The organism is Bacillus sp. FJAT-45350, from assembly GCF_002335805.1.
Classification (GTDB): Bacteria; Bacillota; Bacilli; order Bacillales; family NISU01; genus FJAT-45350.
Window position 1 is genome coordinate 1,063,481 of record NZ_NISU01000001.1, and the last position, 230,686, is coordinate 1,294,166.

Here is a 230,686-nt window from a genome sequence, read left to right on the forward strand (position 1 = left end):
AAAAGTACCAAATAGATGATTTAAGAAGCGGTAATGGCTTCGCACGTTGCGAGCTTGCTACGAGAAAACCACTCGTAGCAAGCTCTTAAAAAGAGGTAACGGCTACGCGCATTACTTTAAGGGGATTGAAAAAGGGAAAACCTCACTTTTTCAATCCCCTTGTTGAATGGGTCTTTAGAAAGTTTGTGCTATGGGTAAGAATTTATTTTCTCTTAATAGAAATCCAGATTTCACTTTTGTTATCTTTGCTCTCTAGAATTTCTGGACCTTCTTCCAGTTCATACGATGATGTAGGCAACCACTCGGAATAGATTCGTTGCCAATGTTCTTCAACTTGTTGCCAGTCCCCATCCACTTCAAAAATCGCCCAGGTTAAGGCAGGTATTTCTAAAATTGAATACTCATGTATTTCATCCTTTGTGGTAACTGCTCCAATATACTGAGTAAACGTTGCTTTTCCTTCGGTATCTTCTGAGTAGTTGACAGATACATGAATAAGCCCATGAGGTTCGTTAGTGGAGAGGGATTCTAATTCATTCATTTTCGCATCACTGATGCCTGCTATCATATCTTCATAGGTAGGTGATAGAATTTCATTTACCATTTCAACATCATACTTAACACCGACAACTGTAAATGGTTCTTTTTCAATAATACGGTATTTCATTTCAATTCCTCCTTGAATTGTTAATTGAAAGGTCATTCTTGGATATGCTTTTAAACTCTGCTTAGGATTTCGTGATAATGAAGGAGTAACACCGTGAAAGTTTTGAAAAGCACGTGAAAAGGCATCTGGAGATTGATATCCATATTTCATTGCTACATCAATTACTTTAACTTGGGAGTCCTTCAATTCTAAAGCTGCCAAAGTGAGTCGCCTTCTGCGAATGTACTCTGAGATGGTAATACCTGATAGAAGGGAAAAAAGACGTTTGAAATGATATTCAGAACAAAAAGCTCTATTCGCTACTTCATGTAAGTCTATCGTACTATCCAAATTTTCTTCAATATAATGTATTGCATCATTCATTCCTTTTAACATATCCATTAAATTTAACCTCTCTTTCACTAATACAATAACAGGAGAAATCACAACCAACCCGACTTTACATGCTCATTCTAGTCGGATTTTATTTTATACTACTAAAAATTAGTGTAAGCGTACAACTAATTAAAAATAAAAAAGCAACAGTACTTTTATAATGTGTGCACAGTTGCCTTTTTAGGTGAGTAATCTACATATTTAGTTCGATACCCTAAACATTCGTACTAACCCATCTAAACTAGTAGATAATTCTTGTAGCTCGATGCTCATGTTTTTTAAGTGCTTCATTGTAGATGTTTGCTGTTCAGCTGAAGCAGCAATTTCTTCAGTACCTGCTTTTGATTCCTCTAAAGCAGCCGAAGTATTTGTAATCGATTGATTAACTTTCTTACCACTTATCACTAAGTCTTTAATCGATTGATTGACTTGTGTTGTTTGTTCTTTAATATGAAAAGAGGCAACATTTATCTCTTTGATTGCCTTTTCGGTATTCTCTATCTGTTCACCCATTATATCTACATCATGTCTACTTAGTTTAGTATCTTGTACAATTTCTTTGATATCATCCTGAATAGAATGGACTAGCTTTTGAATTTGAATAGTAGATTCTTTGGATTTATTTGATAAATCACTTACTTCTTTAGCAACTACTGCAAAGCCTTTTCCTGCGTCTCCAGCTCTTGCAGCTTCTATAGATGCATTTAGAGATAATAAATTTGTTTGTTCAGCTAGGTTGTTAATAATATCAACAACCTTAGTAATTTCATCAGATTTATTATTTAGTGTAGTTACATTTTTAATAGTTTGATAAACGCTTTTCTGTGTAGCTGCTGCTTTGTCCATAGAATGTGAAATAGATTCATCGCAGAGCTTAATAGAATCTATCACATTAGATGTAGCTTCATCTATATGTTGTATACTTTCTGAAAATTGTTCGATTGCTTCTCCTATTTGATTCGACTCTTCTGCTATGACACTTACATCACCAGCTAATTGTTGCGTCGATGAAGAGAATTGCTCTGTAATAGATGAAATTTGTTCAGAGGATAATTCAGATTCACTAACATTAGATTCCATACTATTAGTACGATTATTTAATAAACTACTAGCTTCTTATATTTCTATGATAATTTTTTCCATTTGTATAGCCGTCTCGTTGAAGACATGTCCTAATTTATCGAATTCATCGCCAGTATTTATTTGAATGCGTTGTGTATAATCACTGGACATAAAGGCATTAGCTAGCTTTGTTAATTGATAAAGAGGTTTTTTAATGAAAAAGTGTATTTTAAAATAAGAATCAATTGCTCCCAATAGTATACTTAATACTCCGGATATAATATTCAAAAATAATAGTTCGTTAATATACAATTCTGCGATTCCCATTATAGTTGTATTTAAAGATATAATAAGAAAAAGCAGTACAACAATAGAAATAGTTAGTTTTGTTTGCAATACACAAATGTAGAATACTTTTGTATATAAATTATCCATAAAAGTAAAATTCTTTTCTATTATTATAGTTTCTTGATTTAAGTAGGTTAAATGTAATAAAATACATTTTTGCGTATGGTATAAATTGAAAGTGCAATTAGTAAAGTAATAGATCTTTAAAAATTCTAATAAAGGGGGAAACAATATGCCATTACCTTTTCTCGCAGTTGCAGCTGCACTCGCGAAAGTTGGTACAGTTGGATTAGGCGTAACAAAAGCGGCAGCTGCCGCAACTACTACTGCTGTGGTAGGGAAGCAGGCAAGTAAAGCAGTTATAAGACAAAATTCAAAAAAGAAAGTGAGCAATCAATCTCAATTACAGTACGGGGATATCATTGGGATAAAAAGAAAGTATTATGAGCATTACGGTATTTATGCTGGGAATGATAGAGTCATCCATTATACTTCCTACACATCAGATGTTTCATCAGATAATGAAATTATGGAGACAGATTTTTCACATTTTTTGAAAGAGGAATCTTCTTTTTTCGTATTAAATGTTGAACGAATAGAAGAAAAGGAAAGACGATATAAAAATTTCCCCACATCACCCGTAACAGCTATTAGTAATTTGGTACAATCTCTTCTTCAAGAAGAAGATTTTCGTATTTATACACCGGAAGAAACAGTTAGAAGAGCCAGGTTAAGACTAGGCGAATCTAAATATAGTTTAGGAGAAAATAACTGTGAGCATTTTGCAGTATGGTGTAAAACAGGGCTTTCAAAATCATATCAAGTGGATCAGATTAAAGAACTTGCTGGGTTTAAATAAGTATAATAGTAGATTGAAGCTGGAAGTGACGCAAACTTTATCGAAAAGGTTTGCGTCTTTTTCTAGCTTTTTATATAATTCTCAACCATTTCAATTGGTTTGATAAAACCAAGTAAGCTGAAAAGGAGAATGTAGTCTCATTAGGAAGGAATTAGGAATAGGAGTATTCCCATTTAGGAAAGTTAATTTCCTAAGTAGTAATGTGAAAAATAGGAAATAGCGGTGATTTACCTATGTAGTATATTATTAGAAGATTAACATAGAACATCACACCTAGAAAGTTACTTTACGAGAAATAAAATAATCAGTAAAGCTGGTGGTATAGATGGAGAACTATGTTGTAGTTAATTTAAAAGTAGAGATTGAGTTAGTTAGAAAAGAAATGGTGTATGTGGGCTTAGAATATGGGTTCACACACCAAAGGACAATAGAATTAAGTACACAATTAGATAAGTTACTTAACAATTATCATATAAATGAAGTAAGAAACGATAAAAAGAATGATACTCTCCTTGATTCTGTTTTTATAGTAAGTGATTAGTTTAACAGTTCGCAGAATATTAAAGGTCGTAGTTCATGTAAATCAATTGCATTCACCATTTTACATTTTATGGATTCTGGTAATGATACTAGTAATCGTACTTGTTGTTTTAATGCTTTCCATTGCTAAATATTATAGCTAGACATCTAGTTATATTAAATATAGAATTATACTATCTTTATAGTGTTAACTATACTAAGTGGAATATACGATTGTTTTTCAACCCTACATGTGTTAAGAAGAAGGGAGAATGTTTTTGTGATGAATTATACGAAGTCGGGAATAGAAGGCCTAGACTACATAATATCAGGAGGCTTTCCTACAGGTTCTTCGATATTACTCGATGGTGCACCAGGTACAGGCAAGACGATATTAGGTATGCAATTTTTATATAATGGTGCTACGGAGCATAATGAAGCAGGAGTTTATATCTCTTTTGAAGAATTTCCAGAACAGATTTATACAGAAATGCAATCTTTTGGTTGGGATATAAAAAAATTAGAAAGAGAAAATAAACTTCGTGTCATATGTATGTCACCTGACGTATTAATTTCTCAGATGAAACAACCAAATGGGATATTCGAACAAATTATAAAAGAAATAGATTGTAAGCGAGTTGTAATAGATAGCTTAAATCTGCTTCATTTTGGTATTGATAACCAAGTTGAAAAAAGAGAAACTGTTTATTTACTTAGGAATATCTTACGTAAATACTCGCTAACATCTTTATTAATAAATGAACAAACTGCTTTAAATAAAGAGGAAATTCCCTTTGTTAGCTATGTGGTAGATGGGGTTATACAAATTTCATTGCAGGAACATAATACAATCTATCGAAAAAGAACGTTAGAAGTGTTAAAAATGAGGGGTTGCAAGATAAAAGAGGGAGAACATATTTATAGAATCACAAGCTCTGGAATTTATCTTGTGCCTGCTCTATCTATGTTTGAGGATATGGTAGTAACTGAAAATCATTCAAATATTACAACTGGGATTACGTCATTAGACAGTATGTTATCTGGTGGAATTCCTAGAGGTACTTCGTTTGTATTAGATACAAACAGTAAAGCAAATTATAAATATTTACTAGCTTCAATCATAACAAGTCGAATTAATGCTGGGGAAAATGTCATTATTCTTTTATCAAGCCTATCAGGTATACATGACCTTGAACATATATACCGATTATATGGCGTTAATCTTGAAGAAGTGGCAAAACAAAAGAAGGTTTATTTTATTGAACACTATGATAGACCTATTCCTGAAGTATATAAATCTTCAGTTATTAATGTGAATAAAATGGCTAATCTAGAGTATAAGACTGTTCTTCGTGATAAACTTGCTGAGGTTGTTTCCAAAAGCATTGAACGAGGAGAGAAATGGTTTGTTTTCTACGATTTAAATACACTGGTTTCTCAAAGAGGGAAGGACTTCGTTACGAGCTTCTTTACTGAAGAAATTGCGTTTGTAAGTGCATCGGAAATGAGCTTACTCGCGTTAACTAACTTTACTGAAATTGGTACGGAAACAGCAAGCTTCTTTGAACGAACTTGTAATGGAGTTATGCAAACGTGGGTTGACGGAAATTATCAGTACTTTCAATTAAAAAAATCACCTCAAGGTACTATGTCCTCACCATTACTAGTTGAGAATATACAATCTAAACCGTTTATTAGATTTATATAAGGAGATTAATTATATGGTTTCTTTTCATTTAAATCCATTGCAAGTAGAGTGTACATTGTTTTTTCAGGAAAACCCTTATACGTTTGAAACACTTAAAGGTTTATCTTCTCGGCTTGGCAGAAATAGTGATGATTTAATAGGTGTATTAGAATTGTTGGTGTCAAATATGGTATTAGATGTAATTGGAACTGGCGAAAATGCAATTTATCGTTATATTCAACCGGTAAGTATTGATTTAGAGCAGCAGGTGGAGTTATGAGCAAAAGTTTAAGTTTTCTCCAAAGTATTCAGGATGACTATGCCAAACTTACTAACTTAACACTGGTGATAACTGATGTAGAGGGAAATGAAGTTACAAAAGTTTCGAACTTCACCCCTTTGTCCCAAATTCATCATAATAATTGGGGTACAAAAGAGAATTACCATGCTTTTTTAAAATCGTTACAGTCGTTAAAAGTACCAACAATTATTGATAATCGTACAGGTCTTAAGATAATTATTTCGCCAATACGTATTAATGCAAATACTTCCTACTATATATTTGCTGGGTATATTTTAGAGACGTTAACACGTCAACTTGTAAAGGATTACATAGTTACACATCATTCGGACGTAAGCGATTTGATTACGGCTATTGATGATTATCAAGAGATATCTGAAGATGAGAAACAGGAGAAGATAACGCAAATATCTAACCTTGCTACTGTGGTAGAGACATACCTACAATCGCAGTATGATAAACAAATTGACCAAGACTCAAAGGTTTTTACGAAAAAGAGTTTGGATAATATTAGAGTTGCTATAGCAACAAAGTCTTCTTTTTTAGAAGAACTATATAGTAATCATTTGAATTTTAACTTTCTTGGCTTAGCTATGGAAAGAAGTGACGGCTACTTTTACATTGATTCCATATATGGAAAAAATACAGAACAGCTTAAAGGGCATTCTTTTGTTATAGGGGAGGGATTCCTCGGACATACAATCGCAACATTACAATTGCAATTTTGGAAACATGCTTACAATGACCCAAGGGTTAATTTTTTCCACCGTCATTGTCTTTACCCTAAAAGTTTATTTTGCCAACCTATTTTTGAAGAGGAAAGATTAATTGGGATATTATTTGGTGGAAGTACTGAGGAAGTAATTGGGAATGAAGATGCGTTAGAGCCGATTAAAATGTATTCATCATTATTAAGTGTATTAATTACTACTCAAACCCTTAAAGAAAATTTACACAATCATTTATTGGAGCTATCCACGTTTAATGAAGTTTTTCGTGTTATGACAACAGTTAAGGACATTAAAAGAGTACTCTATATTCTAGTGGATATTAGTATTAATATAATGAGAGGACCGTTTGCTTGTATTGTGTATAAACCTTCTATGAACAATTCTAAAATTGACATTGTTTCAAGAGGGTTGTCCTCGGCTGAAATAAATGATTATGGTTATGATGTTGCTGTTAGGTCGTTCTCAGAGAAGTTTAATGACGTGAATGTCAAGCAACCGATACAAGGGAAAACTAAGTGGGGTATTGACGTAGTAGAATTTCCACTATATTATAATGGATTTATGTATGGAATATTATGTGTAGGTTTAAATCCAAAGTATGAATTAGAAAAATATAAAGCCTTTTTATCAACTTTAGCAGTTGCTGGAGGTATATCTATTCATTTATGTAGAGAGCAATATGGGATAGATACAGATGACTTTATTATCAACCTATTGACTGAAGTGATGGACAAGAATGGCGATAAATATAGGTTGTCAATGAAAATAAGAGACCATGTGGAGGCTTTCACAACTTTTTTAAATGATGGAGATTTTAAATTAATTAGGAAAATAAGTGGTATTGCATTGTATGAACGTAATGTACTTGAAAAATACCTAAGTGATAAACAGTTAATTACTATTTTCAATGGTTATAAAAATGTACTCGAAAATAAGAGTACAGAAAATAAAGACTCTGAAATTTTAGTACTAATTTATACTTTCGTTACTCAAGGTGAAAGAGTAGAAGTTGTTAAAGATTTGTCTATCATACGTAAGGAATTGAAAGAGAAGTTTATTTCCTACCTAAACCAAGAATCGATAGTAGAAACAGTTATTTCTTTAGATGAACGTCAATTAATTACTAGCAGTAAGCCGGATTTGACAGATGGAAACAAGATTTTAAAGAATGAGCTTCATCTATCGTCAAGGGAAGTAGAAGTTCTAAATTTAATTCTAAAGGGAAAAAATAACCGAGAAATTGCTAATAAGCTTTTCATTAGTGAACATACAGTGAAAAATCACATTACTCGAATCTTTCAAAAGCTTGAAGTGAATGACCGTGCACAAGCTATTGCAATGGTGTATCAATTGGGATACACACCGCCAAATTAATAAATCAGAGGATGGCTCAAAGGAAAAATCTTTTGGGCCATCCTTTTTTTGATCTCAATATTACTCTAGTATATAGGAACAATAAAAATAGGAGTAGATTCCTATATATCCATAGTGTTAACGTTATAATCCGTTTGGTATTTAAAAAACTCTATAGAAAAAGCGAAAAAACCTAATAATTTAAGTATTCATTTATATATAAATAGGACTATTTAATAAAAGATTAAGAGTAGTGGGTTATATACAGAAACCTACTTATTATTGGAAAATAAGGATATCAAATGGCGGCTTAAAGTTTGACGAAAACTTAAAAGGTAATTACATAAAAGTAGAGGTGAGTTTATGAATAAACAATCTTTTCGAGAATGTGATAAATTTCAAAATATTAACAAAGACCTACTGTATAAAGAGTTATTTTCAAGCTACCCAGAACCTTTATACTTGTTAGACTGTAGAGGTCATTTTCAAGAGATAAATGAAGGCCTAGTAAATCTATCTGGTTTTTCGGAAGAGGAATTATTATATTCTCATTTCTCAAATTATATTTACAAAATGGATTTACAACAAATAAGTAATTCATTTAATACAGCAGCGTTAGGTAGTTATATAGAGGATGAGTGTCGAATCGTTCATAAGAATGGGAGTATTAAATTCCTTTCAGTAAATTTAGTACCTGCAAAAATAGGTGAAGAAATTATTGGTGTATATGGAGTGGCAAAAGATATCACTGATAAAAAAATGCTAGAAGTAAAGGTGAAAGAAAGTGAAGTGCGTCTCGAAACGTTGCTTCAACATTCTTCAGACGCGATTGCTGTATTAACTGAAGAAGGGATTATCAAATACGCTAGTCCCACAGTTAAACAGTTATTAGGATATACTCCTGAGATGATAGTAGGAACAAGCTGCTTTAATTGGATTGAAAGAACCGATATTGAAAGAGTACAAAATTTATTTGAATCAATATTGGAAAATCCTACTAGTATTACTAAAAAAGCTGAGATAAGTTTAAAGAGAATAAATGGGAATATGGTTTACTGTGAAGCGATTATAACAAATCTTCTTGAATACGAGAATATTAAAGGAATTGTTGTTAACTATCGAGATATTACTAGTAGAAAAAATAATGAAGAAGAAATCAAACAATTAGCCTATTATGATTATTTAACAGGGTTACCAAATCGGTATTTATTTGAAAAAAGTCTATCTAAAGAGCTAACGAAAAACAACCAATTAGCCATTTTGTTTATAGATCTTGATCGTTTTAAAGTAATTAATGATAGCATGGGACACTTGATTGGAGATCAATTATTAATCGAGGTTGCTAACCGTCTGAAATACATTCTAGCAGAAAATGATTTACTATTCAGACAAGGTGGGGACGAATTTGTTATTGTTCTTACGAATGTAGATAGAGAGGCTGCAGCAACGGTTTCAAAAAAAATTGTTCAATTATTGGATTCTCCATTTTCTATTTCCAATTATGATGTGTTTACGACACCTAGTATCGGAATTAGTATGTTTCCAGAGGATGGTACATCAGTTGAACAACTGACGAAAAATGCAGACTTTGCCATGTATCAGGCTAAGAAGAATGGGAAGAACACTTTTCATTTTTATTCACCTCCCGAGGTAAGTGATGAAATAAGTCCACTAGACATTGAATTGGGTTTACACAGTGTAATAGAAAGAAACCAATTAGTTCTATATTATCAGCCAAAAGTAAATTTAGTTACGAATGAAATCATAGGGGTAGAAGCGTTAATTAGGTGGATACATCCTGTATGGGGTATCGTTTCTCCAGGTATGTTCATACCAATTGCTGAAGAATCAGGTCAAATCATACCAATCGGTGAATGGGCACTTCGAGAAGCATGTATACAAAATAAGCTGTGGCAAGAACAGGGATTTGAGGGTGTGATGTCTGTAAATTTATCGCCACGACAGTTTACAAAGGTAGAGTTAGTCCAAACTGTCAAGAATGTTCTTGAGGAAACAGGCCTTGAACCACATTTATTAGAATTAGAGATAACAGAGACTATGACAGCCAATACAGAACAAACCATTGCTACACTTCATGACTTAAAAAGACTAGGGATAAAAATTAGTATTGATGATTTTGGGACGGGATTCAGTTCTTTAAATTACTTGAAACAGTTTCCGGTCGATACATTAAAAATTGATCAATCGTTTGTTCGTGAACTATCAAATGGTACTAGTGATGCCACAATTGTGAAAACAATTATTGCTATGGCACATAATCTAAATCTAAATGTTGTTGCTGAAGGAATTGAAACGAAGGAACAACTTGTATTTCTCCAGGAGCACAACTGTAATGAAGGACAAGGATATTTCTTTAGTAAACCAGTACCTGTTATTGAATTAGAAACAAAAATCCAAGAGATAAAAAAAGTAATAGAAGAACACGGAATGAATTTAGTAGAAAAACGTAAGGAAGAAATTCTCCTAAAATCTGAATAGTTAGAGGTAGTTAGTGAATTAGGGGCAAGCATTGCACATGAAATTAGAAACCCAATTACAACGATAAAAGGATTTATTCACTTATTTGAACAAGGTAGCATTAAGCAAGAATATTTTAATGTTTTACATTCCTCTATTAACCAGATTGAAAAGTATATAAAAGAGTTTCTGATGATTTCTAGCACTAATGTAAATCGGAGGCTAGTCGACTTTAATCAATTATTAAAAGATGTTATATCACTACTAGACAAAAAAACAAAAGGGAAACAAATCGAATTACAGTTTGAGAAAAGCATTGATCTTCCTTGGATTAAGTGTGACCCAATACAAATGAAACAAGTAATGATAAATTTGGTCACAAATAGTATTGAAGCAATAAAAAATGGCGGTTTGGTCAAAGTTCATGCTAGTAGGAATGAATCAAATTTATTAATAAAAGTGATTGATGATGGAATTGGCATGAAAGAGGAAAGAGTAGAGAGATTAGGAGAGCCTTACTTTAGAACTCATGAAAAAGGAACTGGAGTAGGATTAATGTATTGTTTTCAAGTTGTTAAGAAGCACGACGGTATGATAGTAATAGAAAGTGAAGAAAATAAAGGCACTACTGTAGAGATAAGCTTACCGTGTAACTAATTCTTTGCTGGAATTATTTCCACTTTAATTTAGGATATCAGCTTCGATAATGGCAAACTTATTGAAAAGTAAGGACGCAAAGCAACGGGTCTAAGGCTATAAGCTATGATCGCCGTGTTACCGAAAAGAATGGATTATAGAAATATAGGATATTATCTATATTCGTAGCCCGCATTCTTTTTGTGGGCTATTTGGCGTACAGTCAACTTTCGAAACAAAGTTTAATTTCTTTCATAAAGATGTGGCTTTTAGATAATAAGAAGGGGGAGCATTCATTGAAACGTATCTTAGATAAAGTATTAAAAAAATCTACAGTAGAACTTCATGTGGGTGCTCCGTCACTCCCGGTTGATTTATCTTATACAGAGCTGACCTACATGACTAGACGAGGGTTTCTTGCACAAAAATTACATCAATACCTAAGTGATAATAATTCCAAAAGTAGTTTACTATTTTTTCGTTCATTATCAAAAATCTCATTTAATCACAAACAAACGAATCAGGATCATGAACAATTACTTTATATAAGTGAGCTCATGCTTGAGTGGTGTAACCAAGGAGAAGATATTCCAACTCAAGTAAAGAAATTAGAAGTGAGAAATGATATTCAAAACGCGATGTTGAAAGCCTATGATATTCACAAAAAGGATTTGTTTGAGCAAAAGAAAAAAATTGATGAATCAATAACAACAACGGAAAAATCTGATCCTATTTGGATGGTCTATAAAGATGTTATTTTTTCCGTAACTCAAGGTCAGTTCTTACTAATTTCTGAACAGGAAGTAAGTAAATACAAACAAGGAAAGGTCTATTGTGAGGGCATTATTAGAGAACGTTCAGACATACCAAGATGCCGCAATCAAGTGAAAGACATCCTAGAGCAAAAGGAGTTCAATAAAGCAAAAGTAATGAGTTGGTTATTGGCATTGTCGGAAGCTATTACAAACACGTTAAAACATGCTGAAGAAGGTAAGTTGACAATGCTAGAAGATAAGGAACGTAATGAAATACGCTTTGTTATTGAAGATAAAGGACCTGGTTTTTCTCTAGAGGAGCTTCCTAAAACAACACTTTTAGCTGGATATTCTACCAAAAAATCAATGGGGCATGGATTTTCACTTATGATGAAAATGACGAAGCAAGTCTTATTATATACGTCACCAATTGGCTCTACGCTTATTTTAACGATTGATTATGCTCAAGAGGTAGAAGGAAAGAGTGCTGGTTAACAAAGAGAACATACTGGGGAGAGGAAATTTATGAAAAGAAATACGATTATGATGCAATTACTATTTAAAATTGGTCTGTTCTTAGGCTTAATCGCGGTTGTTATTCTTATATCTGGTTATTATTTTTTTAAGTTGAAGATTGAGGCATATCAAGAGGAGCAAATAAATAATATAACTGAAATTGTAGTTCATACAATGGCGTCAACACAACAATCTACAGACACAATTGAACATATGATTGAAAATATATTATATTCATCGTCAAAAGGAATCATGTCCGAGTTACGTGGGAAACAGGTTGAAGATATTAGCATGGAATATTTGCAAGAAGTAGCGAAACGGTGGGATGTGGAAGAAATCTCACTTTGGGAAAGAATTGGTGATGACATAGTCGTTACGGAATCTTCTGATGAAACTCAATTGAATTTAAGTTCAAAGGATTGGGGATATTGGTTTACTGCATTTGATCAATTAATGTCAGGCCAAGAGGTAACAGTTGAGCAAGGGATGGCCATGGAAAACTACTGGGTAGGCCCCATTTCTAGAGCAGAACTTTTTGAACATATTTATTACAAGTTTGCTTATTATTACGATGGAACAACTGACTTTATGATCAATCCTTTTATCCTAGATGAGGAGATTTATAACCTTACTTTTCAAGCTGGTCCAACACAAATGATTGAAAAAATCATTGATGAGAATATCAACATTGAAGAGATTGCTGTTATCAATGTACCTGCTTGGTTAAAAGGGGAAGAAAATGATGTAGTTGAACCGGATACTGACTTACCTGTGTTATATGGGAGTCATCAGTTTGGCTTAGAAGAGGATGAAGAGTTCCTTCAGCAGGTGCAAAGTGAAGATAGCAGCCATAAAGTACTTTTTGAAAAAGACGGTGTGCCTTATAAAAAATTATATAAATCACTTGGTAATGAACGAGTGATGGTGACTACGCTAGATTTAACGAGACAAAAGCAAATTGAAAATCAGTTCTTGTATTTGTTCTTAGGTGGATTTTTATTATCATCCGTTGTTCTATTTATTATTATTCGTATCATTGCTAGACGTCAATTAGAGCCATTACAAAAGATTGTCCAACATATTCAATGTGTAGCGGATGGAGATTTAACTCAAAGAATAACGATCAATGAAAAAAATGAACTAGATTGGCTTGCGGAAAATATCAATGAAATGACTCAACGTTTCCATCAGTTAATTACGGGTGTAAAAGAAGAATCTCATTCTCTAGTGATTGTATCTAGTTTGCTTTCTAGACAAGTCTATACCTCGGTCAAGACAATGGGTGAGACATCAACGGCAATGACGACGGAGTCTAAAGACCTACTACTGGAGATTTCAATTTTGTTGGAAGATATGCAACAGTTATTTTCTACAATTAACAATAGTCAGGAAACAGATCATATAAGAGGGATGAATAACCTTCAATTGAGAGAGTCCTTGAATAACACTCATATGAAACTAACGGAACTTGAAAGAATGGTCAAAGAGCATTCAAACCATGTAACGGATATCACGCTCATGTTTCATGATACATTAAACGAACTGAATGAAGCACTACTAAAGATAGATCAACTATCTAGTACATTAAATACAAAAATAATGTACTTCCATGTGAAAGATGAATTGTAAAACTATTAACTGAAGTGTATGGAAATGTAGAGAGGTAATGTGGATAAACATCTAGGGGGGATAACTTATGAGTTTAACAGTAATGAAAGAAAAAAAAGCTTCAATACTTACACTTTCAATCAAAGGGATTTTAGATATATCTACTAATAATGTTCTCGATCCATATCTAGAAGAGATTGAGGATAGCTTAGAAGAATTAATTATTGATTTTTCTGGAATTGAGTTTATGGACTCAACTGGTCTCGGTTCAATCATTAATGCGATTCATTTATCAGAGGAAAAAAACTTCAAGTTAAATCTCCAAGGGGTAAATGAATTAACGGACCAAATATTTGAAATGGTAGGGTTATATCAAATTTTAGAGGCAATTCAAGGGGAGGTGTCGTGATGTATTATGATGGTCTAACTGTATCAAACTTCAAAGAAAACACAGGAGATTTCGATAAAACGCTGCAACGAGAAATTAACTTGGCTAAAAATATCCAATCAAAATTACTAAATGGGAATACTCCCACTCTCGAAAAGGGGGAAGTCATTGGTTCTTCACTTCCGGCTAGGTTAATTGGGGGCGATTATTATGATTTTTATCCATTGGTCAATGGCAAAATTCGCATCGTCATTGGCGATGTAATGGGAAAAGGGATTCCGGCTGCTATGCTGATGATTTTGACGAGAGGCGCTTTCCGCACAGCTGCAGAAAGTATGTCAAGTCCTGGAGATACGTTAACAGCTATGAACCAAGCATTATATAGAGATTTAAGGACGCTGAAGTCGTTCGTTACATTATTTTGTGCAGATTGGGACCCGGAGACTGAATTATTAACTTATGCAAATGCAGGTCATAACATGCCGCTATATATTAACGGGAAGGACCGAACGGTGACATTACTTCCTAAAGCTAAAGGAGTTATGGTCGGGGGACTGCCAAATCAAGTTTATAAAGAAGAAACAATTAAGTTGGGCAACAATGATACAGTATTTTTTTATACGGATGGGATTGTAGAAGCACAAAACCAAGAGGGACAACAGTATCAACTAGAAAGACTAACTAAGACATTACTTGATCATCAAGATAATGGTGTAGGCGAAATGGAGAAGAGTGTTATTAACTCTATTTATGAGTTTACGGATGGAGCGCCACAAAAAGATGATATCACAATGGTCGTATTGAAATTAAGTTATGAGAATTCAAACATTACAAGCTTAAATTCACCAGTAATAAACGTATAGGTGGGATAAGTATGCGAAGCATTGTTTCAAAAGGCAAAGATATTAAGGAAGCTATTAATCTAGGATTATCTTTACTGGATGTAACTATAAATGATGTAAACATTGAGATAGTACAACATGAAACGAAGGGTTTTTTTAGAATAGGCTCTAAAGAAGCTGTCGTTAAACTGGTTAAATTACAAACCGATTCTTTAAATATAAAATCTGAGAATCAGGTGAGCGATCGATTTGACTTACTTGAAAGCGTAATTTCAACTATTCCAGATGAGAAAATTAATTTGGTTAAAACAGACATCGAAGAACCAATTGTGAAAGAGTTCAATGAAACATCTGACCATTTATCAGGAAAGGTGTGGGTTACAAACGGAGTGTTACACTGCCAGGCGTCCCCAGTACAATTTCCTATGATTAGTACTACAGAAGGTATTAAACTCTATAAAAACAATCAAGAACTTAAAGAGAAGACACATATCGTAACAGATAAAGATATTTATGAACTAAAAGTCGAAAATGAAGAGATCCAAACGATATGGAGTGTAAAGATGGACCCTGAGAAATTAAAAGTGTTTCTACAGGTTGAGCCGGGATTTATAATTACACGAAGCATCCCAGATATAGAAGCTGAATATCACATTAATTTATATGTAGAAGAAGTAAAGGAAGTTTATAACCACTTAACTTACGAAGCAATTATAGAGAAACTGCAGTCACTTAGGGTCATTCATGGATTTAATCAGAGTGAAATCATGAAAGCCATGGAAACTAAAGTTTCTGGCACGTTTGAAATTGCCACGGGGATTGAACCAAAACAAGGAAAAGGTGGTTGGGTTGAAGCAAAGATTGATTTAGAAACACATGTTGGACCTAAAGAATCAGAAGATGGAAGTGTCAATTTTAGAGAAATAAAAACGATTCCTAATGTGACTAGAGGACAAGTTGTTGCGATTGTTCATCCTCCTGTTGCTGGTCAACATGGTTATACGGTTACCAATGAGCCACTACCAGCAAAACAAACGTTTCCAGTTAAGTTGAACTTGGGGAGAGGTATTTCGTTAGTTGAGGATAAACTTGTATCAACTGAATCAGGACGTCCTCAAATTGAGAAGAGGGGTCAGTTAGTGAAAGTGGCTATCATGCAAAAGTTAACTCATCGGGGAGATGTTAATTTAACCTCAGGAAACATTCACTTTAAGGGTGATGTAGAAGTAACCGGAAATATTGAGGGTGGAATGCTTGTTGAAGCTGGTGGTGACATCATTGTTCATAAGGAAATCAATAGAGCAAACCTCACAGCTTCAGGGGCTATCATATCATATGGGACTGTTATTGGTTCAGAATTATCAGCAGGTAAAAATAATATGCTGATTGCAGAATTGGGTCATATACTTGGCTCACTTCACCAACAAACTGAGAAAATAATTGTAGTAATCAATCAACTGATTCAATCGCCTGCTTTTAAAAATACTGATTTCACAAGAGGTGGCTTACAACCAGTCATACGTATTTTACTAGAGAAAAAGTTTAAGAACTTTCCACCATTAGCTAAGAGATATGTTGATGTTATTCGAAAAGCAGATGGTTATTTAGAGGATGGGGAGTGGAGGAATCTATCGCTGAATTTAAGACAACTATTTCTAACCCTATCAAATGAACAAACGTCTTTAGAAAGAATAAAGGATTTATCTCACAAGATGAAAGAGTTACATGAGCTAAGTATAACTCCTGTAGAACCAGATTCATATATGATCATACCAAGTGTTTCAAATAGTCATCTCTACTGTAGCGGGAATGTAAAGATACTTGGACAAGGGTGTGTGAATACGAAAATTCATGCCGGTGGAGAAATTCATATAAAGGGGATTATCCGTGGAGGAGAAGTATATGGAAAGTTGGGAGCTATTATAAATGAAGCTGGAGCTGAAATAGGAACAGCGACTGTAATTGCAGTTCCACATGATCAAAAAATAATGATCGATAAGGCAATGGAAGGAGTCACTATTAGGATTGGTAATGTAAAATATATATTTAAAGAAACAAGGTATCATATTCAAGCTTATCTTGATAAAAATGACCGTATTATCTTTGAATAAAAATGGGGGTAGAGTATGATCAGTTTCTCAACAAAAATAATGAATGAATCCCTTGTAGTAAAACTTAAGGGAGATTTAGATATTGATAGCACGGAAGTAGTTGAATTAGAGCTAATGACTACATTGAAGTCGTTTCAAACAGTTATAATCGATTTTGAGGATGTTCCATTTATTGACTCTTCTGGAATAGGGTTATTATTAAGCACTGTTCAAACTTTAAACGACCAGGGAGTAAAAGTAACGATTAGTAATGTAAGAAAAGAAGTTATGGATATCTTTGAATTGTTACAAATACCAGATATTCTAGGTGACGGTGTATTTTTGTAATCATGAATAAAGACAAAGGTTTCTCAATGGCCAAAGGGGAATGAAGTATACACTGATAGAAATCATACGAGGATTTGTTAACAAAAAGGGCGCTGAAAGAAGTAAAACGATACTTTTTTCAGCGCCTTTGTTATTGGAGTAATAATTCACCACACTAGTTCAAAGTCTTGGTCTTGAAATATTCTATTCTTTCACACAAGAAACTGGAGACCATAGATTCTTCTTCTCTATTACCACAGTTCCTCCATTATCTAAGTTTTCAAAGCACTTCTCTATAATAAGTTTATTGGCTTGATGATGTGTATTAATCTTGTAAAACATGACACCGCCAATCGTAAGAATAGCGACACTTGCGATTATGATCATAATCGTATTCAATTTGTTTTTGTTCAATTATGACATCTCCTTCCACTTTATCAAGATTAGCATATAGATAGAGTAAAAGGCTACAGGGGTAGATATCTATGGACAAACAAAATAGCCGGTTTAGGTGGGTTGTATTTGCTTCTGTATTGTTTACTTATTTATTAATGTCTAGCCAACGAACGGCTCCAGGGTTGATAACCGATCAAATCATGTTAGATTTTAATGTAACAGCAACAACGATTGGGTTATTGATAAGTATTCAATTTTTTGTGTACACCGGACTGCAAATTCCAATGGGGTTTTTGGCGGATCGCTATGGACCGAATTTTTTTCTTATTATGGGAGCGATGCTGACAGGTATAGGAACTATCATTTATAGCCTTGGCACGCATGAATGGATTTTATTCTTTGCCAGAGTTTTGATCGGGACGGGGGATGCGACCATCTGGGTTAATATGGTGTTAATATTGAGCCACTGGTTTAATGCTAAGGAGTTTACTAAGTTAATTGGTATTACAGCAATGACAGGAAGCCTCGGCTTTCTTTTGGCGACTGTTCCATTCTCTTTGTTAATTGACTTCCTAGGATGGAGGACAGCGTTTTTTTCAGCAGGACTACTTTTATGCTTATGTGCGATTCTCCTATATTTTGTACTATTAGAAAAACCAAAAGAAAAATTATTTATGAAAGGTGAAGTTCAACGAGAAAAATCCTTGGTTCTACTGCGAAGAATTTTTTCAACTCGGCAAGCGTGGGCGTTATTTCTTTGTCACTTTGGGATTGTCGGAACGTATGTTGGCTTTATTAGTTCGTGGGGAGTACCATATGGAATGGATGTATATGGAATGACACGTGCGGATGCCAGTCAGCTTATGATGCTCGGTCTAATCGGGGCACTTATTGGTGCTCCTCTCGGTAGTTGGATTTCTAGTCAATTAGGTACAATAAAACGGCCGTATGTTGTTGTTCACATCATTCTATTATTGAGTTGGTCAATCTTCCTTTTATTTAATGGGAATCCTCCATTTTATTTGTTAACGACTCTTTTCTTTATTATTGGTCTAGCATATGGGGCAAATGCGTTAACATTTGCTGCTGTTCGCCAATCTTTTCCGATAAGAGAATCAGGCATTGTATCTGGGTTTGCGAATACAGGTGGATTCTTAAGCGCCGTATTACTTCCTAGTATTTTTGGGAGAGTATTGGATCATGTTCAAGCTGTATCCGGTAGCATTAGCAATGGCTATTATTATGGATTCATCACTCCAGTTATCTTCTCAATGATTGGTTTGATTGGAGTACTTTTAATTAATGAAAAACGTCAGTCACAGTAATAGTTAGATATATTATGGATTTCCCGGAGCTACAAATGAATAGAAAACTACTAATGGGGCCCTTCATGTTGTATAGATTGGGTCCTTTTTTCATTAAAAGTATTATAGGTGAATGTGGAATTCATTCCTAAATTAGGTTAAAGTAATACTATGATCGAACATGGTGATTTCTATACAACTTGTGAAAATATTCGGACGTGTATAGATTTTCAACATGTTGTACAAATAAGGAGGCAAACTTAAAAATGGCAAATTTTGCAGCAATTTTATACATGGTAGATGAAGAAAAGAATAAGGAATATCGTCCACAACACCTAGAATACCTTTCTACATTAGAAAATGAGGGGAAAATCATTGCCAAGGGCCCATTCGTGGATGGAGCAGGTGGTTTAGTAGTGTATAAAGCAGAATCCTTACAAGAGGCCCAAGAATTAGCAGAGAAAGATCCATACGTTGCACTAGGGGCTCGTCGACTAGAATTACATGAGTGGAATGCTAGCTTTGCTTCACAGAATTAAGTTATTATCTAATAACTGATTTCAATCAAAATAAAACGTGAAAACCCCATACTTTCAGTGGTTTTTCACGTTTATTTTGCTTATAGTAACTTTATCATTTTTATTTAAAAATTATTGGAGTTGACGTTCTATTGATACATAAAAAAAGATTCTGGCTAGGTATTTCTATTTTTCTAATTTCTTTTATTCTCATTTTTCCCTTTCCACATCATGCCCCTTTAGGAGAAAGTATATTTAAATTACTTGGCATTCCACCTTATTCTAGGATGGTAACAGAAACTGGATTGCATTATGTCGGTCTTACAAGCATTCTGCTATTATTCATCAGTCTCTTTATACTTAATTCCGCTTGTCACAAATGGAACACACGCATCATAGTCGGAAGTGTTGTGACTTATTTTCTTTTACCGATGATTATCATCTCAACATACCAAATGACCGTAGCTTCAAGTATTTATGCGTTATCCTATGAACGTAATATGAGTGAGTGCACATACGCTACTGATGAATCTAAACTAGAAAAAAAGATAGAGTGCTTACTTCCAATAATAAATAACCGAAATAAGGAGATTTCCTTTGAGATTGAATTACGAGAAAGAAAATTTGAAGACGTACCGAGCTATTCACTTCTCAATCAAGCTGGACCCCATATCGTAACTCTTTATCATAGAGAAGAAAAGGTAATTAAGCTAGTAGCGGTTATTGATATCTCCAATCAAGAGAACTATTATTACTCTGGAACTGCGAAAGGGATCGATATTATATTGAGAGATTCGAATGGGAATGAGAGAAGACTGTAGGGTTTTTCAGGGTCAGTCTTGATCATTACAGATATTTCTATTGAACAAGGGGCAAAATCAAGAAAAAAATATAACTGATAAAGAAAAGCAACTTGCGCATATGATATAATCATCATAGTAGATTTAAAAAAGAGGTGATTAAATGGATAATGAACAGGTTCTCAAAATCATCTTAGAACGATTTGATAAAGTAGACCTTCAGTTTAAAGAGGTGTTAAATAGACTTGACAAAATAGAAAAAAGCCAACAAGAAGATGTTAAAGGTACTCTTCATTTAATTTCTAAGAAGGTTGACGGAATTATGTATGACGTTGATTATTTAAGTGAAAAAACAGGGAAACACGATACAAAAATTAATAGTCTCGAGAAGAGAATTCAGTCCTAACACAAGGACTGAATTTTTAATTTCAGAAAAATTTATTGTATTCATGCTATTAAAAAAGTGTGAAAAACTAATATTTGGAGATGCAAGAAGGAACGAGTTAGCGAATTTTGTCGAAATGCAAATATACTGAGGGTTTCGCAAATAAAAATGAGATTTCGCAAAAATATCTCGTTTTTCGCAAATAAAATATAAGTCGCAAATAAGGCCGCTGAAAATCACACTTTTCAGCGGCCTTGTTGAATTGTAATGATAAGCTGTTAATTCTATAAATTTAGATTTGTTATATCATTCTCCGCTCTGATTTACGAATGATACTTTATAAAAAGAGTAATTTAGGAAGAAAAACCAATAATAAGGAGGAATAATTATCTGGAGGTATCTCAAATGAAAAAGTATCAATTCCCCGAGGGTTTTTTATGGGGAGGAGCAACTGCTGCTAATCAAATAGAAGGCGGATTTAATGAAGGGAATAAAGGACTAAATATAGCTGACGTTCTTCCAGGTGGAAAGGAGCGTTATGAGATATTAATGAATCCAGGGTTTGACTTTGAAATCGATACTGAACGCTATTATTATCCAAACCATGAAGGAATTGATTTTTATCATCGGTATGAGGAAGATATAGCGTTATTTGCTGAAATGGGCTTCAAGGCATTTCGAATGTCTATTGCTTGGACACGAATTTATCCAAATGGTGATGAGCTAGAGGCAAATGAAGAAGGTTTAGCTTTTTACGATCGAGTGTTAGATGAATTACATAAATATGGGATTGAACCAGTCGTAACGATTTCTCACTATGAAATGCCACTGCATTTGGTGAAAGAATATGTTGGTTGGAGAAGCCGAGAAGTAGTGACATTCTTTGAACGGTATGTAGAGACAATTTTCAAACGTTACAAAAATAAAGTGAAGTACTGGATGACGTTTAACGAAATCAATAGTGGTTTGAAGATGCCGATTCAAGGTCTTGGTTTTTCGGTTCAAAAAGAAGAGGATAAGTACCAGCCTACGTTCCAGGCTTATCATCATCAATTTGTAGCAAGTGCGATAGCAGTTAAAGCTTGCCATGAGATCATTCCTAATTCTCAAATTGGCTGTATGATTCTCTTCGCACCTGTTTATTCATTTGATAGTAATCCTGAAAACGTCATGCATGCCCTACAAGAAGAACAGCTTTTCAATTACTATTGTGCAGACGTGCAAGTACGGGGCGAGTATCCAGTGTTCATTAACAGATATTTTAAAGAGCATAATATCGAGTTAGACATTCAGGATGGTGACTTAGAATTATTAAAGGAAGGCGTTGTTGATTACATCGGCTTTAGTTATTACATGTCTCGTACGGAGAAGAAAGTAAAGACAGATGCAGAAGCGACACAAGGAAATATTATTGGTGGTATAAAAAATCCATTCTTACAAGCAAGTGACTGGGGATGGGAAATTGATCCCGTAGGATTACGTATCAGCCTTAACAAATTATATGAACGCTACCAAAAGCCATTATTTGTTGTTGAAAATGGGTTAGGAGCATATGACAAAGTAGAAGAAGACGGCACGATCAATGATGATTATCGTATTGACTACCTTCGTGAGCACGTTAAAGCAATGGGTGAGGCTATTGAAGATGGAGTTGAATTAATAGGCTATACGAGCTGGGGCTGTATCGATATGGTAAGTATGTCGACAGGTGAGTTTTCTAAACGATATGGTTATATTTATGTTGATAAGAACGACGATGGCAGTGGCACATTAAAACGCATCAAGAAAGAATCATTTTTCTGGTATAAGGACGTCATAGCATCCAATGGACAAACCTTATAAAGGACCTATACAAAAGAAGAATGCTTATTAGCATTCTTCTTTATGTATTTTAACGAATAATTTAGTTCTCTCTTAGGCTGACTAGAAGTTCTTTTATTTCAGATAGGTCTTCTTCAGTAAATTTCTGTTGGTTGTAATAGTCTTCTGCAGATGTTAACACGTCTGTCTCTAAATCTTCAAAGCGATAATCCAGAAACTTATGAAACATATGCTCTTGAAAAGAAGGGTCAGGATTAAATTTTTGTATGATTTGATAGAGTGTGGTCGGATTTAAGTCACGTACATTCGGTGAGTTAATCAATTATTCATTCGCCTCCTTATCATTTTACTTTAACTAATGATTAGCTTTTTCAAACATTTCACTTATTATTTGTTCATTTATTAGGGAAAATTTAGATCGCTCAAAAAGTACATAGAATCCTTCATTAGACTAAAAATACGAAAATAAACGTAAAAAATGGAGGAACTAACATAATGTTTAAAAACGTTTTTGGTACATTACAAAAAGTTGGTAAAGCATTAATGCTACCTGTTGCATTATTACCTGCTGCAGGTCTTCTACTAGCATTCGGTAATGCTTTTAAAAACCCAGATTTGTTAAGACGAATTCCAGCTTTAGAAGCCGGGTGGTTTCAACTAATAGCTGATGTTATGGAACAAGCGGGGGGAATTGTATTTGCGAATTTACCAATTCTCTTTGCCGTTGGTGTTGCGGTTGGCTTGGCTGGTGGAGATGGTGTTGCTGGTCTAGCAGCCTTAATTGGTTATCTCGTTATGAACGTAACGATGGGTGTTTTATTAGGAGTAACCGCAGATTCAATAGTAGCCGATCCATTCTCATACGCGAATGTGTTAGGGATTCCAACACTACAAACCGGCGTATTTGGAGGGATTATCATTGGTTTATTAGGGGCCTATATGTTTAATCGGTTTTACAATATTGAGTTACCTCAGTATTTAGGCTTCTTTGCTGGGAAGCGGTTTGTTCCAATTGCAACTGCAGTTTCTGCACTTCTTCTAGGTATATTAATGATCTTTATTTGGCCTCCTGTCCAAGTCGGGTTAAATGCCTTTTCTTATGCGATGGTTGATGCAAACCGAACAGTATCAGCTCTTATCTTTGGTATTATTGAGCGAGCACTAATTCCATTTGGACTACATCATATTTTCTATGCTCCGTTCTGGTTTGAATTTGGACAATATACAGATACCGCTGGTCAATTATGGCGTGGGGATCAGCGTATTTTCTTCGCTCAACTTCGAGATGGAGTGGAGCTTACTGCCGGAACGTTTATGACAGGGAAATTCCCATTCATGATGTTTGGTCTTCCAGCTGCTGCATTAGCGATGTATCATATGGCAAAGCCTGAAAAGAAAAAAGTCGTTGCTGGTATTATGGGGTCAGCAGCTTTGACATCCTTTTTAACAGGGATTACAGAGCCGCTTGAATTTACCTTTTTATTCGTTGCACCAGTGTTATTTGCGATTCATGCAGTATTTGCTGGTTTGTCTTTTATGGTCATGCATATTTTAGATGTAAAAATAGGGATGACCTTTTCAGGTGGGGTTATCGATTATCTCTTATTCGGGGTACTTCCAAATCGTACCGCATGGTGGCTAGTAATTCCAGTAGGTCTAGTCTTTTCAGTCATTTATTACTTTGGATTTAGATTTGCGATTAAGAAGTTCGATCTCAAAACACCAGGTCGCGAAGATGATGTCTCATCTGATAATGCGGTATCAGGACCTGTTGGAGATTTACCTTTTGAAGTCTTAGCTGGAATTGGCGGGAAAGATAACATTAAGCACTTGGATGCTTGTATTACTAGGCTTCGTATAGAAGTTCACGATATTAAGGGTGTTAACAAAGAACGATTAAAAGCTCTCGGAGCATCAGGAGTCCTTGAAGTAGGTAATAATATTCAAGCTATTTTTGGTCCTAAATCAGACATATTAAAAGGGCAAATTCAAGATATCATCAGTGGAAAAACTCCACAACCGGTAAAAAAAGATGAAGAGCCAAAGGAAAGCAAACGACCGATTAGTGGAGATGATAGCTTTGAGTTTGTCTCTCCGATAAAGGGAAAAATTATTCCATTAGAAAAGGTTCCTGACCAAGTCTTTTCACAAAAAATGATGGGTGATGGCTTTGCGATTGAACCAACTGAAGGGATTGTCGTTTCTCCTGTAGACGGGAAAATAGTCAATTTATTTCCGACAAAACATGCGATTGGAATTGAATCAAATGAAGGGATAGAAATCTTAATTCATTTTGGAATTGATACTGTGAATTTAAAAGGTGAAGGATTTGAGACGTTCGTAAAGCAAGGGGATGAAGTAACGAGCGGACAAAAGCTATTAGGAGTAAACATCGAGTATGTTAGTAGGTTTGTACCATCAGTTACGACTCCAATTATCTTTACGAACTTGCAAGAACAGCAACAACTTCAAATTCTAAAAGAAGGACCTGTAGAACTTGGAGAGAAAAATATAATTCAAATTAAGTCATGATAATTAAGGGTCAGCACAGGTAATCTTAAACTAATAAGAGCGCAAATCATTCGAGTGGTTTGCGCTCTATTTTTGCTAATAGAACGTCTGACTTGAGATTTCCATTATTGATCCATTTAAGAATAATTAATGGTAGAATATAGATAGTGTTTCATTCAAGGCTAGGAGGAAGATGTCTATGAGAAAAAGAGTTCATTTCTTATCTCATGTGTTAGCAGTGGGATTCTTCACTTTAATGGTTGTTATAGACTTCTTCCCTGATATAGGCATCAATATGTCGATAGGGGTAGGAGGGGTTGTTACCTTTATTGGGTTAGCCGTTCTCACTCGACAAAAGGGAGAGCCAGTCTTCCATTCAAGCAGACAAGAACTTATTTATACTGTACTTTCGGGTATTTACTTTTTCTCATTATTACTATTGCTAAGTTTACTTGGGGGAGTCTCTCAGAATGGTATTGGATTAACTAATCCAGTCCTATGGGGGCTATATTTGCTAGGACTTCTTGTTTCCTACAACAAGTATAAGAAAGAGTTACAGCAAGGAAGTAACGGAGAAAGGGAGACTTTTCAATGAGTTCTTACTGTGAGATGGTATCCCTATGCTTATAAGAGCGCAATAAAAGAAGCGATAGCAACACACAGCTATCGCCTCCTTTCCTTTTTGGTAGCAGTATCTCACCTAAGCTAAGTTGGAGACTTTTCTGCTCTACCAGACTTAATAAGCCAGTTATGTTGAATTACCTCAGTGAATGTCAATAACACTGCTGTTAGAATTGCCCCAAAGATTGTGACAGAGGCAGTAGGAAAGATTAGGGAAACAAAATAGACAATTAAGACGGCTGATACAAAATCAGTAAGGGTACTTAACCAAAAAGTGCCTTTTCTTAAAATAAATATTTCCATCGTATGTGCTAAAACGGCAAGAACGAGTCCGACAATAATTGCTTGAAATACATTGGCATAATAAACATTTGGGAATATAAGAAAAGCAATCATAACAGTAATAGGACAGATAAAAACTTTCAACACAAATCCAAGCATTCCAATTCACCTCCTTAATAAGCTTATTATTTCTAATTTGTGTTTTTTTATTATCACCCGACAGAAGACTCCCTCTTCAGCCCAACGATACATCGGTATTGAAAGTAATAAAAGTAATAAGGTTTACTTCAGTAAAATAAGGTATATTATATTTGTTGAAGAGATTCTCTTTAAAGACAAGAAAAGTAGGTGAACAAAGTGGGAAAATATCAATTGGATGCCAAAAGTCATTGTGACAAAGTTTCATGAAAAACAGACGCCTGCCAAATTTGATAAAAAGCAGCAACTTGAAAAAATACGTGCGGAGTATTTGAAAAAGAAGCAAAAACAAACAGATAAATAATATGAATGAAAACATAGGAAGACTAAAATCTCCCTATGTTTTTCTTATTCGAAGTTTGACTTCGCCAGCAGAAATTCTTAACACATTATCAAGAAATAAAACGTTGCAAGTTGCAAGGTCAATGAAATAATTTATAGAACTAACAACTGGAACATTTTTGTTGTTACATAAAAGAGAAGGACAATATCCAAATGATTCCAGTCAAATAATTACATTTGAAGCTTCTGTTAATAAGGAGTGACATTCTTTCTTATTCAACAAACGGAGGCTTTACTAAAACACCAATGGTTTGAAGTAATTCAAAATGATATAATTAGATAAAATATTCATGAAAGAGGTGATGGACATCATGAATACTGCTAAGGAACGGTTACTAAAAATTATTGATGAAATTCCAGAGCAAGAAGTCGATAAAATTTTAGACTTTGCTGAATATTTAAAGGCAAAAAAAGAAAGAAGTTTATCAGAAGATTTAACCAAAGCGAGCGAAAGTAGCATTGATTTTTGGGATAATGATATAGATGATGAGGTTTGGAATGATGCATAAACAAGGTGACATTGTTTTAATTCCAGTACCATTCAGTGACTTATCAAATAGAAAACAACGTCCTGTTCTCATTATTTCAAACGATGATTATAATCAGATGACTGGTGATATTCTTGTTGTTGCTATTACATCACAATTAAAAGACCTTGATTATTCAGTCGTGATTGAACAAAAAGACTTAGACGAAGGTACTCTTAAAGTTACATCAGCAGTGAGAGCAGACAAAGTTTATACACTTTCTAAAGGAATTATCAGAAAAAGATTTGGCAAAGTGAACACAGAAGTATTAAATAGTGTACGAATTAAAATAGAAAACTTAATAAAATAGTAATTAATACTTGTGTAGATGGGCTGCGATAAGCAGTCCTTTTTGGTAAGCAAATGGGGCTACCCAAAGTGTTTTAATTTGTAATTGGTTCAGCCATCGCATATGGAGGGGTAATTGTCAGTAGTTCTGTGACAACTGTTATTGGATTTATGCTCATTTTATTGAGCTTAGTAATAATGTTCTTTCGTGCAGAAAATAAGAGAGAATCAGTAAAGTATTCAATTCTCTCTGTATCAGTGGTAACATATGTATTTTTCTTTTACATTTATTGAAGTAACGGGAACGAAGAGTTTTATATAAAATGTGGTATTTAGGCTGAGGAGCGATTAACTTGTATTTATATCATAAAGTAATGAAACAAGATAGCGGTGTCTATATAAGCCCACAGAGTACCTTAGAGAAAGGATTGAACGTTAGCACAGTAACAAGGTGGTACACAAATGGCGGTAGCTTATTCCCTGATATTACAGACCATTACAAACCGATAAATTCACCAAAATAGATTGATTTTAAAATTGCATTTGGTGCAGAGTTTGAGCCACCTACCAAACCTTATTTTAGATTTGATAAATTCACCGATAAGATATTAGTTTTTAATGCTTGTTCCTTTACGTATGTTTCCGTTCCATCTGGTCTAATTATTCGATGTTCCACTTCGAAAGGTAAACCATTCCATGAATTTTGAACTTCTTCATTAACAAAATCTCTTTCTTCAGGTGGAATCATTTTCAAGTATTTTTCATAAAAAGTAATTTATATTTCATAAAAATATCTACCATTATTTCACATTTAAGATTTATAATAAATTTAAATTAGCTAGTTTCCGGACATCATAATAGTAGAGAAGAGGTATGATTATATTGTTTAAACTACTTTATAAGCCTGATTTTCAAATTCCCTCCAATGGAATTGATGAGATTGAAGAATTGGTAGTAGGTGGCGTGAATCAGAATATTTTAATTCAATCTTATAATAAATCGAATCCTATTTTATTATTTTTACATGGTGGGCCTTCTTTGCCATTCCCTGGTATCTCATCAAGGGGCAGAGACTATACAATCGTCACGAACACAAAAAAACTTGTGGAAAATTATACATTGGTATTTTGGGATCAGAGAGGGACAGGAAAATCGTATAGCAAAAACATACCTCAAGAAACTATGAACTTCAGTCAATTTGTTGAAGATGGAAATGAAATTACAGATTACCTTATTAGTAAATTTAATAAGGAGAAGATATACCTTGCAGGTCACTCTTTTGGCTCACTGATAGGCATGTACCTAATTTACCAATATCCAGAGAAGTTCTATTCTTACATAGGTTTATCACAAATTATTGATTGGACAGAAAATGATAGATTGAGTTTGAAATGGCTTAAAGAGGAGGCAGAAAAAAGAAAAGATTTTAAAGCTATGAAAGAGCTTTCAGCTGTTGGTCAACCTCCATATATAGAAAGCTTCGAGCAATGGGGGGTATTAAGGAAATGGCAAATGAAATATAAAACAATGTTTTATTCTGATGATGAGACTAAAATTCCTGGACTATTTAAAATTGCCTCGGATATGTTTTTTTCTAAAGACTATAGTTTTGGGGAAATAGTAAATACATTTTATAAAGGATTTAAACTGATTTATACAGTTGAATTTATAAGGAATATTCCATCTATTAATATCCAAAAAGATATTTTAAGTTTAGAAGTACCAGTTACTTTTATTCACGGTAAAAAAGATGTCCATGTACACTCTGAACCTTTAATTTCTTTTTCAAAAAGTATCAAAACAGAATATCAGCCACGAATTATATGGGCTGAAAAATCATCGCATGTGTTTCATCCTGATGACACTAAAAAAATAGAAAATATAATAATAGAAGAATTAAGATATTCATTAAATTAAGATGAGAGAATTACAATTTAGATATAGTGTTAGTCACATCGGAGGACTAAAGAGCTTGTCGAAGATGAAAAGCCATTTGATTATTTACCTGAATGGGAGCAAAAAATAGAAGACATTACATCTAGTACTATTTTAAGATGTTGAGGTGCCATGAATATGAATATTCAATTCCATGACCATATATACTCTGTAACATATAACGGTGAAACCATCTCTTTGTTACGTAAAGAGTATGCTCTTTTAAAATATTTATACAATCATGTAAATATTTATTTTACTAGAGGTGAATTACTCGATGCTGTCTGGACTCTAGAAAATCCGAGTGACCGTACAGTTGATGATCATATTTATCGACTTAGAAAAAAACTTAGACCTTGGCAACATACTTTGAAGATTGAAACAGCTAAAGGGTTTGGTTATCGATTTACTGTAAAAACACCTGTAGAGGAGCCATCTCCATTCGTAAATGACAAAGAGTTTAAAGATTTGGCAGCGCATTTATTAGCTAAATACCATCTATATGGTCAAGGTGAAGCACTTAAGACCATCATCCAACAGAAATCACTTGGGATAGAAGCAGATAAATCATTTCAAATATCTTTATTTCTAAACCAGGGAGATATCTGGAGATTTGTAAAGACGGATGATATTAGTTTTTCCGAAAAAGTCCTTATTTTATTTTACCTTTATATGCTTGTGGAAGAAAAGCGAGGAAAAGTACTCCCATTCTATGAAAAAGCTTTGCAAAAGAATCTATTTTCTGAAGAGACATGTGATGAAGCTTTCCTATTAGCACCGATTTATTTCGCTATGTTTTCTAGAGAGTATAAGAAAGCGGCAGAGTACTTAGAGCAATCAGAGAGAATCGTTACATCTAAAGAGCATGGTTTTTATTCTTTCCTGAGGTTAAGTGGCTTGATGTTGTCCTTATGTGCAGGAGAACATAAGAGAGTTATGGAAAGGATAGAAGAAATGGAGAACTTTTTCCTTAAGAAGCCATATCAAAGAGAAATGGGTCTGTTTTATATTCTTAAAGGCCTTTTTGCTATTCAAATGGGAGATAAGAAGAGAGGTAGAAAAGATATAGACCAAGGAATGGAGATTATACGTAAAACGCGATTTATGTCCCATGTTTTTTTAGGTCTCAATACGTGTTTATTCTTTTTTCAGTATCATATTGATGACCCTTTAACGTATGACATGATAAAGAAAGAATGGAAAGTGTTAGCTAAAGAATATCATTTTGAAAAATTAAAGCAAGAAATTGAAGCCCAACTTCGTTATAACCTTTAAAAAACTCTATTAAAATCTCATAGACAGTTAAAATATTATGCAACTAATGCGTGTCGGTATTCTACAGATGCGCGTTTTTTTATCATAAGGTATATTTAGAAAAGTTGTAGCCTCTGATATTCCTCTGACATTCACTCATTATGATAAAAGTATACCGAAAAGAAATGAGTGATACACAGATGACACATTCTTCTATATTGAAAAATACTATTTTTATGCGCATGTTTAGCTCCTATTCCATTTCTATGTTAGGGCGCTGGTTTGATATGGTCGCCATTATGATTTTATTTGGCTATGTGTGGGAAGTGGAGCCATTAATCATTGCGCTCATCCCTGTTGCTTATGCCTTACCTCATGCACTACTTAGCCAATTTGCCGGCATTTTGGCAGATAGAAATAGCAAAATTAAATTGATGGTTATAGCTGATGTATTAACAGCTGTATTTACAGTTGCTTTATTTTTTGCGCCACATCCATGGGTAGCCCTTACCATTTTACTGCTGCGGGCCACGTTAACTGTCATCCATTATCCGGCTCAGCAAGGGTTGATCAAAGATGTTGTAGAGGAGAAGCTAATTGTAAAAGCGGTTACGCTAAATGGGACAATGAATGAATTCACGAAAATTATGGGGCCCTTTATTGGAGGTTCTTTGGCTGCTGCGTTTTCTCCAAAATTATGTATTCTTATCAATGCCTTTGCTTATTTCATATCCGCCCTTATTCTATTGACCATTATTAAAAATAAACAAACTCAAGAAAAGTCAGCTGTAGACAAGGAAATGTGTTCTCAAACTCCCTTTTGGACTTCTTGGTGTGAGGGATGGTTGGCTGTTTTGAACAATAGAATTCTGGTGGTCAGCTTTGCTTTTTCTATCGTTGGGTATATAGGGATTCAAATAGTTGATGTTCAAATCATAGTCTTGTTTAGAGAGATTGCACCTAGTCGGCCTGAGCTGATTGGTTGGTTAATGGCCGCTTCTGGAGCAGGCGCATTCATTATGATGTTGGTTATGAACAAATACAACAAAGTAAAATCTTATGGCTGGACTTTTGGAGGGAGTCTCTCATTAATTGGCGTTGGTTTTGGAGGAGTCGGCTTTTTATATGTAGGGATCCCAAGTTATGTACCCATTATCTTAGGGTTTATCGCAGGTTTAGGTGTTGGATTGTTCACTGCTGGAATCAGTTATCTATTACAAAAAGAAAGCACCAAAGAGAATATTGGACGGATTTCAGGTATTTATAATTCGTTAACTGGAATGATTGTTTTGGTAGCACCATTAATAGGTGGAATTCTGATCAGCTTATGGAAGGTGAGTACAGTATATCAAGCCATTGGTATTTCCCTTACCATTATTGGGTTCACGGGAATTGTATTGAAACGTATTTTATGGAGACATGGAGTTAATGACGGGGAGAAAGCACATTTAAACTTTGTAGAGAGCACTCAGTCAATAGAAAATTAGTCAATCTAGATATATTAGTGAATTAAAATTAAACAATATTATTCTACAATCTGGAATTATTGATGAAGTCGTTTTCCTTGGCTTATTAACGGAAGCAATAGGTTTACAGTTGTTGGCGAGATGGAATAAGAAGCAAGAGATTAAAGGAGGTTTGTAAGGGGATTACTATGAGAGTTTACGTTAAAACCCGTACTCATTTGTGAGAAGAGCACCTAATAAATGCTTTTCATTGCTGTACATCGACACTACCATAAAGAGCCGCTTACTCCAAAAGTAATCGGCTCTTTCCTATTAAAGGAATAAATCAAAGAAAATAAAGTGATGTTCATACTCAGTTGGTATTTTAAGTGTATGGATAGGTAATCCTAAGTTATTAAAAAGAACTAAAGAGAGTTTATATAATTGAGGTGAAATTTTGATACGCTTTGGAATAGTAGGAACTAACTGGATAACGGACATTTTTCTAGAAGCTGCCTTTCAAGTTGATGATTTTACTCTATCTGCCGTTTATTCAAGAACGAAAGAAAAAGTAGAACAATTTGCACAAAAGTATTCATTGGAAAATACGTTTACATCCCTAGAGGAAATGGCTACAAGTGATCTAATCGATGCTGTATATATTGCTAGTCCTAACTCATTTCATGCTTCTCAGGCCTGTTTGTTTATGAACAATGGCAAACATGTCCTTATAGAAAAGCCAATGGCTTCGAATGTAAAAGAAGTTCAAATGATGATTGAAGTAGCAAAGAAAAACAACGTTCTATTAATGGAAGCTGTTAAATCAACCTTTGTCCCGAACTTTCAAGCAATAAAAACTCAATTACATAAGTTAGGACCAATACGAAAATTTGTCGCATCTTATTGTCAGTACTCTTCTCGCTATGATGCATATAAAAATGGAGTAATACTAAATGCGTTTGATCCTGCTTATTCTAACGGTTCATTGATGGACATTGGTATTTATTGTATTTACCCTTCTGTTGTATTATTTGGTAAACCTAAGCATGTGAAAGCAAGTGGCTATCTGTTATCATCTGGAGTTGATGGAGGAGGAAGCCTTCTACTAGAATACGAAGAAATGCAAACAGTTGTAATACATTCTAAAATAACAAACTCCTCACTTCCTTCAGAAATACAAGGAGAGCTTGGTACGATGATTATTGATAAACTAAATCCTCCTGAAAAAGTAGAAATAAAATATCATGATAGCACGTGCGAGGTTTTATCGCAGCCTCAGGTAAGTAACTCGATGTATTACGAGATTGCACATTTCATTCATTTACTTAAGAGCAACAAGTCAAAATCAGAGTTGAACTCCCACCAAACTTCCCTACAAACTGCGATGATTTTGGAAGAAGCAAGGCGACAAATTGGTGTGGTCTATCCAGCCGATAGGAATTAATTTGTTAGAGCTATAAATTTCATAGTAGACTCTGATAAGAATATGGAATAATTTAGGATGTGAGGGTTGCAATTTTGTAATCCTCTTTATTTTACAATTAGGTTAACAAATTGATAGCCTGAAAAGGAAAGTAGCAGCTCTGCACATTGCATATTAGGAAATTTATAAAACGGTTTCTTAACAAATAAGGTCAGATTAGAGTAAGCACCTTTAGATTCTTATTTGTTTACCATCAAACTTTGTGAAAGTAAAGCCCTTAAAATCCTCGTTATACGTTTTCCTGTAATCACGAAGGATTTCGATCGCTATTGCTTCTCCAAGTCTTAACCCATTAATACCGCTCGAACGGTAGTGTACGCCAGCTGCATCCCGCCCTATCGATATATTATAAGCAAGTTTATTTAACTCTCCTCCAATAGTAAGAGTCCCATCAAAAGACATTAAAGATAGCCCATCACTACTTGCTACGACAGGTTCGGGAATAACAAAACTTTCATTAAAAAACGCTTTTAGCATTGTTACCGTTGCCCCTATAAAACTAGAATGTCCTGCTGGGTAGGAAGGATGGGTAGGACTGCCTTCCGGATATGCCTGTGGCAGCAGGTATGTGCCATATCTTTCAAAAGTTAACGCTAATGCTTCGGAACTAAGGACCTCGTGATGGATAGGGTAATCAGCAGCTCCCGTTAATTTATTATGAATACGACCGCCGAACGCCTCCGGACGAAAACGCCGGTGGACAAGCCATTTTTGAAACCATGCTGCTAGTAAAGCTGGGCGAGCGGCTCTCGTCACAAAATCTAAAGCGTGTGGCGCACCAAAAGTGGCCAATCCAACTTGGGTGTCAGAATCAAGGTAAGGATTATTTGGATCTATTGCTTCTGGACCATACTCTAGCAAGATAAAAAAAGTACCTAAAGCACTTTCTACAGAAACATCATTATGAACATACTGTCCTAAATCTCGGTGATTTCGAATATACCGAGGCGTAGGGTCAAAATTACTACTCGTTGGAGGAGCTTCTCCATTTTGAACCGCTAACCAGTCTTCATAGGAGGTTAAATGATCATCTCCGCCTACAGTTGTACGATAGCGTTGAACAATATTTGTTCCAACATAAGGGATATTTTTCCATAGAAACTGGGAGACGTATGGTCCGACCAAAGCTCCTGGAAGGTTTTCACGGTATAAGGTCTGAGGTGTAACTTGGCCATTGATTTTTGGGCCGCGAAAACGGGATAAGCTAGATAGTTCCTGAGTAGCCGCAATTGTTAGAGGGTTAGTTTCATATTCATTGAAGGGAACATCTCTAGTAAGTGCCTGCCAATAATCTTCAACCATTTCACCAGCTAATTGTGCACTACTAAAGGGTGGAGGAGGCGCAAGAACCAATTGGTGGCTATCAGGTCCCACTAATTCATAAGCATAAGCAGCCTGTGGGTTGACAAGCTTTCTAGCACCTCCAAGTGGAATATTCTCAAAATTATTGGGGTCCCCTGAATCTAATGCGGCAATATATTTATTGTATGCATTCAGGTCTACCTCGCCCAGTTCATTGTGGGGTAATCCCTTGGAGTAATTAGCAATTTTTTTAGGAAACCTTTTTGAATCCCCATTACTTAGATGTTGCCGTATTGGTACTTTTTTATAGAATAAGGCCGCTTTCGTTCGGATTCTAAAGGCCTTAAACTTTCTCTGAGAAAGGGACAGTGGTCCTAATACTCGTACAGGCTTATATTTCTTCAAAAGTATCACACCTCTTCTGTCTGTTTTCTTTATCCGTATATTAAGTTTATGAGTAAGTACCAAGGGTATGAACTGAAAGCCTAGTGAAATCGTAGATATTTGGAGACCATGGAAATGGTTCGTGTCCCTGCCTGCTTCAATAAATTTACAAATATAATAATCGTTCATTTGCATGTAGGAAAAGAACACTAACAATTAAAGGAGAATGAAAATTGAATACTATATATCACGAAAATTATCATCGAAATAATTCAAGATGAAAGAATTCTGCCAGGTCTAGGTTTAGGCGGCCCAGGTTTTGGTATAGGTAGACCATTTGACGATTACTGTGCAGCAACTAAAAAGGATAGGTTAAGCATATATAATTACAGCCCTCCTACCCTTCTTCTTTTACCTTTTATAATGCGTCACCTTATATTTTAGGCTTATTATAAAAGGTTTTAATTATTTAATTGACATTTAATATATCCCCTGGATCTTTGCCCATCACAGTGACATCTTAATAACTTTCTTATAATAAATCACAGATAGAATGCAGAAAACCGAGTAAAGTGCTGCATACAATCCCATGACAATAATCATCGGTGTCCATAGCTCTGTACCGAAAAAGAACCAGCCTGATTTGACGGCAAAGTAGCTGTGCAAAAGGCCAACTACAAGAGGAATACCGAAATTGAATAGCTGCTTTCCTAGTATTCCTTGCAGAAGATCTTTTTGTGTAAAGCCTAGTTTTCGCAGGATTTTGTAATTTGGTTGTTCTTCGTCGCCTTCTTCTACTTGTTTAAAATAAAGAATACATCCTGATGTGATCAAGAAGGTGAGGCCGAGGAATCCGACACTGAACATCATAAAGCCCATATTCATTTTTTGCTGGCGAGCTTCGGAGTATTGAGAGCTATTGCCAAAGTCTTGACTGAGTGTCATGCTGTGAAAAAGTGTATCAGCTGCTTCCACTGTTTCTCTATCATTTAATGTAAAGCCAATATAGATAGAGGAATCTAGCTGAATCTCTGGATTTATATCATTTTCGAGTGCTGTAAATGTCGTTTCATTCACAATAGCTGCAGGCAATCCTCCAGTAAAATATAGAGGCAGCACACTATCATTAAGTAATCCGGTATACTCTTGACTGAAAGCTGTCGTGAGTCCGTGGAAAGTGAGTGTTCCTGAATCTTGCAAGTTTAACAGCGTCCGCATCACATCACTAAATCCAGAGAATACCGTTTCGTATTGAGTTACTACAATGTCTTCTACATGACGGTCACTCATAACGGCCATTCTCATTTTGCTTCCGTAAAACGGCAAGTTCTCTATCTCACTGCCCATAATTTCTTGGATATCAACTTCCACTTGAAGTACATCAATCTTTTGTTCACTGTAGGAAATACCGCTTTCCTTTAATACCTCACCGAAAGCCTCTGCATCCTCTGTTGTGATAAATGCGAAATCAGTTGGTGCAGTGTTCTCGGCATTTTTCTCAGCTGAATAGTAGGAGATATAGCTTAAGGAGAGAAGACCGATTGCAAGTGCTGATACGGTGGTGATAATGGTAAGCAGCATCGCATTTGATTTCATGCGAAACATGATTGAAGATAGTGACATTACTTGATTAATGTTTAAGTATCCGCCTTTATTTTTTCTAATTATGTTAGCAATAAAGCATACAGAACCTTTGTAGAAAAAATAAGTCCCGATAATCACAGACGCTAAAATAAAGATCATCGCAAAGAATAGGTTGTTCATCGAAACAAAACTTCCATCAAAAAGCCTCGCCGATACATAGTAACCAGCCACTATTAATGTTATCCCAAGAAGCCCAAACAAGATTTCTACGATCGAAATCTTTTTCACTCTGCTTTCAGTTTTGCTCTTCACATGAAATAGCGACAAGATGCTTTGATTCTTAATAAAGAGATAGTTCATTAGCGAGATCAAAAGATAGATAGCGCCGAATACGAGCAATGTTTGGATAAAGGCATGGCCAGAAAAATAGAGAGAGGCAACGGCATCAACGCCCGTTATTTTAAATAAGGTCATGGCTACTAATTTTGAAACGGCAAAGCCGATAAACGTTCCGATTAATAGTGAGCCAAAATAGAGTAGTAAGTTTTCAGCACTTAGGATAATGAAAATACGGTTTTTCGTCATTCCAATGAGCTGATATAAACCAATCTCGCTACTGCGTCTTTTAATAAATAAATTATTTGCATATAAAAGAAACACGGCCACAATCGCGATAAGGAGCACAGATGCTGTCCTGATGGCGGCTATTCCTCTAATCGAACCAGATGCCCCGTCTATTGAAGGATCATATTGCAAGGTGACGAACGCAAAGTAGAGGGCGGCACTAAAGATGAGAGCAAACACATATAAATAATAGCTCTTAAGGTTTTTTTTAAAGCTGCGGATAATAAGTTGATTAATGCTCATAGTGCACCCCGCCTAATACTCCTTGAGTCTTCATAATATCCTTTAAGAATGTGTTACGGCTTTCTTCTCCTTTGTTCAATTGGGTATAGATTTGACCATCTTTAATAAAAATAACACGGCTGCTGTAGCTTGCTGCAACAGGGTCGTGAGTAACTATCACGATGGTTGCCTTTCGCTTTTCATTTAAAGTGCTTAATTTACCTAGTAAATCAGACGCTGCTTTTGAATCAAGAGCACCAGTTGGCTCATCAGCAAATATGATACTTGGGTCGTGAATGAAAGCTCTCGCCGCAGATGTTCTTTGTTTTTGGCCACCTGATATTTCATGGGGGTATTTGTCCGCTATCTCTTCAATTCCAAGGTCTGCTGCCACCATTTGAAATTTCTCTAGTGCTTCTTTTTTGGCAGTATTTGTGATCGAGAGGGGTAATAAGATATTTTCTTTTACTGTTAACGTATCAAGTAAATTATAGTCTTGAAAAATAAACCCTAAATGATGCTTTCTAAATTCCGCGAGCTTCTTTTCTTTACTTTTAGTTAGTTCCTCACCTTCGATTTTTAAGGAGCCATGGCTTAGGCGGTCAATCGTTGATAACACATTTAGAAGAGTTGTTTTCCCTGACCCCGATGCACCCATGATCGTAACAAATTCCCCTTTTTCAATGCTAATATCAATCCCTTTTAAAACCTCTTGTCTCGTGAATTTATTTCCGTAGCTTTTATGGATTTTTTTAGCTTCAAGTAGATTCATATAAAAGTTCCTCATCTGTTAAGATACCCTTATTGTATCTATTCCTGTCCTTGAAGTCCTTTTATTATCCTAACAAAAAAGCAAAAGCGAGTGACATTTTTGTCACACGCCTAGTATCTGGAGAAATCGATTCTCTTTTGAGAAGGTAAGGGTAAAGGTTGTCCCTCTTCCAACAGTTGACCGAACGGAAATGTAAATGCCGAGTGGGGTGGCAGCCTTTCTTGCTAAGTATAAACCCATGCCTGTAGCATGTTGGTCCTGATGCTTGCTTGTTGACGTAAAGCCTTTATCGAAGATTCTTGGCACATCACGCGGGTCTATTCCGCGGCCGTTATCTGCAACAGTCAGGATCGTTTGTCCCATTTGTTCAGCCGATTGTATCGAAATTTCAGAACCATCTTTGCTGTATTTTACAGCATTTGTTAAAAGCTGACGAAGGATAAAGGACAGCCATTTCGCATCAGTGAGCACATGTGTTGAAACTAATTCTACATCAAAGCCAATACCCTTTTTTAAACACCAAGACCGCAACATATGAATTTCACTGTAAAGAATTGACTCTAGTTTTACGTTTTCAATGTACAAATCATTTTCAATGAAAGGTATACGCTTTTGATGTAGCTGTTGATCAAGCAAATAGTGGATTCTTAACCATTCATGCATGAGCTCGAATTTTGATTGGTGATCTTCCGTACGGTCAATGATGAAGCGCAGAGCTGTTAATGGTGTTTTCACTTCATGAATCCAAGAAAGCAGCTCGTCCTTCTCTTGTTCAAGGAGATGCTTATTCTTAGAGGATTCTTTTTCGAACTGATCGATTGGAGAGGTGATCTGCTTATAAATGAATGATTCAAATGGGCTATTTGGTTCAGGAAGACTTGTAATATCAGTCGTAGGATCCCGTACGTCAAGCTCTTTAAAAAATGAAGTTTCTTTGAAATAGCGAATAACGACAAACAAGGAGAAAATCACTAGTGATAGAAATACATAATAGAACATAGAGTCAATGGAAAGAGAGGGGTCTAGGTATGCAAGTATTAAAGCAATCAGCTGCAAAAGTACAATCAAACTAATCCAGCTAATTCTCTCCATCAAGAATTTCTTAATCATTTTTCCACCTGCTCTATAGCACTATATCCTTGCCCAACCTTTGTTTCAATACCATTTGCCAGTCCAATATCAGCTAGTTTTTTACGAAGTCTGTTTACATTCACCGTTAACGTATTATCACTAATAAATCGCTGATCATCCCACAGCAGGTTCATTAAGTATTCTCGGCTGACAACCTTATTTTTACGTTCAACAAGTAACTTCAAGATCAATATTTCATTTTTAGTAAGCTCGATCATTCCCTTTTCATTTGATACATGATTTCTCTCCAGGTCAATCGTTGCACCCATCCATATCTTCAGGTCTGAAGTGATGGTACTGTAGTTATATACACGACGCAAAATGGCTTGGATTTTTGCGATTAGTACTTCAAAGTGAAAGGGCTTTTGAATGAAATCATCTGCACCTAAATTCATCGACATCACCATATCTGTAGGATGATCGCGTGAAGATAAGAAGACAATCGGAACATTTGAATGCTCACGGATCATGCGGCACCAATGAAAACCATCATATTTAGGAAGCTGAATATCGATAATCACTAAATCTGGATGAATCTCAGCAAAGCTCTCCATGACACTTTGAAAGTTTTTAACCCCAAACACTTCATATTCCCAGTCTATAAGCCGGTCTTTTATCTCTTTAAATAGAGTAGCATCATCTTCAATTAATAATATCTTAAACAACGTAGTCACCTACACTTTCACTAAAAGTATAGCAAAAACATAAGCGAAGAGGGAAATGTGGTAGAAGGTAAATAGAATTTAAGGAACTTGATTTAGTTGAACAAGAGCTATCATTTATCAATATCTTCATTATTAGGTGGCTTGGTGAAAGGATTTTTATACTAGAATACTCAGTTTCAACGGTGGGGCTTTTGCAATATATATGTAAATTACAGACTTTCCGAACGGGAAAGCCCATGCAGGTGCGATAGCACCCCCTTTAGGTATGGGATGAGAGTGAGGCTAGATAATTGAAGCACACAAAACCTTAGGGTTTTGTGTGCTTCAATTATATGAAAATTCCACTCTCTATTTTTTGTTTATATGTTGTAGTATACATTTAAAACTGATAAAATTTGTATATGAATGAATACAGACGAACAAGCAAAACCGTATCATTGATTAACTATCATTTCGTTTTTTGTCCGAGATACAGAAGGAAAATATTCCTTCGCGCGGATGTAGAGAAACGCTTTAAACAGTTGGTACAAGAAATAAGTGATGAATTAGAAATTATCATTGTCGCTTTAGAGTGCGATGAAGATCATACGCATATTTTTCTGAACGCGCTACCAACACTTAGTCCTGCTGATATTATGGCAAAAATTAAAGGAGTGACTTCTAAAAAGTTGAGAGAGGAATTTCAACACCTTCGACATTTGCCAAGTCTTTGGACACGATCCTATTTCGTTTCTACTGCAGGAAATGTTTCAAGCGAAACGATTAAACACTATGTTGAAAATCAGAAAAAGCGAAACTAGAAAGAAAGGAGTAGAAGCCTATGGCAAGAAAAAGTACACCTACGTATACAATCGAATTTGCTTTAACGATTCCTATTTGGCAACAACACCGTCTAGAAAAGAAATTCAAAATCGCTAGAACCATCTATAATTCTTGCCTAGGCGAAGCTCTGAAACGACATAAATCAGTCAAAGGCGATAAACAATATCGCACATTACTTAGTGAACCTAAATCAAAAGAACGTGATAAACGCCTGGCTGATATACGCTTATCTCACGGTTTTTCCGAATATGGTCTACATCATTTTGTAAAGCTAGTTCAGCGTAAGTTTAGAGAACATATTGGAAGTTTCGAAGCTCAAAAGCTCGCAACGAGAGCCTTTCTAGCTGTGGAGAAACTCCATTATGGACAATCGAAAAAAGTACACTTCAAATCGTTTAACGATGATATTTCTGTTGAAAATAAATCAAATACAACAGGTTTGAGGTACGCCGATGGGAGCGTTCTCTGGGGTGATAAGCCAACAAAGAAGAATCCTAAGCCTAAGAATTGGCTATGTATGCCTATCTCACCTAGAGCTCATGATGAATATGCACATCTAGCTTTAATGGATAAAACAAAGTATGTGCGTCTGTTAAAACGCGAAATACGTGGAAAGAAGCGCTATTTCGTACAACTTATCCAAGAAGGGTATCCACCAACAAAACGTAACCGTAAGATTGCTGAAGATGAAATGAAACGAGTTGGTCTTGATATCGGTACATCTATGATTGCAATAAGTAATCAACGTGTTGTAGAGCTTCGGGAACTTGCACCAGAATGTAAAATAGATGAAAAAAAACTTAGGTGTATTCAACGTAAAATGGATCGCTCGAAACGAAATACCCACCCTGACAATTTCAACAAAAATGGAACAGTCAGAAAAGGGAAATTAACCTGGAATTTTTCTAACCGATACGAGAAGTTGCGTCAAAAACGAAAAGAACACTATCGGAAGATAGCTGTTCATAGAAAAATGTCACACGAAAAACTAGCGAATGATATTTTGTCTTTCGGTTCTGATATACGTGTTGAAACCATGCGGTTTCAATCTCTGCAAAAACGCTCTAAAAAAACCACTCAAAATCAAACGAATGGAAAAATTAACCGCAAGAAAAGGTTCGGTAAATCAATTTCTAATCGTGCTCCAGCCATGCTACTCGCCATTATTGACCGAAAACTTGGATATCAAAGAAGCTCCATAAAGAAAGTAGATACTTATGCTTTAAAAGCAAGTCAGTTTAATCACTTAAATGGACAATATAATAAAAAACATCTCTCAGATCGCTGGAATGATTTTGGTGAATTCCGAGTTCAACGTGATCTCTATAGTGCTTTTTTGATAGCGAACACAAATGAGAACCTCAATTCGGTTGATATGAACTTATGCAACGCACAATGGCAGCGTTTTATTGAATTGCATAATCAAGAGATTGCCCGACTAAAACAATCGTCAAATAAACTATTGCGTTGGTTTGTCGCATAAAAACAAATCTGATTGGTCGTGACAACGCCCAAGAGAAGTCGGAACGATAAGCACATCAAGAGTCTTTTGATAGGCTTGTTGAGAGAAGTGCCTTGCTATACGCAATACGTCCGTTAATGTTCTAGGAGAAAGTACACCAGTGCTTTGGTAGAAACTCTTTCCGAAAGGAAAGATAAGGGTACCGTTGAGAAGTGTAACGGATACTATGTATCCGATGTTACCCTAGAACCCCACTGCTTTAGCTGTGGGAGTTGTCAGATGTTGAATTTTGATAGCTGTAAAAATATAAATAAACCCACGTAAGAAATCACATGAGTTTATTTGGTATATTATTGTGACATAAACATTTTGTTACGGACTGCCGATTTGACGTTGTCTTGTTGGCAAGATATAACCGATAATAGCACCAACTAAAGCTGGTAAAATCCATCCAAGACCAATGTCGTAAAGAGGTAAATAATTAATGTAGAACAATTTAACTGCTTCAAGTAATGGCACAGTCGCTCCAGGTAAACTATTCGCTAATGCACTGTAACCGTCTATAATACTAACGAAAAAGGTTAAGAACATCGACGCGGCATAAACACTTTGCTTTTTAGAAAATAATGGTGAGAAGAGTGCTGATAATATAAGAACAATAGCTAGTGGGTACAAGAGCATTAAAACCGGCACCGCGAATTGTATAATATTATTTAAGCCGAAATTTGCAATTGTGAATGATACAAAACATAGTATGAACACGAACCATTTATAGCTAACCTTTGGTAATAATTTATGGAAAAATTCACTGCAGGCGGTAATAAGTCCGATGCTCGTTTTTAGACAAGCAAGTACAATAATAATTCCTAATAAAACGGCACCATATGAACCAAAATAGTGTTGAGAGACAGCTGAGAAGATCAGACCACCATTATCAAATGTACCGATTGCTGTTACACTCGATGCGCCCATATACGTGATAAGACCGTAAATAAGCATCATTAGCCCCATCGCGAAAATGCCTGATTTCAATGTAGCCTTTGAAATATCTTGCGTATCGGTAATACCTTGCCTCTTAAATGCATTGATGACAACAATACCGAAGGCGAGGGAAGCAAGAGCATCCATCGTGTTATAACCCTCTTTGAAGCCTGTCATAAATGCCAATTGAATATAGTCACCTGTCGGGTTACCAAAGGTACCCATTGGCTTAATTATGGCAATTCCTATTAAAAAGAATAAAAATACTAAAAATGCTGGTGTTAAATATTTGCCTATATAGTCCATAATTTTCGCGGGATTCAGTGAAAAATAATAGACAATTACAAAAAATAGAAAGCTAAAGATTCCAAGCCATAAGCTAACTTGTTCTGGATTGATAAATGGTTCAAACCCAACAACAAATGGGACTGTTGCTGTACGTGGAATGGCGAAAAAGGGACCAATTGTTAAGTAAAGAGTGACTGCGAAAACGCCCCCAAATATTGGATGTACCCGACTAGCTAAATCACGAAGTCCATTACTTCCAGATAGCCCAATAGCTAAAATCCCTATAAATGGTAGACCGATCGCTGTTACTAAGAAACCTATTAATGCTGGCCAGAAGTTCGTCCCAGATTGTTGTCCTAGCTGGATAGGGAAAATTAAGTTGCCAGCACCGAAATACATTCCAAATAGCATAGTACCAATAATTGCATATGTTGAAAACGGTATTTTTTTTTGCATAAATAATGTGCTCCTCATGATGTAAGTAGTTTTCTCTTTAAAAAATATAATAATATCAATCTTTTTATAGAGATACAATACATTTTAATATCCTATGTTTAGCACCACCTTTTCTGACTCGAGATTCGCATCCTTTTGATAGAATAATAGATTGTTTATCCGGAAGAAGAGGAAATATATAAAGTGTTATTGCCCCTTTAGAATTATGGTTGTTGAATAAGGATAGAACCACTGTGGTTTTAAAATATCATGGAGGCTAACGGGGGCTTATTTGAAGAAGACTACCAAAATAGACACGTTTACTGCGCAATACAACGATACAAGGTAACGGAATATAGTTTGTGTGGCTAACTGAAGAACAAGTTGAGGATAATCTGGGGATTTAATCAATATGTATATGTTGAGAATTAACCTAGTTGCTAAACAAGACTTGTTAGAAATTAAGGAGTATATTACTAAAGAAAGAACTCAAGAATTTTACGCGACACTCTAAATCTGGGTGTCTTTTTTGTGCACAAAAAGGATTTGGGAATCAGAATAGGTATCTGAGTTCGCGAAAAATCAGAAAATAGCTTTATGGAGTAAACAGCATTGAACATTAATATTTCTTTTAAAAAATTTTTTTCTTATGAACGATTCGTCAATGGTAATCGTCTTATGATTGGAACAGAAGAAAGGGGTTTTCTATGGAACATGAGGAGGACGGAGTGTTAATCGAAAAAGCACTTGATGGCGATGATGATGCGTTCGCTCAGCTTTTTCACCGGTATTATTCATTTTTATATAAATATTTAGTAAAGCTAACACTTGATGAGGAATTGAGTGGTGACATCGCACAGGAAACAATGCTGAAATGCTATACACATTTATCCACGTATAAGGCAGAGGGGAAGTTTTCAACCTGGATGATTTCAATTGCATCTAAGCACTATATCGATTTGCTCAGAAGAAAAAAGCGTGAAAGAAAATGGTTGGATCAAATAAAACACACCCTTTCACGCCAGATGTCCTGGCAGGCAACTATACAAGGGATGGAATGGAGCGATGTGTTTTCCGATTTTAATCAGCTCGAAGCCGATGTAAGAGTGCCGATTTTGCTGCACCATTACTACGGGTATACCTACGAGGAAATCAGCAAAATCATAGGGATTAAGGAAGGGACGGTCAAATCGCGTGTGCATAACGGTTTGAAAAAACTGAGGAAGGAGTGGGATGATGCGAAGGAATGATGAAGAGAATATCAATCAGTTAAAGCGCGATTGGAAGCAGTTTGATGATTTAGGCGAGGAATATGTTTCGATGGTCGAAATTAAGGATCAGCTCAATCTGTATCATGAAAAAAAGAAAAGAACGTTTTACAAAGAATTGGTAATTTTTTTATGCTCCGCTTTTGTTATATTGAGCGCCTTTACTTTAAGTTATTTACGAGCTCCAGGTCTGTTTATCGCCATACAAGTTGGGGCAAGTGTACTAGCACCGCTTTTCCTTTTCGTATTGGCTAAACGCAATAACAGGAAAGGGAAGGTTCTCTTATGACAACAGTGGAACAGTACATTTTGATTCCAATCATAATTATCACTTTATTGATACAGAGTACACTTCTTTTTATTCATGCAAAGAAACACGGAAGCTTTGCATGGTTTTGGGGGATTTGGGGACTTATTCAATTTCCACTCCCAATAGTGTTTTATTTATTGTTTGTGGTGTGGCCACGAAGAAGAAAACAAAAAAAACGAAATAAAATGGAGAGATGAACATGGAAATGTTACAAGAAATAAATTGGCAGTTAGTAGCGCCACTTATTGTGTTACAAATGATACTAACGGTAGTAGCCCTTGTTAGTTGCCTCAGACAAGAAGAAACAAACGGACCAAAATGGATGTGGGTGTTGATTATTTTATTCGTAAATCTACTAGGAGCCATTCTATACTTTATCTTAGGTCGTAAAAATGGATAGGAGAGATCTAAATGCTCGTTTCTGTTACTGATTTATCAAAAAATTTCAAGGAACATAAGGCAGTGAAACACATCTCGTTTTCCATTGATAAAGGCTGCTGCATTGCTTTACTTGGGCCAAACGGCGCTGGGAAAACAACAACTTTACAAATGCTAGCGGGTTTAGTCACACCGACAACAGGAAAGATTCAGTTTGCGGGACATGAGAACGGCGATTACCGTTCACTAATCGGTTTCTTACCGCAGCATCCATCTTTCTTTAATTGGATGACACCAAAGGAATTTCTTCAGTTTGTAGGAAATCTGTCACATGTCCCGAAAAAACAGCTGACTGCTCGCATTGATGAGACATTGGCATTTGTCCGTTTAGAAGAGGTAAAAAACAAGAACATTGGTGGTTTTTCTGGAGGAATGAAACAGAGGTTAGGGCTAGCGCAAGCCTTGCTTCACGAGCCAGAGCTATTAATATTAGATGAGCCCGTTTCAGCACTTGACCCAACAGGAAGACGTGAAGTCCTTCAGCTTATAGACAAGCTAAAACGTGAGATGACGATTTTGTTTTCAACCCATATATTACATGATGCTGAACAGGTTTGTGAGGAGATTATGATGCTTAAGGATGGAGACTTAAAATGGCTTGGCACGCTTGAGCAATTAAGGAAGGAGTTTGATTCATTAGCGATTAAGCTTCAAACGCGAGAACCACTTAAAGGTGTGTTAGAGGATGCAAGCTACATTGATAAAATTGACTATCAAGACCAGCATACAGCTACAATTACGATGAATGATATGGGAAAAACGAATGAATTATTGCATCAGGTCATCTTAAAAAATCGAACGGTCATTCTCTTTGAAATGATACAAGACACATTGGAAGACGCATATATGAAGGTGATGGAGCGATGAAAATTTTTTTAACTCTATTTACGAAAGAAATGAAGGAAAGCCTTCGCAACGGCAAGTTGATATGGCTTCCTATTGTTTTGATGATCATTGGGATTTCACAGCCTATAACAAGCTATTATATGCCGCAAATTCTTGAAGCAGCGGGAAACCTCCCTGAAGGAGCGGTCATTGATATTCCAATCCCAACTGGCGAAGAGGTGCTAATAGGGACGATGTCTCAATATGGGATGATCGGAACATTGCTATTTGTTCTCGCCACGATGGGGGTGATTACACAAGAACGACAAAACGGCTCGTTAATGCTTGTTATGGTTAGACCGGTAAGTTCCCTTCAATATATTTCTAGCAAGTGTGCAGCCCAGCTCATTATTTTGCTTACTGCACTAGCAGCAAGTTATCTGTTAACTTGGTATTATACAAATCTCCTGTTTAATCCAGTCCCATGGGAGACGATGGTAGGCAGCTTTGTTGTCTACAGTCTTTGGGTTGTATTTATTGTTGTTATGACCGTTTTGTTTGGAACACTGTTGAAGAACAGTGGCGGCATTGCAGGAGTGAGTGTCTTGTTGCTAGCAGCAATAAGCTTAGTGACAACACTGTTCCCTGCATATACACAATGGAGTCCTGGCAATCTTCGCGCCCAAGCTTCCGTAATTTTACTTGAGGGACAATGGGTGAGCTCAGTTTGGCAGGTTGTATGGAGTACGCTGGGGCTATCTGTTGTATTATTTGGGTTGGCGGTGTATTGCTTTAAACGACTTGAGAGATTTGGACATTAACATTAAACTTTATAGACAAATCAAAAAGTTCCAGCAGTTTTATTAATTGCTGGCTCGGGTACAGGTGACCGGGATGGGAACATGCCTATATAGCTTTCTATCAAGAAGCAGGTGGAATAACATGGCCGCTCATGAAAGAGCAAATCATTGTAATATGGAAACAGTAATAGAATTAAAAATAGGAGGTAAGCATTCATGAGTAACTATGGAAGTCTCCATGAAAAAGAAGGAAGATCAGTTTTGGTTTTTGAACGTAAATATCCAGTAAATCCTGAAAAGGTTTTTCGTTATATAACCGATCCTCATTATTTCACTCAGTGGTATCCATTTGCAACTGGAGATATGGACCTTAGTGTTGGTGGAAAGATAAAGTTCGATGATGGTGAAGGGTCAATCTATGAGGCTGTTATTACCGAATTGAACCCTCCATATTCCTTTTGTTTTAAGGAAGTTGATGATTTGTTAGAGATAAGTATTCATGAAGCAGGTCAAGGGTGCGCCTTGATGTTTAGCCATACGTTTGACGATCGAGCACTGGCTGTATATACAGCTGCAGGATGGCATAGATGCTTGGATGTCCTTGGTCAATTAATTCATGGTCGCACAATAGAATGGGAAGATAATGCACTTGAATTACGTGAATACTATAAAGTGCAGTTTGATTAGGAATTGAGAGCTTTTTAGTTAATTTACATATGTGTTAGTAATTTGTACCTTAAGTAATACGATCAACAATAGTTGTAATACTGAACTTACATTACCTGCTTTCTTCGTATGGGACGTTATTAGTAATCCGGACGAAAGGACAAAGGAAATGCGATATATTTTATTTTGGAGGGAACAAAATGGAAGCTTTTTCTGAATTTTTGGCGTGGATTGATGACCCGTTCCACCGGGAAAGAACGGAAGAAGTGTTGACTTGGATAAAAAATAAGTATCCAAATCTAAACACAGAAATCAAATGGAAACAACCGATGTTTACAGTTCATGGTACATATATTATTGGATTTAGTGTATCAAAAAAGCATTTAGCTGTCGCTCCTGAAAGTGTGACAATAACTCATGTAGAGGATGATATTATGAAGGCTGGGTATGACTACACAAAAGAGCTGATACGTATCCCTTGGAATGACCCAATTGATTATCCACTACTTGAGAAAATGATTGAGTTTAATATTCTGGACAAGGCAAACTGTTCTACCTTTTGGCGAAAGTAAAAGATAGTCCATAGGGGTTGCCTTTACCTGGCAAACACTTAGAAAATCATATTTACCGTGTAAATGCTTCAACTAGTTAACTGTGTAGCAAAAAAGAAAGATAACCACCTTTTGTGGTTATCCTCTCTTTATTGTTGCTAGTAACTTTGTCACTCTGAAATGATGAAACAACGTCAACCCAATAATAACTAAGCTGAAAACCGAAGACATAATCGGGCTGTATAACAATCCTTTAACAACATTTTGATTAAACAATCGTATCATTCCTGTCTGTGAGGGATATAGTTCAATTTTTATTATTTAATAAATCCAATAAAATTATCCAAAAAATACCTGCATCGTACAAAGGTGTACTCTATAATTAAATATGAAAGAGATAGATGACATAAGTAGCTTCAGTCATCTATCTTTTTAGGTTTATGATTTAATAATTCTAATACGAGAGGTAAAGGAAAACCAGAAGGAGGAAACGGCTTGATGACAGTAGGTGAACTCAAATTCGAGCTTGAGATGTGGGAAGATAATGATGGATTTGAGGGTGAAGAGGAAGAGCAGGAGTGGATACGATTAGGCATTACACTCTATGAACAGCTTATCAAGTTAGATAAAGAAAATAGGGGAGAGTACGCTGAGGCTCTTTCAAGGCTTTATTTAAACCTTGGTCGAGATGCGAAAATGAAATTTTTTCACTTTACTAAAGCGGTTCGTTATCTTAAGCAAGTAACTTACATAGACCCAAAGAATCCTAAACCTTGCTATCACCTTTCATTTTTACTAGAAAAAGAAAATAACTATGAGGGTGCGCTATTTTACGCTGAACGGGCGATTAAATTAAGTATAAACGAAAAGCTCAAAGATAAGCTCTACTGTAATATGGCTTATTGCTATTACAAGCTAAAATTTGTAACAGAGGCTATTCAACACCTGGCCCAAGTAGAAGTAAAAGCTAAATATGATCCGTCTTTGGCTGTCTTTCTAAGACCATATCAAGCAAAAATCAAATCATCAAAAAAAGGCTATGTGCCGTTATCAGAGCAATACAGCACATTGATTGAAACTGAAGACGAAATCGAGGATAGTATCTTGAAAGGAGAACGGATTGCACTTATTATTCATCCATTTGAGACAGTATTACATGGAGAAATTAATACAGTCCAATTCTCACCGGTAAAGGCACAAATACTAGAGATGATTATATTGAGTGAAGCATCGTTATCTATTCAACAAATTGCAGAAGCTCTTTGGGGGTACGACGCTGAAAATATGTCTGGTTCATATGTTCCAAGAATGATAACTGACATTCGAAAGGATATTAAGAAAACGACAGGGATAGAGGGGAAGGCTTTATTAAAGACGGTCGAAGGTAAATATATATGGGATCATGATGTGCTCAAAGGAACGATACATTATAAAAATGTAGATAATAGAAGAGCACGAAGAGGAACGAATGAGGGGATTACAATTTTGTAATCCTCTTTATTTTATACTTAGGTTAACAAATTAGGAGGCGATGAGAGATGAAATCAAATTTATTTACTCTTGAACTAATGGATGGACAGGAAAGGTTATTTGAGGCATTGGAGATGAGAGGTTTTCTAGTAGAGAAGAATGGACCGTACCTCACATTATCAAAAGGAAGTGCCGAGTCAGATTATAGAGCACTAAAAAGTTTACTAACAAAAATGAATGTCCCGATGTTCTGGAATGGAGTGAACTTTCAACTACTTGTGAATCGATTCCCAGTCGCAATGATGAAACGTATTACAACAAAGGCAGGGCATGAGTTCCCTGTACAAATGAATGATTATCACTACAGATGGAGAGCATTCGCAAATCGTAAATTTGGATTAAAAGTAAATACAATTGAGCTAGACCCATACATTGCACTACTAGTTAAAACAGTAAACCAAGCGGGTATACCTTGCTTAGCTGGATGTGACGGTCACTTAAAGCACGCACCGAATTTACAATTCTCTGGCGTCTTTAATGGAGCATGGTTCAAAATAATTCAGAAACATTATCTACAAGAATTAAAATTGAACTATCAGTGGGAAGTCACATTTAACGCTCGTTCTGGTTCTAATTTAGTCGCAACTAAAAAAGACGAAGAACAATGGGACATGAAAAAGATCTATGCAGATACGTTAACAATGGCCTATAAAATAAAAGAACATGCTGAGGAAATTAGACAAAGAAAACTAGCTTCATTTAAAAGAAGCAAAGTAATGAAACAAACAGCTGAATTACTAAAGGCAACTGGTGATTATTCAAAATTAGTATCTTGGATGGAGGAAGTGAGTTTTAAGTAGGGAGATTACAATTTTGTAATCCAGCGTATCGTATACTTCAATTAACAAAGCAAAGACAAATTAGGGAGAGATGAAAATGACAATGATATCTTGGAAGCGAATGTTGATTAGAATGGGATTTGTAGTAAAAACAGTAGAGGAAAACATGTTTTCATTTATGCATGAAAACGATGCAAATATTGAGTTCTTTCAGAAGATACTAGATAAATTGAACGTAGAATACACCTTCAAAGGGTTAATCTTTACCCCTGAAAATATAGAAGTAAACGAAGAAGAGTTCCTCTCAATCTGTGAATCAATACAAGGAGATCAGACGTATTTTGAGGGATTTGCAAATGTACAATTAATAGCCCTTGATACGTATATTTCCGGTTTAGTCCGTTGGCTAAATGCAATTGGATTCACAACGACAATTTGTTGTGATGGACACAACCGAACACCAGCACATATCGGATTTAAGAATAGAGAAGCTGAAACTAGGATATTAAACTACAGCTTATCACTTGTTACTAATCAAACATGGTCATGCAGTCCTCGAGGCCATTTTCGTATCAGAACAACGAACGAAGACAATAGATCAAGAACAGAAAGACCGAAACGAGAGTTGTTGTTAGATTTAGCAGAAGCTCTATATGAAAAGCGTACTATATTACAGCCATTTGTTCAGGCTGGTCTAGAACTATCTGACTGTCCAACATATGATTGGAACTACTCTATCACACAACGAGCAGCCGAGGTTGGAGAAAGAATTCAATTGAAAGCACAAAGCAGAGAACGAGGAGTGCTTTATGAATATGCAACAGTGAAAGAGGTAGTAAACGAAAGAGTATGTGTTGTTAAAAATGAGAAAGGGGACGTGTTTAGGCTGGCAGTTGGAGAGTATTATGTGATTGGTAAATTGTAACGCTGCCAATTTACCACATTTGGAAGAGATAATCCTTTGAATAAATTTTGTCTTAAGTAGTTCTTTTTTGTAAAATGATTTAAGAATGAACAGGACTTGAAACAAATTCGTGGTTGAGAATCTAAACTAATATTCTGGAGGAAGTAAAATGGCTGAACTTAAATTTGAAATTACTGAACACATTACAGTATTATCTGAATCACCAAAAGGGTGGACAAAGGAATTAAATCTTATCAGTTGGAATGGGCGTGAACCCAAGTATGATATCCGTGACTGGGCTCCAAACCATGAGAAGATGGGTAAAGGAGTTACATTAAGTAATGATGAAATGGAAAAGTTGAAAGAAGCATTGTTGGGGGAATCTTGAGTCTAATTTTGCAGACTTGTGAATTGGTTACAGGTTATTTGAGATAAATAAAAAATTGAAAATAGGTTACATAATGAAAACGGGCTGAGTTCAGTTCGTTTTTTTAGTTAAACAATCAGTAAAAACAGAAAAAGACATTTGTTTAGACGGTAGAGTTAAACGTACATATAAATTAAATGTGATTGATACTATCATCCGTTCGTTGAAAAATGAAGGTCTTCCATACTATTGGATAACAGAAAATGAATCTAGTAAAAGAGCATTTGACCGAGAAGCAGACACGATAAAGATTAGTACAATAGACAGTAGTAAAGGACTTGATTTCCAGGCTGTATTTATTGTAAATATAGAGAATATGCCATTTGCGCTAGAAGAAAATATAGAACGAGAAGTTGCGTTATTATACATTGGAATGACCAGAGCAAAGGAATATTGTGTCTTTCTTATTCTGGGGATTCAGAGTTTACAATATATTTTGAACAGCTAAAAGAAAAAGCACTTGAAGTTACTAGGAGTAATGAAGACGAGAAAAGTAGTTAAAGTACTTTGTTGCTTGAATCATTAAACTATTTATTAGTAGTCATAGACAACTTAGGAGGATTATAAACTGTGCCATGCCCATTCTGCCACCCAGAAAACATCATCACGTCTAACGCACTAGCATATGCCATTTATGATAAGTACCCAGTAAACAGCGGACACATTCTTATCATTCCAAAACGTCATGTGAGTGATTATTTTGAAACGACAATAGAAGAGCGAACAGCGTTTAATGAATTATTAGAGGAATGCAAAGAACTACTAGACTATCAGTTCAAGCCTAATGGATATAATATTGGGATTAACTGTGGTGAGGTTGCGGGACAGACTATATTTCACGTACATGTTCATTTAATCCCTCGTTTTAAAGGAGATATGGACGAGCCTAGAGGCGGTGTACGTGGAGTAATTCCGGAAAAACAGAAATATTGATGAAACAAGAACTTTCCTATTTTTCGAGATAGGGAAGTTTTTGTTTATCAGTGAGTTGGATATGATAAACTGTTAAATATATACATAAAGAGGAGAGTTTTTACATGCCAACCCGTACCCTACTAATCCAAGAAAATAGTCCTAATAATAAATATAACAATGGTAAAGAAATAGATGATACTCGTGTTTTTAAAGCTGGAATAATAGGTGACTTACCGGTGAAATTGTTCCACGCTGGTGATGAAGATGAGTAAGATAAAACTTGTGACAGAAAAACTGGTTAATGAACTTGTTGATGCGATAGAACGTTCCTCTTCGATTTATATCTTAACATCGTTTGTGATGAATTCTGGCGTAGAAGTGTTAGAGCAGGCTTTGAAGATCGCGTTGGAACGTGGAGCGGAAGTGAAAATCTGTACGGGTGATTACCTGTTTGTAACCCAACCCATAGCACTTAAAAGATTGATTGAGTTAGATGAAAGAATTGAAGTTCGTTTATGGAGAAGTAATGGACGGTCGTTTCATCCTAAAGCATATTTGTTTCAGTATGCTGAAAATGAAGGTTCATTGATTATTGGTTCTTCTAATCTTTCTAGGTCTGCATTAACACATGGAGTTGAATGGAGTCTCTCCCTGGATTCTTCAGTGTCACTTAGTACCTTCCAGAAAGCATTAGACGAATTTATGAAATTATTTTTACATGAGCAAACGGTACCAGTTAATTTAGAAACTGTAATAAAATATGAAAAACTGTACGATAAATATCACCGCGATCATCCAAGTCTTATTAGAAATTGGACAAAAAGCGAAGAAATAGAACTAATGCTAAACCAAGCGAATAAGGAAAACGAGAATAATGTAATTCATGAAACGGAAGGTAGTTACGGGCAGATTTCACCTAGGCATTCTCAGAACGAAGCCTTAGAATCGTTGAACACTGTTGTTGAAGAAGGGTATGACAAAGCGATGGTTGTCATGGCAACAGGACTCGGAAAAACGTATTTAGCTGGTTTCTTTGCAGAGAAGTACAAACGAGTCTTGTTTGTTGCACACCGAGAAGAAATATTAAATCAAGCAAAAAAGTCATTTCAACATATAATGTCAACCCGAACATTTGGAATTTATAGTGGAACAGAAAAAGAAGGAGATGCTGATTGTGTTTTTGCTTCTATTTTTACTCTCGCCAATAAGCAGCACCTTCAGACGTTTGATGAGGATAGCTTTGATTTGATTGTTATTGATGAATTTCACCATGCTGCAGCGAAGACATACCAGCGTGTGTTAGATTATTTTAAGCCTTCGTTTTTACTAGGAATTACTGCTACACCTGACCGTATGGATGGGAAAGATGTGTATGGTATTTGTGATGGGAATGTCGCATATCAGCTGCATTTTATTGAAGCGATCCAACGACAGTGGTTAGCTCCTTTTCATTATATTGGAGTGTATGACGATACAGATTATTCTAAGATCACATGGCTAGGAAGTCGGTATGACGAAGAGGAACTACTAGCTGTGCAGCTTCAAGAAGTGACGGCAAAGAAAGTATTTGATGCATGGAAAGAACATAAACAAACGAGAACTTTAGCTTTTTGTTCGTCAATTAAACAAGCCACGTTTTTAGCAAATTACTTTAAAGAAAATGGAGTAAAAGCAACAAGTCTTCATTCTAACGGTAGTGAGTATGGAAGAGAAAACGCAATAAAAATGATTGAAAGTGGACAGTTGGAGATTATTTTTACAGTCAATCTATTTAATGAAGGTACAGATATTCCATCACTAGATACGCTTCTATTTGTTCGACCGACAGAATCTCTGACTATATTCACTCAACAAGTTGGTCGGGGACTCCGTTTGTTCCAGGGGAAAGATCATTGTCAAATTATTGATCTAATAGGAAACTATCGCAATGCTGACTTAAAGATGAGTTTATTTGATACAAGAACAGAAGAGGAGCGGAAGAAGGCAGTAACACCTGTCCCTCAAGTTCCTGATAGTTGTTTAGTTGATTTTGAAATAGAGGTTATTGACTTACTAGAAGAACTCCGAAGAAAGAAACAACCAAGGAAAGAGCAGCTTCGAAATGCTTATATTGCTTTGAAACAGGAGTTAGGAAAAAGGCCAAGCTATCTTGAGTTACATCTGTATGGACAGGCAAAGAGTAATGAGTATCGCCAAGAATTTAAGTCATATGCAGGCTTTCTTTTCTGGGCAGAAGAGTTTTCTCAGAAAGAGGAGCAAGCTTTTAAAGATTATGAGAATTGGATTATTGAGGTAGAAAGAACAGGAATGCAAAAAAGTTACAAGATGATCGTTCTATCATACATGTTATCTAGAGGTACCAATGACTGGATGAAGCCAGTAACACCATCTGAAGTAGCACCATTTTTCCATCGCTATTTAACTGAAAAGGAATATAGAAAACGAATCGATTTCTCTGATAAAACAGGAAAAAGCTTATGGCAGTATGGTGAAAAGAAAACAGCAAACTTAATTGCGAAAATGCCAATGTCAAAATGGAGTGGCAGTTCGAAGGAGCTAATATCATTCGAGGATGGTGTTTTCAAGCTAGAGTTTGATGTAGCAGAAGAACATAATGAGTTGGTATACGAGTGGACGAAGGAGATATGTGAGTATAGGTTGCATTTTTATTTTGAGAGGAAGGGAGAAGGGAAAAATATTGTTCATTGATAACCAATATGGGAGTAAAAATAGTTTATTAAGGCAATCATTTCTCTTCTTTGAAATAGAAGCAAGTATAGAATAGAATATGTAATATTTCAAAAAATAGAGTGGAATAATTATTAATGTTAGTATCGATAATTTAGACTGTTCCTCAATGAATCTCTATCTTGGTATTTTGAGTCTTAGGATTTCTTTTAAGGAGGAAGGGGCATATATAATGCTTGAATTAGATAAATTAAGTGATGAAGAGCTAATAAAAGGATACGGCGGAATCATAAATGAATTTTAAAAAAGGGGTATAATTAGAAGTAAAAATTTGCTAGGTGATTTAGGTGAATACTTTGCAATTAACTACTACAGTAAAACAGTTGGCTTACCGAAATTACAATTTGCTCCAATTGGGACTCAGAATATAGATGCAATAAGTGTAAATGGTGACAGGTATAGCATTAAGTCGACGACAGGAAAAACAACAGGGGTATTTTATGGATTAGAGGAACCTGAGTCAAAGGTACATGATAAACAAAAATTTGAGTATGTACTAGTTGTTGTATTTAATGAGAATTTCATATTAGAAAAAATAATTGAATTACCTTGGATACTGTTTTTAAAGTATAGGAAATGGCATAGTAGAGTAAGGGCTTGGAATTTAACAATAACTCAAAAATTATTAAAAAACTCAACGGTACATTTATTAAAGGACAGTTAATTTAAATACTATGGTCAAGTGACTGAGAGGTTAGCCATTATTTTTTGAATAGCAGTCACGTCTGTTAGACCGTGTTAACACCATTTATCCAAAAATATCTTTTCAGATTGATACATGAACTAGATATGACACTTTAAGAAAAAATGAATCTGAATAGTGGATGTTAAGTAAAAGGGGTATTTTCAGGGGTGGATAGGTCTAATTAAATACTCCTCTCGCTTTCAAACTAAGGGTCAGAGGAGTATTTATTCTATATTTCTACATTTTTTTAACGTCTATACTAGAAAAAAGTTATTCAAATAACCATGTAAAAGGTTTAATACTTACTAAAATATTGACGGGCGTTCTTATCAGAATCTCTTGTTTCTAAGTATTTTTTAAGTTTTCTTTTTACTCTAGTTAAAGCATTATCAATAGCCTTTTCTTGGCGATTTAATTCACCCGATATTTCTTTATAGGATTGTCCATCTAAATATAAGGCGAGGACGTCTCGTTCTAAATCATTTAGTAGTTCTGATAGTTTAACATTAAAATGGTTAAATTCTTCTTGATTAATAATCAATTCTTCTGGGTCTAATTCTTTTGAGCCTGTTACAATGTCCATTAATGTTCGGTCTGAATCATCGTTATTATACATGGGCTTGTATAACGATACATATGAGTTTAGAGGTATATGTTTCTGACGAGTGGCAGTTTTTATAGCCGTAATTATTTGGCGAGTAATACAAAGCTCTGCGAAGGACTTAAATGAGCTTAATTTACCTTTTTTATAGTCTCTTATTGCTTTAAAAAGGCCAATCATGCCTTCTTGAATTATATCTTCTCTATCTGCTCCAATTAAAAAATAAGTTCTAGTTTTTGCATGAACAAAATGTCTGTACTTCTGAATTAGGTATTCGAGTGCTTCACTTTCTCCATTTTGTACTAAATCTATTATTTCTTCATCTTCCATATCAATATATTTGAGATTGTTCAACTTTTTAACCATATTGTTCAATACCAACCACCTCAACACACATCTGTAAATAATTTCATTATACATTAGTAGTTTTAATAGCGTCAATAAGGTGTAGTATCTAGAGTTTAAAATTCATAGATGTTTGATAGTGAAGAATAATGATATACAAACTTTTGTTCGTAAAAAAATGTAGAAAATAATACATTTACATTGAAAAATCTCCGTTTTATCAATATAATTTAATAGAATAGGAGGGTGCTTTATGAAGCGTGGAGGGAAGCGTGAGGGTGCTGGGAGAAAGCAAATTCACGGTAAAGAGTATCGGATTAAAATAGAAGATGAAATCATTAATCAAATAGATGAAAATTTTTATGGCACAAATATAAATGACAAGATCAGAGGGAGTATTTGTTTGGGACTAGAAAAATTACTTGGATTGAAAAGCGACTCGAATAAAGAGTTTACAGTTCTAGATTTATTTTCTGGAGCAGGTGGATTATCAAGAGGGTTTATGGATGCAGGATATAATGTTGTACTCGGTGTAGACTTTGATGAGATGGCACTGAAGACATTTGAAGAGAATCATGGAAGTGCAAAATCTATGAAACTTGATTTATTCGATCATAGAAACATTAAGAAATTAGAAGAATTTTTAAGTGGAAGAAATATCGAATTAGATGTTTTAGTTGGCGGCCCACCGTGTCAAGGGTTCTCACTGGCAGGACCACGTGAGGCTAATGATGAGAGAAATACCTTGTATACTGCTATGGTGAAAGTAGCTGAGAAACTTAAGCCCAAAGCTATTATATTAGAGAATGTACCTGGTTTGTTAAAGCTTTATGAAGGTAAGGGTGCTGAAAGAATTATTGAAGATTTCAGTGACATCGGATATAAAATTAAACCACAAATTTTATATGCTCCTGAATTTGGTGTGCCACAAATTAGAAAGCGTGTGTTCTTTGTTGGTTTATTAGATTCAGAGGATTTCTTTGAATTTCCTGATCCTATTTACTCAAAGGATGAATTTGTAACTTGTGAACAGGCGATTTCTGACTTACCGCCACTTGAAGGAATTTTAGGAGAGGAAGTGCAAGAATATCCAACAATTGCAAAAACACCGTATCAAGCATTAATGAGAATGCATTCGGACAAGCTTTATAACCATATTGGTACGATTCATGCAGATAAAACAGTCAAACTTATTGCGATGGTTCCTGAGGGAAAAAATTTCAAGTCTTTACCTGAAGAATATAGTATCCAGTTTAAATACAATGAGGCTTTAACTCGATATCATAGCAAAAAGCCTTCTCTAACTATAAATACAGGTCACCGTTCTCATTTTCATTACAAGTATAATCGGATACCTACTGTAAGGGAGAGTGCTCGTCTTCAAAGTTTTCCAGATGATTTTATCTTTTATGGGAACAAAACACAGCAATACAAGCAAGTGGGGAATGCAGTACCCCCAATGCTAGGTTATCACATTGCACTAAAACTAAAGAATTATTTATGTAAGGTGGATGAACATGAGACAGTACAACATAGTTGATTTATTTGCTGGGTGTGGAGGACTATTAGATGGCTTTCTTCAAACAGGTAAATATAATGAAATTGCTTCTGTGGAATGGATGAAGCCACAAGTAAATACATTAATTCACCGCTTAGAAACAAAATGGGATGTAAAAGATGCAAAAGAAAGAGTTCTTCATTTCGATATGCAAAGAGAAGAAGAGCTTTTTCATGGCTGGAATGACGATGAGAAATATGGAAGTAATAAGGGGCTAGACTATTATGTCAACAAAGCTGGAAATATAGATATTATTATCGGTGGCCCTCCGTGTCAGGCCTATTCACTTGCGGGAAGAGTTCGTGATGATAACAACATGAGAAGTGATTACCGTAATTATTTATTCGAGCGTTACCTAAGCGTGGTTGAACGCTATCAGCCAAAGGTATTTGTTTTTGAAAATGTCCCAGGTATGTTAAGTTCTATGCCTGATGGAACACCAATTACTGACTTAATTCGTGAGGGTTTTCATAGTATTGGATATGATATTGTTGACGATATAAAAAAGTATGCACTGTTAAATGTCAGTGATTATGGTGTGCCTCAAAATAGGAAGCGAGTAATCTTAGTAGGTGTAAATAAAAACTATTATAGTAACTCTCATGAAATATTAAAAAACTTTTACGACAATATATTAACTAAACAAAAAATAGAAAAGAAAACTACCTTATTTGAAGCTATTGGTGACTTACCACCTTGTATCCCAATATTTGAGGAAAAAGCACGTACAAAAAAGTTATCTCATATAGCACCACTTTGTGAAGTCAGCTGGCACAAACCACGATATCATAATTTACGGGATATGAAAATTTTTCAAATGTTAGCAGAGGATATACAGTCGGGAAAATGTGAATTTACAGATAGTAAAAAGCTAAGTGAGTTATATGAAAAAGAAGTTGGTTCGAAATCCCCAATTCATCGATATCATGTTTTAAGACCGGATGTACCTGGTACTACCATCATTGCTCATCTTTATAAAGATGGACTACGTTATATTCACTATGATCCAAACCAAGCAAGAAGTATTACGGTTAGGGAAGCAGCTAGAATCCAATCCTTTGATGATGATTTTGACTTCAAAGGAACGCAAGGACATGCTTATCAAATGATTGGGAACGCTGTACCACCAAAGTTTGCAGAGAGTTTAGGGCATGCAATTGATGAGTTAATGGTCTCAATTACTGAAGAAGTTGTTACTGCATAATCTTTACTAATCTCCCTAGTTTATACCAGCCATTAGATGATCTAATATATGTTTTCAAGGAGATGTTACTTTGTATAAATACGTGTTTACGAATGATTTTCGGATGTATAATAAACAGGAATTTGAACAATACGTAAAACGAATAGCAGAACAAATTCGACGGGGAGAGTCACCTCAAGATAAGAGTGATAATAATGTTTTTAATGCATTTAGATTTTTCCTGTCTCTAAAAGATTACAATGGACAAACTGCAAATGGGGTTCATCGAATATTAAACGATGATATTGATAGTGTATTACACAACTTTATTAGTAAATTTCAATATCCAAATAAGAGGACGAAAGCATGTCTCAATGATAGTGTCGAACAAGGTGTGGAGTTAGTTCCGTTGAGAACTATTTTAAAACTATTATATCTACAATACATTTCAAATGGTAATGAAGGCTATCTAACAAAAGACGAGATTCTACACTTTGTTTTCTATAATCGTAATCTCGTCTTTTACAGACACCTTAATTTAATTGAAGTTCTTCATGAAGTACGTAAGTATAGAGAAACTGGTCTATACCCTGACCATATTGACCCGAGTTACTTTGAGCTTCAACCAAGACATTATTCAAATTTTATTGGCATACTAGTCTACTCATCATTTGTAACTAGTAGTGGTGATAGTTTCAGAATCAATGCTAGAACATTCACCGAAAAAACGTGGTCTAATTTCCTGAAAATAGTAATGAGGGATTCTTTCCTTCAATGTTCAACAGATACAACAGATGACGAGTATTTCGAGTATATGGATATCGACTTACCTTTGATGCAGGATGAAGAACAAGGCGCTAATATAGAAACAGTTCATGAAACACCATTAAATGAAGAATTATTGATTAATAAGCCTAAAAATCGTATTCTATTTGGTGCCCCAGGAACAGGCAAAAGCCATACGTTAGAAGAAGATCGTCAAGTGTATGGTACTAATTACGAGCGTGTCACATTCCATCCAAACTATTCGTATGCTCAGTTCGTTGGAACATACAAGCCAGTGCCTAAGGTGAAGGGGAATGGTGAAGAGTATATTTCTTATGAGTTTGTGCCTGGTCCATTTCTTAGAGTATGGATTAATGCACAAAAAAGTAATGATACGTTTGTTCCTGAAAATCATCTGTTAATTATAGAAGAAATCAATCGTGCTAATGTGGCTGCTGTATTTGGAGATGTTTTTCAGTTGTTGGATCGTAAAGAAGATGGAACAAGTGAATATTCAATTGCACCCTCTGAAGATATGAAGGCGTACCTTATCAAAGAATGTGGTTTTACTTCTGCTGAAGTATGCGAAATAACCCTTCCGAAAAATATGTATCTATGGGCAACGATGAATAGTGCAGACCAAGGAGTTTATCCTATGGATACAGCATTTAAACGTCGCTGGAGCTTTGAATATATTGGTATTGACGAAGGTGAAACTAATCTATCTGGACTGAGGGTGAACTTGAAGTTTGAAGACGAAGAAGTTGACTGGAACACCCTACGTAAAGCGATTAATAAGCGTTTAACAGAATCGGATTTAAACGTAAACGAGGACAAATTAATAGGACCATTTTTTATTAATAGGAACGATATAGCTCCTGAAAACTTTGATTCAGTTTTTAAAAGCAAGTTATTAATGTATTTATTTGAGGATGTACTTAAGCATCGTAGTGGGAAATTTTTCACTCCTGGTCTAAATACATTTTCTAAAATCTTAAAGGCGTATGATGCTGGGAAAAACATCTTTAATTTTGATATAAGAACATCTAATATGTATCAGGCTAGTGGCTCAAGAACTGACATGTTTGTAGCTGAAAAATTGGGAGAAGAGTAGGATTCCTATGAAACCAGTCTATTTACAGGAACTGAAAAAATACAGTCCCCGTGATTTAAAGCAAGTAATGGAATTAGGGAATGAGGAATACAAGGTAATTATAGAAGAACTTCAGACAAAAAGGGTCCTTAAAGTTACTAAGGGTGGTGGTTATTCCGTACAGTTTGTTGGAATGTTCATTTGTTGCAAAAAGCTCGTTTTTTGTATACCAAAATATATTACTCATTCAGACCCGTCAAAAACAATGCATCAACTCCTTACACTGTTTAGAGAGTACAGCAAACGAGAGAAGCTAGAACAAGAAGAGATGGAGAGCTTCGGTGATATGGAGTCACGATCCACTTTTAATCTTCTTTCAGTGGTCATGTATTTACTAGAAGATTATTTGGAGAACGAATTATATCAAAATGACAAAAGTGTCTATACATTGAATGGCGATAATGGTGAAATCGATTGGGATAAAACAATATATGATCAATACGCAATTTTAAACGATGGTAAACCAATTTATCTGGATTATTATGTAAACAGCGTTATCAATGACGAAAATGACTACTTCCGATTACTCCATATGCATGTGTTAACGGAGTGTACAGGGATACTTGAAGAAACAGGACTTGGAGAGTATCTAGGATTTCCACCAGTGAAGTTTGATGTTGATGATGGGGCTCTTGGTTCAAAAGAGATAATCTTGTCTAAGATTAAGAGTGAGTTGTCGGTACAATTTGTGAACCGAAAGCAGATGGTGTTGAAGGCGATAGCCTCATTTATATCTCATGATTTTATGTTGGATGAAAACAATAACATTGAGTTTTACGGTACAAGAAACTTCGAGGTTGTATGGGAAAAAATATGCAGCTTTGTCCTCGATAATCAGTATGAGAAAGTGAAGGGATTTATCGATAAGCCCGTTTGGAATCCACTAGTAGGTAAGGGGCATGCTGTTGACACGTTGAAACCTGATGTCATTAGCATTTTTAGTAAGTACAGTAAAAATTATTTTGTAATTTCTGATGCAAAGTACTATTGCATTCAACTAACAGAAACCGAATTGCAAAATAACCCTGGTGTTGGTGATGTTACGAAGCAGTACCTCTATCAACTTGCTTTTGCTAAGTTAATGGAGCAACAAAACGTTAATGTAGTCCACAATATACTCTTATTTCCAACTGAGAAAGAATCTATTGAATACATTGGAGATGTTACTATTGAATTTCTGAAGGTGCTGGGTTTAGAGAGTATTAAGCTTCTGAAGTTACCAGTTCATAAGGTGTTCCATATGTACATTAATTATGGAAAATTGGAGTTAGGTATGATTGGTATGTATTTAGATAGCAAGGCTCTCAATGTGAGGAATCTGTAAGGTAATTTAAAAGTTCTTATTTAATGCGTTATAGAAAAGAATAGATTATATCCCCATAGGTGGAAAGTGCTGAAGACCATTCATAGTATGGCACATTCTAATTCTAATGGGGATTTTTTGGTTTCTGAAGATTAAAGGTAGGATGATTTGGTATATTCGTAAATTCCAATTTTTTACTATTTATATATTTTTTGATTTCTTGGAGGTTATAAGATAAACTTTTCGTTAGGTACAAGGAGGCTCTTTTTAAATGGGAGAAAAGACTTTAAAATTAATAAACGAATTAAGTAAAGTCCTATATGAGGATAAAACATTACTATTACAAGGTGGAGTAGGTGTAGGAAAGACATATTTGGCAAAGAAAATTGCAGAAAATTTAAAAAGTCATCAATTCGTTGATTTTCCATCAAAGAGGCAAAGGAAGACACCACAACTTTCAGATGTATGTAGAGAAATAGTTTCAATCCACCCATCTTATAGTTACGGTGATTTTATATATGGTATTGTAGCAGAGGCTAGGTCTGACTATTTAACTTTTGAATATAAGGATAAAATCTTTATGGAATTGTTAAACTCTGCTCTTGAAAGCTGGAACAACAAAGAAAATAGGAAGTATGTCTTAATATTAGATGACATCAATCGCGGATTCATAACAGATATATTAGGTGAAGCGATTATGTTGATGGAGACGCACGGTACAAATAAATATTCCATTACATTAAAAAGTGGAAGGGCACTTGTAATTCCTCCTAATTTTTATGTGATAGCAACTTTAAATAATTTGATCGAGACCCCTTTTGCAATGGATTTTGCATTGCAAAGACGTTTCTATAAATACACAATAGAAAGTGATTTTGAGTATATCGTAGATTCAGAAAGTGAACATGATAAAGGAAGTCTAGCACCAGAAACATTATATAAAAAAGTAAAAAAAATAGTTTTAGATAATCTTAATTACAGTTATAAGGAGAACCTACTTGAGAGGAATAAATACATAGTTGGTCATGGTTTTTTCTATGGAGCTGATTATTTAAGTAAAATAAAGTGGCAAGTGTTACCACTTCTTAGACAGTATTGTAAGGATAACATTTTAGAAAATGAAGCAGAAATTTTTATAACTAATTTAGAAGATGAATTGAATATTAATTTTACTACAGATATAAGACATATTAACAACTATAGAATTCATGGAGCGAAAAATGGAGTTACAGCAATAGAGTTCTATGAAAATGGAACCTCCCATAAACCAATTGTAAATATAATAGGAAGAATTAAAGAACAAAATCTTTTATCTGATACTGATATTGAGCGATATATAATATTTAATGAAAATGTTCTATTTCGTGAAGAGACTTTGAATTTGATTACTTATTCAGCGACACTTTATGCATCAACACTATCAAAAGATAACCTATATCTTAAGGAAAGACCGCTTTACATGAAAAGGTCTAAAGAAGATAAGCTTTTAATTAATAATGTTCCCTTTTTTGTAGCTGGCGAAATGCAAGCAACCGAATTTACAAAGTGGGAGGACACCTTCCTTCAAGATGGTTTTGTTAATAAAAGGAATTCGAGTGCGCCTAATATAGTTTTATTTCTTATAATTAAAAATTATTATAAAACATTTCTAATGAAATGTACTAGTTATTTGCAAGATTATGCTGAAAAAGAAGAAGTTCAATTGTTGCAACAATTTGCAAAATTAGAGTTTGTAAATTTTGTGGAAAGTTATAAAAAAATTATTTATAAAATAGATAGTAATGATGAAAAGAAAAAAGCTAATAAAAAAGTTAGAAAACTTATATCAGAGCTAACATTACTTTGGACGAATTTAAACGATACTATAATAGATAAAGATGGTAATACCATAGTAGTAAAAGGAGTTTATAAAATGAACTGTGAAAACAAATACCAAGAGTATTTAGAAACAATGGAATCACTAAAAATTAATCAGATGATTTTGCAAGGACCGCCTGGAACGTCGAAAACATATTCTACTAGGGAATTTTTAAAATACGTTGGAGGTGGATTAGATAACAATTTTTTAAATGAACTTCAAATTAAAGACTATGATAGCGATCAATATTGTGATTTTATAAAGAATGATAGTGGAAAAACACCGTCTATCGCATGGGATATTGTTCAGTTTCACCCCTCCTATGGTTATGAGGATTTTATAAGAGGAATTGAGGTAACTACTACAAAAAAATCTAATATTAAGTATGATACAGTTAATAAAGTTCTCGGTAAAATTGCTGATTTAGCTTACAAAGCGAAGGAGAAACATGAAAATAAGGAAGTAACAAGTATAACAAAGTTTTTCCTAATTGTAGATGAAATTAATCGGGCTAATTTAGCTACTGTATTTGGAGAATTAATATATGGATTAGAGTACAGAGGAGAAGGGGTAGCTACTCCGTATACCGTTGATAATTCTAATAAACTGTTATTACCAGATAATCTTTACATTATAGGTACAATGAATACGGCAGATAAATCAATTGGTGGTATTGACTATGCTATTAGAAGAAGATTTTTATTCTTTTCCTTGTTACCAGATAAAGATGTCATCTTAAATAATGATATAGATAAGAGTCAAGAAGGTACAGAGGATAGTGAAGAACTATTAAACCAAAGAGAGTTAAATATGAAAGCATATAACTTGTTTTTTAATATAAGTCGTTTGTTTGATGAGTATTTAAATCCTGAATATTATAAGGGAGATGTACAGATAGGTCATACATATTTTCTAGTAAATGAGGATGACCAATTATTTAAAAGGTTTAAGTACCAAATTATACCTATTTTAAGAGAGTATGTTAAAGATGGAATGTTTCAAATTAATGTTAGTAATTCTGAAAAATCAGGCTGGGAAGGTTTTTTAAATTGCATCACAGGTAGTATTAATATCAATGATGAAGAAAAAATTGTGGTTAGTATATTTGTAGAATTAACAAAAGCTGATTTGAAAGAAAAAACAAAAGAAATAAAAGAAGCTTAGAAAAAAATATAAAGTTTATAAATTATATTTAATTATTGTGTAATGAAAGGAAATCGAAATGGCGACTAAAGGTAGTAATTTTGTCAGTGTTAAGGATAATTGCTCTATCAAAGAAGATATATTAAAAAAAGGCATTGAGCTGGATAGAATATATATCCCAACTAGAGGTGATGTAACTAATCTTGGAATACATAAATACAATGATAAGTTATATTCTTCTAATTATGTAGGGGTTTGTCGCTTAAAAAATATAGATGGGGAGAATCTGAAAAAAAATGGTGTAGAACAAATTCTTAAAGTTCAACCAAGATTTAATTTATCAGTGATTGAAATGCTAAACTTTATTAGAACCGATGATGAATTTGATAGGTATTTAGCTCCCCAAACCGTAAGAAGAAATCAGGCAGATAAGGAAATAGAATCTCTTGAAATGAATGAGTTATTTTATTTTTACGAAAATGAATCTCCTATAAAAGTAGATGCTGATATTGCAAAGGAAAGTAGTATCCTTACCACAACGCTATTTTTATCTATGTTAAAAGAGCTATGCAGAAAGCCTTTAATGGGAAGAATGATAAAAAAAGAAGAAAACTTAGTTGGTAAAGTAAAAGGAAAGATATTATTTAATAAACATATACGTCAAAATTTAGTAAAAGGACGTAATGATAGGATATATTGTAAATATTTACATTATTCAGAGGATATTGTAGAAAATCAATTTTTAAAGGCTGCTTTATTAAAAGCTAAACGCTTTATTACACAGTATTTTAATGAAAACATAGAAAGTACAAATACTAATTACAATAAAACTATTGCATATTGTACAAAAGTATTAGGACATATTAGTTCAACAAAAATATCCGGTAGTGAATGCGATAATTTAAAGTTTAATGGCTGCTATGCGAACTACAAAAAGGTAATAAAACTGGCAAAAATGGTCTTAAATGAAGTTTCTATTGATACAAATGGAAAGGTTAGTATTACAAATTATATAATTCCGTACGCAGTTTCTATGGAAAAGCTTTTTGAAATGTATGTACGTGCATATTTGAAAAAAAACGGATTTGCTTCATATAAAACGAAAGATTCAGAGCCACTGCAACTGTTTAAATATGATGATAAAAAAAGTATTTTTGAAGGAACGGAAAAAGGGATGGCAGATTATATTGGAGGGCCAATTAAGCCTGATATTGTTGTTAAAAATATTAAAACTGATGAAGTTATAGTCTTTGATGTTAAATATAAAGATTTTAAGAACAAAAGGTATGCCAGAGAAGATAGATTGCAATTATTAGCATATGCCCTAATGTATAATTGCTCTCATATTGGATTGATTTTTCCAAAACAAAATGATAAAGAATATCTAGTACCTCAAAGAGTGCAATCATTAGAAAAAAGAGAGATTATGTATCATGAATTATTTGTTGATATAGAGCTGGATGATAATATAGAAGGTGTTGAGGAACTTTCTTACGAGAAAGAAACAAGTTTTGCGAAGTATATTGAAAATCTCTTTATGGATCCAAAGGAAATTTAAATCTATTAGATATTCATTCTCTTTGTGATTTATCCCGTATTCTCATTCAAGTGAAGTATGTCTTTGATGTAGACAAGCTCTCATTAGTAGAGCCTTCAATTCATCGCCCAATTTTCTTTGAAAATAGTGTCTACCAGGTTGTTATTACTCCAAAAGGTGATGAGGAGCTAACATTTTATCACGAACATCCATTACTGCGAAAAGCAATTAGTCCAGTGAAGGTTGGAAAGTCCTATATTCTTATGGGGAATTTGCATTTTCAAAATGACATTGGATTGTCCACTTTTGAAGTTCGTAATGAAAATGGTCCGTTACTCAGTGTAACGTTGGAAGTATTTCCGGCAAAGTTAGATTACAAACGCGACTATCAGAAGCTGATAGAGGAAGTCAACGATGAGATTTACAATCTCTCTTATCACTTTTTACGAAAGACGTACTTAGGCGCACGGATCAATGCTGCGGGTAAACCGTCACTTACGGAATTTTACCGATTGATTACAGTTCACTTTGATTCTTTTATTAAAGCAATTGAAAGGATTGAAAGACAGCCACACCACAAGCTTATAAAGAATCATGTGAAAGCGAGAGGTGACCAGCTTCAACAACTAGATTCAAAGGGACGAAATCATCTACGAAAAAATGCTCATGTATTCGTGGAGGTTAATAAGGGAGTTTCGATTCGTGGAAAACAGTTGATGCCAATTGAGGGCTTAAAAATGAAAAAGGAACTTATATACGACACGTTTGAAAACCGTTATGTAAAGTGGATGATTGTAAGGTTATATCATAAGTTAGAGGACTTATATACGAAGCTAACGGAAAAGCGTGGGTGGAAGGATACAGAGCATGACCCAGACCTAGTGAACAACGTTGTTCAAATGATAAAGCAGCTACGAGGTAAGGAGAAGAATCATTTTTGGAAAGTGATTGGAAAACTTGACCGCTCTGTTAGTAGCCTCGTGATGCAAATGGCTCCGGGGTATCGTGATGCTTTTCAAATCTACTTAACAGTTTCTAAAGGGTTAGCGTTACATGGTAATAGCTATCAAATGTCTGTAAAAGACGTTGCCACTTTATATGAATATTGGACATTCTTGAAGCTAGGACAGATACTGGGCAGAAAGTATGAGCAAGTCAGTCAGGATATTGTGAAGGTTAAGCGTGATGGACTCTTTGTAAACCTTTATAGTACACGTACTGCAAAGAGGGTCTTTCTACATCCAGTCACGAAGGAGAAAATTGTTTTAACTTATCAAAGCTCAGGTGGAAGTCTACCAACGACACCACAGAAGCCAGATACGATGCTGAGCATTGCAAAAAAGGGTAAAGATTATTCCTTTAATTATGTGTTTGATGCGAAGTACCGAGTCGATTTTGCTATTGAGGATAGTTATTACAGTACAAGGTACAAGAGCCCTGGTCCACTTGAGGAGGACATCAACACAATGCATCGCTACCGTGATTCATTGGTTGTGCAGCAGAAAGGTCCTTATGAACGAACGTCTTTTGGGGCATATGTGCTGTTTCCATTTGACGATATGGAAGGGTACCAGCAGCACCACTTCTACAAAAGTATTGATGAAGTGAATATTGGTGGTTTGCCCTTACTACCAAATGCTACTGAACTTGTAGAACGCTTTGTAGAAAATCCCATTGATAAGAGCCCAGAGCAAATTCATGAGGAAGGGATTTTACCTAGAGGTACTTTAGCTGAATGGCAATCAACGTTAGAGGAAAAAGTGCTAATTGGTGTCGTTTCAAATGAAGAGCAATGGCGTCAGTGCATGCGTAATGGTACGTATGTGTTAGCAGCCGATAGACTTAAAGCAGGGTGGCTTGATGCGGCGTATGTCGCCTTGTATGTAAGCCAAGAAGCAGGAATGGAAAATGGAATATCGTATTATGGAAAAATAAAAGATACGACAGTGCTAGACAGCGAATTTCATTTTACAGTAGAAGCCTGGACGAATCTAAAAGAAGTGATAAAACCCGTTCGTTATGGAATTGCTAAATACGCCATGACTACTTTACGTACACTTAAAGAAGCGAAAGAAATCCCTGAGTTGTTCATGAAGTCTGAAAGTGAAGTTGTGATTTGGAGAATGTTGCGGCGAGTGTCAGATCGGATAAAGGTAGAACTAGATTCGGAGTATTTGGATCGTGCAACTGGAGTTCAGACTTTTAGAATTAAGGATATGGAGATACGCTTCTTACAAGAAGAGGAGAGAGTTGAGATAATAGGAACGAACGGAATAGCAACGTTTGAGTTAGAGGAGTTGTTTAAGCAGCCGACTCGGGTGTTTAAGAGGATATGTGAGGGGATTGGGTAGGTTAATATGGAGAAAGGTCATTTTCTTTTAGGGTAGGAAATGGCTTTTTTCTCAATCTATTTTCAGCACTAAATTAATGCTAGTCGCAAGCGAATACTGATAAACCTGTTACAATAAAAGTAATGAAAATTATTTAATGAGGAGAGCGTATTAATGGTTAGAATGTCAGATCTTTCAGAAGAAGAGCTGCTAGAAAAGGAAGATGATTGGTGGGAAAGAGAGGATGAAACGAACCTCAATTGGGTTATAGAAGGAGAAAATATATTTAAAAATCTTTCAAGGCTCAATCCAAGAGAAATCCGTTATAAAGAAACTCTGGCTTATTTATTACTTATGCAAGGAGAAGACCTAAAGCTTCGTCAGCATTCGTAACAGAAAGCGATCGTGAGATTTAATCAAGTGGTAAAAATTGACCCCGAAAATGCAAGGGCGTATTACCGTTTAGGGTTTCTGTATTTTTATCAGGAAGAATGGGCTAAATCAGTCGATTCTTTTCAGCATTCTCTCCATTGTTACCCTAGACAATACCGTAATCGACTCGAGAAGGAGCAGCAGGTCAAAGCTCATTACTACATATTAAAAGCGACACAAATTATCTTAAAGGAGTATCTTGAAAAAGTCGAACGAATTCCAACTACAGACTTGAAGTTATTTGGGGAAATTCAGCATTTAGTTAAAGAGCTGAAAGCAAACGAACAACTAGAGGAAAAGCCGTATCAGATGATTGTCAATGGTACTGAATTCAGTGAAATTAGTGAGCATGAATATGAGGTGCTTTTTGACCCCTTTGAAAATAAAAATTGTTTCATATTAAATCAACGTAGTATGAATGATGTGACCCTGTCCTTAAACGGTCAGGAAGTATCCATTCCAGCGACACAAGTACCTTTACTTGAGTATTTAATGCGTCATCCTGAAGGTATTCGTCATGATGAAATCATAGATAGAAGATATAGAGAATCGAGAAATCCTCATGCTACATTAAGGCGTAGTATCTCAAGGATAAGAGGCCGGTTGGAACCATTGAACCCTTTGCAAGGTTTAATTATAACGATAGATGGTGGTTACCGTTGGAACTCAATATATGAGTACCGTATGTTTAAACATACTAGAGATGTAAGTACTGATTTGCTTCTGGATTAATCCAGGGGCTTTTTTTGTTGTGACAGGGGTGTCACACCTGATTCAGTATACTCATGGTAAGAAATAGAGAGGAGAATGACGGGATGAAAAACAGAAACCGCGTATTCGTATACGGAACCTTACGGCAACAGGAAGCAAATCACCGATTACTAAAAGAAGCGAGGTGTATAAGTCGGCAATGTTGGACTAATGGAATTCTGTATGATACAGGCAACGGGTATGCGGCAATGCTTCCAAGTCCTAGTCAAAAAGTTTATGGTGAACTGTATGAAGTCACGGACCACTTTTCAAAAGCGCGCTATGAGTGGTTTTCTCATAGCAAGCGTGCAACGTGCGAGCCATTACCACTTCTCGAATCGTCTAGATTGGACTTTTTCAGTGGCCTCTCTTAGATGATAGGATAGTTTTGGTTTTAAAGGACGAAAAACAAGTTGAATTAAATTCAAGATATTTTAGAGTTGATGATTTTGAGAAACTTAAAAAAGAATTAAGAAAGCACATTAACATCGATTAAAATAACACTTAACGCAAGCGTTTGTTTTAAAGGGGGCATTTGATGAGTAATGATATTAAAGAAACTCCTGAACAAAAAAGAGAGAGGTTAAGACAGGAGGAATTAAAAAGGAATCCTACTGGAAATATGAACGATGCTTATAATAGAGCAAACAGCGGAAACCTTGCTGATTTAGTAGGCAGTTTAGGTTGGAAAGGTACAGGAATTCTTATTCTTGTAATCATAATTGGGTTTGTAATTGTCTATCTTTTTTTCAAGTAAAGGACCCTTGTAGAGGAACTGTTTTTATGGCAGTTCCTACGCCCCGTTGAACTACTTGAAAAGTCTGAAGAAGAGGCATTATTAGAAGTGTGTTGAATTAGGTAATATATGGAGATGTTTCAATTCAATATTTTTTGGGGGGAGAGTAAATTTGAAGAAAATCATTACTTTATTATTTACAATAATGCTTTTAATAGCTTGTTCTGAAACTACGACCAATGATTATAAATTTAGTGGAGAAAGTGAACATTGGGAAGCTGAATACTCCTATAAAGGAACAGAAAAATGGGGAGAAAAGGACGGAAAACAAACTTATTCGAACGAAGATAGCTATGAGTTCGTATTAAAATATAAAGGTTCTTTAGAAGAGTTATCTTCATTACAAAAACTTGAATACTCTTATGAAACTATTAGTAGTAGTGGGAAAAGCACTGAAGAGTTCACGGAACCCCCATCAACAGTAATATTCTCGTCTTCAGGTGGTTCAAAAGGTGGAGCAAAAGTAGATGAAGATGAAGTTATAAAAGTAAATGTAAAATGGGATGACCTTGAAGAGTCATTTGAACTGCATAATGATAGTAAGTAATTTGGGAGGCGATAGCGGAACAGAGCTGTCGCTTTTGTAGAATTCAGCTAAATAAAAGGGGGATAAGAAAAGTATGCATATACCATGGATAGCCATTATAGGACCTATTGCATTGATTTGGGTGGCATCGTATATCGTCTATAAGCTTATTAAAGAACATATAGATGAGCGTTTTGAGGAACTGAAAGAATGGTTGAAAGAAAATCAATAGACAAAAATTGAAAAACTACGAGATTATTGAATTAACGGAGTGCAAGAGTTGAACAACGGAAAAAGGTTGTTTCAGCTCTTTTTTTTCTTAATGAAAAGAGCTGAAGAGGAAATTACCAACTATTATCCAATAGTAAATGGAAAAGTGCTATGATTGAAAGACAGTTTTTGAGGAGGGCAGACAATGAGTAAGGATACGATTTTATTTTTATTTATACTTTTAACACTTTCTACTTCTGGAGCTTGTTCAAATAATACTGCTATTGTAGATGAAATTGAAAGAGTCACAAATGAGTCGTTTTCGGAAGATAATATCGTATTTAGAGAAAAGAATGATAGCTTAGTTATTCTAATTTATCAAACAAGTAAAACCTTTTATTTATTACAACATGACAACAAAGAGATAATCAGTCAAAAGGATTTTAGCTTCTCGTATATAGATAATAATGATTCTTTTGTATGGAATTATAATGTGCCAGCGCCAGAAGAGGCGCGCCCAAACATTCTTTGGGGTGCTGTAAAAAAAGGTGAAAAGGTACCAATTAAAATTAAGAATAATCATGATGTTGAATTAAAATTTATAGAAACTGATCAGTACATTCTCTTTTATTATATTTCTGATATTGAACTTAATAAACCAATACTTGAATTTGAAGAATTTAAACAGTTTGATGGTTAAATTTAATACAGATAGTGTGGTGGAAAAATGAAAAAGATTTTAGTAGTCATATTGGTGATTATTGTTATTATTACTTTATTTTCGTTAATTAATTGGATATTAATGACGCAGGGGTAATGAATACAGGATAATATAAGCTACTTTTTTACTCTTACAACGGAGTACGATTGCAGAACGGATCTATGGTTTCGTGTACTGCTGAGTTAGGATTTAAGGTTCATAGTTCAAAAGGGAGATAATATATGGGGATGATTCAGAAAAAAACATTGATATCTTATATTATAATAACGGCTTTACTAATTGGAATAACAACGTATTACCTTCTTTTCTTTACTCCTAAAAATTCTCTTGAATTATATCAAGCAATATCGTTTGCTGATGATTTTGAAGAAGGTCAAAATATAATGTTAGAAGGATATGAAGAAAACTTTAAGAAAGAAGATTTTGAATACATAAGCAGGTTAGATACTACTGCTAGTAGAGTAGGTCAGTTTACTCTTATTGAATTTAGCGAAAAGACCTATATGGTTATGACTACACCAGGTACTGGAAGGTTACAAGTTTTAGCAGTAGAAGAATTACCAAAAGAGATAAGGGATTATTTTCTTGAAGAAACACCATAAATGCTCACTTCCTTTCCAAAACGAACGGGAATGAGCAGTAAAGATTAGATTGGTAATTTCAAAGGGAGGATTGTAGATTTGAATTTAATATTACCTTTATTATATCTCGCATTCCTTTACATAGTTGTTTTATACATATTAAAATTTTTAAGGGCAAAATTGTCAATAAAGAAGGAGGAATACTCAAAGTCTTTTATTGAGTATGTGGTAGAGTCAGTTATACTATTCTTATTCGTGTACTCCTCTAATATAGGAGATAGAGGTGAATCTATTTTTACCTGGAGAACGTTGCTGTTCACTCTATTGTTAGGGAGTTTTTCTACTTTCATGGATTGGAAGCGCCATAAAAATCCAAAGGAATATATCATTACTTTCCTATTTTTCTTAATGTTCTTTTTCATAATATCATTACACATATTGTTTCAATTCCCAAAATTTTTTTTCAACTAGAGATGAAAAAAACAAGTTAGAAATACATTTAGAGGAGGGGCTTTATGACAAAAAGATATATTAGAGTCTTTTCTTATATTTTATTCTTAATGATAATTATATATTTTTCAATACAGTCACTAATTCACTCAGCAATGAAACCATCATTTCTTAACTTACAATTGATTTTAACGATAATTGTTATGTTTGTTTTGACTTGGATTGTTGGTAAATCTCTAAGAGAGTATATAAGAAAGACTGCTGATGGAAATAAGAAAATTGAGTCTAACTTAAAAGTATCGTTTGTTCTTGGAAGTTTGATTGCTACTTTATGTTTATATGGCTTATTTATAGTAAATCAATTTCGCTAAGGAGAATAGAGGAAGCGAATAAAGAATATCGTCTTCCCTTTGTTTTAAAGGGTGTGGGAGGAAAATTTATGTATGGCATAGAGTCTACTTTCTTGCTGAGTATACTATTGTTTTTAGCTATTTTATTATTAATTGTTTCGTTTAATAAAATTATGAGAAAGTGGCTAAAAGTTGAGAAGGAGAAATTGTTTTCATATAACCATGTTAATGAAAAACATAAAAAAATTGACTGGACAATTAGAATTGTTGCACTAGTCTTTTTCTTGTTAGGATATGTTGTAAACACCATTAGAGAATCTATACATGAGTTATTTCAACCGTGGTTTTTACTACTTATTATTATTGTTTCTGAAGCGGTTAAGGCAGTTATGGAGCGAAAGTATGCAGAAAATCCTAATGCTTATAAATTAACAATTAGTCAGATAATATTTGTCCTTGTATTGCTCTTTACATTATACAAGACTGATTTTTTTGGCTTAGTATAAGTAACGGAAGAGTTAGTGAAGACAAAAAGGGGAGGGGAGAGTAGTGTGCGGGTATTACTAGAGCTACTAAGGATTATTTTTATTTTTGCTATTCTTGCAACACTATTAGGTGGAATACCTCATGCTATTTATTCGAATATCGGTATCGATACTGACAAATATGGATGGACAGCTATGCTCGGTGTTTTTATCTTAATCTTTGTTTTATATAGAAATAAACTTCAATTCAGTGGATGGTACGCAGGGAAAGGTAGAGAAATGCTACCTAAAGGCGTGTCAAAAGCTTTAATAATAAGTGCTATCATTTTATTATTATCTCCTCCAATTCTTCATTTCCTGTTAAGTTAACGGATAAGCTTTAACGAAAGATTAGAAGCTATCATAACGGTAGCTTCTTTGGCTTATTATCGGGCAGGAATACTTTATTAAACTATAGGGATTTTTTATAGTAATACAGAATGCGGACTTCATAGAGGAGGAGTTATGTCTAAGGTGGTTAATATTGTTAAAGATATGTTCTTAGATTTATTTTCAATGGGGAAATGATACTATGTCAAGAAAATGGACACATCGAATAGGGACTTTTGCTTTTTCCCTACCGCGCTTACGCTTGGTGACCTCACTATCAAGTTAAGGGTTCACCCTCAACTTGATAGTGAGGATTTTCTTATTGACACATAATTCTTATAGTAGAGTTTTTCAAACACGATTGGAGACTGATAATTGTTTGATGAATGAATGCGTTTGTAGTTGTAAAAGCTGACAATATACTCGAATATATCTTTCTTAGCTTCATCTCTCGTTTGATAGTTTCTATGAAAAATTAACTCTTTTTTAATCACGCCATGAAAAGACTCGATACAAGCGTTGTCATAACAATTTCCTTTGCGACTCATGCTGGTAAACATACCATTTGACCGTAGTAAACTTTGGTAAGCATTTGAAGCATATTGGCTCCCACGGTCTGAATGATGAATGAGCCCTGGCGTTGGTTTTTGGGCAACAACCGCACGTTCAAGGGCTGTGATGACTAATTCTTTTGTCATTCGTTCACTCATATGCCAACCTAAAATTCGTCTTGAATACAAATCCATAATCGATGCGAGATACAGCCAGCCTTGCTTTGTCCAAATGTAGGTAATATCAGCTACCCAAACTTGGCTAGGATGGTCCACCTGAAACTTTTGGTTTAATAGGTTCGGATAGACAGGTAAGTTGTGTTTAGAATTTGTCGTCGCCTTGTACTTCTTTACAGTTTTAGTGGTATGTCAACACTAAACTGGACAAATAATTAAAGGTGTACTGACTTGAATTCGATAGGTGTAACATAATCTAGTGAACCATGGATACGAACATGGTTATACCAATGAACATAATCAAAAAGTTCAAGGTCAAGTTCGGGTTGGTTAGAGAATACTCTACCATTCACAAACTCAGTTTTAATAACTTTAAAGGTTGCCTCCGCTACAGCGTTGTCATAGGGGGTTCCTTTGTTGCTTAAAGAACGTTCAATTCCAAAGGTTTTTAGTGCTTCATCAATAAGTTTGTTCTTAAATTCACTGCCCCGATCCGTGTGAAATAATTCAAGACGATGAAGGTTGTATGGAACTTTTGCGAAGGCACGCTGAACTAAGGCTGCGTCTTTTTGAGGACCAGCACTATATCCAATAATTTCACGGTTATATAAATCTACTAAAATACAGATGTAATGCCACTTTTGCTGAACTCGAACGTAAGTCAAGTCACTCACTACGACTTTGAGTTCTTTTTCTTGGTTAAATTCTCGATTTAAGGCATTGCCGATAGGAGATTCATTACACTTTGTTTTCGATGGTTTAAACTGAGCCACTGTGTATTTGGATACCAGTCCTTGTTCCTTCATAATCCGACTAATACGCCGACGAGAGACTTGCAACCCTTGCTTTTCTAGTTCTTTCTTTAATTTACGTTGTCCATAAATTTGGCGGCTTCTATTGAAAAGGTCAACGATGAGCTTCGTTACCTCTTCGTCAGGGTTCTCTCGTTTCTTTGCTTCATAATAATACGTACTTCGAGGAAGTTGTAGGACGTTACACATTGCTGATACCGAGTATTTGTGAAGGTTATTACGGATCACATCTACTTTCGTCCCATGATCAGCGCGGCTTGCTTTAAAATGTCATTTTCCATAGCGAGGCGTTGGTTTTCTTTTCGAAGTCGAAGTAGTTCTTCTTGTTCTGGCGTTCGATTGTCCTTTTCTTCAAAGGAACCACTTGCCTGGTTTTGTTGAACCCATTTGTCAAAGGAAGAAGCCGTCAATTCGTATTCTTTAATAATTTCCGAACGAGGTTTACCAGAAGCATATAATTGGACGATTTGTTCTTTGAATTCTTTCGTAAATGATCGGCGCTTACGTTTTGTCATAGTCTCGTCTCCTTCGAGTAATTTGACTCAAGTGTATAGCACCTTAACAAACCTGTCCAACTTAGTGTAGCCTATCCATAGAACGTATTCCATTATCTTTCATAATACGTGTTACCGTTTTTTGCGATACCTTAATCCCTTCACTGTTCAGCTGCATTGTAATTTTCGGACTGCCGTATATCTCTCGTGACTCTAAATGAACTCGTTTTACTTGACTCGTTAACTTTTCCTTTTTCACTTTTTGTTTACCTTTTGGACGATTGAGCCAAGCATAATAACCGCTTTTTGAGACACCTAATACTTCGCACATCTTCGCCACACGGAACTGGTGTTGGTGCTCTTTAATGAAGTCAAAAATTACTTCTGGTCTTTTGCGAAGATGCCCATAGCCTTTTTTAAGATGGCATTTTCCTCTTCTAAATCACGAAGTCTTTTCTGTAAATCCTTTGTCTCTTTATCTTCTGGCTTTAGGTTTCCGCTTCCAACAAAACTACTTTCGCTATCTTCCTTATATTTCTTAATCCAGTTGTGTAACGTCTGTTCTGCCACATCTAATTCTCTGGCAACTTCGGCTTTCTTTTTCCCTTCCTCAGTTACCATACGTACTGCACTTATCTTGAATTCTTTGTCGTAGCTTCTTCTTTTCATCTTGGACACTCCCGTTAAATTGTTAGGTTTAATTATACTGCATTTCCCCCAATTTAACGTGTCCATTAATTAGACTAGCATCAGAAAGGCTTTACATATGGTTTTGTAATGGTTGCATTATTTATAGGAATTTCTACTGCCTTCATCTATGGATTTTTTGTAATAAAGGATTTAATCTTGTGATTACTTAAAAAAACGGGAGCATTAGCAAAGTAGAAAAGTATGAAGGTTATATATAAGGGGTGACTTGAATGAAGAAAGCATTTTATATAGGACTTGGTTACTTCATTGGATCAATTATTGCAAGTTACCTTTTTTATAAAGAATTAAAATGGCAAGGTCTCGTCAGTGGTGTTGTTGGGTTAGTTATTGTCCTTATAATCTCGGCAACTGTGAAAAATAAGAATCAGTAGATATTATCTCTATAACGGCGAGCTTTAACACAACAATGAAGAGCGTTATGACGTAATTTTTCATAGAGTAACCCCATTTAACCAATATAAATTACCACACCCAATAAGAATTACAGGTATTGTTTCTTTTGCATTATTAGTTGTTGTTCACTTTTTAGGATTTAATTTAGTGTAGCAAAAAACGTAGCTAATAAAATAGTTACGTTTTTCGCTAACGGAGTGCAAGAGCGGAACAACAACGTAATATATTGATGGTGCTAGCAGGCTTAACTTTATTTATATCTGAAGGGACCATTAACGCAAACGAGATTTAAAGTTTACCATTACTTATTGTTGATGGTTTGCCATTAGTAATCCAACTACAACCACTTACTCAATATCTATACTCAAAAAAATTTAGGTGAATTTTTACTAACGGAGAGCGTTAGCACAACAGGGCTTACCCTTCTTCAACTATAGAAGCAGGATTGTGCAAGAATGAAACCTTTTATTCATTCCCCCGTAGATATAGTTATGGATTGAAAGGAAGTGTTTATATGAGGAACAAACCAATAAAAATTATATCTATTTTTTTAATTTTTTCATTATCTTTAAATGCTATATTTTTACTTTCTCAATGGATTTCTGGTTACTTATTAACCGTTACTAATGTTCCAGATATTGTTGATGCCTATGAACAAGCTGGTACATTGCCAAATGAGGTCACTTTCGGTACGGTTTATAATGTTACATGGTGGAGCAATCCTTTCTTTAGCTCTTCTCTCATTACTTCTATTCTTCTAACAATTTATATATATAGAATTAAAAGCAGGGTTAATGCCTAATAGAAAATATTACATTGGAACGTAATAAACTGAAACTAACGGAGGCGATGCTTTAACAAGGCATCGCTTGCCTTGTTCCGCTAATGAGCAGAAGAGTTTAACAAGCATTTTGTTATTTATGGTAAAATAAAACAAAAAAGGATGGTGCTACTTGCAAGTTAAAGAGTATGGTTTATCTATTGTTTTGAATGCTTTCTTAGCGTATTTATGGATACTATTTATCAATCACAGTGTTAATATTGTAAATTCAATGAACAACTCATTTATTGTGGGTGCAATAATGATAGGTGTAGGTACTGCACTATTTTTTGAAATTGTTCATAGAGTAACTCCTTTTAATAAATACAAATTATCCCACCCAATAAAAATTACAGGTGTAGCTTCATTTTTTTTAGTGGTAGCTGTTCACTTTTTAGGGTTTAATTTAGTGTAGCCCAAAAACGTAGCTGTGTTATTTAGCTACGTTTTTTTACTAACGGAGGCGATAGCGACAAAACTATTGTTGTGCTTGTTCAAGTATAAAGGAGCATTCCTGTTAGAAGGTTTTTCGGGGACTTGAACAAAAAAGAGCCCTCTTGGTATGATACGGGGTGTCAAATCTGGACGAATTGACCCCTAATTTAGTAACCAAGGAGGACTCCACAATGGATTTTAAACAAAATCAGAAAATAAATCAAGTCACTGAAGAAACCCTCGTTGTCGGAATCGACATCGCAAAGCGTACACATTTCTCCTGCTTTGTTGACGACCGTGGACGGATACTCCAGAAATCATTCTCTATTACACAGTCACATCAAGGGTTTGAGTCATTTTATGATCGAATTCTCAAAGCATTAAGAGAGCATGGAAAAACAGAAGTTCTAGTAGGAATTGAACCAACTGGCCATTATTGGTTAAACTTAGCCTACTTTCTTGAGGAACGAGGCATTCCGCTTGTCATGACCAATCCAATGCACGTTAAGCGTTCAAAGGAGTTAGATGACAATCTGCCTACAAAGCATGATCGTAAAGACGCGCTAGTGATTGCTCGACTATTAAAAGACGGACGTTTTAGTTATCCTCGTATTCTAAAAGATGTCGAAGCTGAACTTCGCGTCGGATCAACGTTTAGAAGTAAGTTGACGGAGGAACTGGGAGCCGTTAAAAACATGATGATTCGCTGGTTGGACCGCTATTTTCCTGAATTCACTCAAGTCTTTCCCTCTTTCGGAAAGATGGCTTTGGCCGTACTCGAATGTACGCCATTCCCAAGTGATCTCTACCAAAAACAACCTGATGAATTACTTGTGATGTATCGTCAAGTAGAGGGGATGAAATCTCCTCAGAAGCCCAAAGCTGTGCGTCTCATTGAAGTCGCAGCTCACTCGATTGGAGTAACAGAAGGACGTAAGATGGCCCGTTTTGAAATTGCCACACTCGTTCAACGTTATCACCAATTAGAACAAGAAATTGAAAGCATCACCCAAAGCTTAGTTGAGCTCGTCAAAACGTCTGTAGAATATGAATGGCTTTCAACAGTTAATGGACTCGGAGACACTACCATCGTTGATCTATTAGCTGAAATCGGCAGCTTTTCACATTATGAGGATCCACGCCAACTTATCAAACTCGCGGGACTCACATTGCGTGAAAATTCGTCTGGGCAGCACAAAGGTCAAAAACGTATCTCTAAACGAGGCAGAAGGAAGCTACGCGCCCTCCTGTTTCGAGTGATGATGCCAATGATCCGTCATAACGAAGCCTTTCGTAAACTACATGAATATTACACAAATCGCACAGTCAACCCGTTACGAAAGAAACAATCAATTGTGGTCCTTTGCGGAAAACTATTAAAAGTATTACATGGAATCAGTACGAAGCATAAAGCATTCGATGCACAAAGAATGATGAGGGATGTACCTAGTCTCGAAGAGGCTATGTAGTCTGCATCTCCTTGAATGAACTAGACAATTGGATGACACGGAGAAGCTGGCACTATTTTCACCATTCGACCTAGAGTCCCTAAAGGAGCTTCGCTAGCCTCTGCCTTATGACTAGACCGAACGAAGGAATGTAGGCACACAGATGTCCAGAGACATGGGAGGGTACGTCATCATAAGCTACGCAGAGATCCATGGTGCATCGTATATTTCTTCAACGCTACTTACATTAATATCCAGTAGTGACCGCGTAGCGCACCCATAGATTGGAATAGTTTCACATAATTTTAAATTACTGTTAGAGGCCGTGTCGAAAAATATTTTTTTGACACCTCACAAACGGGTCAAACAGTTGATATATCAATATTTATAGAGGGAGGAAATATTTTGATTTATAATGCTAAAAATCCACTCTTTCCCTTAGTCATATTGTTGGTTATTTCTGTATCCAGTACTTCGAGAACCAGCCCGTTAACTCCTTGGTGGATTGAAATATTAGGCTTTTTAATGATATTGCTAACTATATCATTGATTTTTATTAACTATAAAGTAAAAATTGATAACGATAAGTTGGAATATACGGTGAATTTGCATAAGCTACAAATTTTGAAAAAATGCCTTAAATCCAGTCAAATCTCAGAAATTAAATTTAAACGATTCGGTTGGGGAAAAAAGGGTGCTGTCGTTAAAGTAGTAGATAAGATGAATATTAGAGTTGTTGACTTTTATCCACCTGATATATATAACGAGCTTATTGAGTTTGCTAATAATAATAACTTGAAAATTCACAAGACAAAAGACTATAAACTATTAGAGCGATATTTTTAAAAGTTGAGAACTAAATTAGGAGAAGTAGTTGGGTTAATGTAGTAAAGGGCTGCGATAATAAAAAGAGGCTGTTACTGTTCTTATTCAAGTAATAAGTATAATTTAGGCATTGGTGGAGGTGCTATGTATCTCAGACTATATTTTTTTGACAGCTCTATATATCTTTATAATATTTTTATTTGTTAAGGATTATAAAAAACGCAATAATGATGAAAAAAAAGATATTTTAGTAGAAATCAAGAAACCAAAAGTGTTTTTATTGGTAATTGGTTCAGCTATTGCATATGGAGGGATAATTGTCAGTAGTTCATTGACGACTATTATTGGATTTATCCTCACTTTACTGAGTTTAGTCATCATGCTCTTTAATACAAAAAGTAGGAAAGAGTTTGTGAAGTTTTCAATTCTCTCTGCATTAGCAATCACATATATATTTTACTTTTACATTAATTGAATATCTGTATTATTTTATTGAAGTAACGTGTGAAAAGGGGGAGTTTTAAATTAATAAGTTTATATACTATTTCAGTTGGACAATCGGTATTGGATTTATAATTTATTTCGGGATTAAATATCAGGTATGGTTAGAAAAAGAAGCTAACAATACTTTTAACCTGTTTCCTGTTGTATTATATACAACAATATTTCCTGTTTTTATAGGAATCTTATTAAGGCTTCCAAAGTTAATCTTGGAAATTAAACACAAAATGATATGGACATTTGATTGGATAAAATTTAGCGCCATTGGAATTCCTTGTATTCTTATTATAGCAATTACAATATTAGTATTTTCACCTTTGGATGCTAACTTTATTAAAGTGCCACATATCATTTTGGTTGGTAGTCCAACAATTCAAATAATCGTGGGCATTGTGTTTGGATATACCTTATTGGATAGTTTAAAGAAGTAATGTTGTTCAAATAACATACTGTATATAAGGTGAATTAGCTTAAATCCATACTGAATGGAGTGAGAATATTTTGCAGTTTGATTTTTGGGGCACTATCTTAACTTTTGGGCTCTTTTTACTTATCTTTTCGCCATTACTATTATCAAAAAAAAAGAAAAACAGCACTGATTATATTAGTTGGGTAGGGCTACTAACCTGAGGAGAACTAAAAGAAAATGATGAGAACGGAGTGTTTTGAAGAGCAATTGGTAAGTAACTATATATTAAGTTAGAAAAATGCCTTTATTAAGAAAAAAATGAAGTTACATACAATAGTTATCCTTTTGATTTAATTTTCGATATAGCTTATATCACAATCGGTCTGTGACGTAAAAGACGGATACTGTGCAATAAGATGAAATTAATTCACAAGATAATATTGAATTAAAAAATCATTTCAAGGTCAACCTAAAATAAGAAAAATTTTAGGAGGGACACTACTATATGCCAGAAAAACCTGCACTTACGTCATCTGAACTAGGTACATTGTGGCTTACATATCAAGAGAAAACAATGATTTTACGGATGTTAGAGTATTTTATTGAGAAAGCTGATGATGAAAAAGCTAAAAATATTATGAATGATTTATATGGAGAAATTGACTTATATGTTGGCAAAATAACAGAAATATTTCAAAATGAAGGTGCAGTAATACCAGTTGGGTTTACAGCTGAAGATGTAAATAAAGGTGTACCAAAGTTATACGATAACGGTTTTGACATTATGTTCATCAGGTTAGTAAAAGAAATTAGCATGGCATTGCACTCATTGAATATAACGATGTCATATCGAGAAGATATTGTAATAATTTTTAAAGACCTTACTGCCATTACTCAAAAGTATTATAATCTTTGCACACAATATCTACTCGAAAAAGGGATGCTTGCTCGACCTCCTTATGTTTCAACGCCAAAATCAGTTGAGTTTGTGAAAGATACAACTTATTTAGGCGGACTCACTATAAATCCATTTAGTGAAAAACGACCATTAAATACGGTAGAAGTTGCTCATCTCCATCATGCAATTGAATCAAATCTCACTGGGATGCAAATGATTATAGGTTTTGCTCAATGTGCAAATGAGACAGAAGTAATAAATTTCTTTAATGAAGGCTCTGAACTTGCTAAAAGTATTATAAAAGAGTTGAGCGAAACCTTATTACAAAGTGATATACAAATCCCTGTGCAATCTGGTGGAAATCCTACTCGCTCAACGGTGGCTCCGTTTTCTGATAAACTTATGATGTATTGTACAAGTCTTTTTTGTAGTTTTTCAATGGGAAGCAACTCATTAGGAACTGCTTTTAGTTTACGAAATGATTTACCAGCAAAAATGATGATTTTTACGAAAGATATCTTTGAATATGCCCATAAGGGTGGGAAGATAATGATTAAAAATGGATGGATGGAAGAACCACCTCAGATGGAAGAACGAGAGCAAATAATTAAAAAGTAAAAGTATAGACACTTGTGATGTGCAATTTCCACAAGTGTTTTTTAATCTAATTAATAATTTCTTTATTTTAAAGCATTCTAATCAAATGAAGGGTGGAATGCTTCATGAAAGGAAAAAAATTTTTGGTCAGTATTTTTTGAGCTTAGTTATTATTGTAATAGTAGGGTCTTTACCCATAGTTCTTAGGAAACCACCAATAAAAGACTGGGTTTTAGTTTACTTATTTAATGCCGTGACGAACGGTATCATTGACAATATTATTACATCGTTCAATATAGTAAAGTATCCTGTTCGTTTATTCCCTAAATTATTTAAGGCAAGTATTACTTTTGATTTTTTTACATATCCACAATTCTCTATAATCAACTGACGTACAAAGATAAACCATTTGCTATCATTTATAAACTTTTTCTGTTTGCAGTTCCTATGTTACTAATTGAGTTATGGGCAGACAAAAAAACGTCTTTAATTAGATGGAATAAGGGTTGGTACTGGTACCATACTTTTTTTCAGTTTTATTATGAAGTCCCTTGTAACGAGAATATTAATAGGTGTAGTAAGGAAATTAGAGAAGCGTGAGCGGAAATACAGCTAGTAAATAAGAAACAACAATTAAACCATTTTAGGTTTTATTGTTGTTGTTTTTACTGATATATGCAAAGTTAGCAGTACACTAATAAAGTAATTAGGTTTACTTCAGTAAAATAAGGTATATTATATTTGTTGAATAGATTCTCTTTAAAGACAAGAAAAGTAGGTGAACAAAGTGGGGAAATATCAATTGGATGCCAAAGGTAAGGTAGCTGTGACAAAGTTTCATGAAAAACAGACGCCGGCGAAATTTGATAAAAAGCAGCAACTTGAAAAAATACGTGCGGAGTATTTGAAAAAGAAGCAATAACAAACAGATAAATAATATGAATGAAAAACATAGGAAGACTCTTCTCCCTATGTTTTTCTTATTCGAAATTCTTTTTTCAATTGATGATAGAGTTTATTATCCCATAAATTTCAGATTCGGTGACAAAAACTCGTCATCAGATAACCATTCCTTACTAAAAATTTAAGTAGCAGAATCATTAGATATGCGATTTTATACTAAATTTTTTTATCCTTATCATTAAAGTGTAATTATCATAAATTAAACACTCATCATAAGTTCCAATTTTTAGGGAACTATTAATAAGAGGTGGTGATTTTGTGGATAAGGAAAGTATAAACCTCACATCAGCCGAAATAGGAACATTGTGGGGTGAGTATGTTAATGGCACAGCCGTTCATATCGTAAATAAATACATGGTATCCATTATAGAGGATAAAAAAATAAAGTCGCTTTTTGAACAGGCGATAAAAATTTTCGATAAACAAAAGAAACAGATAACTACTTTTCTTGAAAAGGAAGAATTTCCAGTTCCAATTGGATTTACTGATTCAGACCTTAATAACGGGACAAAACGGTTATTTTCGGACATATATTGTTTACACTATTTGCACATCATGACCCTACATGGTTTATTAGGTCATATGACTTCGCTTAGTGCTTCTGTAAGAAAGGATTTGCGACATTTTTATGATTCTTGTGATGATGAAGGAAAGAAAATGTACCATCAAACGATTGAATTACTGTTAGAAAAAGGGCACTTCCAAAGAGACCCTTATTTTTATCCAGAAGCAAACCCTGAATTTATCCAAGGTCAACAGTTTTTAGATGGCATTTTTGGAGACCAACGCCCTTTAGCTGCAACTGAAATTATTGCTCTTTCATTTAATATGAAAAAGAAGGTAATGGAAAAAACTCTTTCCATTGGTTTTAGTCAAGTGGCACAATCAAAAGAGGTTAGAAAATTTTTAATGTCAGCACAACAAGCATCGGACCAGCAGATTCAATCATTAGGTAAAATATTGCATCAAGATAATTTACCAATACCAATGTCTTGGGAATCAGAGGTGACAACTTCTCAAGATTCTCCTTTTTCAGACAAGCTAATGTTGTATCACATTGGATTCTTATTACAAATTTCACAAGCTTATCATGGTACAGGATTAGCTTCAGCCATGCGAACAGACCTTGTAATGACTTATGAGAAAATCATATTGAAAAACCTTATGGTTACAAAAGAGTGGTTCAATTTGATGACTAAAAACAAATGGTTAGAGCAACCACCACTTGCTCCAAATAGAAAAAAAATTGCAAAAGACAAATAACTAACTAAGGCACTTCTTATTTATGGGAAGTGTTTTTAAATTGAATAATAATCCACCTCCTGTATTTTGCCACATTAGATACGAAGTAACTTTGGATAAATATTATTAAGTGAACATTATCCGTCTACTTGGTAATAAAAGAGTTAATCTTGACCGATTACTGAAGACTATTTTATTCAAAATCAATCAATTTTCTATCATTGAAATTGGATATATATGTTAGAGTGGAATTAAACGAGGCACTGTTCCTTCAATATAATTAACTCATTCCTCTTCATTTTAGCCTCAAAAAAATATAGGTGGGATGTCCATGAAGAACTACGGTTGGAAAGGAACGTTCGAAAAATTCATCCAGACAAGTCCAGATAACATTGTCAATAACCTTTGCTTACATATATACAATCAAACGCTTAGATAAAAAATAAAGCGCCTGATGTACCACTCATCCAAATGAAGGAATTCTTAAATGGTGTGTTTCAACCGCTGCCTTCTATTATCGAATCAGCCCGTGCGATTATGAGAGAAGAGGAACTCCCGCAAATTAAGACGCTTCAGAGTAGTAATTTTGATACGGTGGTACGTGAAGTGAAATCGATTGTAGAGTCCGCTAAAAGGGATCAAACACATTATTTCGTGTTATTCTCCGGTGTACCAGGGGCTGGGAAAACGTTTGTCGGATTGACACTCGCTCATGATATCGATAAAGCAGTCTATCTTTCTGGCAACGGTCCACTTGTTGATGTCCTTCAAGATAGTTTGCAGAATAAGACGTTCGTACAAGCTCTTTATGGATATAAAAATGATTATCTACGCTACGGAAAAGAATTCACCGATTATCGTTTAACGAATCGTAAATGATATTGATGATATTGTAAAAATTGTTCGTTTCCCAGATTGGCAAACTACAACAACTGGAAAGCAAGAAGTAAAAAATCATTGCGGAGCATTATATGGGTTTTTCAACTGTTTTGGATTTTCTCTTAATATCTGAGTAGGTAGTGCTGCTGAATCATTGGCTGAGTATAATCTGGAAGGTGATTGTTGCAAAAGTTCATATCGTGTAACATACATAAAGCAATCTCTTGGTTAATATTCGATAAAAAGTCATAATAAATTTCGTCAATCTTTGTCTTAATCATATGTTTCAATGGGCTCATCCCCATTCGTTAAGGAATAGTACATCTTGCTTAAACCTATTACGTAAATTGTAAAATATTGCATTTTTCAAATGGGTGTGTAGGTCAATTTAACTGAAACATTTTATATTAACACTCTGGATAAATTGTGGAAAATGATATGCATGCATGTTTAATTGCCAAATACCATTTGGCAAAGGATTCTTCGTAGAAAGCTGCGATGACACTTTATGGGAAAATGATAGTTAGTATATATTAATTTTGATAAAGCTATTACACTATAAAAGTAATATACATTTGTGATATTAGAGGAGGAGACTGTTTATGACCACATTAAAGAAATATGAAAGTGGTACAGTTATTTCTAAGGAAAGAGGAAAATTTGACGAATGGTGTATTTATATTAATGGTAGGGCCCCCTTTGATAAAGAGTATTTTCAAAAGTTATTTGACCTCGCGCAGAAACATAGGGTTGATAAAGTATATCAGGATTTTATGACGCTTTACAATTCAACAACAGATGAAATAGATAACACTATATTTGAACAGCTTATTCCTGATATATCGACTACCTATGGCACAGATGCAGGAGATGTAGAGGAGTTATTTGGTACATTTTATGCTGTGATGTTAGCTGAAGAGAATAGATTTTTTGGAAGAACTAGAACTAAATTAGGGAGAAGAGTAAAAGGGTTGGCTGCTTACCAAATCCTATTTGAAGGATTCTCAATTGAGAATGCTTGTAATTTCAGTAAGGGGAAGGACTGGGAAGATTTAGCTATACTATGCGATGAAAGAGACTTACAACGTTAATTCCGTTACAAAAACACCAGACTCGATATCCTAGTCTGGTGTTTTTTGCTTTAAACATACCGGCACATGGTGTACTACACTCGATTCTATGACTGAAGGACAACGTCAACACTTGATTGCCTGGTCAACGTCGATGAGAAAAGCGGGGAAGAGGACAGGAAAGCACGCTCCTAAGCACCTCCGCGATGCCCAGTATCATATGAATTTTTGTCGTGATGCGATTCCAGCATGGATACTCCCGTTATATCGTGTCTTTGATACGTTTGAAATGAAACCCAACCTATTTGATGTGGTGATTATCGATGAAGCAAGTCAATCTGGTCCGGAGGCAGTCATTTTAAAGTATCTAGCAAAAAAATTAATTGTTGTAGGTGACGACAAGCAGATTAGTCCTGAGTATGTAGGCTTAAATAGGGAAGGTGTAGACTTTTTACGTAAACAGTATTTATTTGATTTCAACATTTCAGACATGTTAGATGGTGATACATCATTCTTTGATTTAGCAAATGTGTTGATTGGCGGAAGAATTACATTAAGAGAGCATTTTCGCTGTATGCCAGAAATCATCGAGTTTTCAAATAAAATTAGTTACTCGAATACATCATTAATTCCGTTACGACAATATCCACCTAACAGACTTGAACCAATAAAGACACAACATATACTAAATGGTTATCGTGAAGGCTCAGGTCAGAAAGTATTAAATCGTCCAGAAGCAGAAGCGATTGTTGCACAAATCAAGAATTGTATAAACGATCCTATCTATGATGGAAAATCTATTGGGGTGATTAGCCTTCAAGGAGACGGTCAGGCGCAAGAAGTTCGACGCCAATTAATAAATGTAATTGGAACTGAAGAGATGGACCGAAGAAATTTAATTTGTGGTGATGCTTACGCTTTTCAAGGTGACGAAAGAGACGTGATCTTCTTGAGCTTAGTTGCAGCACCTGGTGAAACGGCAATGAGAGCACTTACGTCTGATAAAGATAGACGCCGGTTCAATGTTGCAGCTAGTCGAGCGAAAGACCAATTATGGTTATTCCATACGCCTACTGTTAATGATTTTAGAAATAAATCATGTTTACGCTTCGAATTAATCTCTTACTGTCAAAACCCAACAAAAGAAATCATGGATACTAATCGCGAAAAATACGAGAGTAAATTTGAAGAAGATGTCTATGATCAAATTGTTTCTAAGGGTTATAAAGTCGTTCCTCAACACGAAGTCGCTGGCTTTCGAATTGATTTTATTGTTGAAGGAAGTTCAGGAAGATTAGCAGTTGAATGTGACGGAGACCACTGGCATGGACCAGAGCGATATGAATACGAAGTGAATCGTCAAAGAATGTTAGAGAGAAGCGGTTGGAAGTTCTGGAGAGTTCGAGGTAGTGAATATTATAGTAATCCGGAAAAGGCGCTACTTTCACTTTGGAAGACGATAGACCTTTATGGAATTTCACCTATAGAAAACGACAATGACCAACAAGATGAAGAAGTAATTGAAGATATAACGTCTGATTCAACGAGTCATGCTACATTATTTGATGATAAGGAAGAAGAAATAGTTGAATCTACAGATGAGAACATCAATAAGAGAGAAGAAACTAAAACCGAGAAAACATCCAATCAAAGTAAAATGAAACAAATGTATAATCAAATGGAGTTATTTGATACTGGTGAACCTGAGCAACTCTCGTTATTTGAAGAACGTAGTGAAACTGCTATAAATCCAACGAAGGCTGGAAAGAAGTAGAAAATAGAAACAGTGATAAGACCCCAACGCTAGAATCTTATCTAAAGAGTCAAGGATTTGAAGTCATCGATAAGCGCTCTAAAGGTGGTGATTTATGGGTACTAGAAAAAGAAGGCCTAAAACCAATCGTACAGAACCTTAATCAACAAGGAATCACATTTACATACTCAGTTAATGGTGGTCGAGCGACAAAGAATAAGGCTGCTTGGTTTACAGCTTCTAAACGATAGCGTTTATACGTTTATGAACTATTACTCACACGGACTGTGTTATGCTAAAATATATGTAGAATAGGTAACAAAAAAGGAGGGGTAGGGTCATGGCTGTACGGAAAGAGGATTTATACCGTCTTATTGATAAATTGCCATCAAAAGACTTGCCTATGGTTCATCATTTACTAAGACGCTTAGCTGATGAAGATATGCAAATTAGTGATGATGATTCTGATATCTCTGACAAGGAGTTGGCTGAGTTAGAACAAATCAATCGTCAAGTTGATGATGGAGAAGTTATAGACTGGGAGGAGATCAAGCGTGACTTCCAACTATAACGTTCAATTTTCTAAAGAAGCACTTAAATATTTCTCCAAATTAGACCGTAAAAAACAAGAAAAGCTAGTAACTGTTATTGATGCTTTAAAGGAAAATCCTTTTCTAGTACCAAATGTAAAACCCTTCAAGGTCTAGCCTATGATATGTATAGAGTACGTGTGGGTGATTTACGATTAATTTATCGAGTGGAAAATGAAAGATTACTGATTATCGTCTTGAAAATAGGTCCCCGTGGTGACATTTATAAATAATATTAAAAAATTTAAATGGCATTATAGCTATAGACAAATGTGTTATTGTCATATTCTGAAGCAAAAGTCGGAAAAGCTCTCATCATTTTGGTGGGTGCTTTTCGGTTTGTCGATAGAATAACTAGTGAAGAATGGAATAATATTTACTCCCTTTCATATATTCAACTAAGAATGATAGGAGGGGGATATTGAAATGCAAAATGAAATATGTGTAAGTTGCGAAGATAAGCCAGTAGCAGGAGGAACTTCATTCTGTTCAGAACAATGTGAAGGAAACTATCATTCAAGTCGTGACTAAGGAGCATCCATTCGGGGTGCTTTTTTATTGTGCACTTTGACTTTTTGATTAATAGGATAAGATTCAGTCTAACCAGTTAAGCGCTTTTTATTAAGAATTAGCTTCAAAGCGATTTGAAACTAGTTCAGAGGCAATGAGCAGTGAAGCCATTGCTAGTAAATGAAAATACTAAAGAAAGGAGGCGTTTCGGTTGAGTAAAGTATTACAACTCGTCTTCAACACAATGGGAGGAAGTAAACGAACATTTAACATCGTCAACCCAGCAGAACCTGTTGATCCTGTAACAGTTAAAGCTGCGATGGATAAATTGTGGCTGAAGATATCTTCAATGAAGGTATCGTTAGTATCGATCGAGCTCGTTTAACAGAACGTAACGTTGATGTGATCGAGCTACCAATGGCTTAATAAAGACATAATGCAAGCGAGAGAGAAGGCATAATGTCTTCTCTTTTTTACTACCAGAAAATAGCTTAATCAACGAAGTGCAATGGCTTCGCGCACTACACGTCTAACAACAGAAAATCACTGTTGTTAGACTCAAAACAAGGTAGTGGCTACGCTCATTGCTTCAAGTAAAACCAAAATCATATTTTACTTTAAAAGGAGGGATACGCATGGACTGGATTACGATGGTGGCAGAAGTAAGCTTTCCAATTCTAGTAACGTTCTACTTGCTTAATAGAATTGAAAGCAAGCTAGAGCACCTTTCTCGTACAATTTCAGAACTTGCAAAGCAAGTGAATACGAGTAATGATCACAACCCAAAGCTCATTCATGGAAATAGAAGCTCAATTTGAGCTTCTATTTTTTATACATATAAATAAATTCACATTTTCCTCCCAAAACTGAACCTGTTAACAAAACATCTCAACCTCTTTTTTACATCTTAAATTATTCTGCATCCATAAATGGATATGCTATTTCAGTAGTTGGAGCAAAGTTTTCTTTGATTATACGAGGACTAGTCCAACGAATCATGTTAAATACAGAACCTGCTTTATCGTTTGTACCAGAACCACGAGAACCGCCAAATGGTTGTTGATTAATCACTGCGCCAGTAGGTTTATCATTGATATAGAAGTTTCCAGCTGCACCAGATAATCGGCGTTCTAAGTGCATAATTGCTTGACGATCTTGTGCGAAGATTGCGCCTGTTAATGCATACATAGACGCTGTATCTACTGCAGTCAATGTTTCTTCTAATTTATCATTTTCATAGACATAAATCGTTAATACTGGTCCGAAAATTTCTTCTGTCATTGTTTTGAAGTTTGGATTTGTTGTCACAATGATTGTCGGTTGAACAAAATATCCAACAGAATCATCATAAGAACCACCAGCAATAATTTCTGTTTCTTCAGAAGCTGCAGCATAGTCGATGTAGCTTGTGATTGAATCAAAAGCTGCTTTATCAATGACCGCACCCATGAAGTTTGTAAAATCTTGGATGTCGCCTACTTTTAGCTTAGCAGTTTCTTCCACTACACCAGCTTTTACTTCTTCCCACATGCTTGAAGGGATATAAGCGCGAGAGGCTGCTGAACATTTTTGACCTTGGTATTCAAACGCACCACGAACAAGACCGGCTACTACCTTGTCTGCTTGTGCAGTTTCGTGAGCAAATACAAAGTCTTTTCCACCAGTTTCCCCAACCAAACGAGGATATGATTTATAGTTTGTAATGTTTTCTCCTACTGCTTTCCAAATTGTTTGGAACGTACTTGTTGATCCAGTAAAGTGGAATCCAGACATTCTAGGGTCTGTTAATACTACTTCGGATACTTGTGAACCACGAGAAGGTACGAAATTGATTACGCCTTTTGGTAATCCTGCTTCTTCTAAAATACGCATAAAGTAGTAGTTTGATAATAAAGCAGTTGTTGCTGGTTTCCAAACGACTACGTTCCCCATTATTGCAGGAGCTGATGGTAAATTTCCACCAATTGCTGTGAAGTTAAATGGAGAAATTGCTAATACAAAACCATCTAGTGGTCGGTATTCTAAACGATTCCAAATATTCTTCATACTATCCGGTTGAATCTGATAGATTTGATTAGCATAATCAACGCCAAAACGTAAGAAATCTGCTAATTCTTGTGCAGCGTCAATTTCAGTTTGATAAGCTGTTTTGGATTGTCCTAACATCGTGGCAGCATTGATTACGTCACGGTATGGACCAGAGATTAAATCAGCAGCTTTTAAGAAAATGGATGCCCGGTGTTCCCATGGCATATTTGCCCATGACTCTTTTACAGCCATTGCTGCTTCTACAGCATCACGCAACTCTTTTTCTCCAGCTTGAGAAAAATTTGCCAAAACATGTTGATGATCATGAGGCATAACCACTTGTTTCACTATATCTGTCTTAATATTTTCTCCATTAATAATTACAGGGATATCGACTACGTTATCAGATTGGCGCTTTAATTCTGCCTTTAATGTTTCTCTCTCTTTGGTACCTGGAGCATATGTATTGCCAGGCTCGTTTTTCGGTGTTGGGATTTTGAAAATTCCGTTACTCATACTATCACATTCCTTCCGTGTAGTTTATCTGTATACACTTATATACAATGCAATATTTGTGCCAAAAAGGAAAAAGGGACTAAAGTGTTTTAAAACACCTTTTCATCAAAATTACTGAATTGTGTTTTTGTACAATTGATTTACAAAAGTGTTCACCTATTTACACTTTTGTATAAATGATGGTCAAAAAGCCGTTTTTCTTAGAAGTTAGAGAAAGCATTTGCAATTACTACTATGTTTAAATGATTTCAGACCTCCTTAAAGAACTGTGAACACAACAGGAACAGAAAAAGGTGAGAACTGGTCGTTCTCACCTAATCTATCTTTAAATCATACTTCTTAAGTTTGTTATATAAAGTGGCTCTTGAAATACCTAATAACTTCGCTGCGGCTGCTTTATTTCCAAATGTTTTTTGTAATGCATACTGAATCTCATCTTTACTCTGACTACTATGTTTCTTTATTTCTTCGAATTGCATGTTAAGAGTAGGAGGATTATTTTCCTTAACAAAATTCTTAGGAAGATGATGAGGCTTAATCACTTCGTTATCACTTGCTAAAATGATCATGCGTTCGATAATATTACGAAGCTGCCGGATATTTCCTTGCCAAGGGTGTTGAAGGAAAGTATACATAACTTCTGGGTCGATTTCAGGAATCGGCATCGTGTATCTAAGAGAGAATTCCTTTAAAAATAATTGAATTAATTCAGGGATGTCTTCGATACGATCTCGTAACGGGGGAATAGATATTGAAATGACATTTAAACGGTAATATAAATCCTCCCGGAAACTTCCTTCATCGATCATCTTTTCTAGATCTCGATTGGTAGCTGCTAATATCCGTACGTCGGTAGGGATTGCTTCATTTCCACTAACGCGATAATAATGCTTTTCTTGTAATACACGTAATAACTTAACTTGTAATTCAAGAGGCATTTCCCCAATCTCATCAAGGAAGATTGTACCTCCTTTTGCAGCATCAAATTTCCCTTTTTTTCCACCTTTAACCGCTCCGGTAAAGGCTCCTTGTTCATACCCGAAAAGCTCGCTTTCAAAAAGTGCAGCAGGGATGGCACCACAGTTAATTGCAACAAAGGGATGGTTAGAGCGTTTTCCTGCATTATGAATTCCCTCAGCAAACAATTCCTTTCCAACCCCGCTTTCCCCAGTAATTAATACCGGAGCATCTGTTTTGGCTACTTTATTTGCTAGATTAATAGCCTCTTTTAAAACAGGACTTCTGCCTTTAATTTTATTAAAAGGAGAAAGATTTTGTTGGCTTTGATTTGTGCTTTCTAAATCGTGTAAATAGGCGGTCGTTGAAGACAACTCATCATTCAATTTAACTATCTCCGTAATATCTCTTTCAATAGATATTCCTCCAACAACTTCTTTACCAACATAGACAGGAGCTGTATTAATTAACACATGAACATTAGGGTGAGGCTGGTTGTATTTGTTTGTAACTTCTTGTCGTTCTTTCATCGTAGACATTAAAACAATGGCCTCTTTTTCAAAAAACTTTGTAATAGACTGGCCATAAACCTTGTTTAGTGAAAGCCCATACATTTCTTCAGCGTTATGATTTAAATATGTGATATTTCCTTTATAATCAACAGTTGTAACAGCAGCTTCAACTGAGTTAAGAAAAGCATTATAATAAGCTTTTGTTAGTTTCCACTGTTTGAAAACCTCTCTCATAAATGTTGAATAAGGAATCCATCCGCAAACTTCATCATTTGCCCCTTTTAAAACAATATTTCTACCTTCTTCGATATTGTTAATGTCTGATAAAAGATTAGTAGGACTGTATATCTCCATTTTTTTAATATCTAGTTCGTTTTTCCATGGCAGTGCTATTGATTCAAGAGTTATATCGTGTTGCAAATTGAATACCTCCCAACAAAATTTAAATTCTGTAAAAAAGTTTACATATATGTCTATATTGAATCAATTATAGACGGAATTGACTAAAAATTGTATATATTTTTCTTTTTCTTTATTAGACGGCTATTTAGTAGTTTGAAAGTTAAAATAGTCAGGATTGTTTAGCATGACTGTTATTCTTTTGAAAACGTTTACAAATGTGTCTAAAATGGACATTTATTGAACAAATATGTGTGGATAAATAGGCAGTTTTATTTAATAAATCACTGCGCAACCTTAAAAAACAAATTGGCATGGGTTTTGCATATAGAAGGGTAGTAAGAAAAACTATGCTGAATACGGGAGTGGTCAAAATGATTTTACATCAACCAATGAAAATCTTTTTTATATTCCTTTCACAGAATAAAGCAATGAATGTCGCTGCAAAAAAATGGGGATTGAAAATAGGGGCATCTCAAGTAGTAGCAGGAAAAAATATCGAGAGCGCAATTGCTAGAGTAAACGAATTAAATAAACTAGGATTAACGTGTACACTTGACCATTTAGGGGAGTTTGTAGACAGTAAGGAAGAAGCACTAGAAGCGACGGAATATTGTATTAAGACATTAAATTCGATTGCATCATCAGGTGTTGACTGCAATCTATCGCTCAAAATGACACAGCTTGGTTTAGATATTAGTGAAGAATTTTGTTTGGAAAATATGCGACGAATTGTTGGCACTGCCAAACAGTATAACAACTTTGTAAGAATTGATATGGAGGATTATTCACACTGCCAGCAGACATTGGATATTTTAAAAGAATTAAGAAAAGATTATGACAATGTTGGAACGGTTATACAAGCTTATTTAAAGAGAGCGGAAGAAGATATTAATAACCTAAACGGTATTTCGTTAAGACTAGTAAAAGGTGCGTATAAAGAATCACCCGAAGTAGCTTTTCAAGACAAAGCCAAAATTGATGAAAATTATTTAAACATCATCAAAAACCATTTAATAAGTGGGAGTTATACGGCGATTGCAACACATGATCATCAGATTATTGAAAAAGTAATAACGTTTGTAAAAGAGAACCAAATCGAAAACAGTCAATTTGAATTTCAGATGCTTTACGGCTTTAGGACTGATTTACAACAAGAATTAGCAAAAAAAGGGTACACTATGCGTGTTTATGTACCATTTGGACAAGATTGGTTTGGATATTTTATGAGACGCATGGCTGAACGTCCGCAAAATGTGGCGTTTGCATTAAGAGGTTTACTTTCAAAATAGACAATCAAAAATGCTTTGTAATCACTCGAGGTGATAAAATGAGACTATCTATAAAAGAAGAAGCCAAGTTAGAGAAAGTAAATCTACAGCATTCAAAGGTTTGTTTCAAATTCGGTGGAATGGGCCACTAAGCTATGAATTGCTTGAGGAATGTTTAAATTAATATTCGGGATAAAGTAGAATGTTCAACTTTTTGGCGAAAATAAAGGTTTGTAATTCGATATAAATTTTCTTAAGCTAAAAGAGGCAATCCATTGTAGGATTGCCTCTTTTAGCTAAATTGCTTAGGAAACTATATAATATGTCAACCTGTGTATTTTGTTCTAACATGTAAAGGAGGACATTGCGCTCCTTTACTACTTACCCTATTTTCTATCAACTTTAATAAGTACTGTCCCCCATCTTAGTGTACCAGGATACTCTGATTGGACATTCTCAACGGCATAGTCAACAATTTTGACGTTGTAGTTGTCTAATACACGTTTCACGATTGACATTTGTGTGTCATAGATGACCAAGTTGAAATTGATGTTATCCATTTTAATCCACCCGTTTTCGTAACGTGCGTTGACTGGTGAAATCTGGTTTAACTCTGAATTGTTTAAAGCATTTACAATTGTTTTAAGCTCTTCCTCTGAAACAGTATTATCAGTTATATCAGTGTCAACTTCTGGAGGTGTGACTTTGGCCAAATGGGGGTTATGTTTACCATTCTCCCACCCATTACGATTCCCATTGTTTTTAGCAGTGGCCTCGGAATTGTGAGGATTGTGTTTGCCAATCTCCCATCCGAAGTGATTTCCGTTGCTTGAATTATTCGCGAACACAGGTGAGCCTATTACCATAGTCAGTACACCAGTAAGAATAATAGCTGTTATTTTTTTCAATATATGTCGACCTCCTAAGAAGAATATGTGTTACCTTCATGAAGGCTATCCTATCATGAATTAAGAATTAATTGGTTGGCTGTTTTATTGAAAATTTGTAAGGTTATAGAAGAAGTTAGACCCGAATTAAATAAAATATTACAAACTGACGTCACATCAAAAGCTGATTAATTAGGTATTCTATTTTTAAAAGGCACAATAAAGTAAGGCAATTCACAAATTGCTTATTCCTAGTTTCTTAATATTAAAAGGTAAATCAAAGAGCGTGCAAAAAAACGTCGTGCAACTTACTTCTCAAAATAGTAATAAATCTAAGTTTTAAGGCTTTCGAACAATTTGGTTTGGAAGTCCTTTTTTTTGTTGAGTGGAATCGTTTTGAGAAGATTTTGATTACGAAAACTAATTGTGACCACATACCATAGCTCAATCTACCATTTTAAAAGTTAAATTTACCCCATTAAAGCGCTTCCAATTCTCCTTTACGTTTACCAGTTTGAAGGTTATTTTACAATAGTAAAACTTTCGTTTACCTGAAGCCGCATAGTACTTTCCAAAAAAGACCATAAAGTATCAAAATATTTTAAATTAATAGAATAATTAAGCTTAGAGACTAATAAATTTAAATATCAATAATGAAAAAGTATTTCAATTATTGAAAAGTAGTGTAATTAAATCTTTTTTGAAAGCACTTACAAATTTAAATTAGGGGGATTTATATGTCTGAGAAAAAGGCAACAAATGCAATGAGAATTGCACTTGCTTTAAAGAGAAACGGGGTAGAATATATTTTCGGCCAAAGTAACCCGCCGAGTGTTACATTAGCTTGCAATGATATTGGCATTAAGCAAATTGGTTATCGCCAGGAGAATGCGGGATCATTTATGGCGCAGGGTTACGCAATGACTACAAATAAAGTTCCAGTTGTTACCGCGCAAAATGGCCCTGCTGCTACATTAATAGTTGCTGGTTTAGCCGAGAGTTTAAAGTCATCTTATCCAGTAGTAGCGATTGTTGAAGAAATTGAAAGAGGCCATGAGGAGAAAAACGCTTTCCAAGAATTAGACCACGTGGAGTTGTTTAAAGGTGTATCTAAATGGGTGAAAAGGATCCCTATTCAAGAAAAAATTGAAGATTTTGTTGATAGAGCTTTTACAATTGCAGCCAGTGGGAGACCTGGCCCAGTAGTGTTATTGTGTCCAAAAGATATTATTAATGACACGTCACAATATTTAATTAATACAAAAAGAATTGCTAATTCAGGACATTTTCCGCTTGATAGAACAGTAGCCGACCAACAAAAAGTTGAAAGCGCTGCGGAAATTATTTCTAAGGCTGAAAATCCAATTATATATGCAGGCGGAGGGGTTGTCTCTTCAGGTGCATTAGAAGAGCTACGAGAATTACAAGAAGAATGTGCAATTCCGGTTGCTACCACAACAATGGGAAAAGGTTCAATAGACGAAAATCATCCTTTGAGTATCGGTCCAATAGGGTATTATATGGGAAAAAGAGGAATTAGTGCGCAGTTAAAATCAATGGTTCAAAACGCTGATGTAGTACTTTTGGTTGGGAATCGAACGAATCAAAATGGAACAGATTCATGGACTTTACTTCCAGAAAACTCCAAATATATACATGTCGATATTGATCCGACAGAAATAGGACGTAACTATGAGGCGTTAAGGTTAGTTGGTGATGCGAAGCTAACGTTGAAATCATTAAAAGAATGTCTTATGGAAAAAGGTATTGAAAAAAGATTGCAAAATAGAAGCCTTATTGAAGAGGAAATACAAGTAAGTAGAAACAAACATATTGAAATCATGTCTAATATAGTCTCGTGTGATAGTGGTTCGATAAAAATTGAAAAGTTTCTCAATGAAGTAAATAAAAGATTAAGTGATGACCATATTGTTGTAGCGGATGCTAGTATTTCTTCAGTTTGGAATGCTAATTATATTCAAGCTACTAATCAAAGAAAATTTATTTTTCCGAGAGGGTTGGCTGGATTAGGATGGGGATTGCCAATGGCTATGGGTGCTAAAGTTGGTAACCCTAATAGAAAGGTTTTTTGTTTAGCGGGAGACGGTGGTTTTGGCCACGTGTGGAGTGAATTAGAGACTTGTAAGAGATTGGGAATAAATATTGTGCTTGCTGTAATTAATAATGGAATTTTAGGATATCAGAAGTTAGGAGAAACAGTTTTATATGGTCGGTATACAGATGTGTGTGAATTTTCGTTTGTTGACCATACAAAGGTTGCAGAGGCTGTTGGTGTTAAGAGTATTAAGGTGGATGATGTAAAAGATATTAATAGGGTGCTAGATGAGGCTTTTGATCATAATGGTAGTGTATTGATTGATGTACTTTCTGACCCCGATAATATTCCACCAATCAGTATTATGGATAGTTTAGTAGAAAAAACTGATTATTAACAATAAAGGAGTTGATGCGTTTTATGAAGAAACTTGCAGGGAAAGTTGCACTAGTCACGGGTGCAGCTAGAGGAATCGGAAGGGAATATGCTCTAAGATTAGCATCTTTAGGAGCAGATGTAGGCATCATAGATATTGACTTACATTCTTATAAGCATTTTAAAAAAGAAAAGATAGATGAAGAATGTGACACTGTTGTAGAGGAAATTAGAAACCTAGGAGTAAATTCTATTGGTGTCGAAGCGGATATCTCCAATGAAGAGAAAGTTACAAATGCTATTAAAAAAATAACTGAGAATTTAGGTGAAATTGATATTTTAATAGCAAATGCAGGAGGTGGTACGGGCGCAGTAAGTGAAAACGCTGCATCTACCGTTGATTCAGAACAATTAAAAGTCGTAATGGAAAGAAACTTATATGGAACGATATATAGTGTTAAAGCAGTTGCTGAGAATATGAAGAGGAATAGGTACGGGAAAATAATCACAGTCACTTCTGTAGCAGGTATTAAGTCAAACGAAGGTGGGACTTATTCACACTATGGTGCTTCTAAAGCTGGAATTATTTCTTATACAAAATATTTAGCACAGGATTTAGGTCCTTATAATATTACAGTCAATGCAATAGCGCCCGGTTATATTGGTACAGGAAGACTTATGGAACAATTTGAAAAAGGAGGAGTTGAGAATTTTACGAAAGAAACTGCTTTGAAGCGTCTAGGAACACCTGAAGATTGTGCTAATGTTATTGAATTTTTAGCTACTAATTTATCTGATTATGTAACTGGAACAGTCATTGATGTAACTGGTGGATTAGTTAAGTAGTTACAAGTATGTAAAGAAGGTGGAAAAGATGAAAGCATTAGTTAAAACTGAAGTAAGAAACGAATTTAGAATTGAAAATAGAGACATCCCTAAACTTAGTAGAGATGAGCTGTTAATCAAAGTAGAGTATTGTGGAATATGTGGAAGTGACCTACATGCTGCTAGTCATGCTAAAGGGTATGAATTTGTACCGAAACCTATAATTTTGGGACATGAATTTTCCGGCTTAGTAGTTGAAGTAGGATCAGAAGAAAATAAACAATTACTGAAAAAACGGGTAATTATTGTGCCAGGGAATTTTTGTGGGGAATGTGAGCAATGTAAAAGCGGTAAGGAAAATATTTGTTTAAATATTGTTGGTATTGGGCTACATCATGACGGGGGAATGGCTGAATATGTCAAAGTGGCATCAAATCAAATTATCATGATACCTGATGAATTACCCTTCGAAATTGCGTCATTAGCAGAACCACTTTCTGTTGCAATACATGCAGTAGAGCAAATTGGCGGAGATCTAAAGGGTAAGAAAGTACTCGTCCAAGGGTGTGGCATTATTGGGATGTTTACAGCCATAATCGCAAAAAATATAGGTGCTGATGTAACTATTTCAGGCTTGCAAAAAGATTGGGAACATCGACTGAGCCTTGCCGAGTTGTTTGATATAAAGTCAGAAATTTTCGAAAATAATGAAAATAACCATGAGAAATTTGATTATATTTATGAGTGTTCAGGGTCTTCCATTGCTACTGAAAATGCAGCAGAACGATTAAATAAAGGTGGAATACTAATTTTGGTTGCACTTTATGAACAAAAAGTAGAATTACCAATGAATTTGATAGTAAGAAGCGAAATAAATGTACTTTCAAGTTATGCATCTACAATTAAAGATTTCTATAGTGCAATTGATGTTTTGCAAAACAATCAAAGTAATATAGGAAAACTTATTCGAATCTATTCTTTAGATGATGGTAAACAAGCGTTTGATGACGCACTAAACCAAAAAGTATTAAAACCTGTATTAAAAATTTAGTTTGGAATGGAGGAAAAAGCATGAAAAAGTTCTATAAATTAACTTTATCGGCATTATTACTATCAATCTTCCTAGTTGCTTGTGGTAATGGTGGAGATTCTAATAACAGTGAGGGAGATTCAGGGGCAAATACGAATAGTGAAGAAACAATTGTATTAAAGGCCGCTACTAATTTACCAACTAGACATTTCAGCATGCAAAATGTCATTCTTCCTTTTTTAGAAAGAATTGAAGAAGAATCTAATGGAAGAGTAGAATTTCAACTTTACGATTCTGAATCTTTAGTTCGAGCAGGTGAAGAGTTAGAAGCACTAAGATCTGGAACTATTGATATCGCAGTTCCAATGTATGATGTGTATGATACAGCTAGATTCCCTTTTTCAGAAATTCCTTTATTACCACTAACAAAATCATCACCGGAAATATACTCTGAGGCTGTATCTATTTTCATTCAAAATGATGAACCTTATAGTGATGGGAAAACGCATATGGAACGGGTATATGGAGACCAAGGCTTAGTTGCATGGCCATATGCTCCAGGCAGATCTTATACTATAGGAACTGTTGGAGAGCCAATAAGAAGTTTAAGTGAACTGCAATCATTACAGGTTAGGGTTCCTAGTAGTGTACACGAAACCTTTGCTAGAAAATTAGGAGCTTCTCCTGCGAGAATTTCAATTAATGAAACCTACGATGCATTTAATAGAGGTACACTAGATGCTGGATTTACCCCAATTACTGACTGGACTAGTTACGGTTTTGAAGAGGTCTTCACTTATGTAATTGAAGGGATTGAAGCAGGTTCTTGGCCTTCTAGTTTTGCGATGACAAAAGATAGATTCGAATCTTTACCTGAAGATATTCAGGAAATCATTTCTCTTGCAGCTATTGAAGTACCAAACTTGAGACATAATCCAGAGTTCAAACAAGTTCAAGATGATCTTGAAGCATCAATCTTAGATGATTTCTTTGCTAATGGTGGTGTACTTGAAGAGTTAAGTGATTTACCACAAGAAATTCAAAATAAGGTAGATGAAGCGGTTGGTGAAACGTGGCTTGAATGGATTGAATCGTTAGAACGTGACGGTGAACCTGCAACAGAAGCCGCTATTAGGTGGAGAGATGCAGTTTTACAAGCTGGTGGGGATGTACCGGATGTTGTTAAAGAATTAACAGTAGATTAATTTAAATAAAGGGGGGATTCCCCCTTTATTTATACAACAAGGAGGGGAGTATACATGGATAGTACTATTGCATTAATAATAGTAATAGCTATATTTACTTTAACACTTTTAGCCGGGCTGCATATTAGTTCAGTATTAATTCTAACTGGGGCTATTGGAATATATTTAATAGTTGGTATTGCCCCTGTAATTAACCTAATACAAATAGATACGTTCTCTACAGTCGCTAGTTATACTCTAACTACTATACCTTTATTTGTATTGATGTCTCAATTTATTGTGCATGCAGATATCGTGAAATATTTGTATTCATTAATATTTATCATATCAAGAGGAAAGTCCTCAATATTAGGCGTATTTACAGTAATTTTAGGTGGATTTTTAGGGGCAGTATCTGGTTCAGCATCAGCCATGTCTGCAGCATTAGGGCAATTTGCTGTTCCTGAATTAAAGAAGCATGGGTATAATCAAACATTTGCTGCATCAATTGCAGCAGCTGCTGGGTCGCTAGCAACCATTATTCCGCCGTCAATTGGTCTGATTATCTATGGTGCTATTACCCAAACTTCAATTAGTAGTTTATTTATAGGAATACTTATTCCAGGCATTATAACTTTAGCTGTAATTTCTATTATTGTAGTCATAATCTTTAAGAAAGAATCTAAGAATATTGGAGAAATTCAAAGTAATCATAATACTACAAGGTACTCTACAAAAAATTATGTAGTATCAGCTATTACAGGTATTTTAATAATACTCTCTATATTCGGGGGGATATATTTAGGAATTTTCACACCAACAGAAGCAGGTGGTGTAGGAGCGTTCATTACACTAATCGCTGCTTTTATTCTAAAAAAAGTAAATATGAAGTTCTTAATAAACTCATTTAGAGAAACATTGAAAATTACAACTATGGTTATGATGATTATGGTAGGGGCAACCATTTTTACTAGATTTGTTACCTTGTCTCAGATACCACAGAAATTGATTGAATCATTAGGACCATTAACTGAATCACCGATATTGATAATATTAATCCTTTTAGCAGTCTTTTTTGTAGCGTTCATGTTCTTAGAAGGAGCAGCAGCAATTGTAATGTTAGTACCAATTACATTACCGTTAGTTGAAACTGTTGGTTTTTCTGCATTAGAATTTGGGATTTTAATTTCAGTGGTCGGTACAGCTGGTCTAATGACACCTCCTGTTGGTATAAGTACGTACGCAGTTTCTGGGGTAACAGGCATACCTTCTAACAAAATATTTAATTATACCTTATTGTATGCAATTGTGATAAGTGTAGTAGTTTCCGCTATCCTACTATTATTCCCTCAATTGATTACTTGGTTACCAAGCTCTATGAATTAAAGTAGAAGAGAAGAGGTGATTAATAATGAGTCGAGTCATGAAAAGAATTGACCAGTTATCATTGGTGATTGGTAGTATAGGATTAGCGGGGTTAATGATATTAATAACAGCTGGCGTTTTTACTAGATATGTTCTGAATTTTTCTATACCAACAGCATATGAGATTGTTGAGAACTATCTAATGCCTATTACTGTATTTGCCACGCTTGGTTATTCGTATAAAAGTGGAATACTTCCACGTGTTGATGCCTTTGTAGAAAAAATAAAATCTCTTAAAATAAAGCGTTTTATAAATAGTTCAATAATTATGGTTGAATTAATAACATTTTTATTTATCAGTTACTATATGTATCAGTTTACGATTTACTCTTTCGATAATGGTATGGGCTTTAGAACGAATGGTATAAACTTTCCACTTTATCATATTAACTTCTTGATCTTTATATCTTTTGCTTATATGAGTTTATTGATATTGTTGAAATTTATTAAATCTGTGAAAAATAAAGATGATAATCCAATTCAAAACAAGGAAGTTGATTAATATTATGAAAGAATGTTATTGCAATGAATAAAAATAATAGTGCAGTGTCAGAAAAAACGTTAAAGTTACTGATGTTATTTTCCGTTTATAAAGAACTCTCTGTTTCGGAAATGGCCAATTTAATAGAGATTAATATTTCTTCAGCATACAGAATTGTTAATACTTTGAGAGAGTTAGGGTTTATTGAACAAAGGGATAACAAGTGTTACGTTCTGTGCTCGGGAAATATACTAAGACTTTATCGAATGATAAATAAGGAAATAAGGGATATTGCTAGACCTGTAATAAATGAACTAGTAACAAAATATAACGAGTCCGTATATTTAAGTGAAGTTTATGAAGATGAAAAAGTTATTATTATTGAAAAGAAAGATAGTACTTCACATTTAAAATGGAGTGAAAACATAGGAACTGTTTATCATATGCCTACAGGTACTGCAGGAAAAACACATCTAGCTTATTTTCTAGAAAGTATGGAGGTAAATAAACAAGAAGCTTATTTAAAGAAATTAAAGTTGAAACGTTATACAGAAAATTCAATTACAAATATAAAAGAATTAAAAAAATCTATTAAAGAAATTTTAGAACAAGGCTATTGTATAACTGAAAGTGAACATGTAAATGGAGTAGTGGGGGTATCCGTTCCTGTGTTTGACTTTAATAATGAATGTAAAGCGGTATTAACAATGGTCATGGCTTCTTCAAGGTATGATAAGAATAATAAGGAAAATTATATTAATGGATTGTTAGATGCAGCAAGAAAAATAGGTAGTAATCTCACATATTAATAACGAGGAGTGTTGAATTTGACTGAAAAATCTACCATTACAAATGAAATGAATACAATGGAAGCTGTTGTAAAAGTACTTGAGGAATCAGAAATTGAATATCTTTTTGGGATGCCAGGAGGTTACATGGGTGAATTATATGATGCAATATATGATTCTTCGGTAAAGCCAATTCTAGTAAGACACGAACAGATTGCAAGTATAATGGCAGAAATCTATGGTAGGTTAACAGGTAAGCCAGGTGTGTTTACTGCACAAGGTGCATGGACCATTACAAATGGTTTAATGGGACCTCTTGAAGCGATCCAAGGAAGTTCACCAATGTTAATATTAACAGACATGACTGATAATGCACCATATTCTCATCATGGTTCATACCAAGTAGGTACTGGCGAATACGGTGGCTATGATGTTAAAAAAGTGATGGAAGCTACTATGAAATATTCAACTGTTGTTCATAATCCAGCACAAGCAGTTCAAAGTGTACAATTAGCTATTAAACATGCGATAGAAGGAAATAGAGGTCCAGCAGCTATTGTGTTTCATAGTTCAGCTATTAATGGAAAAGTAAATCCAAATGCCTCTCCTAGTATCTATAATACAAAAAAATATTTTGTAAATCAATATAATACGCAAGATAAAAACTTGTTAAGCAACGCATTAGTGAAGTTAAAAAATGCTCACAATCCATTTATAATTGCTGGTAGTGGTGTTAAGGTTTCTAATGGATATGAAGAACTTCAAAAGATTGCTGAATTATTAGGTGCTCCAGTAGGAACAACCGCACAAGGAAAAAGTGCTATTAAAGAAACGCATCCAAATTCAGTTGGAGTTATTGGAAACTGGGGACAAGAAGTTGGGAATAAACTTTTATCAGAATCAGATGTCATTTTGGTTATTGGTTCTAAATTAGCGCCAACAGATACATGTAATCATGCAAAAGAGTTAATCGACCCTGAGCGACAAACGTTAATCCAAATTGACATAGAACCTAAACATACTAGTTGGACTTTCCCAATCGACATCCCGATTGTTGGAGATGCAAAGAATATACTATCAGATATGATTACGTTGTTAAGTGATGAAGTTAAAATGGATGTGGATACGGTCAAAAAAAGAATGGATAGAATAACAAACATGAAAGATGAAATGAATTTTATGTATGCAGAAGAAATGAATTCAGATGAGAAGCCAATAAAACCTCAAAGACTATTGAAAGAGATTAATGATTTTATTGATGAAGATACAATGATCACTCTTGATGCAGGAGAAAATAGGGTATATACGGTTCATTATTTTAAATCGAAAGCTCCTGGTAGCATAATATTACCTGGTTCTGCAGGAGGGATGGGTTATGCAGTTCCTTCTGCATTAGCAACGAAATTAGTAAATCCAAATAAAAAGGTCATGGCAATCGCGGGTGATGGGGGATTTGCAATGACAATGAATGGTTTAATCACGGCAGTGCAATATAACATTCCAATAGTAACAGTTGTAATGAATAATTCAGCTTTAGGATGGGTTAAAAATGCGCAAGGGGATCGATTAATAGCATCAGAATTCAAGGAAACTAATTTTGCAGAAATGGCGAAATCTATGGGTTGCTTAGGATATAAAGTGGAAAATCCAAATGATATACAGTCAACATTGGAAAAAGCATTTTCATCTGGTAAGCCTGCAGTAATTGACGTTCGTACAACTGATAAGGAAAGTTACCAAAAAGTAATGTATGATTTAGCAACCTCTTTAGAGGACTAGATAAGATTTTAAATCCCTCCTAAGTAGGTACGTATAGGAGGGATATATGTTTGTGTTTCTAACTGTATGAAAGATTAATGAAATAATTAATTATGAGAAAGGGTGTTTCCATGAAAGCTGTAGTGGTGAATGAGGAAACTTCAGGTTTATATATTGACGAGGTAGATAATCTGGATATAAAAGAACATGAAATTAAAGTAAAAGTAGTAGCTACTGCTATTAATAGGGCTGATATATATCAAAGAATGGGCCTTTATCCTCCTCCTAAAGGCGAAAGTGAAATTTTAGGGTTAGAAATGTCTGGGTTTATTATAGAAGTCGGAAACAGAGTAGAAGATTTAAAGGTTGGGGATAGAGTATTCTCATTATTACCAGGCGGTGGATATGCTGAAAATGTCGTCATACACGCAAAAAGTGCAATGAAAATTCCCGAAGGTATGACGTATGAAGAAGCTGCTTCAATACCAGAGGCATTTCTTACAGCTTATTTAAATTTAAAGCTTGTAGCCAATGTGAAAAAAGATGAATTTGTTTTAATTCATGCTGGAGCAAGTGGTGTAGGTACTGCAGCTATTCAAATTGCTAAAGAACTAGGAGCAAAAACGATTGTTACAGCTGGCTCACAAGAAAAATTAGATAAATGTAAAGAACTGGGTGCAGACTACGTGATTAATTATAAGTTACAAGACTTTTCTAAGAAGGTTTTAGAAATTACTGGTGAGGGTGTTCATGTCCTATTAGATTTTATTGGTGCTTCTTATTGGGAAAAAAATAGCCAATCTATCTGTAAAGGAGGAAGGTGGGTCTTATTAGGTTTGCTTGGTGATAGTAAAATTGAAAACTTTGATTTGGGTATAATTCTTCAGAAAAATATTAATCTAATCGGATCAACATTAAGATCAAAATCTGCTGACTTTAAAATTCAATTAACGCAAGATTTTGAACAATTCTCAAAGGACAGATTTGAAAATGATAGATTAAGAACTGTAATAGATAAAGTATTTAGCTGGAAAGATGTTGAGAAAGCGCATGAGCATATGAAATTAAATAAAAATATTGGTAAATTGATTTTACAAATTGATTAAAATGTTGGAGGGGAGTATGAACTTAGATAATAGACAAATTTTATTAGCATCTAGACCTAAAGAAATGATTCAATTGCAAAATTTTGAAATAACAAATACTGTAATCACGTCAATTCAAAAGGAACAAGTGTTAGTAAAAAGTTTGTATCTATCAATAGATCCTTATATGCGAGGCAGGATGAATAATGAGAAATCATATATTGCTCCATTTAATATCGGAGAGCCATTGAAGGGGAGGGTAATTGGAGAGGTTGTAAAATCAAACCTACAAACATTTAAGGTAGGAGATTTAGTTACCGGAATGTTAGATTGGGCTGATTATACCTTAGCCAATGAAGAAGAATTAAAAAAATTAGAAGACGATATCCAACCAATTACTACACATCTTCACATTCTTGGTATGCCAGGTTTAACTGCTTATTTTGGGCTGACTAAAATCGGTAAACCTAGAAAGAATGAGACATTTGTAGTCTCGGGCGCAGGTGGAGCAGTTGGCATGATAGTAGGACAACTAGCTAAATTATACGGATGTAAAGTAGTGGGCATAACTGGTTCTGAGTACAAAAAAAGGTATTTAAAAGAAGTGCTACATTTCGATCATGTTATAAATTATAAAATCGATAACTTGAAAAAAGAATTAAAAAAAGTGTCTCCAGATGGAGTAGATATTTATTTTGATAACGTTGGTGGAGAAATTTCAGATGTAGTTTGTTTGCAAATGAATTTTCATGGACGTGTCGTTTTATGTGGACAAATCTCTCAATATAATAATGGTACAATTGAATTTGGACCAAGATTATTTCCGTATTTTCTTACAAGAAGTATAAAATTAGGAGCGTTTATTCTTCGAGATTATAATAGTGAATTTGTTACTGCAAAAAGAGAATTATTAGAGTGGTTTAATGAAGGGAAGTTATTGCATAAAGAACACCTAATTGAGGGTCTAGAAAATGCACCTAATGCATTAATTGGTTTATTTCAAGGGGACAATATAGGTAAGATGCTTGTTAGTGTAAATTAACAAGGTTTTCGAGGATTGGTGGTGCTTGTTCAAGCGCTTCACAATAAAAGTATTGATAAAACTCTTTTTTAGTTTTAATAAACCATATGAAAATGAATCGTACTTCAGATGAAAATTCTTAAACAGTAGAAGAATTGGAATCATATAATCCAAGGCAGCTTTTACAAGTTGATTGTAAAGGCTGCCTTTTCATTCCTCTATGTTTTTATTCACAGCAATCCCCATTTACAAGAAACTATAATAAAAATTGATAATGTATGCCTATGCGAAAAAGTATGATGCCGAGGAAGTATGGCTTCTCTATCCAGTCAATGAAGAGATGAAAGACGCAGCCCAGATAGAGTTTAGAAGTGAGCTTGCGGATAATGTGGTGGTGAGTCTGTATTTCGTTGATGTGACGAATGTGGAACAGAGTTTGATGGGGTTGAGGGAGAAGATGAAATCTAATGAAATCACGTAGAGTTATTGTAGGAATGAAAAGTTCTTTGTTGGGAATCGGTATATAGAAAGTAATTGATAGACAATAATGTTACAAACTGAAATTAGGCAACGTTACCATTAGGATAAAGAGAGGTGACATGGTGAACAGTCTCAACTTAACAAATTTTCATGAACGTGAATTACACCCTTTTTTAAATTATTATTTATATCATGAATTAGAAATTGCAGCAAAAACGATTTATCAGGAACGTTCTATAAATACGACAAAAGGTGAAAATGAGTGGATTCACCCGGATATGGTTGGATATAGTATTACAACATCGAACTGGAGCGAAAAAGTCGTCTCCCTTGCTGAACACTATAATATATCTAAGGTAGTTTTGTATTCTTTCGAGCTTAAAAAGGAAATCACCATGTCGAATTTGCGAGAGGTCTTTTTCCAAGCTGTTTCTAATTCAAGCTGGGCCAATGAAGGATATTTAGTAGCAGCACAAATAAATACTGATGATATAAAGCTAATGCAGAAAATGGCTCGTTTATCAAACTCTTTTGGAATTGGCATTATTCAATTGAACTTAGTAGACCCTAGTGCTTCTAAAATACTTTTAAGTGCAAAAAGAACAGATGAAATCGATGGGGATACGGTTAACAATCTTTTTGAGATTAATAAGGATTTTAAAGATTTTTTATCTGATGTAGAAAGCGGAGTAAAGATAAATCGGGTAGTGCATTACCATTTAGATGAGGTAAAGACCCTAAATGAATTAAAGGGCGTATTAGCGAGCTTAGAAGAAAATGAGGTAACGCCTGACATACCTGTACAAGATACAACTCACTTAAATGATACAACAGAAGTATTAAGTTGGAATGATAATGTAACTGGTAAAAAACCAATGAGTATAGTGATAGAAGAAAAGGTATATGAAGCCACTAGCTGGAAACAAATTTATATTATTTTCTGTAAATACCTTTGTATTGTTAATCTAGAACGGTTTAAGAATACAAAGTTAAAAGGAAAGAAACGGGCTTACTTTTCAAGTAAGGATAATGAATTACGAGTTGCTTATTATTTAGAAGAAGCAGAATTATATATGGAAGTAAACCTAAGTGCACAATCCATTATCAAAAATATCCGGGCTCTAATGGTAGAGTTTAATATGGGCTCTGATAGTGTGAGGATTGTCTTGGAACATAGTTCAAATTAAATCATCTACTACGTAGTAAGCCTCTGTATGATTTCATGGCATATATCCGTCAAATCTATCGATAGAGCTCGTCTAACTGAACGTAACGTTGATGAGACCGAATTGCCATTGGCTTAATAAGGACGTAATGCAAGCGAGAGAAGGCATAATGTCTTCTCTTTTTTACTACCAGAAAATAGCTTAATCGAGGAAGTGCAATGGCTTCGCACACTACACGTCTAACAACAGAAAATCACTGTCGTTAGACTCAAAACAAGGTAGTGGCTACGCTCATTGCTTTAAGTAAAAAAAAATTCATATTTTACTATAGGAGGGATACGCATGGACTGGATTACGATGGTGGCAGAAGTGAGCTTTCCAATTCTAGTAACGTTCTACTTGCTTAATAGAATTGAAAGCAAGTTAGAACACCTTTCCCGTACAATTTCAGAACTTGCTAAGCAAGTGAATACGAGTAATGACCACAATCCAAAGCTCATTCATGGAAATAGAAGCTCAATTTGAGCTTCTATTTTTTATATACATATAAATATAGATAGTAAAAGTAGGATCGAACAGTACAAGCTTAATACTTTGAACTCATGCTAAACCTAAGTGGAAAATAGAAAAACACAAAGAATAAACCCTCGCACCTAAGCAGTATTCCCAGAATTTGATTTAGTCTCCATCTGCCACTTCGATAATGTCTCACATAATTTATTAAGCAGTTCCCTCGGATAACGTTCCATATTTATCATTGTATAATCGGCAAACATTCTCGTATGCCCAGTCAATATCTTCGGAAAGCCTACGTATCGACACGCCTTTAGTATCGCAAAGGGGTTTTTGCGGGTAGTGACGGGAGAACAGAACAGGTATTAGGTCGTCTATTTACACTTTGATTTTTTGTGTTATTTTGGAGGAAATTTCATCACTAGAATTGATAAAATTTGTCGCAGATGTCTAACTCCAGCGCCTAGCCCCTCGAGCTCACCTGCAAGTTCCTTTCTTCGGTATCAAAATATATCATTTTTAGATATAAACACTTAATTACATTGATTAATAAGTATTCAAATAAACCATATTTGTGTATCGAAAATCTAGGAAAAGGACAAGACTCTATACTTTTTATCCCGTCTAACTGGTGCTAGGACTCCCACTTCAAGGCTTTGAGAAGTGGGAGATAAGTGCCAGTAACAACCCGATTGGTTCAACTATATTAAGTGGGGGATGAAAGAAAAGCCCACTTAATGAAGTTTCATTTTATAAGCAATTTCTAAGTTTTGGGCTGGTTGGCAAGTTACCAAAGCTAACCCCGGGCAATAGATTACTTGTATAGGCTGAAGGGGGTGAGAAAATGGGTAGGCGAATAAAGCATACTGAACGTGACGTGGATGCATTAGCAAGGCTCATGCTAGCGGAGGCGGTCGGTGAGGGAGCCGAAGGGATGGACTTGGTAGGAACGGTTGTGGCCAATCGGGTCGAGGCAGATTGTGAGCCGGACTTCAGAAATTTGCGCACTATCAAACATGCCATCTATCAAACCATTCCGGGAACTGGAATTCCTCATTTCGAGCCTGTTTTAAATGGAGCATTGTATACACAGCGTCCCAATGAAGAAGACCTCCAAAGGGCCAGGAATTTGTTGAATGGTCATAGGAATCCTCGAGCGAGAATGAATTTGTGGTTTTTTAATCCGAGTCCGGGGCAAGCATACCGCGATCCTTGTACCCCTACGATGCCAAGATCCCCCATGACGCAGTTCGAATTTGCTTACAAGAATCATTGCTTCTATGTCGCTGTTCCGGGCTACTGCCCAGAGTTTTATAGATGAAGTAATTAAGGAGATGATTTTTTCATGACATATGGAAACTCTAGTTATTATCCGATGAACTATTCTGCTGGTTTTTATCCCACTCCGATGATGGGGGGGGATACCGCACAACAACCAAGCGGCTTCCCGGCGGATATGCCTTCCGGACCTGCGTATTCTGTGCCAGTGGTTCCGATGGGGACTGGGCAGCAGCTACCGACAGGCGTGGTGGAAGAATCATTTATCGAAAATATCCTGCGTTTCAACAAAGGGAAAGTTGGTACATTTTACTTTACTTACCAAGGTAACAACGAATGGAATGCAATGGTTTACCACGGGCGTGTTGAAACCGCTGGCCGTGACCATATCATCATTAGCAACCCCACCACCGGTAAACGCTACCTGCTATTGATGGCAAATCTTGACTGGGTAGAATTTGAAGATCGAATCAACTATCCTCACGTGGAAATTAGTCCAGCTGTCCAGGCATCCTTGGATACATCGGAGTGATGTTGTAGAACTCTAAAAATGCGGCTTTTGGGAAGACGGTGTAATCGACACCGTCTTCCTTTTATTTTGGTTAATTTTCTTTAGGTCTTCTATAAAAAAACAAACAAATTTATAAGTGGATAAAAAATTCTGAATATTAATGGACGATCGTAAATAATATTAAACAAAATCAACAAAAAACAAAATAATTCCACAAGTAAAAATGTTACTTAATGTGGAGTTCGTAAAACTAATTAGTTAAATGAGTAGAGGTCTTAAGTATTAAATGAACTTCATGAAGTAGAATTGAGAAAATCAAAATACTAGATAAATATATGTAGGTGAGTCTTATGTCAATTTCATTTGAAAAAAGAAAAGATATTATCATGGACATTATTCACAAGGATGATCGTGTAAGAATTATAGATTTAATAAAGGTTCTTGGTGTTTCAGGAGAAACCGTAAGACGAGATCTAGACAGGATGGAAAAAGAAAATTTATTAAAAAAGGTTCATGGTGGTGCTGTTAGAGAGAAAGGAGGATCTCAAGAAGCTCCCTTCGATAAAAAATCAATGGTGAAGTCCGAAGAAAAGCAAATGATCTGTAAAGCTGCAGCGGAATTAGTTGAGGATGGCGATATTATATTCATAGGTCATGGGACAACACCATTAGAAATGGTTCATTACTTAAAGGAAAAGAAAGGAGTAATCATCATTACGCCTTCAATGCCGATTCTTTTATTATGCCTCGAAGTCTTTGAGGGAAGAGTGATTTTTACAGGTGGAGAATTAGTACGAGAACAAAAATTAACGGCAGGACCAATAGCTGAAAATGTCATAGGTGAATTAAAGGCAAATAAAGCATTTATTGCAGCAGGTGGGATTTCTGCAAAAAGTGGAGTAACCGATTACGATTTATATGGTGCTACCCTTTCACGTAAAATGATGGAACGTGCTGACGAGGTTATTGTTCTAGCTGATAACACGAAGTTTGGTAAGACTACTTTTGCACATATTGCTTCACTATCTGAAATCTCCATTGTTGTTTCTGATAGTGGTTTTCCGAAAGAATGGGAGAAAATACTGGATTCATTTGAAGTTAACACAGTTGTAGGATAAAGGTTTCTTACAAATTCAAAAGTAGAAATAAAGGAGACAAGATGATGTTCAATCTACCAAAAGAACATGTACTCAAACAATCGATAGACTGGTGGAATCCTGGTAAAACTCGTCAATGGCAAGAAGATGGTATTGATTTTGTTATGGGGAAGAGAGAAGGTTATTACGTATATGACATGCATGGGAAAAGATTGATGAACCTTCATCTAAATGGTGGAACTTTCAATCTTGGACATCGAAATCCTGAAATTATTGAAACGTTAACAGAAGCTCTTGACTATTTCGATTTAGGAAATCATCACTTTCCTTCAATAGGACGTGCAAAACTTTCGGAGGCTCTTGCGAAAACAACTCCAGATAGTGTACGTTATTCGATCTTTGCAAGTGGAGGAAGTGAAGCAATTGATGCTGCTATTAAATGTTCACGCTATGCTACGAAGAGAAAAAAAGTAGTTTCTATTCAAAATGGTTATCATGGCCATAGTGGTTTAGCAGTTTCCCTAGGGCATGTGCGCTATTCTGGACCATTTTTAAGTGAAGGTGAGCCCGGTTTATTTATACAAGTACCTTTTAATGATTTAGATGCTATGGAGAGTGCGCTTAAAGAAGAAAATGTAGCTTGTGTTGTAATTGAAACCGTTCCAGCTACATATGGGTTCCCTATGCCAAATCCTAGGTATTTAAAGCGAGTAAAAGAACTTTGTGAAAGGTATGGAACGCTTTATGTTGCTGATGAAGTACAAACCGGTCTTATGAGAAGTGGCAAGATGTGGGGTATTGAACATTATAGTGTTCAACCTGATATTCTTGTGACTGCGAAGGGACTAAGTGGAGGAATTTATCCAATTGCCGCAACGATTGTAAGTGAACAGGCTGGAGGATGGATGCATGAAGATGGTTTAGCCCATATCTCTACCTTTGGTGGCTCTGAACTAGGCTGTATTGTAGCTTCCAAAGTATTGGAAATCTCTAGTAGGCCGGAAGTAATAAAGAATGTAGAATATGTATCTAGATATTTAAGAACTGGGTTAGAAAGAATTAAAGAAACCTATTCTGATTATTTTGTGGGAATTCGTCAGCTAGGTGTAATAATGGGACTTGAGTTTAGGGAGAAAGATTCAGCAAAAGATGTCATGCGTGAACTTTACAAAAATGGAGTTTGGGCTATTTATTCTATGTTAGATACGAAGGTACTCCAATTCAAACCAGGTCTGTTGCTAGATAAAGAGTATTGTGATGATTTATTAGAACGTTGCGAAAAAAGTATTAAGGAAGCAGCGTCTAACAGATAAAATAATCAAACTTTTAAAAGAAAGGGGTAGTATTATGAGTAATTCCCACTATGAGCCAATGAAACATTTAATCGAACATTTTCATTTGATAAGTCGACTAGCAATTTTTAAGTATCCAAATCATGATGATTTAGAAGTAAAGCTCTTGGATTATTCCGAAAACGCTACTTATTTGGTAAAAAACAAGAAAAATAACGAGAAAATGATTTTACGAGTTTGTCGACCTAATTATCACAAGAAAGGACAAATTAAAAGCGAGATAGAGTGGATGCTAGATATCGATAAAAACTCAGAAGTAGAGGTATCTTCCCCTATTCAAGGGAGAGATGGCGAGTATGTTCAAAGTGTCATTAGTCCTATAGATAACAATGAGTATTATTGTACGATGTATACCTTTCTTGAAGGCGAAGCACCTGATGAAAGTGATGAGGTAAATTTAATAAAACAATTTGAATTGTTAGGAGAAGTTACTGCTTCATTACACAATCATTCTGAGTCGTGGGATCGTGTCAATAGAATTGACCGTGACCCGTGGAATTACGAAACTATTCTTGGTGACAATCCAAAATGGGGCAAATGGGAGGATGGGAAGGCGATAACTCCGGAAAGAAAACTACTCTTTCAAAAGGTGTCCAATACAATTAAGAAAAGGTTAGAATTATTCGGTACATCAAAAGACCGCTACGGTTTAATTCATGCTGATTTAAGGTTAGCCAATTTATTAGTTCATGATAATCAAATTAAAGTTATAGATTTTGATGATTGTGGATTTGGTTGGTATTTATTTGATATTGGCTCAGCATTAAGTTTTATTGAGCATAAGCCTTATGTACCTGAGTTAGTTAAGGCATGGGTTAAAGGTTATCGAAAAAAACGAACCCTTTCATTAAAAGACGAGAAGGAAATTCCAACATTTATAATGATGAGGAGGCTTATGCTAATCTCCTGGATAGGTAGTCGTGATAATGAAACTACTAGAAAACTAGGAGAAACCTATACCATTCAGACAGATAATTTAGCAAATCAGTATTTGAAAGTGTTTAAAAACAACTAAATTTTTATAGAACCAGCCTGTATATGCAACTCATAATTCAAATATAAGGAGGAGTCTTTAATGTCGAACACTAAAGATTTAGAGCTCAAGAAAACGTTAACGCCCTTTCATCTTTGGGTCATTGGTGTTGGGATCGTAATCTCTGGTAACTTCTTTGGCTGGAATTTTGGATTAGCAGAGTCGGGTTATGTAGGAATGTTAATTGCAACTGCAATTATGGGTGTCATGTACTGGTTTATGTGTTTAGGTATATCAGAATTGTCTACTGCTTTACCTCATGCTGGAGGACCATACTCTTTTGCTAGAAGAGCAATGGGACCGTTAGCTGGGTACTTAACCGGAATCGGAGTCATACTGGAATACTTTATTGCCGCTCCCGTAATTGCCATTGGAATTGGAGCCTACATTAGTTTTCTTTTCCCAGTTAGTGCATTAGCCGCAGCAGCTGTCATGTATATCTTTTTTATGATTGTTCACATTTTGGGGATTAAAGAGTACGCACGTTTAGAAGCTATATTAGTATTTATTTCTTTAGCTCTTCTCGTTCTTATGTATTTTGTAGGTTTACCACAAATTCAAGTTGAGAATTTATTTGGATCAGGTGGAGAATCGTTAATTCCTGGTGGGTTTCAAGGCATTTGGGCAGCTCTTCCTTATGCTATGTGGTTATTCTTAGCAATTGAAATGCTTCCGATGTTATCAGAAGAAACTCGAAATCCGAAAAAAGATATGCCTAAAGGTATCATTTCGGGTATTGTCACGTTAATGATTTTATCAGTATTAACGACGACAGTAGCTATTGGTCTTGGAGGTATTGAATTATTAGCTACGGCAGAGGACCCACTACCAATTGCAGTAGCTGCAGCTTTCGGTAATACGTATTGGTTAGCTCAAATTCTAGCTTCCGTTGGTCTTGTAGGGTTAATTGCCAGTTTCTCGGGAGTTATCCTTGCCTATTCAAGACAAATTTTTGCCTTATCAAGAGCAGGTTATTTACCTGAAAAATTAGCATCACTACACAAAACGAGAAGAACACCATATCTTGCTATTATTCTACCAGGTATTGTGGGATTAATTTTGGTAGTTATGTTTAACCCAGATGATCTCATTTTAATTGCCACATTCGGAGCCCTTGTATCTTATATTTCAATGAACCTTTCCGTATTAATCCTTAGAAAGAAAGAACCTAATTTACCACGTGCCTACAAAACACCATTATATCCATTCACTCCAATCGTCTCTCTAATACTCGCTGTTATTGCGATATTTGCTAGTGTATTCGCAAATCTTACCTTTTTCTTCATAAGTATTTCCATTTTTGTTATAGCTATTGTTTATTATTTTGTTTATGCAAGACACCGAATAAATACGGATGCACCTGAAGAACAAATTCACACTATTGATTTTGATCAAGAGAATAAATAAGATATGAAGATTTTTAACAAGGAAATAGAGTGGGTAGTTTTTGATAAAGATGGTACATTAATTGACTTACAATCAATTTGGATTCCTTGGCTTAAGAAAATATCAGAAGAAATAAAGCGAAGAGTAGACTTAAAATATGAGGTACTAGAAGATTTAAAACTAATCTTTGGGGTCATGGAAGAAACACAAATTGACCCTAAAGGTCCTCTTGCAATTGGAAGTATTGATGAAGGAGAAATCTTAGTTGCAGGTTACCTTTACCAGCATGGAGTATCTTGGGATATGGCCATTTTGATTGCAAAAGAAAGTGTTACAATCGCGAACAAACAACAAAATGATGACAAAATTAAATTGGTTGATGGGGTTAAAGAAGTACTAGAGATTTTAAAAAACGAAGGAATCAAAATGGGCGTTATTACCGCAGATGACACAGACAAGGCAATATTACATCTAGAGAAGGCTGACATACGGTCTTACTTTAAATTTGTTATAGGAAGTGATCTGGTGAAAAGAGGAAAGCCGTATCCTGATATGGCTTTCCTAGCAAAAAATCAATATAACTTAAACCCTAATAAAGCAGCAATGATCGGAGACACAAATGCTGATATGAAGATGTCAGAATTGGCTAGTATGCCTGTGAGAATTGGTATATCAGATTCTAATGAGGGAAATATTCATTTGAAAAACGCTTCTCATCATATTCGCTCATATAACGAGCTTATTTCATTACTAGGTAGAAAGGAAGCTAATCATGAATAAAGAGTTAGTTGAAAGAATTACTAGACTTGTTCTTGAGCGACTAGATATAAGTAATAATCCGAGTGTATTACCATTAAGTGAAGATGAAGTTAAACATTGGAATTCACTTTCATTATTGGAAAAGGAGCAAGGTCAAAGTAAAAAAAGGACAGCACAAACTCTTACCCCTCTCTCCTCGGAGGAGGTTGATGCATGGGGTAAGATTACTCATCATTATCGTCCTAGTAAGAATGGTAATGAGGAAACAGAGAAGGTTCGATTTTTGAGTTACTTATAAGTTGTTAATAGTAATTAAAATCTGAGGAGGAATTAAAATGGCAGAAATAAATGGGGCACTAGGAATGATTGAAACGAAAGGGCTTGTTGGCTCTATAGAAGCTGCAGATGCTATGGTGAAAGCAGCCAATGTGAACATAGTAGGTAAAGTCCATGTCGGTGGAGGAATTGTAACAGTCCTAGTAACAGGAGATGTTGGGGCTGTAAAAGCAGCTACAGAAGCCGGAAGTGTTGCTGCACAAAGAGTTGGAGAGTTACTTTCTGTTCATGTGATTCCTAGACCTCATAATGAGTTATTGGGAATCTTACCTACGTACGGTGAAAATAAATAACGGTTTTTGAGGTGTTGCTGAATGAAAGAAAGGGATGTACATCATATTGTAAATGAAATAGTGCAAGAGCTTTCGAATCAAGCAAAGCCACAAAAAAATAGAAAAGGACCGATTCCTATCGGTGTTTCTAGTCGCCATTGTCATTTAAATGAAGAGGCGTTAAATGTACTTTTTGGTAAAGGGAATTCTTTGAGCAAGAAAGTAGACTTGTTACAGCCAGGTCATTTTGCAGCGCAAGAAACAGTGATGATTGCAGGACCAAAAGGAAGTATTGAAAACGTAAGAGTACTAGGTCCATTGAGAAAGGATACACAAGTAGAAGTAAGTAAGACCGATGCTATAAAACTAGGGTTAAAACCACCGATTCGGGAGTCTGGGGAACTTGCAGACTCCTCTCCTATAACGATTATTGGTCCAAAAGGTAGTATTTATTTAGAAGAAGGGTTGATTATTCCAGAAGCTCATATTCATATGTCAACAAGTGATGCACAAGAGTTTGGAATAAAGGATAGTGACATTGTACAGGTAAAAACAAATAATAGTAGACGATCCATTACTTTCGATTGTGTAAAAGTTCGAGTTTCTCCTAAATACGTTCTAGAAATGCATATTGATACAGATGAAGCAAATGCTGCTAATGTAAAGTCTGGGGCAGTTGGAGAATTAATAAAAGTAGAGGATTCATTATGAATCAACGGTTAATAGAAAGTATTGTTAAAGAAGTCTTAGTAAGTTTAGAAGCTGATACAGTAAAATCAAAACCTAAACTTTTATATATTAGCTCAAAAAAGACGAAAGATTTAGAGATGCAGCTAGACTTCCTACGGGCTCATTGGGATGTAATAGATAGTAAAAATATTGATTTTTATACGAAACCGTTGATAAACGAGGCTGTTTTCTTAAATATAGATCAAGATACGCTTGTAAGGATAGCTTTGGGATTTACTGATAGTGCAGAAAGTAAACTATTTAGTCAATTAATCTATTATGAAATCCCAATTACTTTTGTAGTATGTTCACTTCTAGAAAATTATTTAAATATAAATGTTAGAAAGCATAAATATCGGCAATATATAAAAAGTATTCAGGCATATCGAAATACTCTAGAAGGGTATGGAGTTTTATTTAAACCACTTGAAGAAGTGATACCTTTTGAACAAGAAGTATCATTTGAGAAAAAGAATTGCAAAGGAACAAAACCATTAATAGTTCAAGAAGATATAAGAAATTTTACAGGAAAACAAATCGTTGTTAAACCTGGAACGATCATTACTCCTCTTGCTAAAGACGCAGCAAGAGAATTAGGGATCGAAATTTCCTTTTTGTAAAGGAGGCATGCTGCATGGTCATCGGAACAGTGATAGGTAGCATATGGGCAACAAGAAAAGAAGAAGGCTTAACAGGTGTAAAACTATTAAAAGTAAAAATAAATCACACTCATTCGGGTGATACATGCACTGATTCCGTATTAGTAGCAGTAGATCGAATTGGAGCGGGAACAGGAGATAAAGTCATTGTGACAAGGGGTACACCAGCGTCTAATTTTTGTGATACGCCGCTTCCAATTGATGCGCTTATTATTGGAATTATTGATCTAGAAGATTCAGAAAGGGTGAAATAAATTGGGTATAGCCGTTGGAATGATAGAAACGATTGGCATAGCTAATTCCATAGAGGCAACAGATTTAATGTTGAAAACCTCTGATGTTGTATTATTTCAACAAAATAAAACAGACCCCGCACTAGTAACTACTTTTATTAAAGGTGATGTTAGTGCAGTACTTGAAGCTGTAGAGGTTGGGCGAAAAGTAGCAGAGCGTACGGGGTCTTTAGTGGCTTATTCTGTCATTCCATCTTCTGATAGCCAAACAATAAAACATTTAATTAAGGGATAGATTATAAAGAACGAGAGTAGGTGATATTGTTTTGGCAGAAGAAAAAAAGAGGTTTATACAAGAATTTGTACCAGGTAAACAAATAACATTAAGTCATTTGATTGCTAATCCAAATCCAGAGCTTTACGATAAACTCGGTTTAGAAAATTCAGGAGCGTTAGGAATACTAACTCTTACACCTAGTGAAACGGTAATCATTGCAGGGGATTACACTACGAAAGCAGCAAATGTTAAAGTGGGTTTTTTAGATAGATTTACTGGAAGTCTAGTCATATCGGGAAGTGTCTCAGAGGTAGAGACCGCTCTAATCGAAGTCAATCGTTTCTTAAGTGACTACTTGGCATATACACCATCGATTGTAACAAAGTCATAGTTTTATAGAAGAAGGTGAAGGTGGACTCATTGAAAAACAGAGCTCTGTTGATTGGATCTGTTGGTGCAGGTAAAACATCACTGACTTTTAAATTGTTGGGGAGGAAAGTAGAACCCCGTAAAACCCAAAGCTTACATTTCTATGATTGGATTATTGACTCACCGGGGGAATATTTAGAAAATCCAATGTTCTATAAGAGTATTATGGTAACAGCGTTAGAAGTGACACACATCTTATTTATTTATGACGCAACTAAAGAAAAAATTTTCTTTCCACCTAGTTTTAGTACAGGGATGAATAAATTAACTATTGGTGTAGTAACTAAATGTGATCACAAAGATGCTGATATAAAAAGAGCGCAAATTCATCTCAAGAAAGCAATGCAAACTGGACCGATAGTATGTACATCTTCAGTAAGTGGGCAAGGAATTGAAGAGTTAAAAGGATTAATTCATTGTTCAAATTATAATGAAATGCGAAAGTATATTACCGGTTTAAAGCAACATGTGGTGACTTTTCATAATTAACTCTATGCAACAATAGGAGGGTGAAGGGATATTTTCGTTAAGGATGAAAGGATAATCAGTGTTGGAATCGATATTGGTTCAAGTACAACAAAAATGATTATTAGTCGGTTTGTTTTAAAAAATACATCAGGAATGACTAGTGTTCCAAAAATAGAAATTGTCGATAGAGAGATATTATATCAAAGCCCAATCTTTCGAACGCCTTTACGATCGTCAACGGAAATAAATACAGATAAAGTAGAAGAAATTATCTGGTCTCAATATGAAGCAGCGAATGTTTCACCGTTAGACGTCCAAACAGGCGCTGTTATTATTACAGGGGAAACCGCTACGAAATCAAACGCACAAGAAGTGCTACATCAACTTTCCAATAAAGCAGGAGACTTTTTAGTAGCAACAGCGGGTCCAGACCTTGAAGCGATTATTGCAGCAAAAGGGTCCGGGGTGTATAACGCTTCAAAGAATTCGAGAAAAGTATTTGCAAATATTGATATAGGTGGAGGTACGACGAATATTGCAGTGTATCAGCATGGGAAATTGTTAGGGACGTGTGCGTTGCATATAGGAGGAAAATTGATTGAGTTTGAAAATGAATTAATTAGTTATATTTCCGATAAAGTAAAACCAACTATCAGTCAGTTAGGGTTATCCCTTAAAGAAGGGAGTGTATTTTCTCCCAAAGATATAAAACAGTTGACTCATTCCCTTGCCTCTGTCATAGCACGTACACTAAATAATAGCTTGATCAATGAGGATGAATGTCTTTTCGTAGATCAGCCACCAAATTGGAAAAAACAAATTGATGTCATTACCTTTTCGGGTGGAGTGGCGGAGTGTATGTATCAAATGGACCGAACATCAATTAATGATAATCAATATGAGGATATAGGAAAGGTTTTGGGAGAGTCACTTAAAGAAAATAAGGTATTATCGAATTGGGAATGGCGAACACCACATGATGCCTTACGTGCTACGGTACTTGGAGCAGGAACTCAAACAACGAGTATTAGTGGAGCTACAATACAAGTAAATTCTACTAAACTACCTATAAAAAATTTACCTGTACATCAAATAGATTGGAATAACAGTATTTCAGAAACTATACCAACAATCATTAACGCAATTAAAGAAGGAATAGATTTATATGATCCGTTACGAGAAGGTCAAAATTTTGCATTATATTTAGCTAATTTTCCTCTACTCAATTTTCGTGAAATACATGATTTATCAGATGCAATTTTAAATAGATATATAGACGACGTCACAAAACCACTTGTCATTGTACTAGAAAAAGACCTTGCTAGAGCATTAGGACAATCAATTTTAACAAAAAAACCTAATCAAGAGTGTATTTGTATTGACCAAATCAAAGTAGAACATGGTGATTATTTAGATGTTGGAAAAAAACTTCAATCAGGTGTAGTTCCTGTAGTTGTAAAAACATTAGCGTTCTAATAATCTAAATGTTCTTGTGTGAGGTGCGTGACTGTGAAGCTTACTAAAAGCTATTCAGGTGAAAATTATCGATTTACTAATTTGAAAGATTTATTTGCCAAGGCGAATGAAGAGAAATCAGGTGACCGATTAGCTGGAATAGCAGCACAAACCGTTCAAGAACGAATTGCTGCGAAAGAACTAGTAAGTGAATTAACTTTAGCGGAAATAAGAAATAACCCTTTGCTCCCGCCTGAAGAAGATGAAGTCTCTCGAATAATTGAGAATTCGATTAACGAGAGAATCTATGCTTCTATTAAAAACTGGTCAATCGCTGAATTAAGAGAATATCTTCTTTCTAATACAACGAGCAGTGAAGACTTAAAGAGAATAAGCTATGGCCTAACAAGTGAGATGATCGCCGGTGTAGCTAAAATTATGTCTAATTTAGACTTGGTTTATGCCGCTAATAAAATCGAAGTTCTGACAAAATGCAATAGTACAATCGGACATAAAGGTACACTCACATCTAGGTTACAACCGAATCACCCAACGGATGATGTCGATGGAATGCTTGCTTCGTTAAAGGAAGGTCTTTCTTACGGTATAGGTGACGCGGTTATTGGCATAAATCCCGTTGATGATTCTGTTGAAAGTGTAAAGAGATTATTACATGCCACACATGATTTTATTCATGAGTGGAAGATTCCAACCCAAAATTGTGTTTTAGCTCATGTAACTACACAAATGAAAGCAATTCAACAAGGTGCACCAGCAGACATGATATTTCAAAGTATTGCAGGTACAGAAAAAGCAAATCGTTCGTTTGGGATAACTGCTGATTTATTAAGGGAAGCGAATGAGTTAGCTCGAAAAGAAGGAACAGGTACAGGACCCGAGCGACTATATTTCGAAACTGGGCAAGGCTCGGAACTATCTGCTGAAGCACATTTTGATGTAGATCAGCTGACATTAGAATCTAGGAATTATGGGTTTGCAAGGTGTTTTGACCCTTTTATTGTCAATACGGTTGTGGGCTTTATTGGTCCTGAGTATTTATATAACAATAAACAGATTATTCGAGCAGGACTTGAAGATCACTTTATGGGGAAAATGCATTTACTCCCTATGGGTGTAGATATTTGTTATACCAACCATGCAAAGGCCGATCAAAACGATATGGAGGATTTAGGGGTACTGTTAACTGCAGCAGGAGTGAACTTTATTATTGCTACCCCAATGGGGGATGACTGTATGCTGAACTATCAGTCAATGAGTTATCATGACATTGCAACATTACGGCAGACAATGAATAGGCAGGCAGCACCAGCATTTCATCAATGGTTAATAGAAATGGGTATTCTCACAAAAGAAGGTTGGTTGTCCGAATTAGCAGGGGATCCCAGTCTATTCAATCGGTAAGGGGGAGAATATGGACGAACAACTTATTGAGAAAGTAACGAGAATGATAGTAGAGAAATTGTCACATGAGGAGAGCGTTACACAAAGTTTAGTAACAGAAAATCATAAAGAAGAACAGAGTAATGAAGTTTTAACAATAGATTTGCACAAAAATGAAGAGCTAATTAAAGAAATCAATGGCTTTGAAAAAAATGAAATCGATACAGACGAGTTACAGGAAATGAAAAGAACAACTCCAGCTAGAATTGGTGTTGGAAGAGCAGGGCCAAGACCAAGGACAAAAACCTGGTTACAATTTCGATACGATCATGCCGCCGCAGTTGACGCTGTTTCGGGAGAAGTAGCGTTGAACAAGTTACAATCACTCCAACTATTATCGATACAGACAAAAGCTAATGAACACGAAGTCTATATACGAAGACCGGACTATGGAAGGAGATTATCTGATCAAGCTAAACAGTTAATAAAGGAGAAATGTGTTCATACACCAGAGGTTCAAATTCTTATCTCAGATGGTTTAAGTTCTAAAGCTATAGAGACGAATGTAGAAGATGTTTATTTATCTCTTCAACAATCTTTAAAATTGAAAGGTTATAAATTGGGAACCCCTTTTTATATCGAACGTGGTCGTGTAGCCGTAATGGATGAAGTTGGTGAAATATTAAGACCAGATGTCATTGTACTATTAATTGGTGAAAGGCCAGGACTTGTTAGTGCTGAGTCATTAAGTGCATATCTATGTTATAAACCGAGAATGGGGACAACAATTGAAGCTGATCGTATGGTTGTTTCTAATATTCATAAAGGAGGAATCCCTCCAGTTGAAGCAGGAGCCTATATTGGTACTCTCATAGAGAAAATACTTAAATATAAAGCTAGTGGATTATCTCTTGTTCAAAAGGAAGAGTAGAGGAGATTCTTATATGAAGCTCATACCTGTTTATGCAGAAATACTAGCAATTCGAATAATACCTAATGCGCATCCTCAGATGATTAGCAATTTACAGCTACCATCAAACCATAAAAGTATCGGATTGTTTACGATTACGATTGATGATATTGGGATGGTTGCTCTTGATGAAGCAACAAAAAATGCGGATGTAGAAGTGGTCTATAGTCATTCTTTTTATGCAGGGTCTAGCCATAGTTCGGGGCCATTGTCAGGAGAGTTTATCGGAATCTTATCTGGACCTAATCCTGAAGAAATAAAGAGTGGATTAGAGACAGTGTGCGAGACAGTTAAAAGCAAGGCATACTTTGAATCTTTTGATCAAGAACATTCACATGTACTTTTTGCTCATGTAATCCCACGTACTGGAAAATTGTTATCACGTGAAGCTGGAATCAAAGAAGGAGAAGCGATTGCATACCTAATTGCTCCACCCCTTGAAGCAATGATTGGTATTGATGCCGCCTTAAAAGCTGCTTCTGTTGAGTTATCCACTTTGTTTAAACCACCTTCAGAAACGAATTTTGCAGGAGGTCTTGTCACTGGCTCACAGTCTTCTTGCGTTGCTGCAGCGGAAGCGTTTCGAGAAACTGTTATGAGTGTAGCTAATAAGCCGAAACAACTTTAACAGGAGGGGGATGCGGAATGAGTTTTGATAAGGATCTACAATCTATCCAAGAGATGAGAGAAGCTCTAAAAACTGCGCATGAAGCGCAAAAAATATATGCACAATTCTCACAGGAACAAGTCGATCGTATAGTTCAGCATGTTGCAGATGTTACTTATAAAGAATCCAAACGATTAGCTGAACTTGCTGTGAAGGAAACAAAAATGGGGATTGCTGCACATAAGACTATAAAAAATGAAGTTAGTTCACGTGCTGTATTCGAATCGATTAAAGATGAAAAAACAATAGGAATTATTCAACATAATCCGGATACAAAAGTAACTGATATAGCCTATCCATTTGGAGTTGTAGCTGCCATAATTCCTACAACAAACCCTACCTCTACGGCAATATTCAAAACTCTAATCTCGTTAAAAAGTGGGAATGGAGTAGTCGCTAGTCCCCATCCAAGAGCCGTTCATTGTACAACGGAAGCCTTAAAAGTATGTAGTGAAGCTGCGATTGAAGCTGGGGCACCAGCTGGGCTAATAGGTTGGATTAGTAACCCTACATTAGAAACAACTACTCAATTAATGAAACATAAATTGACGAATGTTATCTTGGCTACGGGTGGTGTCGGTCTAGTAAGAGCAGCCTATAGTTCAAGTAAACCTGCATATGGCGTCGGACCTGGTAATGTACCGGCGTATATTGAGAAAACAGCTAATGTAGCAAAAGCAGTGAAACATATAGTAGATAGCAAAACGTTTGATAATGGAACGATATGTGCCACGGAGCAAGCAATCGTTGTTGATCAAAAGGTAAAAGACATGACCATCCGAGAGTTAAAAAATAATAAAGCATATTTTGTAGAAGGAGAAGAAAAGAAAAAGATTGAAAAAATAATTTCTCCTTCTATAAATACTTTAAATCCTAATATAGTAGGAAAATCTGCGAGAGAAATAGCTGAAATGGCTGGAATCAGCGTCCCAATTGAAACGACTGTCATCATTGCTGAGGAAGAGCGACTCGAAAAGAATGCTCCGTTTGCCATTGAAAAATTGTCACCAATACTTGGGTTATTTACTGCATCTAATCAAGAAAAAGCAAAAGAGATTTGTCTAGGTCTTCTAAATCTAGGTGGAAGAGGCCACACACTATCGATTCATACACAATCAGAAGAAATGGCAAATGAATATGCTCTTGAAATGCCTGTTTCGAGAATTTTAGTAAATACGTTATCGTCCATAGGGGCAGTTGGTGGAACAACAGGGTTAATCCCTTCCTTTACACTAGGGTGTGGGTCGTATGGTGGTAACATAACAGCTGATAATATTTCTGCTCGCCATTTAATCAATATAAAGCATTTAGCTTATGGCATTAAAGAAGTTACGTTATCTAAAGAGGTTGAAACAACGACTAAATTAGATGAGGAAAAAGATGATGAAATACAAAAAGTAGTAGATAAAGTACTTGAAAATATTCAAATAAAAAAACATGTAATTAATAAAAACGACCTTACTCTTTTAGTACAAAAAGTGGTTTCTCAGATTCAACAGTAGAACTATTGCTTAATAGTGCTTAAGGTGGTGTAAAAATTGAGTGAAGCTCTTGGAATGATAGAAACAAGAGGATTGATTGCTTCCATTGAAGCAGCAGATGCTATGTTGAAAGCAACAGACGTGAAACTCATTAATCAAGAAAAAGTAGATGCTGCCCTAGTTACCATTTTAATAGAAGGAGACGTTAGTGCAGTTCAAGCAGCGATCGAAACAGGGAAGGAAGCAGCCGAACGGGTTGGGACTGTCGTTTCTACTTTTGTCATTCCTCATCCAGATGTAGAGACTAAAAAGCTTATTAAAAAATACTCAAAAAAATAGGAGGATATTCTGGTGGCTTTTAAAAGGAAAAAAATCGCAGTGATCGGAGCAGGTTTTACAGGAGCCACATGTGCTTATATGTTAGCCCAAAAGGAACTAGGTAATATTATTTTACTAGATATACCTGAATTAGAAAACCCAACTAAAGGAAAAGCATTAGATATGCTAGAAACGGGACCTATTAATAAATTTGACGTATCAGTTGTTGGAACATCTGATTTTGCATCGATTAAAGACGCAGACATGGTCGTTATCACAGCTGGTATTGCTAGAAAGCCGGGAATGAGTCGAGATGATCTTGTCCAAACGAATTCAGCAATTATGAAAAAAGTATCGGAGGAAATTCGTCACTATGCTCCTAATAGCTATGTAATAGTTTTGAGTAATCCTGTAGACGCTATGACCTATACATGTTTTAAAACGACAGGTTTTACGAAAAATCGTGTGATTGGTCAATCAGGTGTACTAGATTCAGCTCGATTTATTACTTTTGTAGCTGAAGAATTAAATATTTCGGTAGAAGATGTTTCTGGCTTTGTGCTAGGTGGACATGGTGATAGTATGGTTCCTTTAATACGTTATTCAAATGTTGGAGGAATTCCAATTGACCAAATTTTATCGAAAGAAAAGATAGATGGGATTATTGAAAGAACAAGAAAAGGTGGCGGAGAGATTGTAAATCTCCTTGGTAATGGAAGTGCTTATTACGCCCCTGCTGCCTCACTAGTACAAATGGTTGAGGCGGTCCTGAAAGATAAAAAACGTGTCTTACCTGCTATTAGTTATTTGGAAGGCGAATATGGATATTCAGATATATATCTTGGTGTACCTGTTGTCTTAGGAGGAAATGGGATTGAGAGCATAATTGAACTGCCACTTACAACTGAAGAGAAGGAGCAACTTGATATCTCGGCAAATGAAGTGACAAAAGTAATAAAAACACTTCTGTTTTAATAAATGGAAAATTGATTAAAAAGTCTTCTCAAAAAATAAGCCAATAAACTAAGGAGCTTCTTGCTAGAAAAGAGACTCAATATTAGAGATATAGTTATTGTTCACATTCCTATGAACCGGAGACGCTAGAAGGTAAAGCCCAACAGAATAATAAAAAGCCAAAGTTTTTTCAGTTCAAAAGAAGAGTAAGGCATCATCTGCCTTACTCTAAAGTGAAACGAATAATATTATAAGAATTTCCTGGATGTTCATCTTTTACTATATAATCCTCTATAATCTTAGCGTTAAATGTCTTACTAATGAAATCTATCATAGCTTGTTGTTCTAGAGCAGCGATAGAGTCTATCCCACTACGTCTAAAGCCTACACGATAAACTCCATTGCCCTCATAGTAACCTAGAGTTGTAAAGTATTCGAAGCCTGTCACCGAAGTGTAACCCCACATCAAACGCATAATCGCATCCATGTTAGTCTGTTCATCTACTACTTTAGTAAAGTGAGTGTCTAGCCAGAAGATACGTACAATATTTCCTACTCCTAATTCGTAGGAAACAGTAATCTGTGAATAGTCAGCTACTTGGCTTATCTCTTCTAATCCCGCAGTTACAGCCTCTAACTCAGCATCAGGAATCATACGAACGGCAATCATTTTTTGGTTAGAATTTGGATAGTGTTCTTCTGCTATACCATCATAACCATAGATAGAGAATTCAGGGTTAAAAGTAAATCCATTAGATTCATACCAAGTAGAAATATACTCTACGGTTAACTCATGTTCTACCTTCTTTAATTGCCCATAAGCATGTTTATGCCCATAAGCAAAGGCATTACCATTGCCATTACCATTGTTGCCTTCATTACCATAAGTACCAGTAGTACCAGTGAATAATAAACCTGTTAATAAACCTACAGTTACTATTTTCTTCATATTATTTCTCCCCCTATATATGTTTGTCTATGATGATGTCACCTTGCTACGTTTATATAGAATAAGAACCACTTAAAAGAGCTTGAGAACTTATATATCTTCAAAAAGAACATAAACAGATTGAAAAATTGCCACAAAAAAATAAAAAACCTCAGTCAAAAAGATGAGGTTTCTAATAATGATAACATGTATCAAGGTATATTCTGTTTGCCAATTTTTACTTTCCCTTAATAGTGTCAAAGAAAAAGATCACTCCGACCCATTTGCTTTTTTAAAATATATCTGTTATTCTAATTAAGAATTATTTTTGTTCAGTTTGTTAAGGAAAGAATAATTAAATTTTTCGCCTTTAATAGCTACTTGAGCAACAATAGTAATAAATCGTGGATTACATCCACACAGGAGGAAACAAACATGCAAGAAGGTACAGTAAAATGGTTTAACGCAGAAAAAGGTTTCGGTTTCATCGAAGTTGACGGTGGAGAAGATGTATTCGTACATTTCTCAGCTATCCAAGGCGAAGGATTTAAGTCTTTAGATGAAGGCCAAAAAGTTACTTTTGAAGTAGAGCAAGGTCAACGTGGACCTCAAGCTACAAACGTTAACAAAGCCTAAATATAAGAAAAAGGACTCTATCTCAGAGTCCTTTTTTTTATTTCCACACACAAAAAAAGGCCTCCTAAAAGATACCTCCCCGTTTAATCAACTTTTATCAAAATTGAAAGAAGAGAAATACCTTTAGTCGGCCTCGAAGGAAATGTGTTACAAGGTTTAAATGGTCAGGTGCATCATAACACATTACTCAGAGAATACATAATTTATTGAAAATATTGTTAGAATTAAATATAACGATATCTAATAAACGTCAGGCTGGTTGTTTCATAAAACACATTACATAAGTTAGAGAACTGGTGTGAAATTAGCTAAAAAGGTAATAATTATCAAACATAATATTTTTAAAAAAGAACAATTTATAATTATGTTCTTACACAAAAATTAATTTAAAGGGGCTTTTAAATGACTAACAATAACAACATCTCTAGCCAATCGGGAGCAGTAGGTCAAACAACTACGAATACAAAAGCTAATACGACAACTTCAGGAGCTAATAATAGAGCTGAGGGTACAAGACAAAGGAATAATAAAAAATAAAAACATAAATCAAAGCAGAAAGTCGACAAACATGTCGGCTTTCTATACTTCTTGGCATGCCACAATAATTGAAAATTTCTCAATAACTAGAAACTTTATTTTTGATAAATTTAAATCGTTATTCAATCTTAACTTTAATTTTATCAGCTGCATTATACCCATAGCCTTTTCTGTTCCAGAAGGGCTCTAATGGTTGAGTTCTGTTATATGAATCTGTTGCTCTTGTTTTAATCGTATATTCACCTTTTTCTAACACATTCCATTCATAAAACCAAGAAGTCCATTCATACCCAGACTTATTTTGATTTTCTAAAGTGGCATCTGACCAAGTGTTTCCGTCATCGGTACTAATCTCCACACTTTCTATATATCCTTCACCTGTCCAAGCAATGCCTTGAAGGACATGCTTACCTGTATTGAGGATCTCCATGTCTTGCGGCTGTTGAATGGTTGAGCTTACGTTCATTGTTGTGACAGGAAATGCATCTTTATTATCATCCTTATTTGGGTAATATACATAATCAATCGATTGAAAGGGGCCTATAAAAGTAGAATCAATGACTGTGATTTGCTTAATCCATTTAACCGAAGCCATAGCATACCATTGCGGGACTATTAATCGTAACGGGTGACCATGCTTGAATGGTATAGGTTGATTATTATATTTATAAGCGATAATTGTGTCAGGGTGGAGAGCTTTTTCTAATGGTAAGCTTCTAGTGTAGGTGTAAATGTTATTTAAGTCCTTTCTTTCTCCGTAATCATAACCTTCAACGACAACTTCTCTTGCTTCTTCCGTAATTCCAGATAACTCAAGGAGGGTTCGTAACGGAACTCCTTTCCAGTAACCTTGGCTAATTGCTCCCTTTTCCCATTGTTCTCCAAATACCTTAGGCTCAAAGAAACTTCGTTTGTCACCTGAACATTCTAGTACGACTTTTATTGTTTTTGAAGGAAATCGCATGATATCTTGTATGGAAAACATTTGTGGTGTTGTGACGGAACCATTTAGAGGAAGCCAGTAATTGGAGTTTGAAAGAGTTGGGTATGAGAAGTGGTTCCGCTTATAAAATAAAGAGTCGTTTACAATATCAGTATCTATAAACTGAATAGGTGATTCCTGGTTTTCAGGTTGTAAACTTCGTGTCGTTAAGTATGGTTTAACAAGTGGGTGTTGTGGCTTGAACATATTTTTCTCCTCACTAAAAGAATGATGATAATAACTATGTAGTTGAAAAATAGTTAGACCTTTTAAAAATAAATTATATAAAACAAAAATTTCTGACTTGTGATTTTGGTTTGAATTATTATGTGTTTTCCCTTGTAAAGTGGTGTCTTGGGTATATATGTTAAAATATATGAGTGGAATATTCAGAGGTTTGCGAAAGAATGGGAATTAACGGGGAGGTAAAAATGAATTTTGTCAAAGTAAGTGTTGCTTTAAGCATAATGATATTATTTTTACTAGGTTGTTCGGAAAAACATATTAGTTTTGAAGAACGTATCCAACAAAAAATTCAGAATGCTTCTTCAGAATCAATTATTCATTATGAGGTTAAAGATAATTACGTCTATGTATTTTACACTGACCATGAAATGTTAAGATACCAAGCATTTAAGTTATCAGGTAGTACCGTAGAATGGGTAGATGGTTCTGGAGGTTCGGACATAATAAATGGAGGCTTTTCAGCATCGAATAATTACGATCTTCCCTTTTCTTTTTCTTATTTCACAAGTAATAATCCAGATGTAGAGAATGTGTTAGTTCATGGACAACAAGCTAAATATATAAGGATTAATGATACCATTTCTTTTTGGGTTGCATTTACAGAAACTCCTTTTGAACGAGGGGATTTTGTTGCATTATCTAATGAAGGTGAAGAAGTTGACTTGGTGATATTTGAATAGTAACATTTGCTTTTTTCTTTTGCTATTTAAGGCATCGGTTCTTGTATAAGAAAAACATGAAAAAGGTGAATAAATGATACGTACATATAGGGTAGAAGATAAAGAATTCATAGTAAGTTCTCACTATGATTTATATAGTAAAGAATATGGATACGATTTATCTTTTCGAGATTTTATAGAAGAAAGTGTTAGTGGGTTTATTGAGCGGGCAGACTCTGACGAAACCATTTTCATTTTAGAGATTAGTGAGAAACAAAGTGGTTCCGTTAGTATTAAAAAGGTTAATGACACTACTGCACAATTGGGTTTATTTCTTGTTGAACCTAATGTTCAAGGTACTGGCTATGGACAGAAGTTAGTCGAAACAGCTATTAACTTTAGCAAAGAAAAAGGATTTGAGAGTATCATTCTCTGGACTAATAGCGAATTAAAATCAGCAAGGCGAATTTATGAGAGAGTTGGATTTGAATTAAAGCAAACTCAAACTCAAATGCTTTCCAATAAGGAACTTATCGAAGAGAAATGGGAGTTAATGATAGTAGATAGCAAGAGGTAAGAGAACAAACAGCTTAGTTTTAAGTGAGAATCTTGAAAAGGCTTTTTACTTGTTTTTCACTATAGTAATAAATGGAGGAAATTATTATGCAGGAATTAAAAAGAAAAGGAAATTCATTTTGGTATATGACACCTGTTTCTGAAACTGACAGACCGATTTTAGGAATGGTCGTTGGAACGGAAAAGAACTTGATGATAGATGCAGGAAATTCAGAAGCTCATGCACAATTGTTTTTAGAAAAGTTAACGGAACATACTATTTCAAAGCCTGATTTACTTGTAATCACTCATTGGCATTGGGATCATATTTTTGGAATGTCGGCACTAAAGAATGCTTTGTCTATCTCATCTTCCACTACGAAGAAAGTAATGAATACACTAACCGAATATGAATGGACAGATGAGGCTTTAGACCAACGAGTAAAAGAAGGAACAGAAATTGAATTTTGTGCGAATTGTATTAAAAAAGAGTTTGGTGAAGAAAGAAATATACATATTCATTTACCTACATTAACTTTTAATGATCAGCTTGAAATAAATCTTGGTGGTGTGACTTGTGTGTTGAAACATGTAGGAGGTGACCATTCAAAAGACTCTGTTGTTGTTTATATTAAGGAAGAAAAAATATTATTTCTAGGAGATAGTATGTATCCAGATATTTTTTCACCGAAGTGGAACTATACAACAAAACATACTTTAAAGTTAATACAAAAACTAGAAGCTTTTGAGGCAGAGACATACATCTTATCACATACGAAAGTTATTAATAGAAATGAATTTTTGCAAGAAATTGAATTGTTAAAAGTAGTAGGACAACTTACTGAGAGATATAAAGGTAACCCTGAGAAAATAAAGTCAAAATATTATCAAACGCTAGATAGAGAGTTACATGAAGATGAGCTTGAAACGATAGAGTATTTTGTAAATGGTTATGAAGTGAGTAATATTTAATCACAATTGAATATTACGTTTTACAAATCTAGTTCGTGGTATGTATAAAAATAAAGAGAGAATGAGGATGACAAAAGGTTGATGATAAGGAGGTTATTATTATGAATAAACTAGCTCGTTGCACAATCATTGGAGGAGCGGCAGTACTTTTATTATCAGCGTGTGGTGAAGATGGGGACTTGCCAGAGTTGCAAAATAGAGAGGAAATTATTAATGAACATACTGACTTAAAAGATGACGATTAAGTTGAATCTACAAATAAAGTATAAAACAAATTATCAAATTGATAAAACAATATAAATCTGTTAAGATTAAAGTAGTTAATTGAATAGTCCTCTAAAGGGGAGTAGCTTTTACAATATTTGTCGTCATTACGGAGCAACGCTCTCGGCAGTATTGGCAACGTTAAGTTGTTAGCAAGACCTTTACCAATGGTAAAGGTCTTATTTTAATTCAGGGACCTTTACCAATTGTGGTAAAGGTCTTTTTTTGTACTATCAAACTTTTAAATTAATCGGCGATAGTATAAGTTCAACTTAGACAGGGTGGTAAGTCAATTTTCTTTAATCAGATTAGGAGAGATAAAATAAGGTGATACGAAATGATATCTTATAATAAGCTAGCTCACAGTGTCGAATATAATACAAATGGTTCAAGGGTTGAACTTGTAGGTAAATCTGATGAATTAGAACTGATAGGTGAAGGTAGGAGCGCATTTGCTTTTAGAATTCAATCCACTGATAAGGTTTTAAAGATATTTTTTCCAACTCATATACATGTAGTGGATGAAGAAGTAGAAGCGTATAAAGTATTATCTGAAAATCCATATTTTCCTAGAATGTATGAATCAGGAAACAACTATTTGGTCATAGACTTTATCGAGGGGCAGACTATGTTTAACTGCTTAACAAAAGGGATTATCATAAAGGATAAGCATATTGATGAGATTGAAAAGGCTCTAAAACTAGCAAAAGTAAAAGGGTTAAATCCTTCTGATATTCATTTGCGAAATATATTAATCACAAAAGAAGGAAATGTAAAAGTTATAGATGTTGCAAGGTTTAGGCAAAAGCACTCATGTTCACAGTGGAAAGATTTAAAAAAAGCATATCAATATTATAAGTCGATAATGTTCCCTAAACAATTACCTGCTTTTATCTTAAACTTTGTATCCTATCTTTATAAGAAAGAATGGCTAAAGTTATTTTTATAAACCTTTGGGGTAGTAACTCAACTAGTTCAGGCTTTACAAATATAAGGTGGGAAATACTGGCAAGCTAAATAAATCTGAAATTCAAATCGATATTCAAAAGGTGGTCAAACAATATGAGTTTTTTTTCATGGTCGAAGAAAAAGAAATACAAGTATGATAAATATGGAAACCGTCACTATCAGAGAAAAGGCTTACTAGGGAAGCTATCCCAAATCCTTAGATCGAGCAGCTATTCTAACAAAAATTATAATCCTAATCGTTATCAAAGGTACCAGAATTACGTTCCCATTCAAAATAGACCAAATCTACGAAAACTTAGTTGTGGAAGATGCCAATCGAATATTCCAGCCGGCTCAAAGTTTTGTTTAGAGTGTGGGGAACAGGTCGTCACATCACCAATGAATTGCACAAATTGTGGTGTAAAGTTACCTAACGGAGCAAAATTCTGTTCCAATTGCGGCACGAAAACAAATCGTTGAGGTAATGCACATTGTTCACCAGTTCAAAAAAGTGGCTTGGTAAAACGATTAAGAATTATACGATCCTACAAAAATTGGGGGAAGGACGATATGGCGTGACGTACCTTGCTACTACACCTCAAGATGAGATCGTTGTCATTAAACGGTTTAAACCGTTGATGTTTAAATTAAACAAGAAAAAGAATGCTTATGAAGCGGTACTCCTTTCACAAATCGACCACAGCGGAATTCCGAAAATGTTAGGTGTTATTAACGTGAAAGGTTTTTATGGATTTGTCCTTGAATATATACCAGGCACAACTATAGAAAAAGTCATTTTCCAACAAAACTATCAGTTTACAAACAGTGAAATTTTTCATATTGGAATCCAGCTTATCCAAATTATTAAATATTTACATCACTTAGGTATAGTCCATCGTGATATTCGAATTCCTAATGTCCTTCTAAATAATAATAAAGTTTCATTAATTGACTTTGGACTTGCACGCTGGATAGACAATGAGGAATATACGTTTGAACAAGATTTTTCTTATCTCGGAGACTTCTTACTATACCTTCACTATTCTTCGTTTCATAAAAACGAAAAATATAACCGACCTTGGTATGAAGAACTCGACCTATCCGACCCCCAAATACAATGTTACAAAAAATTACTACGACTCGCCCCGCCATACACCACCATAAACCAAGTGGAGAAAGATTTTCTTAAAGTATGGGGGCGGTGAATTTATTGAAATAGTTTTATATTTAAGTTGAAACCTTATAACAGATTAAGTTTACGAGAGGAAAAAAGTGAGTTCACACTACTCCAAACAAGACTACAAGCTATTTTTATTGTTAATCTATTGTCATGTACTTATTTATTTACATTTAATTGTTCTAGGTAATTAGTAAAGCAATATTCAACAAGAAGCTTGCTTTCACTTTCAATATCATCAATGAACTTTTGTAGTTGATATTCAATAAAGAATTTTTTTGATTCGTCTGTTGTTGGGATATTTATAATAGAATACTTAACTCCACTTCTATGATATAAATCAAGTTTTTTCATGGGTTCACCTACTTTAGGAATTTGCTCTTATTTTATTTGAACAGCTTGAGAATGGGTAGTGACTTTGGGTCATGTTTATTTCTAATAAATGTATCTTTATAATATCTATACGAAAATTCAGATAGTTTTAAGGGGGTATTTAATTTAAAGAAGGCCCCGACAACATTTCAGAAATTTTGTGCGCATAGCAAGTTTAAAAATAAAAAAGTCGTTTCCTGTATTTTAAGGAATCGACTTTTTGTTTGCTTTATTTTAAGTAGCTACCTTGTAGGGAAAAGACTATTATTCTTTTTGACATTTTATTAGTTTTTAGTGCGTGTGATTCAACGAGTGAACTATTACCTGAAGGAAGTCTAATGACTTTGTATTTTCTTTGAAATATGGGGTGACAGCAGTAACAGGTGCAATCGTCAGTTATGAGTTATTTTAAAAAGCATAAAGTACGCTAAACCTCTAGCGTCTTTATGCCTTATTTCAATTCGTTAGTTCTATCTATGAAATTCACCTAAGATTTAGGATCCAAAGTAAGTTCTAGGTAAATCATTGACTTCATCTGCAACTCGAATACCAGATTCAATTGCTCCTTGGATCCAGGCATGAGCCGTTGAGGCATGTTCGCCAGCAAAATGAACTCTTCCCTCGGGTGTAGCTATATGTGGGAATAATTCTTTTATCTGTTCTGGTCTTAACAATGTAAAAGCTCCAGCAGAATATGGATATCTGATCCAACTATGACTTACTCCTCCTTGAAACTCACGATACACCTGATCACCATGTATTCTAGCTAAGCCTCTTAATACATATTGAAAGCGCTCCTCATCGTCTAAACTATCCCATGGAATAGCATCATCATCCCATGTATAACTTCCCACTATGACACCTGGTCCACCTGTGCCAAGGTCATGACTTGGGTACTGTACATATTTAATAGGCAGATCAGTTATTGATTGACCACCATAGAGCCCTTGCTTTTCCCAGAACCTGTTTTTAAACTGTATTCCAGTCTTCGTAGAGCCAGCATAATTCATTTCTCGAATTGCTTTCCATTTGTTTTCAGAAAAAGAATTGCGTGGTTCAATATCTATAAATTGGAGTACCGTAAAAGGAACGGTCACAATCACAAGATCACCAGTGATTTCAACTGGCTCTAAAATCTGGTGGATGGCACGGACCGTTACTTGATTGTCATGCTGTGTAATGCTCCTCACTCGAAGACCATATTGAATATCATCTTTCAATTGATCTGTAAACGCGTTTGGAAGGTGGTCGTTTCCACCTGTAATTTCATAAAAGGTAATATCAGGTGTAAATAGGACTAACAGTTCACGTAATATTTCCAAAAAAGAAAGTTCCATCAATCCTTCCAAAGTAAGAATGACTTTAATCTTTTCAATAGCCCCAGTAGATAGTGTACGTCCAAATGGATTATACCTTAAATAAGTATCCATGGAGTATCTATCCAATTCTTGTATCGCCCAAGACCAACCTCTTATTGGGTCTCGCTCAACGATATCTGTCACTGGCTGTATCGCCCACTGTAACAATTCTCCAGCAGTTTTACCTCTTTCGTGTGGATAAACAGGGAATCGCAAAATGTCAGGGTTTTGTTCATACATTCTTAAACGGACTCTTTTTTCTTTTACATAGATAAAGTCATTAGGGGTCGAATTAATAAATTCATTAACCGGAAGTTGAAATTTTTTTATATACTCTAACGTCAATAAATGAGTGTGAGGAATACGCATGGCCCCAGCTTCAAGATATTGCCCATCCCTAAAATCTCTTCTTATTGTAAAGATCCTTCCTCCAACCCTATTTGTAGCTTCAAAGATTGTTACATTATGTCCAGCTTCTTTAAGCAATGATGCAGAGACAAGTCCTGCCATACCTGCCCCAATAATTATAATCTTTTTTGGGATTTTAGTTTCTATTAGTCCATTACGAATGATTGAAATCATTTGTTCCATAGGCAACTCAGGGATAGCGTAATTTATCATTTAACTTTCCTCCATTGATAGACTGGAATACAAGAAAATAGTACTAATTCCATCTTATTCAGATAGGAGTTAGTACTATGATAGAAAGCTAATGTTCAAGCTCAATCTAAATTGGGTCAGCACGCATGATAACTTAGGATGTTCAATGAAATGGTAGAACCTTTTTATTCTTGAACTTACGATGCAATAGTTTATTAACCTATCTCTACTGTTAACGTGCTAACTAATGAGGCTAATGTGTTAATATTAAAATAAGTTTCAATCAGGGAGTGTTTGTTCTATGCGTTGTTTTTGTGAGCATAAGGGAAGTAATAATTTAAAGGTTGAGGGTGATGTTGGAGCAGACCCCTTGTGGTGTAATAAATGTGGATGCAACTTTGATTTAGAAGAAGTTCCCGTGTCAGCTGATTTAAAAGATCAGCTTATAAGATGGGCCATGATGTATGGTGAGTGGATTGACTGGAGTATAGATAGATTACTTCCCAACGGTGTTGAATTGGAAGATAAACATAATGAAATAGGCCACCAACTTACAGAAGAAATTAGAAAGGAACTAAGTATTAAATACAAAGTAAGATTTTCTCCTTCCACGTCAGCTAGGAGTTATTCTAATGCGGGTTTAACATTTTGATTTCTTCAACTATTAAGACCGAGAGGGGAGAGGAAATGGGAGAAGAAAGGATTGTTATTATTACTGGTGCAAATTCTGGAATTGGAAAAGCTGCTGCTCATCTATTTGCAAGGGAGGGTTATACAGTCATTATGGCTTGCCGCAACCTTGAAAAAAGCCAACTCGTGCAACAAGAAATTAAGGAGTTATCTAACAACAATAGAATTGACCTGATCAAGCTGGATGTGGGCTCCTTTGAATCAATCCATCAATTCTGTTCTATATTCAAGAAAAAATATGAACGAGTAGATATACTGATTCATAATGCTGCCTATTTTAATCATGGTTCCAAATTCCGTCTTAGTCCTGACAATATCGAACTTACTTTCGCTACGAATGTGTTTGGACCGTACTTAATGACTGAGTTATTGTTAGGTCACCTAAAAAAATCTCAGGATGCAAGAATACTACATGCTTCAAGTAACATAATAAAGCATTTTTTTGACCCAAAACGAAAAATTAACTTTCATCAGCTTATAGGGGAAATGGAAGATACGAAAAGGTTCAGCGTTTATGATATGTACTGTCAGTCCAAAATGGGCCTTATATTGCTTACTTTTAAACTAGCAAAAGTATATGAGAAATACGGAATTAAGGTCAACGCATTACAAATAAACGGTGCAAAAATGTCTAAGGACACACTTCAAAAGCTAACACCAGGATGGAGATCTATAGCAAGGGTTCAAAACCTTTACTTTCCCCCGGCAGAAAAAATGGCAGAAATATATTTTCATATGTGTACATCAGAAGATTTTAAGACAATTACAGGGAAGCTCATTAATGATAAGAAAGAAATCATGAAAAGAGGAGAAGAAAATCCTAATCTAGGTATGCAAATAAAACAACTGATAAGGTCTAACTATTACCCTATCTATGCCGAACAACAGGAGAATCAAGATAAAATGTGGAGTTTATGCCAAGAAGTTACGAAAAAAGTAGACTAGTAAATTTTTTGATAACTAATCAATGGTATGTAGATTGATATAAGAGAAGAGCTAATGATATACAAAAAGCGTCTAGGTGTAATGTTGATAGGCTAAATTGATTGGAAGACATATCATGAAAGAACCGTTTCCTGCACTCAAGAAGATTCTATTAATAAGGTGAATCTAATATGTTATAAAGAAAAATACTTCTTTCTACATTATTCTTACTACATAAAATGTTTGCCATTCAGTAGAAAAGGGTAGTACGTAGAACAGTTAAAAATCTAAAAATACGTCCGTTAATCTAGTTAATTATATTAAAAAGGAGAAATAGAATGGCAGAGAAGATAAAGACACTTTTAATGAAAGAAGATATGACAAATCCTAATGTAGTTCCTGAATGGGTCATAAAAGAATATCAGACCTTTCATGAAACAGTGACTAAGAAGAGCTTTCCTTGTTATTTTGGTATGAGTGCAGAGCTTAAGGGAGAATTACGTTATGCATATATCACAAAGGATGATTGGTCAAACCTTCTCAAAGCTGTCGAGGAATTTTTAGAGCTATTTAAAGAACCTCCTTACATACGACATGGTCTCTTTGTATTTGTTGAACCAGAAAAAAAAGAAGGTGATATTGAATTCTACCGTAAGAATTTCTGGGATATTCTACAATACTTACACGAAAATGATTCAAAGGAATGGCCAGGGGACAAACCTAAGGATCCAGAACATTATTTATGGGACTATCATTTTGCTGGTGAACCAATCTTTATATTTGGAAATGCTCCTGCTTATAAACAGCGAAAAACACGTGACCTTGGAAATAGTTTAGTATTAGGGTTTCAACCAAGGAAAATCTTTGAAGGGCTTGAAGGAACCGAGGAAGGTGGGAGTATGTCTCGAGAAAAGGTAAGAGAACGAGTTGAAAAGTGGGATAAACTACCGAAGCATCCTGATATCTCGCATTTTGGCGATCCCGAACATAACGAATGGAAGCAATTCTTCATTGGGGATGATATAGAACCTATAAAAGGTAAGTGCCCTTTTAGTCATAAAGGTAGTTAAAGAAAATACGTCTATGGTTGATGTAGTTGAATAAGCGATTATTAATTATATGGATGAGATGGAGAAGTAAATAGCCAGTTAGTAAAATCTACAATAGGGTGTGTCCATGTGACACTCTCTATTCAGTCATGGTATATACAATCATAAATAATAAATTTCAATTTGTATTTGCTTATTTAAACTTTATCTGTTATTCTAAAGAAGAATTATTTTTGTTCAGTTTGTTAAGGAAAGAATAATTAAATTTTTCGCCTTTAATAGCTACTTGAGCAACAATAGTAATAAATTGTGGATTATACATCCACACACAGGAGGAAACAAACATGCAAGAAGGTACAGTAAAATGGTTTAACGCAGAAAAAGGTTTCGGTTTCATCGAAGTTGACGGTGGAGAAGATGTATTCGTACATTTCTCAGCTATCCAAGGCGAAGGATTTAAATCTTTAGATGAAGGCCAAAAAGTTACTTTTGAAGTAGAGCAAGGTCAACGCGGACCTCAAGCTACAAACGTTAACAAAGCCTAAATTTAAAAGAAAGGACTCTATCTTAGGGTCCTTTTTTTATTTCCGCACGCACACAAAAAAGACCTCCTAAAAGATACCTCTCCGTTTAATCAACTTTTATCAAAATTGAAAGAAAAGAAATACCTTTAGTCAGCCTCGAAGAAATGGTTAGGAGTAAGAATTGATTAATTAATTTATTATATAGGTCTGTCGATTTGACGTTGTCTTGTTGGCAAGATATAACCAATAATAGCACCTACTAAAGCTGGTAAAATCCATCCAAGACCAATGTGGTAAAGAGGTAAATAATTAATGTAGAACAATTTAACTGCTTCAAGTAATGGGACAGTCGCTCCAGGCAAACTATTCGCTAATGCACTGTAACCGTCTATAATACTAACGAAGAAGGTTAGGAACATCGACGCCGCATAAACACTTTGTTTTCTGGAAAATAATGGTGAGAAGAGTGCTGACAATATAAGAACAATAGCTAGTGGGTACAAGAGCATTAATACCGGCACCGCGAATTGAATAATATTATTTAAGCCGAAGTTTGCAATTGTGAATGATACAAAACATAGTATGAATACGAACCATTTATAGCTAACTTTTGGTAATAATTTATGGAAAAATTCACTGCATGCGGTAATAAGTCCGATACTCGTTTTTAGACAAGCAAGTACAATAATAATTCCTAATAAAACGGCACCATATGAACCAAAATAGTGTTGAGAGACTGCTGAGAAGATCAGACCACCATTATCAAATGTGCCGATTGCCGTTACGCTCGATGCGCCCATATACGTGATAAGACCGTAAATAAGCATCATTAGACCCATCGCGAAAATGCCTGATTTCAACGTAGCTTTTGAAATGTCTTGCGTATCGGTAATACCTTGCCTCTTAATTGCATTGATGACAACTATACCGAAGGCGAGGGAAGCAAGAGCATCCATCGTGTTATAACCCTCTTTGAAGCCTGTCATAAATGCCAATTGAATGTATTCACCTGTTGGGTTACCAAATGTACCCATTGGCTTAATTACGGCAATTCCTATTAAAAAGAATAAAAATACTAAAAATGCTGGTGTTAAATATTTACCTATATAGTCCATAATTTTCGCGGGATTCAGTGAAAAATAATAGACAATTACAAAAAATAGAAAGCTAAAGATTCCAAGCCATAAGCTAACTTGTTCTGGATTGATAAATGGTTCAAACCCAACAACAAATGGGACTGTTGCTGTACGTGGAATGGCGAAAAAGGGACCAATTGTTAAGTAAAGAGTCACTGCGAAAATGCCCCCAAATATTGGATGTACCCGACTAGCCAAATCACGAAGTCCATTACTTCCAGATAGCCCAATAGCTAAAATCCCTATAAATGGTAGCCCGATCGCCGTTACTAAGAAACCTATTAATGCTGGCCAGAAGTTCGTCCCAGATTGTTGTCCTAGCTGGATAGGGAAAATTAAGTTGCCAGCACCGAAATACATTCCAAACAGCATTGTACCAATAATTGAATATGTTGAAAACGGTATTTTTTTTTGCATACATATTGTGCTCCTCATGATGTAAGTAGTTTTCTCTTTCAAAAATATAATAATATCAATCTTTTTATAGAGACACAATACATTTTAATATCTTTTGTTTAGCCTCACCTTTTCTAACTTTAGATTTGCACCCTTTTGATAGAATTAAAGATTGTTTATCGGGAAGAAAAGGATTAGTAATCGACGGTTATGTAATATAGATTGTCTAAGCACACATGGTCTAGCAGACAAATGAGCTCCTCTTTCTCAGCCTTTTGGAAAAGTGGTGCCAAACTTAGAGGAACAACGAATACCGATAAACTGTTGAATTCGTGAAAGTACAAACAAGCCCTCTTAATTCTCTGATATCAAAAAAGAGTTAAGAAATTGTAGTATAGTAAGTATGAACTTATAACTAGAATGTGGGTAACAGTGATATCAATGGTTACATGTTTTGATTTTTCGTTCACAATCCGTTGCCCTACGCAATAAAAAAACTAGAGAGTTATTTTTCCCTAGTAAGAAATAATTTAATTCGAATTGTTGCTTGTATGTGATGATTTCTTTTTATAAAACCTTTTAATAACCATAAGCATCACTCGTGATATTATTTTTACAATAAAGACAAGGTAGAGGGAGTATACCCATCTCCAATTTCTTTTGAATTTTAGTGCTTTAGTTTTCCTTTCAAGAATTATTTCATAAATTCCTTGTGGTATTGCAAATAGTAATAATTTCCCAAGAGTTCCCGAAGTCTTAGAGTTGTATGTAGACTGGCAGAACCAAACTGATAGGAAGGGACATACTAAGAAGTCGTAAACAACATTAATTCTAAAAATTTTCGGTAAAAACCGTATAGGATATTTAACTTTTTTAAATTTAACTAAAGCCTTATCGAAAAAGTAATTAATGAGACAATTTCCTATATAAAGTGGAATCCAAATAGTTGAAGAAGGCTTTTTGAACAACGATGGGTAAGAAACTATACCAAAGATGATTCCAAATAAAAGTATTAATCGTTCAATCATAATAGATACACTCCTTATCAAAATTTAGAGTGTCCATAATTTATTAATTTATAATCATTCAACTTAGAAAAAGTTACTGCACCAGACAACGATACTGGTAACGGATCATTATTATGAAAGAAGATTACATTCAAAGTGATCGTCTCTTCTTATTTGACTGAGTAAGAAAAAAAGTCCCTTTTTGAATATGTAGTAAATCTTTGAAGAGAATATAAGTTGTACATGCAATTGTAAATACAATTAAGGGTGATAAAATTTGAATTTACTACTTAAACAACAAACGCTTTTAATGGTTAGAGCATTGTATTTTTGTATGGAAAATAAGTGGGCTGAGCTAGGAAAGGAATTTAATATTTCGCCTGCTCAACAGCATATTTTATTCCTCCTTTCGACTAATAACAATAAGTTAACTCCAAAAAGAATAGGTGAATTGGGTTGTTGGCATGCTTCGACTGTTACAAGATTACTCAAACGTCTTGAAAAAAGTGGACTAATTGATGTAAATGTAAACAAAACTCAATCAAGGTTTAAAATTGTATCCATGACTAATGAAGGGAAGGTACTACTTGATCAATTGCTTGATGCAGTTAAATATATGGAGGAATTTCCATTAGATATGCACCGTTTATCAGAAAAAGAAATTTTACGCTTTTTAGAATACGGTAATAGTATTTTAGATGTTCATAAGGGAGAGGAATTTAGAAAAAATGTTATTAGTAAACATGTAGACGGCTATGATTATGCATAATTTTTAAGCTCTATTAAAAAGTATTTAAAGAGGGGTTAATTTCTATGAAAAACCAATGGTTAGTTAGTATGGCTATGGTAATAATCTCTTGGATATCTTTACCTATTTTGGGTTGGCGAAATATTAAAAGGTTTCTACCAGCCTCGATTCTTGTTGGTCTTTTAGAAGTATGGAATGTTCAAATTGGAAAAAAACAAAAGTGGTGGGTTTTTCATAATAAACCAAATTCATACCTTTCAGGGGAGTTTCCTTTTAATATTGGTCCGTTTTTAGTAGGTTCCATGTGGATATTAAAGTGGACTTATGGAAATTTTAAGAAGTTTTTATTAATTAATGCTGTAGTAGACGGTTTCTTTGCTTTTATTTTAATAAGGGTTATTAATAAGCTAAAAGTTGCTCAGCTTGTTCGAATAAATAAATTTCAATTCTTCCTCTATTTATTTTATAAATCATTTTTCTTATATGGATTTCAATACCTGTATGAAAAAAGAAAATAATCCCTAATAACAGCATTCTTATTTTAGTAAAGGTGTACTTATTTTGGAGGAGCACAACTAAATAAAACAAAACCACTTGCTTCGCAGTACAACCATACTATTCAATAGAGAGAATATATTCCACAATTGCCTCGTTTGCGGAAGAAAAAAAGCCTAATTCCTCGGTAAAGGTCAGGAGGATTAGGCTTTTTTACTTCAAAATCGTACTGTTTCCATTGTGAAACAGGGTTAATCTATTGTTATTAATTATACATTGACGCTTTCCTGAATCTGTACCACTCGAAGAAGTAAGCTTTTTGGTCTACGTTGTTCTTGAAGAATTCCTGATAAAAGGTTATGAATCACACTTGATTCAGTTGTTTCATGTATAGGGTGTGCAAGGTTTATATCATCTAGCGGAACTTTCGTTATATTATATAACTCGAATTGATCAACCTGCTTATATAAGGACATTTGGTCTTTTATTTTTCTCTTAGAGCAATCTTGCGATTATTTATGTTTGACCAATATTCCTGCATCAATAGCAGTACTCGCTCAACTATTTTACTAGAAAGAGATTTTCAAGCATTTAAAATATAAGCCTTTGCTCATTTTTTCAGGCTGCTCCTTAAAAAATACGCTGTCCCTAACGCCCAATAAAATTCTTTTACTACCTTGAACAAAGTGGTCAATCATAATATTTTTGTATAAGCCGGTGATTATAAAAATAGAAGGGGCGTGATGATAATAAACTCTAAGTTTTTTGACATCGATCTATATAAACAAAGAAAAATAATAAATGCTGCTATGAGTGAGTTTGCACATAAAGGTTATAAAAAGGCTTCTACTAATGAAATTGTAAAAGATTCTGGTATTTCAAAGGGTCTACTCTTTCACTACTTTAGAAACAAAAAAGAGTTATATCTATATTTATTTGATAGAGCAGTGGAAGTAGGAAATAAAGAATTTTATTCAGGAATTGATTATACGGAAACGGACGTTTTAAAAATTTGGCGGAATATGGCTTTATTAAAGTTTACTTTGATGCGTGAATTTCCTGAAATTATTAACTTTATCATGTCCGCTTATTTTGAGGAAGCAGAGGAAGTTGCAATTGAACTCCAACGTAGAAAAGAGAGTTTTAACCCAGCTAAAGTAAATGAATTATTTACAAGAATAGATGAATCGAAATTTAAAGCAGATGTAGAAGTGGATAAAGCGTTAAAAGTGATTACCTGGACAATGGAAGGCGTTATTGAACAAGAGAGGAATAAGGCAAAGGATAGATCAGTTGAAGAATATAATCTCACTGAAACGATAGAAAAAATCGATCATTGTTTAATGGTGTTAAAAGATTGCTTTTATAAATAGAGGGAGTTGGGGAAATGTCTGTATTAGAATTAAGAGATATAACAAAGAAATTCGGTCATTTTGTTGCTTTGGACGGAGTGATTTTAGAATTAAATCAAGGGGAAGTATTAGGGTTTATTGGACCTAACGGAGCAGGTAAGTCGACTACGATTCGCATTATTCTTGGGTTATTACGAAAAACAGGCGGAGAGGCAAAACTATTCGGTAAGGACCCTTGGGGAGATGCTGTTGAACTGCACAAACGTTTGGCATATGTCCCAGGGGATGTACATTTGTGGCCAAACTTATCTGGTGGAGAGGTCATTGACTTGTTTGGCAAGTTAAGAGGAAGTATGAATACGAAGCGTAGGTCAGAGTTAATTGAGCGTTTCGATCTTGACCCTAGGAAAAAATGCAGAACTTATTCAAAAGGGAACAGACAAAAAGTAGCACTTATTTCTGCCTTTGCATCGGATGTAGATTTATTCATTTTAGATGAACCGACATCGGGGTTAGATCCATTAATGGAGAAGGTTTTCCAAGATTGCGTTGAAGAAGTGAAAGCAGCTGGGAAAACAGTTCTACTTTCAAGTCATATTCTTTCTGAAGTAGAAAGACTTTGTGACAGAGTAAGTATTATTAAGAAAGGGAAGGTTGTGGAGACAGGTACATTGGGAGAATTACGTCACTTAACCCGTACTACAGTAACTGTAGAGACAGGACGACAAATCGTCGGTTTACAAGATTTACAGAATGTTTTTGATGTAAAAATAGAAGGGAATAAAGCTCAGTTTCAAATAGATAGTCAGAACCTTGACTCTGTGTTGCGCCACCTTCTTCCGTTTGAAATTAAGACATTAACAAGCACACCTCCCTCGCTCGAAGATCTCTTTATGCAACATTACGGTAACGAAATAAGTAATGCTCAGCAAAGTGATAGGGGGTGAAAGAATGCGCAATGAGTTTACGGGAACGATTACCTTAACCTCTCTAGCTATTAAGCGAGATCGGTTTAAATTATTTATTTGGTTATCAGTGATTGGCTCGTTAGTTACATCAGTAGGTATCGCTATGAATGATCTAATGCCCTCTCAAGAAGAAGTGATGAAACAAATAGTCGTTCGAGCTGAAAGCCCTGCTATTAGACTATTTGATATACCAGCAGCAGGGATCAGTGTAGAATCTGCTATGTTGATGAGAAGTTCTATCTTAATTGGTATTATCATTGTATTAATAAGTATGCAGACTGTTATACGCCATACTAGGAAGAATGAGGAAGCAGGACGCACGGAGATGATTAGTTCCACTGCAGTAGGTAAATACTCTAGCTTAACAGCTGGTTTAATTGTCACTATTGTTTTTAATATATTAGTAGGAATTATGATTGCTGCAGGGATGTTATTTAATAATTTTCAAATGGAAGGATCCCTATTAACTGGTGTTGCTTTTGCAAGTTTAGGGATAGCCTTTGCTGGTATTACTTCCATTGCAGTTCAACTATCTCAAACTTCTAGTGGTGCAGCTGGAATAGTTGCTATTACCTTGGGAGTAGTCTTTCTTATCAGTTCTATAGGTGATGTGCTAGGGGAGTTTAATAGAAATACCTTTGCTGTTGATAGTCATTGGTTAGTATGGTTCTCACCGTGGGGCTGGCTTGGTCAAGTTTATGCATTCCATGATAATAATTGGTGGATTCTTTGGCTATTCTGCTTCTTGTTTTTTACTACTGTCTTTATTGCATTCTATCTCATTACAAAAAGGGATGTAGGAATGGGATTATTCCCTGCAAAAAAAGGACCTGCCTTTGCTTCGAAAATGCTTTTAAGTCCAATTGGATTGATGAGGAGGCTTCAACGTAGGTTAATTCTTAGTTGGGTTGTAGCAATGTTTATCTTTGGAATGGTAATTGGGGGAATTGGTAAAGAAATACAGCATATGGTATCGGGTTTAAACAATAACCAATTAGTAGAAATGTTTGGTGGGAATCCGAATGTAATTAGTTCTATCATGGGGTCATTTGTAGCATTTCTAGCTACATTTGTGTCGGTGTTTTTTGTTTTGGCTCTGTTAAGGTTACGTCATGATGAAGTAGACGGCTTTATGGAAGGAGTTCTTGCTACTTCAGTGAGTAGAGTTCGTTTATTAATGAGCCAGATTATATGTGTTGGTATAGGGTTAGCAGCTATTTTATTCTTTTTAGCAATAGGTGCTGGTATTACGGCTAAAGTAACTATAGGTGATTCAATATTTCTAACACTTATGGAAGTCACCTTTTATCAAGCTCCTGCCATACTAACCATTGGGGCTTTTACAATTCTTATGATTGGGATTCTACCAAAGGGTGCAATTGCAGTATCCATTGCTGCGGTTATATTTAGTTTAATTTCTGGTCCTATGTTTGGTACAATGCTTGGTTTACCAGAAATTCTTCAAAATATTTCTCCATTTTCTTATACGACTATTGGTCAATCAGGAAATATTGATTGGATACCTGCACTAGGATTATTAGGATTAACAATAATATTTACAACGGTTGGGATTATAAGCAATTGTCGCCGTAACTTATCTTTTTAAGGGTTATAAAATTAGGTTTGAATCAAAATTATTTAGCACCTTACTCAATTACAAAATAGAGGTTGAAGCAAGGGGACGGTTCTCTTGCTTCTTTTTTTATTTTCAAAAAGTTGAAAGATGTACAAGAGTAATCCAAGGCTGCTGAAAAAGTGTGTCTTTCACTTTTTTAGTGGCCTCGAGCAATCCCAGGATAGGTTTAGAGGAAGATAAAAAACTCGTTTCGAAAGTTCTAAGTTCAACTATTATAAACCCGCTTTTATCGTCGTTATCTTTCTTTTTCCTCAATAGTCATTTACCCTTTTTTCTCATTACCTTGACAATTCTTTCAAAGGTTATATACTTATATATATAACTATATATGTATAGAGGTGGTGATGGCTGTGAGTCTTTTGTTTCATGACAAGAAGCCGATCTTCATGCAGATTAAAGAACGAATTGAGGATCAGATTGTGAAGGATCAGTTAAAGGAACATGATCAAATTCCTTCGACGACACAGATGGTTCAGTTCTATAAGGTGAATCATATTACAATTTCGAAAGGGATTAATTTGCTGGTGGATGAAGAGATTATTTATAAAAAACGGGGTGTTGGGATGTTCGTTGCTGAGGGTGCGAGAGAGAAGTTAGTGAAGAGTCGGAAGCATGTGTTTGAGGATGAGTTTGTCTTGCCAATGATTCAGGAGGCGGAGAAGCTGGGCTTGACGGAGCAGGAAATCACGGACATCATCAAACGGTTGAAGGGGGAGAGGTCATCATGAGATGGGATGTTGTGGCGAAAAATGTAGGGCTGAAGTTGAAGGACAATGAGGTGTTGAAGAAGATTTCATTTACGCTTGAACATGGGAAGACGTACGGATTGCTAGGAAGAAACGGGGCAGGGAAAACGAGTTTGTTGTCGTTACTAGCTTCCTATCGGGACCCATCGTCTGGGGAGCTTCTAATCGATGGCGAGGATCCGTTTGAGAATAAGAAAGTGATGCCGCATGTCGGCTTTGTCTATGAAACGAATTATAGTGATGAGGATGAAGCGGTGAAGGGGTACTTTGAGTTTGTGGAGCGGTATCGTCCTTTCTTTGATCGGGCTTATGCGGAGGAGTTGGCGAGTCGCTTCAAGGTACCGTTGGATAAGTCGATCTCGACGCTTTCGAGTGGGAAGCAGTCGGCGTTAAATGCGATTTTAGGGTTGGCAAGTCGGACACCAGTGACGATTTTGGATGAGGTGTATTTGGCAATGGATGCACCGACGCGGGAGTTGTTTTACCAGGAAGTCATCGAGGAGCAGTCACGACATCCTCGAACGATGATTCTTTCAACCCATTTGGTATCGGAGATGGAGTATTTGTTTGACCATGTGCTGCTGCTCCATGATGGTAAGTTGTTGGTTGACGAAGAGTATGATGCGTTTGTTGGTCGTGGGGCGTCGGTTACGGGGGCATCAACGGAGGTAGATTCGTTTATGGCTAGTATGGCAAGTGGATTGAAGCGGTTGAAAACGCAGCAGCTTGGAGATACGAAATCAGTGATGGTATACGGGGAGTTGAGCGAAGAGAAGCGGTTGGAAGCGGTGAGGCTTGGATTAGATGTTGGGACAGTTTCCCTTCAGGAATTGTTTATTCATTTAACAGCGGAGGAGGAGAATGTATGAGTGGTGTAAATCTGGGATCTGATCGAGAAGCGGGTATTTTTAAGAAAGGTTCTACGGCGGTGAAGGTGTCTAGCGATTTGTTTGTTACGCAAATGAAATGGGCTATTTGGTTCGTTGGTATTGTCTTTGTAGTCTATCTTGTTGTTCCTAATTTCGTGACGGATGTGGATTCGTTACATTTGCCTTTCCTCGCGTTTATTTTTCAGCCAACGAAAATATTCATGTTGGTGATTGGAATACTGTCGTGCTTTGCGTTCCTAAGCTATTTTGTTGGGAACGGAATTACGAGGAAAGATTATTTCATCGGGTCGGCTGTTGCCGCTGTTGCGGTAGCTATTGGTATTATGGCGTTAGCTAGTGCTTTACAGGGCGTCCTCCATCTTGTGGGAAAATTCACGGAGTATATGCCGAATACAGGTTATGGTGATGTATTATCCGTGGAATCGGCTTGGTTAGTACCGTTTGTAGTGTATAGCTTATCTGTGGTTGCGTATTATGTGGCCGGCTGGCTTATTAGTATCGGGTTTTATCGGTACGGTTGGTTTGGTGGAGCGATAACAATTTTTTCTGCAATTATATATGTTGGGATGACGGATATGAGTTGGGGAGGGGAACGTACGTTTCAACTATTTGGATTTATTCGGTTTTCTTTACCTGAATTGTCACTTCCTTTTGCGATGATATCAACTGTCGTACTGCTAGTGATAGGTCTGTGGGTGCTTCGTGGGTTAACGAAGCGAGTTCCAATAAAGATTGAATAATTTTATTACTAGTAGTAGTTGTGAATTAGAGTAAGTAGAGATGAAGCGCCTAACCTTTTCTTTGAAAGTGGTTAGGTGCTTTTTAGTTTTGCATGCAAAAGAACTTGTCTTACTATTTTAATGCTTTTCAATGGAATGTTAAGATGTTATAGTGTGTATATAGATATAAACACCATAACAGTTGGAGGTTGTTACGAATGAATTTATTTGATAGTTTATGGACTTACGCTCTTGTATTTATACTTGCTGCGGTTCCTTTTTTTGAGGCGTATGGCGTAATCCCGTTAGCAATACTTGCTGGTTTATCGCCAGTACCCGTCATAATTCTTGGACTTATAGGAAATATAGTAACGGTTTTATTCGTAATTGTTTTTGTGAATAAAATCAAGGAATGGAGACTAAAACGAAAAAGTGGAGAGGAAAAATCAGGAAGTAAACGAACACTGCGAGCACAGAAACTTTGGAAAAAATACGGGTTACCAGGATTAGCAATTATTGGTCCTCTAATTGTTGGAAGTCACCTCACTGCATTTATGAGCTTAACATTAGGAGGGGCGAAAAAGAGAACAGCGTTTTGGATGACGACAAGTATCGTGATTTGGAGTTTAACCTTTGCTGTATTAGTTCATTTTGGTATTGATTTATTAGGGCATGGAGAGCGCAATCTTTTTGAGTAAAAGGAGGAAATGACTTGTTACAACAGGCATTTTGGTTAGCTAAAAAGGAATTAAAATCACAATGGGGAGCAATTGCCTTGACGTTAGTAGTAACGATCTTCTTTGCTTTATTATCAGCTACGCTTCTTGATCAGTCAGTAAGGAAGTTATTTGGGACTGAAACGACGTTTTATAATCATACGTTACTGGACATTATCTTTCTCGTATTGACACCATCGTTTGCAGCGGTTTATATGTCTCGACCGTATTTAAACATTCAAACAATAAAGGACGATCCATTTAGTAAGAGAATGGCCCTTTTCCGTTCATTGCCAATTCCTGTTACAACCCTCTCGTTAAGTCGAACACTTCTAATGGTTGTAACATTAATCATTATGTCCTTTGCTTTTTATTTAACAATAACTATTTCATTACCATCAAATTTCTTTGAGCTTATGACAACAGTGGAGTATTTGATTTTTATCCTCTTTTGGTTAGGCTATGCTTTAGCGATAGGCGGAATAAATCCATTTATTGAGTACGGAACAAACGGAAAAGTATTGCATCTTGTTCCGTGGGTTTTTATTGTCGTTTTTCTCATAACGATATTTATTTTCTACAATCTTGTTGGTCAAGGTATCGTAGAAACGGTCCTGGTACTAATTAAAAGCCATGGTTGGCCATTAGCTGCCATCTCCCTTTTTGTCGGTGTTTGTGGAAGTTTTATTTGGAACAAATTACTGACAATTAGATTATCTAGAAGAGATTATTTGTAACGGAGGGAGTGTGAAGCGATGAAGTTACCTATTCATGTTTCAGAGGAAAGCAGAGAACCAATCTACCATCAAATTGAGACACAAGTAAAAGCTCTAATAGTTGGTGGACATCTTTTGCCAGGAACACCACTCCCTTCCATTCGAGCGATGTCTAGTGAGTTAGCGTGCAGTGTCATTACCACGAGGCGAGCCTATCAAAATTTAGAGAGTAGTGGCTATATCAAAACCGTTCAAGGAAAAGGAACGTTTGTCAGAGAGATCGAGGAACTACAAAAGGAAGAAGCGAGACAAAAAGTTGTGTATGATGCATTCCAAAAAGCAATTGAACAAGGTAGGCAGGTCGGTTGCGCGAAAGGCGATTTATCGACGATTTTCAATGAAGTGTTAAACCGAAATTTTGATAATAAATAATGGGGGCTGATTATGAATACCTCACTGGTTGATATAAAAGGGATAACCAAACATTATAAAAATTTTTCTTTAGGTCCAATCGATTTTCAAGTGGAGAAGGGAACGGTCGTTGCGGTAGTAGGGGCCAATGGCTCTGGCAAAAGTACTTTTTTTAGAATAATGATGAATCTCCTTCAAGTAGACGAAGGATCGATCAACATCTTTGGCCAAAACCTCGTTGACAATGAGACCGAAATTAAGCAAAAGTTCGGATATGTTGGTGACTTACTTGAACCATTTAGTTATTTAACGATTAAAGAACTTTCTTCCTTAATCGCCTATTGGTATCCGACATGGAATCAACAGCACTATTCCTTAATGCTTAAAAGGTACAACATTGATGAAGCTCAAAAATATGGAAAATGCTCAAAAGGAACGAAGAAGAAAGTGGAGTTTATCTTTGCGCTGTGCCATGATACAAAGCTATTGTTGCTTGATGAACCATCAGCAGGTCTGGATATCATGTCACAAAGAAAAATAAAAGAAGATATCATGGATTATATGGAAGACGGGGAACGAAGCTTGGTAATAGCTACCCATAATTCTGAAGAAGTGAAGCAATTATGTGATTATATTTCTATATTAGTAGAAGGGAAGATCATTCACACATTTGAAAAGGATGAACTTCATGAGAAATGGGCACGGTTATGGGTATCTCGTATTACAGATAAAATGAGAAGCCATGCACATGTATTACGGATAGAAGAGGACCCTTTGCAAATCGTAACAAATGATTTGACAGTTATTGAACAAGAACTGGAACAGGAAGGTATTGAAATTACCCATATGAATCGTTTATCACTCGAAGAAGTCATTGAATATCTCATTGGTCAGGGAGAATAACGAGCAGAAGAGTAAAAAAATGATACTAGGATATGAAGGTGAAAATATAGTTTAATTTTGGGGGTCCTATGAAAAAAATAATAAAAAGTATTAGTATTGCAATCGTGTTATTGATTGTTGTTAGTTATTCATTAAATGAGTTATCTCAATCAAGAACGTTCCAATTCTTCGGTGGTTTAGTTAATAGTGTCGAAACAAATGAAAAAGTAGTAGCCTTAACATTTGATGATGGTCCAGGGGTAAATACACATGAAATATTAGATATTTTAAGAAAACATGATGTGAAAGGTACTTTCTACTTAACTGGGTATGAAATTGAGAAACATTTTGACGATGCGATTCAAATTGTGCAAGAAGGACACGAAATTGGAAATCACTCCTATTCGCATCAAAGAATGGTGTTTAAATCTCCATCTTTTATTAAAAAAGAAATAGATAAAACGGATGAGCTAATACGACAAATCGGTTATGAGGGAGAAATCACTTTCCGCCCACCATACGGAAGAAGGTTAGTTTTGTTACCATATTATCTATCTAGGGATGATAGGTATACCATTTACATGAATATAGAACCTGATTCTTATCCAGAAATTGCGGCTGATTCTAGTAAAATTGTACATCATGTTGAAGAAAATATAAGACCAGGTTCAATTATTTTATTGCATGTTATGTATGAAAGTAGGAGAGAATCTCTCCATTCAGTAGAAGGTATTATTACCTCGTTAAAAGAACAAGGATATACATTTGTCACAATTTCGGAATTATTAGAATATGAAAATCAAGAATGATATTAACATTAAGTTGGAGACAGAATTTGTTTGGAGGGATTACTTTGACAGTAGAAAAGACTTTAAAGGTTTGTGAAAAGGGACATAAGTATTTCAAAAGTAGTGAGTGTCCAAGTTGTCCTACCTGTGATAACGAGAATAAGCCTAATAGTGGCTTCCTTTCAAAACTCAGTTCACCTGCAAGAAGTGCATTGGTTCACGAAGGGATTGACACTTTGCAAAAACTATCAAAGTACACTGAAAAAGAAATATTAAAAATTCATGGCATTGGACCAGCTTCCTTACCTACTATGAGAAAGTCATTAGAAGAAGAAGGTTTATCATTTAAAGAATAATTATTTTTTCCTTTCCATTCAAACACAGATTGTGAATTGATGTACTTCAACAAAACCAGCTAATAGTTTGTCAATATTTTTCAATAAAAACTTAAAATCTTTCATGCTATACTAAAATGGGCATACCAAATAACCTTCCACTCCCTAATGATTGGAAGGTTTTACCTTGTTTAGTTAGGGTTCTTAATTAGGCTATATCTTGGAAAGTGGTTCTGTTTTTTAAAAGGGCATAGATCCAGTGTAAAAGCTTATTTACACAAGCAATGACGGCTACCTTAAATAATTTACCTTCATTTCGTTTTTTGTCGTAAAACTCCCTTAATTTCTTGTTTCTAGGGATGATCTCATCAGTTGTTTTTTGTTTACGGCAATCACGAATACCAGAACGAACAGCCATATATAGGGCGTGCCGCAACCTACTTGATCCTCGTTTTGTAATGCGAACGAGAGTGGCTTTGAATTTATCTGACTCAAATACCTCTGGATCAACTCCAGCAAATGCGACAAGTTTTTTTGGGTGATTAAACCGATCTATTTCCCCAATTTCGGAAATGATCGTTGCCGCGATTTTTTCTCCTATACCTGGGATAGATTGGATAATCTTATATTCTTCAATTTCTTTTGCGAGAGTATCTATCTCAGTCTCCAACTCTGATAGATGCTTTTTGTATTGAAGAAGCATATTAATATACATACTTAGACTCAGTAAATGACTCTGATAAAGTGTCTTTTGAAATGGATTCCGAACTGCTGCTTGTTTTAGTCTTTGAGCTTTTTCTTCTGCCCATTTTATTGAACGACTTTTACATAATTCCTTAATTCTATTAGTCAATGCGTTCTCAGTAACAGCTGAAATATCTTCTGATGCAGGATATTCTTTTAAAACAAGCAGAGACACAACAGAATATAAGTCACCAAAAACCCCAGTGTATTCAGGAAATACTTGAACAAGCACTGCTTGAAATTGTAGTTTAGTTTGCACATACAATCCAGTAATATTCTCATGTTGCCTTGTAAGATTACGAAGGTTCAAGAGTTGAATGCCACGCTTCTTATATGGCTCTAAATCCTCTTTGTAGTAAAGCTCACAAAGACGATAGGCATCAATGGCATCGGTCTTAACTTTTCGTAAACTAGAGCTTTTGGCTCTATGGGAAATCAAAGGATTAACAATGATTAATAAATACTGATGTTCCTCTAGAAACTGGACCACTGGTGCATGGTAATGTCCAGTAGCTTCTAAAACCACCGAAGGTTGTATACCTGTTTTAGCTTTTAGACCTTCCAGATACTCAAGTAATGATCCTAGCCCATCAAGGTCATGTTTGATACTAAAGCTTTTATGATAGGGTTTCCCCTTATCTAAAAACGCCTGAACTTCACTTTCTCCTTTTGACACATCCAGACCAACGACTGGATTCATTCTAAATCTCCTCCTCATTTTTAACTTGCCAGTAACCCCTAATTCCTCCTAGTAGTATCATAGCTTCGCTTGTTATACGAGATCTAAGTCCCAACCAGCCTCAAACATGTTTCTACCAGTAGGGGGTGAACGGTTTAGTTGACGGGATCTAAGTCCCACGGGGGCGGACGTTCTACCCTGGCTACTGCTATAATAAGACCATATAAAAAAAGGTCAACCAGAAATATTTTCTTATCTGGTTAACCTTATAATACGAACGGAGGCGTTTCTCTTAGAAGGTATAGACATTATCGCTGGCAGAGGGGGCTATTCTTTTGATTAACGTCTTAGAGAACATATATGAATTATCGATTGTGTTAAGGGAGGAGTTTCAAATGCCAGTAATTATAACAAGTATTTTTTCAGCTATAATAATTTTCATTACTGTTTTTTCTATGATTAAGGTATTAAGTATAGCTTATAAAAGAAAAGAAATTTCAGTTTTAAAGTTTAGAATTATAGCAGTTTCATTAATAGTGGTAGGTATGTTTATTGCTTCTATTTTACCTTTTGGTTATCAAAAAATATATGAAATAATCATTTAATTGTTGAAGATGTGAAAAATGTACACTTAAAGTAATTTCATAAGTTTATTTGTAGACAAATTACAAGAAAAGAATCCACATATACAAATTTAAGAATTACTAAAAAATTTACATAATTACTGAACAGAGAGCGTTTGGATGGATATTATTAAGGAGTTGGTCTAGTTGAAATTTTTTATTCTTCTTGTGTTTTGCCTGCCTTTAATTGCAGGATGTTCTAATTTCGAAAAGGGGAAAGAGATTAGACTTATGGGTCAATTGAAACCTGATGAAGAAAATCAATATTATTTTTATTCTTTCTGGAGTGCAGTTCCTTCTGAAGATTGGGAAACGACAGAAACAAACGAAGAACTAAGAAGAGAATTTGAAACTTACTTTTCATTTGATGCTCCAGTAGGGAAGTTACATTTATATTCATATCTCTTCCCTAGTTCTAGTAAGTTTAATGATTATGTTGAAGTTTTGGGAATAGATGAGTTCCCGACATTTGTAATTTTAGATAGTGAAGGGGTTGTATTAAAGACAACTGATGTACAGGAACTTTTAGACTTTATAAATGACTTACCCTATGCTTTTGTTGAAGAATAAGTGTTTATTGTTCCTAAAGTAACAGAGTAAAAGAGGGAACAACAACGAAATAGTGAGAGTACCTAATCATTCAAATACTTCCAATCAACTTCTTGACTATCAACGAGCAATTCGATCGTGCTCAAATGATTTGTATCAGTTTTGATATCATATTTAGTCACGAGGAGACTCATAGAATATTGATCAATATTTAAGTTAATACTGCTTCGATAAAAAAAGTTCTGTTTATCTTTATCAGGGTTTTTAACATCAATTGATAGTGTATACTTCAAAGTGTTATTATAATAATGATCCTCATGTATTTTAAGCTCTATAGTAGAAAGGTCAGTTAAAATGGATTGAATCATGTGCTTATCATCAATCGTAACTGTTGCTGTTGGTTCTTTTTTATTTTCAGAAAGGTCGTTAATTGTAATTGAGATATTCTTAACAACAGTATGCTCATTCAGGTTATCTGAATAAAGCTCTGCAAATGATGTATATTTCGCTGCCTCTGTTGCATAAAAGAAACCAATAATAGCGATAACGCTTAATACCATTATGGTAAGTGAAGCAAGGTGTTTTGTACCTTTCAAATACTTCCATTCCATCACAGACTGAAAGCTAAGGGATACAATAAAATATAAAATAAAAATCCATTTTAACGTTTCGAGATTTTGGTAATCGAAAATAATGAACAGAAGTGAGACAAAGGTTAAGGCAATGATCCCTTCACCCCACCGTTCAATCTTTTTCCCATCTGTTTCTGAAACCTTCGTTACTTCACCTCTCACTAGAAATAATCGCGAAATTCCACTAAGGATAACAACGATTACTGTTAGTAAAGAAAAAAATATAACTACATCCACAAAATCCCTCCTGTAAAAAAAACAGCATAACCTAATACCTTTTTGCCATTTTATCATCAATTTGGATTGATTAGGGTGATTTTGTAAGAAAGAATTTTTCGGGGGATTATTGACAACAAGTGTAATACAATAGATAATTAAATTATTCCGACGATGGTGTCGACGGTATAATTTAATTTAATTCATTGGTGGTGAAGAGCATGAAGATTACAATCTTAACGTTAGGTAGTAGAGGCGACGTACAGCCGTATGTTGCGCTTGCTAAGGAACTTATTAAAAACCACCATGAAGTAGTCATTTGTACGGGTGCCACTTTTAAGGGTTTTATAGAAGAGAATGGGATTTCTTTTCACACAGCATCTGCTGATTTAATGGCAATTATGGAGAGCGAGGAAGGAAGTAGGGTATTTAACGGTGGAAGCTTTAATTTATTTAAAATGATGAAATTTTCAAAAGTGGTGATTACTCCAGCTTATAGAAGGAGCATGGATGACTTTTATCAGGCTTCACAAGAAGCGGAGTTGATTATTTATCACCCAAAAGCTCTTGGTGCTGTTGATATAGCTTTACATTACAATATTCCTTGTATTTGCTTACCACCTGTCCCAATTATGTACCCAACAACAGAATTTCCGAATTTCGCTGTATCACCAAATAAAAACTTAGGTCCTGTATTAAATAGATTGTCCTATAAAGTAGTGACATTAAGTGAGCTACCTTTTATAAAACAAATCAATGATTTTAGAGAAAAAACATTAAGGTTACCAAAGAGAAAAGCAGGACTTTACACTTATGAAATGAATGATACGCCGATTCCGATACTTTATCCAATTAGTCCCTTTCTTTTTAAAGAAGTAGACAGTTGGAAGGAACGCGTGTTTTTATCAGGCTTTTTCTTTTTAGATTTAGAAAAAGAAACACTATCTAATGAAATAGAAGAATTCCTAAAAAAAGACAAGAAGCCTATTGTGGTATCCTTTAGTTCTATGCCTTTAAAGAACCCATCAAGTTTTAAACAAAAATTGATTAAGGCGTTAAAGGAAACAGATAATCGAGCAATTGTGTTAACAGGAACAAGTGGTATGAAATTTAATCATGAGGAGGATATACTCGCGATTGAAAAAGCACCTCACCGCCTTCTTTTTAAACGTGCGAAAGGTATTATTCATCATGGCGGTGTTGGAACAATGTCTGAAGCTCTATTGAGTGGAGTACCACAGTTAATCATGCCGTTTACAGTGGATCAGCCGTTTTGGGCATATAAATTATATAAAAAAAGATATTCGATAAAGCCTTTGCGTGAAAAAAATCTCAAAGTGTCTGACTTAGTACATGCATTAGAACAAATGGAAAGTAAAGATTATATAAAAAACGCACAGAATGTAAAAAACGTAATTAATTCAGAAAATGGTTTACAAAGAGCAGTAAAATATATAGAAAACGTATTAGATGAAAGGTAAAAGGGGTGAAGATTTGCCGAAATCAACATTTTTTAAACTTACAGAGGAAAAACAAAAAAATCTAATAGATGCCGCTATGTATGAATTTGCTAGATCTACGTTTGACGAAGTCAAAATATCAAACATAATAAAGTTGGCAAAAATTCCACGAAGTAGTTTTTATGATTATTTTGATGATAAAGAGGATTTATTCCGACACCTTCTATCTATCATTAAAGAAAAGAAGCAAAGTTATATGGTTCCCTTCTTACAAAAAGAATCGTCCTCTTTTTTTGAGAGTTTTCACGAGCTACTTAAAGCAGGGGCATTGTTTGCAGCCAAGCATCCTGAATATGAAAAAATTGCAAAGAAATTATATGAAAATAAGCAGCTTATGCAAGAAATATTAGGAGAAGATCAACAAAGTGTTGTTAGTATATATGAAGGGCTTATTAATAGTGGTATACAATCTGGGGAGCTTAAGCCAAATCTTGATGCAAAATTTATTTCTGAATGTATTTATCATTTGACAGCGAATTTTGTGGATGGGTTTAAAGATAATAGCGGTGAGACAGTATGTGACTCCATTAATAAAAAATCAGAAAAATTACTTTCTTTATTGAAGGATGGTATTGGTGATTACTAAAGAAAATCAAATTTTACGATAAGGACCACTTTCTTTTCTTCAAACAACAGGGAACGAATCTTCAACTTTGGAGGAATTCCCCACTTTTGTTATTTTAAATAATGAAGGATTTGTATTAAGGACAACTGATGTAAATGTCCTTTTAGAATTTATAAATGCTTTACCTGATATTGAGCACGAAGAATAACTATTATTCTTATTGCACTAACCCACCCATATATATAATGGGGATATCAATTATGACTATAATGAAAAGGGGTATATATTGTGATAATTAATATTATTACTGGATTTCTTGTATTAGGAGTTAGCTTATTTGTTTTAGCTGGATGGCTTATTTTTGTCGCTTCCTATCAAACTTTAATATTAATTCCCATAATGGCGATTTTATTATGGATAGTAGCTGTCATTGGAGATAGAAAGATAGTCAGATTTAGATTTGGATTTAGAATTTTACAAATACTCCTTGCTGCTTTAGCTTTAATTTATTTGATTATTGTTATGTTATCTTAAATTTCCTTAAAAACGTTTGTGACGTTCACCTAAAGTAATGGGGGCATTAGTTTAGGTGCTAACGTGTAGCCTATCAAAAAAGACTTTATAAGAGGAGAGTCAATATGGAAGTAGTATATTTTGCAGGTGGATGTTTATGGGGAGTACAAGCTTTTGTAAAAACTTTACCTGGAGTTAAGTTTACAGAAGCGGGAAGAGCTAATGGAACAAGCCATACACTTGAGGGTGATTATGATGGCTACGCCGAATGTGTAAAAACAGGATTTGATCCGAAGATTGTAACGATCAAGGAATTGATGGGATATTTATTTGAAATTGTTGATCCATACAGTTTGAATAAACAAGGGCAAGATGTTGGTGAGAAATACAGAACAGGAGTATATAGTGAAAACCCTGAACACTTAAAAGAGGCGATGGCGTTTCTTAGTGAGAGAAATGATTATGACCTTATAGTTGTTGAAGTATTACCTCTTACAAACTATGTGAGAAGTGCAGAAGAACATCAAGATAGGTTAGCTAAATGTCCCAATGATTATTGTCATATTCCAGAAGAAATATTAAGTAGATATAAGTAATGAAGAATAAGAAATGCTTTACCCTAATAAGGGGAACAGAACCGTTTAATCATTTTCAACAATCGGGTAGCTTTAACGAAACAAAAGGAGTTGTCGCATCGTTACGACAGCTCCTTTTTAGTGTTCGAGAGCAGTTTGTTTTAATAAAGAATTCTACGTTTTTACCAATAAACAGGTTAATAATGTTACGATAAAAAGGCAAAACATAAACAGGCAAAACATAAACAGTTTTCTGGAGGTAAGAAATGTTTACTGATGTTAATTGGGCTATTGCAATTTTTAACTTCTCTCTGTATTAGTAGTCACATATATTTTTTACCTTTACATTTATTGAAGTAAGGGAAGCATGAGTTTTGGAAATGTTGCAAGGGCAGTTCCTATTGTTGTTGAAGAAATGCCGCCCTTTTATAATAGGAGCGTACAAAGTTTGGTCAGACTGTATAACTAATTGTAAAATAAGAAGTATATTAAATTGGAGATAGAATCAGTTTGGAGGGATTATTTTGACATCAGATAAAAATTTAAGGGTTTGTGAAGAAGGTCATAAGTATTACAAAAGCAGTGATTGTCCAAGTTGTCCTACCTGTGATAAAGAGAATAAACCTGAAAGTGACTTCCTATCGAAACTAAGTTCACCTGCAAGAAATGCCTTAGTTCACGAAGGGATTGATACTTTACAAAAACTCTCAAAGTACACCGAAAAAGAAATTTTGAAAATCCATGGTATTGGACCTGCTTCCATACCAACTATGAGAACTTCATTAGAAGAAGGGTTATCATTTAAACAATAATCATTGATTTTCCTTTCAAATATAGAAAAAGGAAAAACAAACTTAAATGTCAAATAGTACAGTGACAAGAAAGGAGTGATTACTATAGAAATTTTTGACTCGCATCTACATATTATTAATCGAAAATTTCCGTTGTATGAAAATCAAGGTTATTTACCGAAACCTTTCACTTGTGAGGATTATTTGGAATATGTAAAAGACTTGAACGTAGTTGGGGGAGCTGTCGTTTCAGGTTCTTTTCAAAAATTTGATCAAACTTATCTAGAAGATGCGTTAAAAATTTTGGGCAAAAATTTTGTTGGAGTAACTCAATTGCCTTACAATACCTCCGATGAGGAGATTATTCGTCTTAATGATATTGGTGTAAAGGCCATACGTTTTAATGTGATGCGTGGTGGATCTGAAGATGTATCATATTTAGAGTCCTTTTCTAAAAGAGTGTATGAATTAGTAGGATGGCATACTGAGTTATACATTGATTCAAAAACCCTAATAGAAATTACCCCAATTATAAAGGAGCTTCCTGCAGTTTCCGTTGATCATCTTGGATTAGTTAATGAGGGATTTAGTAATTTACTATCTTTAGTTGATAAAGGTGTAAAAGTAAAGGCAACTGGTTTTGGACGAGTTGATTTAGATGTAAAGAGTGCTTTGTTATCAATTCATAATGTTAATCCTCATGCGCTAATGTTTGGAACGGATTTACCTTCTACAAGAGCGAAGAGACCTTTTCAAGATTCGGATATAGAGCTAATAAAATCTATTTTTGACGAGGAACAAGCAAGTAAAATTTTATATAAAAATTCTTTCAATTGGTATTTTATATAAATTTTAGATATAATAAAATCAGTAAATTCTGAATTATTACATCGAAATTGAGCGAGCGCTCGGTCATAGATTGGGAGGAGAAAACAAGAAAATGGAGTTAAGATTAAATGAAGAACAGCAAATGATGAAAAAAATGGTAAGAGAATTTTCGAATGAGATCATAAAAAAAGCTGTAGTTGAGATGGAAGAATCAGATGAATTTCCGCTTGAAACGATTCGGAAAATGGGGGAATTAGGTTTAATGGGCATACCAATTCCACAAAAATATGGTGGAACGGAAATGGATTTTATTTCGTATATTCTAGCCATTAATGAAATATCAAAAGTAAGTGCAACCATAGGAGAAATTGTTTCAGTTCATACTTCTGTAGGGACAAATCCTATCTTATATTTTGGAACAGACGAACAAAAAAATAAATATATTCCCAAATTAGCATCTGGGAAATTTATTGGTGCCTTTGCTCTAACTGAGCCGAGTGCGGGTTCAGATGCTGCAAACATTCGTACTACTGCAGAAAGGAAGGGAAATAAATATATTGTCAATGGTTCAAAAATGTTTATTAGTGGTGCGGGTGCAGCAGATATTTATATTACCTTTGTAGTTACTGACCCTACAAAAGGTAAAAAGGGAATTTCCACTTTAATTATTGATAAAGATACTCCAGGTTTTTTTATAGGGAAAAAAGAAAGAAAAATGGGATTACATGGGTCAAATACATGTGAATTATTCTTTGAAAATGCAGAAGTGCCAGTTGAAAATCTACTTGGAGCAGAGGGAGAAGGTCTTAAAATTGCATTAGGTAATTTAGATGTTGGGAGAATAGGTATTGCCGCGCAATCACTTGGTATAGCAGAGGCTGCTTTAGAGGCTGCTATACAATATGCAAAAGAGAGAAAACAATTTGGTAAACCGATTTCTGCTCAACAAGGATTATCATTTAAACTTGCGAACATGGCGACTAAAGTGGAGGCAGCCAAATTATTAGTCTATCAAGCAGCTGACCTTAGAAATAAAGGAATTCCTTGTAGTAAAGAAGCCTCTATGGCTAAGTGTTTTGCATCGGACACTGCCATGTATGTGACAACAGAGGCAATTCAGGTATTTGGTGGCTATGGGTATACAAAAGAATACCCAGTAGAACGATATTTTCGAGATGCCAAAGTAACACAAATTTATGAAGGAACAAATGAAATACAAAGATTGGTTATTTCAAAACACCTTCTGTCCATATAAATAAAATAATGATAAGTATCAAATAGAGGATTATTAAAGCGATCGTCTTTCTTAATTGACTAAAACTGTACAACTATAAGCGCAAACAGATAACCACAAAAGGTGGTTATCTGTTCTTGATTGATTCCAGTAACTTTGTCACTCTGAAATGATGAAAAATCGTCAATCCAATAATAACGAAACTGAAAACCGAGGACATAATTGTGCTGTACAATAATCCTTTTACAACATTTTGATTAAACAACCGTATCATTCCTGTCTCTGAGAGATATAGTTCAATGATTATTATTTATTGAAACCAATGACATTATCCAAAAAGATATAAATATTACTACACAGTACAGGATGATACTAGTCAATGAGAATATATTCTACAATTGGCTCGTTTGCTGAAGAACAAAGCCTAATTGCTCGGTAAAGGTCAGGAGGATTAGGCTTTTTACTGTTCATTGGGAAACAGGATAAATCTTTTGTTTTTAATTACATGAAGGCTTTCCTGAGTCTGTACTACTCGAAGGTGTAAGTCTTTTTTGTCTACGTTGTTCTTGAAGAATTCCTGTTAAAAGGTGTTGAATAACTTTTGATTCAGGTGTTTCGTGACTAGGGTGTGCAAGGTTTATTTCTTCTAATGGATCTTTCGTTATATTATATAATTCCAATTGATCCTGTACTGGTTGAGTTTTGGTAGTTGTGATACAAATTGCAGCCTGTTGATCTTCTGAAATATCTGTCGCTTTTTTTTGTGTCGTTTCAACATCTTCAACGCCTGGATTACTCCAAAATTGTGAATTATCGAAGTAACGGGTGAACTTCCAAATTTCCTTAGAATTCGTATCGCCTGTTGGTAGTTTGACGATGACTGTTTCCAAATGATTAGGCTGTATAACCGCTTCATACGGTTGACCAGTTAGAGTGTATTGATTTAAGCCCTTTGAAAATTCATCATCTGTCATAAAGTAAAGAGCCTCATCCCCTCTAGTAAATCCAGGAGTTCCGTTCATTAATGAAGTTAAGTCACGCCCTACTAGGGGATGGACCTCTGAATGATCTTTTTTCAATTTCATTTGGGCTTCTTGAACATTAATACCCGCAAGTCCTAATAAAGTGGGAACAATGTCCACATGACTTGTTAGCATATCTGTTTCTTTACAGCCAGCAAAGTGTTTAGGACTGTGTATAATGAGTGGAACATGAAGTGCTTCCTCATAGGCATTATGCCATTTTTGAAACAATCCTCCATGTGCCCCAACGAGACTACCATGGTCTGCAGTGAATACCACGATAGTATCTTCATAGAATATAGACTGCTTAAGAGCGGTAAATACTTTATACATTTCATCATCAACCTGCTTATGAAGTGAATAGTATAGTTGCCTGTAAAAAGGTGTATCTATTGTAGGTTGTAATGCCTGCTGATAAACGTCTCGGTAACTACTTTGTGCTGAGGGCTTCGTAAATAAATTTTCATTTGCTGTCGGGGCTTGCGGGATAAAAGGAACGGAAGGATCTACAGAAAAATTAAAGTTAGGTAGTAATTGTGTGAATAGCCCAAATAGGGTAATATCATGCGGATTAACAAAGGATGAAACAATTAACCAAGGCTCGTGATTATTGGTATCAACTTCATCTTCTAAGGAGTGAATTAATCGAACAACCTCTTCAGAATAAACGACATCACGGCCACTTACCCCAATCGCAGCGGATGATGCTGAATTTCGTGGATTTGCTCCATGCGGTTCAGGACCTATCCATCCATCAAAACCATAGGAATCTAGCCGATTTGCATGTAAATAAAGCTGTTGTTTTTCGGGGTCAGGAACTCCAGTTGTTGGGTTAAAGCTTAACATGGCATTATGACTTGCTGGAACGATAAGGTCCTCATCAGAAGCATGCCATTTCCCTTTCCAAAACGTTCGATACCCTGCAGAACGAAAATAGTCACCTAAAGTAGGAACTGTATTGTGATCAAGCCAGTATACATCTGGATCAAAAGCTCCTTTCGCTGCACCTGTCGTTTGAGTGACCCCGTGTAGGGAAGGATACTGGCCTGTGTAAAGAGTTGCTCTACTAGGTGAACAAGCTGTACTTCCAATATAATGATTTAAGAATGTCATCCCATTTTCTGTTAGAAGCTCCTGTGTCTTTAAATGATTTTTACGCCATTCTTTTAGGTCTTCATTTTCATAAACTGTTGGAAATCGTTGCTCATCAACAAGAATTATAAGGAAATTGGGTCTTTTATTTTTTCGCTTAGAACAATCTGGCGAGTGTTTATGTTTGGCCAATTTGACGTCCTCCTAATGAACGAAAGTTATACTTCTGTATCATATGTAAGAAAGTGAAATGTGATTGAATATTTTCGCAAAAAAAGTAACACCTTTTTCCTGCGTCATACTCTGTAATCGATCAACTACCGTTCGAGCACAAGGTTTTCAAGCAATCTATCAAAAAAGCCTTTGCACATCTTTTTAGGGTTGGTCCCAACGGGTATTAACTTGATTATTTAATGTAATCCTGTAGTATGGGAATAAACTATTCATCAAGAACAACGGTTTGAAGTAATTCTCTGTACGAAATTATTTTTATCTTAGGAGGAAAAAGGAACATGGAGGTTTTCACAAAATATTTAACGGGCATCGATAACCCTGATCATCGCGACCGAACAGAAGAAATTTTGGCATGGATTGTTAATAAGTTCCCCAACTTGGAACCACAAATCAAGTGGAATACGCCTATGTTTTCTGATCATGGCACGTATATCATTGGCTTTTCCACAGCGAAGCATCATTTGAGCGTTTCACCCGAAGAAGTAGGAATTGCTCACTTTGCCAATGACATTGAAGATGCTGGTTACAGTGCTACCAAAGGCTTGTTTCGAATTCCTTGGAATGAGCCGGTAAATTACGGGTTGCTTGAGAAAATGATTGAATTTAATATTCAAGATAAAGCAGACTGTTCAACTTTTTGGCGGAGTTAAAGATGGCCGTATAGCTTCTCTTAGGGTGCTATTGCTAGTAGAGTTGAGGAAGGGAAAAGAAAATAATTATACATATTATAATGAATGGAGAGGATTTTTTATGAAAGATGTAAAAACATTTTTAATGTTTCAAGAAGGTAATGCAGAAGAGGCAATGAAATTTTATACATCAATAATTGAGGACTCAAAGATTACAAGTATAGTTAGATATGGAGCAAATGAACCTGGTGAAGAAGGAACAGTAATGCAAGCTACTTTTACTTTAAAAGGGAAAGAGTTTATGTGCATTGACAGTTATATTAAACACGAGTTCTCCTTTACACCTTCTTTCTCAATTTATGTTACTTGTGATACGGACGACGAAATTGAGCAACTCTATCACAAGCTAGTTGAAGGTGGACAGGCACTTATGCCATTGAATGATTATGGTTTCAGCAAAAAGTTTGGTTGGATAAATGACCGTTTCGGAGTTTCATGGCAACTAAACCTTATTGATTAAATTGGAAAAATAATTGCATTTCCATAAAAAAGAACCTTTTATTGATACATCATTAAAAGGTTCCTTTCGTATTATTATTTTTTTACAGCTGAAGCGCTAAATGTATTTGTAGAAGATGAATATGTTACAGTAACATCATGTGGGGTACCACCAATGTTATATTCTCTTGTTTCAGAATTTTGGTTTTGTGTCGTAGGATTTGAGATGTTTCCTCCAGGTAAAGTTTCCTTACTAACAGTTACAGATGAACCATCAGAATAATGAATTGTATAATCTGCGACAACTTTAAATTGATTTGGACCTTGTGGGTCAAGAGTAAGTGAGATATTGCTAATACTTGATACTACTACATCTACAACTGGTACAGTAGGTGAAGCAGGTACAGGCGTGTTATTTAGTAGTGTATACGCGTTACCGAAGTAATTATCGTCACTTAAATCATCAGTAGAATAGGATACAGTTCCACCAGGAGTTAATCCTGTTAAAGTTACTACTTCATCCTCTGTTTCACCATTACTTAACGTTTTAATTACTTTAAATGAAAGTGAATATGTTGCTGTTTCTTCATTCCAGACAAAGTTTGGTGCCCCATCTTCAGTACCTAAATCAATTGAGTATTCAGTAATAACAGCCCAAACGTCAACATCAACTGTTGAACTGTTATTGCTATGAGTTAGTCCAGCCTTTTGACCATTATGAAACTTAGTTTCCGTTTTAACTTCAATGTTTGTTAGTGCATGACTATCTAGGTCGACAGTTGCAGTAAATCCGTAAGTTTTTGGTTGGCCTGGAATTGCCCAAACTAAATCAGCTTTTTGGCCACCTACTGTAATGTACAAATTAGCTAAATCATCACGAGCACCATCAATAACTACTTCACCAGATACAACCTGTGATGTACCAAAGTAACCAGAAATAGAGCCAAATGTAGTAATTTGTGCTGTTTCAATGCCATTTGTATTTCTCCCGTCCTCTTGAATAACAGGATTTGATCCAGCAGCTGGTGCTTTAGTTGGTCCTTTTGCTAATACCCCAGAATTTAACCCCAATACTAAAGAACCTGTTAACAACACTGTAACAACTTTTTTCTTATTCATTTTCATTTCTCCTCTTAAATAATATTCTTATAGCATTAAAATAAGAGGGTCGGTTACACTACTAGCTCGACATAGTCCAAGTGTCCAGATAAAGACTATGCTTCATAGCTCCCCTAGAAAAGGGTCGGTTACATTACTTACTCAAAATAACCCAACTATTCAAATAAAAGTTAATTTATAAGAAAAATAGTATCCTTATTTAGTCTTAGATTAACCGATAAGTAAATAGTCTTATATTTTGTATTATATTCCGTTAATTTCCTGTTGTAAAGTGACTAAAAGTCATAACTGATTATAATTTTGATAAAAAATTTTCTACCATAATTTCACATATAAGATCTATAATAAATTAGGGAATCTTAGTTGTCCTGATACTTTAATAGAAGAGAAGAGGTATGATCTTATTGTTTGAACTATTTAATAAGAAGCCTGATTTCCAAATTCCCTCAACTGGAATTGATGAAATTGAAGAATTAGTAGTAGGAGGCGTGAAGCAGAAAGTATTAATTCAATCTTTAAATAAAGGAAATCCTATCCTATTATTTTTACACGGTGGACCATCCTTGCCATTCCCTGGTATCTCATCAAGAGGGAAAGACTATACAATTGTATCGAATACGAAAAAACTTGTGGAACATTATACAGTTGTATTTTGGGATCAGAGAGGGACAGGAAAGTCTTATAACAAAAACATTCCTCAAGAAACAATGAACTTTAACCAATTTATTAGCGATGCAAATGAAATAATAGATTACTTGATGATGAAATATAAGAAAAAGAAGATATATCTTGCGGGTCACTCTTTTGGATCATTGATAGGAATGTACTTAATTAACCAATACCCAGAGAAGTTCTATTCATATATAGGCTTGTCACAGATTATTGATTGGACAGAAAACGATAGATTGAGCTTGAAATGGCTGAAAGAGGAGGCTGAAAGAAGAAAAGATTTAAAAGCTTTAAAAGAGCTTAAAGCTGTTGGCAAACCTCCTTATATAGAGAGCTTCAAGCAATGGGGGGTAATAAGGAAATGGCAAATGAAATATAAAACTATGATTTATTCTGATGAACACGTTAAAACTCCCGGATTATTTAAGATTGCCTCAGATATGTTTTTATCTAAAGACTATAGTTTTGGGGATATAGTAAACACTTTTTATAGAGGATTTAAACTAATTTATACTGACGAATTTATTAGGAATATCCCATCTATTAATATTCAAAAAGATATTTTATGTTTAAGAGTACCAACTACTTTTATTCATGGTAAAAAAGATGTACATGTACACTCAGAACCTTTAATTTCATTTGTAAAGAATATCAAAACAGAATATGAACCAAGAATTATTTGGGCTGAAAAATCATCTCACGTATTTCATCCTGATGATACAAAACAAATAGAACAAATTATTATTGAAGAATTAAAACACTTAATAAGTTAGTATAAGAAATTTAATTTCTTATAACAGAGGTAGTTATTATTGATACTATGTTGTTTTTAATGATACGCTACTAGAGAAAGCTCTATTGAATAGGGTTTTATATCTTAAAAACATAAATTATAAGGATTTGATAAAATGATACTAAAGCCGATTGATGTAACAAATGGAAGTACGATTAAGTATTCTGATGTATTTGGCAACCTTGGAAAAGATTTTACAATTAATAAAGGAAATGAAGTTGCGTTTTTCGTTTACGATCAGTATTGCATGAATCCAAGTTGTGATTGTGATGAAGTTATTCTTGAATTTGTAGAAAATAAAAACAATGAAAGATCTGAATTTGCTATTAGACTTTCTTTCGATAAGAAAATGTATTTAATTATTGATAGCTACAAGATTTCAAATACAGAAGTGGACCAGATTGTAAAAGGTTTATTGAAAGATAGTAATGAGGTAATGAACTTCTTTAAGAATCGTTATCAAGATATGAAGAAAAAAGGAATGGAAGTATTAGAAGGAATATCAAAATAATTAATACTGGTTATTAAAAGCGTGTTTCGATGCTATAGAACAACGAAGCTATGGAGTTTTCACTTTTTTAGCCGGGTCCAAAAAATCCTTACTCTCAGGTTGCTGGAAGTAAGGATTTTTTATGATTGACAATGTAAGCGACAAGAAAATCACTTATCAATGCACTTTAAAAGCTGTGATTTCGCCTATTGCTATGAACAAATTCAGCTTTGCGAATGTTGCTCATAATGTTTTTCTATCAGAAATTAACCCACCAGTTGTATAAAATATGATGTTATGCTTGAGGTATAAAATTATACAAGGAGACTTGCTTATGAAAATGTATTTTAGTATTTGGTAATTATTAAATCATTGCATCGACACAATAGCTAAGGAACTTCTTTTAGAAGGGAGAAGAAGCGATGAATAAAAAAATTCTTATTATCAGATTTCTGGTAGTAAGGATTTTTTAACTAGGGTCCAGTTTATTAAATAACAATGCTAGGGTGTAGGGGGTCTAATTTGTAATCAGTTTTCTTGTATGGATGAGCGATAGACTAAACCCCTTACCTCTAGTATTCTCTATAGTAAAGATATCTTTAGTTTTTTTGCGGATGCGATATATTAACGTATTTATTTCTTCAATACTAACATCTGGTATATAGTGGTTAGTATCTTTCCTCTCATTCCAGACATATGCTTTAATTTCATCAGTAGTTACGAAAATATCCCTATTATTAACCAGGAGTTCTATGCATTTATATTCTTTTTCAGAAAACTTATATGTGTAGTTATCCAATATTAATTCGTGTTTTTGCGAGTGTAAATTTATATTCGTAGGGAGTGTTTCGTTCTTGATACATCCCGTAAAATCTGCAGTCTGTTCTATGTTATATGTAGAAAAGGAAAATTTAATCAAGCCAGTAGCTATAGAAATCTTGTCTAAGTGTTTTAGCTGGATTTCTTCATTGGGGTTGATTTGTTTATTATTAATTGTCGTTCCATGTTTACTATATAGGTCTCTGATGAAAAAGAATCCATCTTTAGAGTAAATTTCTAAGTGATTTCTAGATACAAAGATATTGTCGAAAGCAATATCAGGAGTGGCATTCATAACCTTTCGACCAACGATCATTCTAGGGCATTCTATCGAAATAAAAGCTCCTTTTTCATAAGGTGTACCTTGTTCAATAATTATAAAGGAATTCATAATCTTCTCCTTTTACTGAAGTATTATCACTTTTTTGTTATTTACATATTATTCTTTAGCTATTGAGAAGAAATCTACCATTTAATATACTACTAATCGTATTATAAAAAAAGGGGAGTATATTAAAGTGAAATATAAAAAAATAGCAAAAAGAGCCGTATTTATAATTCTATTACTAGCTTTATTCATATTTGTTAATAATAGTTCAATGTTTACAAAGGATCGTAACGGAGAGCCTATGCTTTTAGCACACAGAGGATTGGGACAGACATTTGATATGGTTGGTATTACGGGTGATACTTGTACAGCAGAAAGAATTTTCGAACCAGAACATCATTATCTTGAGAATACCATTTCCTCAATTAAAGCAGCATTTGACGCAGGTGCAGACATTGTAGAAATTGATATTCACCCTACTAAAGATGGGGAATTTGCCATTTTTCATGATTGGACACTAGATTGTAGAACAGATGGAGAAGGGACTACACGAGAGCATACAATGGAAGATTTAAAACAACTAGATGTAGGTTACGGTTATACAGCTGATAACGGGAAATCCTATCCTTTTCGTGGTATGGGAGTTGGGTTAATGCCTACACTTGATGAAGTATTGGAGGAATTCCCAAACAACTCTTTTCTTATACACATTAAAAGTAATGATGCAGAAGAAGGAAGCCAGTTAGCTTTATACCTCTCAAAATATACTGATAGTAGAATAGAGAGTCTTTCTGTTTATGGTGGAGACAAGCCTATTGCTACTTTCAAAGAAACTTTACCTAATATGCGGGTTATGTCTAAAGAAACAATGAAAAGTTGTTTAATACCATATTTAGCAGTCGGTTGGACAGGATATGTTCCTTCATCCTGTGAAAACACGCAACTACACATACCAGAAACATATTTTACTTATTTATGGGGTTATCCAAATAAATTTTTAAATAGAATGGAGAGTGTTGATACAAGAGTTATTCTTGTTGCTGGTAATGGAGGATGGTCAGAAGGGTTTGATCAAGTACAAGATTTGGAGCGGTTACCTAAAGGATATACTGGTGGAATATGGACAAACCGTATTGATATTATTGCCCCACTCATTCAGGCGCAAGACTAAGTAAGCATATATCAATAGTAAGTAGGCGATGCATGAGTAATAAGAGCATCGCTTTTCTTATTTTCTATAATTATCAAATTTTTTTATGGCCACTTGAATAACTTGATTAAAGGTAAATAATTTTGATTTCACTGAACACCAAATAATTTCAACTAAGCGGTAGTGGAACTGATTCTATAATAACAACCTATTGCAGGATATTTGACCATGGGTGGTAAATGTTTAGTAGATAGAACATTTAAAAGGGAGTGGGAAGTATATGAAAACACGAGTAACTGAGATTTTCGGGATCAAATACCCAATTGTTCAAGGAGGACTTGCTTACTTAGCTTATGCAGAACTGGCAGCTGCTGTTTCTAATGCTGGTGGACTTGGACAAATTACTGCAGCAACACTAGGCACACCTGAAAAACTACGTGAGGAAATTCGGAAAGTGCGTACCCTCACTAATCATCCGTTTGGTGTAAACTTTGCGATTGCAAAGCACGACAACGGAGGAAAATATCGGGAATTGCTTGAAGTTGCAATTGAGGAAAAGGTACCGGCTATCTCTTTAACGGGAGCGAACCCACAACCTGTATTTGAGCGAATAAAAGGAGAAACCATTCGTACGCTTGTCCTTGTAGCAGGGGTTAGACAAGCAATAAAAGCAGAAGAACTAGGTGCTGACGCTGTGATGGCGGTTGGACAGGAAGGTGGCGGACATTTAGGGCGGGATGATATTGGTACAATGGTGCTTATTCCTCGTGTCGTAGATTCTGTATCAATTCCTGTATTAGCTAGCGGAGGTATTGGGGATGGACGTGGATTACTCGCAGCACTTTCACTTGGTGCAGAAGGAATTGAGATGGGGACTCGCTTTATTGCAACGAAGGAGTGTATTCAAGCAAATGAGAAATATAAACAGGCAATTGTTAATGCAAAAGAGACGGATACAGTGATTATTAAGAAAACATTAGGCGCTCCAGGACGTGTCCTTAAAAGTGATTTTGCAATGAGTATTATCGAACGTGAACAAGAAGGAGCAACCTACGAAGATTTGAAAGATGTCATTAGTGGTAAAGCGAATCTTAACTATATCTACGATGGAAATGAAGTAGAAGGCTTCGGATGGGCTGGTCAGGTAATTGGCCTTATCAAGGATGTTCCAACAGTACAGGAGTTATTTGATGAGATGATAATGACGGTAGAAAAAGGATCAAGCCGTATCAATAATATTATTGAAAAATAGACATCTAGATAGGTTTCATAACTGAAAAGAAAATGGTTACTTCGGAGAGCATTGAAAAAATTTAAACTAGCCGAATCGAGGCGAAGTAATATCTTTTAGTCGAACTCAAACACACAAAAGAATTGAAGAATATATTGGTTTATTATGGTAGTATTGAGAAAGTATAGTTTAATACAGTACTACTATATATAACTAAAGCGTTTTAAGGAGGCAATTGCTTTGTATGGGTTTGAACAATTATTATTGAATGTTCTTTTTCTAATTGTTTTCCTATTATTTATCCCACTTATTTTAGAATTAAATGGAAATAGTTTTATCAAAAGAAATAAGAGATTCATAGTATGTATTTCTGCCTTATTAGCGATTATTACATGTATGTCTTTTCCCATTCCAATTATGGATGGTTACTTTTTTGACTTGCGTTTTGTTGCCATAACATTTGGAGGATTATATGGTGGCATATCATTGATCCTTTTTTTAACTGGTGGTGCATTGGTTTATCGATTTTTCCTGGGAGGGAGCGGTGCTTATGCTACTGTAATCGTTATAACAATACTATCGACTTTGCTCATTCTTCTAACCAATAAATTTCAGAACTCTTCCAGGAAGAAAAAAATAGTAATTGGTAGCTCACTTTCAGTATTTGCTTCTTTAGTAGCGATCTTAAATTCTACCTTTATTTTCAATGCTGCCTTTTCTTCTTTATTTATTTTTTGGTATTTATCAATAACATTGTGTACGACTGTTTTAGTAATATATTTACATGAGGTTTTTCGTGATAGTGTGCTGATTAATAAAAGAGTTATTAAAGCAGAGAAAATGGAGGTTGTTAGCCACCTTGCTTCTTCAGTATCACATGAAGTGAGAAATCCATTAACGACTGTCAGAGGTTTTCTACAAATGATGGAGCAGTTTGACTTGCCAGAAGATAAAAGTAAAGAGTATATGAAAATTTCAATAGATGAAATTGATAGGGCTAATGATATTATTCGAGATTATTTAACATTTGCTAAGCCCTCTCCAGAAAATATTCAAACACTTAGTATCCGTAAAGAACTACATAGGACAATTCAACTGATAACGCCCTTGGCTAATATGAACGGTGTTGAAATAACAACAAAGATTGATGATTTATTTATAAAAGGTGAAGAGCAATTCTTCCAACAATGCTTAGTTAACATTACAAAAAACTGTATCGAAGCAATGCCACATAACGGCACTCTAAGTATAGAGGCTAAAGAAGAAAATGGTGAACTATTATTGCTAATTGCCGATACTGGTAAAGGAATGACGAAAGAGCAACTAGAACGAATCGGTGAACCTTACTTCACGACAAAGGGAAGAGAAGGGACAGGACTTGGAATGATGGTTTCTATGAATATCATTGAAACAATGAATGGAAAATTAAATGTCACAAGTAAATTAAAAGAAGGAACAAACTTTTACATTCGTTTACCTATTGTTGAAAAAGCGGCGTAATCTAAAAAAAAATAAAAAAGAAATGTTGAGGGACTTAACTAGATGTTAGCCCTAGGGTTAAACACATTTCTTTTTTATTTTAATAGTTACTAATAAATGACAATCTAAAAAGCTACATGTTGTTATGCTTTTTTAACGAGCTTATCAATATGAACAAGAATCGTTTTATGAGCACTAAATAAGCTGCTTTCAACTAATTCACAGCCACCATTGCTGTATATCCAAAGAATTTTATACTCTCTACCTTCATGAAATACAGTATCACCTATTTTAAACATTACCCCTCCCGTACAGCCTAGGGCTAACTTCATAACTATATAGGCAATATAGATTAATAGATATAGGTTTATTTACCTATTAATGAGCAAGAGATCAAGAAGTACTGGAGGAGGTCACTAAAAAAGTGTGATTAGTGGCCTCTACTGGAGCGAACGTAGACCGTACAGCTTTGAATAGCGTCAGGAAAAAATGTGGATTTCCTACGTTAAGCAAAATATAGAATAGAAAAATCGCTTCCTTTACGTGTTTACGAATCGATTTTAATTTGGTTATTTATACTGTTCATTATAATTCTTTTACCATCAACACATGTGGTATACCATCTTCCATAAAGATATCCGAAGAAGTTTTATAGCCTAGATTCTTATAAAATCCCTCTGCTTGTGTTTGCCCGTGCAATTTAACTTTAAACACTTCTTTTTCTTTTGCTATATTTTCTAATGCCTTTATGATATTTTTGCCAAAACCCATTTTGCGATAAGATTTTAAGATACAGATTCGTTCTATTTTACCTACTCCATTGACAAAACGTAGTCTTCCTGTACCAACAGGTTCATCGTTGTAATACATTAAGATGTGTTCACATTTTTCATTAACTGTATCAAACTCATCAAATTCATCTTCAAGCGGTACCTCTTGTTCTTTTACGAATACCTCTTTTCTAATATGAAAGGCTTTTTGTAGATCATTTTCATTTGTAATTTTCTTTAACGCCATTTGCCTTCAGACCTTTCTGAAATTATTTTCTAATCAGTTACAATTAAATGATTATTGTTTTGGGTTAATTTTATTGCAAATGCAACAAAAATGAGCTAAATTTAATATATGATATTTTTGTTGTATTTGCAACAATAAATGCACTAGGGAGGGGAGGTAAGTATGAAGGATATTCTTCGTGAAATTGGGATGATAGCTAGGGCATTAGATTCGATAAGTAATATTGAATTTAAAGAATATGACCTTACAAAAGGGCAGTATTTGTATCTTGTCCGAATATATGAAAATCCAGGTATCATTCAAGAAAAGTTAGCTGAGATGACAAAAGTAGACCGAACAACAGCAGCTCGTGCGATAAAAAAGCTTGAAATAAATGGCTTTATTGAAAAGAAAGAAGATAAACATAACAAAAAAATAAAAAAACTCTTTCCAACAGAAAAAGCGAAAAAAGTTTATCCTTTTATTAAAAGAGAAAATGATTATTCAAACAGTGTCGCTTTAGAGGGATTCTCTGAAAGAGAAGTAGAAAACCTTTTCAACCTGCTTCAAAGAGTAAGGAAAAATACGGAAAAAGACTGGGAGTTTGTAAAAAAGGGTAACAAAAGAGATTATTGATGCTAGAAAGGAGCTAGGCATTATCATGACTGTAAAAATAAAAGAGTGTAACCTTGAAGATTTACAGATACTCCAAGAAATTAGTGTTGAAACATTCAATGATACTTTTAAAGAACAGAATACAGCTGAAAGTATGAAAGCTTATATAGAAAGAGCATTTAACTTAAAACAGTTAGAAAAGGAATTGTCCAATATCTCATCGGAATTCTTTTTTGTTTATGTAAATAATGAAATCGCTGGATATATAAAACTCAATATTAATGATGCTCAGTCTGAGGAAATGGGTGAGGAAGCACTTGAAATTGAGAGAGTTTATATAAAGAGCAGACATCAAAAACATGGGCTGGGTAAATATCTGCTAAATGTAGCAATTAAAATTGCAATGAAACGAAATAAAAAGAAAATCTGGCTAGGCGTATGGGAAAAAAATGAAAATGCAATTGCTTTTTATAAGAAAATGGGGTTTGCTCAAACTGGAGCTCGCTCTTTTTATATGGGTGACGAAGAACAAATAGACTTTATTATGACTAAAACACTTACATAACTTTTTTGAGAGGTGGATTATAATGTATATTCCTTCACAATTTAAAATTGCAGATGAAGCAATGATTTACGACATTATTAAAGAACATAGTTTCGCAACCCTTTTTTCTGAGCACAATGGAATGCCATTTGCAACTCATTTACCATTAATTTTGAATAAGGAGAATACATACTTATATGGACACTTAGCTCGTCCAAACCCCCAGTGGAAAGATATTGAAAACCAAACGGTTTTAGCTGTTTTCCATGGTCCTCATTGTTATATCTCTCCATCTTGGTATGAGACGAATCAAGCAGTACCGACATGGAATTACGTGTCAGTTCATGTTTATGGTGAAGTCGAACTTTTAGAGGACGAAAATGAGTTAATGCATTCTTTACAAGAAATGGTATTTAAATATGAAACTTCTGATAGTTCATACACAATGCAGGATGTAGATGCTGAGCTTCTCGCAGGTATGAACAAAGGCGTACAAAGTTTCAAAATAAAAATTAATAAGGTAGAAGGAACAGCTAAATTAAGTCAAAACCATTCATTACAGCGACAAGAGCTAGTTATTAAACAGCTAGAACAAATTTCAAATTCAGATGAACAACAAATTTCCTCATTAATGAAGGCAAATTTTAAAAAGTAATTGTTTAATGGAGCTTTAGTGTAGGGACTGTTGCAATGGCAGTTCCTACTGTTGTTGAAGAATTCAGGTTAATTCAAAAAGGTATAGTAAAAAACGAACTAATTCGAAAAAGAATCAGTTCGTTTTATTTGTTTATTACTCATAAACGTATTAAATGCAACAGGTTTTAATGGTGTCAACTTCCGTATCTTCTTTCGTAAAGAAAAATTCCCATTCATGTCCATCTGGGTCAGTAATCCAAAACTTATCCTGTCTCGCATAGCAGCACGTAGTATCGTTCTCATCTCGTGAGAAGAACCCCTGCATATCAAGTCTATCTTTTTGCTTTTTTAATTCTTCGGTGCTAGCAACTTGAAAGCCAAAATGATTGATATGATTTCCCTCCACACGTTCTACTGGTCGCAAAGTGAAATTTAAACCTGGATCTTCTAATAAAAATTTTGCATAATCTTGTTTTACCTTTACAGGTGTTGAACCAAAGAGCTTCGAATAAAAGGAAATTGACTCTGCTAAGTTCGTGACATTTAAACCAATATGAATATTCATTCTTCTAATTCCTCCTATATATTTATATATCAACTTTTTTTGATGCGTTCATCAAAAAAATAACTAACAAGTAGGGCGAAAGAGACAACACAATTCGGGTGACAATAAATGATTAACCTGAATTTGATTTAGCTCATAATAATTCCATTTCCCTTTCTTTTCTTGTTTAATAAGATCGACATCCATTAATATTTTTAAATGATAAGATAGTTTAGATTGGGGCAGCTCCATAATATCGCAAAGATCACATACACAAACTTGCCCACGAGTACATAATTCATTCATTAGTTTTAATCGTTTTGGGTCAGACAAAGCTTTAAAAGCATTTGCATAACGTTCAAATGTATCTTCATTCGCATCAATGGTTTGCATTTATTTCATCCCTTTATATATCAAAATTTCTTGATGTATAAACTATACGATATTTTTTTATGTTCTGCAAGTATCACATCAAAAAAAATTGATGCGTAGATAGCTAAATAGAGGCTATTGCTATCTGTACACGAGACAGAAGAGTTGAAGAAGAGTGAAACTTTTATTGTACATTTTCGTATGTATTAAGTAACAAAGTTTTTATTAGGAGTGGTTTAACATGTTTGATATTATACTATTTTTTATTATAGCCTTTGCTGGGGGGATTATAGCCCTTGTTGGGTTTATAACGATTATAGGTAGGAGAATTTCAGAACCTAAGAGAGAACTTCAACAAAAAGTTGATAAGCTTGAAAATGAGGTCAGACAACTGAAAAATAAAAAATAAATTCATCTAACGGAAGCAATAGTTAGGGACTGTTGGTTTAAGAAGTGGGTGTTGATTTATATTTACAAAACTCAATCGGACAAGAGAGCCGTTATTTGTGAACAAAGAGGTATATTAAAAGGGGTAACGGACATTAGATTCGTTATATACTTACAATAGGACCGAGTTTAGTAGATTTTCATGAAATAGCGTACTTCAAGTCCAATAGATCGAAAGAATAGAACTAATTAGTAAAATAAGGTCTCCTGTGTCCGTCAAGTTGTTTATAGAACCTGCTTTTTTAATATAACGTCAAAACTCTAGCTACTAAAAAACATCATTACTGTACCTATTATGGAAAGGGCAATTACATGATAGCCTACACTAATTATGTATAGAGCTAAAGTATTCTTAGTGTTTGTACCGAGTCCAAAAATAAAGTCTTTTGCATATGCAAGTGCTACTATAATCCCTACCATTCCACCTACCAAAGTACCTTCTAGAAATGTTTCTGTGGTATGTCAACACTAAACTGGACAAATAATTAAAGGTGTACTGACTTGAATTCGATAGGTGTAACATAATCTAGTGAACCATGGATACGAACATGGTTATACCAATGAACATAATCAAAAAGTTCAAGGTCAAGTTCGGGTTGGTTAGAGAATACTCTACCATTCACAAACTCAGTTTTAATAACTTTAAAGGTTGCCTCCGCTACAGCGTTGTCATAGGGGGTTCCTTTGTTGCTTAAAGAACGTTCAATTCCAAAGGTTTTTAGTGCTTCATCAATAAGTTTGTTCTTAAATTCACTGCCCCGATCCGTGTGAAATAATTCAAGACGATGAAGGTTGTATGGAACTTTTGCGAAGGCACGCTGAACTAAGGCTGCGTCTTTTTGAGGACCAGCACTATATCCAATAATTTCACGGTTATATAAATCTACTAAAATACAGATGTAATGCCACTTTTGCTGAACTCGAACGTAAGTCAAGTCACTCACTACGACTTTGAGTTCTTTTTCTTGGTTAAATTCTCGATTTAAGGCATTGCCGATAGGAGATTCATTACACTTTGTTTTCGATGGTTTAAACTGAGCCACTGTGTATTTGGATACCAGTCCTTGTTCCTTCATAATCCGACTAATACGCCGACGAGAGACTTGCAACCCTTGCTTTTCTAGTTCTTTCTTTAATTTACGTTGTCCATAAATTTGGCGGCTTCTATTGAAAAGGTCAACGATGAGCTTCGTTACCTCTTCGTCAGGGTTCTCTCGTTTCTTTGCTTCATAATAATACGTACTTCGAGGAAGTTGTAGGACGTTACACATTGCTGATACCGAGTATTTGTGAAGGTTATTACGGATCACATCTACTTTCGTCCCATGATCAGCGCGGCTTGCTTTAAAATGTCATTTTCCATAGCGAGGCGTTGGTTTTCTTTTCGAAGTCGAAGTAGTTCTTCTTGTTCTGGCGTTCGATTGTCCTTTTCTTCAAAGGAACCACTTGCCTGGTTTTGTTGAACCCATTTGTCAAAGGAAGAAGCCGTCAATTCGTATTCTTTAATAATTTCCGAACGAGGTTTACCAGAAGCATATAATTGGACGATTTGTTCTTTGAATTCTTTCGTAAATGATCGGCGCTTACGTTTTGTCATAGTCTCGTCTCCTTCGAGTAATTTGACTCAAGTGTATAGCACCTTAACAAACCTGTCCAACTTAGTGTAGCCTATCCACTGCTTGAGTTAGGTGAAGTACACTATATAAAAGGACTGTGGTTAGGACCGTTACTATCGTCAGGAGTCCAAATTTAGGTTGTTCAGGTTTAATATCCAACAATTCTACCCAACGATTTCCGAATAATAAAGGCGAATAATATATCATCCCAATAACCATGTATAAAATTACTCCAATTATGATTGGTAATATCACTTTAATTCCTACTTTCCTTTAAGTTTTTTTAAAATGTTCTATTCATATCTAATATTGCTACTATCCATGAAAAATATTTTACCACTAAAGTAATGAAATGAGAATCTGGTTAAGTCAGTTCTTTTCTGAAATCTTTCTTATAAAGAGCAAGTGCTTATTGTACTAAACGAGTTAAATTGAAAAAAAAAAAAGTAATAGAGAGGAAATGAAACTTGTGAAGGATTAAATTTTGCTATTAGACATTTGACCTGTTTTGTTATAGACAGAAAAAGAATAGTAAAAGCCTGTTATCATGATTACTTGGTAATCTAAGATACAGGCTTTTTTAGTTTATCTACCATTTTTAGATAATAAGTATCAATCTCAAACTTTATCAAGCTTGCGAATAAGTTTTGGTAAAATTTTAAATGGGACAGGCGCTGCAGTCACCTGACTTACAGTTCCAGCAAAAATGAGGTCTAGTTTTTTACAATAAAATAGCCACGAGCCAACAACACCTGTATGTCCTATTAATTCTGGCATTGGGAAGAGCGTCGAAAAAAATCGAGGCATTTTGAATTTCATCATCCCAAGTCCATACTGTATGGGCCAGCCAGGTGCTATCGGACTGATGGAAAATCCAAATGTTTGCCACTGACCAAGCATTAAATCTAACGTTTCTGGTTTATCAAACACTTTACCATTCAGTAGAGCCCTCATAAACTCGATTAAATCTTTAACTGTGCTATTAAGGTCGCCGAAAGCTCGCATCGCCTGTGGTTTGTTGTCAAATGGTGTGTCTTGCATCCAAACCGTTGCAACTGGTCCTACCGATTCAAGTGGTTTCGTACCTGGATGAAATGTGTTTACTAAATTCAATGGCTCAAAAAGCATTTCTCTAAAAGCATCTTCTATGGATTTATTCGTTACTGTTTCAATGATGGCAATTAGCAGTTGAAAGTTGGTATCTGAATAACGTATTCGGTATTTCTTAGTACTTAAGGTTTCAGGCGGAAAAAGGGGAGCATTCACCTTTCGTACAATTTGAAGTGAGTCTTCAATAGACCAGGACATGTCGTTTTCTTCCATTACCTTATCAATTAAAGTTTTCTCACCTTTTTTCTTTACCTCGAGATAGTCTGGAATTCCAGAAGAATGGCTTAGTAGGTGTCTTATTGTTAACTGGTCATAATAATCTAGGCCATTTATGACATGTACCCCTTTTAGCAGATCTTCAGGGAGGTGCTTGATAACTAAGTCATCAATGTTCAGCATATCTGATTCGTGTAGTTTGAGTATGGTTGAAGCAATGTACATTTTTGTTACACTGGCAATCCAAAAGGGCGTATCGACTTCCATAGGTGTTCCATCAGGGTCGGCAATACCTTTAGCGCCGCTCCAGCTAAATGAACCGTCCCTGCTCTCCACAGCCATAATTGCATGCCTGACGCCTTTAGTGCTAATTAGCTGTTCCAAGTGCTCTTGTAGCAACTTAATTTGAATTTGATCTGACGTAATTCCTATTTCTAACACCTCCATTATAGTAAGATTGGTCTTGACAACGCTAGCTTAAAGCAATGAAATGAAATCCTCTTTGAATGCCATGAAGTACTTTATACGAATGAATAGAGTGTTGTTCGTAAATAAGCTAAAACAAACTGCAGCAAAGTGGGCTGAATTTTGGGAAAAAAGAGACTAAGATTGTTAATCTTAGACAAAGAAGTTGATTGGATAAACTTGATAAAAAATCTTAGAAATTGTACCTTTTATCAAATATTATGGATGTATGATAACTGAAGTTCCGATTGGAACAATACTTGCTAATTCCTCTACATCTCTATTATACATTCGGATACAACCACGTGAAACAGCTTTACCGATCGAACTAGGATCATTTGTTCCATGAATGCCATAGTGTTGTTTAGATAAACTCATCCACATTGTACCAAATGGCCCTCCAGGGTTGGGTGCTTTGTTAATAATAATAAAATTTCCTATTGGTGTTTCATGGAGTATTCTTCCAACGGCAATGGGATATTGTTTTTGTTCTACACCATCTTTTAGTAATTTTAGGTGACGCATATTAACTGACACAATAATTTGGTATGGAATGGTATTAGGTGAGGGAAAGCCTGGAATGACAATTGATTGAGTAGGATAAATGAGATTTGGGTTAATAGATGGATTAGCAAGAATTATTTCTGATAGGGGTGTACGATAATCAATTGATATCTGAGTCAAAGTTTCACCAGGTTTAACAATATGAATCAGGATAAACACCTCCACTATATAAACAGTATTTTCATCGTTCCAAATGAAGCTATTATTGGAATCCAAAAGGGTTTACTCACAATTCAACCTCCCATTCAATTGTTCAAATAATGCCTCGGTTTGAAACCTTTTATTAATTATCCTCGTTTTCCTATATATACTTCATCTTCAACGTTATTTATACATATTTTATCTTTCAAATGAAAATCACTCCCCTTTTTAATTTTTTCCTTTCATTTCCTTTCCTTTTTGTACAAAAAAGGAGTAGTAGCATCGATAAGTTAAGTTATTTCATTCAAGGACTTGTTGCTTTAATACCCAAAAGTACCCCTAACATTAAAAAAAATACAACAAAAGTAAATAAGTTACTAAAAAACTCTTTATTTAATGGCTATTTTTGGTTAATATGTAACTTGTGTTATTTTTTATTGTTATTAAGCGAATAGGAGATATTCTATGACTAATCAAAAAGTTGTAATAATTAAATTGGAAAATACGATACACTCTTTACGTAATAGAATGATCTCTACCGGAATGAAAAAGGGATTAACTCACCCAGAAACTATTAAGTATAGTCGGCAGTTGGATGAGTATTTAAATAAATATGATAGAATCAAATCACTTAAGGTCAAAGTTTAGCAATATGTTTTTGAATCTTTTTACAGTTGCGACGTTAACTTCAATAACAATAAATCATAGAGAATATTTACTTGTCATCCTGAATTTCAAAGACTAATTTTTCTTTTTTTACATTTCCATCTTCTACCCAAGTAACCTCAGTTATCCACTTTTGACCTATTTCATAACCACCGAGGATGCGTGTATCATAAAGCACCATATTCATTGGTTTTTCTATGTTTGGTAAGAAATCTCCCTCGGAAGAAATTGAAGCATGTTCGCTATTATTCCACTCTAAAATATGGTTGTATTGAACTTTTTGATTAGTGTTGTTTTCTTTTCCTGTATAGGCATATATTATTTCTAACTCAAAATTATTTTCAGGAGGCGGAGGCAATGTAACAGCCATTTCAGCTTTCCAATTTTCAGATATAGCATCGAAATACGTTATCTCATTTTCATCTCCATTACCACATGCTGTTAAGCAAGCCAACACAAATAAAAACCCTAATATTTAGACTGACCTAGTCATTTGAGACAGTAATAAAACACCTTCTTAGGCTGCCATATTACCAAATTCTTTTGGTGTGTGGTAGCCTAACTTCTCTTGGATACGCTCTTCATTATAATACCTCATAAATTCGTCTACACGCTCTTTAACTTCTTCTAAAGATAACGAATTAAATTTAACATACTGAAATTCCTCTGATTTTAGGTTAGAGTGAAAAGATTCTATTACTGCATTGTCCCAACAGTTTCCCCTACGTGACATACTACTCACTAAATTCTTCTCTTTTATTAGGTTTTGATAAGCATAGGAAGTATAGACAGTTCCTTGATCTGAATGAATGATAACCCCTTTTGGGTTTCCTCTTTTTTGTAATGCTTCATTCAATGTATCGACAACTAAAGGGATTTGTTGGTGAGTATAGATCTTGTAAGCGACGATTTGGTTATTAAATAAATCCATTATTGTTGATAAATACAGAGTGTTTGGACCATATTGAATGTAGGTAATATCGGTTACCCATTTTTGGTTAGGTTTGATTGCATAAAACTCTCGTTGTAATAAGTTCGGAGCCACAATCACAGATTCTCCTTGAGATTTCCACTTCCTCTTCTGCTTTACTCTGCATTGCAAGTGATACTTCTGCATGATCCGTTGAACTGTATTACGGTTTAACTTTATATGGTACTTACGCTTTAACAGCTCTTTAATTTTACGATGCCCATAGCGATATTTCGTTTCTTCGCAAAGGGAAATAATCGTTTCCTCCTCCACGGACAATTTGATTGATTGTGAAGAAGCCCAGCGGTAATAAGTAGCTCTTGGAACATTTAAAGCTAATAAGATGGCTGAAACAGTATATTTTTTGCGTAATGTATCTACTAGTTGGAGGACTATTTCTTTTTCAACTCCTTTTCGATCTCCAAATACTTTTTTAAGATTTCATTCTCTTGTTTTAAATGCATCATTTGTCGTTCTTTTCTTTCTTCATCATTTTGATTGTCAGGCCCATGACCATACGAATACTGTTTGCCTATCGGCTGATCGAATCTATGAACCTGATTTTCACGATACCATTTCATCCATGTTTTAATTTGAGAGACATTTTTAACTCCATACTTCTCCATGATTTCTCTATTTGTGAATTGCCCACTCATCTTATCTTTAACAACTGCCCATTTCACTTCATTTGAATATACGTTTTTGCCCATGCAAAAAACACCTCCGAATAGTACTTTTTTTAAGTGTACCATTTCGAAGGTGTTTTATAGTGTCCCAATAATTTAGGTTAGTCTAATTCTTTTAATCAAAATACCACCCTTTCTAGAATCTAATGTTATTATAAAACTGTTTTCTCTCCCTAATTTTAACATTAAACCTCATAGTTCTTTGATAATTTTGAAATAAAATAAACTAAGTTTTATTAACTGTCTAACCAGATGAAGTGGCAACAAAGGAACTATTAAAATTTAAGGGTAATGTATTAGATTTCTATGGTATATTTATATCGTGTGCAGTTATATAGGAGGCAAATAAATTTGAGAAAAATGATTAAGTTTATGTTCTTTGCACTTTTGGTAGTGCTTTTCTTGAGTGGATGTAATTCAAATGATACAAATACAACTAGCGATATTTTTCGATTTAAAGATTCGTTCGTAGGTGATAACAGTGCAGTGGGCAACATTGCTAATCAATTACCGGGCGGAGAGCATATGATAGGTTTTGAACTAAAAACAAATGAAGAACCTTACGGAATAATTTTGAATTATGATTGGGTGGACTCAGAACAAAATTATAAAGAAACAGCGATATACAATGCTACATTTTTATTTGCATTGATACAAAATGTTGACTGGATTACATTTAATTTTGAAATTGGTGAGTATACTCTCACAAGAGAAAATCTACAAGACTGGTACGGAATGGAATTAAGAGACATCAATAACGAAGAAGAACTAGGAGCACTTATACAAGAATATATAGAAGATGAAAACAAAGTTAATCAGTTATTAAAGTAAATGGGGCATTACTGCAGGAAAGAATCAATGTTTTTTATTTTTAAAGTATCTTAGTCTTGTAAAATAAAAAAATAGGGAGGCAATCAAAATGAAGGTTTTAAGGTTCGTTCTTTTAAGCTTAGCACTATTTTGTATTTTTAATTTAAGTGTCAATCATGCTCATGCATATAGTGACGTTTCAATCTACATAGAAAATGGAGATAAACAATATTACAACAATGAGGGTGTAATTCAAAACGGCACGACATTAGTCCCGTTACGAGGAATCTTTGAATCGTTAGGTGCAACGGTTCAATGGAACCAAAAAGATAAAACCATTGAAGCTACAAAAGGTAACACAACGGTTTGGTTGAAAATAGGATCCAAGACAGCAAAAGTAAATGGAAAGGCAGTCACGATTGCTGTTCCGCCTCAAGTGAGGGAAGGGCGCACGCTTGTTCCTCTTCGTTTTATAAGTCAATCGTTAGGGGAAACAGTTCATTGGGATAACGCGACAAGAACTGTTTCCATAGGAGGAGATGGAACTGGAAGCATACAACCTTCAGCATGGTTAGGTCAATATTATAACTCTGGGTACTCTGGGAGTGGTATGTCTACAGCATTATATGTCTATCAAAAAACACCTGAGTCGATATCATTTGTTTCTCAAACGGGTTACCGCTATGATCCAACTGGTGGTCAGTTAGCTGGTTATCAAATGCCATGGGAATTTAATGATTATTATGGAGAAGCTAAATTAACTTCTAACAATACGGCATCTTATAGTAGTAGAAGTTGTAAAGCTACATTCGAAATAGTAGATGAATCGATTCGTGTTCACGAGATATCAGAAGAAGGAAGTTGTCATTTCACTGGGTTAGGTATATATTTTGGAGGCGATTATTCAGCATATAGAAAATAGAAATTTATATAAGAGAGTGGTCTATTGTGACTACTCTCTTATTTTGTGATGCCTGTTATGAACTATTAGGTGAGAATTAATACAAAATAGATCAATTATGGTAAAATAGTAGTGGAAGAAAGATGAATAGGAGGAAAAATGATGTTTAAAAGACTACTTTTTATTTTACCAGTATTTATATTGACTATGTTTCTTGTAAATAACGAGGGTGCGGAAGCTAGAACTGTAGTTACTATTGAAGGTGGAACAATGGTTGAAAATAGGACTCTTGTACCTCTTCGTAGTATCTTTGAAGAGTTAGGTGCAAATGTACATTGGGATGCAGCGACGAAAAAAATTACAGCGACGAAAGGAAGTACAAAAGTCATTTTAACTGTTAACTCAAGACACACTAGCGTTAATGGTAAAGCGGTTGTCATTGATGTTCCCGCGCAAGTACAAAAAGGACGTACATTAGTACCATTGCGTTTTGTAAGTGAAGCAATGGGGGCTTCTGTTGATTGGGATTCACAGCTTTATATGGCAACAATTTCTTCAAAAGAGAAAGACATTTTTGTTTTTTTACCAAAGAAATCATCAACAAATGAACAAAAGGCGCTAAATCTTGTGAAAGAGTACTTTGACTACGACCAGGGTTTATCGTATTCAGTTGAAAACCTTCACCGTGGACAATTTTATCTTGTAGAAGCTAGAGCTGATTTTGGAAGTGGACTTTTATCATTAGTGGATGCATTCATTATCGTCCCGGAAATGTATTCTAATGGATTATACATACAAGACATATTATCTGAAGATGGGCCTGATTACTTCTGGGGTATTGTCGAAGTAATTCGTAGTGGGAACTTTGGATAACAGTCTTATAGAATAACTAATTTAATAGTCTTAATAATTAAGTATGGTTGTTGAGGTATTGTACTCAACAGCCATACTTTTTCCTTATATAGTTTTTTTTACTAGCCATAGGTACTAATTTGGTCTTGATATTTTGAATTAGTACCGATGTAAAGGTCCTTGGTTATTTACTATTACTTACTTTTCATCCAACGTTGAGCAGTAATTTTTTGAGATGTAGGTATAAAGGTGTGACAAATTTCGACATGACCTTTTTGCTTTAAAACTTCTGACTATTTGAGTGTTTTTAATTTAATGTGCCTTTCTCATTTGAATCAATGTATAATATGAAAGGGCAAATTACATACAAGAGTTTATGAGGAGGATCCTAAGGTGATGGGATGGATGTTAGCAATAGTGTTTGGAGCAGCGATAGTGTTATTCATTTTGTCTTTTATTTATACAAAGAAAGCATCAAATGAAGAGTTACGCGCTGTTGAGCAGTTTTCACTTACGATTTTAAATGATATGAACAAGCTTCAAGAACATGTGCGAAATGTTGAGCTTGATACTGAAATTATGGCGAAAGAAGCTGGGTTAGAAGTGGGTTCTACAGAGAAGCGTCGTATTTTACGAGACATGCTTGATATGTATAGAAGAGGTTATTCATTTGAGAGTATTGCTGAAAAAAAGAAGCTGCCAGAGGCTGAAGTAAAGCATAGGCTTGCCCCTTATATGAATGTAGAAGGTGTAAGGAGAAAAGTAGCCAATGATAGCTAATTCAATGCGCAGTTTTGCAGGTGGTCTCGTTGTTGCAGGTAGTTTATTAGGATCGGTCTATTTTTTTGGTTCAAGTGATTCCGCGAGCACTCAGGTGGTTGAGCGATTGTCGTTAGAAGAAATGAAGCAGTTAGTAGCTGAGGAAGGTTATCTAATCCATTCAGAAGAAGAGTGGCAAACGCAACTTGATGAAGCGAAAGAAATTGTGACAGAGGTAGTTGAAGTTGAAGCCGAAGTTAATAATGAACAGGTGGATGAAAAGATAATCTATCGCACCATTTTAACGGTATCACCTGGCATGACAAGTATTGATGTTGGTGAGGCACTAGTTGCAGCAAACATCATTGATCGTGCTATGGTACTTGTTAACGAAGTGGAGAAAAGGGGCTTAGCAAACAACCTACGTCCTGGAAGTTACGAAGTAGAAAGTGAAATGTCACTTGATATGGTTATTGAAAAGATTTTTAAATAGGTGAATGTTAGTATTTGAAATAATATAAGTCTAACGTAGAGTTACCAAGAGTAAGTAATGGCTTCACACATTCTAAGCCCGGTATGAGAAAACTCATAGCAGGCTTTTTCGCTTTTTCAGTGGACATTATATAGGCGGGGTGTCTTGTTGTTTGTCTTGCATTGAACAGGCTCTGGGGTTAAGTCTCAGTGTTTTAGCTAAATAGGTCATGAAGAAGTCTTTAATTACAGCTTCTTTACTTAATTCTACTTGTACCATTTCTTTTATGCGTTCGAGATGTTTTTTTTCGCTCCATTCTTTTTCATCTTTTCCGTAGTATTTGTTTACCTGTCCAAAAAAGAGGTGAGGAAATAGAAGGTCGGCAACTAACACTTTATATTGTTCGTTTGATAATGGACTTACTTTCTGGTAGAAGGTCATCACCTCAATCATAAGTGCGAGGTCCCAGCTTGGTTGCTTTTTCATCACTTTATTTAATAGTTTCCTAATATCTCTAATCGGAAGGTCAATTGTCAAGGAGTCCATATCAAATACATTTAGATGTCCGTTTTTATCGATTGCTAGATTACCAGCGGCAAAGTCTTGATGACAAATTGTGTTCTTTACTTTTGTATCTTCAACCCATGAGTCGTAACAGGATTCATGTAACATCAACATAGCCGCTTTACACTGATTTAGAAAAGTATCCACATGAAGGAGAAATTGTTGATCAAATTTATTTTTGATTGGCGCATTTTGACGTTCTTGCTTCCATTTTTCTAACAAATTATATCGTCTTTGAAAATCTTCTTTCCATCCACCTAGTAGATAGGAAGGCTTCATATTCTCTGAGATTACAATTCCTGATGATGCTTTGTGAAAGGTAGCTAATCCACGTACAATTTTTTCTAACTCTTTTTTCTTTTTATAAGCTGGCTTCTTACCTTTAATGGCTTCAAATAAAACATAGAAGTCATCATCTACTAAGACATAACCCTCTCCATTACTTGTATTTATAACTCCCGGTGTAAGGACTCCATTCGAATTTAAATGGTCAATTGTACGGATCATAAATGCAAGTCTACCTTCATGTATAGGAACCTTTTTCAAAATATAGTCTCCTGATGAAGTGATAATAGACCATACGGCTTTTTTCCCCTTATCAGACAGTAAGGATACTTTTTTAACTTTTAGTGAGTAATGTGACATTACCTTCTTTGGAATATCCATTGATAAACTCCTTTCTTTTTTATTAATATATGAAAGAAATTAATAAGTTGATTGGATTCAGTGGAGATCTGAAAAGCCTAGCAAATGACTCTTAGAGTAAGATAAGTAGTCCAATAAAGGGAGAAAATTGACAAAAGACTACCCAAATTTAACAGTTACTAATATTTATCATAAATTAAAATGAAAAGAGCTAAATGAAATTCATAAAAGTATCTATTGAATCGTATCTATTTTGATTGCAATGTCATATTTTATTAATAATCAATTAGTATTTTCCAGCGATAACAAGTGATAAATGTATAATTTATTGTTTCAAATATCGTAGTGTTCAAGTATCATGTGTACTAGTAACTAGCAATAAGGAGGCTTAAATGTGAAACGAATTCAGGAAGATAAACTTTTTATGAACGCTTTTCATTTTTCCTCTATTGGAATGGCGATTGTGTCTACAAAGGGAAAATGGTTAAAAGTAAATAAATCTTTATGCAGAATTTTAGGATACTCAGAGGCGGAGCTTGTACAAATGACTTTTCAGGATTTAACCTATTCTGAGGATTTGGAATTAGACCTTACTAATGTCAATAGGATGTTAGAAGGTGAGATAGATTGTTATCAAATGGAAAAACGTTACATTCATAAACAAAACAAGATAGTATGGGTGTTATTAAGTGTTTCTCTGGTTAAAGATGAGAAGAAAAATCCATTATATTTTATATCGCAAATCGAAGACATAACAGAGCGCAAAGATTTAATAGAGAAATTAGAGAAAAGTGAAGCAAAATATCGAAGTTGGATTCAGTATTCACCAGAGCCAATGGTTATTCATTCTGAAGGAAAAGTTGAATATATAAATGAGGCAGGGGTTAATTCAATTGGTGCGAGGGACTACAAGGAATTAATGGGAAAAAATATTATGGGTATTATCCACCCTGATTATTTAGAATTAGTTACTCAACGCATGAAAGAATCAACCATGGCAAATAAACAATTAGAGCCGTATGAAATCAAAATAATTGCTTTAAATGGGAAAACATTAGATGTTAGAATCTCTTCAATTCCTATTGACTATCAAGGGAAACATGCCTATCAGGTTATTTTCTCAAATATAACACAACAAAAAGAGATGGAAGCAGCCATTAGAAAAAATGAAGCTCAATATAAATCATTAATTGAACAAAACCCTGATGCAGTTCTTGCGATTGATTCTGAAGGAAGACTTATCCAAACTAATAAGAACTGTACAAGAATAACTGGATATACGGAAGAAGAGCTGTTAATCAGTACATTTCATTCATTAATCGTAGAAGAAGATCTAGAAAAATCTGTAATTTCTTTTAGTAAAGTATTACAAGGAGATACAGAGACAATTGATGTTACAATCAATAAAAAACACGGGGATAAAGCCATCCTAAATGTAACGTCAGTTCCAATTTATATTGACCAAACGATTACAGGTGTTTATACGGTCGCAAAGGATATTACAGAACAAAGGCGAATTGAAAAGGAATTACAAGTAAGTAATGAGAGATTCAAAGCTATCTTTGACAAATCGGGTATCGGAATCATATTACGAAATGGTACTGGTGAGATATTAGAAGTCAATCCAACTTATTTAAACATGCTTGGATACAGTAAAGAAGAGGTGTGTGATTTAGCTGATAATATTTACCATCCTGATGATGTAGAAGAAGAAAAGAGATTATTTACAGAGCTAGTTGAAGGCAAGCGTACCTCTTATCAATTAGAAAAGCGTTATATACGTAAGGATGGAAAACTACTTTATGCAAATGTTACCGTAAACGCTTTAACAGGCTTAGAAGAAGGCAGTATTTTTGCTATAGGGATGGTTCATGATATAACGGACCGTAAGCATAGTGAGAAATTAATGATAGAAAGTGAAGAGCGTTATCGAAGTGTAGTAGAACTTTATCCAGAAGGTTTGTTTGTTCATGGGAAAGAAGACCTTAAATTTATAAACGAAAGAACTGTTGAGTTAATTGGTGCTGCTAATATGCAGGAAGTTCTTGAACAACCTTTTATCAACTTTATCCACCCTGACCAACAGCAAAATGTTGTGGAATCGATTGATTTAATTTTAAAAGGAAAACTTCCTGTTCCTCTAAAGGACGAGGTAAAATACATCCGTAAAGACGGTAAAGTATTCATAGGCGAACTTACAGTTACCAAAATTAAATATGATGAAGAGACATGTATTTTAGGTGTTATAAGAGACATAACAAAACAAAAAGCAATAAATGAAAAGCTTGAAGAACTATCTAGGATAGATGGCTTGACCGCTATTGCGAACCGTCGAAGCTTTGATGAAGAGCTAGCAAAAGAATGGAAACGAGCCTCAATTAATTCTACTCCACTTTCTTTAATTATGTTAGATATCGACCATTTTAAAGCATACAACGATACTTATGGTCATAGTGGTGGTGATGAATGTTTGAAAACCATCGCACAGACATTAAAGAATTCTATTAAGTTTCATAGTGACTTTGTGGCGCGATATGGTGGTGAAGAATTTTCAGTTATTCTACCTGAAACAAGTCAAGAAGAAGCTAAGGCTGCTGCTAATCGACTACGTTCCATTATTGAGGAACTAAGTATTCCTCATATCGGATCGAAAGTAAGCCAGTATGTCACCATAAGTTTAGGTGTTTCAACAGTTATTCCAACATCACAAATGCAATCAAAAGAGCTAATTGAAAAAGCAGACAAAGCATTATATTACTCGAAGGGGTCTGGTCGTAATCAAGTAGGGGTTTATATAAATTAGAAACGATTATTAATATAATATTTATAATGTATAAAAAAGTAGTATACGAGGAAGATACTGAAAAAAAAGTAAAGGCGTAACTGTATTTTAATGAAATTATGATGGATACATGGTATTGTAAAGCTTTCATAGATGTTAGGGGGCGTTACTCATTTATCCATATCTACTTATGGTGGCGGTTGTGATTATTTATGCAGGTAATATATTGATCGGAAAAGCGATCAATGATTTACCTCCATTTACGATTGCGATGATTCGGTTTATGATCGCATTTGCTATCCTGTTTCCAATTGGCTTTCATGCTGCGTGGAAAAATAGAGCGACATTTTTAGAACATAAGGTTCCATTTTTGATTATGACTTTATCAGGTGTAGCATTTTTCAATATGTTTATTTACGGTGCCTTACAATATACGAGCGCCTCAAATGTTGCTGTATTGGAAACAGTTATTCCTGTTACAACAATTTTATTAAGTGCTTTCTTTTTAAAGGAAAGGTTGATTCGTATTCAATGGATTGGAATCCTATTATCTTTCATTGGAGCGATTTGGGTTGTGTTAGATGGTCAGTTCTTTCAATTAACGTCAATGGCTTGGAATATTGGTGATGTAATTATGATTGGCGCTATTATCTCATGGGCTGTTTATTCTATTTACGTGAAGCAATACATGCATTTGTTTCCTCCATATGCAGCGATTTTCCTGATGACAGGAATTTCTATGATTGTATTGTTTCCATTTGTTGTGGTAGAGTGGGTTGTCATGGGAATACCTACATTTGATGTCTCAAATCATCTACCTGGTCTATTATATTTTGGGATATTCCCGTCCCTTGTGGCGTTAGTTTTCTATAATCGGGCCGTCGACTTACTCGGACCTTCACAGGCTTCTATCTTTTTAAATTTCCTTCCTGTCTTTACGATGATTGGCGCATACTTATGGTTAAACGAAACAGTCACAGTCGTGCAAGTCGTTGGGGCATTTGTCGTTATGGGCGGTGTACTATTGACTACCCAGGTAAAGAAGAAGGAAGAAAAAGTAGACATACCAGTAGTAAAAGAACATGCATAGTCTTTGATAGTTTTAAAGAGAGGTCATTGAAAAAGTTTTCATTTTTTCAATGGCCTTTATCTTTGGTTTACGAAATTACAAAATACTTAATCTGTGGATAAGGAGCTTATTCTAAGAAGGGCAATGGCTTGGCGCACTACGCGTATTGCGCCAAGAAACCCACTTGTCACTATACTTTAAAACAGGTAGTGGCTCCGCACATTGCTTTAAACAAGTGATCGCTTTGCAGTCTTTATTCTTATATTTTTACCAATATTTATCATAAAAGGCTTGAAACATAAATAAATAGGTAGTAATATCAAAATTAACCAGTGGTCAATAAAGGGGTGTATGTATGTCACCACGTAAGCCAGCATCTCAGGAATTAACTAAGGAAATGATTTTAAAAGAAGCTCGTATTCAGTTTGTAATAAAAGGATACAACCAAGTTTCAGTGCGTAACATTGCGAAGAAGCTAGGCTGTAGTCATGGCTCAATTTATTATCATTTTAAAAATAAAGCAGAATTGTTTTATGCAATAGTTGAAGAAGATTTTAGTGTACTTAATAAACTAGTAGATGAAACAATTCATGGCGATGAAGACGATGAGAAGAAGCTTATAATATTGTTTATACGGTTTATTGAATTTGGTTTAAATCATCAAAATCAATATGAGCTTATGTTTATGGTAAGAAATGACGAGGTAGATAGCTTGTCACAGGAAGCAGCACATCTTAGTTATCAAAAATTCGCTCGTGCTGTCCAATTGTTAGCAAACAACCAACTGGCGATTAAAGATATTTGGTCAGCATTCATATCACTACATGGATTTGTTTCTCACCATTGGGGCTACGTTGATAGTTTCGAAGAGGCAAGAGATGGAGCAATAGCTCATGTGAATTTTATTCTAATAGCATTGTTTCCTACGGATGATACTCTAGATGACTTGTAATTAGTTTAGAGTATCACAAATTTTTATCATTAATTGACCAGTGGTCAGAAAAAGGAGAGAGTATATTTTATGGAAAAAGCGTTAGTTGTTGGGGCATCCGGTGGAATTGGCTATGCATTAGTTTGTGAGTTAGCTAGTAGAGGGGTAGAGGTTGTTGCTTTTGCGAGAAATAAGGAAAAGTTAAAGAAACTGTTCAACAATAAGTCTAATGTTTCAATTTATTCAGGTGATGCACTAAATGAAACGGACTTGATAAAATCATCTGAAGGCGTAGAGGTTATTTTCCATGCGCTTAATTTTCCATATCAAGAATGGGAAGAAAAGCATCCAAAGTGTATTAAAAATATGATTCGAACAGCTAAAGCGCAACAAGCAAAAATCGCTCTTGTCGATAATATTTATGCGTACGGTAAGAATCCAGGTGTATTAGTAACGGAAGAGACAAGAAAAACACCTCACACGAAAAAAGGGAAAATACGTTTAGAAATGGAAAATAGATTGAAAGAAAGTGGAATCCCTAGCCTCATTGTGCATATGCCAGATGTCTATGGTCCGAATGCAGAAAATACAATGCTTCATGAAACTTTAAAAAACGTCATAAGGAATAAAAACTCAAATTTCATTGGTCATATAAACATTGCTAGAGAGTATTTATATACATTCGATGGTGCAAAAGGAATGGTTGAATTAGCTTTCAGAGAAGAAGCATACAACCAAAACTGGAATATACCCTCATCTCACCCAATCACAGGTGACAAACTTTTAGCATTATTACGTGAAGAAATTGGGTACCAAAAATCACTCCGTGTAGTATCAAAATCGATGATTAGGTTCCTAGGAATAGTTTCTCCTTCCATGAAAGAAATGGTTGAGATGATGTATTTAACAGAAGAACCTATTATCCTAAGTGGAGATAAGTATGAAAAAGAAATAACAACATTGCCTCGAACTCCTTATAAACAAGGAATTAAGGAAACGGTAGATTGGATGAAACAATAGTAGAAATCACTTTTTGACGGCTGCGGATGAGGCACTTCTATTTTTCTCTAACCATCAACTTACAAGGTAAAACAAGCAATTGAAGAAACCTATATTGACCAGTCTTTGTAGTATGATTACAGTTACTACTGTTGTATATATATAGAAGGTCCTATTTTTGTAACGAAAGGAAATGTAAGATATCTTTATTCCATACTTATATCGTATATTTGGACAGGAGAACCGTTATTCATGAGCAAAGAGTTATATTAAAAGGGTTAACGGACATTAAGTTCGTTATTTACTTACATTAGCACCAAGTATAGTGAATTTTCATGGAATAGCGTACCTCAAGTCCAATAGTTCGAAAAAATAGGATAAATTAGTAAAATAAGGTCTCCTATGTCCGTCAGCGACAGGAAACTTTGATAATAATGTAGAAACTAAATGAAAAATAAAAGGTGACCAAATATGACTAATTCACTAAATTCATACGTTGAAAAACTTGTGAAAATCTATTCTGAATACAGTGATGATAAATATGCCGAATGGTCTATAAATTATTTAAGAAACCAATTTGAGTTCTTAGGTATTCGAACACCCATTCGTCGAAGAATAACTAAACAATTTATAAAAGAAAATGGATTACCTCAAAAAGAGGAACTAAAGGATGTCATTTTTATGCTTTGGAGTCTTCCAGAGAGAGAATATCAGAAAGCAGCTCTTGATATTCTCCAAATAACAAAAAAAGATTTCATCAGCGAAGATATGTCATGGTTATCAAATTTGATCGTAAAAAAGTCGTGGTGGGATACGGTGGATGTACTTTCCCCTCATATCATGGGTTATATGTTTTCCAATAATAGGGACCTTATACTTGCATTTGCTGATAAATGGATTGAGGAGGACAACATTTGGCTACAGAGATCAGCGATATTGTATCAACTATACTACAAAGATGAAACAGATGAAGAACGCCTATTTCGATATATTTTAAGAAGAGAAAGTAGCGATGAATTTTTCGTACAAAAAGCAATTGGATGGGTATTACGTGAATATGCAAAAACTTTCCCTGAAAACGTAAAATCTTTTGTTGCTAACAATAACTTAAAACCACTTAGTAAACGAGAGGCTTTAAAACATCTCTGAAACATAGTTCTATCATTTAATTCGCATTCTAGAGTTTTTTACATTATTCAGCCTTTGCAATATAAAGATAATTGCAAATGATCCATATTTATTAGATATAGATTATGACACTAGTGTTGCATTAATTAATTTCAAATATTAAAAAGACTCAAAATCTTCAATAATCTCATTTTACGCACAGAAAAAGTCCTTTATAATGGATAAGTCAGGTGGTAACCCGTCCAAATCCACTAAAAAAGGACTCACACTATGGACAAGATTACACGAAAAACTTCATTTGGACAATGGTTTTCACCCATTAACCTTCAATTATTTGAAGAAAACGTGAAAACGTTGAAATTAGATTACTATACAAAAAAGTTAACGACCGAATCATTTCTAAAATTACTTCTTTTTGCACAACTTCAAGAAATCGAAAGTCTTCATGCACTGGGCGATAGTCTTTTTGATGACAAGCTGCAAAAAGAAGTTAACCTAGATTCTATCAGTATCTCTCAGCTATCACGGCGATTAAATAATATGAATCCTGACTTATTTCAAAAGCTTTTCTTAGATCTAGTAGCACAAATTCATGTCAAAACACACCCTACAAAACTGATTATGCCGTTAAAAATCATTGATTCAAGCACATTGCCACTTAATTTGACCCATCATAAATGGGCTAAGTTCCGCAAAACAAAAGCGGGAGTTAAGGTGCATTTGCGTCTTGTGTTTATGGAAAATGGACTTTCCTATCCTGAAAAAGCTGTTATTACAACGGCAAAAGAACACGATCGTGGTCAACTTGAAGTGATGATTGATAACAAAGAATGCATGTATGTGTTTGACCGTGGTTACCTTGATTACGAGCGATTTGATCGCATGACGGATGATGGCTACTTTTTTCTTTCAAGACTACGTAAAAATGCGGTCGTACGCGAAGTTTATGAATTTAAACTACCAGAAGGTTCAGCAGTATTATCAGATCAAATGGTATTGATTGGTACAACTCAAAACCGTAGTGAAAATTACTTTCGCCTATTAAAAGTGAAGGATTCAAAAGGAAATGAGCTTCATTTAATCACTAACCGTTTTGATTTGAGTGCTGAAGAGATTTCTGAGATGTATAAATCACGCTGGGCAATTGAACTGTTTTTCAAATGGATAAAACAGCATCTCAACATTAAAAAGTTCTATGGTCACAGCGAATGGGCGATTCAAAATCAAGTGTTTATTGCACTGATTGTTTTTTGCCTGCATGTTCTCGTTCAAATCGAAACGAATAGCAAGCGAAAAACCTTACAAATTAGCCGTTATTTAAGGGCTGCGCTATGGAAACCAGCGTATATCTGGATTCGAAAAATTGAAGGAAAAGCAGTCCCTTAATAAACAAATTGTCGTCGTTACTTATGCTCAATTGTAAAAAAATCCAAATGGATGGAACCACCTTTGGTTAGGTATTTCCTTTTTTGGCTCTAAGCAGAGAAAACATTAAAACTGAAAATTCCAACAATATTTATGCAACACTAGTGAGATTATGATACAATTATAAAATTACTAAAAAAAGGAGCATATCCATGAAAAAAATTTCACCAGAATCATTTTATAAGAGTATGGAAAATCAAGAGAAAATTCTACTTCTAGATGTACGAGCAGAGGAGAAATATAAAAAGTTTCATATAAAGGGTTCAACAATTGAAAATCTAAACATACCGAAAACGACGATTTTTGATTTAGAACATGATAGTGAAGGTTCTATCAATGATTTGGCAAAAGACAGAGAAGTGATTGTTACTTGTACTACAGGAAACTCAGCGACAAGATGTGCTTCGATTCTATCACAAAGGGATTACAAGGTTTCTGTTTTAGAAGGTGGAATTACTGCCTGGAAAGAGTATTGTAAAGATAGAGAATAGATATAATTAACGATTTCGGAACAGAGGGAGAAAAGTATATGTTGGGTTACTATAGTAAACTTTCTTCGGAAGTATATGATCTAGATAAATATATTGGTCTTTCATTTGGAGATGTGGGATTTTATAGCGAGAGATTAGCTTCGTGTAAGGGCAACGTTCTTGAACCAGGGGTTGGAACGGGTAGAATTCTAATTCCACTGTTAGAGAAAGGCTTGAAAGTGGATGGTTTCGATGTTTCAGAAGAAATGTTAAAAATATGCCGTCACAACTGTGAAAAAAGAGGGTTACACCCAAAACTATTTGAAGGAAAAATGGAATCAGTCTCATTAGATTCAAAATATGAAGCTATTATCGTGCCAACCGGGACATTCCTACTGTTACATAGAAGAGATGATTCTGTTAAAGCATTAAAAAATTTCTATAACCATCTTTCTAATGGAGGTAGACTAATTTTAGATATTTTTTTACAAACGGATGTTTCGATTGAAAAAGCATCAACTAGAACTTGGCAATCTAAAAATGGGGATATTATCACGTTAGAAAATAAAGTAGTCGAAGTAGATTATATTAATCAATACACAATATCTCATAATCGCTACGAAAAGTGGAGTAACGGTGAGCTATTACAAACAGAACTTGAACGATTTCCACTACGTTGGTATGGAATAGAAGAATTCAGAATGATTCTTGAACAGATTGGGTTTGAAGATATTATAATATCAGCGGATTATGAGTACGGACAATACCCAACTAAGTCAAGCCAAGTTATTACCTTTGAAGCTGTTGCTAGGAGATAATATTTCCTTAAATACTCAGCCTTTGAGTTAGATTCATAAGAAGAAAGGGAGGATACCGAATTATGTATTCTCCCTTTCCATTTATTCAATATTTTTGTTGTTTGCTTCTACGTACAAGTAACGCAAGTATAACTGCGGCAATTGCCAAGTAAAATCCAGTAGAAAAACTTTGCTGTGAGCCATACGTCAGGGCAGCAATCACTTCTTCTGCAGTAGGATTTATAATGCCATTGTTTTGTAGATATGTTTGTTGACCATTTTCCATGACAGATATGAACAGTGCCGCACCGATTGCACCGGACACTTGCATTAACGTGTTCATAATCGCAGTACCATGTGGATACAGACTTTTTGGTATCTGATTCAGACCATTTGTTTGGGCAGGCATCATAATCATCGCAACAGCAATCATTAGAATCGCTTGTTGGACAACGACAAACCAAACAGGAATTCCTGGAACGGTATATCGATAAGTAAAGACAATGACCGCAAGAAGAATCGTTCCTGGAATTAGCAATGGTCGAGGTCCAAATCTATCAAACAAACGCCCCATAATTGGAGATAGCGCCCCGTTCAATAATCCCCCCGGTAACAAGACCAATCCAGCTGTTACAGCACTAAATAGTAGTGCGCCTTGCATATAAATCGGCATCACGAGCATCATCGCAAACATTGTCATCATGATGAGCATCACAAGGAGGAGTCCAAGTAAAAACATCGGGTAACGGAACACACGAATGTCTAATAACGGTGATTCAAGTTTTAGTTGACGCCAACTAAACAATGCTAATGAGACAAATCCTATTAGTAGAAATGAAAATACCACTGGATCTGAAAAACTGGCATCACCTTTACCAGCAGCACTAAAACCATAAACGATTCCACCAAATCCGAGTGTTGATAATAGAAAGGAAACAACATCAAGTTTCGGTTTCGAGGTTTCTGAAAGGTTGGTCAAGACTTTCATACCAAACAATAAAGATGCGACCGAAATAGGCGTGATGAAATAAAACAACCAACGCCAAGTGAAATTTTCAACGATAAGTCCTGACACTGTTGGGCCGATCGCAGGGGCAAACATGATAACAAGACCAACCATTCCCATAGCAGCTCCGCGACGTTCAACAGGGATTACAGTAAGGATTATGTTAATCAAGAGTGGGATCATAATCGCAGTACCAACTGCCTGAGTTAAACGTCCAATTAATAGAACCGCAAATACTGGACTTAAACCAGAGATAAGCGTACCAATTGTAAACAACGACATTGCGGTAATAAACAATTGGCGTGTTGTAAAACGTTGCATAAAATATGCAGAGATAGGAATCAATGTACCGATAACAAGCATATATCCAGTAACAAGCCATTGTACGGTGCTTGAAGCAACACCGAAATCAGCCATAATCGCATTTAGGGCAACATTTAAAATCGTTTCACTTAAAATAGCAACAAATGCTCCTGAAAGTAAAACAGCTAAAATCGGGATCGGGTTAACCTCTGGTGTGCTCGTTTCTTTTGCTGCTGCGTTTTCTTCGGCTATAACAGCCATTAGCCTCTCCTCCTATGTAGTAAAATACGACACAGCAACATATCGCTAAATTATACTACCACCATGGATTATGAGACACAACAGTTATGTCTTGACGGGGCTAATATAGAAAAATATTTTAGTTCTGTTGGTATGTCAGTAAGTACAATATCGGCTAATTACTAGGGAGCGAGAGATTGATCTCACTGTCTTTAGAAAATATAACAAAACCCTTTTCACCACCAGTTAAATCATTAATCAAAATAAATGGTGGTATATCAAGATTTTTTTTTAGATAAAATGGAAAAGCTTGATTCTATATGTAATATTTACCTTAAACAAATTAGAGAGTATAATAAAAAATGTGTGAGAAATATTCACAAAATTCTTGATTTTTTGAGGAAGGGGTCTTTTTGTGGAAGTTCAAAAAGAGAGACAGAAAGACGACACAAATCTTGAAATGGTAAGAAGTCTTTCTCACTATATTAATAAAATGAAAGGTACCAATAATCCAATTAAAAGTTTTCCGATAACTGATTCACTAATATCTGCAGGTGGTGGGCTGATAGCTATGGTGATTATTAGCTTAGTTGCTGTATTTTTAGGTCACCCAATGGTGTTAGGTCCAATTGGAGCTAGCTGTTTACTAGTATTTGTAGCCTATGAAGGGCCGTTTTCACAGCCTCGACACGTAATAGGTGGTCACTTACTTTCAACGATAGCTGCTTTAACTATTTGGGATCTATTTGGACGTTCCCATGTAACGATAGGGATTACACTTGCTATTGTAGTATTGCTTATGTTGCTAACAAATATGATGCATCCTCCTGCTGCAGCTAGCGCTATCGTGGCGATTAACACACAAATTGGTTGGAGTTTTCTTTTCACCATTTTCTTATGTGCAATTTTGGCAGTGATCGTTTCGATTTTATATAATAACTTGTTTAAGAACAGGAGTTACCCTCAGAGGTGGATATAAAGGGGTTGTAACAATGATTGAAAATGTGGGCACTTGTTTTCACTGTAAGAAAAATATTTACTGTCTAGATGGATTTTTCAACGGGATGAAGCAGGAAGATGGAAATATCATTTGTTTTGACTGCTATGAGCGAGATTGACATCAGGTAGATCAGCTGACGTATGTCTAGTTTTGGATACCGGATTACTATGAAACTCTTATAGTTTAGCCAAATGGTGTTACTATGCAAAAAACCTTACATATTTTGTAAGATGATAAGGGATAATAAGTTTGTATTTTCAAATACGAATTGCAGAGGTAAGCCGTATGAAACAAAAACAAAAACAAAGTATTCTTTTGCTCTTTATTATATGCTTAAACATTTTTAAAGGAACATGGAGGGAAATCCCACAATACAAAAGAGGGTTATTGTATATTAGTTTTTTAAATTCTATGTACTATTACCTTTGTAAAAGAAGCCTACTTTGGGAGTTTAGACCGGAGGGGGTTCGCTGGGAGCTTTTGAGGATTGTTCACATTTTTATAATTTCACCTTCGATCGTTCTTTTGTTTATATCTGATTTACCTAAATCTATCCCAAAGAAAATTGTCCATCTGCTAAAATGGGTAATTTACTGTTCAGTCACTGAATATATTATTTTAAAATTGAATATGATTCGGTTTAAATACGGTTGGAACATTTATTGGTCTGGTTTAGTCTATTTAAAGATATTTGTCTATGGATACTTATATAATAAAAGACCATTACTTACATTTATTCTTTCTCTATTTTCTGCTATATTTTTTACTGCGAAATTTAAGATACCATTAAGAAAAAGGCTTTTAAAAGGACCTTTCTATTTATTTCTTAAATACCCTAGATTTCCATTTGAATCCAGATTTAAAACAGTTTTATATACTAAACTAGATCAATTAAAGAATAAATTGACTTAGTAATGATCGTGGTCACAGTGAAAAAGTATGTATAGGTCTTTTTCTAGGAAAAGTGTCAATATTGTCATTATATTTAAAATAATACTTGCAATTTAGTTAACTCATTGGTAATATAATAAACAATCAATTTATTAAAATAAAAATTAAATAGCGATAAACTTCTTATCCAGAGTGGTAGAGGGACAGGCCCTATGAAACCCGGCAACCATCAAGTTATCCATTAACTTGAACGGTGCTAATTCCTGCAAAGGTGTTAACCTTTGAAAGATGAGAGGAGATGTATATAACTATACAAACCTCTCTTTAGATTTAAGGAGAGGTATTTTTATTATTGTATACACTCTAAACGGTAATTGCTTACACATTACTAATAAGTTGTCTTAATGGATAAAAGGCTTATCGCTCAAAGGAGCGGTAATAATGGAAAGAGCAGTGTTTGGTGCAAGTGAGTTTTTCAGTCAGAAAGCATTCTTTACAGGGTATCGTGGGATTGAATATGTACAAATAGAACAGGTGAAAGGGACCAATCTAGATATAGTAGAAATTTGGTTTAACCCTTGGAAAGTATCATACACTGAATTGGTAGACTTGTTTTTTGACTTACATGATCCTACAACGAGAGACGGTCAGCAACGTAATAATCAGTCATTCATCTTCTTTTCAAATAGTAACCAATTAAAAGTGGCTAAACAAAAGAAAAAGGCACTAAATCACTCGGCTAAATGTGAAGTGATTACAGAAATCACTCCAGTAGGGGTAAAAGTAAAAGAGATTAAACAAATATCTTAATGAAAGTATTAATACCTTTATTATTTGATTTAGATTGAAGCAATTGCTCTTACAAAGACAATTGCTTTTTTAGTGTAAAAAATAACAAAGAAGTGTAAACCGATGGAAGTTAACCCGTTTTTCTTAGATAACTATTTGATTTCATTCACCAGAAAAAATATAAAATAATATTTTTGAAGAATCGTGACAATACAGTAAACTAAACTATGTTACAAGAAACTGTTACTAAAAATGAAACCATGGTATGTCAACACTAAACTGGACAAATAATTAAAGGTGTACTGACTTGAATTCGATAGGTGTAACATAATCTAGTGAACCATGGATACGAACATGGTTATACCAATGAACATAATCAAAAAGTTCAAGGTCAAGTTCGGGTTGGTTAGAGAATACTCTACCATTCACAAACTCAGTTTTAATAACTTTAAAGGTTGCCTCCGCTACAGCGTTGTCATAGGGGGTTCCTTTGTTGCTTAAAGAACGTTCAATTCCAAAGGTTTTTAGTGCTTCATCAATAAGTTTGTTCTTAAATTCACTGCCCCGATCCGTGTGAAATAATTCAAGACGATGAAGGTTGTATGGAACTTTTGCGAAGGCACGCTGAACTAAGGCTGCGTCTTTTTGAGGACCAGCACTATATCCAATAATTTCACGGTTATATAAATCTACTAAAATACAGATGTAATGCCACTTTTGCTGAACTCGAACGTAAGTCAAGTCACTCACTACGACTTTGAGTTCTTTTTCTTGGTTAAATTCTCGATTTAAGGCATTGCCGATAGGAGATTCATTACACTTTGTTTTCGATGGTTTAAACTGAGCCACTGTGTATTTGGATACCAGTCCTTGTTCCTTCATAATCCGACTAATACGCCGACGAGAGACTTGCAACCCTTGCTTTTCTAGTTCTTTCTTTAATTTACGTTGTCCATAAATTTGGCGGCTTCTATTGAAAAGGTCAACGATGAGCTTCGTTACCTCTTCGTCAGGGTTCTCTCGTTTCTTTGCTTCATAATAATACGTACTTCGAGGAAGTTGTAGGACGTTACACATTGCTGATACCGAGTATTTGTGAAGGTTATTACGGATCACATCTACTTTCGTCCCATGATCAGCGCGGCTTGCTTTAAAATGTCATTTTCCATAGCGAGGCGTTGGTTTTCTTTTCGAAGTCGAAGTAGTTCTTCTTGTTCTGGCGTTCGATTGTCCTTTTCTTCAAAGGAACCACTTGCCTGGTTTTGTTGAACCCATTTCTCAAAGGAAGAAGCCGTCAATTCGTATTCTTTAATAATTTCCGAACGAGGTTTACCAGAAGCATATAATTGGACGATTTGTTCTTTGAATTCTTTCGTAAATGATCGGCGCTTACGTTTTGTCATAGTCTCGTCTCCTTCGAGTAATTTGACTCAAGTGTATAGCACCTTAACAAACCTGTCCAACTTAGTGTAGCCTATCCAACCATGCTCTTTTTTGGTAAGCGTAAAATAGTCCACACCTGTCAACCAAGTGTGGACTATTGTATGATGTAATTAATTCTTTTTAATACGGCAATAAGACGGAATTGTTCCTCCAGCCATTTTACTTTTGCAGCCAATTCAGCGTTTTGCTTTTCGAGCGAATCACACTTTTCTTGTAATGCATCTATTTGGTTAGTAGTTGGGTTAATAGTTGTCGTTTTCATACTCTAAATATACTACATTTTCCGAAGAAAAACCTTAGTTTTTTAGCGTTAAATGATAGTGCGTGCAGTTACTTCTTGATGAGCGTGACGTTGTGTAATTGGTAATCCATCCAGCAACCACCGGAATTGCCGATAACTAATATTTAATGTAGAAGAGCTATCTTCATCTGGCCATTCAAACGTACCACGTTCTAGACGCCGGTAATACAGCCAAAATCCATTTGTCTCCCACTGCAGTATTTTTAGTTTATCTCGTTTACGATTACAGAAAACAAAGAGGCAGGGAGAAAAGGGATCTAAATCGAACCCTTCTTGAACTAGAACTGCCAATCCATCAATCGATTTACGAAGATCCGTACTACCTCTTGCGAGGTAGACACGTTCTATATTCTTTTCACTGATCATTATGTGTTCAAAGCCTTCACTACGTCTTTTAGTAAATTGGGGTCGAATCCGGGCTTTACTTCAATAGTAACGTGATTGACTATTATGGTTAAGCTGTTTTCAGAGATGGTTGGCGGTTGGTCCTCGACTTTTACTGCCAACCAATTATGAGCCGTGCTATTTTTAACAACTGGACGAACTTTCTTAAGCCAGTATCGAAATTGGTGCTCTTTTACATCATTAGCTGCACACCATGCTCGAACTGATTGCCCACTTTCCTTGAAAGAAGCTACTCGTTCCTGCCATAGTAGCTGCCTTTCACTTTTTTCAGTTTTGGTCATGAAAAAACCTCCCTAAGTTAATTACTTTAAGGAGATTATCACATATCATAGAATCTATTAGAATGTGGGCATTATTTTACGCTTACCTTTTTTGTAACGTAAATATATCAAAGGATGTAAACGAGGAGGGAGTTTGATGAACCGTTTAAGAAACGTTGATACTGATACACTCTTCCCATACATTATGACATGGGGACTTCTTTTGCTAATCTCATCCTTTTTCGTACCTGTTGTGACGGTCATGTTCATTCAGGATTTGCTGTTCTTTTCAGCTGATAACTGGTCCTTTATCCGTCCTGTGGAAGCGTATATCGGTTTCGGTGTCGGAATGATCTGGATTGCGATTGTTCTGTTTTCTTTTTTGTTTACTAAAATGCACTCGGAAAAGAAAAACCGAACATATAAACTGACTGGACTTCATCTTATCTTATTTGTAGTTGCTTTTCCTTTGTTTGTATTCTCCATATACCATTATGCCTATTTTGACGAGCATGGCGTTCAGGGTAATTCATTTTGGACCTTATCTGAAGACAGTATTGCGTGGGATGAGGTGCAGGAAGTGACAAGGACAGTAGCGGAAAGTTCTCAACGTGTTATGTCATACACGTTCTCCGACGGTGATACCTCTATAACGATTCCTTATGATCCACAGGATTACCAAACCGTTCAATCTATTAAGCGTGTTGTTAACATTTACAATTGGAACATTACAGATAATGTCGAGGGTGAATAAAACCAGATAATGGTCTGTAAAAGGTTGAAAAGGAGGAATTTCTAGTAAAAAAAAGATTCCTAATAATACTTGTTTTAATGATAATTTTTTATATTATCTCTTAATTCGTCATTTTTTATTTTACTGTCCATAATTTTTCATCCTTTTCCTATGATGGTAGAATTAGTGTATACTTCATTACTATTGATTGCAATTAGTATAGAAAAGCAGATGAGTAAAATTTCTTGGTAGCTTATGTAAAGGGGTCAAGTGCAATGAATAGAGAGACTATCTTAGAAATAAAAAATCTTTCAAAAAGTATCGGGAAAATTAATATTGTTAAAAATATTTCTTTCCATTTAAACAAAGGTGAGATTAAAGGACTTCTAGGACCTAATGGCTCAGGAAAAACAACCATATTAAAAATGTTAGTAGGTTTATTAAGGCCTACCTCAGGAAGTATAAAGGTTCAAGGGAAAGACATTCAGGACGATTTTGAAAGAGCAATTCGAAATGTAGGAGCAATTATAGAAAATCCTGAGCTATATGAATACTTATCAGGTTATGATAATTTACAAATTTTCTATCGAAGCGCTCCCGATGTACCCGAAAGTAGAGTAGAAGAAGTGATTGAATTATTAGGAATGGATGACTACATTGATGATAAGGTCAAAACCTACTCCCTTGGGATGTTACAAAGACTGGGATTAGCACAAGCGATGTTACATCGTCCTGCGATCTTATTATTAGATGAACCGACAAATGGTCTTGATCCTTCGGGGATTCAAGACCTCAGGAAACACTTAAAAATGCTTGCTGATGAAGGGACAGCGATTATTATTTCAAGTCATTTATTAGCTGAGATTGAAATGATCTGTGATAGTGTTCTCATTCTTGACGATGGAATGATGGTGAGTGATGAAGATCTTGAAGTGTTTAGAAATGATTCGGACCAGGAAAGTGTATACCGGTTTAAGGTTTTAGAAGTAGACAAGCTAAAGCAATTTATAGCAATTCATCCTAAATATGCTCAATCAATTGAAATTGTTTCAGATGGTTTTTCTATCCATTTATCAGAACTTGAGGTAGCCACCGTCAATCAACTACTAGTAGAAAATAATATCAGTGTTGTTGGTATAGAAAAGTATAAAACATCATTAGAACAGGCTTTTCTAGCACGCCTTACTAAAGCAAAAAGGGGTTAATAATGAATTACTTTTTTAATCTTGTGTTCAACGAAAATGTAAAGATATACAAACGTCCGAGAGCATGGGTATTACTCGGTTTGTTAGTAGTTATGAATCTTTTTATTGCGATGGTAATGAGGTATATATTTTTCGATACAAATTTTACTTTTTGGGATCATGTAAACACTAGTACTTTTATTATATTTGTGTTGAATTTTATTTCTATTATTATTGCAGGTGATATAGTTTCTAGTGAATTTTCGTCAGGAACGATCAAGCTTGTCTTAATTCGTCCAGCAAGTCGCTTAAAAATTATTTTATCAAAATATGTTGCTGTCCTCTTGTTTAGCGTTTTAGTCGTTAGTATTCATTTACTATCCACGTTGATATTTGGAGGTATCTTCTTTTTTAACAGTGTGTTAGTGCTGGATCCTCCCTTTATTATAAACATTATCTTGAAATATGGATTTGGCTTTATAGAAATGATCGTTATTTCGTCTTTTGCTATGATGTTATCAGTTGTCACTCGAAGTAGTGTATTTTCAGTCTCGGTTCCTATCTTCTTATTAATGTCTGTAACTTTAGTAATAGAGTTACTTGTTCACTATAATATTCATATTGGTAAATATATTTTATTTGCAAACACGAACTTAACACAGTACTTCCTTGGTATACCTAAATTTGAAGGAATGACATTACAATTCTCAATTATGATCATTGTTATACATATGGTTGTCTTTTTTATTGTGTCATTTGTTAGTTTTTCTAAAAGAGATGTGAATGTATAAATTTATTTTTAAAGTTATTGAGCATTCTTCGTATAGAGGAATGTTTTATTTTTGTTGAAATGAGTATTTAACAACAAAAATATTATTCAAATTAATAAAAATTTATTGTAAAACGATAAATTGTTTGTTAAATTGAAAATGACAATAAATAAGTGAGGTGCTTTTTATGAAACGAGGTTCAACAATTTTTTTAAAGATAGCGGTTTTCCTTATTGGATTTCCTGTTCTTGCTTTGTGTATATTGGGTTTGCCTTGGATAGTTAATAATCCCGTAAATCCAGATTATGCACATGTACTATATCCCATTATTATAGGTATTTATTTATCTGTAATACCTTTTTTCGTTGCATTGTATCAGGCGTTTAAACTTTTAAACTATATTGACAAGTCCCTAGCTTTCTCTGAAGTGTCTGTTAAAGGCCTAAAGGTTATTAAATTCTGTGCTGTGTCAATCAGTGGTTTATATCTAGTAATTATGCCGTTTGTTTTTCTCGTAGCAGAACTAGACGATGCCCCAGGTCTTATAATCATTGGAATGGTCCCTATGTTTGCCTCAATGATAATCGCAGTATTCGCTGCTGTTCTTCAAAGGCTTTTACAAGAAGCGATTGATATAAAATCAGAAAATGATTTAACAGTGTGAGGTGTAAACAATGGCAATTATAATCAATATTGATGTGATGCTCGCTAAAAGGAAAATGAGTGTAACAGAACTTTCAGAAAGGGTTGGAATCACAATGGCTAATCTTTCTATATTGAAAAATGGAAAGGCAAAAGCAATTCGATTTTCCACTTTAGAAGCTATTTGTAAGGCCTTGGACTGCCAACCTGGGGATATTCTTGAATATCAAGGTGAAACGGAAAATAAGGATTAAGTCTACGTCAGTGATGAAGTGATAAAATAATAGGGTGATTAAATTGGTTATCTGTTTGGTATTTGGAGACAAGAAGTTAGTTTACACTGAATGGAATGGTCTCAATTGATTTTGTTGTTAATAGTGTTAATAATTTTTCTACCATTTATAGGTTTTTTTCTATACAATTTTTCAAAACATATGGGTGTTATTTTTATTTCATCTCCTTTAGTTTTAATTGTACTTGTAGTCGGTTGGTGGGTCTTAGCAACCAACCATTACTTCGTATCTTCGACAAATCTAGAGTATGAATCTATCGGGGAGTTTCGCTTACAAGAAACAATAACAAAAGAACGCATCAATGGTTTTGGTTCGTTTGAAAAAAGGGAGAAAGTTGATGGCTATTCTTATGTTTATGAAGATTTTTTTCTAAGTATAGACAAAGAGTATAAAATTGTTTCGTTGTCAGTCGGCGGAGCCCCTATTGAAACAAGCTCTGGACTAAAAGTAGGGGACACCATAAAAAAAGCCAAACAAATATATGGTAATAGTTATTATTCGTATCGAGAAATGGGACTTGGAATAGCTATGGTTTACGTGGATAGGGATAATAAACAAAAGCTTACGTTATGGAGCCAAGATGACAATACTGTCGCAAACATATGGTTATCTGTATATTGACAAAACCAGCTCAAAGTAAAATATGAAACTTGTGTTGCTACGTATAATTGATACATTCTAAGTTAATGTGAATATATACACTTACGGGTGCGTGTCTACAACAACGTCAGAAACGTTTTTTACTTACGGGGCAGAATAGTACAATGAGAAAACCATTTTTAACGGTATTAATATTGTATTTGGTATATTTTAATTGATAAACTGGGGAAAATGGTGAGGTTAAGAATATTTATAGATTTGTAAAAGGAGCATTCCTGTTAGAAGGTTTTTCGGGGACTTGAACAAAAAAGAGCCCTCTTGGTATGATACGGGGTGTCAAATCTGGACGAATTGACCCCTAATTTAGTAACCAAGGAGGACTCCACAATGGATTTTAAACAAAATCAGAAAATAAATCAAGTCACTGAAGAAACCCTCGTTGTCGGAATCGACATCGCAAAGCGTACACATTTCTCCTGCTTTGTTGACGACCGTGGACGGATACTCCAGAAATCATTCTCTATTACACAGTCACATCAAGGGTTTGAGTCATTTTATGATCGAATTCTCAAAGCATTAAGAGAGCATGGAAAAACAGAAGTTCTAGTAGGAATTGAACCAACTGGCCATTATTGGTTAAACTTAGCCTACTTTCTTGAGGAACGAGGCATTCCGCTTGTCATGACCAATCCAATGCACGTTAAGCGTTCAAAGGAGTTAGATGACAATCTGCCTACAAAGCATGATCGTAAAGACGCGCTAGTGATTGCTCGACTATTAAAAGACGGACGTTTTAGTTATCCTCGTATTCTAAAAGATGTCGAAGCTGAACTTCGCGTCGGATCAACGTTTAGAAGTAAGTTGACGGAGGAACTGGGAGCCGTTAAAAACATGATGATTCGCTGGTTGGACCGCTATTTTCCTGAATTCACTCAAGTCTTTCCCTCTTTCGGAAAGATGGCTTTGGCCGTACTCGAATGTACGCCATTCCCAAGTGATCTCTACCAAAAACAACCTGATGAATTACTTGTGATGTATCGTCAAGTAGAGGGGATGAAATCTCCTCAGAAGCCCAAAGCTGTGCGTCTCATTGAAGTCGCAGCTCACTCGATTGGAGTAACAGAAGGACGTAAGATGGCCCGTTTTGAAATTGCCACACTCGTTCAACGTTATCACCAATTAGAACAAGAAATTGAAAGCATCACCCAAAGCTTAGTTGAGCTCGTCAAAACGTCTGTAGAATATGAATGGCTTTCAACAGTTAATGGACTCGGAGACACTACCATCGTTGATCTATTAGCTGAAATCGGCAGCTTTTCACATTATGAGGATCCACGCCAACTTATCAAACTCGCGGGACTCACATTGCGTGAAAATTCGTCTGGGCAGCACAAAGGTCAAAAACGTATCTCTAAACGAGGCAGAAGGAAGCTACGCGCCCTCCTGTTTCGAGTGATGATGCCAATGATCCGTCATAACGAAGCCTTTCGTAAACTACATGAATATTACACAAATCGCACAGTCAACCCGTTACGAAAGAAACAATCAATTGTGGTCCTTTGCGGAAAACTATTAAAAGTATTACATGGAATCAGTACGAAGCATAAAGCATTCGATGCACAAAGAATGATGAGGGATGTACCTAGTCTCGAAGAGGCTATGTAGTCTGCATCTCCTTGAATGAACTAGACAATTGGATGACACGGAGAAGCTGGCACTATTTTCACCATTCGACCTAGAGTCCCTAAAGGAGCTTCGCTAGCCTCTGCCTTATGACTAGACCGAACGAAGGAATGTAGGCACACAGATGTCCAGAGACATGGGAGGGTACGTCATCATAAGCTACGCAGAGATCCATGGTGCATCGTATATTTCTTCAACGCTACTTACATTAATATCCAGTAGTGACCGCGTAGCGCACCCATAGATTGGAATAGTTTCACATAATTTTAAATTACTGTTAGAGGTCGTGTCGAAAAATATTTTTTTGACACCTCACAAACGGGTCAAACCGTTGATATATCAATATTTATAGAGGGAGTGTTCAATTATGGTTGGAGTAGAATTAAATATGGTTGTGAAAGATAGCTTAAAAGCATTGGAATTATACGAAAATATATTTGATATCGAGCGTGTGGAGGTTTCAAACTTTCCTCGTGGTGAAAATGAGGTAGTTTTTACCCTATACAACGTTCACTTTCATATGCTAGATGAAAACCCAAAATTCCATTTGATCGCACCAAAACCTGACGACCCTAAGACTAGTTGGTTTAATGTTACAGTCCCAGACATTAAGGAGACTTATGCAAAGGCGATGAATTTAGGTTGTACAGAGGTGCAACCTGTGACTGAGATTCATGACTACGGAGTTTCGAACGCCATATTCATGGACACCTTTGGTTATATATGGATGCTGCATCAAGTACATAAAGAGGTTAGTCACGAAGAACGTATACAGCTTTGGGAGGAAAAAAGGGAGAATTAATCGGTGTATTTTAAGAAAAGTGAGGATATTTTGTGTTATATACAACAATTGTTTTAATTGCTCTTTTGCTAATTTTGTGTTTCATGCCTAAGTATATGAAAAAAAGAGATATGTACATAATATGGATTAGCTTTTCTTTCCTTGAAATTGTCGTTGATTATTATTTGGGTCATGTATTCGAGCTATATCATTTTGCTGGAGAAGCTGATAAGCTAAGTCCTGAAGCTTTTACCACTAAACTTTTTATGTCACCTTTATTTGCAATCCTATTTTTGAACTTTATGCCTAAACAAACTCCACGATTTATCCTATATTGGATAGGTTGGGTTGTGTTTTCTACCTTTTTCGAATGGACTACTGTGTATTTCGATTATCTAACATATACAGGATGGAAATTATGGTACTCCTTTATTTTTTATGTATTAATTTTTCCTATTGTTAGATGGCACTACCTATATATAAAACACTAAATTATTAGCCCTAGTTCGTATTTCTTGAACAAACTGGGGCACTAGCTGTTCAGCAGGAGCAGTCATATGTGTGGTTGCTCTAACAAGAATGTTTCTTTATTGATATTTACTTATAAATAAAGTATATTGTTTATACATAATTGAAAGGAGGGTTATTATAAATGATGCATGCAGGAAGATTACGCCAGAAAGCTTTGAACAATAAGTAACTTAATATGTTCAAAGGCTTTGTTTTCATAAAACAGAGTAAACGGGAGTAGTCTGCACATTTTTAATAATCTTCAACGGGAAAGTATTCGCTTTTTTAGAAGAAGAAAGGCAGATAATCGTCTGTCTTTTTTCTTATGTCTTTTTTTTATTCATATAAAAGAAGACTTCTATTTGTATTGCCTCGTTTACTCTTTACCACAGACAGGAGACTTTCTGTGTTTTTTTATTATATATTCCTTTGATTGTATAACAGGTAACTATTCTGATTATGAATATCAAAAAGAAATTGAATGAATACAACAACAAGAACGACATGAAAAATATCTTTGGAGGTAATGAACATGAATACACTTAAAATTAAACAATTAGCAAATAGTAAAGGCCTAGATATTTTAGAAGATACGGTAAAAATAAATGAGTCTGGTGTTGACTTTCAAGTAGCACATGCCAAGGATCAGAACGCTAATAATTGGATACTCAGGGTTCCACGTAGACCAGAATCTATGAGACATGCATTAAAAGAGAAAAAAGCGTTAGATATCATTAATAACTATGCAAGATTTGAAGTTCCCAATTGGTCGATTTTCTCAGAAGACTTCATTGCCTATAAGCAACTAAGTGGTGTACCTGCTGCTACTATTGACGTTGAACAACAAAACTATGTGTGGAGTATTGATGAATCCAATGTACCATCTGAATATTATTATTCATTAGGAAAAGCCCTAGCAGATTTACACACTTTACCTCAACAACAATTCAAAGATATCGGTGTTGAAATGGTTGGTGCTAGTGAGTTAAGAGCTTCCATGAAACAGCGAATGGAACGTGTAAAAGAAAAATACGATGTTAATCAAAATTTGTGGGACCGTTGGCAGACTTGGTTAGCTGAAGACTCTCTTTGGCCTTCCCATGTTGGGGTAAAACATGGAGATCTGCATCCCGGCCATATTCTTATTGATAAGAACAATCATGTTACGGGCTTAATTGATTGGACAGAAGTTGGGATAGGTGATGTATCTGACGATTTCACGTCGCATCATCTACTCTTTGGTAAAGATGGATTGAAAAAGTTAATCGACGCTTATGACAACGCTGGAGGAAAAACCTGGTCAAGAATGGATGAGCATATTATTGAACTTCTAACAACAAGTGGCATCACTGTTGCAGAATACGCTCAAGCGTCGGGATTGAAAGACATGCATGAGGCAGCTGTACACATGCTTGCAAGTGATAGCTAATTAACGTTAGTTTAAAATGTTTTATTCAGAAGTCTTTTTTAAGGCAGAAGATTTGGAGGGATTAAATGGAAGGTTGTAGAAGAGATGTTATAAATATTCTTGAATTAATCCTATTTTGGATAATTGGTTTTTACTTAACTGTTAACTTCGCTAGCAAAGTATATGAAAGCTACGGAATATCATTCATGGGTAATGTATGGGTTAATTGGTTTGGAATATCATATGTTTTACTTGCTGTATATTCTATCATCGCATATATTTTCACAAGAAATCGCAGTAACTTTTATCGGGGAAGAATGAAGTCCATTTACTTTTGGATAATTTTTATCGTGTCTCTCTATATTGTTATTATTCCATTTATAAAAGGGGAAAATCCTTTTTAAATTTTCATGATAAAATGGTTACAATTCATTAGGTGTATATTAAAAGCAGTTTCAAAAGAAGTAATAGGCATCAATATTTTTGACGAAGAAGAAAATTTAGGTATGGGGAAAACTGGTTTGCCTATTCTTGAACCATATCAAGAAGGAAAATACACCCTTGATTTTACTTTAGGTGCGTTAGAAGAAAATCCTGATGTTAGACTTGCTCCAACACCCGAACAATTAGAGAAGTTGAAGGAACATGCTATGGATGCATCTTTAATTGTTTCTATAGAAGGTGAAGAAATTGCACGCTTTGACCTTAGTAATTCAAATTAAGTACATTTAATCATTTTTGTTCTCTTCCATTCGAGTTGCATTAGTTCAGCAACACCATCTTTGTTTTACAAAAAGGATAGGGTAAGCAGATATAGTACCTGCTCACCTATCCTTCTTTTTTTATAAGGGTTTTGAATTTTTATAAAAAATTAGTCATTTATTTCAATATCTAATTCTTCTTCAGAGTACTCTTCATACTCCTCGTTTAGAGACTCGTCACTAGGTTCATCAAAGAAAGTTTCTTCATCAGGTTCATCATAAAATGGTTCTTCATTTGTTTCGTCATATGGTTCTTCATTTGTTTCGTCATATGGTTCTTCAAAAACAGGTTCTTCAAGAGGTTCTTCATAGACAGGGTCATTATCACCGCCACATCCAGCTAATAAAGTCGTCGCAAAAAGAGTTGCTACTCCTGTCAGTAAATAATTTTTTTCATAATTATTACCTCCTCAATTGATTGGATATGTATGAACACTGTTAGAATATCAACTGTAAGGTATGAATGATAGGGATAGAAGCTAATTAGGAGACTCTTTTAAATTATAGTGAGATTTGAACAAAAATTTATCATCACCCGACAGAAGATTCCCTCTTCAATCGTGAGAAGGGCTTCAGCCCAACGATAAGGGGGAGATGAATGTCGGTTGGCCATAGCCAAAATATACCTCATTGTGATATAGTGGGAACAAACGTTCTGTTTGAGTGAGGTGAAAATATGTTAATTAAAAAGGCATTTAAGTTTCGGATTTTTCCAAACAAAAAACAAATAGAGCTCATAAATAAGACAATTGGTTGTTCACGTTTCGTCTATAACTATTTTGTTGGTGAGCAAAAAGAGAAAGACGCTTATTGGTCTATTGTCAACGAAATGGTACAAAGTGGACTACTCCTTGAAAACAATTGGAAAGGTGAGTTCTTCAATAAAAACAAATCGATTAAATCACTACCAAAATTGAAGAAAAATTATCCGTTCTTACAAGAAGTTGATAGTATTGCGCTCCAAAAATCAGTCGAAATCGTAAATGATGCCTACACACGTTACTACAAAAAACAGAACGGTGAGCCACGTTTTAAGTCAAAAAAGAACCCTGTTCAATCGTACACAACAAAATTTGTTAATAGAAATATTGAAGTCGTAGATAAACACATTAAACTACCAAAACTTGGTCTTGTTTGTTTTGCCAAAAGTCGTGAAGTCGAAGGTCGTATCATGAATGCAACGATAAGGGGTAGTCCAAGTGGGAAATACTTCATTTCAATTTTAGCAGAGACCGAAGTAGAAGAACTTCCTAAATCTAATTCAGCAGTAGGGATAGATGTAGGGTTAAAAGACTTTGCCACACTATCAGATGGCACTATCTATCAAAATCCTAAATTTTTCCGTACATTAGAAGAGAAACTGACAAAAAAACAACGAATTCTTTCCAGACGAGAAATCGGTCTTCGAATTGGAAAAAACAAAAAACAAAAGTGGCTCAAATTCATGAGAAAATCACAAATGCACGATAGAGATATGTTACATAAAATTTCAACCGAGATTGTCAAAAACCACGACATCATCGGTATTGAAGATTTGTCTGTCAAAAATATGCTCAAACATCACAACCTCGCAAAAGCCATAAGTGAGGTATCATGGTCCCATTTCAGAACGATGCTTGAATACAAAGCGAAATGGTACGGTAAACAAGTTGTTTCCGTAGCGAAAAACTTTCCAAGTAGTCAACTGTGTTCCACTTGTGGTCATAAACACAAAGACGTTAAAAATCTTGCTTTGCGTGAATGGACTTGTCCCATTTGTAAAAGCCATCATCAAAGGGATAGTAACGCAAGTATCAATCTTCGTAATGAAGCATTGCGATTAACCGCAGGAACTGCGGGGATAGCCTAATCATAAACTGACCGGTAGGTTGGTGTTCTTAGGAATCTCCATCTTAAAATTTCATTAGAAATTAAGGTGGAGTAGTTCAAAGATTGTTTTACATTAGAAGAAAAGGTAGAAAAAAATTAATTCTATGAATTGAGTTAGTAGCTTTCTGTGAAAAGGGAAGATTTACTAAAAAAGTTATTTAGTATATCACTTTAAAGTGTTAAAATGAATTGAGATACCCTATCATAGCCCACAGAAAGGAATTTTAGTAAATGATAACTTTCATTTTAGTTGTTCTAATGTTATTTCTAATCCCGGGTCCTGCTGTTTTTTTAACAATATCTCAAACTATTAAAGGTGGAAAGAAGAATGGAATTGTTACTGGTTTAGGCATTGCAGTTGGTGATTTGATCCATACTTTTGCAGCAGTACTTGGACTTTCGGCTATTTTAATGACATCTGCGCTTGCTTTTGAAATTGTTAAATATTTAGGTGCGGCATACTTAGTTTATTTAGGTCTTTGTGCTTTGGTTGAGAAATCAAAGCGAGTAGAGAAACCTATTATAAAAAATGTTAAAACTAATACATCATTTCGCCAAGCTTTATTGATTGAATTACTTAATCCTAAGACCTCATTATTTTTCTTAGCTTTCTTGCCACAGTTTGTGAATACTAATGGAGCTTCCGTAACAACTCAACTTTTTATACTTGGGCTGACTTTTGTTTTAATGAGTATCACGTATACTACTCTTTTAGTGTTTCTAACGAGTGCAGTAGGGAATAAGTTCTTTGCTAAAACTAACGCGAGTTCGCATTGGATTGGAAAAGTTGTAGCTATGGTATATATTGGTTTAGGATTAAAATTGGCTCTTCAAACTCAAGAGTAATTATATGAACATTCTTCATAATGAAGGATGTTCATATTTTTGTCGTCTTACATTCAAAACAATAAATAAATATTAATGTAAAACGATTTGTTGGGTTCAAAATGACAATAATAATTAATATTGAATAGGAGATGAAATCTATGAATAACGGCGGGAAGCTGGAGTTTCAAAATATATATAATGAATTATATATTCTTTTAAAAGAATACGAAGCTAACTTGGATGTTAAAACTGATAGCTTAGAAAATTATTATTTAGATACACGTAAAATTGACCCCAAAAATAAAAAGCCCATTTTCTTCGGAGCAGTCCAAATTAAGAAAAATTATGTAAGCTACCATTTAATGCCCGTATATATCTTTCCAGAATTACTGAATGATACTTCAGATGATATGAAAAAACGAATGCAAGGGAAGTCTTGTTTTAATTTTAAGAAAGCTGTTCCTATCTTATTTAGTGAATTGAAGCAACTCACTAAAAATGGGTTTGATAAGTATAAAGAACAAAGTTTTTTATAAACAGCTGTCAATATGTAGCTGTATTTTCAGTTTATTAGTGAATCATAAAAAAAACTTTTATAAGTCATTTCACTTCAAGTTTTATCTTCTTTTTGATATGTTTAAAATTACATATTATACTTATATAAAATAAATGACATAGGAGACTAGTTATGGAACATGGTGTAAATCGTTTTAATGAATATTTAGGAATCAAGATAGAGCATTTAGATAGTGGTGGTTGTGTTGCTTATTTAGAAGTTAAAGAGGAATTATATAATAGTCTAGAGGGAGTTCTACACGGTGGTGTAACATTTACACTTGCTGATGTGGCAATGGGACACGCTGCTGCACCTCCAAAAGATGGTGTTCAAAAGTGTGTAACTTCTGAATTGAAGATAAACTATTTATCTCCGGCAAAGGGGAAAACACTTATTGCTGAATCTAATGTAATTAAACAAGGAAGAAAATTAATTACCATGGAAGCGAAAATAAAAGATGGCGATGGGAAAATTGTAGCCGTGGCGTTAGGAACGTATGCAAGGATTTAATAAACGCTTGCGTGAAGAAGTAGAGGCGCTTGCGAATGGAAAATCTATCGTCAGTGATGCTAGCGGAAGGCATATTAGATAGCTCAGATTACTTTCAAAAATGGGAAGTGGTTCTCTAAGCAGATTTTAATCCAAAAAAGTTGATTCAGATGGAGGTATGTGATGACAATAATTGATAAATTAAATCTAAATAAGTATAAAAACCTGTCTGTACTTCATCAACCTAGCGATTATGACTTGTTTAGTGGAGAAAAGTCAGCATTGACTGGTGACCATGATGCAATTTTTATTTTTGTTGAAACGATTGATGAAATTGTGAAGCATACCCAACGTGTAATCAATGAGGAACAATTACTCGAAAAAGGTTACTTGTTTTTTGCATATCCCAAAAAGGGGAACAAACGATATAAAACATTCGTACATAGAGATGATATCTTTCCAGCAATGAAAGTAGGCGAAGATGGCTACGTCGAAAATAGCGATGTGAAATTCTCACGGATGGTGAGTATGGATGATGTATTTACCGTTGTTGGGCTAAAACGTGAAAAGAAGAAAGTAAAAAAGTCTCCTGCTGCAAGTCAATGTGTCGCTGATTATGAAGAGCGTGTGAAAGATGTAGAAAAGTTGTTAACAGATTCTCCAAAGGAACTTGATTTTTATAAGGAACTTACACCTGGTTATCAAAGGGATTGGGCTCGATATATCTTTTCTGCAAAGCAACAGAAAACACGTGAAAAGCGCCAAGAACAAATGGTCGATATCTTATCAGAGGGATATAAATCAGTTGATTTATATCGTCAAAAGAAGAGATAGAATGCAAAATAAATTTTGTGTAATGGTCTGATTGCAATCTACACCAATTTATTTTCTTGAAACCAGGCCACTTGATAACTACTGAGACCTTATTAATTACATGAAAAACAAGCCAGCACATCCATTGAGATTCTGGCTTTTTTATCATCACCCGACAGAAGACTCCCTCTTCAATCGTGAGAAGGGCTTGAGCCCAACGATAAGGGGGAGATGAATGTCGGTTGGCCATAGCCAAAATATACCTCATTGTGATATAATGAGAACAAGCGTTCTGTTTGGGTGAGGTGAAAATATGTTAATTAAAAAGGCATTTAAGTTTCGGATTTTTCCAAACAAAAAACAAATAGAGCTCATAAATAAGACAATTGGTTGTTCACGTTTCGTCTATAACTATTTTGTTGGTGAGCAAAAAGAGAAAGACGCTTATTGGTCTATTGTCAACGAAATGGTACAAAGTGGACTACTCCTTGAAAACAATTGGAAAGGTGAGTTCTTCAATAAAAACAAATCGATTAAATCACTACCAAAATTGAAGAAAAATTATCCGTTCTTACAAGAAGTTGATAGTATTGCGCTCCAAAAATCAGTCGAAATCGTAAATGATGCCTACACACGTTACTACAAAAAACAGAACGGTGAGCCACGTTTTAAGTCAAAAAAGAACCCTGTTCAATCGTACACAACAAAATTTGTTAATAGAAATATTGAAGTCGTAGATAAACACATTAAACTACCAAAACTTGGTCTTGTTTGTTTTGCCAAAAGTCGTGAAGTCGAAGGTCGTATCATGAATGCAACGATAAGGGGTAGTCCAAGTGGGAAATACTTCATTTCAATTTTAGCAGAGACCGAAGTAGAAGAACTTCCTAAATCTAATTCAGCAGTAGGGATAGATGTAGGGTTAAAAGACTTTGCCACACTATCAGATGGCACTATCTATCAAAATCCTAAATTTTTCCGTACATTAGAAGAGAAACTGACAAAAAAACAACGAATTCTTTCCAGACGAGAAATCGGTCTTCGAATTGGAAAAAACAAAAAACAAAAGTGGCTCAAATTCATGAGAAAATCACAAATGCACGATAGAGATATGTTACATAAAATTTCAACCGAGATTGTCAAAAACCACGACATCATCGGTATTGAAGATTTGTCTGTCAAAAATATGCTCAAACATCACAACCTCGCAAAAGCCATAAGTGAGGTATCATGGTCCCATTTCAGAACGATGCTTGAATACAAAGCGAAATGGTACGGTAAACAAGTTGTTTCCGTAGCGAAAAACTTTCCAAGTAGTCAACTGTGTTCCACTTGTGGTCATAAACACAAAGACGTTAAAAATCTTGCTTTGCGTGAATGGACTTGTCCCATTTGTAAAAGCCATCATCAAAGGGATAGTAACGCAAGTATCAATCTTCGTAATGAAGCATTGCGATTAACCGCAGGAACTGCGGGGATAGCCTAATCATAAACTGACCGGTAGGTTGGTGTTCTTAGGAATCTCCATCTTAAAATTTCATTAGAAATTAAGGTGGAGTAGTTCAAAGATTGTTTTACATTAGAAGAAAAGGTAGAAAAAAATTAATTCTATGAATTGAGTTAGTAGCTTTCTGTGAAAAGGGAAGATTTACTAAAAAAGTTATTTAGTATATCACTTTAAAGTGTTAAAATGAATTGAGATACCCTATCATAGCCCACAGAAAGGAATTTTAGTAAATGATAACTTTCATTTTAGTTGTTCTAATGTTATTTCTAATCCCGGGTCCTGCTGTTTTTTTAACAATATCTCAAACTATTAAAGGTGGAAAGAAGAATGGAATTGTTACTGGTTTAGGCATTGCAGTTGGTGATTTGATCCATACTTTTGCAGCAGTACTTGGACTTTCGGCTATTTTAATGACATCTGCGCTTGCTTTTGAAATTGTTAAATATTTAGGTGCGGCATACTTAGTTTATTTAGGTCTTTGTGCTTTGGTTGAGAAATCAAAGCGAGTAGAGAAACCTATTATAAAAAATGTTAAAACTAATACATCATTTCGCCAAGCTTTATTGATTGAATTACTTAATCCTAAGACCTCATTATTTTTCTTAGCTTTCTTGCCACAGTTTGTGAATACTAATGGAGCTTCCGTAACAACTCAACTTTTTATACTTGGGCTGACTTTTGTTTTAATGAGTATCACGTATACTACTCTTTTAGTGTTTCTAACGAGTGCAGTAGGGAATAAGTTCTTTGCTAAAACTAACGCGAGTTCGCATTGGATTGGAAAAGTTGTAGCTATGGTATATATTGGTTTAGGATTAAAATTGGCTCTTCAAACTCAAGAGTAATTATATGAACATTCTTCATAATGAAGGATGTTCATATTTTTGTCGTCTTACATTCAAAACAATAAATAAATATTAATGTAAAACGATTTGTTGGGTTCAAAATGACAATAATAATTAATATTGAATAGGAGATGAAATCTATGAATAACGGCGGGAAGCTGGAGTTTCAAAATATATATAATGAATTATATATTCTTTTAAAAGAATACGAAGCTAACTTGGATGTTAAAACTGATAGCTTAGAAAATTATTATTTAGATACACGTAAAATTGACCCCAAAAATAAAAAGCCCATTTTCTTCGGAGCAGTCCAAATTAAGAAAAATTATGTAAGCTACCATTTAATGCCCGTATATATCTTTCCAGAATTACTGAATGATACTTCAGATGATATGAAAAAACGAATGCAAGGGAAGTCTTGTTTTAATTTTAAGAAAGCTGTTCCTATCTTATTTAGTGAATTGAAGCAACTCACTAAAAATGGGTTTGATAAGTATAAAGAACAAAGTTTTTTATAAACAGCTGTCAATATGTAGCTGTATTTTCAGTTTATTAGTGAATCATAAAAAAAACTTTTATAAGTCATTTCACTTCAAGTTTTATCTTCTTTTTGATATGTTTAAAATTACATATTATACTTATATAAAATAAATGACATAGGAGACTAGTTATGGAACATGGTGTAAATCGTTTTAATGAATATTTAGGAATCAAGATAGAGCATTTAGATAGTGGTGGTTGTGTTGCTTATTTAGAAGTTAAAGAGGAATTATATAATAGTCTAGAGGGAGTTCTACACGGTGGTGTAACATTTACACTTGCTGATGTGGCAATGGGACACGCTGCTGCACCTCCAAAAGATGGTGTTCAAAAGTGTGTAACTTCTGAATTGAAGATAAACTATTTATCTCCGGCAAAGGGGAAAACACTTATTGCTGAATCTAATGTAATTAAACAAGGAAGAAAATTAATTACCATGGAAGCGAAAATAAAAGATGGCGATGGGAAAATTGTAGCCGTGGCGTTAGGAACGTATGCAAGGATTTAATAAACGCTTGCGTGAAGAAGTAGAGGCGCTTGCGAATGGAAAATCTATCGTCAGTGATGCTAGCGGAAGGCATATTAGATAGCTCAGATTACTTTCAAAAATGGGAAGTGGTTCTCTAAGCAGATTTTAATCCAAAAAAGTTGATTCAGATGGAGGTATGTGATGACAATAATTGATAAATTAAATCTAAATAAGTATAAAAACCTGTCTGTACTTCATCAACCTAGCGATTATGACTTGTTTAGTGGAGAAAAGTCAGCATTGACTGGTGACCATGATGCAATTTTTATTTTTGTTGAAACGATTGATGAAATTGTGAAGCATACCCAACGTGTAATCAATGAGGAACAATTACTCGAAAAAGGTTACTTGTTTTTTGCATATCCCAAAAAGGGGAACAAACGATATAAAACATTCGTACATAGAGATGATATCTTTCCAGCAATGAAAGTAGGCGAAGATGGCTACGTCGAAAATAGCGATGTGAAATTCTCACGGATGGTGAGTATGGATGATGTATTTACCGTTGTTGGGCTAAAACGTGAAAAGAAGAAAGTAAAAAAGTCTCCTGCTGCAAGTCAATGTGTCGCTGATTATGAAGAGCGTGTGAAAGATGTAGAAAAGTTGTTAACAGATTCTCCAAAGGAACTTGATTTTTATAAGGAACTTACACCTGGTTATCAAAGGGATTGGGCTCGATATATCTTTTCTGCAAAGCAACAGAAAACACGTGAAAAGCGCCAAGAACAAATGGTCGATATCTTATCAGAGGGATATAAATCAGTTGATTTATATCGTCAAAAGAAGAGATAGAATGCAAAATAAATTTTGTGTAATGGTCTGATTGCAATCTACACCAATTTATTTTCTTGAAACCAGGCCACTTGATAACTACTGAGACCTTATTAATTACATGAAAAACAAGCCAGCACATCCATTGAGATTCTGGCTTTTTTATCATCACCCGACAGAAGACTCCCTCTTCAATCGTGAGAAGGGCTTGAGCCCAACGATAAGGGGGAGATGAATGTCGGTTGGCCATAGCCAAAATATACCTCATTGTGATATAATGAGAACAAGCGTTCTGTTTGGGTGAGGTGAAAATATGTTAATTAAAAAGGCATTTAAGTTTCGGATTTTTCCAAACAAAAAACAAATAGAGCTCATAAATAAGACAATTGGTTGTTCACGTTTCGTCTATAACTATTTTGTTGGTGAGCAAAAAGAGAAAGACGCTTATTGGTCTATTGTCAACGAAATGGTACAAAGTGGACTACTCCTTGAAAACAATTGGAAAGGTGAGTTCTTCAATAAAAACAAATCGATTAAATCACTACCAAAATTGAAGAAAAATTATCCGTTCTTACAAGAAGTTGATAGTATTGCGCTCCAAAAATCAGTCGAAATCGTAAATGATGCCTACACACGTTACTACAAAAAACAGAACGGTGAGCCACGTTTTAAGTCAAAAAAGAACCCTGTTCAATCGTACACAACAAAATTTGTTAATAGAAATATTGAAGTCGTAGATAAACACATTAAACTACCAAAACTTGGTCTTGTTTGTTTTGCCAAAAGTCGTGAAGTCGAAGGTCGTATCATGAATGCAACGATAAGGGGTAGTCCAAGTGGGAAA

General features: G+C 34.9%; 248 protein-coding genes, 4 pseudogenes and 3 riboswitches (1 of these 255 only partly in view). Of the genes and pseudogenes, 205 read left to right on the forward strand and 47 right to left on the reverse strand.

The window, feature by feature from the left end:
* Positions 1-202 precede the first annotated feature (202 nt).
* The 3 genes from CD003_RS05320 to CD003_RS22535 form a co-directional block, all read right to left on the reverse strand.
* Positions 203-1,048, reverse strand: a complete 846-nt coding sequence (locus tag CD003_RS05320; protein WP_096199920.1) for an AraC family transcriptional regulator — start codon at positions 1,046-1,048, stop codon at positions 203-205.
* A 195-nt stretch (positions 1,049-1,243) separates the two neighbouring features.
* A complete protein-coding gene (locus CD003_RS05325) occupies positions 1,244-2,122 on the reverse strand; it encodes a methyl-accepting chemotaxis protein (protein ID WP_096199922.1) in 879 nt (292 codons plus the stop codon).
* A gap of 36 nt (positions 2,123-2,158) precedes the next feature.
* On the reverse strand, positions 2,159-2,539 hold the full coding sequence (locus tag CD003_RS22535; RefSeq protein WP_373558530.1) for a HAMP domain-containing protein: 381 nt from the start codon (positions 2,537-2,539) through the stop codon (positions 2,159-2,161).
* 145 nt (positions 2,540-2,684) lie between these two features.
* On the opposite strand from CD003_RS22535, the gene CD003_RS05335 reads away from it, so the two are divergent.
* The 14 genes and pseudogenes from CD003_RS05335 (at position 2,685) to CD003_RS05395 (ending at position 17,563) form a co-directional block, all read left to right on the forward strand.
* Positions 2,685-3,311: a lecithin retinol acyltransferase family protein gene (locus tag CD003_RS05335; RefSeq protein ID WP_096199925.1), complete on the forward strand. Its 627-nt coding sequence runs from the start codon at positions 2,685-2,687 to the stop codon at positions 3,309-3,311.
* A 325-nt stretch (positions 3,312-3,636) separates the two neighbouring features.
* Positions 3,637-3,852 (forward strand): aspartyl-phosphate phosphatase Spo0E family protein, encoded by a 216-nt coding sequence (locus CD003_RS05340; RefSeq protein ID WP_096199927.1) that lies wholly within the window; start codon positions 3,637-3,639, stop codon positions 3,850-3,852.
* 261 nt (positions 3,853-4,113) lie between these two features.
* Positions 4,114-5,538 carry an ATPase domain-containing protein gene (locus tag CD003_RS05345; RefSeq protein WP_257008349.1) on the forward strand — a complete coding sequence of 475 codons (1,425 nt, stop codon included), beginning with the start codon at positions 4,114-4,116 and terminating at the stop codon, positions 5,536-5,538.
* A gap of 13 nt (positions 5,539-5,551) precedes the next feature.
* Complete coding sequence (locus tag CD003_RS05350; protein WP_096199931.1) at positions 5,552-5,797, forward strand: hypothetical protein; 246 nt, start codon at positions 5,552-5,554, stop codon at positions 5,795-5,797.
* On the forward strand, positions 5,794-7,923 hold the full coding sequence (locus CD003_RS05355) for a LuxR C-terminal-related transcriptional regulator (protein ID WP_096199933.1): 2,130 nt from the start codon (positions 5,794-5,796) through the stop codon (positions 7,921-7,923). The genes CD003_RS05350 and CD003_RS05355 overlap by 4 nt, the downstream gene beginning before the upstream one ends.
* 342 nt (positions 7,924-8,265) lie before the next feature.
* On the forward strand, positions 8,266-10,401 hold the full coding sequence (locus CD003_RS05360; protein WP_096199934.1) for a sensor domain-containing protein: 2,136 nt from the start codon (positions 8,266-8,268) through the stop codon (positions 10,399-10,401).
* 27 nt (positions 10,402-10,428) lie between these two features.
* Positions 10,429-10,572: pseudogene (locus CD003_RS22540) on the forward strand (histidine kinase dimerization/phospho-acceptor domain-containing protein); the annotation flags it as partial.
* Positions 10,573-11,037 (forward strand): sensor histidine kinase, encoded by a 465-nt coding sequence (locus CD003_RS05365; RefSeq protein ID WP_096202260.1) that lies wholly within the window; start codon positions 10,573-10,575, stop codon positions 11,035-11,037.
* Positions 11,038-11,078: 41 nt separating this feature from the next.
* A riboswitch (cyclic di-GMP riboswitch) is annotated at positions 11,079-11,162 on the forward strand.
* Positions 11,163-11,312: 150 nt separating this feature from the next.
* A complete protein-coding gene (locus CD003_RS05370; protein WP_179295442.1) occupies positions 11,313-12,266 on the forward strand; it encodes an ATP-binding protein in 954 nt (317 codons plus the stop codon).
* 30 nt (positions 12,267-12,296) lie between these two features.
* On the forward strand, positions 12,297-13,916 hold the full coding sequence (locus CD003_RS05375; RefSeq protein WP_096199938.1) for a HAMP domain-containing protein: 1,620 nt from the start codon (positions 12,297-12,299) through the stop codon (positions 13,914-13,916).
* A gap of 67 nt (positions 13,917-13,983) precedes the next feature.
* Complete coding sequence (locus CD003_RS05380) at positions 13,984-14,304, forward strand: STAS domain-containing protein (protein WP_096199940.1); 321 nt, start codon at positions 13,984-13,986, stop codon at positions 14,302-14,304.
* The gene (locus CD003_RS05385; protein WP_096199942.1) at positions 14,304-15,146 is read left to right on the forward strand and encodes a PP2C family protein-serine/threonine phosphatase; all 843 of its coding nucleotides are present in this window, start codon (positions 14,304-14,306) and stop codon (positions 15,144-15,146) included. The genes CD003_RS05380 and CD003_RS05385 overlap by 1 nt, the downstream gene beginning before the upstream one ends.
* 11 nt (positions 15,147-15,157) lie before the next feature.
* On the forward strand, positions 15,158-17,236 hold the full coding sequence (locus CD003_RS05390; RefSeq protein WP_096199944.1) for a FapA family protein: 2,079 nt from the start codon (positions 15,158-15,160) through the stop codon (positions 17,234-17,236).
* Positions 17,237-17,251: 15 nt separating this feature from the next.
* Positions 17,252-17,563, forward strand: coding sequence for an STAS domain-containing protein (locus CD003_RS05395; protein ID WP_096199945.1), 312 nt, complete (start codon positions 17,252-17,254; stop codon positions 17,561-17,563).
* A gap of 183 nt (positions 17,564-17,746) precedes the next feature.
* Here CD003_RS05395 and CD003_RS05400 read toward each other — a convergent pair whose 3' ends face one another.
* Positions 17,747-17,956: a hypothetical protein gene (locus CD003_RS05400; protein ID WP_096199947.1), complete on the reverse strand. Its 210-nt coding sequence runs from the start codon at positions 17,954-17,956 to the stop codon at positions 17,747-17,749.
* Positions 17,957-18,027: 71 nt separating this feature from the next.
* Between CD003_RS05400 and CD003_RS05405 the strand changes: the two genes are divergently transcribed.
* The 5 genes from CD003_RS05405 to CD003_RS05425 all read left to right on the forward strand — a co-directional run bounded on the left by CD003_RS05405 (position 18,028) and on the right by CD003_RS05425 (position 22,787).
* Positions 18,028-19,263, forward strand: coding sequence for an MFS transporter (locus CD003_RS05405; RefSeq protein ID WP_096199949.1), 1,236 nt, complete (start codon positions 18,028-18,030; stop codon positions 19,261-19,263).
* Positions 19,264-19,508: 245 nt separating this feature from the next.
* Complete coding sequence (locus tag CD003_RS05410; protein WP_096199951.1) at positions 19,509-19,781, forward strand: YciI family protein; 273 nt, start codon at positions 19,509-19,511, stop codon at positions 19,779-19,781.
* A 131-nt stretch (positions 19,782-19,912) separates the two neighbouring features.
* On the forward strand, positions 19,913-20,581 hold the full coding sequence (locus tag CD003_RS05415; RefSeq protein WP_096199953.1) for a hypothetical protein: 669 nt from the start codon (positions 19,913-19,915) through the stop codon (positions 20,579-20,581).
* 142 nt (positions 20,582-20,723) lie between these two features.
* On the forward strand, positions 20,724-20,966 hold the full coding sequence (locus tag CD003_RS05420) for an exotoxin beta-grasp domain-containing protein (RefSeq protein WP_096199955.1): 243 nt from the start codon (positions 20,724-20,726) through the stop codon (positions 20,964-20,966).
* Between the two features lie 384 nt (positions 20,967-21,350).
* Positions 21,351-22,787, forward strand: coding sequence for a glycoside hydrolase family 1 protein (locus CD003_RS05425; RefSeq protein WP_096199957.1), 1,437 nt, complete (start codon positions 21,351-21,353; stop codon positions 22,785-22,787).
* A 61-nt stretch (positions 22,788-22,848) separates the two neighbouring features.
* Here the strand turns inward: CD003_RS05425 and CD003_RS05430 are convergent, their stop codons facing one another.
* Positions 22,849-23,088, reverse strand: coding sequence for a hypothetical protein (locus tag CD003_RS05430; protein WP_096199959.1), 240 nt, complete (start codon positions 23,086-23,088; stop codon positions 22,849-22,851).
* Positions 23,089-23,261: 173 nt separating this feature from the next.
* Here CD003_RS05430 and ptsG point away from each other — a divergent pair, with 173 nt between their 5' ends.
* Both ptsG and CD003_RS05440 read left to right on the forward strand, forming a co-directional pair.
* On the forward strand, positions 23,262-25,298 hold the full coding sequence (gene ptsG, locus CD003_RS05435) for a glucose-specific PTS transporter subunit IIBC (protein ID WP_096199961.1): 2,037 nt from the start codon (positions 23,262-23,264) through the stop codon (positions 25,296-25,298).
* Positions 25,299-25,476: 178 nt separating this feature from the next.
* Positions 25,477-25,872, forward strand: a complete 396-nt coding sequence (locus CD003_RS05440) for a hypothetical protein (RefSeq protein ID WP_096199963.1) — start codon at positions 25,477-25,479, stop codon at positions 25,870-25,872.
* A 110-nt stretch (positions 25,873-25,982) separates the two neighbouring features.
* Here the strand turns inward: CD003_RS05440 and CD003_RS05445 are convergent, their stop codons facing one another.
* The gene (locus CD003_RS05445; RefSeq protein ID WP_096199965.1) at positions 25,983-26,339 is read right to left on the reverse strand and encodes a DUF2512 family protein; all 357 of its coding nucleotides are present in this window, start codon (positions 26,337-26,339) and stop codon (positions 25,983-25,985) included.
* A 217-nt stretch (positions 26,340-26,556) separates the two neighbouring features.
* Here CD003_RS05445 and CD003_RS22190 point away from each other — a divergent pair, with 217 nt between their 5' ends.
* The 3 genes from CD003_RS22190 to CD003_RS05460 all read left to right on the forward strand — a co-directional run bounded on the left by CD003_RS22190 (position 26,557) and on the right by CD003_RS05460 (position 27,557).
* Entirely contained in the window at positions 26,557-26,682 is a 126-nt protein-coding gene (locus CD003_RS22190) for a hypothetical protein (protein WP_257008367.1), read from the forward strand.
* A gap of 349 nt (positions 26,683-27,031) precedes the next feature.
* On the forward strand, positions 27,032-27,229 hold the full coding sequence (locus tag CD003_RS05455) for a DUF2281 domain-containing protein (protein ID WP_096199966.1): 198 nt from the start codon (positions 27,032-27,034) through the stop codon (positions 27,227-27,229).
* Positions 27,219-27,557: a type II toxin-antitoxin system PemK/MazF family toxin gene (locus tag CD003_RS05460; RefSeq protein WP_257008191.1), complete on the forward strand. Its 339-nt coding sequence runs from the start codon at positions 27,219-27,221 to the stop codon at positions 27,555-27,557. The genes CD003_RS05455 and CD003_RS05460 overlap by 11 nt, the downstream gene beginning before the upstream one ends.
* Positions 27,558-28,109: 552 nt before the next feature.
* On the opposite strand, the gene CD003_RS05465 is transcribed toward CD003_RS05460, so the two are convergent.
* Entirely contained in the window at positions 28,110-28,283 is a 174-nt protein-coding gene (locus CD003_RS05465) for a hypothetical protein (RefSeq protein WP_096199970.1), read from the reverse strand.
* A gap of 134 nt (positions 28,284-28,417) precedes the next feature.
* Here CD003_RS05465 and CD003_RS05470 point away from each other — a divergent pair, with 134 nt between their 5' ends.
* The 4 genes from CD003_RS05470 (at position 28,418) to CD003_RS05485 (ending at position 33,613) form a co-directional block, all read left to right on the forward strand.
* A complete protein-coding gene (locus CD003_RS05470) occupies positions 28,418-29,452 on the forward strand; it encodes an alpha/beta hydrolase (RefSeq protein WP_257008192.1) in 1,035 nt (344 codons plus the stop codon).
* 156 nt (positions 29,453-29,608) lie between these two features.
* On the forward strand, positions 29,609-30,745 hold the full coding sequence (locus tag CD003_RS05475; protein WP_179295443.1) for a winged helix-turn-helix domain-containing protein: 1,137 nt from the start codon (positions 29,609-29,611) through the stop codon (positions 30,743-30,745).
* Positions 30,746-30,924: 179 nt separating this feature from the next.
* On the forward strand, positions 30,925-32,211 hold the full coding sequence (locus CD003_RS05480) for an MFS transporter (RefSeq protein WP_179295444.1): 1,287 nt from the start codon (positions 30,925-30,927) through the stop codon (positions 32,209-32,211).
* Between the two features lie 415 nt (positions 32,212-32,626).
* Positions 32,627-33,613 carry a Gfo/Idh/MocA family protein gene (locus CD003_RS05485; protein ID WP_096199978.1) on the forward strand — a complete coding sequence of 329 codons (987 nt, stop codon included), beginning with the start codon at positions 32,627-32,629 and terminating at the stop codon, positions 33,611-33,613.
* Positions 33,614-33,823: 210 nt separating this feature from the next.
* Here the strand turns inward: CD003_RS05485 and CD003_RS05490 are convergent, their stop codons facing one another.
* The 5 genes from CD003_RS05490 to CD003_RS05510 all read right to left on the reverse strand — a co-directional run bounded on the left by CD003_RS05490 (position 33,824) and on the right by CD003_RS05510 (position 40,336).
* The gene (locus CD003_RS05490; protein WP_373558531.1) at positions 33,824-35,368 is read right to left on the reverse strand and encodes a vanadium-dependent haloperoxidase; all 1,545 of its coding nucleotides are present in this window, start codon (positions 35,366-35,368) and stop codon (positions 33,824-33,826) included.
* 477 nt (positions 35,369-35,845) lie between these two features.
* The gene (locus CD003_RS05495) at positions 35,846-37,789 is read right to left on the reverse strand and encodes an ABC transporter permease (protein WP_096199980.1); all 1,944 of its coding nucleotides are present in this window, start codon (positions 37,787-37,789) and stop codon (positions 35,846-35,848) included.
* Positions 37,779-38,540: an ABC transporter ATP-binding protein gene (locus tag CD003_RS05500; RefSeq protein ID WP_096199982.1), complete on the reverse strand. Its 762-nt coding sequence runs from the start codon at positions 38,538-38,540 to the stop codon at positions 37,779-37,781. The genes CD003_RS05495 and CD003_RS05500 overlap by 11 nt, the downstream gene beginning before the upstream one ends.
* A 102-nt stretch (positions 38,541-38,642) precedes the next feature.
* A complete protein-coding gene (locus tag CD003_RS05505) occupies positions 38,643-39,650 on the reverse strand; it encodes a sensor histidine kinase (RefSeq protein WP_096199984.1) in 1,008 nt (335 codons plus the stop codon).
* The gene (locus tag CD003_RS05510) at positions 39,647-40,336 is read right to left on the reverse strand and encodes a response regulator transcription factor (protein WP_096199986.1); all 690 of its coding nucleotides are present in this window, start codon (positions 40,334-40,336) and stop codon (positions 39,647-39,649) included. Before CD003_RS05510 ends, CD003_RS05505 begins: the two co-directional genes overlap by 4 nt.
* 401 nt (positions 40,337-40,737) lie before the next feature.
* Here CD003_RS05510 and tnpA (CD003_RS05515) point away from each other — a divergent pair, with 401 nt between their 5' ends.
* Positions 40,738-41,136 carry an IS200/IS605 family transposase gene (gene tnpA / locus CD003_RS05515; protein ID WP_096199987.1) on the forward strand — a complete coding sequence of 133 codons (399 nt, stop codon included), beginning with the start codon at positions 40,738-40,740 and terminating at the stop codon, positions 41,134-41,136.
* A gap of 20 nt (positions 41,137-41,156) precedes the next feature.
* Positions 41,157-42,641: a hypothetical protein gene (locus tag CD003_RS05520; RefSeq protein WP_096199989.1), complete on the forward strand. Its 1,485-nt coding sequence runs from the start codon at positions 41,157-41,159 to the stop codon at positions 42,639-42,641.
* A gap of 351 nt (positions 42,642-42,992) precedes the next feature.
* Here CD003_RS05520 and brnQ (CD003_RS05525) read toward each other — a convergent pair whose 3' ends face one another.
* The gene (brnQ, locus tag CD003_RS05525; protein WP_096199991.1) at positions 42,993-44,345 is read right to left on the reverse strand and encodes a branched-chain amino acid transport system II carrier protein; all 1,353 of its coding nucleotides are present in this window, start codon (positions 44,343-44,345) and stop codon (positions 42,993-42,995) included.
* Between the two features lie 686 nt (positions 44,346-45,031).
* Between brnQ (CD003_RS05525) and sigY the strand changes: the two genes are divergently transcribed.
* From sigY to CD003_RS05605, 16 genes are all read left to right on the forward strand, one after another.
* On the forward strand, positions 45,032-45,574 hold the full coding sequence (gene sigY, locus CD003_RS05530) for an RNA polymerase sigma factor SigY (protein ID WP_096199993.1): 543 nt from the start codon (positions 45,032-45,034) through the stop codon (positions 45,572-45,574).
* On the forward strand, positions 45,561-45,881 hold the full coding sequence (locus CD003_RS05535; RefSeq protein ID WP_096199995.1) for a YxlC family protein: 321 nt from the start codon (positions 45,561-45,563) through the stop codon (positions 45,879-45,881). The genes sigY and CD003_RS05535 overlap by 14 nt, the downstream gene beginning before the upstream one ends.
* A 220-nt stretch (positions 45,882-46,101) precedes the next feature.
* Positions 46,102-46,302, forward strand: a complete 201-nt coding sequence (locus tag CD003_RS05545; protein WP_096199998.1) for a PLD nuclease N-terminal domain-containing protein — start codon at positions 46,102-46,104, stop codon at positions 46,300-46,302.
* An 11-nt stretch (positions 46,303-46,313) separates the two neighbouring features.
* Positions 46,314-47,207 carry an ABC transporter ATP-binding protein gene (locus CD003_RS05550; RefSeq protein ID WP_096200000.1) on the forward strand — a complete coding sequence of 298 codons (894 nt, stop codon included), beginning with the start codon at positions 46,314-46,316 and terminating at the stop codon, positions 47,205-47,207.
* Positions 47,204-47,986 carry an ABC transporter permease gene (locus CD003_RS05555; protein ID WP_096200002.1) on the forward strand — a complete coding sequence of 261 codons (783 nt, stop codon included), beginning with the start codon at positions 47,204-47,206 and terminating at the stop codon, positions 47,984-47,986. Before CD003_RS05550 ends, CD003_RS05555 begins: the two co-directional genes overlap by 4 nt.
* Before the next feature lie 195 nt (positions 47,987-48,181).
* Entirely contained in the window at positions 48,182-48,652 is a 471-nt protein-coding gene (locus CD003_RS05560; protein WP_096200004.1) for an SRPBCC domain-containing protein, read from the forward strand.
* Between the two features lie 179 nt (positions 48,653-48,831).
* On the forward strand, positions 48,832-49,203 hold the full coding sequence (locus CD003_RS05565; protein ID WP_096200006.1) for an iron chaperone: 372 nt from the start codon (positions 48,832-48,834) through the stop codon (positions 49,201-49,203).
* A 477-nt stretch (positions 49,204-49,680) separates the two neighbouring features.
* Positions 49,681-50,673, forward strand: coding sequence for a tetratricopeptide repeat protein (locus CD003_RS05570; RefSeq protein ID WP_096200008.1), 993 nt, complete (start codon positions 49,681-49,683; stop codon positions 50,671-50,673).
* Positions 50,674-50,720: 47 nt separating this feature from the next.
* Positions 50,721-51,512: a hypothetical protein gene (locus CD003_RS05575; protein ID WP_096200010.1), complete on the forward strand. Its 792-nt coding sequence runs from the start codon at positions 50,721-50,723 to the stop codon at positions 51,510-51,512.
* Positions 51,513-51,588: 76 nt separating this feature from the next.
* Complete coding sequence (locus tag CD003_RS05580; protein WP_096200012.1) at positions 51,589-52,416, forward strand: hypothetical protein; 828 nt, start codon at positions 51,589-51,591, stop codon at positions 52,414-52,416.
* Positions 52,417-52,564: 148 nt separating this feature from the next.
* The gene (locus tag CD003_RS05585; protein WP_096200014.1) at positions 52,565-52,783 is read left to right on the forward strand and encodes a YdbC family protein; all 219 of its coding nucleotides are present in this window, start codon (positions 52,565-52,567) and stop codon (positions 52,781-52,783) included.
* Between the two features lie 178 nt (positions 52,784-52,961).
* Positions 52,962-53,270, forward strand: coding sequence for a 3'-5' exonuclease (locus tag CD003_RS05590; protein ID WP_257008194.1), 309 nt, complete (start codon positions 52,962-52,964; stop codon positions 53,268-53,270).
* A gap of 122 nt (positions 53,271-53,392) precedes the next feature.
* Positions 53,393-53,755 carry an HIT family protein gene (locus tag CD003_RS05595; RefSeq protein ID WP_096200016.1) on the forward strand — a complete coding sequence of 121 codons (363 nt, stop codon included), beginning with the start codon at positions 53,393-53,395 and terminating at the stop codon, positions 53,753-53,755.
* Between the two features lie 104 nt (positions 53,756-53,859).
* Complete coding sequence (locus tag CD003_RS21745; protein ID WP_179295445.1) at positions 53,860-54,009, forward strand: hypothetical protein; 150 nt, start codon at positions 53,860-53,862, stop codon at positions 54,007-54,009.
* On the forward strand, positions 54,002-56,446 hold the full coding sequence (locus tag CD003_RS05600; protein WP_096200018.1) for a DEAD/DEAH box helicase family protein: 2,445 nt from the start codon (positions 54,002-54,004) through the stop codon (positions 56,444-56,446). The genes CD003_RS21745 and CD003_RS05600 overlap by 8 nt, the downstream gene beginning before the upstream one ends.
* 310 nt (positions 56,447-56,756) lie before the next feature.
* On the forward strand, positions 56,757-57,149 hold the full coding sequence (locus CD003_RS05605) for a hypothetical protein (protein ID WP_257008195.1): 393 nt from the start codon (positions 56,757-56,759) through the stop codon (positions 57,147-57,149).
* 316 nt (positions 57,150-57,465) lie between these two features.
* On the opposite strand, the gene sigH is transcribed toward CD003_RS05605, so the two are convergent.
* Positions 57,466-58,137 (reverse strand): RNA polymerase sporulation sigma factor SigH, encoded by a 672-nt coding sequence (gene sigH, locus CD003_RS05610; protein ID WP_096202262.1) that lies wholly within the window; start codon positions 58,135-58,137, stop codon positions 57,466-57,468.
* 232 nt (positions 58,138-58,369) lie between these two features.
* Here sigH and CD003_RS05615 point away from each other — a divergent pair, with 232 nt between their 5' ends.
* The 19 genes from CD003_RS05615 (at position 58,370) to CD003_RS05700 (ending at position 76,616) form a co-directional block, all read left to right on the forward strand.
* On the forward strand, positions 58,370-59,656 hold the full coding sequence (locus CD003_RS05615; protein WP_096200020.1) for a DNA cytosine methyltransferase: 1,287 nt from the start codon (positions 58,370-58,372) through the stop codon (positions 59,654-59,656).
* The gene (locus CD003_RS05620) at positions 59,634-60,878 is read left to right on the forward strand and encodes a DNA cytosine methyltransferase (protein WP_096200022.1); all 1,245 of its coding nucleotides are present in this window, start codon (positions 59,634-59,636) and stop codon (positions 60,876-60,878) included. Before CD003_RS05615 ends, CD003_RS05620 begins: the two co-directional genes overlap by 23 nt.
* 70 nt (positions 60,879-60,948) lie before the next feature.
* On the forward strand, positions 60,949-62,736 hold the full coding sequence (locus tag CD003_RS05625; RefSeq protein ID WP_096200024.1) for an AAA family ATPase: 1,788 nt from the start codon (positions 60,949-60,951) through the stop codon (positions 62,734-62,736).
* 7 nt (positions 62,737-62,743) lie between these two features.
* Positions 62,744-64,099 (forward strand): LlaJI family restriction endonuclease, encoded by a 1,356-nt coding sequence (locus CD003_RS05630; protein WP_096200026.1) that lies wholly within the window; start codon positions 62,744-62,746, stop codon positions 64,097-64,099.
* A gap of 250 nt (positions 64,100-64,349) precedes the next feature.
* Positions 64,350-67,100: an AAA family ATPase gene (locus tag CD003_RS05635; protein ID WP_096200028.1), complete on the forward strand. Its 2,751-nt coding sequence runs from the start codon at positions 64,350-64,352 to the stop codon at positions 67,098-67,100.
* Positions 67,101-67,158: 58 nt separating this feature from the next.
* On the forward strand, positions 67,159-68,637 hold the full coding sequence (locus CD003_RS05640) for a 5-methylcytosine restriction system specificity protein McrC (RefSeq protein ID WP_096200030.1): 1,479 nt from the start codon (positions 67,159-67,161) through the stop codon (positions 68,635-68,637).
* Positions 68,638-68,687: 50 nt separating this feature from the next.
* A complete protein-coding gene (locus tag CD003_RS05645; protein WP_257008200.1) occupies positions 68,688-70,967 on the forward strand; it encodes a restriction endonuclease-like protein in 2,280 nt (759 codons plus the stop codon).
* A 153-nt stretch (positions 70,968-71,120) separates the two neighbouring features.
* Positions 71,121-71,339 (forward strand): hypothetical protein, encoded by a 219-nt coding sequence (locus CD003_RS05650; protein WP_096200034.1) that lies wholly within the window; start codon positions 71,121-71,123, stop codon positions 71,337-71,339.
* Positions 71,340-71,351: 12 nt separating this feature from the next.
* Positions 71,352-72,110, forward strand: coding sequence for a hypothetical protein (locus CD003_RS05655; RefSeq protein WP_096200036.1), 759 nt, complete (start codon positions 71,352-71,354; stop codon positions 72,108-72,110).
* Positions 72,111-72,193: 83 nt separating this feature from the next.
* Complete coding sequence (locus tag CD003_RS05660) at positions 72,194-72,502, forward strand: gamma-glutamylcyclotransferase family protein (RefSeq protein ID WP_096200037.1); 309 nt, start codon at positions 72,194-72,196, stop codon at positions 72,500-72,502.
* Between the two features lie 164 nt (positions 72,503-72,666).
* Positions 72,667-72,885 carry a DUF6366 family protein gene (locus CD003_RS05665; protein ID WP_096200039.1) on the forward strand — a complete coding sequence of 73 codons (219 nt, stop codon included), beginning with the start codon at positions 72,667-72,669 and terminating at the stop codon, positions 72,883-72,885.
* A 151-nt stretch (positions 72,886-73,036) separates the two neighbouring features.
* A complete protein-coding gene (locus CD003_RS05670; RefSeq protein WP_257008201.1) occupies positions 73,037-73,471 on the forward strand; it encodes a hypothetical protein in 435 nt (144 codons plus the stop codon).
* 73 nt (positions 73,472-73,544) lie between these two features.
* On the forward strand, positions 73,545-73,682 hold the full coding sequence (locus CD003_RS21750; RefSeq protein WP_179295446.1) for a hypothetical protein: 138 nt from the start codon (positions 73,545-73,547) through the stop codon (positions 73,680-73,682).
* 183 nt (positions 73,683-73,865) lie between these two features.
* Entirely contained in the window at positions 73,866-74,360 is a 495-nt protein-coding gene (locus tag CD003_RS05675) for a hypothetical protein (RefSeq protein WP_096200041.1), read from the forward strand.
* 242 nt (positions 74,361-74,602) lie between these two features.
* The gene (locus tag CD003_RS05680) at positions 74,603-74,983 is read left to right on the forward strand and encodes a hypothetical protein (protein ID WP_096200043.1); all 381 of its coding nucleotides are present in this window, start codon (positions 74,603-74,605) and stop codon (positions 74,981-74,983) included.
* A gap of 234 nt (positions 74,984-75,217) precedes the next feature.
* Positions 75,218-75,433 carry a DUF4181 domain-containing protein gene (locus CD003_RS22545; RefSeq protein ID WP_373558552.1) on the forward strand — a complete coding sequence of 72 codons (216 nt, stop codon included), beginning with the start codon at positions 75,218-75,220 and terminating at the stop codon, positions 75,431-75,433.
* A gap of 44 nt (positions 75,434-75,477) precedes the next feature.
* Positions 75,478-75,783 carry a hypothetical protein gene (locus tag CD003_RS05690; RefSeq protein ID WP_096200047.1) on the forward strand — a complete coding sequence of 102 codons (306 nt, stop codon included), beginning with the start codon at positions 75,478-75,480 and terminating at the stop codon, positions 75,781-75,783.
* 68 nt (positions 75,784-75,851) lie between these two features.
* The gene (locus tag CD003_RS05695) at positions 75,852-76,268 is read left to right on the forward strand and encodes a DUF4181 domain-containing protein (RefSeq protein WP_096200049.1); all 417 of its coding nucleotides are present in this window, start codon (positions 75,852-75,854) and stop codon (positions 76,266-76,268) included.
* Between the two features lie 45 nt (positions 76,269-76,313).
* Positions 76,314-76,616 (forward strand): hypothetical protein, encoded by a 303-nt coding sequence (locus tag CD003_RS05700; protein ID WP_096200051.1) that lies wholly within the window; start codon positions 76,314-76,316, stop codon positions 76,614-76,616.
* Between the two features lie 296 nt (positions 76,617-76,912).
* On the opposite strand, the pseudogene CD003_RS05705 reads toward CD003_RS05700, so the two are convergent.
* The 3 genes and pseudogenes from CD003_RS05705 to CD003_RS22820 form a co-directional block, all read right to left on the reverse strand.
* A pseudogene (locus CD003_RS05705) lies at positions 76,913-77,530 on the reverse strand (IS3 family transposase); the annotation flags it as partial.
* Positions 77,531-77,559: 29 nt separating this feature from the next.
* Positions 77,560-78,671 (reverse strand): IS3 family transposase gene (locus tag CD003_RS05710; RefSeq protein WP_096200054.1). Its coding sequence is split into 2 segments (ribosomal slippage): positions 77,560-78,422 and positions 78,422-78,671, totalling 1,113 coding nucleotides; the frame shifts between segments, so codons are not numbered across the junction.
* A gap of 79 nt (positions 78,672-78,750) precedes the next feature.
* Positions 78,751-79,319, reverse strand: a pseudogene (locus CD003_RS22820) (IS3 family transposase); the annotation flags it as partial.
* A gap of 251 nt (positions 79,320-79,570) precedes the next feature.
* On the opposite strand from CD003_RS22820, the gene CD003_RS21755 reads away from it, so the two are divergent.
* The 17 genes and pseudogenes from CD003_RS21755 to CD003_RS05800 all read left to right on the forward strand — a co-directional run bounded on the left by CD003_RS21755 (position 79,571) and on the right by CD003_RS05800 (position 93,512).
* Positions 79,571-79,732: a hypothetical protein gene (locus tag CD003_RS21755; protein ID WP_179295449.1), complete on the forward strand. Its 162-nt coding sequence runs from the start codon at positions 79,571-79,573 to the stop codon at positions 79,730-79,732.
* A 536-nt stretch (positions 79,733-80,268) separates the two neighbouring features.
* A complete protein-coding gene (locus CD003_RS05725; RefSeq protein WP_096200059.1) occupies positions 80,269-80,556 on the forward strand; it encodes a hypothetical protein in 288 nt (95 codons plus the stop codon).
* A gap of 151 nt (positions 80,557-80,707) precedes the next feature.
* On the forward strand, positions 80,708-80,989 hold the full coding sequence (locus tag CD003_RS05730) for a hypothetical protein (protein ID WP_096200061.1): 282 nt from the start codon (positions 80,708-80,710) through the stop codon (positions 80,987-80,989).
* A gap of 211 nt (positions 80,990-81,200) precedes the next feature.
* Positions 81,201-82,478 carry an IS110 family transposase gene (locus CD003_RS05735; protein ID WP_096199813.1) on the forward strand — a complete coding sequence of 426 codons (1,278 nt, stop codon included), beginning with the start codon at positions 81,201-81,203 and terminating at the stop codon, positions 82,476-82,478.
* 384 nt (positions 82,479-82,862) lie between these two features.
* On the forward strand, positions 82,863-83,303 hold the full coding sequence (locus CD003_RS05740) for a hypothetical protein (RefSeq protein WP_096200063.1): 441 nt from the start codon (positions 82,863-82,865) through the stop codon (positions 83,301-83,303).
* Between the two features lie 1,394 nt (positions 83,304-84,697).
* Entirely contained in the window at positions 84,698-85,708 is a 1,011-nt protein-coding gene (locus tag CD003_RS05750; RefSeq protein ID WP_096200067.1) for a DUF3231 family protein, read from the forward strand.
* Between the two features lie 97 nt (positions 85,709-85,805).
* Positions 85,806-86,287: pseudogene (locus CD003_RS22435) on the forward strand (CBO0543 family protein).
* Positions 86,288-86,474: 187 nt separating this feature from the next.
* Complete coding sequence (locus CD003_RS22200; RefSeq protein ID WP_096200069.1) at positions 86,475-86,609, forward strand: hypothetical protein; 135 nt, start codon at positions 86,475-86,477, stop codon at positions 86,607-86,609.
* 299 nt (positions 86,610-86,908) lie between these two features.
* A complete protein-coding gene (locus CD003_RS05765) occupies positions 86,909-87,913 on the forward strand; it encodes a DUF3231 family protein (protein WP_096200070.1) in 1,005 nt (334 codons plus the stop codon).
* Positions 87,914-88,363: 450 nt separating this feature from the next.
* Positions 88,364-88,771, forward strand: a complete 408-nt coding sequence (locus tag CD003_RS05770) for a DNA/RNA helicase domain-containing protein (protein WP_142302849.1) — start codon at positions 88,364-88,366, stop codon at positions 88,769-88,771.
* A gap of 602 nt (positions 88,772-89,373) precedes the next feature.
* The gene (locus CD003_RS05775) at positions 89,374-89,862 is read left to right on the forward strand and encodes a DUF7004 family protein (protein WP_096200074.1); all 489 of its coding nucleotides are present in this window, start codon (positions 89,374-89,376) and stop codon (positions 89,860-89,862) included.
* Positions 89,863-89,974: 112 nt separating this feature from the next.
* On the forward strand, positions 89,975-91,615 hold the full coding sequence (locus tag CD003_RS05780) for an AAA domain-containing protein (protein ID WP_179295450.1): 1,641 nt from the start codon (positions 89,975-89,977) through the stop codon (positions 91,613-91,615).
* A gap of 319 nt (positions 91,616-91,934) precedes the next feature.
* Complete coding sequence (locus CD003_RS05785) at positions 91,935-92,165, forward strand: hypothetical protein (protein ID WP_096200077.1); 231 nt, start codon at positions 91,935-91,937, stop codon at positions 92,163-92,165.
* Positions 92,149-92,301 (forward strand): type II toxin-antitoxin system RelE family toxin, encoded by a 153-nt coding sequence (locus CD003_RS21760; protein WP_179295451.1) that lies wholly within the window; start codon positions 92,149-92,151, stop codon positions 92,299-92,301. Before CD003_RS05785 ends, CD003_RS21760 begins: the two co-directional genes overlap by 17 nt.
* Positions 92,302-92,309: 8 nt before the next feature.
* Positions 92,310-92,417: a type II toxin-antitoxin system RelE family toxin gene (locus CD003_RS22550; protein WP_096200079.1), complete on the forward strand. Its 108-nt coding sequence runs from the start codon at positions 92,310-92,312 to the stop codon at positions 92,415-92,417.
* A gap of 488 nt (positions 92,418-92,905) precedes the next feature.
* Complete coding sequence (locus tag CD003_RS05795) at positions 92,906-93,079, forward strand: DUF2922 domain-containing protein (RefSeq protein ID WP_096200080.1); 174 nt, start codon at positions 92,906-92,908, stop codon at positions 93,077-93,079.
* A gap of 250 nt (positions 93,080-93,329) precedes the next feature.
* Entirely contained in the window at positions 93,330-93,512 is a 183-nt protein-coding gene (locus CD003_RS05800; protein WP_096200082.1) for a YvrJ family protein, read from the forward strand.
* Positions 93,513-93,606: 94 nt separating this feature from the next.
* Here the strand turns inward: CD003_RS05800 and pruA are convergent, their stop codons facing one another.
* A complete protein-coding gene (gene pruA, locus CD003_RS05805; RefSeq protein WP_096200084.1) occupies positions 93,607-95,238 on the reverse strand; it encodes an L-glutamate gamma-semialdehyde dehydrogenase in 1,632 nt (543 codons plus the stop codon).
* A gap of 314 nt (positions 95,239-95,552) precedes the next feature.
* Positions 95,553-97,127, reverse strand: a complete 1,575-nt coding sequence (locus CD003_RS05810) for a sigma-54 interaction domain-containing protein (RefSeq protein ID WP_257008205.1) — start codon at positions 97,125-97,127, stop codon at positions 95,553-95,555.
* Positions 97,128-97,480: 353 nt separating this feature from the next.
* Between CD003_RS05810 and CD003_RS05815 the strand changes: the two genes are divergently transcribed.
* A complete protein-coding gene (locus CD003_RS05815; protein WP_257008206.1) occupies positions 97,481-98,398 on the forward strand; it encodes a proline dehydrogenase in 918 nt (305 codons plus the stop codon).
* Positions 98,399-98,763: 365 nt separating this feature from the next.
* On the opposite strand, the gene CD003_RS05820 is transcribed toward CD003_RS05815, so the two are convergent.
* Positions 98,764-99,285 (reverse strand): hypothetical protein, encoded by a 522-nt coding sequence (locus tag CD003_RS05820; protein ID WP_096200086.1) that lies wholly within the window; start codon positions 99,283-99,285, stop codon positions 98,764-98,766.
* Between the two features lie 716 nt (positions 99,286-100,001).
* On the opposite strand from CD003_RS05820, the gene CD003_RS05825 reads away from it, so the two are divergent.
* From CD003_RS05825 to mdh, 34 genes are all read left to right on the forward strand, one after another.
* Positions 100,002-101,717 carry an acetolactate synthase catalytic subunit gene (locus CD003_RS05825; RefSeq protein WP_096200088.1) on the forward strand — a complete coding sequence of 572 codons (1,716 nt, stop codon included), beginning with the start codon at positions 100,002-100,004 and terminating at the stop codon, positions 101,715-101,717.
* A gap of 23 nt (positions 101,718-101,740) precedes the next feature.
* Entirely contained in the window at positions 101,741-102,541 is an 801-nt protein-coding gene (locus CD003_RS05830) for an SDR family NAD(P)-dependent oxidoreductase (RefSeq protein WP_096200090.1), read from the forward strand.
* Positions 102,542-102,569: 28 nt separating this feature from the next.
* Positions 102,570-103,571, forward strand: a complete 1,002-nt coding sequence (locus tag CD003_RS05835; RefSeq protein ID WP_096200092.1) for a zinc-dependent alcohol dehydrogenase — start codon at positions 102,570-102,572, stop codon at positions 103,569-103,571.
* Between the two features lie 20 nt (positions 103,572-103,591).
* On the forward strand, positions 103,592-104,755 hold the full coding sequence (locus CD003_RS05840) for a TRAP transporter substrate-binding protein (protein ID WP_096200094.1): 1,164 nt from the start codon (positions 103,592-103,594) through the stop codon (positions 104,753-104,755).
* A 54-nt stretch (positions 104,756-104,809) separates the two neighbouring features.
* Positions 104,810-106,120 (forward strand): TRAP transporter large permease, encoded by a 1,311-nt coding sequence (locus CD003_RS05845; protein WP_096200096.1) that lies wholly within the window; start codon positions 104,810-104,812, stop codon positions 106,118-106,120.
* A 25-nt stretch (positions 106,121-106,145) separates the two neighbouring features.
* Positions 106,146-106,661, forward strand: a complete 516-nt coding sequence (locus CD003_RS05850) for a TRAP transporter small permease (protein WP_096200098.1) — start codon at positions 106,146-106,148, stop codon at positions 106,659-106,661.
* A 23-nt stretch (positions 106,662-106,684) separates the two neighbouring features.
* Positions 106,685-107,449, forward strand: coding sequence for an IclR family transcriptional regulator (locus CD003_RS05855; RefSeq protein ID WP_096200100.1), 765 nt, complete (start codon positions 106,685-106,687; stop codon positions 107,447-107,449).
* An 18-nt stretch (positions 107,450-107,467) separates the two neighbouring features.
* Positions 107,468-109,207, forward strand: coding sequence for a thiamine pyrophosphate-binding protein (locus CD003_RS05860; RefSeq protein WP_096200102.1), 1,740 nt, complete (start codon positions 107,468-107,470; stop codon positions 109,205-109,207).
* Between the two features lie 110 nt (positions 109,208-109,317).
* Positions 109,318-110,292, forward strand: coding sequence for an NAD(P)H-quinone oxidoreductase (locus CD003_RS05865; protein ID WP_218838246.1), 975 nt, complete (start codon positions 109,318-109,320; stop codon positions 110,290-110,292).
* A gap of 16 nt (positions 110,293-110,308) precedes the next feature.
* Positions 110,309-111,313 carry an NADP-dependent oxidoreductase gene (locus CD003_RS05870; RefSeq protein ID WP_096200106.1) on the forward strand — a complete coding sequence of 335 codons (1,005 nt, stop codon included), beginning with the start codon at positions 110,309-110,311 and terminating at the stop codon, positions 111,311-111,313.
* Positions 111,314-111,894: 581 nt separating this feature from the next.
* On the forward strand, positions 111,895-112,959 hold the full coding sequence (locus CD003_RS05880; RefSeq protein ID WP_096200110.1) for a hypothetical protein: 1,065 nt from the start codon (positions 111,895-111,897) through the stop codon (positions 112,957-112,959).
* 321 nt (positions 112,960-113,280) lie between these two features.
* Positions 113,281-113,463 (forward strand): YvrJ family protein, encoded by a 183-nt coding sequence (locus tag CD003_RS05885; protein ID WP_096200082.1) that lies wholly within the window; start codon positions 113,281-113,283, stop codon positions 113,461-113,463.
* An 832-nt stretch (positions 113,464-114,295) separates the two neighbouring features.
* A complete protein-coding gene (locus tag CD003_RS05890; protein WP_096200112.1) occupies positions 114,296-114,772 on the forward strand; it encodes a cell wall hydrolase in 477 nt (158 codons plus the stop codon).
* 24 nt (positions 114,773-114,796) lie between these two features.
* On the forward strand, positions 114,797-115,261 hold the full coding sequence (gerQ, locus tag CD003_RS05895; protein WP_096200114.1) for a spore coat protein GerQ: 465 nt from the start codon (positions 114,797-114,799) through the stop codon (positions 115,259-115,261).
* 329 nt (positions 115,262-115,590) lie between these two features.
* Positions 115,591-116,358 carry a DeoR/GlpR family DNA-binding transcription regulator gene (locus tag CD003_RS05900; RefSeq protein WP_096200116.1) on the forward strand — a complete coding sequence of 256 codons (768 nt, stop codon included), beginning with the start codon at positions 115,591-115,593 and terminating at the stop codon, positions 116,356-116,358.
* 44 nt (positions 116,359-116,402) lie between these two features.
* Positions 116,403-117,650, forward strand: coding sequence for a class-III pyridoxal-phosphate-dependent aminotransferase (locus tag CD003_RS05905; RefSeq protein ID WP_257008207.1), 1,248 nt, complete (start codon positions 116,403-116,405; stop codon positions 117,648-117,650).
* A 34-nt stretch (positions 117,651-117,684) separates the two neighbouring features.
* Positions 117,685-118,704, forward strand: coding sequence for a phosphotransferase enzyme family protein (locus tag CD003_RS05910; protein ID WP_096200119.1), 1,020 nt, complete (start codon positions 117,685-117,687; stop codon positions 118,702-118,704).
* A gap of 60 nt (positions 118,705-118,764) precedes the next feature.
* Complete coding sequence (gene eat, locus CD003_RS05915) at positions 118,765-120,129, forward strand: ethanolamine permease (RefSeq protein ID WP_096200121.1); 1,365 nt, start codon at positions 118,765-118,767, stop codon at positions 120,127-120,129.
* Between the two features lie 3 nt (positions 120,130-120,132).
* A complete protein-coding gene (locus tag CD003_RS05920) occupies positions 120,133-120,888 on the forward strand; it encodes an HAD family hydrolase (protein ID WP_096200123.1) in 756 nt (251 codons plus the stop codon).
* On the forward strand, positions 120,881-121,165 hold the full coding sequence (locus CD003_RS05925; protein ID WP_096200125.1) for a hypothetical protein: 285 nt from the start codon (positions 120,881-120,883) through the stop codon (positions 121,163-121,165). Before CD003_RS05920 ends, CD003_RS05925 begins: the two co-directional genes overlap by 8 nt.
* Positions 121,166-121,202: 37 nt before the next feature.
* Positions 121,203-121,496, forward strand: coding sequence for a BMC domain-containing protein (locus tag CD003_RS05930; protein ID WP_096200127.1), 294 nt, complete (start codon positions 121,203-121,205; stop codon positions 121,494-121,496).
* Positions 121,497-121,517: 21 nt separating this feature from the next.
* Entirely contained in the window at positions 121,518-122,186 is a 669-nt protein-coding gene (gene pduL / locus CD003_RS05935; protein ID WP_096200129.1) for a phosphate propanoyltransferase, read from the forward strand.
* Positions 122,183-122,824, forward strand: coding sequence for a hypothetical protein (locus tag CD003_RS05940; protein WP_096200131.1), 642 nt, complete (start codon positions 122,183-122,185; stop codon positions 122,822-122,824). Before pduL ends, CD003_RS05940 begins: the two co-directional genes overlap by 4 nt.
* A gap of 14 nt (positions 122,825-122,838) precedes the next feature.
* The gene (locus CD003_RS05945; RefSeq protein WP_096200133.1) at positions 122,839-123,117 is read left to right on the forward strand and encodes a EutN/CcmL family microcompartment protein; all 279 of its coding nucleotides are present in this window, start codon (positions 122,839-122,841) and stop codon (positions 123,115-123,117) included.
* A 1-nt stretch (position 123,118) separates the two neighbouring features.
* Positions 123,119-123,391, forward strand: a complete 273-nt coding sequence (locus tag CD003_RS05950; RefSeq protein WP_257008208.1) for a BMC domain-containing protein — start codon at positions 123,119-123,121, stop codon at positions 123,389-123,391.
* 31 nt (positions 123,392-123,422) lie between these two features.
* On the forward strand, positions 123,423-123,764 hold the full coding sequence (eutS, locus tag CD003_RS05955) for an ethanolamine utilization microcompartment protein EutS (protein ID WP_096200135.1): 342 nt from the start codon (positions 123,423-123,425) through the stop codon (positions 123,762-123,764).
* A gap of 20 nt (positions 123,765-123,784) precedes the next feature.
* Positions 123,785-124,291 (forward strand): EutP/PduV family microcompartment system protein, encoded by a 507-nt coding sequence (locus CD003_RS05960; RefSeq protein ID WP_306453941.1) that lies wholly within the window; start codon positions 123,785-123,787, stop codon positions 124,289-124,291.
* A gap of 54 nt (positions 124,292-124,345) precedes the next feature.
* Positions 124,346-125,746, forward strand: coding sequence for an ethanolamine ammonia-lyase reactivating factor EutA (locus CD003_RS05965; RefSeq protein WP_257008350.1), 1,401 nt, complete (start codon positions 124,346-124,348; stop codon positions 125,744-125,746).
* Between the two features lie 33 nt (positions 125,747-125,779).
* On the forward strand, positions 125,780-127,147 hold the full coding sequence (locus CD003_RS05970) for an ethanolamine ammonia-lyase subunit EutB (protein WP_096200140.1): 1,368 nt from the start codon (positions 125,780-125,782) through the stop codon (positions 127,145-127,147).
* 10 nt (positions 127,148-127,157) lie between these two features.
* On the forward strand, positions 127,158-128,057 hold the full coding sequence (gene eutC, locus CD003_RS05975; protein WP_096200142.1) for an ethanolamine ammonia-lyase subunit EutC: 900 nt from the start codon (positions 127,158-127,160) through the stop codon (positions 128,055-128,057).
* A gap of 13 nt (positions 128,058-128,070) precedes the next feature.
* Entirely contained in the window at positions 128,071-128,724 is a 654-nt protein-coding gene (gene eutL / locus CD003_RS05980) for an ethanolamine utilization microcompartment protein EutL (protein WP_096200144.1), read from the forward strand.
* Between the two features lie 17 nt (positions 128,725-128,741).
* Complete coding sequence (locus CD003_RS05985; RefSeq protein ID WP_096200145.1) at positions 128,742-130,265, forward strand: aldehyde dehydrogenase family protein; 1,524 nt, start codon at positions 128,742-128,744, stop codon at positions 130,263-130,265.
* Positions 130,266-130,301: 36 nt separating this feature from the next.
* Positions 130,302-130,583, forward strand: a complete 282-nt coding sequence (locus CD003_RS05990; RefSeq protein ID WP_096200147.1) for a BMC domain-containing protein — start codon at positions 130,302-130,304, stop codon at positions 130,581-130,583.
* Between the two features lie 12 nt (positions 130,584-130,595).
* Positions 130,596-131,537, forward strand: coding sequence for a malate dehydrogenase (gene mdh / locus CD003_RS05995; protein ID WP_096200149.1), 942 nt, complete (start codon positions 130,596-130,598; stop codon positions 131,535-131,537).
* Between the two features lie 202 nt (positions 131,538-131,739).
* Here the strand turns inward: mdh and CD003_RS06000 are convergent, their stop codons facing one another.
* Positions 131,740-132,465 (reverse strand): hypothetical protein, encoded by a 726-nt coding sequence (locus CD003_RS06000; RefSeq protein ID WP_096200150.1) that lies wholly within the window; start codon positions 132,463-132,465, stop codon positions 131,740-131,742.
* 414 nt (positions 132,466-132,879) lie between these two features.
* Here CD003_RS06000 and CD003_RS06005 point away from each other — a divergent pair, with 414 nt between their 5' ends.
* Together CD003_RS06005 and CD003_RS22205 are read left to right on the forward strand one after the other, a co-directional pair.
* The gene (locus CD003_RS06005) at positions 132,880-133,080 is read left to right on the forward strand and encodes a cold-shock protein (protein WP_096200152.1); all 201 of its coding nucleotides are present in this window, start codon (positions 132,880-132,882) and stop codon (positions 133,078-133,080) included.
* Positions 133,081-133,482: 402 nt separating this feature from the next.
* Positions 133,483-133,617, forward strand: coding sequence for a hypothetical protein (locus tag CD003_RS22205; RefSeq protein ID WP_257008209.1), 135 nt, complete (start codon positions 133,483-133,485; stop codon positions 133,615-133,617).
* Positions 133,618-133,735: 118 nt separating this feature from the next.
* Here the strand turns inward: CD003_RS22205 and CD003_RS06010 are convergent, their stop codons facing one another.
* Entirely contained in the window at positions 133,736-134,806 is a 1,071-nt protein-coding gene (locus tag CD003_RS06010; RefSeq protein WP_096200154.1) for a sulfite oxidase, read from the reverse strand.
* A gap of 224 nt (positions 134,807-135,030) precedes the next feature.
* Here CD003_RS06010 and CD003_RS06015 point away from each other — a divergent pair, with 224 nt between their 5' ends.
* The 7 genes from CD003_RS06015 (at position 135,031) to CD003_RS06040 (ending at position 139,448) form a co-directional block, all read left to right on the forward strand.
* Entirely contained in the window at positions 135,031-135,525 is a 495-nt protein-coding gene (locus CD003_RS06015; protein WP_096200155.1) for a hypothetical protein, read from the forward strand.
* A 73-nt stretch (positions 135,526-135,598) separates the two neighbouring features.
* Complete coding sequence (locus CD003_RS06020; RefSeq protein ID WP_096200157.1) at positions 135,599-136,081, forward strand: GNAT family N-acetyltransferase; 483 nt, start codon at positions 135,599-135,601, stop codon at positions 136,079-136,081.
* Between the two features lie 71 nt (positions 136,082-136,152).
* On the forward strand, positions 136,153-137,031 hold the full coding sequence (locus tag CD003_RS06025; protein ID WP_373558532.1) for an MBL fold metallo-hydrolase: 879 nt from the start codon (positions 136,153-136,155) through the stop codon (positions 137,029-137,031).
* Between the two features lie 101 nt (positions 137,032-137,132).
* Positions 137,133-137,276: a hypothetical protein gene (locus CD003_RS21765; protein WP_179295452.1), complete on the forward strand. Its 144-nt coding sequence runs from the start codon at positions 137,133-137,135 to the stop codon at positions 137,274-137,276.
* Positions 137,277-137,632: 356 nt separating this feature from the next.
* On the forward strand, positions 137,633-138,244 hold the full coding sequence (locus tag CD003_RS06030) for a serine/threonine protein kinase (protein WP_096200161.1): 612 nt from the start codon (positions 137,633-137,635) through the stop codon (positions 138,242-138,244).
* 113 nt (positions 138,245-138,357) lie between these two features.
* Positions 138,358-138,723, forward strand: a complete 366-nt coding sequence (locus CD003_RS22555; RefSeq protein WP_096200162.1) for a zinc ribbon domain-containing protein — start codon at positions 138,358-138,360, stop codon at positions 138,721-138,723.
* Positions 138,724-138,734: 11 nt separating this feature from the next.
* The gene (locus CD003_RS06040; RefSeq protein WP_096200164.1) at positions 138,735-139,448 is read left to right on the forward strand and encodes a serine/threonine protein kinase; all 714 of its coding nucleotides are present in this window, start codon (positions 138,735-138,737) and stop codon (positions 139,446-139,448) included.
* Positions 139,449-139,579: 131 nt separating this feature from the next.
* Here the strand turns inward: CD003_RS06040 and CD003_RS06045 are convergent, their stop codons facing one another.
* Together CD003_RS06045 and CD003_RS06050 are read right to left on the reverse strand one after the other, a co-directional pair.
* Positions 139,580-139,774: a DUF2535 family protein gene (locus tag CD003_RS06045; protein WP_096200166.1), complete on the reverse strand. Its 195-nt coding sequence runs from the start codon at positions 139,772-139,774 to the stop codon at positions 139,580-139,582.
* Positions 139,775-140,286: 512 nt separating this feature from the next.
* Positions 140,287-141,771 (reverse strand): flavin monoamine oxidase family protein, encoded by a 1,485-nt coding sequence (locus CD003_RS06050; RefSeq protein ID WP_096200167.1) that lies wholly within the window; start codon positions 141,769-141,771, stop codon positions 140,287-140,289.
* Positions 141,772-142,051: 280 nt separating this feature from the next.
* Between CD003_RS06050 and CD003_RS06055 the strand changes: the two genes are divergently transcribed.
* The 4 genes from CD003_RS06055 to CD003_RS06070 all read left to right on the forward strand — a co-directional run bounded on the left by CD003_RS06055 (position 142,052) and on the right by CD003_RS06070 (position 144,958).
* Positions 142,052-142,402 carry a hypothetical protein gene (locus CD003_RS06055; RefSeq protein WP_096200169.1) on the forward strand — a complete coding sequence of 117 codons (351 nt, stop codon included), beginning with the start codon at positions 142,052-142,054 and terminating at the stop codon, positions 142,400-142,402.
* Positions 142,403-142,437: 35 nt separating this feature from the next.
* Positions 142,438-143,385 carry an SDR family NAD(P)-dependent oxidoreductase gene (locus CD003_RS06060; RefSeq protein WP_096200171.1) on the forward strand — a complete coding sequence of 316 codons (948 nt, stop codon included), beginning with the start codon at positions 142,438-142,440 and terminating at the stop codon, positions 143,383-143,385.
* A gap of 317 nt (positions 143,386-143,702) precedes the next feature.
* Positions 143,703-144,434: a YqcI/YcgG family protein gene (locus CD003_RS06065; protein ID WP_096200173.1), complete on the forward strand. Its 732-nt coding sequence runs from the start codon at positions 143,703-143,705 to the stop codon at positions 144,432-144,434.
* Positions 144,435-144,757: 323 nt separating this feature from the next.
* The gene (locus CD003_RS06070) at positions 144,758-144,958 is read left to right on the forward strand and encodes a cold-shock protein (protein WP_096200152.1); all 201 of its coding nucleotides are present in this window, start codon (positions 144,758-144,760) and stop codon (positions 144,956-144,958) included.
* 176 nt (positions 144,959-145,134) lie between these two features.
* On the opposite strand, the gene brnQ (CD003_RS06075) is transcribed toward CD003_RS06070, so the two are convergent.
* The gene (gene brnQ, locus CD003_RS06075) at positions 145,135-146,490 is read right to left on the reverse strand and encodes a branched-chain amino acid transport system II carrier protein (protein ID WP_096200175.1); all 1,356 of its coding nucleotides are present in this window, start codon (positions 146,488-146,490) and stop codon (positions 145,135-145,137) included.
* Between the two features lie 509 nt (positions 146,491-146,999).
* Positions 147,000-147,497, reverse strand: a complete 498-nt coding sequence (locus CD003_RS22560; RefSeq protein WP_096200177.1) for a CBO0543 family protein — start codon at positions 147,495-147,497, stop codon at positions 147,000-147,002.
* Positions 147,498-147,753: 256 nt separating this feature from the next.
* Between CD003_RS22560 and CD003_RS06085 the strand changes: the two genes are divergently transcribed.
* The 14 genes from CD003_RS06085 to CD003_RS06160 all read left to right on the forward strand — a co-directional run bounded on the left by CD003_RS06085 (position 147,754) and on the right by CD003_RS06160 (position 158,899).
* Positions 147,754-148,245, forward strand: coding sequence for a MarR family transcriptional regulator (locus tag CD003_RS06085; RefSeq protein WP_096200179.1), 492 nt, complete (start codon positions 147,754-147,756; stop codon positions 148,243-148,245).
* A gap of 44 nt (positions 148,246-148,289) precedes the next feature.
* Positions 148,290-148,742: a hypothetical protein gene (locus CD003_RS06090; protein ID WP_257008210.1), complete on the forward strand. Its 453-nt coding sequence runs from the start codon at positions 148,290-148,292 to the stop codon at positions 148,740-148,742.
* Positions 148,743-149,462: 720 nt separating this feature from the next.
* Positions 149,463-150,092: a TetR/AcrR family transcriptional regulator gene (locus CD003_RS06100; RefSeq protein WP_257008211.1), complete on the forward strand. Its 630-nt coding sequence runs from the start codon at positions 149,463-149,465 to the stop codon at positions 150,090-150,092.
* 14 nt (positions 150,093-150,106) lie between these two features.
* Entirely contained in the window at positions 150,107-151,018 is a 912-nt protein-coding gene (locus CD003_RS06105; protein ID WP_096200185.1) for an ABC transporter ATP-binding protein, read from the forward strand.
* Positions 151,019-151,022: 4 nt separating this feature from the next.
* Complete coding sequence (locus CD003_RS06110) at positions 151,023-152,645, forward strand: ABC transporter permease (protein ID WP_096200187.1); 1,623 nt, start codon at positions 151,023-151,025, stop codon at positions 152,643-152,645.
* A gap of 374 nt (positions 152,646-153,019) precedes the next feature.
* Positions 153,020-153,403 (forward strand): GntR family transcriptional regulator, encoded by a 384-nt coding sequence (locus tag CD003_RS06120; protein ID WP_096200191.1) that lies wholly within the window; start codon positions 153,020-153,022, stop codon positions 153,401-153,403.
* A complete protein-coding gene (locus CD003_RS06125) occupies positions 153,400-154,290 on the forward strand; it encodes an ATP-binding cassette domain-containing protein (protein ID WP_096200193.1) in 891 nt (296 codons plus the stop codon). The genes CD003_RS06120 and CD003_RS06125 overlap by 4 nt, the downstream gene beginning before the upstream one ends.
* A 77-nt stretch (positions 154,291-154,367) precedes the next feature.
* The gene (locus CD003_RS06130) at positions 154,368-155,051 is read left to right on the forward strand and encodes a hypothetical protein (RefSeq protein ID WP_179295453.1); all 684 of its coding nucleotides are present in this window, start codon (positions 154,368-154,370) and stop codon (positions 155,049-155,051) included.
* 197 nt (positions 155,052-155,248) lie between these two features.
* Entirely contained in the window at positions 155,249-155,728 is a 480-nt protein-coding gene (locus CD003_RS06135) for a small multi-drug export protein (RefSeq protein ID WP_096200197.1), read from the forward strand.
* 14 nt (positions 155,729-155,742) lie between these two features.
* Positions 155,743-156,483 (forward strand): hypothetical protein, encoded by a 741-nt coding sequence (locus tag CD003_RS06140; protein ID WP_096200199.1) that lies wholly within the window; start codon positions 155,743-155,745, stop codon positions 156,481-156,483.
* A gap of 18 nt (positions 156,484-156,501) precedes the next feature.
* On the forward strand, positions 156,502-156,894 hold the full coding sequence (locus CD003_RS06145; protein WP_096200201.1) for a GntR family transcriptional regulator: 393 nt from the start codon (positions 156,502-156,504) through the stop codon (positions 156,892-156,894).
* Positions 156,895-156,906: 12 nt separating this feature from the next.
* Positions 156,907-157,776, forward strand: coding sequence for an ABC transporter ATP-binding protein (locus tag CD003_RS06150; protein ID WP_096200203.1), 870 nt, complete (start codon positions 156,907-156,909; stop codon positions 157,774-157,776).
* 68 nt (positions 157,777-157,844) lie between these two features.
* On the forward strand, positions 157,845-158,564 hold the full coding sequence (locus CD003_RS06155) for a polysaccharide deacetylase family protein (RefSeq protein WP_096200205.1): 720 nt from the start codon (positions 157,845-157,847) through the stop codon (positions 158,562-158,564).
* Between the two features lie 44 nt (positions 158,565-158,608).
* Positions 158,609-158,899 (forward strand): RNA polymerase alpha subunit C-terminal domain-containing protein, encoded by a 291-nt coding sequence (locus tag CD003_RS06160; RefSeq protein WP_096200207.1) that lies wholly within the window; start codon positions 158,609-158,611, stop codon positions 158,897-158,899.
* A gap of 187 nt (positions 158,900-159,086) precedes the next feature.
* On the opposite strand, the gene CD003_RS06165 is transcribed toward CD003_RS06160, so the two are convergent.
* Positions 159,087-160,322, reverse strand: coding sequence for an IS110 family transposase (locus CD003_RS06165; protein WP_096200209.1), 1,236 nt, complete (start codon positions 160,320-160,322; stop codon positions 159,087-159,089).
* Positions 160,323-160,696: 374 nt separating this feature from the next.
* On the opposite strand from CD003_RS06165, the gene CD003_RS06170 reads away from it, so the two are divergent.
* Both CD003_RS06170 and CD003_RS06175 read left to right on the forward strand, forming a co-directional pair.
* Complete coding sequence (locus tag CD003_RS06170; RefSeq protein ID WP_096202268.1) at positions 160,697-160,906, forward strand: hypothetical protein; 210 nt, start codon at positions 160,697-160,699, stop codon at positions 160,904-160,906.
* Between the two features lie 165 nt (positions 160,907-161,071).
* Positions 161,072-161,494: a hypothetical protein gene (locus tag CD003_RS06175; RefSeq protein ID WP_096200211.1), complete on the forward strand. Its 423-nt coding sequence runs from the start codon at positions 161,072-161,074 to the stop codon at positions 161,492-161,494.
* Positions 161,495-161,556: 62 nt separating this feature from the next.
* On the opposite strand, the gene CD003_RS06180 is transcribed toward CD003_RS06175, so the two are convergent.
* On the reverse strand, positions 161,557-162,342 hold the full coding sequence (locus CD003_RS06180) for a DUF4181 domain-containing protein (RefSeq protein WP_179295454.1): 786 nt from the start codon (positions 162,340-162,342) through the stop codon (positions 161,557-161,559).
* A gap of 200 nt (positions 162,343-162,542) precedes the next feature.
* Here CD003_RS06180 and CD003_RS06185 point away from each other — a divergent pair, with 200 nt between their 5' ends.
* From CD003_RS06185 to CD003_RS06215, 8 genes are all read left to right on the forward strand, one after another.
* Positions 162,543-163,802 (forward strand): glycosyltransferase, encoded by a 1,260-nt coding sequence (locus CD003_RS06185; protein ID WP_096200215.1) that lies wholly within the window; start codon positions 162,543-162,545, stop codon positions 163,800-163,802.
* A 13-nt stretch (positions 163,803-163,815) separates the two neighbouring features.
* Entirely contained in the window at positions 163,816-164,427 is a 612-nt protein-coding gene (locus CD003_RS06190; protein ID WP_179295455.1) for a TetR/AcrR family transcriptional regulator, read from the forward strand.
* A 267-nt stretch (positions 164,428-164,694) separates the two neighbouring features.
* Positions 164,695-164,940 (forward strand): hypothetical protein, encoded by a 246-nt coding sequence (locus CD003_RS06195; RefSeq protein WP_096200219.1) that lies wholly within the window; start codon positions 164,695-164,697, stop codon positions 164,938-164,940.
* A 104-nt stretch (positions 164,941-165,044) separates the two neighbouring features.
* A complete protein-coding gene (locus CD003_RS06200; RefSeq protein ID WP_096200221.1) occupies positions 165,045-165,515 on the forward strand; it encodes a peptide-methionine (S)-S-oxide reductase in 471 nt (156 codons plus the stop codon).
* Positions 165,515-165,709 carry a hypothetical protein gene (locus CD003_RS22075; RefSeq protein WP_142302852.1) on the forward strand — a complete coding sequence of 65 codons (195 nt, stop codon included), beginning with the start codon at positions 165,515-165,517 and terminating at the stop codon, positions 165,707-165,709. Before CD003_RS06200 ends, CD003_RS22075 begins: the two co-directional genes overlap by 1 nt.
* A gap of 309 nt (positions 165,710-166,018) precedes the next feature.
* Positions 166,019-166,306, forward strand: a complete 288-nt coding sequence (locus CD003_RS06205) for an RNA polymerase alpha subunit C-terminal domain-containing protein (RefSeq protein WP_096200223.1) — start codon at positions 166,019-166,021, stop codon at positions 166,304-166,306.
* 84 nt (positions 166,307-166,390) lie between these two features.
* A complete protein-coding gene (locus CD003_RS06210; protein ID WP_096202269.1) occupies positions 166,391-167,134 on the forward strand; it encodes an amidohydrolase family protein in 744 nt (247 codons plus the stop codon).
* Between the two features lie 91 nt (positions 167,135-167,225).
* A complete protein-coding gene (locus CD003_RS06215; RefSeq protein WP_096200225.1) occupies positions 167,226-168,368 on the forward strand; it encodes an acyl-CoA dehydrogenase in 1,143 nt (380 codons plus the stop codon).
* Between the two features lie 476 nt (positions 168,369-168,844).
* Here the strand turns inward: CD003_RS06215 and CD003_RS06220 are convergent, their stop codons facing one another.
* Positions 168,845-170,653: a sulfatase-like hydrolase/transferase gene (locus CD003_RS06220; RefSeq protein ID WP_096200227.1), complete on the reverse strand. Its 1,809-nt coding sequence runs from the start codon at positions 170,651-170,653 to the stop codon at positions 168,845-168,847.
* 320 nt (positions 170,654-170,973) lie between these two features.
* Between CD003_RS06220 and CD003_RS06225 the strand changes: the two genes are divergently transcribed.
* Together CD003_RS06225 and CD003_RS06230 are read left to right on the forward strand one after the other, a co-directional pair.
* On the forward strand, positions 170,974-171,345 hold the full coding sequence (locus CD003_RS06225) for an iron chaperone (RefSeq protein ID WP_096200229.1): 372 nt from the start codon (positions 170,974-170,976) through the stop codon (positions 171,343-171,345).
* A gap of 100 nt (positions 171,346-171,445) precedes the next feature.
* Positions 171,446-171,844 carry a VOC family protein gene (locus CD003_RS06230; RefSeq protein WP_096200230.1) on the forward strand — a complete coding sequence of 133 codons (399 nt, stop codon included), beginning with the start codon at positions 171,446-171,448 and terminating at the stop codon, positions 171,842-171,844.
* A 74-nt stretch (positions 171,845-171,918) separates the two neighbouring features.
* On the opposite strand, the gene CD003_RS06235 is transcribed toward CD003_RS06230, so the two are convergent.
* Positions 171,919-172,941, reverse strand: a complete 1,023-nt coding sequence (locus CD003_RS06235; RefSeq protein WP_096200232.1) for a hypothetical protein — start codon at positions 172,939-172,941, stop codon at positions 171,919-171,921.
* Between the two features lie 38 nt (positions 172,942-172,979).
* Positions 172,980-173,063: riboswitch (cyclic di-GMP riboswitch) on the reverse strand.
* Between the two features lie 282 nt (positions 173,064-173,345).
* On the opposite strand from CD003_RS06235, the gene CD003_RS06240 reads away from it, so the two are divergent.
* Both CD003_RS06240 and CD003_RS06245 read left to right on the forward strand, forming a co-directional pair.
* The gene (locus CD003_RS06240; protein ID WP_257008216.1) at positions 173,346-174,383 is read left to right on the forward strand and encodes an alpha/beta fold hydrolase; all 1,038 of its coding nucleotides are present in this window, start codon (positions 173,346-173,348) and stop codon (positions 174,381-174,383) included.
* A 135-nt stretch (positions 174,384-174,518) separates the two neighbouring features.
* Positions 174,519-174,914, forward strand: coding sequence for a hypothetical protein (locus tag CD003_RS06245; protein ID WP_096200235.1), 396 nt, complete (start codon positions 174,519-174,521; stop codon positions 174,912-174,914).
* Positions 174,915-175,410: 496 nt separating this feature from the next.
* Here the strand turns inward: CD003_RS06245 and CD003_RS06250 are convergent, their stop codons facing one another.
* Entirely contained in the window at positions 175,411-176,103 is a 693-nt protein-coding gene (locus CD003_RS06250; RefSeq protein WP_096200237.1) for an FHA domain-containing protein, read from the reverse strand.
* A gap of 127 nt (positions 176,104-176,230) precedes the next feature.
* On the opposite strand from CD003_RS06250, the gene CD003_RS06255 reads away from it, so the two are divergent.
* The 3 genes from CD003_RS06255 to CD003_RS06265 all read left to right on the forward strand — a co-directional run bounded on the left by CD003_RS06255 (position 176,231) and on the right by CD003_RS06265 (position 179,921).
* A complete protein-coding gene (locus tag CD003_RS06255) occupies positions 176,231-177,211 on the forward strand; it encodes a glycerophosphodiester phosphodiesterase family protein (RefSeq protein WP_257008217.1) in 981 nt (326 codons plus the stop codon).
* A 259-nt stretch (positions 177,212-177,470) separates the two neighbouring features.
* The gene (locus tag CD003_RS06260) at positions 177,471-178,442 is read left to right on the forward strand and encodes an NAD(P)H-dependent flavin oxidoreductase (RefSeq protein WP_096200238.1); all 972 of its coding nucleotides are present in this window, start codon (positions 177,471-177,473) and stop codon (positions 178,440-178,442) included.
* 219 nt (positions 178,443-178,661) lie between these two features.
* Positions 178,662-179,921 carry an ATP-binding protein gene (locus tag CD003_RS06265; RefSeq protein ID WP_096200240.1) on the forward strand — a complete coding sequence of 420 codons (1,260 nt, stop codon included), beginning with the start codon at positions 178,662-178,664 and terminating at the stop codon, positions 179,919-179,921.
* A 122-nt stretch (positions 179,922-180,043) separates the two neighbouring features.
* On the opposite strand, the gene CD003_RS21770 is transcribed toward CD003_RS06265, so the two are convergent.
* A complete protein-coding gene (locus CD003_RS21770) occupies positions 180,044-180,199 on the reverse strand; it encodes a hypothetical protein (RefSeq protein ID WP_179295456.1) in 156 nt (51 codons plus the stop codon).
* A gap of 286 nt (positions 180,200-180,485) precedes the next feature.
* Positions 180,486-180,917, reverse strand: a complete 432-nt coding sequence (locus CD003_RS06270; RefSeq protein ID WP_096200242.1) for a GNAT family N-acetyltransferase — start codon at positions 180,915-180,917, stop codon at positions 180,486-180,488.
* Positions 180,918-181,079: 162 nt separating this feature from the next.
* Here CD003_RS06270 and CD003_RS06275 point away from each other — a divergent pair, with 162 nt between their 5' ends.
* Genes CD003_RS06275 through CD003_RS06285 form a run of 3 tightly spaced genes read left to right on the forward strand, consistent with a single transcriptional unit; the run spans position 181,080 to position 182,710 of the window.
* Positions 181,080-181,532, forward strand: a complete 453-nt coding sequence (locus CD003_RS06275) for a MarR family winged helix-turn-helix transcriptional regulator (RefSeq protein WP_096200244.1) — start codon at positions 181,080-181,082, stop codon at positions 181,530-181,532.
* A gap of 25 nt (positions 181,533-181,557) precedes the next feature.
* Positions 181,558-182,076 (forward strand): GNAT family N-acetyltransferase, encoded by a 519-nt coding sequence (locus CD003_RS06280; RefSeq protein ID WP_096200245.1) that lies wholly within the window; start codon positions 181,558-181,560, stop codon positions 182,074-182,076.
* A gap of 22 nt (positions 182,077-182,098) precedes the next feature.
* Positions 182,099-182,710 carry an FMN-binding negative transcriptional regulator gene (locus CD003_RS06285; RefSeq protein WP_096200246.1) on the forward strand — a complete coding sequence of 204 codons (612 nt, stop codon included), beginning with the start codon at positions 182,099-182,101 and terminating at the stop codon, positions 182,708-182,710.
* Between the two features lie 150 nt (positions 182,711-182,860).
* Here CD003_RS06285 and CD003_RS06290 read toward each other — a convergent pair whose 3' ends face one another.
* Together CD003_RS06290 and CD003_RS06295 are read right to left on the reverse strand one after the other, a co-directional pair.
* Positions 182,861-183,256: an ArsI/CadI family heavy metal resistance metalloenzyme gene (locus CD003_RS06290; RefSeq protein WP_096200247.1), complete on the reverse strand. Its 396-nt coding sequence runs from the start codon at positions 183,254-183,256 to the stop codon at positions 182,861-182,863.
* A gap of 63 nt (positions 183,257-183,319) precedes the next feature.
* Positions 183,320-183,628 carry an ArsR/SmtB family transcription factor gene (locus CD003_RS06295; RefSeq protein ID WP_096200249.1) on the reverse strand — a complete coding sequence of 103 codons (309 nt, stop codon included), beginning with the start codon at positions 183,626-183,628 and terminating at the stop codon, positions 183,320-183,322.
* Positions 183,629-183,848: 220 nt separating this feature from the next.
* On the opposite strand from CD003_RS06295, the gene CD003_RS21775 reads away from it, so the two are divergent.
* Positions 183,849-184,016 carry a hypothetical protein gene (locus CD003_RS21775; RefSeq protein WP_179295457.1) on the forward strand — a complete coding sequence of 56 codons (168 nt, stop codon included), beginning with the start codon at positions 183,849-183,851 and terminating at the stop codon, positions 184,014-184,016.
* Between the two features lie 523 nt (positions 184,017-184,539).
* Here CD003_RS21775 and CD003_RS06300 read toward each other — a convergent pair.
* From CD003_RS06300 to CD003_RS06315, 4 genes are all read right to left on the reverse strand, one after another.
* Positions 184,540-185,651 (reverse strand): IS3 family transposase gene (locus CD003_RS06300; RefSeq protein WP_096200054.1). Its coding sequence is split into 2 segments (ribosomal slippage): positions 184,540-185,402 and positions 185,402-185,651, totalling 1,113 coding nucleotides; the frame shifts between segments, so codons are not numbered across the junction.
* A 61-nt stretch (positions 185,652-185,712) separates the two neighbouring features.
* Positions 185,713-185,925: a DUF1761 domain-containing protein gene (locus tag CD003_RS06305; RefSeq protein ID WP_096200251.1), complete on the reverse strand. Its 213-nt coding sequence runs from the start codon at positions 185,923-185,925 to the stop codon at positions 185,713-185,715.
* A 363-nt stretch (positions 185,926-186,288) separates the two neighbouring features.
* Positions 186,289-187,338, reverse strand: coding sequence for a serine hydrolase domain-containing protein (locus tag CD003_RS06310; RefSeq protein WP_218838248.1), 1,050 nt, complete (start codon positions 187,336-187,338; stop codon positions 186,289-186,291).
* 342 nt (positions 187,339-187,680) lie between these two features.
* Positions 187,681-188,175: a L,D-transpeptidase family protein gene (locus CD003_RS06315; protein WP_096202271.1), complete on the reverse strand. Its 495-nt coding sequence runs from the start codon at positions 188,173-188,175 to the stop codon at positions 187,681-187,683.
* 456 nt (positions 188,176-188,631) lie between these two features.
* On the opposite strand from CD003_RS06315, the gene CD003_RS06320 reads away from it, so the two are divergent.
* Positions 188,632-188,814 carry an aspartyl-phosphate phosphatase Spo0E family protein gene (locus CD003_RS06320; protein WP_096200255.1) on the forward strand — a complete coding sequence of 61 codons (183 nt, stop codon included), beginning with the start codon at positions 188,632-188,634 and terminating at the stop codon, positions 188,812-188,814.
* 67 nt (positions 188,815-188,881) lie between these two features.
* Here the strand turns inward: CD003_RS06320 and CD003_RS06325 are convergent, their stop codons facing one another.
* Positions 188,882-189,289 (reverse strand): hypothetical protein, encoded by a 408-nt coding sequence (locus tag CD003_RS06325; RefSeq protein ID WP_096200257.1) that lies wholly within the window; start codon positions 189,287-189,289, stop codon positions 188,882-188,884.
* A gap of 60 nt (positions 189,290-189,349) precedes the next feature.
* Positions 189,350-190,512 (reverse strand): IS3 family transposase gene (locus tag CD003_RS06330; protein ID WP_096199207.1). Its coding sequence is split into 2 segments (ribosomal slippage): positions 189,350-190,236 and positions 190,236-190,512, totalling 1,164 coding nucleotides; the frame shifts between segments, so codons are not numbered across the junction.
* Positions 190,513-190,848: 336 nt separating this feature from the next.
* On the opposite strand from CD003_RS06330, the gene CD003_RS06335 reads away from it, so the two are divergent.
* The 5 genes from CD003_RS06335 (at position 190,849) to CD003_RS06355 (ending at position 194,303) form a co-directional block, all read left to right on the forward strand.
* Complete coding sequence (locus CD003_RS06335; protein WP_306453957.1) at positions 190,849-191,319, forward strand: DUF4825 domain-containing protein; 471 nt, start codon at positions 190,849-190,851, stop codon at positions 191,317-191,319.
* An 88-nt stretch (positions 191,320-191,407) separates the two neighbouring features.
* Positions 191,408-192,220 (forward strand): copper amine oxidase N-terminal domain-containing protein, encoded by an 813-nt coding sequence (locus CD003_RS06340; RefSeq protein WP_096200261.1) that lies wholly within the window; start codon positions 191,408-191,410, stop codon positions 192,218-192,220.
* Positions 192,221-192,361: 141 nt separating this feature from the next.
* Positions 192,362-193,072 carry a copper amine oxidase N-terminal domain-containing protein gene (locus CD003_RS06345; protein WP_179295459.1) on the forward strand — a complete coding sequence of 237 codons (711 nt, stop codon included), beginning with the start codon at positions 192,362-192,364 and terminating at the stop codon, positions 193,070-193,072.
* 375 nt (positions 193,073-193,447) lie between these two features.
* Positions 193,448-193,831 carry a hypothetical protein gene (locus tag CD003_RS06350; protein ID WP_257008351.1) on the forward strand — a complete coding sequence of 128 codons (384 nt, stop codon included), beginning with the start codon at positions 193,448-193,450 and terminating at the stop codon, positions 193,829-193,831.
* Positions 193,821-194,303: a hypothetical protein gene (locus CD003_RS06355; protein WP_096200265.1), complete on the forward strand. Its 483-nt coding sequence runs from the start codon at positions 193,821-193,823 to the stop codon at positions 194,301-194,303. Before CD003_RS06350 ends, CD003_RS06355 begins: the two co-directional genes overlap by 11 nt.
* A 126-nt stretch (positions 194,304-194,429) precedes the next feature.
* Here the strand turns inward: CD003_RS06355 and CD003_RS06360 are convergent, their stop codons facing one another.
* On the reverse strand, positions 194,430-195,512 hold the full coding sequence (locus CD003_RS06360) for a CotS family spore coat protein (RefSeq protein ID WP_096200267.1): 1,083 nt from the start codon (positions 195,510-195,512) through the stop codon (positions 194,430-194,432).
* A 373-nt stretch (positions 195,513-195,885) separates the two neighbouring features.
* Between CD003_RS06360 and CD003_RS06365 the strand changes: the two genes are divergently transcribed.
* The 8 genes from CD003_RS06365 to CD003_RS06400 all read left to right on the forward strand — a co-directional run bounded on the left by CD003_RS06365 (position 195,886) and on the right by CD003_RS06400 (position 205,113).
* On the forward strand, positions 195,886-198,294 hold the full coding sequence (locus CD003_RS06365) for a PAS domain S-box protein (RefSeq protein WP_096200269.1): 2,409 nt from the start codon (positions 195,886-195,888) through the stop codon (positions 198,292-198,294).
* Positions 198,295-198,463: 169 nt separating this feature from the next.
* The gene (locus CD003_RS06370; protein ID WP_096200271.1) at positions 198,464-199,363 is read left to right on the forward strand and encodes a DMT family transporter; all 900 of its coding nucleotides are present in this window, start codon (positions 198,464-198,466) and stop codon (positions 199,361-199,363) included.
* 334 nt (positions 199,364-199,697) lie between these two features.
* Complete coding sequence (locus CD003_RS06375) at positions 199,698-200,294, forward strand: TetR/AcrR family transcriptional regulator (protein WP_096200273.1); 597 nt, start codon at positions 199,698-199,700, stop codon at positions 200,292-200,294.
* Positions 200,295-200,363: 69 nt separating this feature from the next.
* Positions 200,364-201,293, forward strand: a complete 930-nt coding sequence (locus tag CD003_RS06380; RefSeq protein WP_096200275.1) for an SDR family NAD(P)-dependent oxidoreductase — start codon at positions 200,364-200,366, stop codon at positions 201,291-201,293.
* Between the two features lie 450 nt (positions 201,294-201,743).
* A complete protein-coding gene (locus CD003_RS06385; RefSeq protein ID WP_096200277.1) occupies positions 201,744-202,421 on the forward strand; it encodes a DNA alkylation repair protein in 678 nt (225 codons plus the stop codon).
* Positions 202,422-202,670: 249 nt separating this feature from the next.
* Positions 202,671-203,786: an IS4 family transposase gene (locus CD003_RS06390; protein ID WP_096200279.1), complete on the forward strand. Its 1,116-nt coding sequence runs from the start codon at positions 202,671-202,673 to the stop codon at positions 203,784-203,786.
* Positions 203,787-203,977: 191 nt separating this feature from the next.
* Positions 203,978-204,316: a rhodanese-like domain-containing protein gene (locus tag CD003_RS06395; protein WP_257008218.1), complete on the forward strand. Its 339-nt coding sequence runs from the start codon at positions 203,978-203,980 to the stop codon at positions 204,314-204,316.
* 38 nt (positions 204,317-204,354) lie between these two features.
* Positions 204,355-205,113 (forward strand): class I SAM-dependent methyltransferase, encoded by a 759-nt coding sequence (locus tag CD003_RS06400; protein ID WP_096200283.1) that lies wholly within the window; start codon positions 204,355-204,357, stop codon positions 205,111-205,113.
* 85 nt (positions 205,114-205,198) lie between these two features.
* Here the strand turns inward: CD003_RS06400 and CD003_RS06405 are convergent, their stop codons facing one another.
* On the reverse strand, positions 205,199-206,662 hold the full coding sequence (locus CD003_RS06405) for an MDR family MFS transporter (protein WP_096200284.1): 1,464 nt from the start codon (positions 206,660-206,662) through the stop codon (positions 205,199-205,201).
* A 394-nt stretch (positions 206,663-207,056) separates the two neighbouring features.
* On the opposite strand from CD003_RS06405, the gene CD003_RS06410 reads away from it, so the two are divergent.
* The 3 genes from CD003_RS06410 (at position 207,057) to CD003_RS06420 (ending at position 209,342) form a co-directional block, all read left to right on the forward strand.
* Positions 207,057-207,620 carry an HPP family protein gene (locus CD003_RS06410; RefSeq protein WP_257008219.1) on the forward strand — a complete coding sequence of 188 codons (564 nt, stop codon included), beginning with the start codon at positions 207,057-207,059 and terminating at the stop codon, positions 207,618-207,620.
* A 13-nt stretch (positions 207,621-207,633) separates the two neighbouring features.
* Positions 207,634-207,759, forward strand: coding sequence for a hypothetical protein (locus CD003_RS22210; protein ID WP_257008220.1), 126 nt, complete (start codon positions 207,634-207,636; stop codon positions 207,757-207,759).
* Between the two features lie 953 nt (positions 207,760-208,712).
* A riboswitch (SAM riboswitch) is annotated at positions 208,713-208,827 on the forward strand.
* A 146-nt stretch (positions 208,828-208,973) separates the two neighbouring features.
* Entirely contained in the window at positions 208,974-209,342 is a 369-nt protein-coding gene (locus tag CD003_RS06420; protein WP_096200289.1) for a peptide-methionine (S)-S-oxide reductase, read from the forward strand.
* 270 nt (positions 209,343-209,612) lie between these two features.
* Here CD003_RS06420 and CD003_RS06425 read toward each other — a convergent pair.
* From CD003_RS06425 to tnpA (CD003_RS06435), 4 genes are all read right to left on the reverse strand, one after another.
* A protein-coding gene (locus tag CD003_RS06425; protein ID WP_096200291.1) for an IS3 family transposase occupies positions 209,613-210,724 on the reverse strand; the annotation gives its coding sequence in 2 pieces (ribosomal slippage) (positions 209,613-210,475 and positions 210,475-210,724; 1,113 coding nt in all).
* 134 nt (positions 210,725-210,858) lie between these two features.
* Positions 210,859-211,026 (reverse strand): hypothetical protein, encoded by a 168-nt coding sequence (locus tag CD003_RS21785; protein ID WP_179295460.1) that lies wholly within the window; start codon positions 211,024-211,026, stop codon positions 210,859-210,861.
* Between the two features lie 48 nt (positions 211,027-211,074).
* The gene (gene tnpB / locus CD003_RS06430; protein WP_096200293.1) at positions 211,075-211,431 is read right to left on the reverse strand and encodes an IS66 family insertion sequence element accessory protein TnpB; all 357 of its coding nucleotides are present in this window, start codon (positions 211,429-211,431) and stop codon (positions 211,075-211,077) included.
* Entirely contained in the window at positions 211,431-211,751 is a 321-nt protein-coding gene (gene tnpA, locus CD003_RS06435; RefSeq protein WP_096200295.1) for an IS66 family insertion sequence element accessory protein TnpA, read from the reverse strand. Before tnpA (CD003_RS06435) ends, tnpB (CD003_RS06430) begins: the two co-directional genes overlap by 1 nt.
* Before the next feature lie 136 nt (positions 211,752-211,887).
* Between tnpA (CD003_RS06435) and CD003_RS06440 the strand changes: the two genes are divergently transcribed.
* The 23 genes from CD003_RS06440 to tnpB (CD003_RS06550) all read left to right on the forward strand — a co-directional run.
* On the forward strand, positions 211,888-212,484 hold the full coding sequence (locus CD003_RS06440) for a hypothetical protein (RefSeq protein ID WP_096200297.1): 597 nt from the start codon (positions 211,888-211,890) through the stop codon (positions 212,482-212,484).
* A gap of 254 nt (positions 212,485-212,738) precedes the next feature.
* The gene (locus tag CD003_RS06445; RefSeq protein WP_096200299.1) at positions 212,739-213,668 is read left to right on the forward strand and encodes an ABC transporter ATP-binding protein; all 930 of its coding nucleotides are present in this window, start codon (positions 212,739-212,741) and stop codon (positions 213,666-213,668) included.
* A 2-nt stretch (positions 213,669-213,670) separates the two neighbouring features.
* Complete coding sequence (locus tag CD003_RS06450) at positions 213,671-214,438, forward strand: ABC transporter permease (RefSeq protein WP_096200301.1); 768 nt, start codon at positions 213,671-213,673, stop codon at positions 214,436-214,438.
* Between the two features lie 166 nt (positions 214,439-214,604).
* Positions 214,605-215,081 (forward strand): DUF2975 domain-containing protein, encoded by a 477-nt coding sequence (locus CD003_RS06455; RefSeq protein WP_096200303.1) that lies wholly within the window; start codon positions 214,605-214,607, stop codon positions 215,079-215,081.
* 10 nt (positions 215,082-215,091) lie between these two features.
* Complete coding sequence (locus tag CD003_RS06460) at positions 215,092-215,313, forward strand: helix-turn-helix domain-containing protein (RefSeq protein ID WP_096200304.1); 222 nt, start codon at positions 215,092-215,094, stop codon at positions 215,311-215,313.
* A 90-nt stretch (positions 215,314-215,403) separates the two neighbouring features.
* Positions 215,404-215,973, forward strand: a complete 570-nt coding sequence (locus CD003_RS06465; protein ID WP_096200306.1) for a hypothetical protein — start codon at positions 215,404-215,406, stop codon at positions 215,971-215,973.
* A 366-nt stretch (positions 215,974-216,339) separates the two neighbouring features.
* Positions 216,340-217,617, forward strand: a complete 1,278-nt coding sequence (locus tag CD003_RS06470) for an IS110 family transposase (protein WP_096199813.1) — start codon at positions 216,340-216,342, stop codon at positions 217,615-217,617.
* A gap of 385 nt (positions 217,618-218,002) precedes the next feature.
* The gene (locus CD003_RS06475) at positions 218,003-218,437 is read left to right on the forward strand and encodes a VOC family protein (RefSeq protein WP_096200307.1); all 435 of its coding nucleotides are present in this window, start codon (positions 218,003-218,005) and stop codon (positions 218,435-218,437) included.
* Positions 218,438-218,547: 110 nt separating this feature from the next.
* On the forward strand, positions 218,548-218,907 hold the full coding sequence (locus CD003_RS22565; RefSeq protein WP_373558553.1) for a CBO0543 family protein: 360 nt from the start codon (positions 218,548-218,550) through the stop codon (positions 218,905-218,907).
* 551 nt (positions 218,908-219,458) lie between these two features.
* On the forward strand, positions 219,459-220,355 hold the full coding sequence (locus CD003_RS06485) for a macrolide 2'-phosphotransferase (protein ID WP_096200311.1): 897 nt from the start codon (positions 219,459-219,461) through the stop codon (positions 220,353-220,355).
* 65 nt (positions 220,356-220,420) lie between these two features.
* Positions 220,421-220,738 (forward strand): hypothetical protein, encoded by a 318-nt coding sequence (locus CD003_RS06490; RefSeq protein WP_096200313.1) that lies wholly within the window; start codon positions 220,421-220,423, stop codon positions 220,736-220,738.
* A 102-nt stretch (positions 220,739-220,840) separates the two neighbouring features.
* Complete coding sequence (locus CD003_RS06495; RefSeq protein ID WP_179295461.1) at positions 220,841-221,056, forward strand: hypothetical protein; 216 nt, start codon at positions 220,841-220,843, stop codon at positions 221,054-221,056.
* Between the two features lie 715 nt (positions 221,057-221,771).
* A complete protein-coding gene (gene tnpB / locus CD003_RS06500) occupies positions 221,772-222,944 on the forward strand; it encodes an IS200/IS605 family element RNA-guided endonuclease TnpB (protein ID WP_257008226.1) in 1,173 nt (390 codons plus the stop codon).
* A 251-nt stretch (positions 222,945-223,195) separates the two neighbouring features.
* On the forward strand, positions 223,196-223,810 hold the full coding sequence (locus CD003_RS06505; RefSeq protein ID WP_096200315.1) for a LysE family translocator: 615 nt from the start codon (positions 223,196-223,198) through the stop codon (positions 223,808-223,810).
* A 140-nt stretch (positions 223,811-223,950) separates the two neighbouring features.
* Positions 223,951-224,328, forward strand: a complete 378-nt coding sequence (locus CD003_RS06510; RefSeq protein WP_096200317.1) for a hypothetical protein — start codon at positions 223,951-223,953, stop codon at positions 224,326-224,328.
* Between the two features lie 152 nt (positions 224,329-224,480).
* Positions 224,481-224,858, forward strand: a complete 378-nt coding sequence (locus CD003_RS06515) for a PaaI family thioesterase (RefSeq protein WP_096200319.1) — start codon at positions 224,481-224,483, stop codon at positions 224,856-224,858.
* Positions 224,859-225,020: 162 nt separating this feature from the next.
* Positions 225,021-225,671: a YdeI/OmpD-associated family protein gene (locus CD003_RS06520; RefSeq protein ID WP_096200321.1), complete on the forward strand. Its 651-nt coding sequence runs from the start codon at positions 225,021-225,023 to the stop codon at positions 225,669-225,671.
* A 292-nt stretch (positions 225,672-225,963) separates the two neighbouring features.
* A complete protein-coding gene (tnpB, locus tag CD003_RS06525) occupies positions 225,964-227,136 on the forward strand; it encodes an IS200/IS605 family element RNA-guided endonuclease TnpB (RefSeq protein WP_257008226.1) in 1,173 nt (390 codons plus the stop codon).
* A gap of 251 nt (positions 227,137-227,387) precedes the next feature.
* Positions 227,388-228,002 (forward strand): LysE family translocator, encoded by a 615-nt coding sequence (locus CD003_RS06530; RefSeq protein WP_096200315.1) that lies wholly within the window; start codon positions 227,388-227,390, stop codon positions 228,000-228,002.
* Positions 228,003-228,142: 140 nt separating this feature from the next.
* Positions 228,143-228,520, forward strand: a complete 378-nt coding sequence (locus CD003_RS06535) for a hypothetical protein (RefSeq protein ID WP_096200317.1) — start codon at positions 228,143-228,145, stop codon at positions 228,518-228,520.
* Between the two features lie 152 nt (positions 228,521-228,672).
* On the forward strand, positions 228,673-229,050 hold the full coding sequence (locus tag CD003_RS06540) for a PaaI family thioesterase (protein ID WP_096200319.1): 378 nt from the start codon (positions 228,673-228,675) through the stop codon (positions 229,048-229,050).
* 162 nt (positions 229,051-229,212) lie between these two features.
* Positions 229,213-229,863 carry a YdeI/OmpD-associated family protein gene (locus CD003_RS06545; protein ID WP_096200321.1) on the forward strand — a complete coding sequence of 217 codons (651 nt, stop codon included), beginning with the start codon at positions 229,213-229,215 and terminating at the stop codon, positions 229,861-229,863.
* 292 nt (positions 229,864-230,155) lie between these two features.
* Positions 230,156-230,686: the start of an IS200/IS605 family element RNA-guided endonuclease TnpB gene (gene tnpB, locus CD003_RS06550; RefSeq protein ID WP_096200323.1), read on the forward strand. The gene runs 642 nt beyond the window's last position; only the first 531 of its 1,173 coding nucleotides appear in the window; its start codon is at positions 230,156-230,158; its stop codon lies off the right edge, out of view.

Excerpts from the sequence above, each read along its gene's own strand:
- CD003_RS05410 (WP_096199951.1), top strand. The coding sequence starts at position 19,509 with ATGGCAAATTTTGCAGCAATTTTATACATGGTAGATGAAGAAAAGAAT.
- CD003_RS06375 (WP_096200273.1), top strand. The coding sequence starts at position 199,698 with ATGTCACCACGTAAGCCAGCATCTCAGGAATTAACTAAGGAAATGATT.
- eutC (WP_096200142.1), top strand. The coding sequence starts at position 127,158 with ATGGACGAACAACTTATTGAGAAAGTAACGAGAATGATAGTAGAGAAA.
- eat (WP_096200121.1), top strand. The coding sequence starts at position 118,765 with ATGTCGAACACTAAAGATTTAGAGCTCAAGAAAACGTTAACGCCCTTT.
- CD003_RS05650 (WP_096200034.1), top strand. The coding sequence starts at position 71,121 with ATGGTTAGAATGTCAGATCTTTCAGAAGAAGAGCTGCTAGAAAAGGAA.
- CD003_RS06070 (WP_096200152.1), top strand. The coding sequence starts at position 144,758 with ATGCAAGAAGGTACAGTAAAATGGTTTAACGCAGAAAAAGGTTTCGGT.
- CD003_RS06020 (WP_096200157.1), top strand. The coding sequence starts at position 135,599 with ATGATACGTACATATAGGGTAGAAGATAAAGAATTCATAGTAAGTTCT.
- CD003_RS22555 (WP_096200162.1), top strand. The coding sequence starts at position 138,358 with ATGAGTTTTTTTTCATGGTCGAAGAAAAAGAAATACAAGTATGATAAA.
- CD003_RS05360 (WP_096199934.1), top strand. The coding sequence starts at position 8,266 with ATGAATAAACAATCTTTTCGAGAATGTGATAAATTTCAAAATATTAAC.
- CD003_RS21775 (WP_179295457.1), top strand. The coding sequence starts at position 183,849 with ATGTTTGATATTATACTATTTTTTATTATAGCCTTTGCTGGGGGGATT.
- CD003_RS05475 (WP_179295443.1), top strand. The coding sequence starts at position 29,609 with ATGAATATTCAATTCCATGACCATATATACTCTGTAACATATAACGGT.
- sigH (WP_096202262.1), bottom strand. The coding sequence starts at position 58,137 with ATGGTTAAAAAGTTGAACAATCTCAAATATATTGATATGGAAGATGAA.
- CD003_RS06380 (WP_096200275.1), top strand. The coding sequence starts at position 200,364 with ATGGAAAAAGCGTTAGTTGTTGGGGCATCCGGTGGAATTGGCTATGCA.
- CD003_RS05945 (WP_096200133.1), top strand. The coding sequence starts at position 122,839 with ATGGTCATCGGAACAGTGATAGGTAGCATATGGGCAACAAGAAAAGAA.
- CD003_RS06285 (WP_096200246.1), top strand. The coding sequence starts at position 182,099 with ATGTATATTCCTTCACAATTTAAAATTGCAGATGAAGCAATGATTTAC.
- CD003_RS06055 (WP_096200169.1), top strand. The coding sequence starts at position 142,052 with ATGCGTTGTTTTTGTGAGCATAAGGGAAGTAATAATTTAAAGGTTGAG.
- CD003_RS06440 (WP_096200297.1), top strand. The coding sequence starts at position 211,888 with ATGAACCGTTTAAGAAACGTTGATACTGATACACTCTTCCCATACATT.
- CD003_RS06470 (WP_096199813.1), top strand. The coding sequence starts at position 216,340 with ATGGATTTTAAACAAAATCAGAAAATAAATCAAGTCACTGAAGAAACC.
- CD003_RS05565 (WP_096200006.1), top strand. The coding sequence starts at position 48,832 with ATGGAAGCTTTTTCTGAATTTTTGGCGTGGATTGATGACCCGTTCCAC.
- CD003_RS06145 (WP_096200201.1), top strand. The coding sequence starts at position 156,502 with ATGAAGTTACCTATTCATGTTTCAGAGGAAAGCAGAGAACCAATCTAC.
- CD003_RS06120 (WP_096200191.1), top strand. The coding sequence starts at position 153,020 with ATGGCTGTGAGTCTTTTGTTTCATGACAAGAAGCCGATCTTCATGCAG.
- CD003_RS06090 (WP_257008210.1), top strand. The coding sequence starts at position 148,290 with ATGAAAAACCAATGGTTAGTTAGTATGGCTATGGTAATAATCTCTTGG.
- CD003_RS06185 (WP_096200215.1), top strand. The coding sequence starts at position 162,543 with ATGAAGATTACAATCTTAACGTTAGGTAGTAGAGGCGACGTACAGCCG.
- CD003_RS06490 (WP_096200313.1), top strand. The coding sequence starts at position 220,421 with ATGGAAGGTTGTAGAAGAGATGTTATAAATATTCTTGAATTAATCCTA.
- CD003_RS05665 (WP_096200039.1), top strand. The coding sequence starts at position 72,667 with ATGAGTAATGATATTAAAGAAACTCCTGAACAAAAAAGAGAGAGGTTA.
- CD003_RS22535 (WP_373558530.1), bottom strand. The coding sequence starts at position 2,539 with ATGGATAATTTATATACAAAAGTATTCTACATTTGTGTATTGCAAACA.
- brnQ (WP_096199991.1), bottom strand. The coding sequence starts at position 44,345 with ATGCAAAAAAAAATACCGTTTTCAACATATGCAATTATTGGTACTATG.
- CD003_RS05985 (WP_096200145.1), top strand. The coding sequence starts at position 128,742 with ATGAGTTTTGATAAGGATCTACAATCTATCCAAGAGATGAGAGAAGCT.
- CD003_RS05615 (WP_096200020.1), top strand. The coding sequence starts at position 58,370 with ATGAAGCGTGGAGGGAAGCGTGAGGGTGCTGGGAGAAAGCAAATTCAC.
- CD003_RS06455 (WP_096200303.1), top strand. The coding sequence starts at position 214,605 with ATGAAACGAGGTTCAACAATTTTTTTAAAGATAGCGGTTTTCCTTATT.
- CD003_RS05905 (WP_257008207.1), top strand. The coding sequence starts at position 116,403 with ATGTTCAATCTACCAAAAGAACATGTACTCAAACAATCGATAGACTGG.
- CD003_RS06290 (WP_096200247.1), bottom strand. The coding sequence starts at position 183,256 with ATGAATATTCATATTGGTTTAAATGTCACGAACTTAGCAGAGTCAATT.
- CD003_RS06010 (WP_096200154.1), bottom strand. The coding sequence starts at position 134,806 with ATGTTCAAGCCACAACACCCACTTGTTAAACCATACTTAACGACACGA.
- CD003_RS06015 (WP_096200155.1), top strand. The coding sequence starts at position 135,031 with ATGAATTTTGTCAAAGTAAGTGTTGCTTTAAGCATAATGATATTATTT.
- CD003_RS06405 (WP_096200284.1), bottom strand. The coding sequence starts at position 206,662 with ATGGCTGTTATAGCCGAAGAAAACGCAGCAGCAAAAGAAACGAGCACA.
- CD003_RS05420 (WP_096199955.1), top strand. The coding sequence starts at position 20,724 with ATGGATAATGAACAGGTTCTCAAAATCATCTTAGAACGATTTGATAAA.
- CD003_RS05345 (WP_257008349.1), top strand. The coding sequence starts at position 4,114 with ATGAATTATACGAAGTCGGGAATAGAAGGCCTAGACTACATAATATCA.
- CD003_RS05440 (WP_096199963.1), top strand. The coding sequence starts at position 25,477 with ATGAGAAAAAGAGTTCATTTCTTATCTCATGTGTTAGCAGTGGGATTC.
- CD003_RS06100 (WP_257008211.1), top strand. The coding sequence starts at position 149,463 with ATGATAATAAACTCTAAGTTTTTTGACATCGATCTATATAAACAAAGA.
- tnpA (WP_096200295.1), bottom strand. The coding sequence starts at position 211,751 with ATGACCAAAACTGAAAAAAGTGAAAGGCAGCTACTATGGCAGGAACGA.
- CD003_RS05340 (WP_096199927.1), top strand. The coding sequence starts at position 3,637 with ATGGAGAACTATGTTGTAGTTAATTTAAAAGTAGAGATTGAGTTAGTT.
- CD003_RS05455 (WP_096199966.1), top strand. The coding sequence starts at position 27,032 with ATGAATACTGCTAAGGAACGGTTACTAAAAATTATTGATGAAATTCCA.
- CD003_RS05445 (WP_096199965.1), bottom strand. The coding sequence starts at position 26,339 with ATGCTTGGATTTGTGTTGAAAGTTTTTATCTGTCCTATTACTGTTATG.
- CD003_RS05580 (WP_096200012.1), top strand. The coding sequence starts at position 51,589 with ATGACAATGATATCTTGGAAGCGAATGTTGATTAGAATGGGATTTGTA.
- CD003_RS05815 (WP_257008206.1), top strand. The coding sequence starts at position 97,481 with ATGATTTTACATCAACCAATGAAAATCTTTTTTATATTCCTTTCACAG.
- CD003_RS06170 (WP_096202268.1), top strand. The coding sequence starts at position 160,697 with ATGCCAGTAATTATAACAAGTATTTTTTCAGCTATAATAATTTTCATT.
- pruA (WP_096200084.1), bottom strand. The coding sequence starts at position 95,238 with ATGAGTAACGGAATTTTCAAAATCCCAACACCGAAAAACGAGCCTGGC.
- CD003_RS06340 (WP_096200261.1), top strand. The coding sequence starts at position 191,408 with ATGAAGGTTTTAAGGTTCGTTCTTTTAAGCTTAGCACTATTTTGTATT.
- CD003_RS05535 (WP_096199995.1), top strand. The coding sequence starts at position 45,561 with ATGCGAAGGAATGATGAAGAGAATATCAATCAGTTAAAGCGCGATTGG.
- CD003_RS06215 (WP_096200225.1), top strand. The coding sequence starts at position 167,226 with ATGGAGTTAAGATTAAATGAAGAACAGCAAATGATGAAAAAAATGGTA.
- CD003_RS06200 (WP_096200221.1), top strand. The coding sequence starts at position 165,045 with ATGGAAGTAGTATATTTTGCAGGTGGATGTTTATGGGGAGTACAAGCT.
- CD003_RS06245 (WP_096200235.1), top strand. The coding sequence starts at position 174,519 with ATGATACTAAAGCCGATTGATGTAACAAATGGAAGTACGATTAAGTAT.
- tnpA (WP_096199987.1), top strand. The coding sequence starts at position 40,738 with ATGAATGAATACAGACGAACAAGCAAAACCGTATCATTGATTAACTAT.
- CD003_RS05335 (WP_096199925.1), top strand. The coding sequence starts at position 2,685 with ATGCCATTACCTTTTCTCGCAGTTGCAGCTGCACTCGCGAAAGTTGGT.
- CD003_RS22210 (WP_257008220.1), top strand. The coding sequence starts at position 207,634 with ATGATTGAAAATGTGGGCACTTGTTTTCACTGTAAGAAAAATATTTAC.
- CD003_RS06250 (WP_096200237.1), bottom strand. The coding sequence starts at position 176,103 with ATGAATTCCTTTATAATTATTGAACAAGGTACACCTTATGAAAAAGGA.
- CD003_RS05630 (WP_096200026.1), top strand. The coding sequence starts at position 62,744 with ATGAAACCAGTCTATTTACAGGAACTGAAAAAATACAGTCCCCGTGAT.
- CD003_RS05585 (WP_096200014.1), top strand. The coding sequence starts at position 52,565 with ATGGCTGAACTTAAATTTGAAATTACTGAACACATTACAGTATTATCT.
- CD003_RS05560 (WP_096200004.1), top strand. The coding sequence starts at position 48,182 with ATGAGTAACTATGGAAGTCTCCATGAAAAAGAAGGAAGATCAGTTTTG.
- CD003_RS05775 (WP_096200074.1), top strand. The coding sequence starts at position 89,374 with ATGACCACATTAAAGAAATATGAAAGTGGTACAGTTATTTCTAAGGAA.
- CD003_RS05550 (WP_096200000.1), top strand. The coding sequence starts at position 46,314 with ATGCTCGTTTCTGTTACTGATTTATCAAAAAATTTCAAGGAACATAAG.
- CD003_RS05885 (WP_096200082.1), top strand. The coding sequence starts at position 113,281 with ATGGACTGGATTACGATGGTGGCAGAAGTGAGCTTTCCAATTCTAGTA.
- CD003_RS05640 (WP_096200030.1), top strand. The coding sequence starts at position 67,159 with ATGGCGACTAAAGGTAGTAATTTTGTCAGTGTTAAGGATAATTGCTCT.
- CD003_RS06445 (WP_096200299.1), top strand. The coding sequence starts at position 212,739 with ATGAATAGAGAGACTATCTTAGAAATAAAAAATCTTTCAAAAAGTATC.
- CD003_RS06475 (WP_096200307.1), top strand. The coding sequence starts at position 218,003 with ATGGTTGGAGTAGAATTAAATATGGTTGTGAAAGATAGCTTAAAAGCA.
- CD003_RS05785 (WP_096200077.1), top strand. The coding sequence starts at position 91,935 with ATGGCTGTACGGAAAGAGGATTTATACCGTCTTATTGATAAATTGCCA.
- CD003_RS06045 (WP_096200166.1), bottom strand. The coding sequence starts at position 139,774 with ATGAAAAAACTTGATTTATATCATAGAAGTGGAGTTAAGTATTCTATT.
- CD003_RS21770 (WP_179295456.1), bottom strand. The coding sequence starts at position 180,199 with ATGTTTAAAATAGGTGATACTGTATTTCATGAAGGTAGAGAGTATAAA.
- CD003_RS05405 (WP_096199949.1), top strand. The coding sequence starts at position 18,028 with ATGGACAAACAAAATAGCCGGTTTAGGTGGGTTGTATTTGCTTCTGTA.
- CD003_RS05465 (WP_096199970.1), bottom strand. The coding sequence starts at position 28,283 with ATGATTCCACCTGAAGAAAGAGATTTTGTTAATGAAGAAGTTCAAAAT.
- CD003_RS05355 (WP_096199933.1), top strand. The coding sequence starts at position 5,794 with ATGAGCAAAAGTTTAAGTTTTCTCCAAAGTATTCAGGATGACTATGCC.
- CD003_RS06060 (WP_096200171.1), top strand. The coding sequence starts at position 142,438 with ATGGGAGAAGAAAGGATTGTTATTATTACTGGTGCAAATTCTGGAATT.
- gerQ (WP_096200114.1), top strand. The coding sequence starts at position 114,797 with ATGACATATGGAAACTCTAGTTATTATCCGATGAACTATTCTGCTGGT.
- CD003_RS21745 (WP_179295445.1), top strand. The coding sequence starts at position 53,860 with ATGCCAACCCGTACCCTACTAATCCAAGAAAATAGTCCTAATAATAAA.
- CD003_RS06520 (WP_096200321.1), top strand. The coding sequence starts at position 225,021 with ATGACAATAATTGATAAATTAAATCTAAATAAGTATAAAAACCTGTCT.
- CD003_RS06295 (WP_096200249.1), bottom strand. The coding sequence starts at position 183,628 with ATGCAAACCATTGATGCGAATGAAGATACATTTGAACGTTATGCAAAT.
- CD003_RS22075 (WP_142302852.1), top strand. The coding sequence starts at position 165,515 with ATGAAGAATAAGAAATGCTTTACCCTAATAAGGGGAACAGAACCGTTT.
- CD003_RS06310 (WP_218838248.1), bottom strand. The coding sequence starts at position 187,338 with ATGGCTGTGGAGAGCAGGGACGGTTCATTTAGCTGGAGCGGCGCTAAA.
- CD003_RS06165 (WP_096200209.1), bottom strand. The coding sequence starts at position 160,322 with ATGAATCCAGTCGTTGGTCTGGATGTGTCAAAAGGAGAAAGTGAAGTT.
- CD003_RS05940 (WP_096200131.1), top strand. The coding sequence starts at position 122,183 with ATGAATCAACGGTTAATAGAAAGTATTGTTAAAGAAGTCTTAGTAAGT.
- CD003_RS05835 (WP_096200092.1), top strand. The coding sequence starts at position 102,570 with ATGAAAGCATTAGTTAAAACTGAAGTAAGAAACGAATTTAGAATTGAA.
- CD003_RS05735 (WP_096199813.1), top strand. The coding sequence starts at position 81,201 with ATGGATTTTAAACAAAATCAGAAAATAAATCAAGTCACTGAAGAAACC.
- CD003_RS05320 (WP_096199920.1), bottom strand. The coding sequence starts at position 1,048 with ATGGATATGTTAAAAGGAATGAATGATGCAATACATTATATTGAAGAA.
- CD003_RS05750 (WP_096200067.1), top strand. The coding sequence starts at position 84,698 with ATGCCAGAAAAACCTGCACTTACGTCATCTGAACTAGGTACATTGTGG.
- CD003_RS05480 (WP_179295444.1), top strand. The coding sequence starts at position 30,925 with ATGACACATTCTTCTATATTGAAAAATACTATTTTTATGCGCATGTTT.
- CD003_RS05325 (WP_096199922.1), bottom strand. The coding sequence starts at position 2,122 with ATGGAATCTAATGTTAGTGAATCTGAATTATCCTCTGAACAAATTTCA.
- CD003_RS05460 (WP_257008191.1), top strand. The coding sequence starts at position 27,219 with ATGATGCATAAACAAGGTGACATTGTTTTAATTCCAGTACCATTCAGT.
- CD003_RS05545 (WP_096199998.1), top strand. The coding sequence starts at position 46,102 with ATGGAAATGTTACAAGAAATAAATTGGCAGTTAGTAGCGCCACTTATT.
- CD003_RS06370 (WP_096200271.1), top strand. The coding sequence starts at position 198,464 with ATGGTGGCGGTTGTGATTATTTATGCAGGTAATATATTGATCGGAAAA.
- CD003_RS22560 (WP_096200177.1), bottom strand. The coding sequence starts at position 147,497 with ATGATTGAACGATTAATACTTTTATTTGGAATCATCTTTGGTATAGTT.
- CD003_RS06505 (WP_096200315.1), top strand. The coding sequence starts at position 223,196 with ATGATAACTTTCATTTTAGTTGTTCTAATGTTATTTCTAATCCCGGGT.
- CD003_RS05690 (WP_096200047.1), top strand. The coding sequence starts at position 75,478 with ATGACAAAAAGATATATTAGAGTCTTTTCTTATATTTTATTCTTAATG.
- CD003_RS06230 (WP_096200230.1), top strand. The coding sequence starts at position 171,446 with ATGAAAGATGTAAAAACATTTTTAATGTTTCAAGAAGGTAATGCAGAA.
- CD003_RS06515 (WP_096200319.1), top strand. The coding sequence starts at position 224,481 with ATGGAACATGGTGTAAATCGTTTTAATGAATATTTAGGAATCAAGATA.
- CD003_RS06485 (WP_096200311.1), top strand. The coding sequence starts at position 219,459 with ATGAATACACTTAAAATTAAACAATTAGCAAATAGTAAAGGCCTAGAT.
- CD003_RS05390 (WP_096199944.1), top strand. The coding sequence starts at position 15,158 with ATGCGAAGCATTGTTTCAAAAGGCAAAGATATTAAGGAAGCTATTAAT.
- CD003_RS05635 (WP_096200028.1), top strand. The coding sequence starts at position 64,350 with ATGGGAGAAAAGACTTTAAAATTAATAAACGAATTAAGTAAAGTCCTA.
- CD003_RS06535 (WP_096200317.1), top strand. The coding sequence starts at position 228,143 with ATGAATAACGGCGGGAAGCTGGAGTTTCAAAATATATATAATGAATTA.
- tnpB (WP_257008226.1), top strand. The coding sequence starts at position 225,964 with ATGTTAATTAAAAAGGCATTTAAGTTTCGGATTTTTCCAAACAAAAAA.
- CD003_RS05890 (WP_096200112.1), top strand. The coding sequence starts at position 114,296 with ATGGGTAGGCGAATAAAGCATACTGAACGTGACGTGGATGCATTAGCA.
- CD003_RS05920 (WP_096200123.1), top strand. The coding sequence starts at position 120,133 with ATGAAGATTTTTAACAAGGAAATAGAGTGGGTAGTTTTTGATAAAGAT.
- CD003_RS06235 (WP_096200232.1), bottom strand. The coding sequence starts at position 172,941 with ATGAATAAGAAAAAAGTTGTTACAGTGTTGTTAACAGGTTCTTTAGTA.
- CD003_RS05680 (WP_096200043.1), top strand. The coding sequence starts at position 74,603 with ATGGGGATGATTCAGAAAAAAACATTGATATCTTATATTATAATAACG.
- CD003_RS06390 (WP_096200279.1), top strand. The coding sequence starts at position 202,671 with ATGGACAAGATTACACGAAAAACTTCATTTGGACAATGGTTTTCACCC.
- CD003_RS06225 (WP_096200229.1), top strand. The coding sequence starts at position 170,974 with ATGGAGGTTTTCACAAAATATTTAACGGGCATCGATAACCCTGATCAT.
- tnpB (WP_257008226.1), top strand. The coding sequence starts at position 221,772 with ATGTTAATTAAAAAGGCATTTAAGTTTCGGATTTTTCCAAACAAAAAA.
- CD003_RS05395 (WP_096199945.1), top strand. The coding sequence starts at position 17,252 with ATGATCAGTTTCTCAACAAAAATAATGAATGAATCCCTTGTAGTAAAA.
- CD003_RS06345 (WP_179295459.1), top strand. The coding sequence starts at position 192,362 with ATGTTTAAAAGACTACTTTTTATTTTACCAGTATTTATATTGACTATG.
- CD003_RS06065 (WP_096200173.1), top strand. The coding sequence starts at position 143,703 with ATGGCAGAGAAGATAAAGACACTTTTAATGAAAGAAGATATGACAAAT.
- CD003_RS05675 (WP_096200041.1), top strand. The coding sequence starts at position 73,866 with ATGAGTAAGGATACGATTTTATTTTTATTTATACTTTTAACACTTTCT.
- CD003_RS06385 (WP_096200277.1), top strand. The coding sequence starts at position 201,744 with ATGACTAATTCACTAAATTCATACGTTGAAAAACTTGTGAAAATCTAT.
- CD003_RS05620 (WP_096200022.1), top strand. The coding sequence starts at position 59,634 with ATGAGACAGTACAACATAGTTGATTTATTTGCTGGGTGTGGAGGACTA.
- CD003_RS05800 (WP_096200082.1), top strand. The coding sequence starts at position 93,330 with ATGGACTGGATTACGATGGTGGCAGAAGTAAGCTTTCCAATTCTAGTA.
- CD003_RS05830 (WP_096200090.1), top strand. The coding sequence starts at position 101,741 with ATGAAGAAACTTGCAGGGAAAGTTGCACTAGTCACGGGTGCAGCTAGA.
- CD003_RS05695 (WP_096200049.1), top strand. The coding sequence starts at position 75,852 with ATGTATGGCATAGAGTCTACTTTCTTGCTGAGTATACTATTGTTTTTA.
- CD003_RS22565 (WP_373558553.1), top strand. The coding sequence starts at position 218,548 with ATGTACATAATATGGATTAGCTTTTCTTTCCTTGAAATTGTCGTTGAT.
- CD003_RS06350 (WP_257008351.1), top strand. The coding sequence starts at position 193,448 with ATGGGATGGATGTTAGCAATAGTGTTTGGAGCAGCGATAGTGTTATTC.
- tnpB (WP_096200293.1), bottom strand. The coding sequence starts at position 211,431 with ATGATCAGTGAAAAGAATATAGAACGTGTCTACCTCGCAAGAGGTAGT.
- CD003_RS06320 (WP_096200255.1), top strand. The coding sequence starts at position 188,632 with ATGACTAATCAAAAAGTTGTAATAATTAAATTGGAAAATACGATACAC.
- CD003_RS05500 (WP_096199982.1), bottom strand. The coding sequence starts at position 38,540 with ATGAATCTACTTGAAGCTAAAAAAATCCATAAAAGCTACGGAAATAAA.
- CD003_RS06050 (WP_096200167.1), bottom strand. The coding sequence starts at position 141,771 with ATGATAAATTACGCTATCCCTGAGTTGCCTATGGAACAAATGATTTCA.
- CD003_RS06110 (WP_096200187.1), top strand. The coding sequence starts at position 151,023 with ATGCGCAATGAGTTTACGGGAACGATTACCTTAACCTCTCTAGCTATT.
- CD003_RS05375 (WP_096199938.1), top strand. The coding sequence starts at position 12,297 with ATGAAAAGAAATACGATTATGATGCAATTACTATTTAAAATTGGTCTG.
- CD003_RS06155 (WP_096200205.1), top strand. The coding sequence starts at position 157,845 with ATGAAAAAAATAATAAAAAGTATTAGTATTGCAATCGTGTTATTGATT.
- CD003_RS06270 (WP_096200242.1), bottom strand. The coding sequence starts at position 180,917 with ATGGCGTTAAAGAAAATTACAAATGAAAATGATCTACAAAAAGCCTTT.
- CD003_RS06260 (WP_096200238.1), top strand. The coding sequence starts at position 177,471 with ATGAAAACACGAGTAACTGAGATTTTCGGGATCAAATACCCAATTGTT.
- CD003_RS06460 (WP_096200304.1), top strand. The coding sequence starts at position 215,092 with ATGGCAATTATAATCAATATTGATGTGATGCTCGCTAAAAGGAAAATG.
- CD003_RS06125 (WP_096200193.1), top strand. The coding sequence starts at position 153,400 with ATGAGATGGGATGTTGTGGCGAAAAATGTAGGGCTGAAGTTGAAGGAC.
- CD003_RS06105 (WP_096200185.1), top strand. The coding sequence starts at position 150,107 with ATGTCTGTATTAGAATTAAGAGATATAACAAAGAAATTCGGTCATTTT.
- CD003_RS05725 (WP_096200059.1), top strand. The coding sequence starts at position 80,269 with ATGAGGAACAAACCAATAAAAATTATATCTATTTTTTTAATTTTTTCA.
- CD003_RS05425 (WP_096199957.1), top strand. The coding sequence starts at position 21,351 with ATGAAAAAGTATCAATTCCCCGAGGGTTTTTTATGGGGAGGAGCAACT.
- CD003_RS05910 (WP_096200119.1), top strand. The coding sequence starts at position 117,685 with ATGAGTAATTCCCACTATGAGCCAATGAAACATTTAATCGAACATTTT.
- CD003_RS05840 (WP_096200094.1), top strand. The coding sequence starts at position 103,592 with ATGAAAAAGTTCTATAAATTAACTTTATCGGCATTATTACTATCAATC.
- CD003_RS06510 (WP_096200317.1), top strand. The coding sequence starts at position 223,951 with ATGAATAACGGCGGGAAGCTGGAGTTTCAAAATATATATAATGAATTA.
- CD003_RS06005 (WP_096200152.1), top strand. The coding sequence starts at position 132,880 with ATGCAAGAAGGTACAGTAAAATGGTTTAACGCAGAAAAAGGTTTCGGT.
- CD003_RS05770 (WP_142302849.1), top strand. The coding sequence starts at position 88,364 with ATGAAGGAATTCTTAAATGGTGTGTTTCAACCGCTGCCTTCTATTATC.
- CD003_RS05555 (WP_096200002.1), top strand. The coding sequence starts at position 47,204 with ATGAAAATTTTTTTAACTCTATTTACGAAAGAAATGAAGGAAAGCCTT.
- CD003_RS06465 (WP_096200306.1), top strand. The coding sequence starts at position 215,404 with ATGGAATGGTCTCAATTGATTTTGTTGTTAATAGTGTTAATAATTTTT.
- CD003_RS05365 (WP_096202260.1), top strand. The coding sequence starts at position 10,573 with ATGATTTCTAGCACTAATGTAAATCGGAGGCTAGTCGACTTTAATCAA.
- CD003_RS06495 (WP_179295461.1), top strand. The coding sequence starts at position 220,841 with ATGGGGAAAACTGGTTTGCCTATTCTTGAACCATATCAAGAAGGAAAA.
- sigY (WP_096199993.1), top strand. The coding sequence starts at position 45,032 with ATGGAACATGAGGAGGACGGAGTGTTAATCGAAAAAGCACTTGATGGC.
- ptsG (WP_096199961.1), top strand. The coding sequence starts at position 23,262 with ATGTTTAAAAACGTTTTTGGTACATTACAAAAAGTTGGTAAAGCATTA.
- CD003_RS22550 (WP_096200079.1), top strand. The coding sequence starts at position 92,310 with ATGTATAGAGTACGTGTGGGTGATTTACGATTAATTTATCGAGTGGAA.
- CD003_RS05855 (WP_096200100.1), top strand. The coding sequence starts at position 106,685 with ATGAATAAAAATAATAGTGCAGTGTCAGAAAAAACGTTAAAGTTACTG.
- CD003_RS05845 (WP_096200096.1), top strand. The coding sequence starts at position 104,810 with ATGGATAGTACTATTGCATTAATAATAGTAATAGCTATATTTACTTTA.
- CD003_RS21750 (WP_179295446.1), top strand. The coding sequence starts at position 73,545 with ATGCATATACCATGGATAGCCATTATAGGACCTATTGCATTGATTTGG.
- CD003_RS06280 (WP_096200245.1), top strand. The coding sequence starts at position 181,558 with ATGACTGTAAAAATAAAAGAGTGTAACCTTGAAGATTTACAGATACTC.
- CD003_RS06025 (WP_373558532.1), top strand. The coding sequence starts at position 136,153 with ATGGAGGAAATTATTATGCAGGAATTAAAAAGAAAAGGAAATTCATTT.
- CD003_RS05505 (WP_096199984.1), bottom strand. The coding sequence starts at position 39,650 with ATGATTAAGAAATTCTTGATGGAGAGAATTAGCTGGATTAGTTTGATT.
- CD003_RS05930 (WP_096200127.1), top strand. The coding sequence starts at position 121,203 with ATGGCAGAAATAAATGGGGCACTAGGAATGATTGAAACGAAAGGGCTT.
- CD003_RS05520 (WP_096199989.1), top strand. The coding sequence starts at position 41,157 with ATGGCAAGAAAAAGTACACCTACGTATACAATCGAATTTGCTTTAACG.
- CD003_RS05350 (WP_096199931.1), top strand. The coding sequence starts at position 5,552 with ATGGTTTCTTTTCATTTAAATCCATTGCAAGTAGAGTGTACATTGTTT.
- CD003_RS05600 (WP_096200018.1), top strand. The coding sequence starts at position 54,002 with ATGAGTAAGATAAAACTTGTGACAGAAAAACTGGTTAATGAACTTGTT.
- CD003_RS06420 (WP_096200289.1), top strand. The coding sequence starts at position 208,974 with ATGGAAAGAGCAGTGTTTGGTGCAAGTGAGTTTTTCAGTCAGAAAGCA.
- CD003_RS05380 (WP_096199940.1), top strand. The coding sequence starts at position 13,984 with ATGAGTTTAACAGTAATGAAAGAAAAAAAAGCTTCAATACTTACACTT.
- CD003_RS06400 (WP_096200283.1), top strand. The coding sequence starts at position 204,355 with ATGTTGGGTTACTATAGTAAACTTTCTTCGGAAGTATATGATCTAGAT.
- CD003_RS06275 (WP_096200244.1), top strand. The coding sequence starts at position 181,080 with ATGAAGGATATTCTTCGTGAAATTGGGATGATAGCTAGGGCATTAGAT.
- CD003_RS06030 (WP_096200161.1), top strand. The coding sequence starts at position 137,633 with ATGATATCTTATAATAAGCTAGCTCACAGTGTCGAATATAATACAAAT.
- CD003_RS06150 (WP_096200203.1), top strand. The coding sequence starts at position 156,907 with ATGAATACCTCACTGGTTGATATAAAAGGGATAACCAAACATTATAAA.
- CD003_RS06530 (WP_096200315.1), top strand. The coding sequence starts at position 227,388 with ATGATAACTTTCATTTTAGTTGTTCTAATGTTATTTCTAATCCCGGGT.
- CD003_RS22205 (WP_257008209.1), top strand. The coding sequence starts at position 133,483 with ATGACTAACAATAACAACATCTCTAGCCAATCGGGAGCAGTAGGTCAA.
- CD003_RS05660 (WP_096200037.1), top strand. The coding sequence starts at position 72,194 with ATGAAAAACAGAAACCGCGTATTCGTATACGGAACCTTACGGCAACAG.
- CD003_RS06395 (WP_257008218.1), top strand. The coding sequence starts at position 203,978 with ATGAAAAAAATTTCACCAGAATCATTTTATAAGAGTATGGAAAATCAA.
- CD003_RS05495 (WP_096199980.1), bottom strand. The coding sequence starts at position 37,789 with ATGAGCATTAATCAACTTATTATCCGCAGCTTTAAAAAAAACCTTAAG.
- CD003_RS06135 (WP_096200197.1), top strand. The coding sequence starts at position 155,249 with ATGAATTTATTTGATAGTTTATGGACTTACGCTCTTGTATTTATACTT.
- CD003_RS05870 (WP_096200106.1), top strand. The coding sequence starts at position 110,309 with ATGAACTTAGATAATAGACAAATTTTATTAGCATCTAGACCTAAAGAA.
- CD003_RS06545 (WP_096200321.1), top strand. The coding sequence starts at position 229,213 with ATGACAATAATTGATAAATTAAATCTAAATAAGTATAAAAACCTGTCT.
- CD003_RS05900 (WP_096200116.1), top strand. The coding sequence starts at position 115,591 with ATGTCAATTTCATTTGAAAAAAGAAAAGATATTATCATGGACATTATT.
- pduL (WP_096200129.1), top strand. The coding sequence starts at position 121,518 with ATGAAAGAAAGGGATGTACATCATATTGTAAATGAAATAGTGCAAGAG.
- brnQ (WP_096200175.1), bottom strand. The coding sequence starts at position 146,490 with ATGCAAAAAAAAATACCGTTTTCAACATATTCAATTATTGGTACAATG.
- CD003_RS05570 (WP_096200008.1), top strand. The coding sequence starts at position 49,681 with ATGACAGTAGGTGAACTCAAATTCGAGCTTGAGATGTGGGAAGATAAT.
- CD003_RS05850 (WP_096200098.1), top strand. The coding sequence starts at position 106,146 with ATGAGTCGAGTCATGAAAAGAATTGACCAGTTATCATTGGTGATTGGT.
- CD003_RS05925 (WP_096200125.1), top strand. The coding sequence starts at position 120,881 with ATGAATAAAGAGTTAGTTGAAAGAATTACTAGACTTGTTCTTGAGCGA.
- CD003_RS06000 (WP_096200150.1), bottom strand. The coding sequence starts at position 132,465 with ATGAAGAAAATAGTAACTGTAGGTTTATTAACAGGTTTATTATTCACT.
- CD003_RS06355 (WP_096200265.1), top strand. The coding sequence starts at position 193,821 with ATGATAGCTAATTCAATGCGCAGTTTTGCAGGTGGTCTCGTTGTTGCA.
- CD003_RS06450 (WP_096200301.1), top strand. The coding sequence starts at position 213,671 with ATGAATTACTTTTTTAATCTTGTGTTCAACGAAAATGTAAAGATATAC.
- CD003_RS05865 (WP_218838246.1), top strand. The coding sequence starts at position 109,318 with ATGAAAGCTGTAGTGGTGAATGAGGAAACTTCAGGTTTATATATTGAC.
- eutL (WP_096200144.1), top strand. The coding sequence starts at position 128,071 with ATGAAGCTCATACCTGTTTATGCAGAAATACTAGCAATTCGAATAATA.
- CD003_RS05385 (WP_096199942.1), top strand. The coding sequence starts at position 14,304 with ATGTATTATGATGGTCTAACTGTATCAAACTTCAAAGAAAACACAGGA.
- CD003_RS22190 (WP_257008367.1), top strand. The coding sequence starts at position 26,557 with ATGCCAAAAGTCATTGTGACAAAGTTTCATGAAAAACAGACGCCTGCC.
- CD003_RS06360 (WP_096200267.1), bottom strand. The coding sequence starts at position 195,512 with ATGGATATTCCAAAGAAGGTAATGTCACATTACTCACTAAAAGTTAAA.
- CD003_RS21765 (WP_179295452.1), top strand. The coding sequence starts at position 137,133 with ATGAATAAACTAGCTCGTTGCACAATCATTGGAGGAGCGGCAGTACTT.
- CD003_RS06540 (WP_096200319.1), top strand. The coding sequence starts at position 228,673 with ATGGAACATGGTGTAAATCGTTTTAATGAATATTTAGGAATCAAGATA.
- CD003_RS21785 (WP_179295460.1), bottom strand. The coding sequence starts at position 211,026 with ATGAAAACGACAACTATTAACCCAACTACTAACCAAATAGATGCATTA.
- CD003_RS05575 (WP_096200010.1), top strand. The coding sequence starts at position 50,721 with ATGAAATCAAATTTATTTACTCTTGAACTAATGGATGGACAGGAAAGG.
- CD003_RS21755 (WP_179295449.1), top strand. The coding sequence starts at position 79,571 with ATGAAGAAAGCATTTTATATAGGACTTGGTTACTTCATTGGATCAATT.
- CD003_RS05825 (WP_096200088.1), top strand. The coding sequence starts at position 100,002 with ATGTCTGAGAAAAAGGCAACAAATGCAATGAGAATTGCACTTGCTTTA.
- CD003_RS06335 (WP_306453957.1), top strand. The coding sequence starts at position 190,849 with ATGATTAAGTTTATGTTCTTTGCACTTTTGGTAGTGCTTTTCTTGAGT.